General features: G+C 69.3%; 221 protein-coding genes and 2 tRNA genes (1 of these 223 running past the window's edge). 89 read left to right on the top strand and 134 right to left on the bottom strand.

The window, feature by feature from the left end; all coding sequences use genetic code 11:
• The 9 genes from uvrC to AC4PMY_RS18065 all read left to right on the top strand — a co-directional run.
• Nucleotides 1–529: the final stretch of an excinuclease ABC subunit UvrC gene (gene uvrC / locus AC4PMY_RS18105; protein ID WP_079002525.1), read on the top strand. 1397 nt of this gene lie to the left of the window's left edge; the window shows 529 of its 1926 coding nt (coding positions 1398–1926); its start codon lies off the left edge, out of view; it ends in the stop codon at nt 527–529.
• A 34-nt stretch (nt 530–563) separates the two neighbouring features.
• Entirely contained in the window at nt 564–1445 is an 882-nt protein-coding gene (gene rapZ, locus AC4PMY_RS18100; protein ID WP_064296920.1) for an RNase adapter RapZ, read from the top strand.
• A 124-nt stretch (nt 1446–1569) separates the two neighbouring features.
• The gene (whiA, locus tag AC4PMY_RS18095) at nt 1570–2547 is read left to right on the top strand and encodes a DNA-binding protein WhiA (protein WP_064296921.1); all 978 of its coding nucleotides are present in this window, start codon (nt 1570–1572) and stop codon (nt 2545–2547) included.
• A 155-nt stretch (nt 2548–2702) separates the two neighbouring features.
• Entirely contained in the window at nt 2703–3329 is a 627-nt protein-coding gene (locus AC4PMY_RS18090; RefSeq protein WP_064296922.1) for a superoxide dismutase, read from the top strand.
• 124 nt (nt 3330–3453) lie between these two features.
• On the top strand, nt 3454–4461 hold the full coding sequence (gene gap / locus AC4PMY_RS18085; RefSeq protein ID WP_064296923.1) for a type I glyceraldehyde-3-phosphate dehydrogenase: 1008 nt from the start codon (nt 3454–3456) through the stop codon (nt 4459–4461).
• Between the two features lie 136 nt (nt 4462–4597).
• Entirely contained in the window at nt 4598–5815 is a 1218-nt protein-coding gene (locus AC4PMY_RS18080) for a phosphoglycerate kinase (RefSeq protein ID WP_064296924.1), read from the top strand.
• Nucleotides 5803–6606: a triose-phosphate isomerase gene (gene tpiA / locus AC4PMY_RS18075; protein ID WP_491623329.1), complete on the top strand. Its 804-nt coding sequence runs from the start codon at nt 5803–5805 to the stop codon at nt 6604–6606. Before AC4PMY_RS18080 ends, tpiA begins: the two co-directional genes overlap by 13 nt.
• A 135-nt stretch (nt 6607–6741) precedes the next feature.
• Entirely contained in the window at nt 6742–6990 is a 249-nt protein-coding gene (gene secG / locus AC4PMY_RS18070) for a preprotein translocase subunit SecG (protein ID WP_056005661.1), read from the top strand.
• An 86-nt stretch (nt 6991–7076) separates the two neighbouring features.
• A complete protein-coding gene (locus tag AC4PMY_RS18065; protein ID WP_064296926.1) occupies nt 7077–7439 on the top strand; it encodes an RNA polymerase-binding protein RbpA in 363 nt (120 codons plus the stop codon).
• 83 nt (nt 7440–7522) lie between these two features.
• Here AC4PMY_RS18065 and pgl read toward each other — a convergent pair whose 3' ends face one another.
• The 6 genes from pgl to tkt are packed head-to-tail and all read right to left on the bottom strand — an operon-like array spanning nt 7523 to nt 15672.
• Nucleotides 7523–8311, bottom strand: a complete 789-nt coding sequence (gene pgl / locus AC4PMY_RS18060) for a 6-phosphogluconolactonase (protein ID WP_064296927.1) — start codon at nt 8309–8311, stop codon at nt 7523–7525.
• Entirely contained in the window at nt 8311–9273 is a 963-nt protein-coding gene (locus tag AC4PMY_RS18055) for a glucose-6-phosphate dehydrogenase assembly protein OpcA (RefSeq protein ID WP_064296928.1), read from the bottom strand. The genes pgl and AC4PMY_RS18055 overlap by 1 nt, the downstream gene beginning before the upstream one ends.
• Nucleotides 9270–10814, bottom strand: coding sequence for a glucose-6-phosphate dehydrogenase (gene zwf, locus AC4PMY_RS18050; protein ID WP_064296929.1), 1545 nt, complete (start codon nt 10812–10814; stop codon nt 9270–9272). The genes AC4PMY_RS18055 and zwf overlap by 4 nt, the downstream gene beginning before the upstream one ends.
• A gap of 23 nt (nt 10815–10837) precedes the next feature.
• On the bottom strand, nt 10838–12451 hold the full coding sequence (locus AC4PMY_RS18045; protein ID WP_064296930.1) for a phosphoglucose isomerase-related protein: 1614 nt from the start codon (nt 12449–12451) through the stop codon (nt 10838–10840).
• The gene (gene tal, locus AC4PMY_RS18040) at nt 12448–13557 is read right to left on the bottom strand and encodes a transaldolase (RefSeq protein WP_491623328.1); all 1110 of its coding nucleotides are present in this window, start codon (nt 13555–13557) and stop codon (nt 12448–12450) included. The genes AC4PMY_RS18045 and tal overlap by 4 nt, the downstream gene beginning before the upstream one ends.
• Before the next feature lie 24 nt (nt 13558–13581).
• Nucleotides 13582–15672, bottom strand: coding sequence for a transketolase (gene tkt / locus AC4PMY_RS18035; protein WP_064296932.1), 2091 nt, complete (start codon nt 15670–15672; stop codon nt 13582–13584).
• Nucleotides 15673–16049: 377 nt separating this feature from the next.
• Here tkt and AC4PMY_RS18030 point away from each other — a divergent pair, with 377 nt between their 5' ends.
• Both AC4PMY_RS18030 and AC4PMY_RS18025 read left to right on the top strand, forming a co-directional pair.
• Entirely contained in the window at nt 16050–16970 is a 921-nt protein-coding gene (locus AC4PMY_RS18030; protein WP_064296933.1) for a heme o synthase, read from the top strand.
• Between the two features lie 4 nt (nt 16971–16974).
• Nucleotides 16975–19524 carry a DEAD/DEAH box helicase gene (locus AC4PMY_RS18025; RefSeq protein ID WP_491623327.1) on the top strand — a complete coding sequence of 850 codons (2550 nt, stop codon included), beginning with the start codon at nt 16975–16977 and terminating at the stop codon, nt 19522–19524.
• 67 nt (nt 19525–19591) lie between these two features.
• Here AC4PMY_RS18025 and AC4PMY_RS18020 read toward each other — a convergent pair whose 3' ends face one another.
• Nucleotides 19592–20563: a COX15/CtaA family protein gene (locus AC4PMY_RS18020; RefSeq protein ID WP_491623377.1), complete on the bottom strand. Its 972-nt coding sequence runs from the start codon at nt 20561–20563 to the stop codon at nt 19592–19594.
• A gap of 307 nt (nt 20564–20870) precedes the next feature.
• Here AC4PMY_RS18020 and sufB point away from each other — a divergent pair, with 307 nt between their 5' ends.
• The 7 genes from sufB to abc-f all read left to right on the top strand — a co-directional run bounded on the left by sufB (nt 20871) and on the right by abc-f (nt 27949).
• Nucleotides 20871–22289, top strand: coding sequence for a Fe-S cluster assembly protein SufB (sufB, locus tag AC4PMY_RS18015; RefSeq protein ID WP_064296935.1), 1419 nt, complete (start codon nt 20871–20873; stop codon nt 22287–22289).
• Complete coding sequence (sufD, locus tag AC4PMY_RS18010; protein WP_064296936.1) at nt 22289–23497, top strand: Fe-S cluster assembly protein SufD; 1209 nt, start codon at nt 22289–22291, stop codon at nt 23495–23497. Before sufB ends, sufD begins: the two co-directional genes overlap by 1 nt.
• Nucleotides 23497–23820, top strand: coding sequence for a non-heme iron oxygenase ferredoxin subunit (locus AC4PMY_RS18005; protein ID WP_064296937.1), 324 nt, complete (start codon nt 23497–23499; stop codon nt 23818–23820). Before sufD ends, AC4PMY_RS18005 begins: the two co-directional genes overlap by 1 nt.
• A 4-nt stretch (nt 23821–23824) precedes the next feature.
• Nucleotides 23825–24601 (top strand): Fe-S cluster assembly ATPase SufC, encoded by a 777-nt coding sequence (gene sufC, locus AC4PMY_RS18000; RefSeq protein WP_064296938.1) that lies wholly within the window; start codon nt 23825–23827, stop codon nt 24599–24601.
• Between the two features lie 28 nt (nt 24602–24629).
• Nucleotides 24630–24959, top strand: a complete 330-nt coding sequence (locus AC4PMY_RS17995; RefSeq protein ID WP_056005622.1) for a metal-sulfur cluster assembly factor — start codon at nt 24630–24632, stop codon at nt 24957–24959.
• A gap of 93 nt (nt 24960–25052) precedes the next feature.
• Nucleotides 25053–26219 (top strand): MalY/PatB family protein, encoded by a 1167-nt coding sequence (locus AC4PMY_RS17990; RefSeq protein WP_064296940.1) that lies wholly within the window; start codon nt 25053–25055, stop codon nt 26217–26219.
• 131 nt (nt 26220–26350) lie between these two features.
• Nucleotides 26351–27949 (top strand): ribosomal protection-like ABC-F family protein, encoded by a 1599-nt coding sequence (gene abc-f, locus AC4PMY_RS17985; protein ID WP_056005615.1) that lies wholly within the window; start codon nt 26351–26353, stop codon nt 27947–27949.
• Between the two features lie 80 nt (nt 27950–28029).
• Here abc-f and AC4PMY_RS17980 read toward each other — a convergent pair whose 3' ends face one another.
• The 3 genes from AC4PMY_RS17980 to AC4PMY_RS17970 are packed head-to-tail and all read right to left on the bottom strand — an operon-like array spanning nt 28030 to nt 29404.
• Nucleotides 28030–28878 carry an SURF1 family cytochrome oxidase biogenesis protein gene (locus AC4PMY_RS17980; protein WP_071260209.1) on the bottom strand — a complete coding sequence of 283 codons (849 nt, stop codon included), beginning with the start codon at nt 28876–28878 and terminating at the stop codon, nt 28030–28032.
• The gene (locus AC4PMY_RS17975; RefSeq protein WP_491623326.1) at nt 28875–29099 is read right to left on the bottom strand and encodes a hypothetical protein; all 225 of its coding nucleotides are present in this window, start codon (nt 29097–29099) and stop codon (nt 28875–28877) included. Before AC4PMY_RS17975 ends, AC4PMY_RS17980 begins: the two co-directional genes overlap by 4 nt.
• Nucleotides 29096–29404, bottom strand: coding sequence for a DUF3099 domain-containing protein (locus tag AC4PMY_RS17970; RefSeq protein WP_064296943.1), 309 nt, complete (start codon nt 29402–29404; stop codon nt 29096–29098). The genes AC4PMY_RS17975 and AC4PMY_RS17970 overlap by 4 nt, the downstream gene beginning before the upstream one ends.
• Before the next feature lie 161 nt (nt 29405–29565).
• Here AC4PMY_RS17970 and fabG point away from each other — a divergent pair, with 161 nt between their 5' ends.
• Nucleotides 29566–30276 (top strand): 3-oxoacyl-ACP reductase FabG, encoded by a 711-nt coding sequence (gene fabG / locus AC4PMY_RS17965; RefSeq protein WP_064296944.1) that lies wholly within the window; start codon nt 29566–29568, stop codon nt 30274–30276.
• 59 nt (nt 30277–30335) lie between these two features.
• Here the strand turns inward: fabG and serB are convergent, their stop codons facing one another.
• Entirely contained in the window at nt 30336–31010 is a 675-nt protein-coding gene (gene serB / locus AC4PMY_RS17960; protein WP_071260211.1) for a phosphoserine phosphatase SerB, read from the bottom strand.
• Between the two features lie 17 nt (nt 31011–31027).
• The gene (locus AC4PMY_RS17955) at nt 31028–32272 is read right to left on the bottom strand and encodes a glucose-1-phosphate adenylyltransferase (protein WP_491623325.1); all 1245 of its coding nucleotides are present in this window, start codon (nt 32270–32272) and stop codon (nt 31028–31030) included.
• Between the two features lie 45 nt (nt 32273–32317).
• On the opposite strand from AC4PMY_RS17955, the gene glgA reads away from it, so the two are divergent.
• The 3 genes from glgA (at nt 32318) to AC4PMY_RS17940 (ending at nt 34781) form a co-directional block, all read left to right on the top strand.
• The gene (gene glgA, locus AC4PMY_RS17950) at nt 32318–33499 is read left to right on the top strand and encodes a glycogen synthase (RefSeq protein ID WP_071260213.1); all 1182 of its coding nucleotides are present in this window, start codon (nt 32318–32320) and stop codon (nt 33497–33499) included.
• A 63-nt stretch (nt 33500–33562) separates the two neighbouring features.
• Nucleotides 33563–34375: an ABC transporter ATP-binding protein gene (locus AC4PMY_RS17945; protein ID WP_491623324.1), complete on the top strand. Its 813-nt coding sequence runs from the start codon at nt 33563–33565 to the stop codon at nt 34373–34375.
• A 157-nt stretch (nt 34376–34532) separates the two neighbouring features.
• Complete coding sequence (locus tag AC4PMY_RS17940; RefSeq protein ID WP_056005588.1) at nt 34533–34781, top strand: type B 50S ribosomal protein L31; 249 nt, start codon at nt 34533–34535, stop codon at nt 34779–34781.
• Nucleotides 34782–34854: 73 nt separating this feature from the next.
• Here the strand turns inward: AC4PMY_RS17940 and AC4PMY_RS17935 are convergent, their stop codons facing one another.
• Nucleotides 34855–35628, bottom strand: coding sequence for a 3'-5' exonuclease (locus AC4PMY_RS17935; RefSeq protein ID WP_064296949.1), 774 nt, complete (start codon nt 35626–35628; stop codon nt 34855–34857).
• Nucleotides 35629–35732: 104 nt separating this feature from the next.
• Between AC4PMY_RS17935 and AC4PMY_RS17930 the strand changes: the two genes are divergently transcribed.
• On the top strand, nt 35733–36635 hold the full coding sequence (locus AC4PMY_RS17930) for an alpha/beta fold hydrolase (protein ID WP_079002535.1): 903 nt from the start codon (nt 35733–35735) through the stop codon (nt 36633–36635).
• A gap of 4 nt (nt 36636–36639) precedes the next feature.
• Here AC4PMY_RS17930 and AC4PMY_RS17925 read toward each other — a convergent pair whose 3' ends face one another.
• Nucleotides 36640–37542 carry a Sir2 family NAD-dependent protein deacetylase gene (locus AC4PMY_RS17925; protein WP_064296951.1) on the bottom strand — a complete coding sequence of 301 codons (903 nt, stop codon included), beginning with the start codon at nt 37540–37542 and terminating at the stop codon, nt 36640–36642.
• Nucleotides 37543–37680: 138 nt separating this feature from the next.
• Between AC4PMY_RS17925 and AC4PMY_RS17920 the strand changes: the two genes are divergently transcribed.
• Entirely contained in the window at nt 37681–38484 is an 804-nt protein-coding gene (locus tag AC4PMY_RS17920; protein ID WP_064296952.1) for a TrmH family RNA methyltransferase, read from the top strand.
• 85 nt (nt 38485–38569) lie between these two features.
• Entirely contained in the window at nt 38570–39814 is a 1245-nt protein-coding gene (locus AC4PMY_RS17915; RefSeq protein ID WP_491623323.1) for a D-alanyl-D-alanine carboxypeptidase family protein, read from the top strand.
• 39 nt (nt 39815–39853) lie between these two features.
• Here AC4PMY_RS17915 and AC4PMY_RS17910 read toward each other — a convergent pair whose 3' ends face one another.
• Nucleotides 39854–40663 carry an SGNH/GDSL hydrolase family protein gene (locus tag AC4PMY_RS17910; RefSeq protein WP_064296953.1) on the bottom strand — a complete coding sequence of 270 codons (810 nt, stop codon included), beginning with the start codon at nt 40661–40663 and terminating at the stop codon, nt 39854–39856.
• Between the two features lie 147 nt (nt 40664–40810).
• Between AC4PMY_RS17910 and AC4PMY_RS17905 the strand changes: the two genes are divergently transcribed.
• Complete coding sequence (locus tag AC4PMY_RS17905) at nt 40811–42628, top strand: DEAD/DEAH box helicase (protein ID WP_491623322.1); 1818 nt, start codon at nt 40811–40813, stop codon at nt 42626–42628.
• Nucleotides 42629–42945: 317 nt separating this feature from the next.
• Here AC4PMY_RS17905 and AC4PMY_RS17900 read toward each other — a convergent pair.
• Nucleotides 42946–43029: transfer RNA gene (locus AC4PMY_RS17900), tRNA-Leu, on the bottom strand.
• Between the two features lie 176 nt (nt 43030–43205).
• On the opposite strand from AC4PMY_RS17900, the gene AC4PMY_RS17895 reads away from it, so the two are divergent.
• From AC4PMY_RS17895 to mshC, 3 genes are all read left to right on the top strand, one after another.
• Complete coding sequence (locus tag AC4PMY_RS17895; protein WP_491623321.1) at nt 43206–44525, top strand: M20/M25/M40 family metallo-hydrolase; 1320 nt, start codon at nt 43206–43208, stop codon at nt 44523–44525.
• 114 nt (nt 44526–44639) lie between these two features.
• Nucleotides 44640–45464, top strand: coding sequence for an undecaprenyl-diphosphate phosphatase (locus tag AC4PMY_RS17890; protein WP_071260226.1), 825 nt, complete (start codon nt 44640–44642; stop codon nt 45462–45464).
• A complete protein-coding gene (gene mshC, locus AC4PMY_RS17885) occupies nt 45461–46699 on the top strand; it encodes a cysteine--1-D-myo-inosityl 2-amino-2-deoxy-alpha-D-glucopyranoside ligase (protein WP_491623320.1) in 1239 nt (412 codons plus the stop codon). Before AC4PMY_RS17890 ends, mshC begins: the two co-directional genes overlap by 4 nt.
• Nucleotides 46700–46745: 46 nt before the next feature.
• On the opposite strand, the gene AC4PMY_RS17880 is transcribed toward mshC, so the two are convergent.
• Nucleotides 46746–47672: a PAC2 family protein gene (locus AC4PMY_RS17880; protein ID WP_491623319.1), complete on the bottom strand. Its 927-nt coding sequence runs from the start codon at nt 47670–47672 to the stop codon at nt 46746–46748.
• An 81-nt stretch (nt 47673–47753) separates the two neighbouring features.
• Between AC4PMY_RS17880 and AC4PMY_RS17875 the strand changes: the two genes are divergently transcribed.
• The 9 genes from AC4PMY_RS17875 to lnt all read left to right on the top strand — a co-directional run bounded on the left by AC4PMY_RS17875 (nt 47754) and on the right by lnt (nt 57917).
• Nucleotides 47754–48458, top strand: a complete 705-nt coding sequence (locus tag AC4PMY_RS17875) for an HAD family hydrolase (protein ID WP_254773580.1) — start codon at nt 47754–47756, stop codon at nt 48456–48458.
• Nucleotides 48455–49519 carry a tRNA (adenine-N1)-methyltransferase gene (locus AC4PMY_RS17870; protein WP_491623318.1) on the top strand — a complete coding sequence of 355 codons (1065 nt, stop codon included), beginning with the start codon at nt 48455–48457 and terminating at the stop codon, nt 49517–49519. Before AC4PMY_RS17875 ends, AC4PMY_RS17870 begins: the two co-directional genes overlap by 4 nt.
• Before the next feature lie 71 nt (nt 49520–49590).
• A complete protein-coding gene (locus AC4PMY_RS17865) occupies nt 49591–50547 on the top strand; it encodes an FKBP-type peptidyl-prolyl cis-trans isomerase (protein ID WP_491623317.1) in 957 nt (318 codons plus the stop codon).
• Nucleotides 50548–50625: 78 nt separating this feature from the next.
• On the top strand, nt 50626–51666 hold the full coding sequence (locus tag AC4PMY_RS17860) for a helix-turn-helix transcriptional regulator (protein WP_071260237.1): 1041 nt from the start codon (nt 50626–50628) through the stop codon (nt 51664–51666).
• Nucleotides 51659–52669, top strand: coding sequence for a helix-turn-helix transcriptional regulator (locus AC4PMY_RS17855; RefSeq protein ID WP_314139395.1), 1011 nt, complete (start codon nt 51659–51661; stop codon nt 52667–52669). The genes AC4PMY_RS17860 and AC4PMY_RS17855 overlap by 8 nt, the downstream gene beginning before the upstream one ends.
• Before the next feature lie 81 nt (nt 52670–52750).
• The gene (gene tatA, locus AC4PMY_RS17850; RefSeq protein WP_064296963.1) at nt 52751–53020 is read left to right on the top strand and encodes a Sec-independent protein translocase subunit TatA; all 270 of its coding nucleotides are present in this window, start codon (nt 52751–52753) and stop codon (nt 53018–53020) included.
• A gap of 138 nt (nt 53021–53158) precedes the next feature.
• The gene (gene tatC / locus AC4PMY_RS17845) at nt 53159–53920 is read left to right on the top strand and encodes a twin-arginine translocase subunit TatC (protein WP_071260381.1); all 762 of its coding nucleotides are present in this window, start codon (nt 53159–53161) and stop codon (nt 53918–53920) included.
• Nucleotides 53917–56337 (top strand): DEAD/DEAH box helicase, encoded by a 2421-nt coding sequence (locus tag AC4PMY_RS17840; protein ID WP_491623316.1) that lies wholly within the window; start codon nt 53917–53919, stop codon nt 56335–56337. Before tatC ends, AC4PMY_RS17840 begins: the two co-directional genes overlap by 4 nt.
• Nucleotides 56334–57917 (top strand): apolipoprotein N-acyltransferase, encoded by a 1584-nt coding sequence (gene lnt / locus AC4PMY_RS17835; RefSeq protein WP_491623315.1) that lies wholly within the window; start codon nt 56334–56336, stop codon nt 57915–57917. Before AC4PMY_RS17840 ends, lnt begins: the two co-directional genes overlap by 4 nt.
• A gap of 60 nt (nt 57918–57977) precedes the next feature.
• On the opposite strand, the gene AC4PMY_RS17830 is transcribed toward lnt, so the two are convergent.
• The 4 genes from AC4PMY_RS17830 to AC4PMY_RS17815 all read right to left on the bottom strand — a co-directional run bounded on the left by AC4PMY_RS17830 (nt 57978) and on the right by AC4PMY_RS17815 (nt 60768).
• Nucleotides 57978–58340 carry an RNA polymerase-binding protein RbpA gene (locus tag AC4PMY_RS17830; protein ID WP_064296965.1) on the bottom strand — a complete coding sequence of 121 codons (363 nt, stop codon included), beginning with the start codon at nt 58338–58340 and terminating at the stop codon, nt 57978–57980.
• A 127-nt stretch (nt 58341–58467) separates the two neighbouring features.
• On the bottom strand, nt 58468–59247 hold the full coding sequence (locus tag AC4PMY_RS17825; protein WP_064296966.1) for a glycerophosphodiester phosphodiesterase family protein: 780 nt from the start codon (nt 59245–59247) through the stop codon (nt 58468–58470).
• A gap of 7 nt (nt 59248–59254) precedes the next feature.
• On the bottom strand, nt 59255–60274 hold the full coding sequence (locus tag AC4PMY_RS17820) for an SPFH domain-containing protein (protein ID WP_491623314.1): 1020 nt from the start codon (nt 60272–60274) through the stop codon (nt 59255–59257).
• 2 nt (nt 60275–60276) lie between these two features.
• Nucleotides 60277–60768: an NfeD family protein gene (locus tag AC4PMY_RS17815; RefSeq protein WP_064296968.1), complete on the bottom strand. Its 492-nt coding sequence runs from the start codon at nt 60766–60768 to the stop codon at nt 60277–60279.
• Between the two features lie 194 nt (nt 60769–60962).
• On the opposite strand from AC4PMY_RS17815, the gene AC4PMY_RS17810 reads away from it, so the two are divergent.
• Nucleotides 60963–61727, top strand: coding sequence for an SDR family oxidoreductase (locus tag AC4PMY_RS17810; protein WP_071260252.1), 765 nt, complete (start codon nt 60963–60965; stop codon nt 61725–61727).
• 69 nt (nt 61728–61796) lie between these two features.
• Here the strand turns inward: AC4PMY_RS17810 and AC4PMY_RS17805 are convergent, their stop codons facing one another.
• Nucleotides 61797–62390, bottom strand: a complete 594-nt coding sequence (locus tag AC4PMY_RS17805) for an HdeD family acid-resistance protein (RefSeq protein ID WP_175484355.1) — start codon at nt 62388–62390, stop codon at nt 61797–61799.
• Between the two features lie 167 nt (nt 62391–62557).
• On the opposite strand from AC4PMY_RS17805, the gene AC4PMY_RS17800 reads away from it, so the two are divergent.
• Complete coding sequence (locus AC4PMY_RS17800) at nt 62558–64930, top strand: ATP-binding cassette domain-containing protein (RefSeq protein WP_491623313.1); 2373 nt, start codon at nt 62558–62560, stop codon at nt 64928–64930.
• 524 nt (nt 64931–65454) lie between these two features.
• Nucleotides 65455–66033 (top strand): TetR/AcrR family transcriptional regulator, encoded by a 579-nt coding sequence (locus tag AC4PMY_RS17795; RefSeq protein WP_491623312.1) that lies wholly within the window; start codon nt 65455–65457, stop codon nt 66031–66033.
• Between the two features lie 21 nt (nt 66034–66054).
• On the opposite strand, the gene AC4PMY_RS17790 is transcribed toward AC4PMY_RS17795, so the two are convergent.
• From AC4PMY_RS17790 to trpD, 5 genes are all read right to left on the bottom strand, one after another.
• The gene (locus AC4PMY_RS17790; RefSeq protein WP_124769389.1) at nt 66055–66279 is read right to left on the bottom strand and encodes a hypothetical protein; all 225 of its coding nucleotides are present in this window, start codon (nt 66277–66279) and stop codon (nt 66055–66057) included.
• A gap of 84 nt (nt 66280–66363) precedes the next feature.
• On the bottom strand, nt 66364–67074 hold the full coding sequence (dhaM, locus tag AC4PMY_RS17785; protein WP_491623311.1) for a dihydroxyacetone kinase phosphoryl donor subunit DhaM: 711 nt from the start codon (nt 67072–67074) through the stop codon (nt 66364–66366).
• On the bottom strand, nt 67071–67715 hold the full coding sequence (gene dhaL, locus AC4PMY_RS17780; protein WP_491623310.1) for a dihydroxyacetone kinase subunit DhaL: 645 nt from the start codon (nt 67713–67715) through the stop codon (nt 67071–67073). The genes dhaM and dhaL overlap by 4 nt, the downstream gene beginning before the upstream one ends.
• 4 nt (nt 67716–67719) lie before the next feature.
• Nucleotides 67720–68721, bottom strand: coding sequence for a dihydroxyacetone kinase subunit DhaK (dhaK, locus tag AC4PMY_RS17775; protein WP_079003935.1), 1002 nt, complete (start codon nt 68719–68721; stop codon nt 67720–67722).
• Between the two features lie 116 nt (nt 68722–68837).
• Complete coding sequence (gene trpD / locus AC4PMY_RS17770) at nt 68838–69899, bottom strand: anthranilate phosphoribosyltransferase (protein WP_064296975.1); 1062 nt, start codon at nt 69897–69899, stop codon at nt 68838–68840.
• 183 nt (nt 69900–70082) lie between these two features.
• On the opposite strand from trpD, the gene ctaE reads away from it, so the two are divergent.
• The 4 genes from ctaE to qcrB are packed head-to-tail and all read left to right on the top strand — an operon-like array spanning nt 70083 to nt 74328.
• Nucleotides 70083–70712, top strand: a complete 630-nt coding sequence (gene ctaE, locus AC4PMY_RS17765) for an aa3-type cytochrome oxidase subunit III (RefSeq protein WP_285039634.1) — start codon at nt 70083–70085, stop codon at nt 70710–70712.
• A gap of 18 nt (nt 70713–70730) precedes the next feature.
• Nucleotides 70731–71576 carry a cytochrome bc1 complex diheme cytochrome c subunit gene (qcrC, locus tag AC4PMY_RS17760; RefSeq protein WP_064296976.1) on the top strand — a complete coding sequence of 282 codons (846 nt, stop codon included), beginning with the start codon at nt 70731–70733 and terminating at the stop codon, nt 71574–71576.
• A gap of 35 nt (nt 71577–71611) precedes the next feature.
• Nucleotides 71612–72697: a cytochrome bc1 complex Rieske iron-sulfur subunit gene (gene qcrA, locus AC4PMY_RS17755; RefSeq protein WP_064296977.1), complete on the top strand. Its 1086-nt coding sequence runs from the start codon at nt 71612–71614 to the stop codon at nt 72695–72697.
• On the top strand, nt 72694–74328 hold the full coding sequence (gene qcrB, locus AC4PMY_RS17750) for a cytochrome bc1 complex cytochrome b subunit (protein ID WP_064296978.1): 1635 nt from the start codon (nt 72694–72696) through the stop codon (nt 74326–74328). Before qcrA ends, qcrB begins: the two co-directional genes overlap by 4 nt.
• A 645-nt stretch (nt 74329–74973) precedes the next feature.
• On the opposite strand, the gene AC4PMY_RS17745 is transcribed toward qcrB, so the two are convergent.
• From AC4PMY_RS17745 to AC4PMY_RS17720, 6 genes are all read right to left on the bottom strand, one after another.
• Nucleotides 74974–75426: a GNAT family N-acetyltransferase gene (locus AC4PMY_RS17745; RefSeq protein ID WP_064296979.1), complete on the bottom strand. Its 453-nt coding sequence runs from the start codon at nt 75424–75426 to the stop codon at nt 74974–74976.
• Nucleotides 75426–75848: a cytochrome c oxidase subunit 4 gene (locus AC4PMY_RS17740; RefSeq protein ID WP_064296980.1), complete on the bottom strand. Its 423-nt coding sequence runs from the start codon at nt 75846–75848 to the stop codon at nt 75426–75428. The genes AC4PMY_RS17745 and AC4PMY_RS17740 overlap by 1 nt, the downstream gene beginning before the upstream one ends.
• Before the next feature lie 5 nt (nt 75849–75853).
• Nucleotides 75854–77581, bottom strand: coding sequence for an aa3-type cytochrome oxidase subunit I (gene ctaD / locus AC4PMY_RS17735; protein WP_064296981.1), 1728 nt, complete (start codon nt 77579–77581; stop codon nt 75854–75856).
• Nucleotides 77578–78480, bottom strand: a complete 903-nt coding sequence (gene ctaC, locus AC4PMY_RS17730) for an aa3-type cytochrome oxidase subunit II (protein WP_064296982.1) — start codon at nt 78478–78480, stop codon at nt 77578–77580. Before ctaC ends, ctaD begins: the two co-directional genes overlap by 4 nt.
• Nucleotides 78481–78642: 162 nt before the next feature.
• On the bottom strand, nt 78643–79008 hold the full coding sequence (gene erpA, locus AC4PMY_RS17725) for an iron-sulfur cluster insertion protein ErpA (protein ID WP_064296983.1): 366 nt from the start codon (nt 79006–79008) through the stop codon (nt 78643–78645).
• A 106-nt stretch (nt 79009–79114) separates the two neighbouring features.
• A complete protein-coding gene (locus AC4PMY_RS17720) occupies nt 79115–80560 on the bottom strand; it encodes a dipeptidase (RefSeq protein WP_064296984.1) in 1446 nt (481 codons plus the stop codon).
• 43 nt (nt 80561–80603) lie between these two features.
• On the opposite strand from AC4PMY_RS17720, the gene AC4PMY_RS17715 reads away from it, so the two are divergent.
• The gene (locus tag AC4PMY_RS17715) at nt 80604–81203 is read left to right on the top strand and encodes a DUF3043 domain-containing protein (protein ID WP_064296985.1); all 600 of its coding nucleotides are present in this window, start codon (nt 80604–80606) and stop codon (nt 81201–81203) included.
• Between the two features lie 69 nt (nt 81204–81272).
• Here the strand turns inward: AC4PMY_RS17715 and AC4PMY_RS17710 are convergent, their stop codons facing one another.
• The 24 genes from AC4PMY_RS17710 to AC4PMY_RS17595 all read right to left on the bottom strand — a co-directional run bounded on the left by AC4PMY_RS17710 (nt 81273) and on the right by AC4PMY_RS17595 (nt 108408).
• A complete protein-coding gene (locus AC4PMY_RS17710; protein ID WP_064296986.1) occupies nt 81273–82310 on the bottom strand; it encodes a quinone-dependent dihydroorotate dehydrogenase in 1038 nt (345 codons plus the stop codon).
• Nucleotides 82311–82313: 3 nt separating this feature from the next.
• Nucleotides 82314–82796: a transcriptional regulator NrdR gene (gene nrdR, locus AC4PMY_RS17705; RefSeq protein ID WP_064296987.1), complete on the bottom strand. Its 483-nt coding sequence runs from the start codon at nt 82794–82796 to the stop codon at nt 82314–82316.
• Nucleotides 82796–84166, bottom strand: coding sequence for a histidinol dehydrogenase (gene hisD, locus AC4PMY_RS17700; RefSeq protein ID WP_064297036.1), 1371 nt, complete (start codon nt 84164–84166; stop codon nt 82796–82798). The genes nrdR and hisD overlap by 1 nt, the downstream gene beginning before the upstream one ends.
• Before the next feature lie 61 nt (nt 84167–84227).
• Nucleotides 84228–87692, bottom strand: coding sequence for a DNA polymerase III subunit alpha (gene dnaE / locus AC4PMY_RS17695; protein WP_064297037.1), 3465 nt, complete (start codon nt 87690–87692; stop codon nt 84228–84230).
• A 191-nt stretch (nt 87693–87883) separates the two neighbouring features.
• Nucleotides 87884–88807, bottom strand: a complete 924-nt coding sequence (locus AC4PMY_RS17690; RefSeq protein ID WP_064296988.1) for an RluA family pseudouridine synthase — start codon at nt 88805–88807, stop codon at nt 87884–87886.
• Entirely contained in the window at nt 88804–89484 is a 681-nt protein-coding gene (gene lspA / locus AC4PMY_RS17685) for a signal peptidase II (protein WP_082916269.1), read from the bottom strand. The genes AC4PMY_RS17690 and lspA overlap by 4 nt, the downstream gene beginning before the upstream one ends.
• Nucleotides 89444–90085, bottom strand: coding sequence for a DivIVA domain-containing protein (locus tag AC4PMY_RS17680; protein ID WP_064296990.1), 642 nt, complete (start codon nt 90083–90085; stop codon nt 89444–89446). The genes lspA and AC4PMY_RS17680 overlap by 41 nt, the downstream gene beginning before the upstream one ends.
• A 174-nt stretch (nt 90086–90259) precedes the next feature.
• Entirely contained in the window at nt 90260–90556 is a 297-nt protein-coding gene (locus tag AC4PMY_RS17675; RefSeq protein WP_064296991.1) for a YggT family protein, read from the bottom strand.
• Between the two features lie 7 nt (nt 90557–90563).
• Entirely contained in the window at nt 90564–91079 is a 516-nt protein-coding gene (locus AC4PMY_RS17670) for a cell division protein SepF (RefSeq protein WP_064296992.1), read from the bottom strand.
• A 44-nt stretch (nt 91080–91123) separates the two neighbouring features.
• Nucleotides 91124–91837 (bottom strand): YggS family pyridoxal phosphate-dependent enzyme, encoded by a 714-nt coding sequence (locus AC4PMY_RS17665; protein ID WP_231884433.1) that lies wholly within the window; start codon nt 91835–91837, stop codon nt 91124–91126.
• The gene (ftsZ, locus tag AC4PMY_RS17660; RefSeq protein WP_064296993.1) at nt 91837–93093 is read right to left on the bottom strand and encodes a cell division protein FtsZ; all 1257 of its coding nucleotides are present in this window, start codon (nt 93091–93093) and stop codon (nt 91837–91839) included. The genes AC4PMY_RS17665 and ftsZ overlap by 1 nt, the downstream gene beginning before the upstream one ends.
• Nucleotides 93094–93252: 159 nt before the next feature.
• Complete coding sequence (locus AC4PMY_RS17655; protein WP_491623309.1) at nt 93253–94260, bottom strand: cell division protein FtsQ/DivIB; 1008 nt, start codon at nt 94258–94260, stop codon at nt 93253–93255.
• A 103-nt stretch (nt 94261–94363) separates the two neighbouring features.
• Nucleotides 94364–95776, bottom strand: a complete 1413-nt coding sequence (murC, locus tag AC4PMY_RS17650; protein WP_064296994.1) for a UDP-N-acetylmuramate--L-alanine ligase — start codon at nt 95774–95776, stop codon at nt 94364–94366.
• A gap of 27 nt (nt 95777–95803) precedes the next feature.
• On the bottom strand, nt 95804–96901 hold the full coding sequence (locus AC4PMY_RS17645; RefSeq protein ID WP_064296995.1) for a UDP-N-acetylglucosamine--N-acetylmuramyl-(pentapeptide) pyrophosphoryl-undecaprenol N-acetylglucosamine transferase: 1098 nt from the start codon (nt 96899–96901) through the stop codon (nt 95804–95806).
• A complete protein-coding gene (gene ftsW / locus AC4PMY_RS17640; RefSeq protein WP_064296996.1) occupies nt 96898–98202 on the bottom strand; it encodes a putative lipid II flippase FtsW in 1305 nt (434 codons plus the stop codon). Before ftsW ends, AC4PMY_RS17645 begins: the two co-directional genes overlap by 4 nt.
• Nucleotides 98180–99691 carry a UDP-N-acetylmuramoyl-L-alanine--D-glutamate ligase gene (murD, locus tag AC4PMY_RS17635; protein ID WP_491623308.1) on the bottom strand — a complete coding sequence of 504 codons (1512 nt, stop codon included), beginning with the start codon at nt 99689–99691 and terminating at the stop codon, nt 98180–98182. Before murD ends, ftsW begins: the two co-directional genes overlap by 23 nt.
• Nucleotides 99688–100785, bottom strand: coding sequence for a phospho-N-acetylmuramoyl-pentapeptide-transferase (gene mraY / locus AC4PMY_RS17630; protein WP_064296998.1), 1098 nt, complete (start codon nt 100783–100785; stop codon nt 99688–99690). Before mraY ends, murD begins: the two co-directional genes overlap by 4 nt.
• Entirely contained in the window at nt 100782–102188 is a 1407-nt protein-coding gene (locus tag AC4PMY_RS17625) for a UDP-N-acetylmuramoyl-tripeptide--D-alanyl-D-alanine ligase (protein WP_491623307.1), read from the bottom strand. The genes mraY and AC4PMY_RS17625 overlap by 4 nt, the downstream gene beginning before the upstream one ends.
• On the bottom strand, nt 102188–103732 hold the full coding sequence (locus tag AC4PMY_RS17620; RefSeq protein ID WP_231884435.1) for a Mur ligase family protein: 1545 nt from the start codon (nt 103730–103732) through the stop codon (nt 102188–102190). The genes AC4PMY_RS17625 and AC4PMY_RS17620 overlap by 1 nt, the downstream gene beginning before the upstream one ends.
• 26 nt (nt 103733–103758) lie before the next feature.
• A complete protein-coding gene (locus AC4PMY_RS17615; RefSeq protein ID WP_064297000.1) occupies nt 103759–105531 on the bottom strand; it encodes a peptidoglycan D,D-transpeptidase FtsI family protein in 1773 nt (590 codons plus the stop codon).
• A 73-nt stretch (nt 105532–105604) separates the two neighbouring features.
• Entirely contained in the window at nt 105605–106198 is a 594-nt protein-coding gene (gene ftsL, locus AC4PMY_RS17610; protein ID WP_064297001.1) for a cell division protein FtsL, read from the bottom strand.
• On the bottom strand, nt 106195–107148 hold the full coding sequence (gene rsmH / locus AC4PMY_RS17605) for a 16S rRNA (cytosine(1402)-N(4))-methyltransferase RsmH (RefSeq protein ID WP_064297002.1): 954 nt from the start codon (nt 107146–107148) through the stop codon (nt 106195–106197). Before rsmH ends, ftsL begins: the two co-directional genes overlap by 4 nt.
• A 139-nt stretch (nt 107149–107287) precedes the next feature.
• The gene (mraZ, locus tag AC4PMY_RS17600) at nt 107288–107719 is read right to left on the bottom strand and encodes a division/cell wall cluster transcriptional repressor MraZ (protein ID WP_064297003.1); all 432 of its coding nucleotides are present in this window, start codon (nt 107717–107719) and stop codon (nt 107288–107290) included.
• Between the two features lie 314 nt (nt 107720–108033).
• Nucleotides 108034–108408 carry an SCO2097 family morphological protein gene (locus AC4PMY_RS17595; protein ID WP_064297004.1) on the bottom strand — a complete coding sequence of 125 codons (375 nt, stop codon included), beginning with the start codon at nt 108406–108408 and terminating at the stop codon, nt 108034–108036.
• Between the two features lie 75 nt (nt 108409–108483).
• On the opposite strand from AC4PMY_RS17595, the gene AC4PMY_RS17590 reads away from it, so the two are divergent.
• A complete protein-coding gene (locus tag AC4PMY_RS17590) occupies nt 108484–109584 on the top strand; it encodes a polyprenyl synthetase family protein (protein ID WP_064297005.1) in 1101 nt (366 codons plus the stop codon).
• A gap of 25 nt (nt 109585–109609) precedes the next feature.
• Here AC4PMY_RS17590 and AC4PMY_RS17585 read toward each other — a convergent pair whose 3' ends face one another.
• On the bottom strand, nt 109610–109951 hold the full coding sequence (locus tag AC4PMY_RS17585) for an Rv2175c family DNA-binding protein (RefSeq protein WP_064297006.1): 342 nt from the start codon (nt 109949–109951) through the stop codon (nt 109610–109612).
• 130 nt (nt 109952–110081) lie between these two features.
• Here AC4PMY_RS17585 and pknB point away from each other — a divergent pair, with 130 nt between their 5' ends.
• Complete coding sequence (gene pknB, locus AC4PMY_RS17580; RefSeq protein ID WP_491623306.1) at nt 110082–112028, top strand: Stk1 family PASTA domain-containing Ser/Thr kinase; 1947 nt, start codon at nt 110082–110084, stop codon at nt 112026–112028.
• Nucleotides 112029–112115: 87 nt separating this feature from the next.
• Here the strand turns inward: pknB and AC4PMY_RS17575 are convergent, their stop codons facing one another.
• The 3 genes from AC4PMY_RS17575 to AC4PMY_RS17565 form a co-directional block, all read right to left on the bottom strand.
• Nucleotides 112116–113462 (bottom strand): class II 3-deoxy-7-phosphoheptulonate synthase, encoded by a 1347-nt coding sequence (locus tag AC4PMY_RS17575; RefSeq protein WP_064297008.1) that lies wholly within the window; start codon nt 113460–113462, stop codon nt 112116–112118.
• Between the two features lie 119 nt (nt 113463–113581).
• Complete coding sequence (locus AC4PMY_RS17570) at nt 113582–114265, bottom strand: lysophospholipid acyltransferase family protein (RefSeq protein WP_064297009.1); 684 nt, start codon at nt 114263–114265, stop codon at nt 113582–113584.
• Nucleotides 114266–114291: 26 nt separating this feature from the next.
• On the bottom strand, nt 114292–115245 hold the full coding sequence (locus tag AC4PMY_RS17565) for an ROK family glucokinase (protein WP_064297010.1): 954 nt from the start codon (nt 115243–115245) through the stop codon (nt 114292–114294).
• A gap of 187 nt (nt 115246–115432) precedes the next feature.
• On the opposite strand from AC4PMY_RS17565, the gene AC4PMY_RS17560 reads away from it, so the two are divergent.
• Nucleotides 115433–117262 carry an AMP-dependent synthetase/ligase gene (locus tag AC4PMY_RS17560; RefSeq protein ID WP_071260288.1) on the top strand — a complete coding sequence of 610 codons (1830 nt, stop codon included), beginning with the start codon at nt 115433–115435 and terminating at the stop codon, nt 117260–117262.
• Nucleotides 117263–117316: 54 nt separating this feature from the next.
• On the opposite strand, the gene AC4PMY_RS17555 is transcribed toward AC4PMY_RS17560, so the two are convergent.
• Complete coding sequence (locus AC4PMY_RS17555) at nt 117317–117808, bottom strand: peptide deformylase (protein WP_064297012.1); 492 nt, start codon at nt 117806–117808, stop codon at nt 117317–117319.
• Nucleotides 117809–117897: 89 nt separating this feature from the next.
• On the bottom strand, nt 117898–121305 hold the full coding sequence (locus AC4PMY_RS17550; protein WP_491623305.1) for a pyruvate carboxylase: 3408 nt from the start codon (nt 121303–121305) through the stop codon (nt 117898–117900).
• Nucleotides 121306–121378: 73 nt separating this feature from the next.
• Here AC4PMY_RS17550 and AC4PMY_RS17545 point away from each other — a divergent pair, with 73 nt between their 5' ends.
• Nucleotides 121379–122245: a ParA family protein gene (locus AC4PMY_RS17545; RefSeq protein ID WP_079002579.1), complete on the top strand. Its 867-nt coding sequence runs from the start codon at nt 121379–121381 to the stop codon at nt 122243–122245.
• 218 nt (nt 122246–122463) lie between these two features.
• Here AC4PMY_RS17545 and AC4PMY_RS17540 read toward each other — a convergent pair whose 3' ends face one another.
• From AC4PMY_RS17540 to AC4PMY_RS17525, 4 genes are all read right to left on the bottom strand, one after another.
• Nucleotides 122464–123012, bottom strand: a complete 549-nt coding sequence (locus AC4PMY_RS17540; RefSeq protein ID WP_064297014.1) for a MerR family transcriptional regulator — start codon at nt 123010–123012, stop codon at nt 122464–122466.
• Nucleotides 123013–123214: 202 nt separating this feature from the next.
• Complete coding sequence (gene ftsR / locus AC4PMY_RS17535) at nt 123215–123919, bottom strand: transcriptional regulator FtsR (protein WP_064297015.1); 705 nt, start codon at nt 123917–123919, stop codon at nt 123215–123217.
• Complete coding sequence (locus AC4PMY_RS17530; RefSeq protein WP_139205352.1) at nt 123919–124440, bottom strand: FHA domain-containing protein; 522 nt, start codon at nt 124438–124440, stop codon at nt 123919–123921. Before AC4PMY_RS17530 ends, ftsR begins: the two co-directional genes overlap by 1 nt.
• Nucleotides 124433–125131: a CDP-alcohol phosphatidyltransferase family protein gene (locus AC4PMY_RS17525; RefSeq protein ID WP_071260293.1), complete on the bottom strand. Its 699-nt coding sequence runs from the start codon at nt 125129–125131 to the stop codon at nt 124433–124435. The genes AC4PMY_RS17530 and AC4PMY_RS17525 overlap by 8 nt, the downstream gene beginning before the upstream one ends.
• 38 nt (nt 125132–125169) lie before the next feature.
• Between AC4PMY_RS17525 and AC4PMY_RS17520 the strand changes: the two genes are divergently transcribed.
• The 3 genes from AC4PMY_RS17520 (at nt 125170) to AC4PMY_RS17510 (ending at nt 126952) form a co-directional block, all read left to right on the top strand.
• Nucleotides 125170–125541 (top strand): RNA-binding S4 domain-containing protein, encoded by a 372-nt coding sequence (locus tag AC4PMY_RS17520; RefSeq protein WP_079002582.1) that lies wholly within the window; start codon nt 125170–125172, stop codon nt 125539–125541.
• A gap of 97 nt (nt 125542–125638) precedes the next feature.
• A complete protein-coding gene (locus AC4PMY_RS17515; protein ID WP_079002583.1) occupies nt 125639–126094 on the top strand; it encodes a VanZ family protein in 456 nt (151 codons plus the stop codon).
• A 111-nt stretch (nt 126095–126205) separates the two neighbouring features.
• Complete coding sequence (locus tag AC4PMY_RS17510) at nt 126206–126952, top strand: GTP pyrophosphokinase (protein ID WP_082916274.1); 747 nt, start codon at nt 126206–126208, stop codon at nt 126950–126952.
• On the opposite strand, the gene AC4PMY_RS17505 is transcribed toward AC4PMY_RS17510, so the two are convergent.
• Nucleotides 126949–127413 (bottom strand): GNAT family N-acetyltransferase, encoded by a 465-nt coding sequence (locus tag AC4PMY_RS17505; RefSeq protein WP_064297018.1) that lies wholly within the window; start codon nt 127411–127413, stop codon nt 126949–126951. The two genes, AC4PMY_RS17510 and AC4PMY_RS17505, sit on opposite strands and share 4 nt — an antisense overlap.
• A 150-nt stretch (nt 127414–127563) precedes the next feature.
• Here AC4PMY_RS17505 and AC4PMY_RS17500 point away from each other — a divergent pair, with 150 nt between their 5' ends.
• The 7 genes from AC4PMY_RS17500 (at nt 127564) to AC4PMY_RS17470 (ending at nt 134999) form a co-directional block, all read left to right on the top strand.
• Complete coding sequence (locus AC4PMY_RS17500) at nt 127564–128328, top strand: DUF1684 domain-containing protein (RefSeq protein ID WP_083397215.1); 765 nt, start codon at nt 127564–127566, stop codon at nt 128326–128328.
• Nucleotides 128329–128396: 68 nt separating this feature from the next.
• Nucleotides 128397–129890, top strand: coding sequence for an ABC transporter substrate-binding protein (locus tag AC4PMY_RS17495; protein WP_491623304.1), 1494 nt, complete (start codon nt 128397–128399; stop codon nt 129888–129890).
• 62 nt (nt 129891–129952) lie between these two features.
• On the top strand, nt 129953–130921 hold the full coding sequence (locus AC4PMY_RS17490; RefSeq protein ID WP_491623303.1) for an ABC transporter permease: 969 nt from the start codon (nt 129953–129955) through the stop codon (nt 130919–130921).
• The gene (locus tag AC4PMY_RS17485) at nt 130918–131784 is read left to right on the top strand and encodes an ABC transporter permease (protein WP_491623302.1); all 867 of its coding nucleotides are present in this window, start codon (nt 130918–130920) and stop codon (nt 131782–131784) included. Before AC4PMY_RS17490 ends, AC4PMY_RS17485 begins: the two co-directional genes overlap by 4 nt.
• Entirely contained in the window at nt 131781–132602 is an 822-nt protein-coding gene (locus AC4PMY_RS17480; protein ID WP_491623301.1) for an ATP-binding cassette domain-containing protein, read from the top strand. The genes AC4PMY_RS17485 and AC4PMY_RS17480 overlap by 4 nt, the downstream gene beginning before the upstream one ends.
• Complete coding sequence (locus AC4PMY_RS17475; protein ID WP_071260309.1) at nt 132599–133381, top strand: ABC transporter ATP-binding protein; 783 nt, start codon at nt 132599–132601, stop codon at nt 133379–133381. Before AC4PMY_RS17480 ends, AC4PMY_RS17475 begins: the two co-directional genes overlap by 4 nt.
• A 115-nt stretch (nt 133382–133496) precedes the next feature.
• The gene (locus tag AC4PMY_RS17470; protein WP_491623300.1) at nt 133497–134999 is read left to right on the top strand and encodes an MFS transporter; all 1503 of its coding nucleotides are present in this window, start codon (nt 133497–133499) and stop codon (nt 134997–134999) included.
• Nucleotides 135000–135006: 7 nt separating this feature from the next.
• On the opposite strand, the gene AC4PMY_RS17465 is transcribed toward AC4PMY_RS17470, so the two are convergent.
• The 3 genes from AC4PMY_RS17465 to ku form a co-directional block, all read right to left on the bottom strand.
• A complete protein-coding gene (locus AC4PMY_RS17465) occupies nt 135007–137190 on the bottom strand; it encodes a RecQ family ATP-dependent DNA helicase (RefSeq protein WP_491623299.1) in 2184 nt (727 codons plus the stop codon).
• 91 nt (nt 137191–137281) lie between these two features.
• Nucleotides 137282–137764, bottom strand: a complete 483-nt coding sequence (locus tag AC4PMY_RS17460; RefSeq protein ID WP_369808465.1) for a VOC family protein — start codon at nt 137762–137764, stop codon at nt 137282–137284.
• Between the two features lie 32 nt (nt 137765–137796).
• Nucleotides 137797–138792: a non-homologous end joining protein Ku gene (gene ku, locus AC4PMY_RS17455; RefSeq protein WP_285039615.1), complete on the bottom strand. Its 996-nt coding sequence runs from the start codon at nt 138790–138792 to the stop codon at nt 137797–137799.
• Between the two features lie 111 nt (nt 138793–138903).
• Between ku and AC4PMY_RS17450 the strand changes: the two genes are divergently transcribed.
• Nucleotides 138904–141348 (top strand): ATP-dependent DNA ligase, encoded by a 2445-nt coding sequence (locus AC4PMY_RS17450; RefSeq protein ID WP_491623298.1) that lies wholly within the window; start codon nt 138904–138906, stop codon nt 141346–141348.
• Between the two features lie 27 nt (nt 141349–141375).
• Here AC4PMY_RS17450 and AC4PMY_RS17445 read toward each other — a convergent pair whose 3' ends face one another.
• A complete protein-coding gene (locus AC4PMY_RS17445) occupies nt 141376–142110 on the bottom strand; it encodes a response regulator transcription factor (protein ID WP_079002593.1) in 735 nt (244 codons plus the stop codon).
• Between the two features lie 104 nt (nt 142111–142214).
• On the opposite strand from AC4PMY_RS17445, the gene AC4PMY_RS17440 reads away from it, so the two are divergent.
• Complete coding sequence (locus tag AC4PMY_RS17440; RefSeq protein ID WP_491623297.1) at nt 142215–143429, top strand: sensor histidine kinase; 1215 nt, start codon at nt 142215–142217, stop codon at nt 143427–143429.
• A 6-nt stretch (nt 143430–143435) separates the two neighbouring features.
• Here the strand turns inward: AC4PMY_RS17440 and AC4PMY_RS17435 are convergent, their stop codons facing one another.
• Nucleotides 143436–144485: an LLM class flavin-dependent oxidoreductase gene (locus AC4PMY_RS17435; RefSeq protein WP_064296133.1), complete on the bottom strand. Its 1050-nt coding sequence runs from the start codon at nt 144483–144485 to the stop codon at nt 143436–143438.
• Between the two features lie 197 nt (nt 144486–144682).
• Between AC4PMY_RS17435 and AC4PMY_RS17430 the strand changes: the two genes are divergently transcribed.
• Nucleotides 144683–145144, top strand: coding sequence for a DUF3817 domain-containing protein (locus AC4PMY_RS17430; protein WP_491623296.1), 462 nt, complete (start codon nt 144683–144685; stop codon nt 145142–145144).
• Between the two features lie 42 nt (nt 145145–145186).
• On the opposite strand, the gene AC4PMY_RS17425 is transcribed toward AC4PMY_RS17430, so the two are convergent.
• Nucleotides 145187–145960 carry an alpha/beta hydrolase gene (locus AC4PMY_RS17425; protein WP_491623295.1) on the bottom strand — a complete coding sequence of 258 codons (774 nt, stop codon included), beginning with the start codon at nt 145958–145960 and terminating at the stop codon, nt 145187–145189.
• A 160-nt stretch (nt 145961–146120) separates the two neighbouring features.
• Between AC4PMY_RS17425 and AC4PMY_RS17420 the strand changes: the two genes are divergently transcribed.
• The gene (locus AC4PMY_RS17420; protein ID WP_231884386.1) at nt 146121–147119 is read left to right on the top strand and encodes an NAD(+)/NADH kinase; all 999 of its coding nucleotides are present in this window, start codon (nt 146121–146123) and stop codon (nt 147117–147119) included.
• A gap of 38 nt (nt 147120–147157) precedes the next feature.
• Here AC4PMY_RS17420 and AC4PMY_RS17415 read toward each other — a convergent pair whose 3' ends face one another.
• Nucleotides 147158–147997: a siderophore-interacting protein gene (locus tag AC4PMY_RS17415; RefSeq protein WP_139205353.1), complete on the bottom strand. Its 840-nt coding sequence runs from the start codon at nt 147995–147997 to the stop codon at nt 147158–147160.
• A 67-nt stretch (nt 147998–148064) separates the two neighbouring features.
• Here AC4PMY_RS17415 and AC4PMY_RS17410 point away from each other — a divergent pair, with 67 nt between their 5' ends.
• The gene (locus AC4PMY_RS17410; protein WP_064296129.1) at nt 148065–148463 is read left to right on the top strand and encodes a hypothetical protein; all 399 of its coding nucleotides are present in this window, start codon (nt 148065–148067) and stop codon (nt 148461–148463) included.
• A 66-nt stretch (nt 148464–148529) separates the two neighbouring features.
• Here the strand turns inward: AC4PMY_RS17410 and AC4PMY_RS17405 are convergent, their stop codons facing one another.
• From AC4PMY_RS17405 to AC4PMY_RS17385, 5 genes are all read right to left on the bottom strand, one after another.
• Complete coding sequence (locus AC4PMY_RS17405) at nt 148530–149045, bottom strand: CarD family transcriptional regulator (RefSeq protein WP_064296128.1); 516 nt, start codon at nt 149043–149045, stop codon at nt 148530–148532.
• Nucleotides 149046–149110: 65 nt separating this feature from the next.
• Nucleotides 149111–149836 (bottom strand): TetR/AcrR family transcriptional regulator, encoded by a 726-nt coding sequence (locus tag AC4PMY_RS17400; RefSeq protein ID WP_064296127.1) that lies wholly within the window; start codon nt 149834–149836, stop codon nt 149111–149113.
• Between the two features lie 158 nt (nt 149837–149994).
• Nucleotides 149995–151338: an HNH endonuclease signature motif containing protein gene (locus AC4PMY_RS17395; protein WP_491623294.1), complete on the bottom strand. Its 1344-nt coding sequence runs from the start codon at nt 151336–151338 to the stop codon at nt 149995–149997.
• Nucleotides 151308–151790 carry a hypothetical protein gene (locus tag AC4PMY_RS17390; RefSeq protein WP_064296125.1) on the bottom strand — a complete coding sequence of 161 codons (483 nt, stop codon included), beginning with the start codon at nt 151788–151790 and terminating at the stop codon, nt 151308–151310. Before AC4PMY_RS17390 ends, AC4PMY_RS17395 begins: the two co-directional genes overlap by 31 nt.
• A gap of 56 nt (nt 151791–151846) precedes the next feature.
• Entirely contained in the window at nt 151847–152272 is a 426-nt protein-coding gene (locus tag AC4PMY_RS17385) for a VOC family protein (RefSeq protein WP_194644843.1), read from the bottom strand.
• Between the two features lie 136 nt (nt 152273–152408).
• Here AC4PMY_RS17385 and AC4PMY_RS17380 point away from each other — a divergent pair, with 136 nt between their 5' ends.
• Entirely contained in the window at nt 152409–153641 is a 1233-nt protein-coding gene (locus tag AC4PMY_RS17380; protein WP_082916161.1) for a glycosyltransferase, read from the top strand.
• Nucleotides 153638–154405: a PIG-L family deacetylase gene (locus AC4PMY_RS17375; RefSeq protein WP_064296123.1), complete on the top strand. Its 768-nt coding sequence runs from the start codon at nt 153638–153640 to the stop codon at nt 154403–154405. The genes AC4PMY_RS17380 and AC4PMY_RS17375 overlap by 4 nt, the downstream gene beginning before the upstream one ends.
• On the opposite strand, the gene AC4PMY_RS17370 is transcribed toward AC4PMY_RS17375, so the two are convergent.
• The gene (locus AC4PMY_RS17370; protein WP_491623293.1) at nt 154402–155625 is read right to left on the bottom strand and encodes an MFS transporter; all 1224 of its coding nucleotides are present in this window, start codon (nt 155623–155625) and stop codon (nt 154402–154404) included. The genes AC4PMY_RS17375 and AC4PMY_RS17370 overlap by 4 nt on opposite strands.
• Nucleotides 155626–155646: 21 nt before the next feature.
• Nucleotides 155647–156690 (bottom strand): NAD(P)-dependent alcohol dehydrogenase, encoded by a 1044-nt coding sequence (locus tag AC4PMY_RS17365; RefSeq protein WP_491623292.1) that lies wholly within the window; start codon nt 156688–156690, stop codon nt 155647–155649.
• A 261-nt stretch (nt 156691–156951) separates the two neighbouring features.
• Here AC4PMY_RS17365 and AC4PMY_RS17360 point away from each other — a divergent pair, with 261 nt between their 5' ends.
• The gene (locus AC4PMY_RS17360; protein ID WP_064295440.1) at nt 156952–157272 is read left to right on the top strand and encodes a hypothetical protein; all 321 of its coding nucleotides are present in this window, start codon (nt 156952–156954) and stop codon (nt 157270–157272) included.
• 63 nt (nt 157273–157335) lie between these two features.
• On the opposite strand, the gene ligD is transcribed toward AC4PMY_RS17360, so the two are convergent.
• From ligD to AC4PMY_RS17345, 3 genes are all read right to left on the bottom strand, one after another.
• Nucleotides 157336–158361: a non-homologous end-joining DNA ligase gene (gene ligD / locus AC4PMY_RS17355; protein WP_491623291.1), complete on the bottom strand. Its 1026-nt coding sequence runs from the start codon at nt 158359–158361 to the stop codon at nt 157336–157338.
• Between the two features lie 70 nt (nt 158362–158431).
• Nucleotides 158432–159913: an MFS transporter gene (locus AC4PMY_RS17350; RefSeq protein ID WP_064295442.1), complete on the bottom strand. Its 1482-nt coding sequence runs from the start codon at nt 159911–159913 to the stop codon at nt 158432–158434.
• Between the two features lie 173 nt (nt 159914–160086).
• The gene (locus tag AC4PMY_RS17345) at nt 160087–161019 is read right to left on the bottom strand and encodes an alpha/beta fold hydrolase (protein ID WP_064295495.1); all 933 of its coding nucleotides are present in this window, start codon (nt 161017–161019) and stop codon (nt 160087–160089) included.
• A 117-nt stretch (nt 161020–161136) separates the two neighbouring features.
• Here AC4PMY_RS17345 and AC4PMY_RS17340 point away from each other — a divergent pair, with 117 nt between their 5' ends.
• Together AC4PMY_RS17340 and AC4PMY_RS17335 are read left to right on the top strand one after the other, a co-directional pair.
• Nucleotides 161137–161973, top strand: coding sequence for a DUF1206 domain-containing protein (locus AC4PMY_RS17340; RefSeq protein WP_064295496.1), 837 nt, complete (start codon nt 161137–161139; stop codon nt 161971–161973).
• A 92-nt stretch (nt 161974–162065) separates the two neighbouring features.
• Nucleotides 162066–163904, top strand: a complete 1839-nt coding sequence (locus AC4PMY_RS17335; protein WP_064295443.1) for a DEAD/DEAH box helicase — start codon at nt 162066–162068, stop codon at nt 163902–163904.
• An 84-nt stretch (nt 163905–163988) separates the two neighbouring features.
• Here the strand turns inward: AC4PMY_RS17335 and AC4PMY_RS17330 are convergent, their stop codons facing one another.
• Genes AC4PMY_RS17330 through AC4PMY_RS17320 form a run of 3 tightly spaced genes read right to left on the bottom strand, consistent with a single transcriptional unit; the run spans nt 163989 to nt 166638 of the window.
• On the bottom strand, nt 163989–164552 hold the full coding sequence (locus AC4PMY_RS17330) for a hypothetical protein (RefSeq protein WP_064295444.1): 564 nt from the start codon (nt 164550–164552) through the stop codon (nt 163989–163991).
• 57 nt (nt 164553–164609) lie between these two features.
• Complete coding sequence (locus AC4PMY_RS17325; RefSeq protein ID WP_491623290.1) at nt 164610–165968, bottom strand: sensor histidine kinase; 1359 nt, start codon at nt 165966–165968, stop codon at nt 164610–164612.
• On the bottom strand, nt 165961–166638 hold the full coding sequence (locus AC4PMY_RS17320) for a response regulator transcription factor (RefSeq protein ID WP_491623289.1): 678 nt from the start codon (nt 166636–166638) through the stop codon (nt 165961–165963). Before AC4PMY_RS17320 ends, AC4PMY_RS17325 begins: the two co-directional genes overlap by 8 nt.
• Before the next feature lie 122 nt (nt 166639–166760).
• Here AC4PMY_RS17320 and AC4PMY_RS17315 point away from each other — a divergent pair, with 122 nt between their 5' ends.
• From AC4PMY_RS17315 to AC4PMY_RS17290, 6 genes are all read left to right on the top strand, one after another.
• Nucleotides 166761–167588: a helix-turn-helix domain-containing protein gene (locus AC4PMY_RS17315; protein WP_071260670.1), complete on the top strand. Its 828-nt coding sequence runs from the start codon at nt 166761–166763 to the stop codon at nt 167586–167588.
• A 239-nt stretch (nt 167589–167827) separates the two neighbouring features.
• Nucleotides 167828–168853 (top strand): iron-siderophore ABC transporter substrate-binding protein, encoded by a 1026-nt coding sequence (locus AC4PMY_RS17310; RefSeq protein ID WP_491623288.1) that lies wholly within the window; start codon nt 167828–167830, stop codon nt 168851–168853.
• Nucleotides 168853–169896 (top strand): FecCD family ABC transporter permease, encoded by a 1044-nt coding sequence (locus tag AC4PMY_RS17305; protein ID WP_491623376.1) that lies wholly within the window; start codon nt 168853–168855, stop codon nt 169894–169896. Before AC4PMY_RS17310 ends, AC4PMY_RS17305 begins: the two co-directional genes overlap by 1 nt.
• On the top strand, nt 169893–170945 hold the full coding sequence (locus AC4PMY_RS17300) for a FecCD family ABC transporter permease (protein WP_491623287.1): 1053 nt from the start codon (nt 169893–169895) through the stop codon (nt 170943–170945). Before AC4PMY_RS17305 ends, AC4PMY_RS17300 begins: the two co-directional genes overlap by 4 nt.
• Nucleotides 170946–170979: 34 nt before the next feature.
• Complete coding sequence (locus AC4PMY_RS17295) at nt 170980–171783, top strand: ABC transporter ATP-binding protein (RefSeq protein WP_491623286.1); 804 nt, start codon at nt 170980–170982, stop codon at nt 171781–171783.
• A 38-nt stretch (nt 171784–171821) separates the two neighbouring features.
• On the top strand, nt 171822–172007 hold the full coding sequence (locus AC4PMY_RS17290; RefSeq protein WP_064295450.1) for a hypothetical protein: 186 nt from the start codon (nt 171822–171824) through the stop codon (nt 172005–172007).
• 6 nt (nt 172008–172013) lie between these two features.
• Here the strand turns inward: AC4PMY_RS17290 and AC4PMY_RS17285 are convergent, their stop codons facing one another.
• Nucleotides 172014–172478 carry a carboxymuconolactone decarboxylase family protein gene (locus AC4PMY_RS17285; protein WP_064295451.1) on the bottom strand — a complete coding sequence of 155 codons (465 nt, stop codon included), beginning with the start codon at nt 172476–172478 and terminating at the stop codon, nt 172014–172016.
• 101 nt (nt 172479–172579) lie between these two features.
• Nucleotides 172580–172798 carry a hypothetical protein gene (locus tag AC4PMY_RS17280; RefSeq protein WP_064295452.1) on the bottom strand — a complete coding sequence of 73 codons (219 nt, stop codon included), beginning with the start codon at nt 172796–172798 and terminating at the stop codon, nt 172580–172582.
• Between the two features lie 25 nt (nt 172799–172823).
• On the opposite strand from AC4PMY_RS17280, the gene AC4PMY_RS17275 reads away from it, so the two are divergent.
• Nucleotides 172824–173369, top strand: a complete 546-nt coding sequence (locus AC4PMY_RS17275; protein ID WP_491623285.1) for a CGNR zinc finger domain-containing protein — start codon at nt 172824–172826, stop codon at nt 173367–173369.
• On the opposite strand, the gene AC4PMY_RS17270 is transcribed toward AC4PMY_RS17275, so the two are convergent.
• The 7 genes from AC4PMY_RS17270 to AC4PMY_RS17240 form a co-directional block, all read right to left on the bottom strand.
• Entirely contained in the window at nt 173358–174542 is a 1185-nt protein-coding gene (locus AC4PMY_RS17270; RefSeq protein WP_491623284.1) for a sensor histidine kinase, read from the bottom strand. The two genes, AC4PMY_RS17275 and AC4PMY_RS17270, sit on opposite strands and share 12 nt — an antisense overlap.
• Before the next feature lie 123 nt (nt 174543–174665).
• Complete coding sequence (locus AC4PMY_RS17265; RefSeq protein WP_491623283.1) at nt 174666–175847, bottom strand: M20 metallopeptidase family protein; 1182 nt, start codon at nt 175845–175847, stop codon at nt 174666–174668.
• Nucleotides 175844–177514: an amidohydrolase gene (locus AC4PMY_RS17260; RefSeq protein ID WP_491623282.1), complete on the bottom strand. Its 1671-nt coding sequence runs from the start codon at nt 177512–177514 to the stop codon at nt 175844–175846. Before AC4PMY_RS17260 ends, AC4PMY_RS17265 begins: the two co-directional genes overlap by 4 nt.
• On the bottom strand, nt 177514–178977 hold the full coding sequence (locus AC4PMY_RS17255; RefSeq protein ID WP_491623281.1) for an amidohydrolase: 1464 nt from the start codon (nt 178975–178977) through the stop codon (nt 177514–177516). The genes AC4PMY_RS17260 and AC4PMY_RS17255 overlap by 1 nt, the downstream gene beginning before the upstream one ends.
• A complete protein-coding gene (locus tag AC4PMY_RS17250; RefSeq protein WP_491623280.1) occupies nt 178974–179648 on the bottom strand; it encodes an FMN-binding negative transcriptional regulator in 675 nt (224 codons plus the stop codon). Before AC4PMY_RS17250 ends, AC4PMY_RS17255 begins: the two co-directional genes overlap by 4 nt.
• Complete coding sequence (locus AC4PMY_RS17245; protein WP_491623279.1) at nt 179645–180625, bottom strand: hydroxymethylglutaryl-CoA lyase; 981 nt, start codon at nt 180623–180625, stop codon at nt 179645–179647. Before AC4PMY_RS17245 ends, AC4PMY_RS17250 begins: the two co-directional genes overlap by 4 nt.
• Nucleotides 180622–181896 carry a hydroxymethylglutaryl-CoA reductase, degradative gene (locus AC4PMY_RS17240; RefSeq protein ID WP_071260684.1) on the bottom strand — a complete coding sequence of 425 codons (1275 nt, stop codon included), beginning with the start codon at nt 181894–181896 and terminating at the stop codon, nt 180622–180624. Before AC4PMY_RS17240 ends, AC4PMY_RS17245 begins: the two co-directional genes overlap by 4 nt.
• Nucleotides 181897–182098: 202 nt before the next feature.
• Between AC4PMY_RS17240 and AC4PMY_RS17235 the strand changes: the two genes are divergently transcribed.
• Complete coding sequence (locus AC4PMY_RS17235) at nt 182099–183904, top strand: GAF domain-containing protein (protein ID WP_071260734.1); 1806 nt, start codon at nt 182099–182101, stop codon at nt 183902–183904.
• Nucleotides 183905–183918: 14 nt separating this feature from the next.
• Here the strand turns inward: AC4PMY_RS17235 and AC4PMY_RS17230 are convergent, their stop codons facing one another.
• From AC4PMY_RS17230 to AC4PMY_RS17190, 9 genes are all read right to left on the bottom strand, one after another.
• Complete coding sequence (locus tag AC4PMY_RS17230; protein WP_491623278.1) at nt 183919–184344, bottom strand: cupin domain-containing protein; 426 nt, start codon at nt 184342–184344, stop codon at nt 183919–183921.
• A 37-nt stretch (nt 184345–184381) separates the two neighbouring features.
• Nucleotides 184382–185155, bottom strand: a complete 774-nt coding sequence (locus AC4PMY_RS17225) for an ABC transporter ATP-binding protein (protein ID WP_064295462.1) — start codon at nt 185153–185155, stop codon at nt 184382–184384.
• Nucleotides 185152–186021: an ABC transporter ATP-binding protein gene (locus AC4PMY_RS17220; protein WP_064295463.1), complete on the bottom strand. Its 870-nt coding sequence runs from the start codon at nt 186019–186021 to the stop codon at nt 185152–185154. Before AC4PMY_RS17220 ends, AC4PMY_RS17225 begins: the two co-directional genes overlap by 4 nt.
• Nucleotides 186022–186078: 57 nt before the next feature.
• Complete coding sequence (locus tag AC4PMY_RS17215; RefSeq protein ID WP_491623277.1) at nt 186079–187650, bottom strand: ABC transporter substrate-binding protein; 1572 nt, start codon at nt 187648–187650, stop codon at nt 186079–186081.
• Nucleotides 187651–187733: 83 nt separating this feature from the next.
• Complete coding sequence (locus tag AC4PMY_RS17210) at nt 187734–188627, bottom strand: ABC transporter permease (protein ID WP_491623276.1); 894 nt, start codon at nt 188625–188627, stop codon at nt 187734–187736.
• Nucleotides 188624–189574 (bottom strand): ABC transporter permease, encoded by a 951-nt coding sequence (locus AC4PMY_RS17205; RefSeq protein ID WP_491623275.1) that lies wholly within the window; start codon nt 189572–189574, stop codon nt 188624–188626. Before AC4PMY_RS17205 ends, AC4PMY_RS17210 begins: the two co-directional genes overlap by 4 nt.
• Before the next feature lie 4 nt (nt 189575–189578).
• Complete coding sequence (solA, locus tag AC4PMY_RS17200) at nt 189579–190739, bottom strand: N-methyl-L-tryptophan oxidase (protein ID WP_491623274.1); 1161 nt, start codon at nt 190737–190739, stop codon at nt 189579–189581.
• A 129-nt stretch (nt 190740–190868) separates the two neighbouring features.
• Nucleotides 190869–192572: an ABC1 kinase family protein gene (locus AC4PMY_RS17195; protein ID WP_491623375.1), complete on the bottom strand. Its 1704-nt coding sequence runs from the start codon at nt 192570–192572 to the stop codon at nt 190869–190871.
• 61 nt (nt 192573–192633) lie between these two features.
• Complete coding sequence (locus AC4PMY_RS17190) at nt 192634–193221, bottom strand: PadR family transcriptional regulator (RefSeq protein ID WP_369808452.1); 588 nt, start codon at nt 193219–193221, stop codon at nt 192634–192636.
• Nucleotides 193222–193324: 103 nt separating this feature from the next.
• Between AC4PMY_RS17190 and AC4PMY_RS17185 the strand changes: the two genes are divergently transcribed.
• Nucleotides 193325–194197, top strand: a complete 873-nt coding sequence (locus AC4PMY_RS17185) for an oxidoreductase (protein ID WP_491623273.1) — start codon at nt 193325–193327, stop codon at nt 194195–194197.
• Between the two features lie 21 nt (nt 194198–194218).
• Here AC4PMY_RS17185 and AC4PMY_RS17180 read toward each other — a convergent pair whose 3' ends face one another.
• The gene (locus AC4PMY_RS17180; protein WP_071260696.1) at nt 194219–194704 is read right to left on the bottom strand and encodes a glutathione peroxidase; all 486 of its coding nucleotides are present in this window, start codon (nt 194702–194704) and stop codon (nt 194219–194221) included.
• Between the two features lie 185 nt (nt 194705–194889).
• On the opposite strand from AC4PMY_RS17180, the gene AC4PMY_RS17175 reads away from it, so the two are divergent.
• From AC4PMY_RS17175 to AC4PMY_RS17165, 3 genes are read left to right on the top strand one after another with little or no spacing between them, the layout of a single operon-like run.
• Nucleotides 194890–195516, top strand: coding sequence for a dihydrofolate reductase family protein (locus AC4PMY_RS17175; RefSeq protein WP_064295470.1), 627 nt, complete (start codon nt 194890–194892; stop codon nt 195514–195516).
• On the top strand, nt 195513–196925 hold the full coding sequence (locus AC4PMY_RS17170) for a flavin monoamine oxidase family protein (RefSeq protein ID WP_491623272.1): 1413 nt from the start codon (nt 195513–195515) through the stop codon (nt 196923–196925). Before AC4PMY_RS17175 ends, AC4PMY_RS17170 begins: the two co-directional genes overlap by 4 nt.
• A 44-nt stretch (nt 196926–196969) precedes the next feature.
• Nucleotides 196970–197293 (top strand): YciI family protein, encoded by a 324-nt coding sequence (locus AC4PMY_RS17165; RefSeq protein ID WP_491623271.1) that lies wholly within the window; start codon nt 196970–196972, stop codon nt 197291–197293.
• 121 nt (nt 197294–197414) lie between these two features.
• On the opposite strand, the gene AC4PMY_RS17160 is transcribed toward AC4PMY_RS17165, so the two are convergent.
• Together AC4PMY_RS17160 and AC4PMY_RS17155 are read right to left on the bottom strand one after the other, a co-directional pair.
• Nucleotides 197415–197975, bottom strand: coding sequence for an NADPH-dependent FMN reductase (locus AC4PMY_RS17160; RefSeq protein WP_491623270.1), 561 nt, complete (start codon nt 197973–197975; stop codon nt 197415–197417).
• Between the two features lie 161 nt (nt 197976–198136).
• On the bottom strand, nt 198137–198994 hold the full coding sequence (locus AC4PMY_RS17155; RefSeq protein ID WP_491623269.1) for a helix-turn-helix transcriptional regulator: 858 nt from the start codon (nt 198992–198994) through the stop codon (nt 198137–198139).
• A gap of 174 nt (nt 198995–199168) precedes the next feature.
• Between AC4PMY_RS17155 and AC4PMY_RS17150 the strand changes: the two genes are divergently transcribed.
• On the top strand, nt 199169–200089 hold the full coding sequence (locus AC4PMY_RS17150) for an SDR family oxidoreductase (protein WP_491623268.1): 921 nt from the start codon (nt 199169–199171) through the stop codon (nt 200087–200089).
• Nucleotides 200090–200210: 121 nt separating this feature from the next.
• Here AC4PMY_RS17150 and AC4PMY_RS17145 read toward each other — a convergent pair whose 3' ends face one another.
• On the bottom strand, nt 200211–201200 hold the full coding sequence (locus AC4PMY_RS17145) for a helix-turn-helix transcriptional regulator (RefSeq protein WP_491623267.1): 990 nt from the start codon (nt 201198–201200) through the stop codon (nt 200211–200213).
• Between the two features lie 96 nt (nt 201201–201296).
• Between AC4PMY_RS17145 and AC4PMY_RS17140 the strand changes: the two genes are divergently transcribed.
• The gene (locus tag AC4PMY_RS17140) at nt 201297–201680 is read left to right on the top strand and encodes a VOC family protein (RefSeq protein WP_491623266.1); all 384 of its coding nucleotides are present in this window, start codon (nt 201297–201299) and stop codon (nt 201678–201680) included.
• Between the two features lie 132 nt (nt 201681–201812).
• On the top strand, nt 201813–202364 hold the full coding sequence (locus AC4PMY_RS17135) for a DEAD/DEAH box helicase family protein (RefSeq protein ID WP_491623265.1): 552 nt from the start codon (nt 201813–201815) through the stop codon (nt 202362–202364).
• A gap of 73 nt (nt 202365–202437) precedes the next feature.
• On the opposite strand, the gene AC4PMY_RS17130 is transcribed toward AC4PMY_RS17135, so the two are convergent.
• The gene (locus tag AC4PMY_RS17130) at nt 202438–203067 is read right to left on the bottom strand and encodes a TetR/AcrR family transcriptional regulator (RefSeq protein ID WP_491623264.1); all 630 of its coding nucleotides are present in this window, start codon (nt 203065–203067) and stop codon (nt 202438–202440) included.
• A gap of 86 nt (nt 203068–203153) precedes the next feature.
• Here AC4PMY_RS17130 and AC4PMY_RS17125 point away from each other — a divergent pair, with 86 nt between their 5' ends.
• A complete protein-coding gene (locus AC4PMY_RS17125) occupies nt 203154–204116 on the top strand; it encodes a zinc-dependent alcohol dehydrogenase family protein (RefSeq protein ID WP_071260707.1) in 963 nt (320 codons plus the stop codon).
• Nucleotides 204117–204150: 34 nt separating this feature from the next.
• Here AC4PMY_RS17125 and AC4PMY_RS17120 read toward each other — a convergent pair whose 3' ends face one another.
• Nucleotides 204151–204516 (bottom strand): DoxX family protein, encoded by a 366-nt coding sequence (locus tag AC4PMY_RS17120; RefSeq protein WP_071260709.1) that lies wholly within the window; start codon nt 204514–204516, stop codon nt 204151–204153.
• Between the two features lie 119 nt (nt 204517–204635).
• Between AC4PMY_RS17120 and AC4PMY_RS17115 the strand changes: the two genes are divergently transcribed.
• Nucleotides 204636–205010, top strand: coding sequence for a winged helix-turn-helix transcriptional regulator (locus AC4PMY_RS17115; protein WP_071260711.1), 375 nt, complete (start codon nt 204636–204638; stop codon nt 205008–205010).
• A 63-nt stretch (nt 205011–205073) separates the two neighbouring features.
• Here the strand turns inward: AC4PMY_RS17115 and AC4PMY_RS17110 are convergent.
• Nucleotides 205074–205150 (bottom strand) — tRNA-Pro (locus AC4PMY_RS17110).
• Between the two features lie 231 nt (nt 205151–205381).
• Here AC4PMY_RS17110 and AC4PMY_RS17105 point away from each other — a divergent pair.
• Nucleotides 205382–205582 (top strand): hypothetical protein, encoded by a 201-nt coding sequence (locus tag AC4PMY_RS17105; RefSeq protein ID WP_071260713.1) that lies wholly within the window; start codon nt 205382–205384, stop codon nt 205580–205582.
• 83 nt (nt 205583–205665) lie between these two features.
• On the opposite strand, the gene AC4PMY_RS17100 is transcribed toward AC4PMY_RS17105, so the two are convergent.
• From AC4PMY_RS17100 to AC4PMY_RS17085, 4 genes are all read right to left on the bottom strand, one after another.
• Nucleotides 205666–207360: a long-chain-fatty-acid--CoA ligase gene (locus AC4PMY_RS17100; RefSeq protein ID WP_491623374.1), complete on the bottom strand. Its 1695-nt coding sequence runs from the start codon at nt 207358–207360 to the stop codon at nt 205666–205668.
• Between the two features lie 279 nt (nt 207361–207639).
• On the bottom strand, nt 207640–209160 hold the full coding sequence (locus AC4PMY_RS17095) for a flotillin family protein (RefSeq protein ID WP_064295482.1): 1521 nt from the start codon (nt 209158–209160) through the stop codon (nt 207640–207642).
• Between the two features lie 46 nt (nt 209161–209206).
• Nucleotides 209207–209695: an NfeD family protein gene (locus AC4PMY_RS17090; protein ID WP_079002642.1), complete on the bottom strand. Its 489-nt coding sequence runs from the start codon at nt 209693–209695 to the stop codon at nt 209207–209209.
• Nucleotides 209696–209795: 100 nt separating this feature from the next.
• The gene (locus AC4PMY_RS17085) at nt 209796–210710 is read right to left on the bottom strand and encodes an NUDIX domain-containing protein (RefSeq protein ID WP_491623263.1); all 915 of its coding nucleotides are present in this window, start codon (nt 210708–210710) and stop codon (nt 209796–209798) included.
• Nucleotides 210711–210856: 146 nt separating this feature from the next.
• Here AC4PMY_RS17085 and AC4PMY_RS17080 point away from each other — a divergent pair, with 146 nt between their 5' ends.
• Nucleotides 210857–211504 (top strand): TetR/AcrR family transcriptional regulator, encoded by a 648-nt coding sequence (locus AC4PMY_RS17080; protein ID WP_071260718.1) that lies wholly within the window; start codon nt 210857–210859, stop codon nt 211502–211504.
• 93 nt (nt 211505–211597) lie between these two features.
• On the opposite strand, the gene der is transcribed toward AC4PMY_RS17080, so the two are convergent.
• From der to AC4PMY_RS16995, 17 genes are all read right to left on the bottom strand, one after another.
• Nucleotides 211598–213106, bottom strand: a complete 1509-nt coding sequence (der, locus tag AC4PMY_RS17075) for a ribosome biogenesis GTPase Der (RefSeq protein WP_064295486.1) — start codon at nt 213104–213106, stop codon at nt 211598–211600.
• Nucleotides 213093–213830 (bottom strand): (d)CMP kinase, encoded by a 738-nt coding sequence (gene cmk / locus AC4PMY_RS17070; RefSeq protein WP_064295487.1) that lies wholly within the window; start codon nt 213828–213830, stop codon nt 213093–213095. Before cmk ends, der begins: the two co-directional genes overlap by 14 nt.
• Nucleotides 213831–213838: 8 nt before the next feature.
• Nucleotides 213839–214939 carry a prephenate dehydrogenase gene (locus AC4PMY_RS17065; protein ID WP_064295488.1) on the bottom strand — a complete coding sequence of 367 codons (1101 nt, stop codon included), beginning with the start codon at nt 214937–214939 and terminating at the stop codon, nt 213839–213841.
• Nucleotides 214936–215757, bottom strand: coding sequence for a pseudouridine synthase (locus AC4PMY_RS17060; protein WP_064295489.1), 822 nt, complete (start codon nt 215755–215757; stop codon nt 214936–214938). Before AC4PMY_RS17060 ends, AC4PMY_RS17065 begins: the two co-directional genes overlap by 4 nt.
• On the bottom strand, nt 215723–216358 hold the full coding sequence (gene scpB, locus AC4PMY_RS17055) for an SMC-Scp complex subunit ScpB (protein WP_064295490.1): 636 nt from the start codon (nt 216356–216358) through the stop codon (nt 215723–215725). The genes AC4PMY_RS17060 and scpB overlap by 35 nt, the downstream gene beginning before the upstream one ends.
• Nucleotides 216351–217118 carry a segregation and condensation protein A gene (locus tag AC4PMY_RS17050; protein WP_064295504.1) on the bottom strand — a complete coding sequence of 256 codons (768 nt, stop codon included), beginning with the start codon at nt 217116–217118 and terminating at the stop codon, nt 216351–216353. Before AC4PMY_RS17050 ends, scpB begins: the two co-directional genes overlap by 8 nt.
• A 103-nt stretch (nt 217119–217221) precedes the next feature.
• A complete protein-coding gene (locus AC4PMY_RS17045; protein ID WP_064295505.1) occupies nt 217222–218097 on the bottom strand; it encodes a ParA family protein in 876 nt (291 codons plus the stop codon).
• An 85-nt stretch (nt 218098–218182) separates the two neighbouring features.
• Nucleotides 218183–219118: a site-specific tyrosine recombinase XerD gene (gene xerD / locus AC4PMY_RS17040; RefSeq protein WP_491623262.1), complete on the bottom strand. Its 936-nt coding sequence runs from the start codon at nt 219116–219118 to the stop codon at nt 218183–218185.
• Nucleotides 219119–219121: 3 nt separating this feature from the next.
• Nucleotides 219122–219760 (bottom strand): NUDIX domain-containing protein, encoded by a 639-nt coding sequence (locus tag AC4PMY_RS17035; RefSeq protein WP_064295492.1) that lies wholly within the window; start codon nt 219758–219760, stop codon nt 219122–219124.
• A complete protein-coding gene (gene pyrG / locus AC4PMY_RS17030) occupies nt 219753–221447 on the bottom strand; it encodes a CTP synthase (RefSeq protein ID WP_304440864.1) in 1695 nt (564 codons plus the stop codon). Before pyrG ends, AC4PMY_RS17035 begins: the two co-directional genes overlap by 8 nt.
• 86 nt (nt 221448–221533) lie before the next feature.
• Entirely contained in the window at nt 221534–223231 is a 1698-nt protein-coding gene (gene recN, locus AC4PMY_RS17025; protein ID WP_064295493.1) for a DNA repair protein RecN, read from the bottom strand.
• Nucleotides 223228–224238 carry an NAD kinase gene (locus AC4PMY_RS17020; protein ID WP_079002652.1) on the bottom strand — a complete coding sequence of 337 codons (1011 nt, stop codon included), beginning with the start codon at nt 224236–224238 and terminating at the stop codon, nt 223228–223230. Before AC4PMY_RS17020 ends, recN begins: the two co-directional genes overlap by 4 nt.
• A 4-nt stretch (nt 224239–224242) precedes the next feature.
• Nucleotides 224243–225094: a TlyA family RNA methyltransferase gene (locus AC4PMY_RS17015; protein WP_064295494.1), complete on the bottom strand. Its 852-nt coding sequence runs from the start codon at nt 225092–225094 to the stop codon at nt 224243–224245.
• A 3-nt stretch (nt 225095–225097) separates the two neighbouring features.
• Nucleotides 225098–225256 (bottom strand): hypothetical protein, encoded by a 159-nt coding sequence (locus AC4PMY_RS17010; RefSeq protein ID WP_491623261.1) that lies wholly within the window; start codon nt 225254–225256, stop codon nt 225098–225100.
• A gap of 91 nt (nt 225257–225347) precedes the next feature.
• Entirely contained in the window at nt 225348–226349 is a 1002-nt protein-coding gene (locus AC4PMY_RS17005) for an HAD-IIA family hydrolase (protein WP_240555473.1), read from the bottom strand.
• Nucleotides 226350–226353: 4 nt separating this feature from the next.
• Nucleotides 226354–227022, bottom strand: a complete 669-nt coding sequence (locus tag AC4PMY_RS17000) for a hypothetical protein (protein ID WP_231884348.1) — start codon at nt 227020–227022, stop codon at nt 226354–226356.
• Between the two features lie 164 nt (nt 227023–227186).
• Nucleotides 227187–227696, bottom strand: coding sequence for a hypothetical protein (locus tag AC4PMY_RS16995; RefSeq protein WP_491623260.1), 510 nt, complete (start codon nt 227694–227696; stop codon nt 227187–227189).
• Nucleotides 227697–227897 lie beyond the last annotated feature (201 nt).

The raw sequence follows: 227897 nt of genomic DNA, 5'->3' as shown, positions 1-227897 counted from the left end.
GTCGTCCGAGCCCGTCGAGACGGTCGACGAGACCACGGGGGAGCGCAAGCGCCGGAAGTTCACCTATCCGCCGCAGCTCCTCATCGTCGACGGCGGGCAACCGCAGGTCGCCGCCGCCGCGCGTGCGCTGGAGGAGTCCGGCCTGACCGGGATCACCCTGTGCGGACTGGCGAAGCGACTGGAGGAGATCTGGTTGCCCGAGGACCCGTATCCGGTGATCCTGCCGCGGGGGAGCGAAGCGCTGTTCCTCCTCCAGCGGGTCCGCGACGAGGCGCACCGGTTCGCCATCAGCTTCCAGCGCCAGAAGCGGAAGCGCGACATCTCGACCGTCCTCGGCGAGATCCCCGGGCTCGGTCCGGCGAAGGTCCGCGAGCTGCTCAAGCACTTCGGATCCGTCGCGCGCCTGAAGACCGCGACGCCGGCCGAGATCACCGAGGTCAAGGGCATCGGCGACAAACTGGCGGCCACGGTGCACGAGGCGTTGACCTCCGGCTCCGCACAGCCCTCGCAGGCCTCGCGGAATGGGTAGGCTGGGACTTCAGACCTTCGAGGAAAGCGTGTCGATGACCCCGGGCCAGCCGCAGCACCAGCAGGAAGTCCTCATCGTCACGGGGATGTCCGGCGCCGGACGCTCCACCGTCGCGAACGCGCTCGAGGATCTCGGCTGGTACGTCGTCGACAACCTGCCCCCGCAGATGCTCCGTCCCCTCGTCGACCTCGCCGAGCGCGCCGGATCACGTCTGCCGCGGATCGCCGCGGTGGTCGACGTCCGGGGCCGCGACTTCTTCAGCGAGTTGCAGGAGATCGTGCCGGCGCTCCGGGGCGGGACGCACCTCCGCATGATCTTCCTGGAGGCGACCGACGCGGCGCTCGTCCGCCGGTTCGAAGCCGTCCGCAGGCCGCACCCGCTGCAGGGCGAGGGCACGATCCTCGACGGCATCGTGGCGGAGCGTCACCGACTGAGCGAGATCCGTGAGTCGAGTGACGTCATCATCGACACGAGCGACCTCAACATCCACCAGCTCGCCACGACCACGCGTGAGCTCTTCGCCGGCGCGGAGACACCGGGTGTCCAGGTCACCGTGCTGAGCTTCGGGTTCAAGTACGGCCTGCCGCCTGATGCGGACCTCGTCGCCGACATGCGGTTCCTCCCGAACCCGTTCTGGGTTCCGGAGCTGCGTGCGTTGAGCGGTCAGGACCCCGAGGTCAGCGAGTACGTGCTCTCGCAGACCGGAGCCGCCGAGTTCCTCGAGAGCTATGCCCACGCCCTCGAGCCCGTCCTCGCGGGGTACCAGCGTGAGAACAAGCGTCACGTCACCATCGCCGTCGGCTGCACGGGGGGCAAGCACCGCTCGGTCGCGGTCGCCCTCGAGCTCGCCGACCGACTGCGGAACCAGTCCGGCGTCGCCGTGCACGTCCGGCACCGAGACCTCGGGCGCGAATGACGCCCACGGGCCCGACGCAGCCGCGGCGGAGCCCGAACGGTCCGAGGCACTACGCCTCCGGATCGCGAACATGCAGGATCGACGCCGCACTCCGACGGCGCGATCACGACAGATAGGAACCACCGTGGCCCTCACCGCCGACGTCAAGAACGAACTGGCGCTCGTCCGCGAGACCCGCAACTCGGTCCGAGCGGCCGAGCTCGCGTCCCTGCTCCGCTTCTCCGGCGGACTCCACACGATCTCCGGACGCGTGGCGATCGAAGCCGAACTCGACAGTCCGACCCTCGCCCAGCGGGTGCGTCGCGACATCGGCGAGCTCTACGGGATCCGCAGCGAGATCCTGGTGCAGAACCCCGGCAGCTCGGGCAAACCGAGCCTGTTCGTGGTGCGCGTCATCGAGGGAGGCGAGACCCTCGCCCGACAGACCGGACTCCTCGACGCACGACGGCGTGCGGTCCGCGGGCTGCCGAACCGGCTGACCACCGGGTCGCGCGACGAACTCGCCGCCGTCTGGCGGGGAGCGTTCCTCGCCACCGGGTCCCTCACCGACCCCGGCCGATCTGCGTCGCTCGACGTCGTGTGCCCCGGTAACGAGTCCGCGATGGCGCTCGTCGGTGCCGCCGGCCGCATCGGTGTCTCCGCGAAGGCGCGGGAGGTCCGCGGCATCCACCGGGTCGTCATCCGCGAGGGCGACGCGATCAGCGGCATGCTGTCGCTCATGGGTGCCACCGGCACCGTCACCTCCTGGGAGGAGATGCGGCAGCGCAAGGAGGTCCGGGCGACCGCGAACCGCCTCGTCAACTTCGACGACGCCAACCTTCGCCGCTCCGCCCAGGCGGCCGTGGCGGCCTGCGCGCGCGTCGAGCGCGCCCTCGAGATCCTGGGCGACGAGGTCCCCGACCACCTGCAGTACGCCGGTGCCCTGCGCCTCGACCACCGTGAGGCCAGCCTCGACGAACTGGGCCACTTCGCCGACCCTCCGATGACGAAGGACGCCATCGCCGGCCGCATCCGGCGCCTGCTCGCCATGGCGGACAAGCACGCGAGCGATCTCGGCATCCCGGGCACGGACGCCAACCTCCCGGCGGATTACGAGGACTGAACCAGCTCGTGAATCCTCGCCGACCCGCCATCGTCGCGGTTCGTCATGCTGGGAACAAGCCCCGACCCCCGACGGTTGCCGCTCACTAGACTGGGTGATGACGCTCAGAGCCGTGTGCAGACAGCGCACGGGACAACACGAGGAGATCACGAAGAATGGCTGTTTACTCACTGCCCGAATTGCCGTACGACTACAGTGCGCTCGAGCCGCACATCAGTGCGACCATCACCGAGCTCCACCACGACAAGCACCACGCCACCTACGTGGCCGGTGCGAACACGGCCCTCGAGAAGCTCGCTGAGGCCCGCGACGCCAACGACTTCACGAACGTCAACAAGCTCGAGAAGGACCTCGCGTTCAACCTCGGCGGTCACGTCAACCACACCATCTGGTGGAACAACCTCTCCCCGGACGGCGGCGACAAGCCGACCGGCGAGCTCGAGTCGGCCGTCGACGAGTACTTCGGCAGCTTCGACAAGTTCCAGGCGCACTTCACCGCCGCGGCGCTCGGCGTGCAGGGATCCGGATGGGCCGCGCTCACCTGGGACACCCTCGGTCAGCGCATCAACATCCAGCAGTTCTTCGACCAGCAGGGCAACTTCCCGGCCGGTACCGTCCCGCTGCTGCTGCTCGACGTCTGGGAGCACGCCTACTACCTCGACTACAAGAACGTCCGCGCCGACTACGTCAAGGCGTTCTGGAACATCGTCAACTGGGCCGACGTCCAGGCACGCTTCGAGGTCGCGCGCAAGCAGACCAACGGCCTGCTGGTACTGTCGTAGTTGACCGGTCCGTCCCGGTCCCACGGGCCGGGACGGACCACCTTCCTCCTCACTCGGGGAGGGCGCTCACTCCGAGCAGACCGTACAATCGCGCCGTCTGGCGCCTCAGTATCAGGAGTCATCTGTGTCCGTCAAGATCGGCATCAACGGCTTCGGCCGCATCGGCCGCAACTTCTTCCGCGCCGCCCTCGCCAAGGGCAGCGACCTCGAGATCGTCGCTGTCAACGACCTCACCGACAACAAGGCGCTCGCCCACCTCCTGAAGTACGACTCCATCACGGGTCGTCTGGACGCCACGGTCGAGCTCGACGGCGACAAGATCATCGTCAACGGCAAGCCCATCATCGTGCTCGCGGAGCGCGACCCCGCCGACCTCCCCTGGGGCGAGCTCGGCGTCGACATCGTCATCGAGTCGACCGGTCGCTTCACGAAGTCCGACGACGCCCGCAAGCACATCACCGCCGGCGCCAAGAAGGTCCTCGTGTCGGCTCCCGCCACGGGCAGCGACGTCGCCACGATCGTCCTCGGCGTCAACGAGGGCACCTACGACGCCGCGACGCACGACATCATCTCGAACGCGTCCTGCACGACGAACTGCCTCGCGCCGCTCGCCAAGGTCCTGCTCGACAACTTCGGCATCGAGCGTGGCCTCATGACCACGGTCCACGCCTACACCGCCGACCAGAACCTGCAGGACGGCCCGCACAGCGACCTCCGTCGTGCACGCGCCGCCGCCGTCAACATCATCCCGACCTCCACCGGTGCAGCCAAGGCACTCGGCCTGGTCATCCCGGAGCTCGTCGGCAAGCTCGACGGCTACGCCCTGCGCGTCCCGGTCCCGACCGGTTCGATCACCGACCTCACGGTCGAGCTGACCAACCCGGCCACGGTCGAGGAGATCAACGCCGCGTACAAGGCCGCCGCCGAGGGCCCCCTCAAGGGCATCCTGAAGTACACCGAGGACCCGATCGTCTCGAGCGACATCGTGACCGACCCGCACTCCTCGATCTTCGACGCCGGCCTCACCAAGGTCATCGGCTCGCAGGTCAAGGTCGCCTCGTGGTACGACAACGAGTGGGGCTACTCGAACCGCCTCGTCGACCTCACCGAGTACGTCGCGGACCGCCTCTAACCAACCGGCTGTCTGCCGCACTCCTCACCCGAGCAGCCAGACACCGTATGGTCCGAACGGGCGTCCTGAATCATCTTCAGGGCGCCCGTTCGGCTTCGTCGGTGGTCGTGGCTCAGCGCAGAGAAAGACCCTCCTCATGACCCTTCGCACCCTCGACTCGCTGGGCGACCTCAGCGGTCGCCGAGCCGTCGTCCGCCTCGACCTCAACGTCCCGCTGAAGGACGGCGTCATCACCGACGACGGCCGCATCCGCGCGGCACTCCCCACCCTCAACGCGCTCATCAACCAGGGTGCGCGTGTCGTCATCGTCTCGCACCTCGGCCGGCCCGACGGTACACCCGACGCGAAGTACAGCCTTGCGCCCGTCGCGCAGCGGTTGTCCGAACTCCTCGGCAAGCCCGTGACCTTCGCCGCCGACACCGTCGGCAGTGCCGCGACCGACGCCGTCGCCGCACAGACCGACGGCGACGTCGTGCTGCTCGAGAACCTGCGCTTCAACTCCGCCGAGACCAGCAAGGACGCCGGCGAACGCGAGGCGTTCGCCGCCAAGCTCGCCGCGTTCGGCGACGTCGTCGTCTCCGACGGCTTCGGTGTCGTCCACCGGAAGCAGGCGAGCGTGTACGAGCTCGCCAAGCTGCTCCCGAGCGCTGCCGGACTGCTCATCGCCGCTGAGCTCGAGGTCCTCGACCGTCTCACCGAGACCCCGGAGCGCCCCTACACGGTCGTCCTCGGCGGCTCGAAGGTGTCCGACAAACTGGGCGTCATCGGCCATCTGCTGCCGCGCGTCGACTCGCTGCTCATCGGCGGTGGCATGCTGTTCACCTTCCTCGCCGCCCAGGGGCACGCCGTCGGTTCGAGCCTGCTCGAAGCGGACCAGATCGAGACCGTCCGCGGGTACCTCGCGAAGGCCGACGAGCTCGGCGTGACGATCGTCCTGCCGACCGACGTCGTCGTCGCCTCGGCGTTCGGCGCCGACGCCGAGCACGTCGTGCGCCCGGCCGACGCCATCGAGGACACCCCGTTCGGTGCCGCAGGGCTCGGACTCGACATCGGACCGGACACGGCTGCAGCGTTCGCCGAGATCGTCGCCGCGTCCAAGACGGTGTTCTGGAACGGCCCGATGGGCGTGTTCGAACTCGCGCCCTTCGCCGCCGGTACGCGCGCGGTCGCTGAAGCACTCACCCGCACGGACGGCCTGAGCGTCGTCGGTGGCGGTGACTCGGCCGCAGCGGTTCGTGCGCTCGGCTTCGATGATGACCAGTTCGGTCACATCTCAACTGGTGGCGGCGCCAGCCTCGAGTTCCTCGAGGGCAAGCGTCTGCCTGGACTGGAGGTCCTCGGATGGCAGCAGTAACCTCCGGGCGCACGCGTGTGCCCCTGATCGCCGGCAACTGGAAGCTCAACCTGGACCACCTCCAGGCGATCGCGCTCGTCCAGAAGCTCGATTGGACGCTCAAGGACGGCAAGCACGACTACGCCGACGCCGAGGTGGCCATCTTCCCGCCGTTCACGGACCTCCGCTCGGTCCAGACGATCGTCGCCGCCGACAAGCTCAAGCTGGCCTACGGCGCGCAGGACCTGTCGCAGCACGACGCTGGCGCCTACACCGGTGAGATCTCCGGAGCGTTCCTCGCGAAGCTCGACTGCCGCTACGTGCTCGTCGGACACTCCGAGCGCCGCACCCTGCACAACGAGACCGACGAGGTCGTCCAGGCGAAGGCGGCCGCAGCCGTGCGACACGGCCTCGTCCCCGTCATCTGCATCGGTGAGACCGCCGAAGACCTCGAGGAACACGGCCCGTCGGCCGTCCCCGTGGCGCAGCTCAAGGCTGCCATCGACGGACTCGCATCGGACGCGGACATCGTCGTCGCCTACGAGCCGGTGTGGGCCATCGGTTCCGGTCAGGCGGCGACGCCCGACCAGGCGCAGCAGGTCGCAGCCGCTCTCCGCAGCACGCTCGCCGAGGTCCTCGGCGATGAGGCGGCGCAGCGCACGCGGATCCTCTACGGCGGTTCGGTGAAGGCCTCGAACATCGCCGGCTTCATGCGCGAACCCGACGTCGACGGTGCCCTCGTCGGCGGTGCGAGCCTGCTCGCCGACGAGTTCGCCGGGATCGCCCGCTTCTCGCAGCACGTCGGACTCTGACCGACCTGCTGCACCAGCAGTACCGACACGGCTCGGCCCGCGGCACCAGCCGCGGGCCGAGCCGTGTCCGCTGAACCGTCGAGGTATACTGGACGGCGGTTCAGCCCCTCTGAACGCGAATGCGAAAGGTCTCACGTGGAGATTCTCCAGGTCATCCTGCAGGTGCTGCTCGGCATCACCAGCCTCCTGCTCACCTTCCTGATCCTGCTGCACAAGGGCCGCGGCGGCGGTCTGTCCGACATGTTCGGCGGCGGCTCCTCCAGCAACCTCGGTTCGTCAGGGGTCGCCGAGCGCAACCTCAACCGCTTCACCGTCATCCTCGGCCTGACCTGGGGCGCCTGCATCGTCGTGATCGGGCTCCTGACGAAGTTCGCCGCCGCCTAGACCGGCCGCGAAGCCCCGATCCCGGGGACGCAACTCGACGCACCACACCCGAACCACTCTCGACAGTACGAGAAAGAGGAAACACCATGGCATCAGGCGGAAGCGCTATCAGGGGATCACGCGTCGGCGCCGGTCCCATGGGCGAGCAGGACCACGGCTACCACGCGGACCGCATCGCCATCTCCTACTGGGACGCCCTCGGCAACGAGACGGTCCGCCACTTCGCGGCGAACGTCCCCGACGAGGAGATCCCCGAGACGATCGACTGCCCGACGTCCGGTCTGCCGGCCGGTCGCGACAAGGCGAACCCGCCGGAGGTCGCGAAGCTCGAGCCGTACAAGACTCACCTCGCCTACGTGAAGGAACGGCGCACGGAGGAAGAAGCCGAGCAGCTGCTCGAAGAAGCACTCCAGCAGCTCCGTGCACGCCGCGGTACGGCAGCGAAGTAACCAGGACCACAAATGCGGAAAGGCCGTTCCCCTCGGGGAACGGCCTTTCTGCATGCTGGCACCGGCTCGGCGGCCGGCCTCTGCTAGTACTCCGGCAGGATCAACGAATCTGGGACCTCGGCGGCAGCATCCTGGTCGACGAAGAACACCGTCCGTTTGCGTCCCTTGGCCCCGGCGGCGGGGACCTCGTTGTAGCTGGCACCCGCGAGGGCGAGGCCGAGTGCCGACGCCTTGTCGGTGCCGGCGAGGACGAGCCAGACCCGCACGGAGGAGTTGATGGCCGGCCGCGTCAGGCTGAGTCGTTCCGACGGCGGCTTGGGGGAGTTCCGCACCGGGACCACCGAGGTGTCGGTGACCGAGACCTCGGCCCGCTCCGGGAAGAGCGACGCGACGTGACCGTCGGGACCGACACCCAGGAACGTGATGTCGAACCGGGGGTGGTCCTCGCCGGGTCGCGCGAACCGACGGAGCTCGTCCGCGTACCGCACCGCAGCGGCGTCGAGGTCGATGCCGTCCTCCGGCGCCGGGTATCCGTGCACGTGTTCGGCGACGAGGCCACGCTCCGGAAGCGCCAGCAGAGCTTCCAGCAAGGCCTCCCGTGCCTGCAACTCGTTCCGATCGGCGTCGTCCCGAGCGACCCAGCGCTCGTCTCCCCACCAGAGGTGCACCCGGGACCAGTCCACCCGGTCGCGGTCCTTCGACGCCGCCACGGCGGCGAGCGTCCCCGTGCCGACCGTCCCGCCGGTCAGGACGACGTGGACCGTCTCCTGCGACTCGAGCAGTTCACGGGTTCGGGACAGGAACCGCTTGGCGACCGAGGTCGTCAGCTGGTCGCGGTCCTGATAGACGAGGACGCGTCGCTCGGTCGGCATCAGCTGGTCCGAGCGCGGAGCGTGACCGGCTCGCCGAGGCCGGGGAGGCCCACGGTGATGACCTGTCCGTACAAGACGTCCGGGTCGAGCGTGCGGAGTTCCTCGGCGAGGCAGTCGCGCAGACTGCGACGGGGGAGCGAGAGGTCGTGCGTCGGCTGTCCGGGCTGGATCAGCGTCGCGATGTCGGGAACGGGTCGCTCGAGGACGACGTTGCCGGACGCCCGCGTGAGGCGGACACCGTGGATGCCGCTCGACCCGTGGGCCATGCTGAGCTCGTGGGTCACGTCGACCTGCAACTGCAACTGGAGCCAGGCGGCGAGCAGCTCGGTCGACGGGGAGTCCGATGCTCCGGACACCTCGATCGCCGTGACGGGCTCGTACGGCGGCTGGTCGAGCACCGCCGCGAGCTGGGCACGCCAGAGCGTGAGCCTGGTCCATGCGAAGTCCGTGTCTCCGGGGGCGTAGTTCGCCGCGCGACCGCGGAGCGCGGCGTGGGTGTCCGCCGCCGCGGACGCGTCGGTGATACGACGCTGGGCGATGCGGCCGATCGGTGACGTCGAGACGCGTTCGGGTGCCTCACCGGGCCACCAGGCGACGACGGGTGCGTCGGGCAGGAGCAGACCGGTCACGAGGCTCTCCTCGTTCTCGGCCACCGCACCGTAGGCGCGGAGGATGACCACCTCGCTCGCTCCGGCGTCGCCGCCGACGCGGATCTGGGCATCGAGCCGGTCGCCGATGGAGGACTGCTGGTCGTCGTGCTCCGTGGAGAGGACGATGACCCGCATGGGGTGCTCGCGGGAGGCCTCGTTGGCGGCCTCGATGGCTTCCTCCTCGGCTCCGAGCCGCGTCGAGATCACCAGGGTGAGCACGCGACCCAGGGCGACGGCGCCGCCGTCCTCGCGGATGGTCACGAGCGCCTTCGAGAGCTTGCTCGTGGTCGTGTCTGGCAGGTCTACGATCATGGTCGTCTCCAGGTGCGTCCGTCGCGGTTCATGAGGTCGTCGGCCGAGGAGGGGCCCCAGGTGCCGGGAGCGTACTGCTCGAGCGGCGTGTCCTGAGCGGCCCAGTACTCCTCGATCGGGTCGAGGATCTTCCAGGAGAGCTCGACCTCCTCGTGACGGGGGAAGAGGGGCGGGTCGCCCAGCAGGACGTCGAGGATGAGACGTTCGTACGCCTCGGGACTCGCCTCGGTGAAGGCGTGGCCGTAGCCGAAGTCCATGGTGACGTCGCGGACCTGGGTGCCGGCACCCGGGACCTTCGAACCGAAGCGGATGGTGACACCCTCGTCGGGCTGGACGCGGATGACCAAGGCGTTCTGGCCGAGCGCCGAGGTCTGGCTCTCCGCGAACAGGTACTGCGGAGCACGCTTGAAGACGACCGCGATCTCGGTGACGCGGCGTCCGAGGCGCTTCCCGGCACGCAGGTAGAACGGCACGCCGGCCCACCGACGCGTGTTGATGTCGAGCCGCATGGCCGCGTAGGTCTCGGTCGTCGACTCCGGGTTCATCCCGTCCTCGTCGAGGAAGCCCAGCACGTGCTCGCCACCCTGCCAACCACCGGCGTACTGCCCACGGGCCGTCGCGGCCCCGAGGTCGTCGGGGAGGCGGACGGCCGCGAGGACCTTCTCCTTCTCAGCGCGCAGGTCTGCCGCGTTGAAGGAGATCGGCTCCTCCATCGCCGTGAGGGCGAGGAGCTGCAGCAGGTGGTTCTGGATGACGTCGCGCGCCGCTCCGATGCCGTCGTAGTACCCGGCACGACCGCCGACGCCGATGTCCTCGGCCATGGTGATCTGCACGTGGTCGACGTAATTGGCGTTCCAGATGGGCTCGTACAGCTGGTTCGCGAACCGGAGCGCCAGGATGTTCTGGACGGTCTCCTTGCCGAGATAGTGGTCGATCCGGAAGATCGAGTCCGACGGGAAGACCGACTGCACGATGTCGTTCAGCTCGCGAGCCGTCTTGAGGTCGCTGCCGAACGGCTTCTCGATGACCACCCGGCGCCACTGACCGTCAGCGGGCTCCGCGAGTCCCGAGCGACGGAGCTGCTCGGTGACCTGCGGGAAGGCCTTCGGCGGGATCGAGAGGTAGAACGCGTGGTTGCCCATCGTCCCGCGATCCGCATCGAGCTCCTCGATGGTCTCCTTCAGCTTCTCGAACGCCGCGTCGTCACCGAATTCACCGGGGACGAACCGGATGCCCTGGGCGAGCTGGTTCCAGACGTCCTCGCGGAACTCGGTCCGGGCGTACTGCTTGACGGATTCGTGGACGACCTCCATGAAGTCCTGGTCCTCCCAGTCCCGTCGGGCGAACCCGACGAGTGAGAAGCCAGGGGGCAGGAGGCCCCGGTTCGCCAGGTCGTACACGGCCGGCATCAGCTTCTTGCGGGACAGGTCACCTGTCACGCCGAAGATGATGAGGCCGCTCGGACCGGCGATCCGATTGAGGCGTCGGTCGGTGTCCACCCGCAGCGGGTTGGACTCCGGGGTGATTTCCACCGGGGACATGAAGCTCCTTGTGCAGTGACGCGCTAGTCGTTGACGGCGTCGAAGAGGGTGACGATGTTCTGGTCCGGCGACGTGAGCGTCAGCGTGAGGACCGGACGACCGTGCTCGGCGAGGACGCGGGCGTCGCCGCCCGCCTGGGCCTCGATGAGCTGGCCGAAGGTGAACGGGCGCTCGGGGATCTCCAGGTCGACGGGGGCCGTCTCGGTGATCTGCAGGAACACGCCGTTCGCGGGGCCGCCCTTGTGGTACTGACCCGTCGAGTGCAGGAAGCGGGGACCCCACCCGAAGGTCGTGGGTCGTGCCGCCTTCGCCGCGACGAGGTCGCGGATGCTCTCGAGCTGCGGGGAGGCGAGACGGTCGACGTAGCCCTGGATCGCGACGTACCCGTCGGAGGGCAGCTGCGCGAGCAGTGCCTCGACGGCGCCGGACAGGGTGGTCACGCCGTCGAGGAGACCGGCAGAGCCGCGGACCTCGACACCGTCGGCGACGAAGGCGGGTGCCTCGGGCTCCGGACGGTTGTCGAGCAGCCCACGGGTGGCGACCTTCGCGGACTCGACGTCCGGCTGGTCGAACGGGTCGATGCCGATGAGGCGCCCGGCGACGACGGTCGCGTACTCCCACACCAGCATCATCGCGCCGAGGCTGCCGCTGACGAGGATCTCGCCCTCGTGGCGGTCGTGGCGCAGCAGGTGGAACTCGTGGGCATCGTCGACGATGCGGACGATCTGGAGGTCGGCCGGCTTCGACTCGAGCTCGGGAGCGAGCGGGTTGAGCACGACAGGCAGCAGACCGCGACCGGACTTGCCGGTCGATTCGGCGATGAGCTGTTCGGCCCAGTCCGGGAATCCGACGATGTGCGTCCCGTCGGTGATGAGACCGACCTTGTCGCGCAGCGGAACGGTGCCGCCGATCGCCGCGCCCAGGATGAGACCCGGGTTCGAAGCGTCGTCGATCGCGAGTTCACCGAGTACCGCGTCGGCCTCGTCGAGCAGCGCGCCGATGTCGACACCGGCCAGACCGGACGGCACGAGACCGAAGGCGGTGAGCGCACTGTAGCGACCGCCGACGTTGGGGTCGGCGTTGAAGACCCGGTAGCCGGCCTCGTTCGCCGCCGCCTCGAGCGGGGAGCCCGGGTCGGTGACGATGACGATGCGGCCGGCGGGGTCGATCCCCGCAGCCGTGAACGCGGCCTCGTAGGCACGGCGCTGACTGTCGGTCTCGACCGTGGAGCCGGACTTCGAGGAGACGACGAGCACGGAGGTCTCGAGGCGGTCCGCCAGGGCCGCGAGGACCTGACCGGGAGCGGTCGAGTCGAGGACGGTCAGGTTGCCGCCCAGCGTGTTCGTGATGACCTCGGGTGCGAGCGAGGAACCGCCCATGCCCGCGAGCACGATGTGGTCGATGCCCTCGTCGTTGAACTGCTCACGGAGCGCGAGGATCGGCTCGACCAGCGGGCGGGAGATGGAGACCGCCTGGACCCAGCCGAGGCGCTTGGACGCCTCGGCCTCGGCCGCAGGACCCCACAGCGTGGGGTCCTGGTCCGTGATGCGCGACGCGACGAGGTCGCTGACGAGGGTCGGGACCACCGATGCGACAGCGGCCTCCGCCGCGCCGCTCACGCGGATCTTGAAGCTCACTTGGAGGCCTCCAAAGCCGTCTTCACGGTCTCGAGCAGCTCGTCCCAGGACACGATGAACTTCTCGACGCCCTCACGCTCGAGCAGCGCCGTCACCTCGTCGTAGGACACGCCGAGTGCGGCGATGGCGTCGAGGACCTCGTTCGCAGCCGCGTAAGAGCCGGTGACGGTGTCGCCGGTGATGACGCCGTGGTCGAAGGTCGCCTCGAGAGTCTTCTCCGGCATGGTGTTGACCACGCCGTCGGCGACGAGCTCGGTCACGTAGAGCGTGTCGGGGAGGTCGGCGGACTTGACGCCCGTCGAGGCCCAGAGCGGACGCTGCTTGTTGGCGCCGGCCTCGAGGAGCGCGGTGGCACGCTCGCTCGCGAACTCCTGCTCGAAGACCTGGTAGGCGAGCTGGGCGTTCGCGACGCCGGCCTTGCTCTTCAGCGCGGTCGCCTCGGGGCTGCCGATCGCGTCGAGACGCTTGTCGATCTCGGTGTCGACCCGCGACACGAAGAACGAGGCGACCGAGTGGATCGTCGAGAGGTCGTGGCCCGCGGCCTTCGCCTGCTCGAGACCGGTGAGGAACGCGTTGATGACCTCGCGGTAGCGGGTGAGGCTGAAGATCAACGTGACGTTGACGCTGATGCCGGCGCCGATGACGGCGGTGATGGCCTCGAGGCCCTCGACCGTCGCGGGGATCTTGATCATCGCGTTGGGCTGGTTGACCTTGGCCCAGAGCTGCTTGGCCTGCTCGATCGTCGCGGCGGCGTCGTGCGCGAAGCCCGGCTCGACCTCGATCGACACGCGGCCGTCGTACCCGTTCGAGGCGTCGTAGACGCCACGGAAGATCTTCGATGCAGCAGCCACGTCGTCGGTGGTGATCTCGAAGACCGCCTCGGTGACGTCCTTGCCGTCGGCGGCGAGCTGGGCGACCTGCTCGGCGTAGACGTCGCCGTTGCTGAGCGCGGACGCGAAGATCGTCGGGTTCGTCGTGACACCGACGACGTTGCGGTCGGCGATGAGCTGCTCCAGCCCACCGGACTGGATGCGTCCGCGGGAGAGGTCGTCGAGCCAGATGCTGACGCCGGCGGCGGACAGCTGGGCGGTTGGGGTTTCAGTCATGTTCTTCTGTCTCCTTCGCCCGGGCTACTTGCCGAGCGTCTCGTGTGCTGCGGAGACGACTGCCTCCGTGGTGATGCCGAACTCGCGGAACAGCGTCTTGTAGTCGGCGGACGCACCGAAGTGCTCGATCGACACGGTCCGGCCGGCGTCGCCGACGATGCTCTTCCAGGTCAGCCCGAGACCCGCTTCGACGGAGACGCGTGCGGTGACGGCCTTCGGGAGGACGGACTCGCGGTACTCGGCGGACTGCTCCTCGAACCACTCCAGTGCGGGCACCGAGACGACGCGGGCGTTGACGCCCTCGCCGCGCAGGACCTCGCGGGCCTCGACGGCGAGCTGGAGCTCGGAGCCCGTCGCGATGAGGATGACGTCCGGCGTTCCACCCGGCGCCTCGGCGAGGATGTACGCACCCTTGGCGACGTTCGACGCTGCAGCGAAGGTCTCGCCGGTGGCGTCGCCCGTGCCGCGCTCGAACACCGGGATGTTCTGACGGGTCAGCGCGATGCCGGTCGGGCCGCCGCGACGCTTGAGGATCTCGAGCCAGGCATAGGCCACCTCGTTCGCGTCACCCGGTCGCACGACGGCGAGGTTCGGGATGGCACGGAGCGAGGCGAGCTGCTCGATCGGCTGGTGGGTGGGGCCGTCCTCACCGAGGGCGACGGAGTCGTGGGTCCATACGAAGATGGACGGCACGTTCATGAGCGCGGCGAGACGGACGGCCGGACGCATGTAGTCGCTGAAGATGAGGAAGGTGCCACCGAACGCGCGGGTCGGGCCGTGCAGGACGATGCCGTTGAGGATCGCGGCCATGGCGTGCTCGCGGATGCCGAAGTGCAGGACGCGACCGTAGGGGTTCCCGGTCCACTCGTGGGTGGAGTGCTCGCTCGGGATGAACGACGCACCGCCCTCGATCGTCGTGTTGTTCGACTCGGCGAGGTCGGCCGAACCGCCCCACAGCTCGGGGATGACCGGGCCGAGCGCGTTGAGCACCTTGCCGGATGCGGCGCGGGTCGAGACGTCCTTGCCGGCCTCGAACACGGGCAGCGCCGACTCGACACCCTCGGGGAGTTCGCCGGCCTCGAGACGCTCGAGCAGCGCAGCGCGCTCCGGGTTGGCCGCGGCCCAGGCGTCGAACGTCTGCTGCCACTCGGCACGTGCCTCGGCACCGCGGTCGATCGCCTTGCGGGTGTGCTCGATGACCTCGTCGGCGACGAAGAAGTTCTGCTCGGGGTCGAAGCCGAGCACCTCCTTGACGGCCGCGAGCTCCTCGGCGCCCAGCGCCGAACCGTGGATCTTGCCGGAGTTCTGCTTCTTGGGAGCCGGCCATCCGATGATGGTCTTCAGGATGATGAGCGACGGCTTGTCGGTCTCGGCCTTCGCCGCCTCGATCGCGTCGTTGAGCGCATGGACGTCCTCGACGTACTCGCCGGTCTTCTTCCAGTCGACGACCTGGACGTGCCAGTGGTAGGCCTCGTAGCGGGCCTTGACGTCCTCGGTGAAGGCGATGTTGGTGTCGTCCTCGATCGAGATCTGGTTGGAGTCGTAGATCGCGATGAGGTTGCCGAGCTGCTGGTGACCGGCGAGCGAGGAGGCCTCGCTCGTGACGCCTTCCTGCAGGTCGCCGTCGCCGGCGATGACGTAGACGAAGTGGTCGAACGGGCTCGTGCCGGCCTCGGCCTCGGGGTCGAACAGGCCACGCTCGAAGCGGGACGCGTACGCGAAGCCCACGGCGGAGGCGAGCCCCTGGCCGAGCGGACCGGTGGTGATCTCGACGCCGTCGGTGTGGCCGTACTCCGGGTGACCAGGCGTGAGCGAGCCCCAGGTGCGGAGCGCCTCGAGGTCGGAGAGTTCCAGACCGTAGCCGCCCAGGTAGAGCTGGACGTACTGGGTCAGCGAGCTGTGCCCGACCGACAGGACGAAGCGGTCGCGTCCGAGCCAGTCCTGGTCCTTCGGATCGCGTCGCATGACCTTCTGGAACAGCAGGTAGGCGGCGGGGGCGAGACTCATCGCCGTTCCCGGGTGGCCGTTGCCGACCTTCTCCACCGCGTCGGCGGCGAGGATGCGCGCCGTGTCGACTGCTTTGCTGTCAATGCTTTCCCACTGCAGATCTGCCACTGAATACTGACCCTTCTCATCGGAACAGGAGGCCGACGAGCGGTCGAGCCTTCTTCTGTGCGTTCGCGGCCCACGTCGTCTTCGGCGTCCGAGCACACGACACCGCTCTTCGAACTGGGTGAAGGGGGGCGCACGCGTGCACAGTGGCTGGCGAGCACTTCCCAGCATAGCGAACCCCTGCAGCGGAGGGTCGATGTTCGACGAGCGCGAACACGCGACGTCACCGATCGTTGCAGCGCTTGCACGTCGGGCGTCACCTGGTGAGGGACCGTGCGCCTGCGCACCGTGAGTAGGGAGCCGCCTGCGCGTGTCGTAGAATCGTCTGCGGACCGCGCACCGGGCGAGCAGTGCGTGGTGAACCGAACGTTAGAGGAGCAATGGACGTCGCTGTAGCAGAACGTGTGTCGAGCCCCAAGCTCGGTTTCCGACGCAAGGCTAAGGCGTACATCGCCCTGACCAAGCCGCGGGTCATGGAGCTGCTCCTCGTGACGACGATCCCCGTCATGATCCTCGCGAAGGGCGGTCTGCCCGACTGGTGGCTCGTCATCGCGACCGTCATCGGTGGGTCCTTGAGCGCCGGCTCCGCAGCGGCGTTCAACTGCTACATCGACCGCGACATCGACGCGGTCATGGACCGCACGAAGAAGCGCCCCCTGGTGACCGGCGAGCTCACGCCGCGCGAGGCGCTCGTGTTCGCGTGGACGCTCGGCGTCGTCTCGACGGTCTGGCTCCTCGCCACCACCAACTGGCTCGCGGCCGCACTGTCCGTCGGCGCGATCCTCTTCTACGTCTTCGTGTACACGCTGTGGCTGAAGCGACGCACCCAGCAGAACATCATCTGGGGTGGGATCGCGGGCTGCTTCCCCGTCGTCATCGGCTGGGCCGCCGTCACCGGTTCGCTCTCGTGGGCACCCATCATCCTCTTCGCGGTCGTGTTCCTCTGGACGCCGCCGCACTACTGGCCGCTGTCCATGAAGTACCGCAGCGACTACCAGGCCGTCGGCGTGCCGATGCTCGCCGTCGTCCGCGGTCGCGCGCAGGTCGGCCTCCAGGTCATCCTGTACGCGTGGGCGACGGTCGTCTGCTCGCTCCTGCTCATCCCGGTGGCCGACATGGGGCTGCTGTACAGCGCCGTCGCCCTCCTGTCCGGCGGCTGGTTCGTCTACGAGACCCACCGTCTCTACAACCTCGCGATCCGTCACGAGCACGTCTCGCCGATGCGCGTCTTCCACGGGTCGATCACCTACCTGACCCTCCTGTTCCTCGCCGTCGGCATCGACCCGCTGCTCCCGTTCTGACCCGGTGGCTGACGCAGCGGAACGCGGCCGGCTGATCGCTGCGACGGGGGAGAGCCCCGACATCGTCTTCGACCGGTTCGTCTCCTGGGCCGAGGCCGGCGGACTCAGCCTGTACCCGGCGCAGGAGGAGGCGCTCATCGGCATCGTCGACGGCGCCAACGTCATCCTCTCCACCCCGACGGGCACCGGCAAGAGCCTCGTCGCCGCCGGCGCACACTTCGCGGCGCTGAGCTCCGGTCGCCGCAGCTACTACACGGCCCCGATCAAGGCGCTCGTCAGCGAGAAGTTCTTCGCACTCGTCGAGATGTTCGGCGCTGAGAACGTCGGGATGGTCACCGGGGACTCCTCGGTGAACGCCGACGCGCCGATCGTCTGCTGCACCGCGGAGATCGTCGCCAACCTGGCGCTCCGGCACGGCGAGGACGCCGGCATCGACCAGGTCGTGATGGACGAGTTCCACTTCTACGCCGACCCCGACCGCGGGTGGGCGTGGCAGGTGCCCCTCCTCACCCTCCCGGACACGCAGTTCGTCCTCATGTCCGCGACCCTCGGCGACGTCGGTGACCTCGCGCGCGACCTCGAGCGCCGGACCGGCCGTGAGACCGCCATCGTGACCGGCGTCGAACGACCGGTGCCGCTCCATTTCTCCTACGCGACCACGCCGATCCACGAGACCGTGGAGGACCTCCTCCACACGGGACAGGCTCCGATCTACATCGTCCACTTCGCGCAGGCGGCGGCGCTCGAGCGGGCACAGGCCTTGACCAGTCTCAAGGTCGTCACCCGCGAGCAACGCGACGAGATCGCCGACGCCATCGGCGACTTCCGGTTCAGCACCGCGTTCGGCACGACGCTGTCCCGGCTCGTCCGCAGCGGGATCGGCGTGCACCACGCCGGTATGCTGCCGAAGTACCGACGCCTCGTGGAGCAGCTGGCCCAACGTGGTCTCCTCCGCGTCATCTGCGGGACGGACACCCTCGGCGTCGGGATCAACGTCCCGATCCGCACGGTCCTGTTCACGGCGCTCACGAAGTACGACGGCACGAAGATGCGCCAGGTGAACGCCCGGGAGTTCCACCAGATCGCCGGTCGTGCGGGTCGGGCCGGCTACGACACCGCGGGCACCGTCGTCGTCCAGGCCCCCGAGCACGAGACCGAGAACCTCAAGCTCATCGAGAAGGCCGGCGACGACCCGAAGAAGCGCCGCAAGATCATCCGGAAGAAGGCGCCGGAGGGGTTCGTGTCCTGGGGGGAGCCGAGCTTCCAGCGCCTCGTCGCGGCCGAGCCTGAAACGCTGACCAGCCACATGCAGCTCACCCACGCGATGATGCTCAGCGTCATCGCACGCGGCGGCGACAGCTTCGGCACCATCCGCTCCCTCGTCTTCGACAACCACGAGCCTCGGGCGAGACGCTTCGCCCTGGCCAGGCGGGCGCTCGAGATCTACCGCACCCTCCGCACGGCAGGGGTGATCACCCAGACGATCGACCCCGAGACGGGTGAGGTCGTCATCGGCCTCACGGTCGAACTGCAGCCGAACTTCGCGCTCAACGCTCCGCTGTCACCGTTCGCCCTCGCCGCGTTCGAGCTGTTGGACCCCGCGGAGCCCGGCTTCGCCCTCGACGTCATCTCGGTGGTCGAATCGACGCTCGACGATCCGCGCCAGATCGTCATGGCCCAGCAGCACCTCGCCAGAGGCGAGGCCGTGCAGGCGATGAAGGCCGAGGGGATCGAGTACGACCAGCGCATGGAGCTCCTCGAGGCGGTCACCCATCCGAGACCGCTGGCCGAACTCCTCGAGGCGGCGTTCACGAGCTACACCGCCGCGCAGCCGTGGGCACTCGACCTCGAGCTCCGCCCGAAGGCGGTCGTGCGCGACTTCATCGAGCGTGCACTGAACTTCAGCGAGTTCGTCTCGTTCTACAGTCTCTCGAGATCCGAGGGACTCGTTCTGCGGTACCTCTCCGACGCCTTCCGGGCGATCCGGCAGAGCGTGCCGGACGAGTTCAAGGACGAGGAGCTCCAGGACCTCATCGAGTGGCTCGGCGAACTCGTCCGACAGGTCGACTCGAGTCTGCTCGACGAGTGGGAGGAACTGTCCCACCCGGACCCCGAACGCCATGCGGAGACGAGTCGATCGCTCCCGCCCACGCCACGGAGCGTCCTCGCCAACCGCCGGGCGTTCACCGTCCTCGTCCGGAACGAACTCTTCCGCCGGGTCCAGCTCGCGTCGCTGGAGCACTACGACGCGCTCGGCGAGCTCGACGCGACGGCCGGATTCGACGCCGACGCCTGGGCCGACGCCATGGATCCGTACTTCGAGGAGCACGGTGAACTCCCGACCGGTGCTGCAGCACGGAGCCCGGCGCTGCTGGTCGTCGACGACGAGGACGAGCGCCCCGTGGGCGACACGGGCGGTGTCTGGCGGGTGCGTCAGGTGTTCGCCGATCCGGCCGGCGACCACGACTGGGGGATCAGCGCCGTCATCGACCTCGACGCCTCCGACGAGTCCGGGACCGCGGTCGTCCGCGTGATCGCGGTCGGGATGCTCTGAGTCGTCAACAGGCGCAGTGAGCCGTCAGCAGGCCCGCTGACCCGTCAGCAGGAGCGAAGCTGAGCCATCAGCGGGAGACGCTGAGGGATGCCGACTCCTCGACGCGTGACGCGGTCCGGACCGGGATCCGCTGCTGCAGCACGACCCAGGTCATCGCGGCGACGAGCAACCCGGCGAGCACCATGTGCAGCCCCACGAGCACCTCGGGGAGTCCGAGGCGGGCCTGGGTGAGCCCCACGATGATCTGCACCACTTCGACCGCCAGCAGGGTCGAGACCGCGGTGCGCACCCCGCGCGACCCGCGGCGGGCGCCGAGCGCGATCACGCCGACGAGCAGCACGATGGTGCCGGCGAGCGTCGCGTAGGCGGGCCAGCTGTGGAGGTGCTGGAGGAACTCGGGGTCGAACCCGTTGCGCGGCGCCGGCACTTCCTTCGAGTTGTCGCCGGCGTGCGGGCCCGAGCCCGTCGTCAGGATGCCGAACACGACGGTGACGGCGACGAAGAGGCTCGTCAGGTGGACGACGCCGAGGTACCAGCCGGGCATGACCTTCACCGCGCCACGGGGACCGCGGTACACCCGATGGACGAGCATCGTCGCGAGGGCGACCAGGACGATGGAGATGACGAAGTGCAGCCCGACCACGTACGGGTTCAGCCCGGTGAGGACCGTGATGCCGCCGAGGACCGCCTGCGCGGGGATCGACAGTCCCTGGAGCAGGGTCAGCCGGAAGAGGTCGGGGCGCTGCCGACGCATACGGATCACCGCGAGGAACGCTGCGATCACGATGGCCGCGAGGACGAAGGTGAGGAGGCGGTTGCCGAACTCGATGAACCCGTGGATGCCCATCTCCGGCGTGTTGACGAAGGAGTCGTCCGTGCAGCGCGGCCACGTCGGGCATCCGAGCCCGGAGGCCGTCAGGCGGACGGCGCCCCCGGTCCCGATGAGGACGAGCTGGAAGGCGAAGGAGAGCCAGGCGACGACACGCACGCGCTTGTCGATCGTCGTCGGCAACCACTGCCAGAACCGGGTGGCACGCACCCGGTCGGGAAGGGACGGTGCCGGCGTCGGTCGACCGGCGGTCTTGGAGTAGTGTGACACGGGTCGATCCTTCGGTTCGCGGTGGCCACGGCTGCGGTATCCACCGTCCTCACCCACAACCCACAGGAAGCTGTAGGATTATGAGGTTCACGGTGCGCGCGAGAAGCGCCATGGTTCATGAACATTGTAGGTTCGCGAAGAAGCCGCCCGCACATCCCCTCCCCAATCCGCTCCGATCAGGCGCGTGCCATGGGAGGGAATGACGACCTCCAGCCGGTGGTTGTCTCCAGGGAGGAAAGAGGGACACATGTCAGACATCCTGATCGATCGCCCGGAGCTCGCCGGACTCGGCCAATACGAGTTCGGATGGCACGACGGCGACGTCGCCGGCGCTTCAGCGCGCCGCGGCATCTCCACCGAGGTCGTTGCCGACATCTCCGCGCTGAAGAGCGAACCGGAGTGGATGCTGCAGCGCCGCCTCAAGGCCCTGCAGCTGTTCGAGCGCAAGCCCATGCCGACGTGGGGCGCCGACCTCTCCGAGATCGACTTCGAGAACATCAAGTACTTCGTCCGGTCCACCGAGAAGCAGGCTCAGACCTGGGAGGACCTGCCGGACGACATCAAGAACACCTACGAGAAGCTCGGCATCCCCGAGGCGGAGCGCCAGCGCCTCGTCTCCGGCGTCGCCGCGCAGTACGAGTCCGAGGTGGTCTACCACCAGATCAACGAGGAACTCGAGGCGCAGGGTGTCATCTTCATGGACACCGACACCGCGTTGCGCGAGCACCCCGAGTTCTTCGAGGAGTACTTCGGCACGGTCATCCCGTCCGGCGACAACAAGTTCGCCGCGCTGAACACCGCCGTATGGTCGGGTGGCTCCTTCGTCTACGTGCCGCCCGGCGTGCACGTCGAGATCCCGCTGCAGGCCTACTTCCGGATCAACACCGAGAACATGGGTCAGTTCGAGCGCACGCTGATCATCGCCGACGAGGGCAGCTACGTGCACTACATCGAGGGCTGCACCGCGCCGATCTACAAGTCGGACTCGCTGCACTCCGCGGTCGTCGAGATCATCGTCAAGAAGAACGCCCGCGTCCGCTACACGACGATCCAGAACTGGTCGAACAACGTCTACAACCTGGTCACGAAGCGCGCCACGGCCGCCGAGGGAGCGACCATGGAGTGGATCGACGGCAACATCGGATCCAAGGTCACGATGAAGTACCCGTCCATCTACCTCATGGGCGAGCACGCCAAGGGCGAGACCCTGTCCGTCGCCTTCGCCGGTCCCGGTCAGCATCAGGACGCCGGCGCGAAGATGATCCACATGGCTCCGTACACGCAGTCGTCCATCGTCTCCAAGTCGATCGCCCGAGGCGGCGGACGCGCGGGCTACCGCGGCGAGGTCCGGGTGGACGCCAACGCCCATCACTCGGCCAACACCGTGCGCTGCGACGCGCTCCTGGTCGACACCATCTCCCGCAGTGACACGTACCCGGCGATCGACATCCGCGTGGACGACGTCCAGCTCGGACACGAGGCGACGGTGTCCAAGGTCAGCGAGGAGCAGCTCTTCTACCTCATGAGCCGCGGCATGCCGGAGGACGAGGCCATGGCGATGATCGTCCGCGGCTTCATCGAGCCGATCGCCCGCGAACTGCCCATGGAGTACGCACTCGAACTCAACAAGCTCATCGAGATGGGCATGGAAGGATCCGTCGGTTAATGACGACTGCAGCACCGACTCAGACCGAAGGACAGCACGGCATCACGGCACACAGCGACGGCGCAGGACGCGTCATCCCGGTGCAGACCCGATCGGAGCGCTTCAGCTCCTATGATGTCGCCGACTTCCCAGCGGTGACGGGACGCGAGGCGGTCTGGAAGCTCAGCCCGGTCGCGCAGTTCACCGACCTCACCGCGGGGGAGCTCGACGGCTCGCCCACCCCGATCACGCACGACGACGTCGACGGATTCAGCGTCGAGTGGATCAGTCGCGACGACGCCCGCGTCGGCTCCGCCGGCGTGCCGGAGGAGCGCGCCTCCGCGAACGCCTGGTCGAGCTTCGACCAGGCACTGGCGATCTCGGTCACGGGCGAGGAGTCCAAGACCCTGCGCCTCGAGCGGAGCGGGCTCGGCGACGGCGCCCGCGCTGCGCACACCGTCATCACCGCCGCGCCGTTCAGCCGCGGCCTCATCATCATCGAGAACGCGGGCGACGCCCGCCTCACCGAGAACGTCGAGATCGTCGTCGGCGAGCAGGCCGACGTGACCGTCGTGACCGTGCAGTGGTGGGACGACGACGCCGTGCACCTCGCCAGCCACTTCGCGTCCATCGGTCGCGACGCCCACCTCAAGCACGTCGTGGTGTCGCTCGGCGGCAAGGTCGTCCGGGTGAACCCGACCCTGCACCTCGCCGGTCAGGGCTCGGACCTCGACTCGCTCGGCGTGTACTTCTCCGACGCGGGTCAGCACCTCGAGCAGCAGGTCTACATGCACCACGACGCACCGAACACCCGCGGGCGCGTGACCTACAAGGGCGCACTGCAGGGCGAGGGTGCGCGGTCCGTGTGGATTGGCGACGTCCTCATCAGCAACCGTGCCGTCGGCACCGACAGCTATGAGCAGAACCGCAACCTGGTCCTCTCCGACGGCACCCGTGCCGACTCCGTGCCGAACCTCGAGATCGAGACCGGCGACATCGCCGGTGCCGGTCACGCGAGCGCGACCGGACGCTTCGACGACGAGCAGCTCTTCTACCTGCAGGCTCGAGGCATCCCTGAGGACGAGGCACGACGACTCGTCGTCCGCGGCTTCCTCGTGGAGATCATCCAGCAGATCGGTGACACCGAGCTGCAGGAGCGCCTCTCGGCAGCCATCGAGGCCGAACTGCTCGGCGCCGACGGACAGGGCACCGGCGGAGCGCAGCACTGATGGCGACCAAGGTGTGCTCGTTCGATGAGCTCGCCGTCAACCAGGCCAAGCGGGTCGTGGTGGACGGCGTGCCGATCGCCCTCGTGCGCGACGCGTCGGACGAACTGTTCGCGATCGGCGACGTCTGCACCCACGGCGACATCTCGCTGTCCGAAGGCTTCGTCGAGGACGGCAACCTCGAATGCTGGGCACACGGCTCACAGTTCTCGCTCACGACGGGCAAGCCGCTCACCCTTCCGGCCTACGAGCCGGTCCCCGTCTACACCGTCGAGCTCATCGACGGCGACATCTACATCGACCCGACCGCAACGAAAGAGATCTAGCACCATGTCAGTCCTCGAAATCCGCGACCTGCACGTCAGCGTCGAAACCGAGCAGGGCACCAAGCCGATCCTGCGTGGCGTCGACCTCACCATCCGGACGGGCGAGACGCACGCGATCATGGGTCCGAACGGTTCGGGCAAGTCCACGCTCGCGTACACGATCGCCGGCCACCCGAAGTACACCGTCGACAGCGGATCCATCACGCTGGACGGCGAGGACGTCCTCGCGATGAGCGTCGACGAGCGCGCCCGTGCCGGACTCTTCCTCGCGATGCAGTACCCCGTCGAGATCCCCGGAGTCACGGTCACGAACTTCCTCCGCACGGCGAAGACCGCCGTCGACGGCGAGGCGCCCGCGATCCGCGGCTGGATCAAGGACGTCCGCGAGTCGATGAAGAACCTGCGCATGGAGCCTGCCTTCGCGGAACGCAACGTCAACGAGGGCTTCTCCGGTGGCGAGAAGAAGCGTCACGAGATCCTCCAGCTCGAGCTGCTGAAGCCGCAGTTCGCAGTCCTCGACGAGACCGACTCAGGCCTCGACGTCGACGCCCTCAAGATCGTGTCCGAGGGCGTCAACCGCGCGAAGGAGAACACCGGTCTCGGCGTCCTGCTCATCACGCACTACACGCGTATCCTCCGCTACATCAAGCCGGACTTCGTGCACGTCTTCGTCGCCGGCAAGATCGCTGAGCAGGGCGGTCCCGAGCTCGCCGACCGCCTCGAGAACGAAGGCTACGACCGTTTCCTCGTGGACGCCGTCGTCGCCCCGGAAGGTGCCTGAAGCCGCGCCAGCGGTCTAAGATAACGACATGGTAACAACGCTCAGTCCGCAACGATTCGACGAGGTCGAAGAGGCGCTCAAGGACGTCATGGACCCCGAGCTCGGGGTGAACGTGGTCGACCTCGGTCTCATCTACGACCTGGGTTGGGATGACGAGAACGACGCGCTCATCATCCACATGACCCTGACCTCCGCCGGATGTCCGCTCACGGACGTCCTCGAGGAGCAGACGGGTCAAGCGCTCGACGGCATCGTCGACGCCTTCCGCATCAACTGGGTGTGGATGCCGCCGTGGGGCCCGGAGCGCATCACGGACGACGGGCGCGACATGATGCGTGCCCTCGGCTTCTCGATCTGATCGATCCTCCACGACGACGGACGGCTGCAGTGCAGCCGTCCGTCGTCCTGTTCCCGGCAGCGTCGCCCGGCTGATCCCGGATAGGGTCGACGCATGACCGAGATCGTGTCCGCCGACCCCCTCGACGTCCTGCGCAGCCGGACGAGCGAGAAGTGGTCCGAGTACTCCGACGACGTCCTGCCCATGTTCGTGGCCGAGATGGACGTCCCGCTGGCACCCGTGGTCCGCGAGGTCCTGCACGCGGCCATCGACCGCGGCGACGCCGGGTACGTCGCGAGCCGCACACGGCTCCCACAGACGTTCGCCGACTTCGCAGCGCGACGCTGGGGTTGGGAGGTGGATCCCGGCTCCGTGTTCACCACCGCCGACGTCAGCATGGGCATCGTCGAGATCCTGCGTCGCGTCATCTCACCCGGCGAGGGCGTGGTGATCACCTCGCCGGTCTACCCGCCGTTCTTCGACCTCGTCACCGAGGCCGGGGGAGTCGTGGTGGACGTCCCCTTGCTCGGGTCCAGCCGCGCCGACGATCCCGCCGGAGGCTGGCGGCTCGACCTGGACGGTGTCGAAGCCGCGTTCCGCGACGGCGCGAAGGCCTTCCTGCTCTGCAACCCGCACAACCCGATCGGTCGGCCGCACACGATCGACGAACTGCGCTCGGTCGCCGCACTGGCAGCGCGCTACGGGGTCACGGTCGTGAGTGATGAGATCCACGCTCCGCTCACCCAACCGGGCGAGCGGTTCGTCCCCTATCTCAGCGTGTCCGACGAGGCCGCCGAACACGGGTACGCCGTGCTGTCGGCGAGCAAGGCCTGGAACCTCGCCGGCCTGAAGTGCGCGGTGATGGTCACCGCCGCACCCGGACCGCGGAGCGTGGTCGCGGGGATGCCGGTCGAGGTGTTCTGGCGGACGGGCCAGTTCGGTGTGCTGGCTTCGGTCGCCGCCTTCGAGGCGGGAGAGCCCTGGTTGGACGGGCTCCTCGCGTTGATCGACGGCAACCGGCGGCTGCTCGGTGAGCTGCTGGGTGCCGAGCTGCCCGAGGTCGGCTACCGACCGCCCGCCGCCGGGTACCTCGCTTGGCTGGACTGCACCGGGCTCGGTTGGACGGAGCCCCCGGCGCGGCGCATCCTGCGCGAAGCACGCGTGGCCCTGCAGGAGGGAGCCCCGTTCGGGCCCGGAGGCGTCGGCCACGCACGGCTCAACCTGGCCTGCTCGCCCGAGCTCCTCACCGAGGCGGTCGGACGGATCTCCGCCCTGCGTTGACGGACGTCCGGCCGCGCCGGGACCCTGCCGGAACGGCCGCGGTGCTGAGCATCGGATTCACGATTTATACTGGGAGGCTGACCCCCACCCTCCGCGTTGTCGAAACGCACCCGAAGAAATGGACTATGCCTGTGCTGAGTGTGCACGACCTCGAGATCCGCGTGGGGGCACGCGTGCTCATGGAGCACGTGAACTTCCGCGTGTCCGCCGGCGACAAGATCGGCCTCGTCGGCCGTAACGGTGCCGGGAAGACGACCCTGACCAAGACGCTGGCGGGGGAGACCCTCCCGACGAACGGCAAGATCGATCGCGGTGGCGAGATCGGGTACCTGCCGCAGGACCCACGCTCCGGCAACCCGGAGGACCTCGCCCGCACCCGCATCCTCGATGCGCGTGGTCTCGGCCAGCTCGCACTCGGCATGCACGAGTCGAGCATGGCCATGGCGAGCGACGACCCGAAAGTGGCGGAAGCCGCCATGAAGAAGTACGGCAACCTCACCGACCGGTTCAACGCGCTCGGCGGGTACGCCGCGGAGGCCGAGGCGGCCTCGATCGCGTCGAACCTGAACCTGCCCGATCGCATCCTCGATCAGCAGCTGAAGACGCTGTCGGGCGGACAGCGCCGCCGCATCGAACTCGCGCGCATCCTCTTCTCCGACGCCGAGACGCTCATCCTCGACGAGCCGACCAACCACCTCGACGCCGACTCCGTCGTCTGGCTGCGTGAGTTCCTCAAGCAGTACAAGGGCGGGTTCATCGTGATCTCGCACGACATCGAGCTCGTCGGCGAGACCGTCAACCGGGTCTTCTACCTCGATGCGAACCGCACCGTCATCGACATCTACAACATGAACTGGAAGAACTACCAGCGTCAGCGCGAGGCCGACGAGGAGCGCCGGAAGAAGGAGCGCACCAACGTCGAGAAGAAGGCGACGGCGCTCCAGCTCCAGGCGGCCAAGTTCGGTGCGAAGGCCAGCAAGGCGGCCGCAGCCCACCAGATGGTGGCTCGCGCCGAACGGATGCTCTCCGGGCTCGAGGAGGTCCGCGCGCAAGACCGCGTGGCCAAGCTGCGGTTCCCGACCCCGGCGCCCTGTGGCCGGACGCCGCTCATGGCGAGCAACCTGTCGAAGAGCTACGGCTCGCTCGAGATCTTCACGGCCGTCGACCTCGCGATCGACCGTGGCTCGAAGGTCGTCATCCTCGGATTCAACGGTGCGGGCAAGACGACCCTCCTGCGGATCCTCGCCGGAGTGGACCAGCCCGACACCGGCCAGCTCGAGCCCGGGCACGGCCTGCGGATCGGCTACTACGCGCAGGAGCACGAGACGATCGACGTGAAGCGCAGCGTGCTCGAGAACATGGTCTCCTCGTCGCCGAACATCACCGAGATGGAAGCGCGCAAGGTCCTCGGCTCGTTCCTGTTCACCGGCGACGACTCCAACAAGCTCGCGGGCGTGCTGTCAGGCGGCGAGAAGACGAGACTCGCTCTCGCGATGATCGTCGTCTCGGGCGCGAACATGCTCCTCCTGGACGAACCGACCAACAACCTCGACCCGGCCAGCCGTCTGGAGATCCTCGACGCGCTCGCCCACTACGAGGGTGCCGTCGTGCTCGTGAGTCACGATGAGGGCGCCGTCGAGGCGCTCAACCCCGAGCGGGTGCTCATCCTGCCCGACGGCGTCGAGGACCACTGGAACAAGGACTACCAGGACCTCGTCAGCCTGGCCTAGCGCCAGCGGGCCAGCGCGCTGGGTCCGTGAGCATCACCGGCCGGGTACGCCCCGTCCGTCGACGGCTCGTCGCACTCGCGTCAGCGACTCGCTTCGAGGATCTCATCCTCGATGTCGGCGTCGGACCGTGCCTTCGCGGCGAGCCGTTCGGCGCGTGCAGCCGCACGCCGCTGCTCCTTCGGGTCGTCGGAATTCAGGATGCGGTACTCCTGACGGATGGCATAGGCGAGGAAGATGAAGCCCATCAGCGCGAAGACCACCCATTGCAGCGCGTACGAGAGATGCATCCCCTCGTTCGGCTCGGGCTTGATTGGACCGAGCGGCGCCGCTTCGGCCGGCGCCGGGCTCTCCGAGAGGAGCATGCCGTACGCACCGGAGTAGAGCGTCTCGCCGCGGAGCTCGGCGATCTGCGGGAGGTTGATCGTGGCCACCTGTCCGTCGGCGGCCCCGCGGCCCGGGAGCGTCGGTTCGCCGGGTCGGATGCGGACGACGACCGAGACCTCTCCGCTCGGAGGCGCCGGGACCGACTCGGGTGCTTCGAGTGAATCGTTCGCGGCGACCCAGCCACGGTCGACGATGAACACGTCTCCGTCGGCGAGTCGGAGCGGCGTGAGGACGTTGAAGCCGGCCTGGTTGTTCCTGGGACGGTTCCGCACCAGCAGCTGCTCGTCAGGCAGGTAGGTGCCACTCATCGACACCGGGTGCCATTCGTCGGCCACGCTGAACGAGTCGAGCGACGGCAGCGCTTCGTCGAGCGGGATCGGGGTCGCGTCCCAGTTGGTCTCGATGCGCTGGACCTCCTCCTCCTTCTCGCTCGCCCGAGCGAGCTGCCAGTTGGAGAGCAGGACGCACACGATCGCGAACACGATCGCAACGCCGAGGTAGCCGAGCCAACGGCGGCTGAAGGCGAACCGCCAACCCGCGCTCATGAGCCGACCGCCGATGTCAACGGACGCCGCTCGAGGGGGAAGGAGCGGGCTTCGAGGAAGGCCTCCAGGAAGTCGACGTGTTCGTCGCAGGCGATCCAGACCTTCACGCGGTCCTCCGCGTGGATCTTCGGATTGCGCCACTCGATCCGCCAGCTCGCCGCCGCGCGGCAGCCGGCCCGTGAGCAGATCACGCCGTCGGGCTCGGCACCGAACCCGATCATGCCTGGTCGGTGGGACGAGGCGGAACCGAGTCGTCGACGATGATCGGCCGCTGGGACACGACGACACCGGTGGGGCGCTCGATGGCCCCCTGCGACGGCAGCGATCCGGCGTTCGCGATGATGACGGCGACGTACGGCAGGAAGATGGCACCGGCCGCGACCGCGAACATCCAACCGCCCTGGACGAACGGGAGCGCAGCGAGGCAAAGCAACCGGACACCCATGGTGATCGAGTACTTGATGAACCGCTGCCGGCGCTCCTGTTCGGGAGCCGGTGGGAGGGAGGTGATGCTCTGCTGCTTCATGCCACGACCAGCCTACGCGCTCGGCGGGTGGGCGAAGCCCCCAAATCACCGGGAGAACCGGAGGACCCCCATATGCTGGTACGGGTCCGCGGCCGGAACGCCGTGCGCCCCGACGGCCGCCGCACGAGTCGGCCGGTATCGCCGCAGGAGAGGAATCGACCATGACCGCACCACGCACCGTACTCGTCACCGGAGGCAACCGGGGGATCGGCTTCGCCATCGCCGAGGAGTTCGTCGCGCAGGGTCACCGCGTCGCCGTCACCGCTCGATCCGGCGAGGGCCCAGCGGGCACGTTGACGGTCCGCGCGGACGTCACCGATGCAGCCTCCGTCGACGCGGCGTTCAGCGAGATCGAGTCGGAGCTCGGGCCGGTCGAGGTGCTCGTCGCGAATGCGGGCATCACGAAGGACACCCTGCTCATGAGGATGAGCGAGGACGACTTCGACCAGGTGGTCGACACGAACCTCGGCGGCTCCTTCCGCGTCGTCAAGCGCGCGTCCAAGGGCATGCTCAAGGCACGCTTCGGACGCATCGTGCTCATCTCCAGCGTCGTGGGCCTCTACGGGTCGGCCGGTCAGGTCAACTACGCGGCCTCGAAGAGCGGCCTCATCGGCATGGCGCGATCCATCACGCGCGAGCTCGGCGCGCGCGGGATCACGGCGAACGTGATCGCCCCGGGGTTCATCGAGACCGACATGACCGCCGAACTGCCCGCCGAGACCCAGGCCGAGTACAAGAAGAGCATCCCGGCAGCGCGTTTCGCGAGTGCGAACGAGGTCGCGAAGGTCGTCACGTGGATCGCCGGTGACGACGCGGGCTACATCTCCGGCGCCGTGATCCCGGTCGACGGCGGCCTCGGCATGGGTCACTGACCCGGGCAGCACCGCACCGAGCAGAACCCGACCTCGGGCGCTGACCCCCGACGCGCGGATCAGAGCCCGAGGAGCGGGAGGACGCCGGCGAGGTCGACCCGCCCGGCGACGACGTCGGCATGGCGGCGGACGATCGGCTTCGCGTTGAACGCGACCGAGAGCCCGGCGACGGCCATCATCTCGAGGTCGTTGGCTCCGTCGCCGATCGCGATCGTCCGTGCCAACGGCACGCCGTCCGCGTCGGCCCACTCCTGCAGTGCGGCCGCCTTCGCCGCCGCGTCGATGATGGGACCGCTGAGGCCTCCCGTCAACCGACCGTCGGCCGTCTCGAGGCGGTTCGCCCGCACATGGTCGAGGCCGAGTGCCTCGGCGAGCGGGTCGAGCAGTTCATGGAACCCGCCGGACACGACACCGATCCGTGACCCGTGCGCATGCAGCCGGCCGATCAGCGTCTCCAGGCCGGTCGTCGTCCGGATCCGTTCGGCGATCACCGGGATCCGGTCGACGGGCAGGCCCGCGAGCGTCGCGACCCGGGCCCGGAGGCTGTCGGCGAAGTCGAGGTCACCGCGCATGGCACGCTCGGTGATGGCGGCGACCTCGGGGAGGCTGCCGACCTCCTCGGCGAGGAGCTCGATCACCTCGTTCTCGATGAGCGTCGAGTCGGCGTCGAGGACCGCGAGGAACCGGACGCCTCGTCCGGCCTGTGGGGGGAGTGCTGCTTCTGGATCCGCCACTGCCGAACGCTCGGTACTCATGGAACGACGCGTACTCCCTTGCCAACCACGGTGAGACCGGATTCGGTGACGGTGAAGCCGCGAGCGCGGTCACGGTCGTGGTCGACACCGACGCTCGCGCCGGAGGTGACCACCACATCCTTGTCCAGGATAGCCCGCTTGACGACGGCGTCCGGTTCGATGTGGACCTTGTCGAACACGACCGAGTCGGAGACGTGGGCGCCGGATTCCACGAGCGCCCATGGCCCGAGGACACTGCGCTCGATGTGGGCACCGGACAGCAGCGAACCGAGGGAGACGATCGAGTCGATGGTCTGGCCGAGGTTGCCCTTCGCGTCCCGCACGAACTTCGCCGGCGGCGAGTTCAGCTGAGAACTGAAGATCGGCCAGTCCCGGTTGTACAGGTTGAAGATCGGGAGGGTCGAGATGAGGTCCTGGTGGGCTTCGTAGAACGACTCGATCGTCCCCACGTCGCGCCAGTAGTAGCGATCGCGATCCGTCGATCCGGGTACATCGTTCCGCTGGAGGTCGTAGACGCCCGCCTTGCCGCGATCGACGAAGTACGGGACGATGTCGCCACCCATGTCGTGGTTCGAGCTCGTCACCTCGCCGTCGTCGATGACCGCCTGCATGAGGGCGTCGGCGTCGAAGACGTAGTTGCCCATCGAGGCGAGCACTTCACCGGGGGAGTCGGGCAGGCCCGGCGCGTCGAGCGGCTTCTCGAGGAAGCGGGCGATGGTCGTCGGGTCGTCCGCGTCGACGTCGATGACGCCGAACTGGTCGGCGAGGGAGATGGGCTGACGGATCGCGGCGACCGTCGCCTTCTTGCCCGAGGCGATGTGCGCCTCGATCATCTGCGCGAAGTCCATGCGGTAGACGTGGTCGGCGCCGACGACCACGACGATGTCGGGCTTCTCGTCGCGGATCAGGTTGAGGCTCTGCAGGATCGCGTCGGCGGATCCGCTGAACCAGCGCTTCCCGAGACGCTGCTGCGCCGGCACGGACGCGACATAGGAGTCGAGCAGGCCGGACAACCGCCAGGTCTGCGAGACGTGGCGGTCGAGGCTGTGGGACTTGTACTGGGTGAGGACGACGATCTGGGTGAGTCCGGAGTTGATGAGGTTCGACAGCGCGAAATCGATCAGACGGTACTGCCCGCCGAACGGTACGGCCGGTTTCGCGCGGTCTGCGGTCAGCGGCATCAACCGCTTCCCTTCCCCACCAGCGAGGACGATTCCGAAGATCTTCTTTGAGGCGGCCATGGCTTCACAATAGATGCCGGACGAGACCTGTACTAGCGTCTAGACATGCGAGTTGATCTTGTGACAAAGGAGTACCCGCCGGAGATCTACGGCGGCGCAGGCGTCCACGTGTCGGAGCTGGTGAAATCCCTCCGTAGCGACATCGACGTGACCGTGCGCTGCTTCGGCGCTCCACGCGACGAGGCCGACACCGTCGCCTACGGTGTCCCGGCCGAGCTCCAGGGGGCGAACGGCGCCCTCACGACACTCGGGACGGACCTCCTGATCGCCCAGGACGTCGCCGGAGCCGACCTCGTGCACTCGCACACCTGGTACGCGAACGGTGCCGGTCACCTCGCGTCGCTGCTGCACGGCATCCCGCACGTCGTGACCGCGCACAGTCTGGAGCCGCTCCGCCCGTGGAAGGCCGAGCAGCTCGGCGGCGGGTACCGCGTGTCCAGTTGGATCGAGCAGTCCGCCTACGAAGGCGCCGCGGCCGTCGTGGCGGTCAGCGACGGCATGCGCCGCGACATCCTGCGGTCGTACCCGAGCCTCGACCCGGCCAAGGTGCAGGTCATCTACAACGGCATCGACCTGACCGACTGGCAGCCACGCGTGGACGACGAGCTGCTGCGGTCGCTCGGCATCGACCCGTCCCGTCCCTCCGTCGTCTTCGTCGGTCGGATCACCCGTCAGAAGGGGCTGCCGTACCTGCTCCGCGCGGCCCGCCTGCTGCCGCCCGACGTGCAGCTCATCCTGTGCGCCGGCGCTCCCGACACCCCCGAGATCCTCACCGAGGTCAAGGGGCTCGTCGAGGAGCTGCAGCGCGAGCGCACCGGGGTCGTGTGGATCGAACGGCTGCTCCCGCGTCACGAGCTGTGCACCGTCCTCACCGCCGCCACGACCTTCGTGTGCCCGTCGATCTACGAGCCGCTCGGCATCGTCAACCTCGAGGCGATGGCCTGCGGTGCCGCCGTGGTCGGGACGGGGACCGGCGGCATCCCTGAGGTCGTGCAGGACGGTGTGACCGGGAGGATCGTCCCCCTCGCGCAGGCGTCCGACGGCACCGGCACCCCACTCGACCCGGAGCGTTTCGTCGCCGACCTCGCCGCCACCCTCACCGAGGTCGTCCAGGATCCCGCCCAGGCGAGGGCCTACGGGGCCGCTGGTCGCCGACGCGCGGAGTCCGACTTCAGCTGGTCGCGCATCGCCACCCAGACGGCGGAGCTGTACCGCAGCCTGGTCTGAACCACCAGCGGACACCTCGGAGGACGGCGACGCGCGACGAGTCTTGGCGGATAGGCTAGGACCATGCCGAGCGTGTTGCTGTTCTCCGATGTGTCCGTCGTCCGCAATCTCAACCCCATCCTCGATGGCGTCGACTGGACGGTGACGGGCGACCAGCGATGGATCGTCCTCGGCCCGAACGGCGCAGGCAAGACGACGCTCCTGCAGCTCGCGGCGACGCTCATCCACCCCTCGAAGGGCACGGTCTCCGTGCTCGACGAGACGCTCGGCCGGGTCGACGTCTTCGAGCTCCGACCGCGCATCGGCTTCGCGTCCTCCGCCCTCGCGAAGCGGGTGCCGCCGGAGGAGACCGTCCTGGACGTCGTGCTCACGGCGGCCTACTCGGTCACCGGCCGCTGGGTCGAGCAGTACGAGGACATCGATGTGAAGCGGGCGTCGCGGGTCCTCGCCGAATGGAAGCTCGACCACCTCGCCGACCGCCGTTTCGGCACGCTCAGCGACGGTGAGCAGAAGCGCGTGCAGATCGCGCGGGCCATCATGACCGACCCCGAACTCCTCCTGCTCGACGAGCCGGCCGCGAGCCTCGACCTCGGCACGCGCGAGGAGCTCGTCGAGCTGCTCGGCGGCTACGCGAGCGCTGACGACTCACCGGCGATCATCATGGTGACCCACCACGTCGAGGAGATCCCCGTCGGATTCACCCACGTCCTGCTCGTTCGCGACGGTGGCGTCGTCGCCGCCGGACCGATCGCCGAGACCCTCACGGCCGAGCACCTCAGTGAGACCTTCGACCTCCCGATCGAGCTGACCGAGGAGGACGGACGCTTCCACGCCCGCTCCGCCCGCGCCGGACGCTCGGCCGTCACACCTTCCTGACGGCCGCGCCTCGGCGGGTCGACCTCGGCAGGCGAGCAGACGCGCGCTGAGTCTGGTAAAGTCGACCTTTGGCTCGCGGAGCCAAGAGCTTTCTGCCTCGTGCCTGGAGTTCCGAGCGCGGGTACTACCCACACCATCCACTCAACAAGGACTGCTGATGAAATCTGACATCCACCCCACGTACGAAGCCGTCGTCTTCCGCGACCTCGCCTCCGGCGCGACGTTCCTCACGCGCTCGACGGTCTCGTCGGGCAAGACGATCGACCTCGACGGCGTCACCTACCCGGTGATCGACGTGGAGATCTCGTCCGAGTCGCACCCGTTCTACACGGGCAAGCAGCGCATCATGGACTCCGCCGGTCGCGTCGAGAAGTTCAACCAGCGCTTCAAGGGCTTCGGCAAGTAGTCCTTCCGCTGTCATACACGAACGCCCCGATCCTCGGATCGGGGCGTTCGTCGTCGTGGGGAGTCCGTGCGACTCAGATACCGATGGGCAGCTGGTCTGCTGGGACGATGACCGGCGTCTCGGGTCGAGCGGCAGGGCGTCCGGTGCGGATGGGCCAAGCGCCGTCGGCGACGAACTCGGGGTCGCGCACGCGGCGCATGTAGGACTGGAAGCTCTCCGCCTGCTCGACCGACCAGGTCCGCTGAGCCTCGTGCAGCTCGTCCACGCTCGTCGGCAACGCGTCGGCGTAGCGTCGGCCGATGGCCTGAGCGACGCGTCCGGCGGCGACGGCGTCCACGCCCGCGTCGTGCGCACCCTCCAGTGGAACGCCGTGCAGGGCGGCGACGACCTCGAGCGTCCGCTTGCCGCGGCGGAACGTGTCGAGCCGTCGGTCGAGGATCAGCGGGTCGACGACGGGGGACGGGGCGGTGATCGAGGTCACCCCGTGTCGCTCCGCCTCGAAGTGCAGGAGGGAGAAGTCGTAGGGCGCGTTGTAGGCGACCACCGGGGTCCGTGCGGCGAACAGTTCGGTGAGGACGGACACGATCTCTCCGACGACGGCCGGTGCCGGACGCCCCTCCGCCCGGGCACGCTCCGTCGTGACGCCGTGGATCTCGGCGGCGCGAGCGGGGATCTCGACCCCGGGGTCGGCCATCCACGACCACGAGCGTTCGACCGAACCGTCCGCGGCGATGACACCGACGAAGGCGGTCACGATGCGACTCGTCTCCACCTCGATGCCGGTCGTCTCGAGATCGAAGACCGCCAGGCGGTCCGTCCAGTGGGGGTTCGCGTCGACCGTGTTCACGCCTTCACCCTATGACGCACCTCCGACAGGGGCCTGTGCCACGCCGGGACGGCACGCTCCGCGTCGTCGGGTGAACGCGGAGCCGGACTGCCTAGACTGAGTGGATGCCCGTCGAATCACCGTACGCCGACCAGCTCGACCGCATCCCCGTCCGGGAGCGCTCGCTCATCGTGGACGGAGCCGAGACCCGGTTCTGGGACTACGGCGACCGAGAGGCGTCGACGACGATCGTCATGGTGCACGGGTTCCGCGGCGACCACCACGGCCTCGAACCGGTCGTCGCGCAGCTCTCCGGATTCCGTATCATCGCTCCGGACCTCCCCGGCTTCGGCAGCTCCGCACCCTTCCCCGACGCCACCCACTCCGTCGAGGGGTACGCAGCCTGGCTGGGACGGTTCATCGAGGAGCTGCACCTGACCGGCCGGGTCGTCCTGCTCGGGCACTCGTTCGGCTCGATCGTGTCGAGCGCCGCCGTAGCCGGGGGACTCCGACCGGACGACCTCGTCCTCGTGAACCCGATCGCCGCCCCGGCGCTCCAGGGCCCTCGAGGTGTCCTGACGAGGCTCGCGGTCTTCTACTACTGGTCGTCCGCGAAGCTCCCGAAACGCCTGGGCTTCGCCTTCCTCCGCAACAAGGGTGTCGTCCGCATCATGAGCGTCGCGATGGCGAAGACGAAGGACCCGACGCTCCGTCGGTGGATCCACGCCCAGCACGACCAGTACTTCAGCGCCTTCGCCGACCGGGAGGTCGTCCTCGAGTCGTTCACCGCCTCGGTCAGCCACGACGTCAGCGAGTACGCCGACCGCATCCCCAGCCGCACGCTGCTCATCGCCGCCGAGCGCGACGACATCACGCCCGTGGCCGCGCAGTACGCGCTCGCGAAGCGGTTCGCCGACGCGCAGCTGCACGTCATCCCGGGCGTCGGACACCTCATCCACTACGAGGAGCCGCACGACGCGGCGCAACGCCTCACCGCGTTCCTCGCGGACGACCACACCGACGCCTGAGGCGTCAGGCGTCGGTCGCCTCCTGCGAGACGACGCTCGTGAACGCGGACGGGACCAGGCGAGCGGCGATCCCGGTGAGCGTCTCACTGGCACCCGCGTCGAGCTTCACATCCGCACGGCCGTCCGCCTTCGTGACGCCACGGTTGATGACGACGATCGGCAACCGCTTCCGGCGGGCGAGTTCGAGGAGCCGGATCCCCGAGTTGACCACGAGCGACGACCCGGCGATCACGAGTGCGTCGGCGCCGCGCACGAGTGCCGCCGCCTCGGCGTACTTCTCCGTGGGGATGAACTCGCCGAAGAAGACCACGTCCGGCTTCAACATGCCACCGCAGACCGTGCACACGGGGACGACGATCTCGTCCACGCGCCCGACCTCGGCATCACCGTCCGGATTGATCGTCACGTCCGTCTCGGTGTCGAGCCAGGGGTTCAGCGACGTCATGCGCTCCGCGATGCTCGACCTGGCGTAGCTCTGCCCGCAGGAGAGACAGCTGACGCGGTCCATCGACCCGTGCAGGTCGACGACGCGGCGGGAGCCGGCCCTGACGTGGAGGCCGTCGACGTTCTGCGTGATGACGCCGTCGGCGATGCCGGCCTCCTCGAGGAGCGCGATCGCCCGGTGGCCGGCGTTCGGTCGAGCGCCGTCGAACCGCTTCCACCCGAGGTGGCTGCCGGCCCAGTAGCGTTTGCGCGCGGCGTCGTCGTTGGACAGGAACTGGTCGACCGTCATGGGGGTCCGCACCGGAGCGCCCTGGCCCCGATAGTCGGGGATGCCGGAGTCCGTGCTGACGCCGGCCCCGGTGAGGAAGGCGACGCGTCGGTCCGCGAGCAGCTCGATCGCCCGTTCGAGCCCGGCCTCGGCCGTCTCGTCAGCGGGATCCCCTGCTGCGATCAGCGTGCTCATGCCTGCTCCGTCCATCCGTCCGCGATGATCGGAGTACTCCGGGCCATCGCTTCCCCTGAGTCTAAACGGCCTCGTTTTCGATCGTGTTCCCACTCTGGCAAGGTGGAGGTCGAACATCGCGTCGAGAGGACGTCTCCCATGCAGGTCATCCGGATCACCGATCTCGACGACGGACGACTCGACGACTACGCGCGGCTGACGGACGTCGCCCTCCGCCGGGTGTCCGAACCCGCGGGTGGCCTGTACATCGCCGAGTCCACGAAGGTCATGGAACGTGCGCTGCGCGCCGGGCACCGACCGCGATCGGTCCTGCTGCAGGAGAAGTGGCTCGACGACGTCTCGCCACTCCTCGAGGATCACGACGTCCCGGTCTTCGTCGGCGAGCCCGCACTCCTGGAGCAGCTGACGGGCTTCCACCTGCACCGGGGAGCGCTCGCGGCGATGCACCGCCCACCGCTCGCCGACCCCGCCGAACTCCTCGCCGACGCCCGCCGGGTGGTCATCCTCGAAGACATCGTCGACCACACCAACGTCGGCGCCATCTTCCGCTCCGTCGCCGGCCTCGGTGCCGACGCGGTCCTGATCACCCCGCGCTGCGCCGACCCGCTGTACCGCCGGAGCGTCCGCGTCAGCATGGGCACGGTCCTGCAGGTGCCGTGGACCCGCCTGCCGGAATGGGATGTCGCATCCGACGTCCTGCGGGATGCCGGCTTCGAGACGGCCGCCCTCGCTCTGGCCGACGACGCCGTGGACCTCGACACCTATGCTCGGACCGCCCCGGAACGGCTCGCCATCGTGCTCGGCGCTGAAGGTGACGGCCTGAGCGCCTCGGCCCTCGCCGCCGCCGACACGATCGTGACCATCCCGATGCTCCACGGCGTCGACTCGCTGAACGTCGCGTCGGCCAGTGCCGTCGCCCTCTGGGAGCTCCGGGTCCGCTGACCACGGTCCAACGCTGCTCGAAGACCACCGGCACGGCGGCAGGTCGCGACAGGGGACGCGCAGGAGCGCCGGGTAGCATGACCGGGTGCCACTCACGAGACGACAGATCTATCGCCGCCGCCGTCTCGCCGTCTTCGGCGTCCTCGCCCTCCTGATCGGGCTGTTCGGGTACAGCGCAGGCGCGCTGCTCCGACCGGTCCCGGCCGCGGCTGCGACGCTCGAAGCCGGCGACGCCCTCACGACCTCGCTCGTCCAGCAGACCACACCGGTCGCCTGGCCCGGATTCGGGCGGGGCGCCCTCGGTGCCGTCGGGTTCGACGGCGTCCTGAGTTCGAGTGGCGAACAGACGCCGTTCCCCATCGCGAGCATCACCAAGACGATCACCTCCCTCGTCGTGCTGGAGGCCAAGCCGCTCGCCGCGGGCGACCAGGGGCCGCCCATCACGCTGACCGACGCCGACGTCGGGTTCTACTACGACACCATCGCGGAGAACGGTTCAGCGGCACCCGTCGTCGCCGGGTCGGTGTTCACCCAGCGGCAGATGCTCGAAGCGCTCCTCCTCCCGTCGGCGAACAACTACAGCATCTCGCTCGCCGTCTGGGCCTTCGGTTCGGTCGACGCGTACCTCGACGCGGCGCGCGCCTGGCTCGATGCACACGGGCTGACGGGCACGACCGTCACGAACACGAGCGGCCTGGGCGAGACGAACGTCAGCACCCCGAGCGACCTCGTGACCATCGGCAAGCTCGTGCTCGCCGACCCGGTGCTCTCGTCGATCGTCAAGGAGCCCACGGCGGTACTGCCCGCCATCGGCGAGGTCGAGAACACGAACGCCCTCCTCGGCCAGTACGGGGTGACCGGCATGAAGACGGGGACCGACGACGCCTCGGGCGCCTGCCTGCTGTTCTCCGCCGACCTCCAGGTGGCGGGGCGGACGGTGACCGTCGTCGGCGTCATCCTCGGTGCCGACGACCACACCGTGCTCAACGAGGCCGTGGTCTCCCTGTTGCAGAGCGTGCCGGCCGGATTCCACCAGGTCCAGCTCGCCACCGCCGGGCAATCGGTCGGCTCCTACTCGACCGCGTGGGACGAGGCGGCGAAGGTCGTCGTGGCGTCCGACGCCTCCGTGCTGGTCTGGCAGGACACCCCGATCACCGTCGAGAGCCGCGCCAGAGCCATCGAGGCGGGTGCCGCCGGTTCGACGGTCGGGAAGCTCAGCTACACCGTGGGTGCCGGCGCGGAGGGCGGTGCGGCGACGATCGACGTCCCACTGGCTCTCGACGCGGACATCGCCCCGGTCACGCCCTGGTGGCGCCTGACCAACCCGTGACCGCAGCGAACGCCGGAGTCCGGGTGATCGACCGGACGGTCAGACATCGAGTTCCTGGTCCTGGGCTGCAACCGTCAGGAAGGGTCCGGCGATCGGTCGCTTGGCGGTGATGTGGTCGCCGGACGACTGGTGCCGCACCCGGCGGAGCACCCAGGGCACGAGGTACTCCCGCGCCCAGGCGAGGTCCTCGGTCCGGGCCTGACGCCAACGCCGCACGGGCAGCGGCTCCGGCTGCAGCGGCTTGAGGTCGTTCTCCACGTTCAGCGCGTGGAGGACGAGACGGGCGACCTCGTGATGGCCGAGCGCGTTCAGATGCAGCCGGTCCGGGGCCCACATCCGCGGATCCTGGATCGCCTGGAGCGACCACTGATCGGCGATGATGCAGTCGTGTCGGGCAGCGATGGCCCGCAGGTTCTCGTTGTAGATCGCGACCTTGCCGCGGATGCTTCGGAACACGGGGGAGAAGCCGACGTCCACGCCGGTGAACAGCACGACCGTCGCTCCGTCGCTCCGAAGCCGGATGATGGCCTGCTCGAGTCGTCTGGCGATGTCATCGGGGTCGGTGCCGGGCCGGATCACGTCGTTGCCGCCCGCGGAGATCGTGATCAGGTCCGGGTGCAGCTCCAGGGCCGGCTCCACCTGGTCGTCGAGGATCTGCTGTGCGAGCTTGCCGCGCACCGCGAGGTTGGCGTAGGCGAAGTCCGAGTTCTGCGCGGCCAGCACCTCGGCGACCCGATCGGCCCACCCGCGGTGCCCGCCCGGCGCACCCGGCTCGGGATCGCCGATCCCCTCGGTGAACGAGTCGCCGATGGCGACGTACCGCGACCAGGGATGGTGCTGTTCGGTCATGGTGGTTCCTCCTGCTGTGCATCCGGAACCTCCAGCGTACGCCCGCCCCTCGGCTGGCGGATCAGTCGCGAGTCGGACATCCGGACGTCTGTCGAGGCCGCACACGATGGTCGGCGGTGTCGGTTCGGCCGGGTACAGTGGTCTCCAGTGAACGCGGAAATCTCTTCGACCCAGCACCTGGGCGGGTCCGCAGCCGAACACCTCTCACCGGCCTTCCCGGAACGCGCAGCGTGGGGCACGGCGAGCAAGCTTCGAGCCTGGCAGGCCGAGGCGCTCGAGCAGTACTTCACCACCGAACCCCGTGACTTCCTCGCGGCGGCGACACCGGGCGCAGGCAAGACGACGTTCGCGCTGCGGCTCGCCTCCGAACTCCTCCATCGCGGCACGATCGACCGCATCACGGTCGTCGCACCGACCGACCACCTGAAGCGTCAGTGGGCCGAGGCCGCGAGCCGGGTCGGCATCCGCCTCGACCCGAACTTCGCGAACCGCGACCAGGTCTTCGGCCGCCACTACCACGGCGTCGCCGTCACCTATGCCCAGGTGGCGGCGAACCCGCCCGTCCATCAGCGCACGACCGATTCGGGTCGCACCCTCGTCATCCTCGACGAGGTCCACCACGGCGGCGACGCCTTGAGCTGGGGCGACGGCATCCACGAGGCGTTCTCGCGGGCGACCCGCCGGCTGTCCCTGACCGGGACCCCGTTCCGGTCAGACACGGCGCCGATCCCGTTCGTGGTCTACCAGCCTGATCGCCAGGGCATCCGGACCTCCGTCACCGACTACAACTACGGATACGGTCGCGCGCTCCAGGACGGGGTCGTCCGTCCGGTGCTCTTCATGGTCTACGCCGGCCACATGCGCTGGCGGACCAAGGCCGGCGACGAGATGGAGGCCCGCCTCGGCGAGGGCAACACGAAGGACATCACCTCCGCTGCCTGGCGGACCGCACTCGACCCGCAGGGCGACTGGATCCCAGCGGTCCTGAAGTCCGCCGACCTCCGGCTGTCCGAGGTCCGTCAGGCGGTCCCGGACGCCGGCGGACTCGTGATCGCCACCGACCAGACGACCGCGCGCGCCTACGCGGCCATCTTGCACGAGCTGACGGGGGAGCAGCCCACCGTCGTCCTCTCCGACGAGAAGGAGGCCAGCGACCGGATCGCCGACTTCTCGGGGAACACCAAGCGCTGGATGGTCGCGGTCCGCATGGTGTCGGAAGGCGTGGACGTCCCACGACTCGCCGTCGGCGTCTACGCGACGTCGTCCGCCACGCCACTGTTCTTCGCGCAGGCGATCGGGCGATTCGTCCGGGCCAGACGACGCGGCGAGATCGCGAGCATCTTCCTCCCGAACGTGCCGAACCTGATGGCCCTCGCGGAGAAACTCGAGCTCGAACGCGATCACGCACTCGACCGCCCGAGCGACCCGGACGCGGAGGGCGACCTCTTCAATCCGGAGGACGCGATGATGGCGGCCGCGGAGCGCGAGGACAAGGCTTCCGATTCACTCCTCGAGGAGTTCACCTGGCAGGCCGTCTCCTCGGACGCGCACTTCGACCGGGTCGTGTTCGACGGCGACGAGTTCGGCGAGCTCGCCCAGCCCGGCACCGAGGAGGAGTTCGACTTCATCGGGTTCCCCGGGCTCCTCGAACCTGAACAGGTGCACGAGTTGCTCGTGCAACGCCAGAGCCGGCAGGCCAAGCGCGGGGCGTTCGTCGACAAGAACGCAGCCTCGCCGAGTCCGCAGGCGGACATCCCCGCTCCGCTCTACCGCACGCTCAAGGAACAGCGCCAGGTGCTCAACACCCTGGTCGGTCTCTACGCGAAGCACACGAAGGAGCCGCACGGACTCGTGCACGCCGAACTGCGACGCGTCTGCGGCGGACCCGCGGTGGCACAGGCGAGCGTGACCCAGCTACAGGCCCGCATCGATCTGCTCCGTCGGCGCCTCGGCCACGGGCACTGAGGACGGCACCGCTCCTCACGCGCGTCCTCCTGCCCTTCGACAGGCTCAGGGACCGGCGTGTTCCGGGCGGGACTCTCCCGGTCACTGAGCTTGTCGAAGTGCCCACCAGGGACCACCAGCTCGGTCGACCCTTCGACAGGCTCAGGGTCCGGCGGAGGAGGCCCGGTACCGGCGGAGCAGGGTCCAGGACCGGCGAAGGTGTGCGGGATCTCGCTCGAAGCGACGATGATCTCGGGTGTCGGCGTGTCGTGGAGTGCGGCGGGAAAACAAGAACGGCCGGAGCTTTCGCTCCGGCCGTTCGCCGTCTCAACACGGTGTGCGCGAAGGGGGACTTGAACCCCCACGCCCGTAAGGGCACTAGCACCTCAAGCTAGCGCGTCTGCCATTTCCGCCACCCGCGCGTGTTGTGATCGTGTCCGGCTTTCGCTGGGCACGAGAAGAAACTCTAGCACGGATTTCGACAGCCGTTCACCACCTCGTACCGCCGGAGGATCTGCTCGACGCCCTCCGGCCGTGCGGCGGCCGCGCAGAACGGGGGAGAGGTGCAGCGGTCAGGGCCGACGGGTACCGTGGAGCCATGACCTCCGGCTCAGACGCATCCGACCTCACACTCGACGAGACCACGCGGATCGCGCAGGACCTCATCCGCATGGACACGACGAACTACGGCGAGGGCCGCTCCAACGGCGAGACGGAGGCCGCCGAATACGTCGAGGCGTACCTCCGCGACCTCGGTCTGGAGCCGGAGCTGATCGACGCCGCTCCGGGCCGGACCAGCGTGGTCGCACGGGTCGCCGGCGCGAACCCCGAGAAGCCGGCGCTCGTCGTGCACGGGCACCTCGACGTGGTGCCCGCCGATCCTGCGAACTGGTCGGTGGACCCCTTCGGCGGCGAGATCAAGGACGGCCTGCTGTGGGGACGCGGGGCCGTCGACATGAAGAACATGGACGCGATGATCCTCGCGTCACTCCGCGAGATCCTCGGCAGCGGCCGTCGGCCGGAACGCGACCTCGTGATCGCGATGTTCTCGGACGAGGAGAACGGCGGCGTGTTCGGCTCCCACCACCTCGTGACCGAACGACCGGAGCTCTTCGCCGGCGCGACCGAGGCGATCAGCGAGGTCGGCGGGTACTCGATCACCTTCGGCGGACGCCGCTCCTACCTCCTCCAGACCTCGGAGAAGGCCCTCGTCTGGATCAAACTGGTCGCGACCGGACGGGCGGCCCACGGATCCCGCTACGTGCAGGACAACGCCGTCACCCGCCTCGCGGAAGCGGTGGCGGCCATCGGACGCACCGAGTGGCCCGTCCGACTCACCGACACCACCGAGCAGCTGCTCCGTGAGATCGCCTCCATCCTGGGCACCACGCCCGAACGGCTCGGCCCGGACGAGCTCGCCCTCGCGACGGGTACGGCCTCCGGCTTCATCCAGGCCTCGCTCCGCACGACGAGCAACCCGACCCTGCTGCAGGCCGGATACAAGCACAACGTGATCCCCGATCGCGCCGAGGCGCTCGTCGACATCCGCACCCTGCCCGGCGAGGAGGACGCCGTGCTCGCGCGCGTCGCGGAGATCGTCGGTGAGGACATCGAGATTGTCGTCATGCACCGCGACATCGGCCTCGAGACACCGTTCTCGGGTCCGCTCGTCGACGCGGTCGTCGAGACCCTCGGGCGCCATGACCCCGGCGCCCCGGTGCTCCCGTACATGCTCTCCGGCGGTACCGACAACAAGGCGCTCTCGCTCCTCGGCATCACCGGGTACGGCTTCGCTCCGCTGCGCCTGCCGGAACACCTGGACTTCCCCGCGATGTTCCACGGAGTCGACGAGCGCGTGCCGCTCGACGCGCTAGGGTTTGGCAAGCAGGTCCTCACGGACCTCCTCCTCGACTACTGACTTCCCACGGTCCGTCTCCGCGCCCTCCGAGCCGCGAGACGCTCCAGGAGCCGCCCCGCCGACGACTGCCGGATCCGGCCGAACACCAGCCATCCGGCTGCAGAAAGGTGCCCTGTGGACCTCATCAACGCCATCATCCTCGGACTCGTCCAGGGACTCACCGAGTTCCTCCCGATCTCGTCGAGCGCACACCTGCGCATCCTCGGCGAGTTCCTCCCCGGAGCGAAGGACCCTGGCGCGGCGTTCACGGCGATCACCCAGATCGGTACCGAGGCCGCCGTCGTGGTGTTCTTCTGGCGCGACATCGTCCGCATCATCTCGTCCTGGTGCAAAGCCCTCGTCGGCAAGATCCCGAGGGATGACGCCGACGCCCGCATGGGGTGGCTGATCATCATCGGCAGCCTCCCCATCGTCGTGCTCGGCCTGTTGTTCCAGGACGAGATCGAGACGACCTTCCGGTCGCTGTGGATCGTCGCGATCATGCTCATCGTGTTCGGCATCCTGCTCGGTGTCGCCGACGCGGTCGGTGCGAAGAAGCGACGCCTGAAGAGCCTGACCTACCGCGACGGCGCGATCTTCGGAGGCGCCCAGGCCCTCGCTCTCATCCCCGGCGTCTCCCGCTCCGGCGGCACGATCACCGCCGGACTGTTCATGGGCTACGAGCGCCGTGCTGCGGCGCGGTACGCCTTCCTGCTCGCGATCCCCGCGGTGTTCGGCAGCGGCTTCTACCAGGTCTTCAAGAGCATCGGCGAGCCGAGCCCGTACGGACCGGTCGAGACGCTCGTCGCCACCGTCATCGCGTTCGTCGTCGGCCTCGCGGTCATCGCCTTCTTCATGAGTTACATCTCGAAGCGCAGCTTCCTGCCCTTCGTCGTCTACCGCATCGTGCTCGGCGTCGTCCTGCTGGTGCTGCTCGGCACGGGCGTGATCAACGCGTGAGGGCCTGGTCCGCCCCGGTCGTCCCGAAGCTGCCCGGCTCCGGCGCGGCCCCGTGTCTCTGGGACACCCCGAGCGCCGGGCTCATCGAAGCCTCCGCCGAACGCACGGCGCGGTTGTACGTCTGCGGCATCACGCCATACGACGCGACCCACCTCGGCCACGCGTCGAGCTACCTCGCCTACGACACCCTGCAGCGCGTCTGGCTGGACGCCGGCTACGAGGTGCACTACGCCCAGAACGTCACCGATGTGGACGACCCGCTGCTCGAGCGGGCCACCGCGACCGGCGTCGACTGGGTCGAACTCGCAGCGAGCCAGGTCGAACTCTTCCGGAGCGACATGGAACGCCTCAGCATCCTCCCACCCGAAGACTACGTCGCGGTCACCGAGGTCATCGGGCCGATCGCCGACGCCGTCGCGCTGCTCGTCGAACGCGGCGTCGCCTACTCGGTCGACACCCCGGACAGTGCCGCCGGAGACGACGTCTACTTCGACGTGCGCGCCGCGGCCGACGACGTCTGGCACCTCGGCGCGGAGAGTGGGCTCGACGAGGCCACGATGGCCGCGTTCTTCGCCGAGCGCGGGGGAGACCCCGACCGCGCCGGGAAACGCGACGCCTTCGATCCACTGCTCTGGCGGGCGGCGCGCGACGGCGAGCCGAGCTGGGAGTCGCCCGTCGGCCGAGGGCGTCCCGGTTGGCACATCGAGTGCTCGGTCATCGCCCTCCAGCATCTCGGATCGGACTTCACGGTCCAGGGCGGCGGCTCCGACCTCGTCTTCCCACACCACGATCTGAGTGCCGGGCACGCCGCAGCACTGTCCGGCCGCCCGCTCGCCAAGGTGTTCAGCCACGCCGGCATGGTCGCCTACGAGGGCACGAAGATGTCCAAGTCCCTCGGCAACCTCGTCCTCGTGTCACGCCTGGCCGCCGACGGAGCAGACCCCTCGGCCATCCGACTCGCGATCCTCGCGAACCACTACCGCAGCGACTGGGAGTGGCACGACGAGCACCTCGTCCTGGCCGATCGCCGGCTCAGGACCTGGCGTTCGGCCTTCGCGACGGATGCCGCGAGTGGAGCGTCCGCCGTCGAGCTGCTGCAGGCGATGCGTGTCCGACTGGCGGACGACCTCGACACCCCGGGTGCCATCGCGCTCGTCGACGCCGCAGCGACGACCGGCGTCGACGACGCCGACCTCGCGCGGTCGGCTGTCGACGCGCTCCTCGGCGTGCGCTGAGCAGGACGGCGACTCACCGGAGTCACCCCACCGCGATGGGACCGGGCTACTCGCGGTCCTTCCGCCAGGGCTCGTCGCCCTTACCCTCGTCCCGACGGAGGTACCGCTCGAACTCCTTGGCGATGGCCTCGCCGCTCGCCTCGGGCGACTCGACGGTGTCGCGCGCCTGCTCCAGCTGCTGGATGTAGGCGGCCATGTCCTCGTCTTCGGCGGCGAGCGTGTCGATCCCGCTCTGCCACTCACCGGACTCCTCGACGAGGGCTCCGCGGGGGATGACGACGTCGATGAGTTCCTCGAGCTTGTCGATCAGCGCCAACACGGCTTTCGGGGAGGGCGCGCTGTGCACGTAGTGGGGGACCGAGGCCCAGACCGACAGACTCTGGACGCCCTGCCGCTCGGCGGCGTCGGCCAGCACGCTGAGGATGCCGACCGGTCCTTCGTAGGTGCTGCGTTCGAGCTGCAGCGCCTGCCGCAGCTCAGCGTTCTCGCTCGAGGCGAAGACCGAGATCGGTCGCGTGTGCGGGACGTCGGCGAGCATCGCACCGAGCATCACCATGCCGGTGATGCGCTGCTCGGAGATCACGGCGAGGATCTCGTCGACGAACGCCTTCCATCCGCGCGACGGCTCGGCACCGAGCAGCACGTAGACGTTGTCACCGCCGCCCTCGCTGACGCGGAGCGCGGCGTCCTCCGCCAAGGGGGTCGCGGGCTTCGCCGCCTCGGGGTCGGGCCCCGAGATCGTGGTACCGGGCCAGGTCAGGGACCGTTTGCCGTCCTCGTCGACGCCGACCGTCGGCCGGTTGAACTGGTAGTCGTAGTAGGGCTCCGGGTCGATCTCGAGCAGCGGGCGGAGGGCGAGCGAGTCGCGAAGCACGCGCACCGCGCCGCTCGCCGCCTCGCCGGCGTCGTTCCAACCCTCGAACGCCACGACGAGCAGGCGACCGCCCAGCGGCTCCTTGGTGTCTTCCGTCACGTCTCACTCCTCGGTGCACGGGGACCTTCCGCGACCATCCATCCAGGATAGGCGCTTCAGCACCCGGTAGCATGGCACCCCGTGACCACTCTCCTCCCTGCCGCAGTCCTCTGGGACATGGACGGCACCGTCGTCGACACCGAGCCCTACTGGATGGAGGCCGAGACCGAGCTGGTCGCGGCCCACGGCGGCACCTGGACCCATGAGGACGGCCTCCTGCTCGTCGGGAACGGCCTCTGGGACTCTGCCGCCGTCCTCCAGGGCCGCGGCGTCGCGCTGGACGCGGACACGATCGTCACCCATCTCACGGACCACGTCCGGCGCCTCATCCAGGAACGCGGCGTCCCGTTCCGTCCCGGTGCCCAGGAGCTGCTCCACGAGCTCCGGGAGGCCGGCGTGCCGACCGCGCTGGTCACCATGTCGATCCGGTCCATGGCCGAGGACATCGCAGGCGGCATCCCGTTCGACGCGTTCGACCTCATCGTCGCCGGCGACGAGGTCGAGCAGCCCAAGCCCCATCCTGACCCCTACCTCAGGGCCGCAGCGGCACTCGGCGTCGACCCGCGCGAGTGCATCGCGATCGAGGACTCCGCCACCGGTCTCGCGTCCGCGCTCGCGGCGGGGACCATCGCCGTGTCCGTCCCGCACATCGTGCCGATCCCTGAGGGCCCGCACCACACCACCTGGGACACCCTCGCCGGGCGCTCCGTCGCCGACCTCGCCGAGCTTCGCTCGGCCGCGAGCGGCACCACCCACCACCCCGAGACAGAGGCAGCACAGCGATGAGCGCGAACCACCAGCCGGCGAACAGCGGCCCCTTCCGCGAGGGCGACCGCGTGCAGCTGACCGGACCGAAGGGGCGGAAGAACACCATCACGCTGGAGGCCGGCAAGGTCTTCCACACGCACCGCGGGATGATCGAGCACACCTCGATCATCGGCCTGCCGGACGGCAGCGTCGTCGCCAACACCGAGGGCATCGAGCACCTCGCGCTCCGGCCGCTGCTGGTCGACTTCGTGATGTCGATGCCTCGCGGTGCCGCCATCATCTACCCGAAGGACGCGGCCGAGATCATCGGACAGGCGGACATCTTCCCCGGCGCGACGGTCGTCGAGGCCGGTGTCGGTTCCGGCGCGCTCTCCCTCTGGCTCCTCCGGGCCATCGGGCCGTCTGGCAGACTGGCCTCCTTCGAGCGTCGGGACGAGTTCGCCGACGTCGCGCGAGGCAACGTCGCGACCTTCTTCGGTTACGACCCGCAGAACTGGTCGGTCACGGTCGGCGACCTCCAGGAGACCCTGCCCGAGACGATGCCCGCCGAGTCCGTCGACCGCGTGGTGCTCGACATGCTCGCACCGTGGGAGTGCCTCGACGCCGCGTGGGAGGCGCTGAAGCCCGGCGGAGTGATCCTCTGCTACGTCGCCACGGTCACCCAGCTGTCGCGCGTCGCCGAGGCGATCCGAGGGACGGGCGGCTTCACGAACCCGCAGTCGAACGAGACGATGATGCGCGGGTGGCACGTCGAGGGGCTCGCCGTCCGACCGGACCACCGGATGATCGGGCACACGGGCTTCCTCATCACCGCACGGAAGCTCGCGCCCGGCACGGTCCTGCCCGAGCTCAAGCGACGCGCCTCGAAGAGCGACTTCAGTGCCGAGGACGTCGAGCTGTGGACGCCGGGCGCCCTCGGGGAACGCTCCGCGAGCGCGAAGATCCTGCGGAAGCGCGCGAGGAGCGCCGGGGCGAGTGCCGAGCTGTCCCGTGCGCGGGGCCTCGACGGCGACAGCGCTGGGGCCGACGGGTCGATCGAACCGTCCGCCGATGAGTCACCTCTCGGCGACGATCGTTGACCCGGGTTCACGTCGACTAAACTGTGCGACGGCGACCTGCCGTCCCACCCGTACCACCGAAACGAGGATCCGTGCGCACTGCACCAGCTCTCATCGCCGCAGCAGGCCTCCTGCTCGTCTCCCTCACCGGGTGCACCGCGCCGGGCTCGGCCTCCTGCGACACCGCGGCGTCCGCCGGCGACGCGACGAAGCTCATCAGCGTGTCGGGTGACTTCGGATCCACCCCGAAGGTGGAGCTCCCGACGCCGCTGTACACGAAGACGACGGAGCGCCAGGTCGTCATCCAGGGCGACGGTCGGCAGGTCTCGGCCGAAGGCACCGTCAACCTCAACCTGATGCTCCTCAACGGACGCACTGGCGACGTCCTGCAGCAGACGGACTTCAACGGGCCCGCGAGCACCCTCATCGCCCTGTCCGGAAGCCTCCCCGGCTTCGCGAAGGCGTTCGCCTGCACGACGGTCGGATCCCGTGTCGTCGCGGCGATCTCACCCGAGGACGCCTTCGGCCCGAGCGGTGGCAGCGAGGCGAACGGCATCAAGAAGGACGACGCGATCATCCTCGTCGCCGACATCCAGGGTGCGGCGCTGCCCAAGGCCGACGGCGCCGAGCGCCCGATCCCGTCGGGGTTCCCGTCCGTCGTGACCGCTCCGAGCGGCCAGCCCGGTATCACCATCCCGGCGGCCCCCGCCCCGACCGAGACGAAGCACACCCTGTCCCGCGTCGGCGACGGTGCCACGGTCAAGGCCGGCGACCAGGTCATCGTCAACTACACCGGTGTGCTGTGGGATCAGAAGAGCGTCTTCGACAGCAGCTGGGAGAAGGGTCAGCCCCTCGTCTTCCAGGCCGACGGCGGTCAGATGATCAAGGCCTTCAACGACGCGGTCGTCGGCCAGCAGGTCGGCTCGCAGATCATCCTCGTGGTGGCGCCGAAGGACGGCTACGGCGAGCAGGGGTCGGGCAGCGTCCCGGCCGGCGCGACGCTCGTGTTCGTCATCGACGTGCTCGGCACCCAGCGCGCGGCACAGTAACCGACACGCCTCGGAGACGGCCCGTCCAACGCCCGCGTCGCGGGTGGGGGACGGGCCGTCCGTCGGTAGACTGGACCGGTGTCCTCAGCCAGCGAGTCCCCGAAGCCGGTCCCGGTGGAGGAGCGACTCTTCAGCCTCGTGCTCGCGCTCCTCGCCACGCAGACCGGCCTGACGAAGAACGAGATCCTGTCGACCGTCCAGGGGTACCGCCAGCAGTATTCGAGTGGCGGCGGCAACGCCAGCCTCGAGCGACAGTTCGAGCGCGACAAGGACAACATCCGCGAACTCGGCGTCCCGCTCGAGACGATCGAACAGCCGGGTGAACCCGGCAACAACCAGTCGATGCGCTATCGGATCCCGAAGGGCGCCTACGAGCTTCCCACCGACGTCCGGTTCACCCCGGCGGAGCTGTCACTGCTGTCGCTCGCCGCCACGGTGTGGCGTGAGGGGTCGCTCTCCGGCCAGTCGCAGCGCGCGATGACGAAGTTGCGGTCGCTCGGCATCGAGCCCGACGAACCGATCATCGGATACGCGCCGAGACTCCGCACCCGGGAGGCCTCGTTCGAACCGCTCGACGCGGCGCTCGAACGTCGGTCCGTGGTCGCCTTCCCCTACCTGAAGCCCGGCGAGGCGCGGCCACGCGTCCGCACCGTCGCACCGTTGGCGCTCGTCCAGCACGAGGGTCGTTGGCACCTCTACGCCACCGACCGGACGGTGGACGAGCCCCGGACGTTCCTCCTGTCGCGGATCGTCGGTCCGGTCAAGCCGACGGGGGAGTCGTTCCCCGCCGAGGACCGCGACCACGCCGCCGACGCGATCGACGGCCTGCGCCGCGTGTCCTCGTCGCAGCGTGCCCTCGTCCGTGTCCGGCCCGGGACCGACGCCGCGGCCCGCCTCGGCAACCGCTACGGCGTCAGCGACACGGAGCGCACGGAACTCACCATCCCGTACCTCGACCACCACATCCTCGCCGACGAGCTCGCCGGCTTCGGCCCGGAGGTCGTCGTCCTCGACCCTCCGGCACTCGTCGAGGCCGTGGCGTCCAGACTCGAGCTGGTCGTCGCCCGCCACCGCGCGACCGACGACGCACCCCACCCCGAGGAGACCGCCCGTGGCTAAGCGACCGGCGGCGCCCCGCGCCCAGGACAAGCTGATCTTCCTCCTCTCGCTCGTGCCGTACCTCATCGACCGTGAGCGGGTCACGGTCGACGAGGCCGCGCGGCATTTCGGCCTGTCCCCGCGCCAGATCCGCGAAGCGGTCGAGCTCTTGACGGTGTCCGGCGTGCCGGGCGACACCCGGCAGTACCTCGCCGGCGACCTCTTCGACATCGACTGGGGCAGCTTCGAGGAGGACGACGAGATCGTCCTCACCCACCGGGTCGCGCTCGACGACAGTCCTCGCTTCTCAGCCCGCGAGGCCTCGGCCCTCATCGCCGGTCTGCAGTCGCTTCAGCGCCTCCCCGAGTTCGTCGACAGCGACGTCATCGGGGGCGTGATGGCGAAACTCGCCCGCGGGGCGTCGTCGGCTCCTGGCCAGCTCGCGGTCACCGAGTCCTACTCCGCGCACGCGGTGGGCATCATCCGGTCGGCCCTGGCCGCCGGCCACAGCGTCGCGTTCGACTACGTCGACGCGAGCGGGGCGACCGAGGCGAGACTGGTGGACCCACTGCGTCTCGAATCCCAGGACCAGGACTGGTACCTCTACGGGTGGTGCCACCTGCGCGAGGCGACGCGTCGCTTCCGCCTCGATCGGATGACCGAGCTGCGCGAGACCGATGCCGAGGTCGTGTTCCGAGAAGCGGACGTCGTCGTCCCGACCGCGTTGTTCGAGCCGAGCGACTCCGACCGCAACGTCACCGTGCTCGTCCGACGCTCGGTCCTCCCGCTCATCGACGACTACGTGGTCGCCGTCGACAGCGCGCCAGGCGGCTCCGCAGCCCGCGAGGACGCCGATGTCGAGGTGACCGCGACCCTGCGCCTGGCGCACCATCACGGCCTCAAACGACTGGTCGCCGCGCACCCCGGGCTCATCACGGTGCTCGGGCCGGCGGATGCCCGCGACGCGGTCGCCGATTGGGCGGCCGCCGGTCTCGCGCAGTACCGCACGACATCCGGGAGCTGACTCCCGAGACTCCCGGCGGTCGAACGGGAGATGCAGGGTAGAGTGAGTGGACCTCGACCTCGAAGATCAGGAACGAAGACTATGTTCGGCAATGCATTCACCGGGTGGCACCTCGTCATCATCCTCCTCATCGTCCTGCTGCTGTTCGGAGCACCGAAGCTCCCGGGTCTCGCCCGCAGCGTCGGTCAGTCGATGCGGATCTTCAAGAGCGAGGTCAAGAGCATGCGCGACGACGAGCCCGCCTCGCCCGACGCGACGGGCACGGTTCCGCCCGCGAGTGCGGCACCCGCCGACCAGACCCCGGCCGCGACGGCCCCGCAGAAGCCGACCGACCCGCCGGTCAAGCCGTAACCCTGAGGACCACCCGAGCCCGATGACGCCAGCACCTGGCCCCCGACGAGTGCGCCTCGAACACGCTGCTCAGGAACGGACGATGTCGCCGTGGCCCTGACCGAGAAGCGTCCCAAGAAACAGAACCGCGAAGGGCGGATGTCGCTCGGCGAGCACCTCGTCGAGTTGCGGAAGCGTCTGTTCTACTCCGCCATCGGCATCATCGTCGGCATGGTCGCGGGCTTCATCGCCTCCGAGTGGATCATCGAGGCGATGAGTGCCCCCATCCTCGTCATCGCCGACGATCGCGGGCAGGCGTTCCTGAACTTCACCAACGTCACGAGCGCGTTCGACCTGCGGATGAAGATCGCCCTCACCGCCGGCGTCGTCCTGTCCAGCCCGGTATGGCTCTACCAGATCTGGGCCTTCCTCGTGCCCGGCCTGACGCGCAAGGAGCTGAAATACGCGATCGGGTTCTTCGCGACCGCGGTGCCGTTGTTCCTGGCGGGCTGCTACGCGGGCTGGTTCGTGTTGCCGCACATCGTCGAGCTCATGCTCGGCTTCACCCCGACGGCGGCGGCCAACTTCCTCGACGCCACCACCTATTACGACTTCGTCCTGAAGCTGGTGCTCGCGGTCGGTGTCGCCTTCGTGCTGCCCGTGTTCCTCGTCCTGTTGAACTTCGTCGGTGTGCTCTCCGCAGCGGCGATCATCAAGGCGTGGCGGGTCGCGATCCTCGTCATCGTGCTCTTCACGGCCATCGCCACGCCCGCCGCCGACATCGTGTCGATGTTCGTCCTCGCGATCCCGATGGTCCTGTTGTACTTCGCGGCGTACGGCGTCGCCGTCCTCCACGACCGCAGTGCGGCCAAGCGGCAGCGACGCATCGACGCCGAACTCGGTAGCGCGGGGCTCGCATGAGCGACACCGCTTCGCCTGCCGAGCGGTATCGGGCAGCGGCGGTCCGGAACGCGACACCGAGGCTCCAGGAGTTCCGCGCGAGGCAGCGTTTCGACCTCGACGCGTTCCAACTCGAGGCGTGCGAGCGGATCGAGAACGGCAGCAGCGTCCTCGTCGCCGCACCGACGGGGGCCGGTAAGACCATCGTCGCCGAGTTCGCGATCGCCCTCGCCATGCACGGCGACCGCGGCAAGGTCTTCTACACCACGCCGATGAAGGCGCTCAGCAACCAGAAGTTCCAGGAACTCACCGCCGAGTACGGGTCCGAGCACGTCGGCCTGCTCACGGGCGACACGAACGTGAACGGCAACGCCCGCATCGTCGTCATGACGACCGAGGTCCTCCGCAACATGCTGTACGCGGACTCCGACGCGCTGACCGATCTCGCCTTCGTCATCATGGACGAGGTGCACTACCTGGCGGACCGGTTCCGCGGAGCGGTGTGGGAGGAGGTCATCATCCACCTCCCGCAGGCCGTCCGGATGGTGTCGCTGAGCGCGACCGTGTCGAACGCCGAGGAGTTCGGCGACTGGCTGCAGGCCGTCCGCGGTGACACCGCCGTGATCGTGTCCGAGGATCGCCCGGTGCCGCTCACCCAGCACGTGCTGATGCGGAACAAGCTCATCGACCTGTTCGCCGCGCCGAGCCTCGCCGACACCCACCAGGTCAACCCGGAGCTCGTCCGTATGGCGCAGTTCGGTGGCCGTGCACCGAACAGTCGTCAGTACAAGGACATCAGCCGCTACAACCAGCGCCGAGCCCCGCATCGGGCCGAGAAGCTCGACCGCGGGCATTTCGTCCAGATGCTCGACGACCATCTCCTGCTCCCGGCGATCTTCTTCGTCTTCAGCCGCGTCGGGTGCGACCAGGCGGTGAAGCAGGTCCTCCGTTCCGGCATCAGGCTGACCGAGGCGCACGAACGCGACGAGATCCGTCAGATCGTCGACGAGCACTGTCGGACCCTGCTCGACGAGGACCTCGCCGTCCTCGGCTACTGGGAGTGGCTCGACGGTCTGGAGCGGGGCGTCGCCGCCCACCACGCCGGTCTCCTGCCGGCGTTCAAGGAAGTCGTCGAGGAGCTCTTCCGGCGGAAGCTCGTGAAGGTCGTCTTCGCGACCGAGACCCTCGCGCTCGGCATCAACATGCCGGCCAGGACGGTCGTCCTCGAGAAGCTCGAGAAGTTCAACGGTGAGGCACGCGTCCCGATCACCCCGGGGGAGTACACCCAGATCACCGGGCGCGCCGGACGCCGTGGCATCGACGTCGAGGGCCACGCCGTGATCCAGTGGACCGAGGGGCTGCACCCGCAGTCCGTCGCCTCGCTCGCCTCGCGGCGCACCTACCCGCTCAACTCCAGCTTCCGCCCGACCTACAACATGGCGGTCAACCTGATCGACCAGTTCGGCCGTCAACGCACCCGGCAGATCCTCGAGTCGTCCTTCGCACAGTTCCAGGCGGACCGGGCCGTCGTCGGGATCGCCCGGAAGGTGCGCGAGCAGGAGTCCTCGCTCGTCGGCTACGAGAAGTCCATGTCGTGCCACCTCGGGAACTTCGTCGAGTACGCGGGAATCCGGCGCGAGCTCACGGACCTCGAACGCAAGGGCGAGCCGAACGGCTCGCGCGCGTCGAAGGACCGGCGCCAACGCAAGCTCGCCGAACTCCGCAAGCGCATGCGGGCTCACGCCTGCCACGTCTGCCCGCACCGCGAGGACCACGCTCGCTGGGCGGAACGATGGTTCAAGCTCAAGAAGCAGACCGACCAGCTGCGACAGCAGATCCAGACGCGGACGGGCGCGGTCGCGCGCGTGTTCGACCGGGTCGTCGACGTGCTGCTCGAGTACGAGTACCTGGCACGCGACGAGCACGGCGCGGTCGTCGTCGCGGCTCCCGGACGCACCTTGAAGCGCATCTACGGAGAACGGGACCTCCTCGTGGCGGAATGCCTGCGGACCGGTGCGTGGAACGACCTCGACGCCGCATCCCTCGCCGCTATGGCCGCCGCGATCGTGTACGAACCACGGCGCGAGGAGCAGAACACCCCGGAACGCTTCCTGCCCCGCGGCCCGTTCCGGTCCGCACTCGAACGGACGCAGGACCTCTGGAGTCGGCTCGACGACAGCGAACGGGAGCACCGCCTCCCGGGGAGCAACCCGATCTCGACCGGCCTCTCACTCGCCATGCACCAGTGGGCCAAGGGCGCGAACCTCGACACGGTGCTCATCGAGGCGGAACTCGCCGCCGGGGACTTCGTGCGGTGGTGCAAGCAGACCATCGACCTGCTCGATCAGCTCCGCGTCGTCGACGGACCGGTGGGCCGTCATTCGCGCGAGGCGCTCGACTCGATCCGACGCGGCATCGTCGCGTACAGCTCGCTGTGAGGTCCCCGCACCGTCGGAGCCGCCGGCTCCGACCGATCGACGCGCTGGTCGATCGTCGTCCACCGCTCCCGCTCTGGCTCGCGGCCGTCGTGGCCATCGCCGCCGGGCCGGTCCTCGACGCCGGCTTCCCGGACCGCGGGGTCTGGCCCCTGACGTTCGTCGGCATCGCCCTCGTCCTCCTCACCCTCCTGGGACGCAGCGTCGGCGGTGCGCTCCTCATTGGCTTCCTGGCGGGAGAGTCGTTCTACCTGATCCACATCGAGTGGGCGACCGCCTACCTGGGTCCCGTCCCCTGGGCGGCACTGTCGACACTCGAGGCCATCTTCTTCGCGCTCGGAGCCGTGCTCATCACCCTGGCGTACCGCTGGGTACCGCGCGCCTTCCCAGGGGTCGGGGGACGGGTCTGGTTGACCGCCGCGGCGGTCGCCGCCCTGTGGACCGCGCGCGAGACGCTCGTGAGCACCTGGCCCTACGGCGGATTCCCGTGGGCGAGGATGGCGCTCAGCCAGTCCGAGAGTCCGTTCGCCCCGCTCGTCGCCTGGGTCGGGTTCTCGGGGCTGTCGTTCCTCATGGTGCTGCTCGTGGCACTCGCCCTGCAGCTCGCCGCGACCGCGGAGCTCCCGACGGTCAGCCGGGTCGGGACTGCGGTCCTCGCGGTCCTCGCGGTGCTCGTGGTGCCGGCATGGCCGACGGCGACGACCGGGAGCATGCGGGTGGCTGCCATCCAGGGCAACGGCCCCGCCGGCTACTTCGACGCCGCAGCACCCGGCACCGTCATGCAGACCCAGATCGACGAGACGCTGCAGGTGCTCGATGCGGACGTCGACGTCGTGGTCTGGCCCGAGGGCAGCGCAGACCTCGACCCGCAGCGGGTTCCCCAATCGGCTGCAGCCCTCGACGCGTTGAGCCGCCGCATGGACGCACCGTTCGTCGTCGGTGCGATCTCTCAGCGCGGCGATCGCTACTACAACTCGTCGCTCCTCTGGGACGCCTCGGACGGCGTCCGCGACGTCTACGACAAGAAGCACCCGGTCCCGTTCGGCGAATACGTCCCGGACCGGAAGTTCTGGGAGCCGTTCGCACCCGACCTCATCGGCCTCATCCAGCGCGAGTACACCCCGGGTACGAAGGACAACGTCTTCGACATCGACGGGGTGCTCGCAGGGATCAGCATCTGCTTCGACATCGCCGACGACCGGCTCACCCGAGACGCGGTGGCGGGTGGCGCGCGCATCGTGTTCGCCCAGACCAACAACGCGGACTTCGGGCAGACGGACGAGAATCAACAGCAGCTGGCCATCGCTCGACTCCGGGCGATCGAGTCGGCACGATCGGTCGTGAACATCTCGACCGTGGGGACCAGTCAGATCATCGGCCCAGACGGATCGACGATCGACAGCATCCCGGCCTTCCGCCCCGGATCGATGGTCTCCGAGGTGCCGCTCGCGGACACGGTCACGCCGTCGATGGCCTTCGGTCACCAGCTCGAGATGTTCATCGGTGGCATGGGACTCGCCTCGCTGGTCCTCGCCGGGTTCGCCGCCAGGCCTCGGCGCATCTCGAACCGTCCCCGGACATGACGATCGGCTGATCCGATATCGGATCAGCCGATCGAGGGGAGGCCTGTCAGGGGCTCGGTGTCACGCGCTCTTCTGCTGGCCGCGCCGGGCCCGGAGATATGAGAGGCGCTCTTCGAGCAGCTCCTCGAGCTCATCGCGCGAGCGGCGCTCGAGCAGCATGTCCCAGTGGCTGCGGGGCGTCTTCACGTCACCGCGGTCGACGACGACGGGCTTCGAGTCGACGAGGAGGACGGCCTCCGCACCGCAGTGCCGGCACTCCCACAGTTCGGGGACTTCCGCGTCGGCGGCGAAGGTCATCGTGGTCTCGCGCTCGCAACTCTGACACCGGTAGATGTGGTTGCTCCGCGCCGAGAATATGACGCCCTCTTCCGTTTGTAGACTCTGGGCGCCCAGGCGCATTCCGCGCAAACTGCGATCTGCCATTGTGTGGTCTCCTCTCGCTCGGCATCCACAGTTATAAACCCACAAGCTGGGTAAACTGTTCCGTTCACCCATCTAGCTATCAGCTCATGCCCAGCTGGAGCCACGCCGGATGCGGAGAGCTGAGCCGTCAGCGTGAGCGGACCACGTCGAGCGCGAGATCACAGCGGTCGGTGACGAGGCCGTCGACGCCGAGATCCAGTAGGCGTCGCATGTCGGCGGGGTCGTTGACCGTCCACACGTGCACCTCGACGCCGAGGGCGTGCATCTGTGCAAGGAGGCGCTTCGTCACGACGGGCACGCCGCGGAACCGTTCGGGCACCTGGAGCGCCTGGACACCGGCGAGCGACCGGCGGAGCGCTCCGCGGAGCCCGAGGGCGGCTGCGGGGAGGACGCGGAGCAGGATCCGGGCCGACGCGGATGATGCCACGGAGTCGGCACCGGCCTCCAGCCCCACGGCCCGCACGATCGCGGAACGTCTGCCTTCATCGAAGGAGGTGACGAGCACCCGATCGGCGGCGTCGGCACCGATGATGGCGGCAGCCGCCGGTGCAGCCGCGGCCGCGGCCTTGATGTCGAGGTTGAAGCGTGCTCCGGGGAACTCGGCCAGCGCCTCCGACAACGTCGGGATGCGATCGCCGCCGAGGTCGATTCGCTGGAGATCCGCGAGTTCGAGGTCGGCGATCGGTCTCGGATCGCCCGTGATGCGGCGCAGGGACGGGTCGTGGAAGAGGACGGCGTGTCCGTCGCGCGTGCAGTGCGCATCGGTCTCGACGTACTCGGCGCCGGCGGCCAGGGCACGACGGAAGGACGACAGCGTGTTCTCGGGAACCCCCGGCCCGGCCAGCCCTCGATGGGCGAGGACCCGAGGGCGGGCCGGACGGAAGTAGGGGAGGACCGCTGTCGTCACCGCGTGCTCAGCCCTCGGGCTGGACGGGGGTCGTCGGTGCCGGAGGCGTCTGGGGTGACGCGGTCGGCGCTGCGGCGAAGGAGGGCGCCTGCGCAGCTGCGGCCGCCGCCCGTGCCGTGGCCGCAGGGTCGCGGGTGTTGCCCGGCCCGAAGGCGGAGCCGATGCCCTTGAGCGCCTCGGTCAGTTCGCTCGGGATGACCCAGAGCTTGTTCGCCTGGCCTTCCGCGAGCTTCGGGAGCATCTGCAGGTACTGGTAGCCCAGGAGCTTCTCGTCGGGGTCGCCGTCGTGGATGGCCTTGAACACCGTCTGGATGGCGGACGCCTCACCCTGTGCACGGAGCACAGCCGCCTGGGCATCACCCTCGGCGCGGAGGATCTCCGCCTGTCGCGCACCCTCCGCCGTCAGGATGGCCGACTGCTTGGTTCCCTCGGCGGTGAGGATGAGGGCTCGACGGTCGCGCTCTGCCCGCATCTGCTTCTCCATGGAGTCCTGGATGGAGAGCGGCGGGTCGATCGCCTTGAGCTCGACGCGTCCGACGCGGATGCCCCACTTGCCGGTCGCCTCGTCGAGCACGATGCGGAGCTTGCTGTTGATCTCGTCGCGGCTCGTCAGCGCCTCCTCGAGGTTCAGCCCACCGACGACGTTTCGGAGCGTCGTCGTGGTCAGCTGCTCGACGGCACCCAGGTAGTTCGCGATCTCGTACGTCGCGGCTCGGGCGTCGGTCACCTGGAAGTAGACGACCGTGTCGATCGAGACGACGAGGTTGTCTTCGGTGATCACCGGCTGCGGCGGGAAGGAGACGACGGTCTCGCGCAGATCGATGAGCGGCCGCAACCGGTCGATGAAGGGGATGAGCAGGTTCAGCCCCGGCAAGAGGGTCTTGTGGTACTTGCCGAGCCGCTCGACCACACCGGCGCTCGCCTGCGGGATGATGCGGATGGATCGGAACAGCACCACCAGTACGAAGACGACGACGATGGCCGCGATCACCCAACCGATGATCGCTCCTGATGAGATGTCGTTCACGACTACTCCTTCTGCTCGCCCAGCGGTGCCGGGTGGGTCGGGACGGGGACGACGACGGCGGTGGCGCCGTCGACGACGGACAGGACGATGCGCGTGCCGGGCTCGAGAGACGACGCGGGGGAGTCGTGCGGGGTCCTGGCGGTCCAGACCTCGCCGTTGCCGAGCTTCACCTGGCCACCGTGCGGGGTGACCGTCGAGAGCACGAGCCCCGGCATGCCGAGGAGCGCATCGACGTTGCTCTTCGCCGGGTCAGCACCGCGTTGCAGCGCTCGGAGCAGCGGCGGCCTGACGGCCAACAGGAGCAGGAGGGCGGCAGCGGCTGCGATGAGCAGCTGGAGCCACCACGGAGCGCCGAGGAGGCCGGAGAGCAGCCCGACGGTGCCGCCGAGCGCGAGCATGAGGAAGGTGAACTCGAGCGACAGGATCTCGATGATGACGAACACGAGGATCAGGACCAACCAGGCGATCCAGGCGTACTCGGTGATGACGTCCATGGTGCGGATTCCTCCCGGATCGGCTCTCGCGTCTGCCGCCTCGCAGTCCGGGGGAGCGCGAGACGGTGCGCCGGTCGGGTTCAACGCTATCAGCTGGGCGGACCATCGAACCGGATCCGTCTGCCGGTTGTTGGTAAGGTCGTTGGCTGGAACCAGCCGCCGATGAGCGGCCCCAGATCTGAAGGAGCCCTCACGTGACGAACCCCCTGGCCGCCGGATCCCTCTCCGGGAAGAACGTCCTCGTGACGGGCTCGTCCCGCGGCATCGGTGCCGACACCATCCGGTACTTCGCCGGTGCCGGCGCCAACGTCGTGATCAACTACCGGAACAAGGAGGCGCGCGCCGTCAAGCTCGCCGACGAGGTGCGAGCCCTCGGTGTGCAGGCCCTGGTGGTCGGGGCCGACCTCACCGACCCCGCCTCGGTCGCCGCGATGTTCGCGACGACGAAGGCCGAATTCGGCGACCTCGACGTCCTGGTGCTGAACGCCTCCGGAGGGATGGAGAGCGGCATGGCCGAGGACTACGCGATGCAGCTCAACCGGGACGCACAGGTGAGCGTCGTCGAACACGCGCTCCCGCTGCTCCGCCCCGGCTCGCGGATCGTGTTCGTCACGAGCCACCAGGCGCACTTCATCCGGACCACGCCGACGATGCCCGAGTACGTGCCGGTCGCGACCTCCAAGCGCGCGGGCGAGGACGCGCTCCGCGCCAAGCAGGACCAGTTCGACGCCGCCGGCGTCGAGTTCGTGGTCGTCTCGGGCGACATGATCGAGGGGACCATCACCGCGACCCTCCTCGAACGCGCCAACCCCGGTGCGATCAGCTCCCGCAAGGAGTCGGCCGGTCGCCTCTACAACGTGGGCGAGTTCGCGGCCGAGGTCGCCTCGGCCGCCGTGGACCCGATCCCCGAGGACCACACCCGCTACGTGGGGGACACGAGCGACTTCGTCGCCGAGTAGGCGACGATCCCGACACGACGAACGCCCGGTCCCTCGAGGGCCGGGCGTTCGTCGTCCTGCCACCCGGGGTCAGCCGGCGAGACCGGCCCGCTTCACCTGCTTGCCGAAGGTGATCGCCTGGATGATCTCGACGACGCCGGCCGCGATGAGGAAGAACGCGGTGACGAGCAGGAGGGTCACGGCGGCGAGCAGCGGGTTCGCGAGGACGAACACGCCGGCGACGACGCTGATGACGCCGTAGAGGACGGTGATCCACCGCGACACGTCCGGTGCCGAGTCGAACAGCGAGGCCACGCCCTCGACGATCCAGGAGACGCCGATCACGAAGACGAGTGCGCCGATGCCGAGCAGCGGATCGATGAAGATGTAGACACCGGCCGCCAGCAACAGCACTCCGAACACGATCGTGAGGACCCGCCAGAGTCCGCCGTGCTCCCGGGCGACGACGCCACGAGTGATGCGGGCGATCCCGGCGATCAGGAAGTAGACGGCGAAGATCCACGCGACGGCGACCAGTGAGGCCTTCGGCGCGACCAGCAGGAAGACACCCAAGAGGATCGTGAGGATCCCGCCGACGGCGAAGGCCCATCGGACACCGGAGATCTGGCTCGCGGTCAGCTTGGCGGAGTTCAGCGTGTAGGTGGTGGTGGATGGGTCGGACATGGTCGGCTCCTGACGGTGGACAGTGCGGCGCTCCCGAGCGGACCGGGTGCGTTCCACCAGTGTGACGCATTCACACAGGTGTTTCACAGCATGACCTTCCATGTCGAGCGGATCCACTGTCGATCGAGGCGAGACGCCGGCCGATGACGACGGATACGCTGATCGCCATGACCGAGACGCCGATGCACACCAGGGCCGCCGACAGCCACGACGTCATCAGGGTCAGGGGTGCCCGCGAGCACAATCTGCGCGACGTCGACGTCGACCTCCCCAAGCGCCGCCTCACCGTGTTCACGGGCGTGTCCGGCTCGGGGAAGAGCTCCCTCGTCTTCGGGACGATCGCCGCCGAGTCACAGCGGATGATCAACGAGACCTATAGCGCGTTCGTCCAGGGCTTCATGCCGTCGCAGGCGCGGCCCGATGTCGACGTGCTCGAGGGACTCACCACGGCGATCATCGTCGACCAGGAGCGGATGGGCGCGAACTCGCGTTCGACGGTGGGCACGGCGACCGACGCGAACACCATGCTGCGCATCCTCTTCGGTCGGATCGGAGACCCGTCCATCGGCTCTCCGCAGGCCTTCTCCTTCAACGTCGCCTCGATCAGCGGAGCCGGAGCGGTGACCATCGAGCGCGGGGGCCAGAGCACGAAGGAACGGCGGAGCTTCTCGATCACCGGCGGCATGTGCCCGCGGTGTGAGGGGATGGGGACGGTGAACGACATCGACCGCTCCCAGCTCTACGACGCCACGAAGTCGCTCAACCAGGGCGCGCTCACGATCCCCGGGTACACAGCAGACGGCTGGGGCGTACGGATCTTCACGGGATCCGGATTCCTCGACGCGGACAAGCCCATCCAGGACTACACGGAGCGGGAGCTCCACGACTTCCTCCACAAGGAGCCGGTGAAGGTCAAGGTCGGCGACATCAACATGACCTACGAGGGCCTGATCCCGAAGGTGCAGAAGTCGTTCCTCTCGAAGGACCGTGAGGCGATGCAGCCGCACATCCGCGCATTCGTTGACCGTGCCGTCACCTTCACCACGTGTCCGGCGTGCGACGGGACCCGACTGAGCGAGGCCGCACGGAGTTCGCGCATCGCCGGTCGGAACATCGCCGAACTGTGCGCGATGCAGATCAGCGACCTCGCGGCGTGGACCCGGGCGCTCGACGAACCGTCGGTGCGCCCACTCCTGACGGTCCTCCAGGAGACGCTCGACTCCTTCGTCGCCATCGGGCTGGGGTACCTGTCACTCGACCGCACGACGGGCACCCTCTCCGGTGGGGAGGCGCAGCGCACGAAGATGATCCGCCACCTGGGGTCGTCGCTCACCGACGTGACCTACGTGTTCGACGAGCCGACCGTCGGACTGCACCCGCATGACATCCAGCGGATGAACGAACTGCTCCTGCGGCTCCGCGACAAGGGGAACACCGTCCTCGTCGTGGAACACAAGCCGGAGACGATCACGATCGCCGACCACGTCGTCGACCTCGGTCCCGGAGCCGGGACCGGCGGGGGACAGGTGACGTTCCAGGGGACGGTGGACGGCCTCCGAGCGAGCGACACGCTCACCGGACGCCACTTCGACGACCGCGCCACGCTCAAGCCAGTGTTGCGTCGACCGACCGGTGTCATCGAGATCCGTGGCGCCGACCGGCACAACCTGCAGGGCGTCGACGTCGACGTGCCGCTCGGCGTCCTCGTGGTCGTCACGGGTGTCGCCGGCTCGGGCAAGAGTTCGCTCATCCACGGCTCGGTCGCCGGGCGTCCCGGTGTGGTGACGGTCGATCAGAGCCCGATCCGCGGCTCGCGTCGCAGTAACCCGGCGACGTACACGGGTCTGCTCGAGCCCATCCGCAAGGCGTTCGCGAAGGCCAATGGGGTCAAGCCGGCGCTGTTCAGCTCGAACTCGGCGGGAGCCTGCCCGAACTGCAACGGCGCAGGTGTCGTCTTCACCGATCTCGGCGTCATGGCGAGCGTCTCGACCGTCTGCGAGGTGTGCGAGGGCCGCCGGTTCGATGCTTCCGTTCTGGAATATCAGTTGGGGGAACGGGACATCAGCGAGGTGCTCGCGATGTCGGTGACGGAGGCCGAGGCCTTCTTCGCCGACGGGCCGGCCCGGACGCCCGCCGCGCACCTCATCCTGGCGAGACTCGTGGACGTCGGGCTCGGTTACGTCAGCCTCGGACAGCCGTTGACGACCCTGTCAGGAGGCGAACGACAGCGACTCAAACTGGCGACGCAGATGGCCGACTCGGGCGAGGTCTACATCCTGGACGAGCCGACGACGGGCCTGCACCTCGCTGACGTGGAGAACCTGCTCGGACTCCTGGACCGACTGGTGGACTCCGGCAAGTCGGTCATCGTCATCGAGCATCATCAGGCGGTCATGGCGCATGCGGACTGGATCGTCGACCTCGGACCCGGCGCAGGTCACGACGGCGGACGTCTGGTGTTTACCGGGACGCCCGCAGCGCTCGTCGCCGATCGCTCGACGCTGACCGGAGAACATCTCGCTCGGTACATCGGCTCCTGACGCGCCCCGGTCATCGTCGCGATCCTCAGGTCGGTGATGCATGCCGACGTGACCCGATCCGGCCCCGCTCGCGGCGGGCTGGAAAGAGCCGATAATGCACATTATGTCAACTCAACTTCATCCGGCATGCCAAGCCGCCCGTTCCGGAGGTCCTGCCCCAGGGTCGTCACCGCGTGGATCCGATCGTGCAGGTGCGACTCGGCGAAGATGCTGTCGACGTGCATATCCACCGCGGGGGCGATAGTTGGAAGCGCCGGACATCACGCGATCCGACAGCCCGACGACGATGCACCCGTACACCTCGAGCTCACGCGGGCAGGGGGTCCGGCAGGTGGACTGTCCCGCCTGCTCCCCCATGATCGCCCGGCCGTCCACAGGACGGCGGAGTGCTCGATGAGAACCACCGGCGCTCCACACTCCGAGCTGCGCGCAACAATCGATCGGAACAGAAATCACCTCTGATCTGGCCCGAATTCATAGAGCGCGTGCGCTAGAGTAGGCGCTCTAGGAATATGGGAGCAGTCATGCCGAGGATCGTCGACCCACAGCGGTTCACCGCGCGCCAGACCGCGATCCTCGCTGCGGCCTACCGCTGTTTCGCCGCCGAAGGGTATGAGACCACCTCGACGGCGGACATCTGCCGGGCGGCGGACATCTCCTCCGGGACCCTGTTCCACTACTTCCCCACCAAGCTCCACATCCTGGTCACGCTGCTGCGGGTGAGCGCCGCCTGGACCGAGGAGCAACTGCACCTCGCCACGCGCGCCGGGCTTGGGCGACCCGCCTTGGCCACCTACCTCGGCGCACTCGACCGCCAGCGGGCTGCCGACCAGACGGCCGGTTTCGCACGCGCGGTCCAGGGCATGGCGCACGTCCACGACGTGGCGGCCGTCCTCGACGTCGAGCGGGACATGGTCGACCGCTTCCTGCTCGACCACATCACCGAGGCGGTTCGCACCACCGCAGCCCGCTCCGACGCCACGCCGGAGCAACTCGTCCGATGGGTGCGCTGGCTCATCGACGGCAGTGCTCTCCACGAGACGTCGGCGTCGCGCGAGACCGCTGTCAGTGTCGCCGTCCGGTCGTTGCTCCTCCTCGGATGACGGCGCCGGCCGCCGGGGTCGTCAGGCCGACGGAGCAGGTCGATCGGGGTCCTGGTCCCAGAGCGGCATCCCGAACTCGTTGACCGGGATGGCGGACTGCGCCGGGTCCGGAAGCCGCTCCCCCGTCGGGCAGGTCATGAAGTGATCGTGCCCGGAGGAACGGTCGAAGGTGTGCTCGGCGAGCGGATGGCCACAGACCGTGCACTGGCGGTCTTCGGTGTCCGACGTCTTCGTCTGCTCGTTCATGCGGGTCATGCTACGCCGACCGTCGACGTCGACCACCCCGTTGCGCCCGGAGCGCCGACCTGCTTCCGCTCCGAGCGCGACCGGTCAGACCTCTCCGAAGCCGGATTCGATGAGCGATGCGAGTGCCTCGATGGCATCCTGCGCGTCCGGACCGTCCGCCTGCAGGTCCACGACCGCCCCCTTGACGAGGCCCAGTGACATGATCCCGAGCAGGCTCTTGGCGTCCTTCCCGTTCACGACCACCTTGGCCGCGAACGTGCTCGCCAGCTTCACGAACTCGGCAGCGGGTCGAGCGTGGAGCCCGTCCTTGTTCCGCAGGGTCACCGAGGCTGCGGCGTGGGACGCCGTCGGATCGTCGGAGCCGCCCGCCCGAGTCGCCTCGTCGGCACCGTGCCGGGCAGGGCCACCGCCGGCTGCCGACCGCGCGGCGGCGACGACCTCGTCGAGCGACGCGCCGGTCTGCGCGGCCACGGCCGCGGCGACCCCACCCTCGACGAGCGGGGCGTCGACGATGCGCACCCGGCCTCGGCCGTCGTCGTCGAGGAAGTCGAGTGCCGTCTCAGCGGTGAGGATCGCCGACCCCAGATCGCACAGCACCACCACCCCGGCCCCGGAGTCCACGGCCGCGATCCCGGCGGAGACCAGCTCGAAGCTCGTGCCGATCCCTCCCTCATCGGTACCACCGGCTGCGGCGAGGGCCGCGTCGGGCGCCATCTGCCGGGCCAGGGCGATGAGCCCCTCCGCGATCAGCGCGCTGTGCGACACGAAGACGAGGCCGACGGCTCCCCCGCTCATGCAGCGCCCTCCTCAGCGGCCGCCGCCGCAGCTTGCAGGAGATAGGAGGTGGACTGCGCCCCAGGGTCGCGATGCCCGACGGCCCGTTCACCGAGGTAGCTGGCGCGACCCTTGCGGGCGACGAGCGGCTCGGTCGCCGCGGCGCCACCCCACGCGGCGTCTGCAGCGGCTGCCAGCACCCGTGCCGGCGACTCCCCCGCTGCCGCCGCAGCGGATGCAGCGTCGACGGCGGGCGTCCACGCGTCGACCATGGTCTTGTCGCCGACCTCGGCCTTGCCACGGAGCACGATCCCGTCGCGCGCCGCCGCCAGCAGGGCGACGACGGCATCGGCGTCGAGATCCTCCTGACCGGCCACGGCGATCGACGCCTTGAGCAGCGCGGTGCCGTACAGCGGGCCGCTCGCTCCTCCGACGGTCGAGATGAGCGTCGTCGCGGCGAGCTTGAGGATGTCGGCGGGTGTCGCATCGTCAGGCTGCTCGTCGAGCTTCGGCAGGATCGCGGAGAACCCGCGGTCGAGGTTCTCGCCGTGGTCGCCGTCCCCGATGTCACGGTCGAGCGTGATCAGCTCCACGCGATGCTCCGCGACGACCGCCGCACTCCCCCGCATCCAGGCGATCGCCCAGGCTCCGTCCAATCCCATCCGTCTACCGTCCCCACCGGAGCGCCGCGGTCTGCACCGGAGCGTCCCACAATTCGATCAGTTCATCGTCGAGTTTCAGGAGGGTGATCGACACACCCTGCATCTCGAGGCTGGTCGTGTAGTTCCCCACGAGCGACCGTGCCACCTCGATCCCGCGCTCCGCGAGCGCCTCGGCCACACGGCGGAAGACGATGAGCAACTCGACCTGCGGCGTCCCGCCCATCCCGTTCACCAAGACGAGGGCACGCTCGTCGGGTGCGTACGGAAGGTCCTCGAGGATGGCGGCGAGCAGCCGGTCGACGATCCGGTCGGCGGGCTCCAGGGGGATGCGTTCACGGCCGGGCTCACCGTGGATACCGATCCCGATCTCGATCTCGTCGTCGGCCAGGGTGAAACTCGGCTCGCCCGCGTGCGGGACGACGCACGGGGTGAGTGCAACGCCCATCGTGCGGGTGCGCTCGTTGACCTTGGTCGCGAGGTCGGCGACCTCGTCGAGGCCTCCCCCGGCCTCGGCACGAGCCCCGGCGAGCTTCTCCACGAGGACGGTGCCGGCGACACCCCGACGTCCCGCCGTGTAGAGCGAATCCTTCACCGCGACGTCGTCGTCGACGATGACCGAGCGCACCTCGATGCCCTCGGCCAGCGCGAGATCGGCCGCGGTCTCGAAGTTGAGCACGTCACCCGTGTAGTTCTTGACGATGTGCAGGACGCCGGCACCACCGTCCACCGCCTTCGTGGCGGCGAGGATGGGGTCCGGAGTGGGCGAGGTGAACACCGGGCCGGGCACGGCGGCGTCGAGCATCCCGAATCCGACAAACCCGCCGTGGAGGGGCTCGTGCCCGCTGCCGCCGCCGCTCACGATCCCCACCTTCCCGGCGACCGGGGCATCGGCTCGGGCGATGAACACCGGGTCGAGCGACACGGTGACGAGGTCGGGGTGCGCGGCGCCGAATCCGGCCACCGCCTCGACGACGACGTCTTTGGGATCATTGATGAGCTTCTTCATTGAATCCTCCTGCAAGATCGGTTCGGGTCCGCCGACCGGGTATGCCGGCATCGGGTCTCAACCTACGCGCTGCGGCCCACCGCCGGTAGGGCCGGAGAACCCGGCCACGGCGCGGATCAGCGCGAGCCGAGCGTACGGGTGGCGTCCACCCAGGCGTCGAGTGTCGTGGTCGCCGCACCCGAGTCGATGACGGCCGCGGCGGACACGAGCCCTGCGGCGAACCGCTCGAGGATCGGCCGCTGCGCCTGCATCGGATCCTCCGACAGCTCGAACGCCACGATCCCCGCCGCGGCGTTCAGCAGGACGATGTCGCGGACGGGACCCTCCTCGCCGGCGAGCGTGGCGCGCACGACACCGGCGTTGTGCTGGGCGTCACCGCCGATGAGATCGTCGATCGACGCACGGCGGATGCCGAGTTCCCGGGGATCCAGGTCGTGCTCGGTGACGGCTCCGCGGGTGATCTCCCAGAGGTGGCTGTGTCCAGTCGTCGTCAGCTCGTCGAGTCCGTCGTCGCCCCGGAAGACGAGGGCGGTCGCCCCACGCGTCTGGAACACGCCCACGAACAGCGGGATGCGGTCGGCGTGCGCGACGCCGACCGCCGACGCCTCCGGGCGGGCCGGGTTGACGAGCGGACCGAGGAAGTTGAAGACCGTCGGCACGCCGAGCTCCGCACGGACCGCCCCTGCGTGGCCGAAACCGGGGTGGAACGCCGCCGCGTACGCGAAGGTGATGCCCGTCGACGCCAGCACCTCCCCCACCAGGTCCGTCGGCAGGGCGAGGTCGACGCCGAGCGCCGAGAGCACGTCGCTCGATCCCGAGGCGGAGCTCGCCGCGCGGTTGCCGTGCTTGATCACGGGGATGCCCGTCGCGGCCGCGACGATGGACGCGGTCGTCGAGATGTTGACCGTGCCGAAGCGGTCGCCGCCGGTGCCGACGATGTCGAGGGCCCGGGACGGGGCGACGAGGGGCTTCGCGTGGTCGAGGATCGCATCGCGGAACCCGACGATCTCGTCGACCGTCTCCCCCTTGCGGCGCAACGCGATCAGGAAGCCGGCCAGTTGAGCGTCCGTCACCTGGCCGGTCATGATCCGTTCCATCGCCCACGTCGACTCCGACACACTGAGATCGGTTCCGGCGAGCAGGTCGCCGATGAGCGTCGGCCAGGTCGTGAGAGGCATGTCGACGATCTTACAAGCGCGACTCGCCGACGCCTCGAGCGGCCAGTGGAGGCGAAGATCACATGAATCCCGCAGCAGAACCGAAGATCCCGGTCAGGAAATAAGGCTACCCTTACTGATCCGACCGTGCTCGCCGCCGCCGAAATGCGAAAAACCGCTCCGGCTTTCGGCCATAATGGAGGGGTGACGAGCACCTCAATCAACCTTGCGCCGAGCGCGCCCCGGATCAACCGACCGAACACGGTCGCGGTTGGAACGATCGTCTGGCTGGGCAGCGAGGTCATGTTCTTCGCCGGCCTCTTCGCGATCTACTTCACGCTGCGATCGATGGCTCCCGAACTGTGGGCGGCCGAGGCCGGTCGCCTGAACGTCCCGTACTCGACGATCAACACGATCATCCTCGTGTCCTCGTCGTTCACGTGCCAGTTCGGCGTCTTCGCAGCGGAGCGCATGCAGCCCCGCATGACCGGCTGGAGCCCGCGCAAGTGGGGCATGGTCGAGTGGTTCTTCCTCACCTACGCCCTGGGTGCCGTGTTCGTCGCCGGCCAGATCCTCGAGTACGCGACGCTCGTCAGCGAGGGCATCTCCCTCAGCTCGAACGCGTACGGCTCGGCGTTCTACCTCACGACCGGCTTCCACGGCCTGCACGTGACCGGCGGCCTCATCGCCTTCCTCCTCGTGATCGGCCGTGCCTACGCCGTCAAACGATTCGGCCACAAGGAGGCGACGAGTGCCATCGTCGTCTCGTACTACTGGCACTTCGTCGACGTCGTGTGGATCGGCCTCTACTTCGTCATCTACATCCTGCGCTGACCCGGAATGACTGCCTCCATGAAGACTGACCCCACCCAGACGACGACCACCAAGGCGTCCAAGAAGGCCGCCCGTGCCACGCGCAAGAGTGGCCGCCGCAGCCCGTTCGCCTCGGCGGCGCTGCTCGCGATCGGCCTCCTCGTCACCGGAGGCGCCTACGCAGCCGTCAGCGTCAGCACGGCCAGCGCCGAGCCCGTCGCCGCCGCCAAGTCGCAGGCCTCCGTCGACGAGGGCGAGAAGCTCTTCTCCGCGAACTGCGCCACCTGCCACGGCCTCGACATGCAGGGCACGACCGCCGGACCGAGCCTCCTCGGCGTCGGTGCCGCCGCCGTCGACTTCCAGGTCGGCACCGGCCGGATGCCGCTGCAGAACCAGGGCCCGCAGGCCCCGGAGAAGCCCGTGCAGTTCACCGAGGAGCAGATCTCCTCCCTCGCGGCCTACGTCGCCTCGGTCGCACCCGGCCCGGAGATCCCCGAGGAGCAGTACCTCGACGGCGAGGGCGACGCCTCCAACGGCGCCCAGCTGTTCCGCATCAACTGCGCGATGTGCCACAACGTCGCAGCCGCCGGTGGCGCCCTGACCGAGGGCAAGTACGCTCCCTCGCTCGTCGGCGTCAGCGCCGCCCACATCTACGAGGCCATGATCACCGGCCCGCAGAACATGCCCGTCTTCAACGACATGAACCTCTCCCCCGAGGACAAGCGCGACATCATCACCGCGCTCAAGTTCATGGAGAAGAACCCGTCACCGGGCGGCAACGACCTCGGCTCGCTCGGCCCCGTCTCCGAGGGCCTGTTCCTCTGGATCTTCGGCCTCGGCTCGATCGTGGCCCTCACCGTCTGGATCACCGCGAAGTCGAACTGACCGACGCGGATCGACAACACGTAAGAAGGAGCACCATGGCTCACGACAACTCGAGCGGCTCGGGTCACCCAGCCGCCGACTCGTCTGCCGATCCGTCCGCCCACGGGCAGGAGCTGCAGGTCGCGACCGGTACCGGGGTCATCTCCCGCGATGCCGTCGTCGACCCCGGCCTGCCTCCCCACCGGAAGCGCGTCACGGACCTCGACCCCAAGAAGGACAAGCGGGCCGAGCGCGCCGTCTACACCCTCTTCTACCTGTCGATCGCCGGCAGCGTCTGGGCGGTCGCCGCCTACATGGCGTTCCCGATCGAGCCCGAGGACATCGCCTCGGTCCGTCTGAACAACCTGTTCATCGGTCTCGGCATGGCGTTGGCCCTGCTCGCGATCGGTATCGGTGCCGTGCACTGGGGCAAGGCCCTCATGCACGACGAGGAAGGCATCGACTACCGTCACAAGGTCGGCGGCAACCAGGTCAGCCGCGATCGCGCGGTGGAGATCATGCACCAGGCGAACGTCGAGTCCGGCATCGGTCGACGCGCGCTCATCCGCAACAGCCTCATCGGTTCCCTCATCGTCTTCCCGCTCCCGGGCATCGCGCTGTTCCGTGGCCTCGCGCCGTACGACGAAGACCCCGTCGAGCTCATGCAGCACACGATGTGGAAGGAAGGCACGCGCCTCGCCCGTGACCCTTCCGGAACGCCCATCAAGGCGTCCGACGTGACGCTCGGCAGCGCGTTCCACGTGATCCCCGAGAACCTCCACGAGGCCGACCACGTCCTCAACGAGAAGGCGAAGGCGATCGTGCTGCTCATGCGGCTGAAGCCCGAAGACCTCGTCGAGGAGGAGTCCAAGAAGGACTGGTCCTACGACGGCATCGTCGCCTACTCCAAGGTGTGCACGCACGTCGGTTGCCCTGTCGCGCTCTACGAGCAGCAGACGCACCACCTCCTCTGCCCCTGCCACCAGTCGCAGTTCGACGTCACGAACCACTGCGCGGTCATCTTCGGACCGGCCGCCCGGCCGCTTCCGCAGCTGCCGATCACCGTCGACGACGAGGGTTACCTCGTCGCGCGGAGCGACTTCCACGAACCTGTCGGCCCGAGCTTCTGGGAGCGTCATTGAGCACCTCGACCGCAACACGCGCCCCTGAGCAGGCCAAGGCCGCTCCGGCGAAGAGCTCCGGTGGATTCACCGGCGCTGCAGCGAACTACCTCGAAGAGCGGACGTCCATCTCGGTCGCCGTCAAGGAGTTCGGCCGCAAGATCTTCCCCGACCACTGGTCGTTCCTCCTCGGCGAGGTCGCGCTCTACAGCTTCGTCATCATCCTGCTGTCGGGCTCCTTCCTCACCTTCTTCTTCCAGGCATCGATGGCGGAGGTCCACTACGACGGGTCCTTCGTCCCGCTGAAGAACATCGAGATGTCCGTCGCCATGGCGTCGACGCTCGACATCTCCTTCGACATCCGCGGCGGCCTCCTGATGCGTCAGGTGCACCACTGGGCTGCCCTGCTGTTCGTGGCATCCATCGGCCTGCACATGCTGCGCATCTTCTTCACCGGTGCGTTCCGCAAGCCGCGTGAGCTGAACTGGGTGATCGGTTTCGTCCTGTTCATCCTCGCCATGGCCGAGGGCTTCACCGGATACTCGCTGCCCGACGACCTGCTCTCCGGTAACGGTCTGCGGATCATCGACGGCATGGTGAAGGGTCTGCCCATCATCGGTACGTGGACGACCTTCCTGCTGTTCGGTGGAGAGTTCCCGGGCACCGACATCGTCGGCCGCCTCTACACGCTCCACATCCTGCTCCTGCCGGCGCTGGTGCTGCTCTTCATCGCCCTGCACCTGGTGTTCGTCGTCGTGCACAAGCACACGCAGTTCCCGGGCGCCGGTCGCACCGAGCAGAACGTGGTCGGATTCCCCGTCCTCCCCGTCTACGCGGCGAAGGCCGGTGGCTTCTTCTTCATCGTCTTCGGTGTCGTGATGCTCATCGCCTCGCTGTTCACGATCAACCCGATCTGGAACTACGGGCCATACGACCCCTCCCCGGTCTCGGCAGGTACGCAGCCTGACTGGTACATCGGGTTCGCCGACGGCGCGCTCCGGCTGGTTCCGCCACACCTCGAGTTCGTCCTCTGGGATCACACGTTCTCGTTCAACATCATCCTTCCCGTCCTCGTCCTGGGTCTGTTCATCGTCACGGTGTTCATCTACCCGTTCGTCGAGGCGTGGATCACGGGTGACAAGCGCGAGCACCACATCCTCGACCGTCCGCGCAACGCGCCGACCCGCACCGCGATCGGTGCTGCCGGTGTCACCTTCTACGCCGCCCTCTGGGCTGCTGCGAGCTCGGACATCATCGCCACCCACTTCAAGGTGACGATGGAGGGCGTGATCCACACGCTGCAGGCGATCCTCATCCTCGGACCGTTCATCGCCTACTTCATCGCGAAGCGCACCTGCCTGGCGCTGCAGAAGAAGGATCGCGAGATCCTCCTCCACGGCTACGAGACCGGGCGCATCGTCCGCCTCCCCGGTGGCGAGTTCATCGAGGTCCACGAGCCCGTCGACGAGTACGAGCGCTGGCGCCTCGCGAGCTACGACGACCACAAGCCGTTGATGATCCGTCCGAACGCCAAGGGCAAGATCACCGGTGTCCAGAAGGCTCGCGCCGCGATGTCCCGCTGGTTCTTCGAGGATCGGATCGCTCCCGTCACGAACACGGAGATCGAACGTTCCCACGGCGACCACCACTAGGCGGATCCCACTGGAAAGCCCCGCAGTCCTCACGGACTGCGGGGCTTTCGTCGTTCTGCGGCGGGGATTCGTGGAACCGTGCTGCGACACGACGCGGCGACAATGGAGGTCCGTGCGATCCCGCTCCCCCGCTCTCCGGGCGCGGAAGGCCGCTGCGGCGGTATGAGCACGTCGACAAGCTTCGGAGACCTGTGATCGCTCACCGCGGTACACCGCCCTTCCTGCGCGACCGCAGACGATGTGAGCCTGTCGACCGGCTTCGGATCCGACGTTCCCGTCACAGGCTGATCGGGACCGTACAGAGGAGCCACCGGACGACGCCTGCCCGTCGACGGGCTCAGGGACCGGGGAACGGCCTACGCCAGGTCTGTTCGCACGCACGCTGAGTCCGCTGAGGGCGGCGTGTGCCTCTCGACAGCCTCAGGGACCGACGGGCGCTCCCCCGGTCTACAAGGCGTGAGGGGGGGTGTCACCTGAATACGGCTGCCACCGTGAACTCTCGACGAACCGAAGGGTGACGCTCACGACCTTCAGGGGCGGTCCCCACACCTTGCCAGCTACTTGTTCTCCACGTCTAGGCGCGCACCAGAACACGAAAAAGCCCCCGAGCGGTGGCTCGGGGGCTCTTCGATGACAGCTTGGGGATCAGCCCAGCGGGAGGATCTTCTTGTAGAACTCCGCAGTCACGTTGTAGCCGAGACGACGGTAGAAGTCGCCGGCTCGAGAGGTGGACATCGTCAGCTGGCGCGCACCGCGCTCGACGGCATAGTGCTCGTTCGCCTCGACGAGGGCCGATCCGATGCCGGCACCGCGGGCGGTCTCGTCGACGACGAGCTCCTGCAGGTGGGCGGTCAGGCCGGCCGCATGCAGCAGCCGCGACACCGTCATCAGGGTGTATCCGACAACGCGGTTCGCCTCGTCGACCGCGACGTACAGCACGTTGGTCTCGTCTTCACGAGGGCGCATGACGTTGTTGTACGCGGCCATGAAGTCGTCCGCCGCAGGAGGGATGGACCCGGTGATCAGCTGGCCGGCCAGCGCGAAGACGGCTGAACGGTCGTCGGGCTGACCGCGACGGATGCTGAACGAGGCGACCATCAGCGTGCGAAGTATCCGCGGTAGTACTCGTAGTTCCAACCGACGACCGCGATGACGACCAGCGGGATGCCGATGATCGCGATCCAGAACCCGACCGCCAGACCGAGTACGAGCAGACCACACGCACCGGCGAGGATGATGGGCCACCAGCTCCACGGGCTGAAGTGCCCGATCTCCGGGTCGCCGTCGTCGATGTTCGCCGTCAGCGTGTCCTCGGGGAGCTCGGCACCCTGGCTCTTGTGCACCCGGCTGAGGTAGAAGCCGAGGAAGGCGCTCAGGATCGCGGCGAGAGCCAGGGTGACCGTGCCGACCCATTCGACCCGGCCGTGCAGCGGGTCGACGAGCGACCACACCGTGTAGACCGCACAGAGGAGGGCGCAGAACACCGTCAGGATCGTGAAGAGGATGATATTGGCGCGCATGGCGGCTACTTCACCTTTCCGGCGTCGATGTCGAGCGTGGGTGCGTCAGGTGCGTCCTTCGCGGGACCGACGCCGACCGGGATACCGACCTCGGGGTGGTGGAGGTCGAAGGCCGGGCGCTCCGAGCGGATGCGCGGTATGGAGACGAAGTTGTGACGCGGCGGAGGCGAGCTGGTCGCCCACTCGAGCGATCCACCGTACCCCCACGGGTCGTCCTCGGTGACTCGAGGAGCCTTCCGGATCGTGATGTACACGTTCAGGAAGAAGGGCAGCAGCGAGATGGCGAGGATGAACGAGCCCACGGTCGACAGCTGGTTCATCCAGGTGAAGCCGTCCTCAGGCGAGTACGTCGCGTAGCGGCGCGGGAACCCGATGACGCCCAACCAGTGCTGGATGAGGAACGTCGTGTGGAAGCCGATGAAGAGCAGCCAGAAGTGCCAGTAGCCGAGCTTCTCGTTGAGCATCTTACCCGTCCACTTCGGCCACCAGAAGTAGAAGCCGGCGAACATGGCGAACACGACCGTGCCGAACACGACGTAGTGGAAGTGCGCCACGACGAAGTAGGAGTCGGAGACGTGGAAGTCGAGCGGCGGCGAAGCGAGGATGACACCGGTGAGTCCACCGAAGACGAAGGTGATCAGGAAGCCGATCGACCAGAGCATCGGGGTCTCGAAGGTCACCGAACCGCGCCACATCGTGCCCAGCCAGTTGAAGATCTTCACGCCGGTCGGAACCGCGATGAGCATCGTCATGAGGGCGAAGAACGGCAGGAGCACCGATCCGGTGACGTACATGTGGTGTGCCCACACCGTCACGGAGAGGGCCGCGATCGCGATCGTCGCGTAGATCAGGGTCTTGTAGCCGAAGATCGGCTTGCGGCTGAACACCGGGAAGATCTCGGACACGATGCCGAAGAACGGCAGCGCGATGATGTAGACCTCGGGGTGCCCGAAGAACCAGAACAGGTGCTGCCACAGGATGACGCCGCCGTTGGCCGCGTCGTAGATGTGGGCGTCGAACACGCGGTCCGCGGCAAGGCCGAAGAGGGCCGCCGCGAGCACCGGGAACGCCATCAGGACGAGGATGGACGTCACGAGGACGTTCCACGTGAAGATCGGCATGCGGAACATCGTCATGCCGGGGGCGCGCATCGTGATGATCGTGGTGATGAAGTTGACGCCACCGAGGATGGTGCCGAAGCCGCTGAGCGCCAGTCCGAGGACCCAGAGATTGCCTCCGAGCCCTGGCGAGAACGTCGTACTCGACAGTGGCGCATAGGCGAACCAGCCGAAGGCGGCGGCACCCTGCGGGGTGAGGAAGCCACCGACGGCGATGAGGCTACCGAAGGCGTAGAGCCAGAACGCGAAGGCGTTCAGTCGCGGGAAGGCGACGTCCGGTGCGCCGATCTGCAGCGGCATGAGCGCGTTCGCGAACCCTGCGAAGAGCGGCGTCGCGAACATGAGGAGCATGATCGTGCCGTGCATCGTGAAGAGCTGGTTGTACTGCTCCTTGGTCTCCACGATCGTGCCGCCGGGCTCGAAGAGCTGGGCGCGGATGATGAGCGCCATCACGCCGCCGAGGCAGAAGAAGATGAACGAGGCGATCAGGTACATGTACCCGATGGTCTTGTGGTCGGTGGAGGTGATCCACTTGACCAGGATGTTGCCCTTGCGCTCGACCGACGTGCGTCCGACGACGCTCGCCTGGCCTGCGGGAAGCGTGGTGGAGGTCATTCCCCGTCTCCGTGCTCTTCGAGACCTGCCGGCGCCTTGGTGCCGGGGAGGTTGCTGTTGCGGTCGTATGCCGTGCCGTAGTCGCCGATGTTGCCCGACTCGGCCAGGTCTTCGAGGTGCTTGTCGTACTCGGCCTGCGAGACGACCTTCACGTTGAAGAGCATGAGCGAGTGGTACTCGCCGCAGAGCTCGGCGCACTTGCCGGCGTACGTGCCCTCGCGCTCAGGGGTGAAGGACATGTAGTTCGTCTTGCCCGGGATCATGTCCTTCTTGTAGAGGAAGTCGATGACCCAGAAGGAGTGGATGACGTCGCGCGACTGCAGCGCGATCTTCACCGTCTTGCCGACGGGCAGGTAGAGCGTGGGGAGTGCGTCCTGGTCGATGACGCCACCGGGCTTCTCATCGGCCTGCACGCCTGCGGTCCAGACGTCCTGGCCGTCGACGGCCTCGTCGTACACGAAGTCCCACGCCCACTGCTTGGCGAAGACCTCGATGGCCACGTCGGGATCCTCGTACTGGGTCTCGATCGCGTTCTGGTCGCGCGCCGTGAAGGCGAAGAAGCCGAGCACCAGGATGAGCGGGACGATCGTGTAGAAGATCTCGATCGGCATGTTGTACCGCAGCTGGACCGGGAGACCGGTCTGCCCCTTGCGGCGTCGGTACACGATGACGGCCCAGATGATGAGCCCCCACGTGATGACGCCGACTGCGAGCAGCACCAGCCATGCCGTCACCCACAGGCCCGCGATGCGGTCCGTATGGTTCGTGACGGGAGATTCGCCCTCGACGAATCCCGGCAGGTAACCATGCAGTTCCGCCTGCGTACAACCCGCCAGGACTATGGCGAGTGTGGCTGCGACCGGAATGGCAGCCCATCTGAGACGACGAGTCGAGCGCACCTCTGAAACCTTTCGAATACACACCTGTGGATCGCCCCCCAGTCTAGTGGGGATGGGCGGTGAACGCCGGACCATTCGCGTCCGCGGTGCGGGATCGTGACCGGAATGACGAAGGGGAAACCACCCGGGACCGGGCAATTTCCCCTTCAGGAAGAATCTGGCTCAGTGGAAGCTGTCGCCGCAGGCGCAGCTGCCCTCGGCGTTGGGGTTGTCGATGGTGAACCCCTGCTTCTGGATGGTGTCCTCGAAGTCGATCTTGGCGCCGTCGAGGTAGGGGACGCTCATCTTGTCGACGATGACCTCGACGCCGTCGAAGTCGACCGTGGCGTCGCCGTCGAGCATGCGCTCGTCGAAGTACAGCTGGTAGATGAGGCCCGAGCATCCACCCGGCTGCACGGCCACGCGGAGACGGAGGTCGTCGCGACCCTCCTGCTCGAGGAGGCTCTTGACCTTCTGCGCCGCCGTGTCGGACAGGCCGACGCCGTGAGCCGCGTCGATCTTGGTCTCGGTCAGGATGGTGTCGCTCATGATGCTCCTCGCGAGGTCTGGCGGCGCCGGGTCGACGCCTGTGTGAGATTCTACCGCCTGCCGCGACGGACGCACCCCTGGAAGTGCGGCGGCGCGTCCGTCGCGTCTACGCGTCCGAGGACGGACGGGGTGCGGCCGCCAGGCGAGCGAGGAGCACCGCCTCTGTGAGGATCGCCTTCTGGAAGACGCCGAGGTGCAGCGACTCGTTCGGGCTGTGGGCGCGCGAGTGCGGGTCCTCGACACCGGTGACGAGGATCTGGGCGTCCGGGAAGACCCGGACGAGGTCGGCGATGAACGGGATCGATCCGCCGACACCCGTCTCCACGGGCTCGACCTCCCAGGCGTCGGCCATGGCGCGCTTCGCCTCGGCGACGGCCCAACCGCTCGTGTCCACGAGGAACGGGCTCCCCTGGTCGACCTCGTCGATCGTCAGCTGCGCGCCGAACGGGCTGTTGGCGAGGAGGTGGGCCTCGAGTGCACGGTAGGCCTCGGCCGGATCCTGCCCGGGGGCGATCCGCGCACTGATGCGAACCGACACCTCCGGGATGAGCGTGTTCGAGGCGTTGGCCACCGACGGTGCGTCGATGCCCGTGACGGTGATCGCGGGCTGCGACCAGATCCGGCTGAGGATCGAGCCGCGTCCGATCGGCGTGACCCCCTCGGACAGACCTGACTCGGCGCGGAGCTGCGCCTCGTCGAACTCCGGGGTGACGGCGTCGTGCGAGGTGAGTCCGGCGACCGCCACCGAACCGTCCGCGTCCCACAGTGTCGCGAGCAGGGTGACCGCGGCCAGCATCGCGTCCGGCACCGCTCCCCCGAGCATCCCGGAGTGGGAGGCGTGGTCGAGGGTCTTCACGCGCAGCCGGAACGTGACGTTGCCGCGCAGACCGATCGTCAGCGCCGGCGTCCGCTCGTCCCAGTTGTCGCTGTCGGCGACGACGATCACGTCCGCAGCGAGGGTGTCGCGGTGCTCCTCCAGGAAGGAACCGAAGGACCGCGAGCCGAACTCCTCCTCGCCCTCGATGAACAGCACGATACCGAGGTCGAGGTCGGAACCGAGGACCTCGGTGACGGCTCGGATCGCGGCGATGTGGGACATGACGCCGGCCTTGTCGTCAGCCGCGCCCCGTCCGTAGATGCGGCCGTCACGGACGGTCGGCTCGAACGGCGGCGAGTCCCACTTGTCGTCGCTTCCGGGGGGCTGGACGTCGTGGTGCGCGTAGAGCAGCACGGTCGGTCGGCCGTTCCGTGGTTCGCGGCGGGCCAGCACGGCGGGCTGCCCGAGCTCCGCTCCGCCGTCAATGGCGGACCGCCGCACCGAGACCTCGTCGAAGACACCGAGACCGCGTGCGAGCTCCGCGACCGCCTCGGCACTCCGCGTCACCTCGGCCGCGTCGAACGCCGACCACGACACCGAGGGGATACGGACGAGCGCCGACAGATCGGCTATCGACGACGGCAACGCACCGGCGACGGATTCGCGCAGCCGATCGAGGACTTCCTGGTCGTTGCGTGGGTCTTGGGTCGATTCCGTCGTGGTACCTGTCGTCATGCGAGTAATCTTAAGGGAATCCCCGAATCAAGGACGTTCCATCGTGGCCAAACAGCAGAGCACCCCGGCATCAGAGCCGATCGTCGAGACCGCAGCGCAGACGGCTGAGCGCCTCGCCCGCGGCGCCAAGGAGGCGAAGGGTCGACCGACCCCGTCCCGGGCGGAACGCGAGGCGCAGAACAAGCGTCCACTCGTCCCCTCCGACCGCAAGGAGGCCTCGAAGGCGGCGAAGGCGCAGCAGGCCGAGGCACGGCGGCGGGCGCAGGCCGGCATGGCCGCCGGCGACGACAAGTTCCTCCCGGCACGCGAGCGCGGCCCGCAGAAGAAGTTCGTCCGCGACTACGTCGACGCCCGGTTCAACATCGGTGAGTTCATGATCCCGGTGATGTTCCTCGTGATCATCCTGACGTTCATGCCGGTGCCCGAGATCCAGGTCTACGGCATGCTCACCCTCTGGGTGTTCTTCATCATCGCGATCGCCGACTGCTTCTTCCTCGGCTTCCGCGTCCGGAAGGCGCTGCGGGCGAAGTTCGGGCAGGACGAGCGAGGCGTGCGCTGGTACGCCGCCATGCGCGCGCTGCAGCTGCGCCCGCTCCGTCTGCCGAAGCCGCAGGTCAAGCGCGGTCAGTTCCCCAACAAGTAGTCCCGCGAAACCGAACGCCCGCCGGTCCAAGACCGGCGGGCGTTCGTCGTCGATGGCGGGTGGTGCCGCTCAGCGGGCGTTCCGAGCCAGTCGGTCGAGCCCGCGGTTGATGTGCCTCGCCCAGAGCGGCCCGCGGTAGAGGAACGCCGTGTAGCCCTGCACCAGGGTTGCTCCCGCGTCCAAGCGCTCCTGGACGTCTTCGGCGGTGTCGACGCCTCCGACCGAGATGACGCACAACTCCGGGGGCACGATGGCCCGGATGCGCCGCAGGACGACGAGCGAGCGGGCGGCCAGCGGTGCTCCGGACAGTCCACCGGCCCCGGCCGCCTCGACGATGGCGGGATCGGTGGTCAGTCCGTCGCGCGAGATGGTCGTGTTCGTCGCGATGACGCCGTCCAGGCCGAGTTCCACGACCAGCTCTGCGATGCGGTCGACCTCCGCATCGCTGAGGTCGGGTGCGATCTTGACGAGCAACGGCGTCGAACCGGCGGCGGCACGGACGGCCTCGAGCAGCGGCGCGAGCTGGTCGAGCTCCTGGAGGCCTCGGAGTCCCGGGGTGTTCGGCGAGCTGACGTTGACCACGAGGTAGTCGGCCACGGGCGCGAGGAGCGTCGCGCTCCGGACGTAGTCGGCCGTGGCGTCGGCGACGTCCACGACACGGCTCTTGCCGATGTTCACGCCGAGGACGGGTCGGCGGCTCACCCGTGCGGTCCGTTCGAGCCGACGCCTGGCCTGGTCGGCTCCGCCGTTGTTGAAGCCCATGCGGTTGACGACCGCCCGATCGGCGATGAGTCGGAACAGTCGGGGCTTGGGATTGCCCGGCTGCGGGATCGCCGTGATCGTGCCCACCTCGACATGGCCGAACCCGAGGAGTCCGAGACCGAGGACGCCCTTGCCGTCCTTGTCGAAACCGGCGGCGACACCGAACGGGGTCTCGAACCGCAGCCCCAGCGTCTCCACCGACTGGTCGAGTCGCGGCAGCGTCCAGCGCCTGATGGCGGGGCCGAGGCCGGTCGCGGGAAGCGCGCGGATGACGTCGAAGGCCAGGTGGTGTGCGCGTTCGGGATCGAGCTTGGACAGCACCTGGGCGAAGAGGAAGCGGTACACGGCTCAGAGCTCCTCGGACGGCACGGGGGCGGCACCGGAAGCGTGCTCGACGCGGAGCAGCGCGATCGCGGACTCGAAGTCGTCGAGCGATTCGAAGGCCTGGTAGACACTGGCGAAGCGGAGGTACGCGACCTCGTCCAGCTCCCGCAACGGCGCGAGGATCGCCAGACCGATGTCGTTCGCGTCGATCTGCGACGCGCCGGTGGCGCGGATGGACTCCTCCACCCGCTGAGCCAGGACGGCGAGGTCCGAGTCCGTCACCGGGCGACCCTGGCAAGCCTTGCGGACACCGCTCACGACCTTCTCCCGGCTGAAGGGCTCAACCACGCCGGAACGCTTGATCACACCCAGACTCGAGGTCTCCATGGTGCTGAAGCGCCTCCCGCACTCAGGGCACTGCCGACGTCGGCGGATGGCGAGTCCGTCGTCGCTGGTGCGGGAGTCGATCACCCGGGAGTCAGGGTGGCGGCAGAACGGGCAGTACATCAGCGGGCTCCCTCGGGGGCGGTGGGGGCGGTGGTGTCGTCGGCCGCACGGATCTCGGCATCGACGAGCCCGAAGCGGGCCGTCACCGCCTCGCCGTGCGCCGGCAGGTCCTCCGAGCCCGAGAGGGCCACGATGTGGGCCGAGACCTCGCGGAGCGCCGGTTCGTCGTACCGGACGACCTGCTGCGGCCGGAGGAAGGTGAACGCTCCGAGGCCCGAGGAGAACCGCGCCTGGCCGCCCGTCGGGAGGACGTGGTTCGACCCGGCCAGGTAGTCTCCGAGGCTCACCGGGGTGTGATCGCCGAGGAAGATCGCGCCGGCGTTCGTGATGGAGCCGAGGAGCGACTCCGGGTCGCGCGTCTGCACCTCGAGGTGCTCCGGCCCGTACGCGTTGCTGAACGCCACGGCCGCCTCCAGGTCGTCGACGAGCACGATCGCCGACTGCGGTCCGCCCAGGGCCTCGACGACGCGCGATCCGTGACGCGTGCCTGCGGCGTACCGCTGCAGCCACTCCTCCACCGCGGTCGCGAGCGTCGCGCTGTCGGTGACGAGCAGCGATGCCGCCGCCTCGTCGTGTTCCGCCTGGCTCACGAGGTCGGCCGCGACGAGCCGGGCATCGGCGCCGGCGTCCGCGATGACCAGGATCTCGGTGGTCCCAGCCTCGGCATCGATCCCCACCTGCCCCTTCACGAGGCGCTTGGCGGCCGCCACGAAGATGTTGCCCGGGCCGGTCACGACGTCGACAGGATCGAGGGCGAGGTCGGGTACTCCGTAGGCGAACGCACCGATCGCTCCGGCACCACCCATGGCGTAGACCTCGGTCACCCCGAGCAGCCCGGCGGCGCCGAGGATCGTCGGGTGGACGCGCCCGCCGAACTCGCGCTGCGGGGGCGAAGCGAGCGCCACGGAACCGACGCCGGCCTCCTGGGCCGGCACGACGTTCATGACCACACTCGAGGGGTAGACGGCCTTCCCGCCCGGGACGTAGAGGCCGACGCGACCGACCGGGGCCCAGCGCTGCACGACGGTCGCGCCGTCGCCGAGTTCGGTCGTACGCTCCGGCGGGACCTGCGCTCTCGTGGCGGTCCGGACCCGGTCGATGGCCTCCACGAGCGCGGCGCGCACGGCCGGCTCGAGTGCCGTGACGGCGGCGTCGATCTCGGCCTGTGGGACGCGGATCCGCTCAGGGCGTCCCCCGTCGAACCGGTCCGCCTGCGCCGAGAGGGCCTCGGAACCGTCCGCTCGGACGTCGTCGATCAGCGTCTGAGCGGCATGCGCTGCCGCGGTGATGTCGACGACGGGACGGGGCAGCATGTCCAGGAGCTCGGTGCGGCTCGGCCGCACTCCCCTGAGGTCAATGGTGGTGATCATGGCCGTCACAGCCTATCGTCCGCAGCGGTCCGTCCCGGCTGCCGCCAGCGCCCCAGCGGGGTCAGCCGAGACAGTTCGGGCCGAGCAGGGACTTCAGCTCGCCGAAGAGTCCGGACGAGAGACTGACGCGATGGGGCAGCTCGAACACCCGCGCGATCTCGCCTCGGATGAGCTTCAACCGGACCTCGGTCGACCCGGCGTGCCGCGTCAGGACGTCGCTGAGCGTGGTCACCGTCTCGGTCGTCGCCCGGGCGTCCGCCATCGACAGCTGGAGCATGCGGTCGGCACCGGCCTCTGGCAGTTCGGGCGAGAAGATGCTGTACGCGTGGAGGTTCATCCCGTCGTCTCGGACACTGACCCGTCCGCGGACCACCACGATCGAGTCGCCGACGAGTTCGGAGGCGAACTCCTGATACGCCTTGCCCATGAACATGGCGGTCATCTCGCCGCCGAAGTCCTCGACCTGGATCATGCCGTACTGGTTGCCGGAGGCCTTGGCGATCCGATGCTGGACACTCGTGACGAGCCCCGAGATCACGACGGTCTCGCCGTCCATGCCCTCGGAGGTCATGAGGTCGGTGATGGTCGTCGTGGCGTGCTTCGCCAACTCGATCTCGAGTCCGGCCAGCGGGTGGTCCGAGACGTACAGCCCCAGCATCTCCCGCTCGAAGTTGAGCTTGTCGCGCTTGCTCCAGTCGGGACGCGCGGGGACGCTCGCGAGCGGCACCTCGCCGACCTCGGCGAACAGGCTGTCGAAGTCGAAGCCGATGCTCCCGGACGCCTCGGCACGCTTGTCCTTCACGACCGAGTCGACGGCGTCCTCGTGGATCTCGTAGAGCGCACGTCTGCTGTCGCCCATGGAGTCGAACGCGCCGGCCTTGATGAGCGACTCGATGGTCCGCTTGTTCGCCACCGGCAGCGGCACCTTGCGGAGGAAGTCGTGGAAGGAGGTGAACCGGCCCTCGCGCTCGCGTGCCTGCCGGATCAGCTCCACGACGTTCGAACCGACGTTGCGGACGGCACCCAGACCGAACCGGATGTCCTCCCCGACTGCGGCGAAGAACCCGATGGACTCGTTGACGTCGGGCGGCAGGACCTGGATCCCCATGCGGCGGCACTCGTTGAGGTAGAGCGCCATCTTGTCCTTGGAATCGCCGACACTCGTCAGCAGACCGGCCATGTACTCGGCCGGGTAGTGCGCCTTGAGGTACGCCGTCCAGTAGGAGATGACCCCGTAGGCGGCGGAGTGCGCTTTGTTGAAGGCGTAGTCCGAGAACGGGAGGAGGATCTCCCACAGCTTGTTGACGGCCTCCATCGAGAAGCCGTTCGCGACCATGCCGCCGGAGAAGCCCTCGAACTGCTTGTCCAGTTCGGACTTCTTCTTCTTGCCCATCGCACGACGGAGGATGTCGGCCTGTCCGAGGGAGAAGCCGGCGACCTTCTGCGCGATCGCCATCACCTGCTCCTGATAGATGATGAGGCCGTAGCTCGTCGACAGGATCTCGGAGAGCGGTTCCTCGAGCTGCGGATGGATCGGGGTGATCTCCTGCAGGCCGTTCTTCCGCAGCGCGTAGTTCGTGTGCGAGTTCGCGCCCATCGGCCCGGGCCGGTACAGGGCGATCAGCGCCGAGATGTCCTCGAAGTTGTCGGGCTTCATGAGGCGCAGCAGCGCGCGCATCGGTCCGCCGTCGAGTTGGAACACCCCGAGGGTGTCGCCTCGGGACAGGAGTTCGTAGGCGCCGCGGTCGTCGAGCTCGAGATCCTCGAGGACGAGGTCGAGATCGCGGTTGCTCTTGATGTTGTCGAGGGCGTCGTTGATGATCGTCAGGTTGCGCAACCCGAGGAAGTCCATCTTGATCAATCCGAGGGACTCGCACGCCGGGTAGTCGAACTGCGTGACGATCTGGCCGTCCTGCTCGCGCTTCATGATCGGGATGATGTCGATGAGCGGGTCGCTCGACATGATCACGCCGGCCGCGTGCACGCCCCACTGACGCTTCAGGTTCTCGATGCCGAGCGCGGTCTCGAAGACGGTCCGGGCCTCCGGGTCGGTGTCGAGGATGCCACGGAGGTCGACCGCCTCCTTGTACCGCGGGTGCTTGGTGTCGAGGATGCCCTCGAGCGGGATGTCCTTGCCCATGACCGCCGGCGGCATCGCCTTCGTCAGCTTGTCGCCCATGCCGAACGGGAAGCCGAGGACGCGCGACGAGTCCTTGAGCGCCTGCTTGGCCTTGATGGTGCCGTACGTGACGATCTGCGCGACGCGCTCGTCGCCGTACTTCTCGGTGACGTACTTGATGACCTCGCCGCGTCGGCGGTCGTCGAAGTCGACGTCGAAGTCGGGCATCGACACGCGGTCGGGGTTGAGGAACCGCTCGAAGATGAGCCCGTGGCGGAGTGGGTCGAGGTCGGTGATCTGCATCGCGTACGCCGCCATGGACCCCGCACCGGAACCACGACCGGGCCCGACGCGGATGCCGTTGCGCTTCGACCACTGGATGAAGTCGGCGACGACGAGGAAGTACCCGGGGAAACCCATCTGCACGATGACACGCGTCTCGTAGTTCGCCCGTTCCCGGACGTCGGCGGGGATCCCGTTCGGGTACCGCAGGTTCAGCCCGGTCTCGACCTCCTTGATGAACCAGCTCTCCTCGTTCTCGCCCTCCGGCACGGGGAACCGCGGCATGTAGTTGGCCGAGGTGTCGAAGGCGACGTCGCACCGCTCGGCGATCGCGAGGGTGTTGTCGCACGCCTCGGGGTACTCGCGGAACAGCCGGCGCATCTCATCCGCGGACTTCAGGTAGAACTCGTCGGCGTCGAACTTGAAGCGGTTCGGGTCGTTGAGCGTGGAACCGGACTGCACGCAGAGGAGGGCGGCGTGCGCTTTGGCGTCCGCGGCGTGCGTGTAGTGGAGGTCGTTCGTCGCGAGGAGCGGGAGACCGAGGTCTTTCGACAGCCTGATGAGATCGGCCATGATCCGGCGCTCGATCCCGAGCCCGTGGTCCATGATCTCGCAGAAGTAGTTCTCCGCGCCGAAGATGTCGCGGAAGTCCGCAGCGGCCTTGACCGCTTCGTCGTACTGGCCGAGACGGAGTCTCGTCTGCACCTCGCCGCTCGGGCAGCCGGTCGTCGCGATGAGACCGGCGCTGTACTGGCTCAGGATCTCCCGGTCCATGCGCGGCTTGAAGTAGTACCCCTCGATCGACGCCTTCGACGAGAGCCGGAAGAGGTTGTGCATCCCCTCGGTCGTCTCCGAGAGCAAGGTCATGTGCGTGTAGGCGCCGGCGCCGGAGACGTCGTCTCCCCCGCCGTCGCCCCACTTGATCCGCGTCCGGTCACCGCGCGCGGTCCCCGGGGTGATGTACGCCTCGGTCCCGATGATCGGCTTGATCCCGGCATCGGTCGCCGTGCGCCAGAAGTCGAAGGCGCCGAACATGTTGCCGTGGTCGGTCACGGCGACGGCGGGCATGCCCTGCTCGACCGCGGCCTGGATGAGCGGCTTCACGCGGGCTGCTCCGTCGAGCATCGAATACTCGCTGTGGACGTGCAGATGGACGAACGAATCGGTGGACGTGGGCACGGACGGCGCCTCCGGGGATCGTGCTGTGGGGTTCGGCGCGGACGCCGAGGTGGTCTGTGATCCAGCCTAACCGTCACCGCTGACGGTCGACTCCTGCGACGTCGTCACGCATGGCGACGGGAGGGCTGGGCGTCGGCTCAGTCGAGTTCGAGCACGGACAGGGCGTGCTGGAGGTCCGCCGGATAGGCAGCCTCGAACCGCACGAACTCCCCCGTGGCCGGGTGGGCGAACCCCAGCTTCGTGGCGTGGAGCCACTGGCGGGTGAGCCCCAGCCGCGCTGAGAGCGCAGCGTCGGCTCCGTACATCGTGTCGCCGACGCAGGGGTGCCGCTGGGCCGCCATGTGCACGCGGATCTGGTGGGTGCGGCCGGTCTCCAGGTGCACCTCGAGCAGCGAGGCGTACGGGAACGCCTCGAGCGTCTCGTAGTGGGTGATCGACGGCTTGCCGTCGGCGGTCACGGCGAACCGCCAGTCGTGACGCGGATGGCGGCCGATCGGTCCGTCGATGGTGCCCGCGAGTGGATCGGGGTGCCCCTGCACCACAGCGCGGTAGATCTTCTCGACCTCGCGGTCGTGGAAGGCCCGCTTGAGCCAGGTGTAGGCCCGCTCGGTCTTCGCGACGACCATGAGGCCGCTCGTCCCGGCGTCCAGCCGATGGACGATGCCCGCGCGCTCGGCGGCTCCGGAGGTCGAGATGCGGAAGCCCGCAGCCGCAAGGGCACCGAGCACCGTCGGTCCCTCCCAACCGACCGAGGGATGCGCCGCGACGCCCGCAGGCTTGTCGACGACGACGATCTCGTCGTCGTCGTGGACGATGCCGAGGTCGGGGACCGCGATCGGGACGATCACGGCCTCCCGTCGAGGCGTCCATTCGATCTCGAGCCAGGCGCCTCCGAGCAGGCGATCGGACTTGTCGACCGACTTCCCGTTCATGGCCACTCCGCCGGCCACGGCCACCTCGGCCGCATAGCTGCGCGAGAAGCCCAGGAGCTTGGCGAGTCCGGCGTCGACGCGCTCGCCGTCGAGTCCGTCGGGGACGTACAGACTGCGGGACTCGTTCACCGGCGACCTGCGTCCGGGCTCGCGTCGCCGGGCTCCGCGGGATCGAGGGGGTCCGTGTCTGCTGCAGCCTCACGGTCCTCCGCCTCCTGGGCTGCCCGCTCGCTCGCGCGCGTCGTGCGCGTGCCGTCGAGGTTGACGCCGAAGAGCGTCAGAAGGATGAACAGCGCCATGCTGACCACGATGCAGATGTCGGCGACGTTGTAGATCGCGGGGAGCATCCAGGGCGTCGAGATGAAGTCGACGACGTGGCCGAGGCCGAAGGACGGCTCGCGGAAGAGGCGGTCGGTCAGGTTGCCGAGCACGCCGCCGAGGAGCAGACCGAAGACGATCGCCCAGGCGCGCGAACGGATGCGGCGCGCGAACCAGACGATGACGACGACGACCACCGCGGCGAGGATCGAGAAGATCCAGGTGTAACCCGCCCCCAGCGAGAAGGCGGCACCCGAATTCTTGACGAAGTACAGGACCAGCGCCTGCCCGAAGACGGGGACGGACTCACCGACCGTCAGGTTGGTGGTGACGAGGAACTTCGTGAACTGATCGGCCGAATAGGCCACGACGGCAACCAGCGCCAGGACTGCGAGAGTCCTGGCGCTGGCCTTCGACGGTGATGCGGGAGACAACCGGGTGTCTGCGCTAGACCGCTGCGCTGTCGGCGGTGACGCCGGACTTCGCATCAGGAGCGGAGCTCGACGACGAGGCGTCGAGGTCCTTCAGCTGACCCTCGATGTAGCTGCGGAGCTGCGAGCGGTACTCACGCTCGAAGTTGCGCAGCTCGTCGATCTTGTGCTCCAGCACGGAGCGCTCCTGCTCGAGGATCTGCATCTGTGCGCGCTGCTTGGCCTCGGCCTCGGCGACGACACGTGCTGCGGTCGCGTGACCTTCGGCGATGAGTGCGTCGCGACGCTGAGCGCCCTCTGCGACGTGCTCGTCGTGCAGGCGGCGCGCCAGCTGCAGGAGGTTGTTGGAGCTCTCGGCCGTGTTGTCGGTCGACTCGGCGGCAGGAGCCGCCGCGGGTGCGACGACCGGAGCCGGTGCGGGAGCGGGCTCAGCCTTCGCGAGCGCGGCGGGAGCGGAGGAGCCGCCCTTCTGCAGCTCGGCGACCTTGGCCTCGGCCGCGGTCAGCTTCTGCTGGACCTCGTCCTTCTCCTGGATGAGGCGACGCAGTTCGACGACGACCTCGTCGAGGAAGTCGTCCACCTCGTCCTGGTCGTAGCCTTCGCGGAACTTGGTCTGCTGAAACCGCTTCTGGACCACGTCTTCGGGAGTGAGCGCCATAGCGAACCACCTTCACTGTCGAATCGAAAATCTGTGTACAACGCCCCCACGCTAGCAAAGTCTGACCCAGTGGGTGAGACATGTTGTCAGCGTCGGAGCTTCCCGTCAGGTGACGGGCGTTCTATCGTAGCCGCACAATCGTCGTGAACCCTGCGCGGGCATCGACGTCGGCGGCTACAGGAGCTGGACGAGCGTCATCGCGATGATGCAACACAGCATCGTCAGCGTCCAACCGAAGTCGAGCGCGACGGGACCGACCGCGACGCGCGGCAGGACGCGGCGGAAGAACCGGATCGGCGGGTCGGTTACCGTGAAACTCAGCTCGGCGAGGACCAGGCCGACGCCCGACGGTCGCCACTGCGGGCGGAGCACCCGAGCCAGGTCGAGGATGAACCGCGCCCAGAGGACGAAGAAGTACAGGAGCAGCGCGAGATAGAGGATCGTGCCGATCACGGAGATGAGAGAAGCCACCCCTCGATTATGACTGAGCGAAGAAGGTCGCCTCGGTCGCTTCCGGTGCACCCTGCCCGTTGTCGCCGGAAACGGCGACGTGTTCGGGCGAGAGCAGGAAGACCTTGCTCGTCACTCGCTCGATCTTCCCGTAGAGGCCCTGTGAGAGGCCACTGGCGAAGTCGATGAGGCGTCGGGCGTCGCCGTCGCTCATCTGGGAGAGGTTGATGATGACCGGCACACCGTCGCGGAAGCTCTCGGCGATGATCTGAGCGTCGCGGTACTGCTTGGGGTGCACCGTGAGGATCTCGTTGAGGTCGGAGCTCGGGGCGACCGGCTGACGGACCGGGACCGGCTTGCGCAGCGGGGTCACGGGAGCGGCCTTCTCGACGCGCTCGACCCGCTCTGCGCGCTCAGGACGTTCCGCCCGGCGAGGCTCGGCCTGCTGCGTGGGCTCGGCCTGGGCAGCGTGCTGCTGCTCGTACTCGAGATCATCGTCGGCGAGCCCGAGGTACACCATGGTCTTCTTCAGTGGGTTCGACATCGTTTCCTCCGTGATCTGCGGTCCTTGCACCTTCGAGATTAACGTCACACCGGACGATTCCCGGTGATTGCCGTGCCGATGCGTAGGTGTGTCGCGCCCGCTTCGATCGCCTCGACGTAGTCGTGGCTCATCCCGATCGACAGACCGTCGGCCTGCGGAGCGAGGGATCGCACCCGCGCGGACGCCGCGACGACGCGCGCGAACGCATCGGCCGGTGGCTCGTCGAGCGGGGCGACGGCCATCACACCTCGCAGGAGGACGCCTTGGGCTTCGAGCGTCTCCGTGGCGAGCGCTTCCAGCGCCGCATCGCCGACCACACCGCCGCGACCCGGGTCGTCGGTCAGGTTCACCTGGAGGAACACCTCGAGGAGGCGGTCCGGTGATGACAGCGCGCGCAGGAGTTCGGGGCGGTCCACCGAGTGCACGGCGTCGACGTATCGGCGCACCTGCTTGGCCTTGTTCGTCTGCAACTGGCCGATGAAGTGCCACCGCAACCCGAGTCCGGCGGCCGCCTCGGCCTTGTCTCGGGCCTCCGGGTGTCGGTTCTCCCCCACGTCGGTGATCCCCGCGGCCGCGAGCTGCTGCACGAGTGCGACCGGATGGAACTTCGTCACGACGATGAGCGTCGGCTCGTGGGAGCGGCCGGCCGCCCGGGCGGCGTCTGCGACGCGGCCGCGGATCGCCGCGAGGCGATCGACCAGAGCCGGATCGGGCTCCGAAGAGCCCGATCCGGCCGGGGTGATCGAGTCGCCGCCCACTACTTCAGGAAGTCGGGGATGTCCAGCTCGCCCTCGTCGTCGAACGAGGGGTCGACGACGGCGGTCTCGACGACCGCTTCAGGCTGGCGGTGCGTCGCGCCGGAGAAGGGCGAGGACGCGTTCTGCCTGGAGCCCCAGTCACCGCCGGAGGCGACCGGCGCCGCAGCAGGTGCCGAGCGGTGCTCGGACGACTCGGAGGCCGCGCTGGCCGAGGTGCTGATCGGAGCACTGGGTGCCTCGTCCGAGGTGCTCATGACGCCGCCCGAGATGACCGCGTCGGCAGGCGAGGCCGCCGTCCTGGTGAGGGGCTCGCCACCGTCGAATCCGGCGGCGATGACCGTGACGCGCACCTCGTCGCCGAGGGTGTCGTCGACGACCGCACCGAAGATGATGTTCGCCTCGGGGTGCACGGCCTCCTGGACGAGCTTGGCGGCGTCGTTGATCTCGAAGATACCGAGGTTCGAGCCACCCTGGATGGACAGCAGGACACCGTGGGCACCCTCGATGCTCGCTTCGAGCAGCGGGGAGGCGACGGCGAGTTCAGCCGCCTTGATGGCACGGTCCGCGCCGCGCGAGGAGCCGATACCCATGAGGGCGGAGCCGGCTCCCTGCATGACCGACTTGACGTCGGCGAAGTCGAGGTTGATGAGGCCGGGGGTGGTGATGAGGTCGGTGATGCCCTGGACACCGGCGAGGAGTACCTGGTCGGCGGTCGCGAACGCCTCGAGCATGCTGATGCCGCGGTCGCTGATCTCCAGCAGGCGGTCGTTCGGCACGACGATGAGCGTGTCGACCTCCTCCTTCAGGCGGGCGACGCCGAGCTCGGCCTGGGCCTGACGGCGACGACCCTCGAAGCCGAAGGGCTTCGTGACGACACCGATGGTCAGCGCACCGATCGACTTCGCGATCCGCGCCACGACGGGTGCGCCACCGGTTCCGGTGCCGCCACCCTCGCCGGCGGTGACGAACACCATGTCGGCTCCGGCGATCGCCTCTTCGATCTCCTCGGCGTGATCCTCCGCCGCGCGGCGTCCGACCTCGGGGTCGGCACCGGCGCCGAGGCCGCGGGTGATCTCGCGGCCGACGTCGAGCTTGACGTCGGCATCGCTCATCAGCAGCGCTTGCGCGTCCGTGTTGATGGCGATGAATTCCACGCCTCGGAGGCCGAGCTCGATCATGCGGTTGACCGCGTTGACACCGCCGCCGCCGATACCGACGACCTTGATGACGGCGAGGTAGTTCTGGTTTGTAGTCACTTCAGGCCTCCGTGAGAACTCTCAACCTCTAGTTAAGGTTTAAAGTTATGCTGCGTATGCATTTTCTGTCCTGAGCACGACGTTAGGGCCCAGCCCCGACCGTGTCGGGACGCTTCCGGGCGTGTCGGCACATCGACGGGAATATCCCGGTGCGCTTCCTCAGCGGACGATGGCGGCGGACGGCGACGACACGTCGTACTGGTTCACCTGGGACGGGTCGGTGGCCGCCATCGTGGTCGCGAGGATCCGCGCTTTGAGGACCGAGTCCTCCGCACTCCCCCACACGACTTCGGCGGGCGAGTCCACGAGCGTGAGGGTGACGTCGTCCGCGGTCGACGCCGAAACGGACGCCACTCGGGCGCGCAGATCCGTCGGCAACGCCCGGATCACTGCGGCCGCGGCGACGAAGCCTTTGGAGGTCGGGCCACCGGTGACCATGAGCGTGGGATACCCGGCGATCGGTTGGTCGCTGCGCTCGATGGTGACCCCGGCGGCGTCGACGAGGGTGTACACCGACCCTGATTGCAGGACGCCCACCGGCTCGCGTTCGACGATCCGCACGACGAGCGTGCTCGGGGGCTGGGATTCGAGGGAGTAGCTCGCGATGAGCGGGTACCCGACGAGTACCGCCTTGACGGCGCCAGCGTCGACCAGGGCGAGCGGGCGACCCAGCTGGTCGCTGAGCGCCTCGGTGATCTCGGCCTGGTTCACCCGGCTCGCACCGACGACCTCGATGGACCGGACGGCCAGCAGGGGCGAATAGGCGCCCGCGAGCGAGACGACGATCAGCACGCCGAGGATCGCGGCGGCGATCACCCAGGGACGGTGGCGGCCTCGCTTGCGGGCCGTGAACCGACGGATCTCCTGGCGTTCATGACGACGTCGCAGCTTGGCGGCCTCACGCGGGGTGAGGAACGCCTCGTCCTCCGGTTCGTCCGGGCGCTCCATGGTCGCCGTAGACGAGGCGGAGGACGTCGCCGCCGGCTTCGCTCCGACCGTCGAGGACGGCGCCGCCGTCGATGTGCCTGACGCCGACTTCGACTTCGCCTTCGCCGTGGAGCCCGACGGCTTGGACGGTGCGCCGGCGTCCGACCGCTTCGGCCGGAGCCGCGCGGCGTCCAGCTCGATGACGTCCGTCTCCTGCTCGCCGCCGGGCTCAGCGGGCACACCGCCACGGTCGACCGGGGCCGACACCGCCGGCCGTGTCTGACGCTCGGGGCGCGGACTGGCCGCGGGGTCGAAGCCGTCCGGGCGCTTCACCGGACGCCCATCAGACGGACTCGCGACCGGCGATGGCCTCGAGGAGCTGCGGAACGATCCGGTAGACGTCGCCGCATCCGAGCGTGATGACGAAGTCGCCTGGTCGCACGACCGTCGCCGTGTAGTCCGCGGCGCGCTGCCAGTCGTCGATGTACGCGACGCGGTCCGCGTCGGAGAACCGGGTCGACACGGTCGCACCGGTCACGCCGGGCTCGGGGTCCTCGCGCGCACCGTAGACCTCGAGCACGACCGTGTGGTCGGCGTACCGTTCGAGGGCGTCGGCGAACTCCTGGGCGAACAGTCGGGTCCGGCTGTACAGGTGCGGTTGGTGGACGGCGATGATGCGTCCGTCGCCGACCACGGTGCGCGCTGCGGCGAGGGCTGCGGCGACCTCGGTGGGGTGGTGCGCGTAGTCGTCGTAGACGCTCACACCGTCGACGACACCGTGCAGTTCGAATCGGCGCTGCGTCCCGCCGAAGGCGGTGATGCCTCGGAGCGCGTCCGCCGGGTCGAATCCGACACCGACGAGGACCGCGAAGGCGCCGGCCGCGTTGACGGCGTTGTGGCGCCCGGGCACGCGGAGGGTAGCCGCGTAGCTGGTGCCCTCGTAGCTGAGTTGGAAGGAGACCGGACCGGTGGAGCCGACGTCGTGCAGTCGGACGTCCGCGTCGGCGGCCTCTCCGAACGTCAGCACACGCTTGCCGTCCGCGGCCTCGCGGAGCGCCGGGGTGATCCGGACCGCACCGGCGTCGTCCGAGGAGATGACGACGAGTTCGCGTGCCTGCTGGGCGAAGGTCACGAACGCCTGCTCGAACGCTTCGAGCGAGCCGTAGTGGTCCAAGTGGTCCGGGTCGATGTTCGTGATGAGCGCGACCGCCGTGTCGTAGAGCAGGAACGAACCGTCCGACTCGTCCGCCTCGACGACGAACAGCTCTCCGGCGCCTCTGGCCGAGCTCAGCCCAAGGGACTCGATCACGCCACCGTTGACGAAGCTGGGGTCGGCACCGAGCTCCAGGAGCGCCGTGATGATCATGCCGGTCGACGTCGTCTTCCCGTGGGCCCCCGCGACGGAGATGAGTCGCGTCCCGGAGGTCAGCCATGCGAGCGCCTGTGATCGATGCAGGATCGTGAGACCCCGTTCCTTCGCGAGCAGGTACTCGGGATTGTCAGCCCAGAGCGCTCCGGTCACGACGAGGGTGTCAGCGTCGCCGACGTTCCGTGCATCGTGCCCGATGGCGACCGGGATGCCGAGCTCGCGCAGTGCGTCGATGTTCTTCGACTCGCGCACGTCCGAGCCGGTCACACGCGATCCGGCGCTCACGAACAACCGGGCGATGCCGCTCATCCCGCTGCCGCCGATGCCGACGAAGTGCACGACGCCGAGGTCGGCGGGGATCTCGACGGTGGGGTCTGGCTTGATCACGGTGTCACGCTTTCTGGGAAGACTGGATCACCGGCCGCGCACGCGCTGCACCGATGGTTGGAGCGCCTCATCGATGAGGGCGATGACGCGAGCCGTGCCGTCGGAGACGCCGACGCTCTTGGATTGGGCGGCCAGGTCGTCCACCCGGTGCCGATCGCTCAGCAACGGGACGAGGTGCTCACGCACCCAGACCGGCACGAACTGCGCGTCATCTACCATAACCGCTCCCCCGGCCCGCACGACGTCGGCGGCGTTGAAGCGCTGCTCACCGTTGCCGACCGGATAGGGGACGTAGACGGCCGGGAGCCCGACCGCGCACAGCTCGCTGACCGTGGCGCTGCCGGCACGCGACACCGCGAAGTCGGCGGCGGCGATGGCGAGTTCCATCCGGGAGCAGTACTCGAGGAGGTGGTAGTGGTCGACACCGGGATCCGAGATCTCGCTCTTCGCACCCGTGATGTGGAGCACCTGCCAACCTGCCGCGACGACGTCTTCGGCGCTCTGGCTCATCGTCGCGTTGATCCGTCTCGCACCGAGCGAACCGCCGGTGACGAGCAGCAGTGGTCGGTCCGGCACGAGGCCGAACTCCGCGAGGGCCGCCGGCCGGAGCGCCTCGCGGTCCAGCTCCTCGATCTCGCGACGCAGCGGCATGCCGACGAAGCGTGCGTTGCGGATGGGCGTGTGGTGGAAGGCGACACCGACGTAAGGCGTGTACCTCGCGCCGAGCCGGTTCGCGAGGCCCGGACGGGCGTTCGCCTCGTGGATGACCAGCGGAACACCGGCGCGCCTGGCCGCCGTGTACGCCGGTGCGGCCGCGTAGCCGCCGAAACCGATCACGACGTCCACCCGGTGCTCCCGGATCATCGCGACCACGGCTGCGACCGTCCGGCGGAGGCGACCGGGGAAGCGGAGCGCATCGATGTTCGGCCGGCGGGGGAAGGGCAGTTTGGGGATCGTGAGCAGTTCGTAGCCGCGTTCCGGGACGAGTCGCGCCTCGAGGCCCTCCGCCGTACCGACCACGAGGATGGTCGCCTCAGGGTCTCTGGCGCGGAGGCCGTCGGCCACCGCCAACAGCGGATTGACATGGCCGGCGGTGCCGCCGCCGGCCAGGAGGAAGGTCGTCATCGGGTGACTCCGGAGGATTGGGGACGTCGAGCGGGTGACCGACGGGACTGCTGGGACGCGGGGCGCCCCCGCTCCCGGGCGAACGACAGGACGATCCCGATCGCGACGAGGGTGGTGAGCAGCGCCGTGCCGCCCGAGGACAGGAGCGGTAACGGCACGCCGAGCACGGGGAGGACTCCGAGGACGACGCCGATGTTCACGAGTGCCTGGCCGATGATCCAGGCCATGATGGCGCCGGTGGTGATCCGGACGAAGGAGTCGTCGCTGGTACGGATCACCCGGATGAACATGACGGCGAGGAAGACGAACAGTCCGAGGACGAGGACGGCGCCGATGAGGCCCAGCTCCTCGCCGATCGCCGCGAAGATGAAGTCGTTCGAGATCGCCGGCAGCCATCCGTACTTCGCGCGCGAGTTGCCGAGACCGACGCCCCAGAGGCCGCCGTTCGCCAGGGCCCACGTGCCGTGGGTCGACTGCCAGTCGGCGTTCTCGTAGTCGCCCTTGCCGTCGCCGAAGAACGCCATGATGCGCTGCATGCGGTTGGCGCTCGTGACGGCCATGATGAGGAACAGCACGGCCCCGGCGACCACCGGGATCGCGATGTAGCGCAGTCGCACTCCGGCGAAGTACAGCGCCGAGAACACGATGAGGGCCATGATCACGACGGTACCGAGGTCGCCACCGAGCAGGACGAGGCCGATGGAGAGACCGGCGAAGGGGATGACCGGGATCAGGGCGTGCTTCCATTCAAGGAGACGCGGCTGCTTGATCGTCAGCACGAGCCCAAGCCACACGACCAGCGCGAGCTTGACCGCTTCCGAGGGCTGCGCGGTGAAGCCGCCGATCTCGATCCAGTTGCGGTTGCCGCCGATCTCGTAGCCGAGCGGTGTGAAGACGAGCAGTTGCAGGCCCATGGCGACGAGGAGGAACACCCACGCCCACTTCTTCCAGAACCGTGCCGGGAAGCGGCTCACGATCAGCATGAGCGGGACACCGATCATCGCGAAGGTCGCCTGGCGCCAGAACAGCCCGAAATACCCGTCGCCGGCCTCGTAGGACTCGACGGAGGACGAGGACAGCACCATGACGAGCCCGAGCCCGACGAGGAAAAGGGTGACACCCAGGAGGAGGAAATAGTTCTTCGACTCCGGACGCAGCACCTTGCCCAGCGAGATCCGTGCACTCGACATGCCCTTCGGCGACGTCGGCGCGTCGGGTGTCCCACTGCCTGAGGCGGTCGTCGTCATCCGGGACGACGAGGACCGCGCGCGGCGCGGGTCAGCGCGAGGCGGATCGATCATCCGCCTCACCTCCCAGCTCTGCTTCGACGGCGGCCTGGAACAGGCGACCACGGTGTCCGTAGTCCGTGAACTGGTCCATCGAGGCGGCTGCAGGAGCGAGGAGCACGGTGTCCCCTGCCTGCGCGACCTCGGCGGCCCGGCGAACGGCCTCCGGCATGACGTGTTCAGTCTCCGCTGCGTCGACCTCGATGACGGTCAGCGTCGGCGCGTGTCGCGCGAATGCCGCGAGGACCTCCGAGCGGTCGGCGCCGATCACGACGGCCGCGCGCAGGTGGTCGGCGTGCCGCTCCACCAGACGATCGATCGAGACGCCCTTCAACAGGCCTCCGACGATCCACACCACCGAGCGGTAGGCGGCGAGCGAGGCGTCGGCGGCGTGCGGGTTGGTGGCCTTCGAGTCGTCGATCCAGTCCACCTCGAGCCTTCGCGCGATGAGCTGGATCCGGTGCGCGTCCAGGCCGAACGACAGCAGGGCGTCGCGCACCGCCTCGACCGTGATGCCGGCGGCCCGGGCGAGTGCCGCGGCCGCCAGGATGTTGGCGACGATGTGCGGAGCGGCGAGTCCGCGCTGGGCGAGCGCTTCGACCGTCGTGATCTCGAGGGCGCTCGTCCGACGGTCGTCGAGGAACGCGCGGTCCACCAGGATGCCGTCCACGACGCCGAAGTCGCTCGGTCCGGGGACGTCGAGGCCGAACCCGACGGCGCGGGCGCCGTCGACGACCTCGGCCTCCTCGACCATCGACATGGTCGCCGCGTCAGCGCGGTTGTAGACGCACGCGACCTTCGTGTTCTCGTACACCACGGCCTTCGCCGCCCGGTACGCCTCGGCTGAGCCGTGCCAGTCGAGGTGGTCGTCGGCGAGGTTCAGGCAGACGCTGGCGAGCGGTGAGACGATGCTCCGACCGCCCTGCAGGCCGAGGGTGTGCAACTGGTAACTGGAGAGCTCGACGACGAAGAAGTCGAAGCCCTGCGGATCACGGACGGCGTCCAGGACCGGGACGCCGATGTTGCCGCAGGGCGCCGCGCGGAAGCCCGCCTCGACGAGCATCGACGCCGTCAGCTGAACGGTGGTGGTCTTGCCGTTCGTGCCGGTGACGCAGATCCACTCGGCCGGGGTGCCGACCTTGTCGCGGACCCGCCAGGCGAGCTCGATGTCACCCCAGACGGCGACCCCGGCCGCCTGCGCCCACGTGACGACGGCGTGGTCGGGGTGGAATCCGGGTGAGACGACGACGAGCTCCGGAGCGAACTCGACGAGCTCTGACGGCACGGTCGACAGGTCCCGCTGGATGAGCCGCGCACCGATGACGCCGACGAGTTCGGCGCGTTCGTCCGCGGCCTCGCCTGCCAGGACCAGTACCTCCGAGCCGAGCTCGGCGAGGGTGTCAGCGACGGAGAACCCGCTCATCCCGAGTCCCAGGACGGCGACCCGCAGACCACGCCAGTCGGCGTGCCAGCTGCGGAGCCCGTCGAGGCGCTCAGCGCTCATCGGCTCAGCCACTCGAGGTAGAAGGAACCCACACCCGCGGCGACGAGCAGACCGCCGATGATCCAGAAGCGGACGACGACGGTGACCTCGGCCCAACCCTTGAGCTCGAAGTGGTGGTGGATGGGGCTCATGAGGAAGATGCGCTTGCCGTGGGTCGCCTTGAAGTAGACCCGCTGAACGATCACGGAACCGGCCTCGATGACGAAGAGACCACCGACGAGCACCAGGAGGAGCTCGGTCTTGCTGAGGATGGCCAGAGCCGCGAGCGCTCCACCGAGCGCCAACGACCCGCTGTCACCCATGAAGATCTGCGCCGGCGAGGTGTTCCACCAGAGGAACCCGATGAGTGCTCCCACGATCGCCGCTGCGACCACGGCGAGGTCGAGTGGATCCCTGACGTCGTAACACTTGTAGGCGACGTCGGAGGCGAGCGAAGAGCTGAAGCACGACTGGTTGAACTGCCAGAAGCCGATGATGATGTACGAGCCGATCGCGAGGATCGAGGCGCCGGTGGCGAGCCCGTCGAGCCCGTCGGTGACGTTCACGCCGTTCGACGTCGCGGCCACGATCACCGAGGTCCAGAGGATGTACAGCAGGATGCCGATCACCGGGATGCCGATCGCCATGAAGTTGATCGGGATGTCGCGGATGATCGAGATGTTCGTCGACGCCGGGGTGAACCCCTCGGTGTTCGGGAAGTTGATCGCGAGGACGGCGAAGACCGTCGCGACGATGAGTTGCCCGGCGACCTTCGCCCACCCGCCGAGGCCGAGGCTCTGCTTCTTCCGGACCTTCAGGAAGTCGTCGATGAATCCGACGATGCCGAGGCCGACCATCATGAGCAGGACCAGGAGCGCCGAGACCCCGACCTGCTCCTGGAAGATCAGATAGCTCGCGAAGAAACCGACGAGGGTGCCGACGATGATGATGACGCCGCCCATCGTCGCGGTCCCGCGCTTCGTGTGGTGGCTCTGTGGTCCGTCGTCACGGATGAACTGGCCCCAGGCCAGCTTGCGGAACGCTCTGATGAACAACGGGGTCAAGAAGAGGGAGAACGCCAGCGAGATCGCTCCCGCGGCCAACAGGACTCTCATGCGTACAACTCCCCCAGTCGATCGCCCAGCAACCGGAGTCCGGCCGCGTTGGACGATTTGACGAGCACGGTGTCGCCCGGGGCGATCTCCGCGCTCAAGTACGCGAACGCCTCGTCCGCGGTCGCGAAGTACACCGACTCCCCGTCCCACGACCCCTCGTTGATCGCGGTGATGTGCATGCGGCGGGCCTCGGGGCCGACCACGACGAGGCGGCCGATGCCGAGCCGGACGACCTGGAGCCCGATCCGGTCGTGTTCCTCGCCCGCCCAGTCGCCCAGTTCGCTCATGGCACCGAGCACCGCGATGGTCCGGCCGCGTTCAGCACCGATCTGGGCGAGGGTCCGGATGGCGGCCGACATCGAGTCGGGGCTGGCGTTGTAGGCGTCGTTGATGATGGACACGTCGTGGCGTCCACCGAGGGGCTCCATCCGCCAGCGCTCCGCCCGACTCACGCTCTCGAGGGCGTCGACGATGAGGTCGATCTCCACACCGAGTTCGTGGGCGGCTGCGGCCGCGGCGAGGGCGTTCATGACGTGGTGCTCACCGAGCACCTTGAACCGGACGGGCGCTGAGGAACCGTCGGGCAGGTGCAGCGTGAACGCGGTTCCGGACGCCGTCGCGACGATGTCGGTCGCGCGAACGGCGGCGCGATCGTCGAGGCCGAACCAGAGCACGCGTGCCTGGGTGGCATAGGCCATACCGGCCACCCGTGGATCGTCGAGGTTGAGGACGGCGACGTCCTCCGGGAGCAGCTCGGACACCATCTCGGTCTTCGCCGTGACGGTCGCTTCGATCCCGCCGAACTCCCCCGCGTGCGCGAGTCCGACCTTCAGGACCACGCCGATGTCGGGCTTCGCCATGCGGATGAGTCTGGCGATCTCGCCGATGCCGCTGGCACCCATCTCCGCGACGAGGAACCGCGTCTCGTTCGTCACGCGCAGCATGGTGATCGGCGCTCCGACCTCGTTGTTGAAGGAGGCCTTGGGGCTGACCGTCTCCCCGACGCGCTCGAGGACCGCGGCGAGGAGGTTCTTGGTCGTGGTCTTGCCGTTGGAGCCGGTGATACCGACGATCCGGAGTCGTCCGAGCGCGCGCACCCTCGTGATGACCTCGGTGGCGAGGGCACCGAGCGCGGTCACGGAGTTCTCGACGACGATCTGCGGCACGGCGACGGCCAGCTCCCGTTCGACGATGAGCAGGGCGGCGCCGTTGGCGACCGCCGCATCGGCGAACAGGTGTCCGTCGGTCTCCTCGCCGGGCTTCGCGACGAAGATGTCGCCGGGCGTGACGAGTCGGGAGTCGGTGTCGGCGACGCCGGACACGACGAGGCCGGGGTCAGCCGGACCGGGGATCAGTCGGCCGTCAGTCGCCGCGGCGATCTCGGTGAGGGTCAGGTCGATCATCAGAGCCACCCTGCCTCACGCAGCGCGTCGCGCGAGTCGTCGCGCGCCGAGTACGGGAGCTTCACGCCGGCCACCTCGTGGTAGTCCTCGTGCCCGGGTCCGGCGTAGAGGATGGTGTCGCCCTGACCGGCCAGCGCCAGCGCCGTGCGGAACGCGGTCGCCGGGTCGGCGACCTCGTGCAGCTCGCCGTCCGGTGCGGCTTCGCGGGCGGCCTCGAGGAGCACGCGTCGGATCGACGCCGGGTCCTCGCTCCGGGGATGGAAGTCGGTGACCACCACGACGTCGGCACCCCGGGCCGCGATCGCGCCCATGTCGCGACGCTTCGTCGTGTCGCGGTCTCCGTCGGCGCCGAACACCATGATGACGCGGCCCGGCGTGACGGCGCGGATGGCCGCGAGGGTGTTGAGGAACGCGTCGGGGCTGTGCCCGTAGTCGATGTACACGACCGGGCCGCGGTCGCCGCTGATCCGCTCGGCACGCCCGGGGATGTAGGCGTCGATCCCACCGTCCCGTTCGAGGGCCTGGGCGATCATGTCGAACTCCACACCGGACTCGACGAGCATCACGATCGCGAGCGCGGCGTTCGCCGCCATGAACCAGCCGAGCAGCGGCACGCTCGTCACGAGCACCTGGTCGCCGGGGCCGTCGAGGCGGAACGACGTGGAACCGGCGGTCTCCTCGAGGATCGTCATGCGCCAGTCGGCGTCGACCTCCGGGCGGGTCGTCAGGGTCGTCACCGGGATCCGGCTCTGCTCGACAAGTCGGCCGCCCCACTCGGAATCGATCGTGACGACACCACGTCGTGCGCGATCGGGTTCGAACAGCTCCCGCTTGGCCGCGAAGTACTCGTCGAAGTCGCCGTAGTCGTCGAAGTGGTCGTGACTGAGATTGGTGAAGCCGACGACGTCGAAGACGATGCCGTCGACGCGGTGCCTGGTCAGCGCCTGGGCGGAGACCTCGATGGCGACCGCGCGCACTTCGGACTCGCGCATGCGTGCGAGTAGCGCGTGCAGCTCACTGGCCTCCGGCGTGGTGAGGGAGCTCGTCACCGCGAGGTCGCCGATGCGCCGCTCCGCAGTGGAGCTCAGCCCGGCGACGATCCCGAGTTGCGCGAGCATGCCGCTCAGGAGGTAGACCACGCTCGTCTTGCCGTTGGTGCCGGTCACGCCGAACAGCGTCGGCGGCTCCTCGGCGGTGCGGTAGACCCAGGCTGCGAGGTGCCCGAGCGCGGCACGCGGCTCGGGCACGACGATGATCGGCAAGCCGGCCGCTGCGGCCAGGTCTCGTCCGGTGTCGTCGGTGAGCACGGCGACCGCGCCGCGTTCCTTCGCCTGCTCCGCATACGCGGCACCGTGGGCGCGGACACCCGGCATGCCGATGTAGAGGTCACCGGGCTCGACGGCACCGGAGCTCAGACTGACGCCGCTGATCTCCACGCCGTCGGCCGAGCCGTGCAGGTCGAGGTCGAATTCGGTCACCAGCTGCGAGAGCGCCCGCCGTTGCGGATGTTCCGGCCTGAGGCTGATCGGGCCCTGATTGTTCACGCTGAGCCCATCCTTCATGAGGTCGTTCAAAATCTGAGCGGCAGGTTCGGTGCCGGCTCCGTGGACGGCTGCACTCCCCTGCTCTTCAGCACCTGGGTGGTCACATCCCGGAAGATGGGAGCGACTGCAGCCGATGAATTCATCTTAACCGGGTCGGCCAGGTTCACCGAAACGACGAACTGCGGCGCTTCCGCAGGGGCGAAACCGGCCATCGAGACGAGGTAGCTCGAGCTGTAGCCGCCGTCGCCGTCGGGCTGCTGTGCGGTACCGGTCTTCATGGCCACCCGGTAGCCGGGGACGTCGACGTTCTTGGCGACCCAGCTCTCCTGGTCGACCATCTCGAGCATGTCGCTGACCTGCTTCGCCGCGTCGGCGGAGACGACCTGGGTTCCGGTCGCGTCGGGGACGTCGGTCATGGTGCCGTCGGCGTTCCGGCACCCCTCGACCAGCTGGACGGGCATGCGGACACCGCCGTTCGCGATCGTCTGGTACAGGCTGGCGCCCTGGATCGCGGTCGTCGAGAAGCCCTGACCGAACATGGTCGCGTAGTCCGTCTGGTTGTCCCAGTCCGCAGGGTCCGCCATGAGGCCACCGGACTCGCTCGGGAAGCCGACCTCGGTCTTCTGGAGCTGACCGAACTTCTGGAAGTACGCGTAGCGGGTGTCGGCGCTCATCTTCTCGCCGAACTGCGAGATCCCCGTGTTGGACGATTCGACCATGACACCCGACAGAGTGAGGTTCAGATCCGCGTGGAACTCGCTGTCGTTGATGTCGGCACCGTTCGAGGGCTTGTACCGGAACGGAGCGACCACCTGGGAGTTCGGATTCGCGACACCCTGATCGATGAGCGCCGCGGCGGTGAGCGACTTGTACGTCGATCCCGGTTCGAACGGCGCGGCGAAGGCCCGTGAGCCTCGGTCCTCGGACGGCGTCGCGCTGACGTTGCCGGGGTCGACGGCCGGGTACTCGGCGACGGCGAGGAGCTTGCCGGTCTTGACCTCCATCACCGTGACGACGCCCCAGCTCGCACCGACCGCTTCGGCCTGCGCGGCGAGCGACTGCTGCGAGAACCACTGGATGTCCTTGTCGAGCGTGAGCACGACGTCGCCGCCGTCCTTCGCCGGCTTCGTCACCGTGGTGCCGGGGAGTGGGAGACCGCCGCTGCCCTTCTCGTACGTCGTGCGACCGTCCTTGCCGGCGAGGCAGGAGTTCTCCATGAGTTCGACGCCCGCCTGGGCCTCGCCCTCCTCGCCCACGAAGCCGACGATGTTGCCGGCGACCGCACCGTTCGGGTACACCCGGTAGGGCTCCTCCTTGAAGGTCGTCCACGGGATCTCCAGCGCCTTGAGCGCTCGGAGCTGGTCGAGCGTGAGCTTCTTCGCGATGAGGGCGTAAAGCGAGTCCTTGTCCGCGGCGAGGGCATCCGTGATGAGCGCGAGGACCTCCGGACCGGGCTTGCCGATGATCGCGCCGATCTCGTTCGTCGCCTGCTCGAGGGTGATCGTCTGCTCGGCGCCGTCGACGTCGCGTTCGAACGGACCGGCGTCCTTCGGAGATGCCGCCATGCTGTACCGCATGACCGCTTCGGCGAGCACCGAACCGTCGGAGGCGAGGATGTTGCCGCGGGTGGCGAGGATCGTGTCACCCGTCTCGGTCTTCTCGAGGGATTCGGCGCTCAAGGCACTCGCGCGGACCACTTGGATGTCCACCAGACGCAGGACGAAGAGCGTCATCACGATGGAGACCGCGACGATGGTGAACGCGAGGCGTCGGCGCGTGGTCTTCGTGTGTCTCACCATGATGCCCGCACCGCGTCCTCTCCCGACGTCGCACCTCCGAGCAGGGCGTCGTCCTTCACCGTGAGCCGTCCGGTCATCGTGTGGTCGGCGACGGCAGCCCGTCCTGCAACGGTACGGGCGGGGTGACCGCTTCCTGGCTCGACGCGCCGTCTGCGGCGGCGGCGTTCTGCCCGCCGACGAGCGGGAGCGTCGCGGCCTGTGCGTTCGGCACGAGGGCGGCGTTGAAGATCGGACTCGTGCTCGCCGACGCCGGCGTGGGCGTCCCCAGCACGGCACCGTCGGAGAGTCGGAGGTAGGTCGGGAGCGAGTTGCCCACCATGCCGAGTGCCTGCGCGTTCACGGCGAGGTACTGGGGCGAGGCCAGGCGGTCGAGGTCCTCGGCCAGCGCGGCCGAGGTGCGGCCGAGTTCGACCTGCTTCCCCTCGAGCTGCTGGATCTGGTATGCGCCCTGGCTCAACCCGACGCTGAGGAGCAACTGACCGACGACGATGGCGACGACCGCACCGACGACGATGACCGCGTACATCGGCCGTGGTCGGAGCTTCGAGCGCGCCCCGGTCGTGACCGCACGGATGTGCTGCCGTTCGGGGGCCGTCCGGGTCGGCTGCGGCCGAGCGCGTCCGAGCCGTTCTGGTGCGAGATCGAGTGCTGCGGTCGCTCCGCTCATGCTGGCCTCCTCAGCCGTTCGGCCGCGCGGAGTCGCACGGGTTTCGCTCTGGGGTTCTCGTCGATCTCGGGCTCGGTGGCGAGTTCGGCGCCCTTGACGAGGAGCTTCAGCTCCGCGCTGTGCTCGGGGAGCTCGACGGGCAGCCCCGCCGGCGTGGTCGACTTCGCCCGCGCCTGGAGCTCGCGCTTGACGATCCGGTCCTCGAGCGACTGGTACGACAGGAACACGATCCGGCCTCCGACCCGAAGCAGGTCGAGAGCGCGGGGCACGGCGGCCTCGAGGACCGACAGCTCCGCGTTGACCTCGATGCGCAGCGCCTGGAAGACCCGCTTGGCCGGGTGTCCGGTGCGACGTGCGGCCGCCGGAGTGGCCCGATCGATGAGTTCGACGAGCTGACCGGAACTCGTCAGGGGTCGCTGCTGGCGTTCCTCGACGATGCGGCGTGCGTAGCGCTGCGCCAACTTCTCGTCGCCGTACTCCCAGAAGATCTTCCGAAGCGCGACCTCGTCGTAGGTGGCGAGGATCGTCTCCGCCGTCAGCTCGCTCGACGCGTCCATCCGCATGTCGAGGGGCGCGTCCTGCGAGTACGAGAAGCCGCGTTCGGTCCGATCGAGCTGCAGCGAGGAGACACCGAGGTCGAACAGGATCCCGTCCACCTGCGGGAACCCGAGCTCCTCGGCCGCCTCGTCGATGTCGTCGTAGACGGCTTTGACGAACCGAGCGCGCGACCCGAAGCGCGCGAGCCGCTCCTGAGCGATGTCGAGCGCGTCGAGGTCGCGGTCGAGCCCGATGAGGGTCAACTGCGGGAACCGCTCGAGCATGGCCTCGGCGTGTCCCGCCATGCCGAGTGTGGCGTCGATGAGGACCGCGCCCTCGTGTGACACGGCGGGGGCGAGCAACTCGATGCATCGCTCGAGGAGGACCGGTGTGTGGATGTCGTTGATGGCCATATGCGTAATCCGGACGGTCCCTGACCCCTGATCCCCATCCGTTCCGACCTGGCACCGGGGAAGTGTGTCAGGGCGGGCTCCGACCTGGCACCGGGGAAGTGTGTCAGGGCGGGACGGCTGGGAGTCAGAGGGCAGGGCACTAGAAGAGTCCGGGGATCACCTCCTCGGCGGTCTCGGAGAAGACGCTCTCCTGTTCGGCGAGGTAGGACTCCCATGCCTCGGCGTCCCAGATCTCCGCGCGGCTGCCGGCGCCGATGACCACGAGGTCGCGGCTGAGCCCGGCGTACTGGCGGAGGTTGGACGGAATGGTCACGCGGTGCTGCTTGTCGGGCGTCTCGGCGCTCGCTCCGGAGAGGAACACGCGCAGGTAGTCGCGGGCCTGCTTGCTGGTGACCGGAGCCTGGCGGATCTTCTCGTGGAGCGCCTCGAACTCCCGCGTGCTGAAGACGTAGATGCAGTGCTCCTGGCCTCGAGTCATGACGACCCCGCCGGAGAGCTCATCGCGGAACTTCGCCGGCAGGATGATGCGGCCTTTTTCGTCGAGTTTGGGGGCGTGACTACCGAGGAACATACGCCCCCGCCCCCAATCGTTCTGGCCAACATCTTGGTTGGGCTCCACTTTACTCCACTTTGCACCACCAATGCAGCACATTCCCCCACATTGGTCCATTTGCCCATGAAAAAACCCCGCAAAGTCAGGACTCTGCGGGGTGGAGGGAAATGGAGGGGTTTTGTCATACCCGGGACGATCAGGGAGGGCCCGAAACGACGAAACGGGGCCGATCCGAAGATCGGCCCCGTTCAGGGTCGTGGTGCGGCGGCGCCGCGAGGGAGCGAAGTGGAGTCAGGTGGCCGACCGAGGAGCGACCGGTTGACCGGGCCTCGCTAGCGTTCGTCGCCTGACTGACGCTTGTCCCAGCGATCGTTGAAGCGGTCCATCAGACGCGACGACTTCTGGCCGGCCGGAGCCGCCTGACGAGGACGCGGCTGTTCGAGCGGAGCCCGGGTCGGTTTCGTCGCCACGAGCACGCCCGTGAGCATGATCGCGAACCCGAGCAGACCGACGATGGGCTGCTGGATCACGACTCCGAGCACGAGGCCGATCGCCCCGACCACCGCGATGAGGGAGCCGAGCGCGATTCCGCGGTAACTCGGTTTGCCCGCGCCAGCGCTGACCTTGGAGACGAAATCGGCATCGCTGCGGTAGAGGTGGCGTTCCATCTCATCGAGGAGCCGTTGCTCCTGCTCTGAAAGTGGCATCTGATTCCCCTCAAGGTCACACGACGCGACGTTGTTGATCGAGTCTAGCCACCGAAGCATGACTAGGCTAGGTGCGTGATCGAAAGCAATGAACTCGCCACCCTGGTGGGCCGCGGGCTCTCCGACTTTCTCTCCTCGCGAAGCTCCATTGTCGCGCAGATCGGCCCGGAGCTCTCCCCGTTCCTCGACTTCTCCCGGGAATTTCTCAGCGGTGGGAAGCGGTTCCGAGCACAGTTCTGCTTCCGGGGCTGGCAGGCCGTCTCGACCGGGAGACACGCCAGCGGTCAGGGCGGCCTCGAGACCGTCATCGCGACCTGTGGAGCACTCGAGCTGTTCCATGCCGCAGCGCTCGTCCACGACGACATCATCGACAACTCCGACACCCGCCGTGGCGCACCGTCGGCTCACGTCTCCTTCGCGGAGTTGCACCGCCGCAGCAGATGGGACGGCGACCCGACCACCTTCGGTACCGGAGCCGCCACGCTCCTCGGCGACCTGCTCCTCGGCTGGAGTGACGAACTCCTCGACGACGGACTCGACCAGCTGGACGACCGCACCGCCGCTCGCGCAGCGCGGGCCGAGTTCAACCGGATGCGGACCGAGGTCACGGCCGGCCAGTACCTCGACATCCTCGAGGAGCGCGCCTGGCGCGACGCCGCCGACGACGAACAGCGCCGCCGGGCCGAGCGCGTCCTCATCTTCAAATCGGCCAAGTACAGCATCGAGTCCCCGCTCGCGCTCGGGGCGCTCCTCGGCGGCGGGAACGAACAGCAGCTCGCGTCGCTCCGCGGGTACGGCCTCCCCCTCGGCATCGCGTTCCAGCTGCGCGACGACCTCCTCGGCGTCTACGGCGATCCCGCTGTGACCGGCAAGCCGAGTGGCGACGACCTCCGCGAGGGCAAGCGGACCATCCTCATCGCGCTCACGAGGGAGGCCCTCCAGCCGGGCGCGCGCGCCATCCTCGACGAGCTGCTCGGGGACCCCGAACTCGACGACGACCAGATCGGCCTGCTCCAGGCGACCATCCGCGACAGCGGGGCCGTCGACCAGGTGGAGAAGCTCATCCAGGACCACGTCGCAAGGGCACTCTCCGCACTGGGCGAGGCTCCGATCAACGACGACGCCCGGGCCCACCTGCGCGGCCTCGCGGTCGCGGTCGCACGCCGCGAGACCTGAGCCGTCCGGCTCGGACAGCTCAGGATCAGGCGAGCGCCTGAGCCACCCGGCGGACCTCGGAACGACGTCCCTCGCGGAGGGCTTGGATCGGGGAGGTCCCGATCGCGTCGTCGTCCTCGAGCATCCAGACCATCGCGGCCTCGTCGTCGAAGCCGTTGTCGGACAGCAGCGTGAGCGTGCCGCGCAGGTTGTGCACCGGCCCGCCGTCCGCGATGAACGACGACGGCACCTGCAGCACGCCGTCGCGCCGGACGGCGAGGAGGTCGCGCTCCTCGAGGTACTGGCGGATGCGTCGGATCGGCAGCCCGAGTTCGGTCGCCAGATCGGGAAGGGTGAACCACACGAGTTCGGAATTCTGCTCAGTCACGCACAGCAGTCTGCCACGACCGCGCTCCGCTCGGCGCCGTCGGATCGCGTTCGGGTAACGATCCGGGCGCCTCGCCGCCCTCCCGGGGTGTTGACAGCTCTTCGCGCCCGACGTTCCATACACTCGACTGGTGAGTAGCAACCAGCAGACCGATCCGATGATCGGCCGTCTCCTCGACGGGAGATATCAGGTGCGCTCACGCATCGCCCGGGGCGGCATGGCGACGGTGTACCTCGCCACCGATCTCCGGCTGGAACGGCGCGTCGCGATCAAGGTCATGCACGGCCATCTCTCGGACGACACGACGTTCAAGAACCGCTTCATCCAGGAGGCGCGCTCCGCCGCCCGGCTCGCGAACCCTCACGTCGTCAGCGTGTTCGACCAGGGCCAGGACTCCGACATGGCCTACCTCGTCATGGAGCACCTGCCGGGGATCACCCTCCGCGACCTCATCCGCGACAACGGCACGCTCACCCCTCGGCAGGCCGCCGACATCCTCGACGCCGTGCTGTCCGGTCTCGCCGCCGCGCACCGCGCCGGCATCGTCCACCGCGACGTCAAGCCGGAGAACGTCCTGCTCGCCGACGACGGGCGCATCAAGATCGGCGACTTCGGCCTCGCGAGAGCCGCGAGCGCGAACACGGCCACCGGCCAGGCACTCCTCGGGACGATCGCCTACCTCTCCCCCGAACTCGTCACCCGTGGACAGGCCGACGCGCGGAGCGACATCTACGCACTCGGGATCATGCTCTACGAGATGCTCACCGGCGAGCAGCCCTACAAGGGCGAGCAGCCGATGCAGATCGCCTACCAGCACGCCAACGAGTCGGTCCCCGCACCGAGCGCCAAGAACCCCGCCGTCCCGAAGGAACTCGACGACCTCGTGTTCTGGGCCACGGAGCGCGAACCGGACGATCGTCCGTCCAACGCCGGCGAGATGCTCGACCGCCTGCGGTCCATCGAGTCCAGTCTCGGGTTCACCTCGGTCGCCACCGGGGCGCAGCCCACGATCGTCATGCCGGCCTCCTACTCGAGCGAGCACGCCGACGACGTCACCCAGGTCATCGGCCGCAACACCAAACCGCAGCAGGTCCCGGTGCGCGCCGACGCGACGGACGGTCCGGGCAAGCTCGCCACGAAGGCGCGCAAGCGCAGCCGCGTGGGCGTCGCGCTGTTCACGATCGTCCTCATGCTCGCCGCGCTCGCCGGTGGGACCGGATGGTACTTCGGCCAGGGCCCCGGCTCGCTCGTCGAGGTCCCGAACGTCGCCGACGGGAGTTTCGACCAGGCGTCAGCCAAACTCGTGGAGCTGGGCTTCGTGCCCGTCGAAGGCGCGACGTTCAGCCTCACCGTCCCGGCCGGCACGGTCGCCGGCAGTGATCCGCCGTCCGGCTCGAAGATCGACAAGGGCAGCTCCGTCACGGTCCTCGTCTCCCAGGGACCGCAGCCGGTGGACATCCCGGTCCTCGCCGGGCTCGCACAGTCCGACGCCGAACAGCAGTTGGACGCGCTCGGCGTCGCCGTCGGCACCGTGAACCAGCAGTTCGACCCGAGCATCGCGAAGGACATCGTGCTCGCGGCGACCGACGCGACCTCGGGAGCCGACTACAGCCAGGGTGGGCCGTCCTTCCAAGGCTCCACGGTGACGCTGCTCGTGTCGGCCGGACAGGTGCCCTCGGTCTCGGGGATGACGCCGGATCAGGCGCGCGACGCCCTCGAATCCGTCGGGCTCGGCGTGGGGACCTCCGACGAGGCGTTCGACGACACGATCCCCGCTGGGCAGGTCATCGGCATCCAGGCCAAGACCGATGCGGACGGGAACGAGACGGCCTTCATCCCGGGCGACGACGTGACCTTGATCGTGTCCAAGGGCGTCGAGTTGGTCGCCGTCCCCGACACCACCGGCCAGACGATCAATCAGGCCATCACGACACTCCAGGACGCCGGGTTCACCGTCGGTGACATCGCCGTGGCAGAGGCCTTCCGCGACATCTTCAAGGTGAAGAAGACCGATCCCCCGGCGGGCAAGTCCGTCAAGAAGGGCTCGACCGTCAACATCACCGACTTCGGTCTGTAGCCACGGCGACACCTGCTCGACCCACACGGCTGTCACACGTCGAAGCGCCCATGCCGGATCCGGCACGGGCGCTTCGTCGTGTGAGACCTACTTCGCGGCGGCGAGTTCCTCCGCCACGAGGAAGGCGAGCTCCAGCGACTGCATGTGGTTGAGGCGAGGATCGCACAGCGACTCGTACCGCGTCGCCAAGGTGGCCTCGTCGATCTGCTCCGAGCCGCCCAGGCACTCGGTGACGTCGTCGCCGGTGAGCTCGACGTGGATGCCGCCGGGGTGCGTCCCTGCGGAGCGGTGGGCTTCGAAGAACCCCTTGACCTCGTCCACGACGTCGTCGAAGCGACGCGTCTTGTAGCCGGTGGGCGTCGTGAGTCCGTTGCCGTGCATCGGATCGGTGACCCAGAGCGGCGTCGCGTCGGCACCCTTGATCGCCTCGAGCAGCGGAGGCAGGGCGTCCCTGATCTTGCCCGCACCCATCCGCGTGATGAACGTCAGGCGCCCGGGCTCACGCTCGGGGTCGAGCTTGTCGATGAGACGCAGCATGTCGTCGGCCGAGGTGGTCGGGCCGAGCTTCACGCCGATCGGGTTGCGGACTCGCGACAGGAAGTCGACGTGCGCGCCGTCGAGCTCGCGGGTCCGCTCCCCGATCCACACGAAGTGGGCGGAGGTGTTGTACGGCGTGCCGGTCCGCGAGTCGATCCGCGTCATCGGTCGCTCGTAGTCCATGAGCAACGCCTCGTGGCTCGAGTAGAACTCGACACCCCGCAGCTGGTCGAAGTCGGCTCCGGCCGCCTCCATGAACTTGATCGCACGATCGATGTCGCGCGCCAGTCCCTCGTAGCGGTGGTTCACCGGGTTGGCGGCGAACCCCTTGTTCCAGCTGTGGACCTCGCGGAGGTCGGCGAACCCGCCCTGGGTGAACGCCCGGATGAGGTTCAGCGTCGATGCGGAGGTGTGGTACCCCTTGACGAGCCGAGCGGGGTCGGCCGTGCGCGACTCCGGGGTGAAGTCGTAGCCGTTGACGATGTCGCCGCGGTAGGCGGGCAGGGTGACGTCGCCCCGCGTCTCGGAGTCGTTGGAGCGCGGCTTGGCGAACTGCCCGGCCATCCGGCCCATCTTGACGACCGGCATCGACGCACCGTACGTGAGCACGACGGCCATCTGCAGAACCGTCTTCACGCGGTTACGGATCTGCTCGGCCGTCGCACCGGCGAAGGTCTCGGCGCAATCGCCGCCCTGGAGCAGGAACGCGTTGCCGCTCGCCGCCCGGGCCAACCGGTCGCGCAGGATGTCGACCTCGCCGGCGAAGACCAGCGGAGGGAGGGTCGCAAGTTCGGCGGAGGCACGCGCCACCGCGGCCTGGTCCGGCCATGACGGCTGCTGCTTGATCGGCAGCTCACGCCAATAGTCCAGTCCGGCGATCACCGAGGGTTCGGCCATGACGACTGGTTCTGTAGCGTGGGACACGGATTTCCTGTTTCTCTTCGACCGGACGCGCTCCGGAGCCCGCCCGGAAGGGGGAACGGACCGCGATCGCGGCCCGGTTTTTCAGCTTAGCGTCACGCCGACGCGGCGCGCTCCTTGACGCTCGTGGCGTAGACGTCGCGATAGTCCTGGCCCGAGAGCTTGCGGAGCTCGACCATCAACTCGTCCGTGACGCTGCGGAGGATGAAGCGGTCCCCCTCCATGCCCTCGAACCGCGAGAAGTCGAGCGGCTTGCCGATGACGATCCCGATCCGACGGATCCGGGGCAGCTTCGTGCCGATGGGCATGACCTTCTCGGTGTCGATCATCGCGACGGGGACGATGGGGACCCCGGCCTCGAGCACCATCCGCGCGACGCCGGTGCGGCCGCGGTACATCGTCCCGTCGGGGCTACGGGTGCCCTCCGGATAGATCCCCAGCAGGTGACCGCCACCGAGGACCGCGAGTCCGGTGTTGAGCGAGGCCTCGGAGGCCTTACCTCCCGACCGGTCGATCGGGAGCTGCCCCGTGCCGAGCATGAAGGTCTTCGTGGCCCAGCCGCCGAAACCCTTGCCGCGGAAGTACTCGCTCTTGGCCAGGAAGGAGATCCGCCGATCGACGCACAGCGGGAGGATCACCGAGTCGATGAAGGACAGGTGGTTGCTGGCGATGATCGCGCCGCCGTGCTCCGGGATGTTCTCGGCGCCGATCACCCACGGCCGGAAGATCGACTTGAGGATCGGGCCGGCGACCAGGTACTTCATGAACCAGTAGAACATCGTGCTCCTCCGTCTTGCCGTCGTCGTCAGCCGAGGACGAGGGCGCTCCTGGCGAGATCGCCGGCGCCGATGACCCCGGCGTCGTTCACGAGCTGCGCGATGCTGAAGGACGGCTCCGGGTGGAACCCGCGCGCCGGGAGGTGTGTCAGGAACGCCTCACGAACGGGGTCCAGGAGGAGGTCGCCGGCCTGGGCGACGCCGCCGCCGATCACGAAGATGTTGGGGTCGAGGATGGCCGACATGCTCGCAAGAGCCTGCCCCAGCAGATCGGCGAGCTCATTGAGGCACCGGAGCGCGCCGGGATCGCCGGACTCGAGCAGGGCGGAGACGTGGTGTCCGTTCAGCAGCCCGCCGGCCGCGGCACGGGCTCGGGCGAGGGCGGCACCGTCGCCACCGGCGTCCGCTGCCTCGTTCGCGAGCCGGAGCAACGCGTTCCCCGAGCAGTACTGCTCGACGCAGCCACGCGCGCCGCAGCCGCAGGGCAGACCGTCCGGGATGAGGCGCATGTGTCCCAGTTCCGCACCGCTGCCGAAGCCACCGGTCAGCAGCCGGTCGTCGAGGACGATCGCCCCGCCGACTCCCGTGCCGATCGTCACCATGACCATGCTGCGTTCCTCGCGCCCCGCACCGAACCGGAACTCGGCCCAACCCGCGGCGTTCGCGTCGTTCTCGATCGTCACGACCTTGTCGGGCAGCCGCGCGGCCAGCCGGGCCTGCAGGGGCTCGTTCCGCCAGGCGATGTTCGGCGAGTAGTAGACGGTCGAGCGCGTGGCGTCGAAGAACCCCGGCGCTGCGACGCCCACGCTCGAGATGCTGCCGTCGTCCAAGGACCGGACCATGGCGACGACGTCGTCGATGATGGCGTCGGGATCGGAGGCCTGCGTCGGCGTGCGCCCGGCCGCGAGGATCCGGCCGTCGTCGTCGACGACCCCGCCCGCGATCTTCGTCCCGCCGATGTCGATGCCGATCGCGTTTGCCATAACGGTGCCGTCTCCCTGTCCTGATGTCGCCGATACCGGCAGCGGCGTGTGACCGACCGTCAGTCGAGTCGGTCGCCCGCGCGCCGCAGTCGAGTCTACTGAGCGTCTGCGCGCCACAGAAACCGCGCAAACACCCGTGCTCTAGGATGGAGCAACATCTTGCCGACCTGGTACCGAAGGAGTTGCCGTGGAACAGTTCGACGTCCCTGCAGTCGTCGCAGCAGACCCATCCGCCAATGCGACCGATCTGCTCGTGAAGCGCCTGGCTGCTGCGCCCGACGCCGCGCTGTTCGCCGTTCCCCGCGGGTCGGAGTGGGTGGACGTGACCACCGCCGAATTCCACGCGCAGGTCGTCGCCCTGGCGAAGGGCCTCGTCGCCGCGGGGATCGAACCCGGCGACAAGATCGGGCTCATGTGCAAGACCCGGTACGAGTGGACCCTCATCGACTTCGCCGTCTGGTTCGCCGGAGCACTCCTCGTCCCGATCTACGAGACCAGCTCGCCGAGCCAGGTGCAGTGGATCCTCAGCGACTCGGGAGCGACCAGCGTGCTGGTCGAGACACCCGACCAGTTCGCCCGCTTCGACGAGGTGCACGGTGACCTCCCCGACGTCGCGCGGGTCTGGCAGATCGACCTCGGTGACCTCGACAAGATCGCGGCCGCCGGCGTCGACGTCCCCGACGAGGAGATCGAACGCCGTCGCAACCTCGCCGTGGGTTCCGACATGGCGACCCTCATCTACACCTCCGGCTCGACCGGTCGGCCGAAGGGGTGCGTCCTCACCCACTCGAACTTCGTCGAGCTGTCGCGGAACTCGGCAGTCGCACTCAAGGACGTCGTGTCCGCTCCCGGTGCCTCCACCCTCCTCTTCATCACGACGGCGCACATCTTCGCGCGCTTCATCGCCGTGCTGTGCGTGCACTCCGGCGTGAAGACGGGCCATCAGCCCGACACGAAGCAGCTGCTCCCCTCGCTCGGCACGTTCAAGCCGACGTTCCTCCTCGCGGTCCCCCGGGTCTTCGAGAAGGTCTACAACTCCTCCGAGCAGAAGGCGGAGGCCGGCGGCAAGGGCAAGATCTTCCGTGCAGCCGCCGAGACCGGGATCGCCTACTCGAAGGCCCTCGAGAGCGGTTCCGTGCCGTTCGGCCTGAAGGTGAAGTTCCGGGTCCTCGACCGCCTCGTGCTGTCGAAGATCCGCACGGCCATGGGCGGCCGGGTGCGGTACGCGGTCTCCGGCAGCGCTCCACTCGGTCCGCGACTCGGTCACTTCTTCCACGCGCTCGGCATCGTGATCCTCGAGGGCTACGGCCTCACCGAGACCACCGCGCCCGCGACGGTCAACCTCGCCCAGAAGTCGAAGATCGGGACGGTCGGACCGGCGCTCCCCGGCGTCTCCCTCCGCATTGCCGACGACGGCGAGGTCGAGGTGCGCGGGATCAACGTCTTCAAGGAGTACTGGCAGAACCCCGAGGCGACGGCGGAGGCCTTCGACGACGGCTGGTTCCGCACCGGCGACATCGGCTCCTTCGACGCCGACGGCTTCCTCACGATCACCGGGCGGAAGAAGGAGATCATCGTCACCGCCGGCGGGAAGAACGTCGCCCCGGCGGCGCTCGAGGACCCGATCCGCGCGACCCCGGTCGTCGGCCAGGTCGTCGTCGTCGGCGATCAGAAGCCGTTCATCAGCGCCCTCATCACGCTCGACACCGAGATGCTGCCGTCATGGCTCGCCAACAACGGCCAGGACGCCTCGATGAGCGCCGCCGAGGCTGCTCGGAACCCCGCGGTGCTCGCCGCCGTCCAGCGCGCCATCGACGAGGCCAACACCAAGGTGTCCCGCGCGGAGTCGATCCGCAAGTTCGTCATCCTCGACGACGAGCTCACGGAGGCGAGCGGGCACCTCACGCCGAAGCTCAGCATCAAGCGGAACGTGATCCTCAAGGACTTCGCGGAGACGATCGAGGGCATGTACCTCGGAGCGGGTTCGCCCGAGACCCAGGGGATGTCCCTGAAGTAGCGCCTCGACGGGCTCGGCGGTCGGTCGACGACCGCCGGGCCCGTCGACCGGCGTCTAGAACCAGTCGCTCTCGCGGACCTGCTTCATCGCCTCGCGGCGGTGCTCCTTCGACAGCCGGTCGAGGTAGAGCATGCCGTCGAGGTGGTCGGTCTCGTGCTGCAACGCCTGGGCGAGGAGTCCTTCACCCTCGACGACGAGCTCCTGCCCGTCGAGGTCGATGCCGACGGCACGGGCGTAGGGATGGCGCGGCGTCGGGAACCAGAGTCCGGGCACCGACAGGCAGCCCTCGCCGATCTCCTCGAGTTCGCCGCGCACCTCGACGAGCTTCGGGTTGATGAGGTACCCGATGACGCCGTCGACGTTGTAGCTGAACACGCGGAGTCCGACGCCGATCTGCGTCGCGGCGACGCCGGCACGGCCGGGGAGCTCCACGCTGTCCACGAGATCGCGGACGAGGCTGCGGATGTCGTCGTCGATCGTGACGACCTCGGCCGTCGGAGCCTTCAGGACCGGGTCGCCGAAGTGTCTGATGGGTCGTGTCGTCACGGGTTGGATCCTTCCGGGCGGGACAGGTGTGGTGGACGCGGAGACCGGCCGCGTCGCCTCGAGGAGGGACGCGGCCGGTCTCGGGAGGGTCAGGCGCTCGGCTTCACGACGACGAGCAGGTCGCCCGCCTCGACCTGCTGGGTCGCCGGGATGGCGAGGCGCTCGACGACGCCGGCGACGGCGGTCGTGATCGCCGCCTCCATCTTCATGGCCTCGATCGAGGCGACCGGCTGGCCGGCCTCGACGCGGTCGCCGACGGCGACCTTCACGGTCACGACACCGGAGAACGGGGCGGCCACCTGGCCGGGGACGGAGGTGTCGGCCTTCTCGGCCGCGCGGGAGTCGACCTCGATGCTGCGGTCGCGGACGAACACCGGCCGCAGCTGACCGTTGAGGGTCGCCATGACGGTGCGCATGCCCTTCTCGTCGGCCGCACCGATCGCTTCGAGCCCGACGAACAGCCGGACGCCCTTGTCGATCTCGACGACGTGCTCCATGCCCGGCTCGAGGCCGTACAGGTAGTCGGCGGTGTCGACGACGGAGAGGTCGCCGTACAGGTCGCGCTGCTGCTCGAACTGCTTGGTCGGCGCCGGGAACAACAGGCGGTTGAGGGTCGAGCGGCGCTCGGTGGACTCGCCGTCGAGCGAGGCCTGGTCCTCAGCGGAGATCGGCGTGATCCCGATGTCGACCGAACGACCGGCGAGGACCTTCGAGCGGAACGGCTCCGGCCATCCGCCCGGGAGCTCCCCGAGTTCGCCCGCCATGAACCCCACGACGGAGTCAGGGACGTCGTACTTGTCGGGGTTGGCCTCGAAGTCGGCCGGGTCCGCCTTGACGGCGGCGAGGTGGAGGGCGAGGTCGCCGACGACCTTGCTCGACGGGGTCACCTTGGGCACCCGACCGAGGATCTTGTTGGAGGCCGCGTACATGTCCTCGATGAGCTCGAAGTGGTCTGCGAGTCCGAGCGCGATCGCCTGCTGGCGGAGGTTCGACAGCTGACCGCCCGGGATCTCGTGCGTGTACACGCGACCGGTCGGGCCTGCGAGTCCCGACTCGAACGGGCGGTACATCGCGCGGACGGCCTCCCAGTAGGGCTCGAGGTCGGCGATCCCCTGCAAGGAGATGCCGGTGTCGCGCTCCGTGTGGGCCAGCGCGGCGACCAGCGAGGACGCGGACGGCTGACTCGTCGTGCCGGCCATCGGCGCGCTCGCGACGTCGACCGCGTCGGCGCCCGCGTTGCTCGCCGCGAGGAGGGTCGCCAGCTGTCCACCGGGGGTGTCGTGCGTGTGCACGTGGACCGGCAGGTCGAACCGCTCGCGGAACGCCGCGACGAGCTTGGCCGCCGCGGATGGACGGAGGAGCCCCGCCATGTCCTTGATGGCGAGCACGTGGGCACCGGACTCGACGATCTTCTCGGCGAGACGGAGGTAGTAGTCGAGGGTGTACAGGTCCTCGGCCGGGTTCAGCAGGTCCCCGGTGTAGCAGACCGCGACCTCTGCGACGGTCGTCCCCGTCTCCAGGACCGCATCGATGGCCGGGCGCATCTGCGACACGTCGTTGAGGGCGTCGAAGATCCGGAAGATGTCGATACCGGTGTCGGCGGCCTCCCGCACGAAGGCGTTCGTCACCTCCGTGGGATAGGGCGTGTAGCCGACGGTGTTCCGGCCGCGCAGCAGCATCTGTATCGCGATGTTCGGCATCGCCTGACGCAGCGAGGCCAGTCGCTCCCACGGCTCCTCACCGAGGAAGCGGAGGGCCACGTCGTACGTCGCGCCACCCCAGGCCTCGACGGAGAGCAGTTCGGGGGTGAGCCGCGACACGAACGGTGCGACCGCGAGCAGGTCCTTCGTCCGGACGCGCGTGGCCAGGAGCGACTGGTGGGCGTCGCGGAAGGTGGTCTCGGTCACGGCGAGGGCGGTCTGGGCGCGGAGGGCGTCAGCGAAGCCCTTCGGTCCGAGCTCGAGCAGCCGCTGACGCGAGCCGGCCGGGGCGTCGGTCATGATGTCGATCGCGGGCAGCTTGTCGACCGGGTCCGGTCCGGACGGACGCGACCCGTTGGGCTGGTTGACCGTGACGTCGGCGAGCCAGTTGACGATCTTCGTCCCGCGGTCCTTCGAGACGTGCCCGCGAAGGAGCTGCGGACGCTCGTCGATGAAGGAGGTGCTGAGGTCGCCGGCCACGAACGAGGCGTCTTCGAGGACCGCCTGCAGGAACGGGATGTTCGTGGAGACGCCGCGGATGCGGAACTCGGCGAGGGCGCGTTTGGCGCGGGTGACGGCCGCCTCGAAGGTGCGCCCGCGGCAGGTGAGCTTCGCGAGCATCGAGTCGAAGTGGGGGCTGATCTGGGCGCCGGAGGCGACCGTACCGCCGTCGAGTCGGATGCCGCCGCCGCCCGGAGAACGGTAGGTCGTGATCTTCCCGGTGTCGGGACGGAAGCCCGCCGTGGGGTCCTCGGTGGTGATGCGGCACTGGAGCGCGAAGCCGCGGAGGTGCAGGGACTCCTGCGTGAGGCCGAGGTCGCCGAGCGACTCGCCGGCGGCGATGCGCATCTGCGACTGGACGAGGTCGACGTCGGTGACCTCCTCGGTCACGGTGTGCTCGACCTGGATGCGCGGGTTCATCTCGATGAACACGTGCTGGCCGGCCCGCTCCCCTGCGGTGTCGAGGAGGAACTCGACCGTCCCGGCATTGACGTAGCCGATCGACTTGGCGAACGCGATGGCGTCGCGGTACATCGCCTGACGGGTGTCCTCGTCGAGGTTCGGGGCCGGCGCGATCTCGACGACCTTCTGGTGTCGGCGCTGCACCGAGCAGTCGCGCTCGAAGAGGTGGATGGTCTCGCCGTCGGCGCTCGCCAGGATCTGGACCTCGATATGCCGGGGGCGGACGACGGCCTGCTCGAGGAACATCGTCGGGTCGCCGAAGGCGCTGTCCGCCTCGCGCATGGCGGCCTCGAGGGCTCCGCGGAGGTCCTCGGCGTTGTCGACGCGGCGCATGCCACGTCCACCACCACCGGCGACCGCCTTCGCGAAGATCGGGAACCCGATGTCGGCGGCACCGGCGAGCAACTCTTCGATGTCGCGGCTGGCCGGCGTCGACTTCAGGACCGGGACCCCGGCCGCGATGGCGTGCTCCTTGGCGGTCACCTTGTTACCGGCCATCTCCAGGACGGAGGACGGCGGACCGATGAAGGTGATGCCGGCTGCCCGGGCGGCCTCGGCCAGTTCCGGATTCTCGGAGAGGAAGCCGTACCCGGGGTAGATCGCGTCGGCGCCCGACTCCTTCGCGACGCGGATGATCTCCGAGACGTCGAGGTAGGCGCGCACCGGATGACCCTCCGTGCCGATCTGGTAAGCCTCATCGGCCTTCAGCCGATGCATCGAGTTGCGGTCCTCATAGGGGAACACCGCAACCGTCTTCGCCCCCAGCTCGTACGCGGCACGGAACGCCCGGATGGCGATCTCTCCGCGATTGGCGACAAGAATCTTCCTGAACATGGAACCCTTCCCACAACAGCCAACTCAGCAAACGTTGAGATTCCCTAGCCTAGTCACGGTAACGTTGAGCCTTGTGCATGTACTCAGCGTTAGCTCCCTGAAGGGGGGCGTCGGCAAGACCACCGTCACCCTTGGCCTGGCTTCCGCCGCGTTCTCGAAGGACATCCGCACGCTGGTCGTGGATCTCGACCCCCAATCCGACGTCTCGACCGGCATGGCCGTCGACGTCGCAGGGCACCTCACGGTGACGGATGTGCTGACCTCGCCGAAGAAGAAGATCGTCGAGCAGGCGATCGTGGCGAGCGGCTGGACGAAGATCCACCCGGGCAAGATGGACGTCATGATCGGCAGCCCGTCTGCGATCAACTTCGACGGCCCGCACCCCAGCATCCGCGACATCTGGCGCCTGGAAGAGGCGCTCGCGCACGTCGAGGAGGAGTACGACCTCGTCCTGATCGACAGCGCCCCCTCGCTCAACGCGCTCACCCGCACCGCCTGGGCGGCGAGCGACCGCGTCGCCGTCGTCACGGAGCCGGGCCTGTTCTCGGTCTCCGCAGCCGACCGCGCCCTCCGCGCCGTCGAGGAGATCCGTCGCGGGCTGAGCCCCCGGCTGCAGCCGCTCGGCATCATCGTCAACCGGGTGCGTCCGCAGTCGATGGAGCACCAGTTCCGCATCAAGGAACTGCGCGACATGTTCGGTCCCCTCATCCTCAACCCGCAGCTGCTGGAGCGCACGTCCCTCCAGCAGGCGCAGGGTGCCGCCAAGCCCGTCCACGTGTGGCCGGGTGACACGGCGCAGGAGATGGCGAAGAACTTCGACTCACTCCTCGACCGCGTGTTGCGCACGGGCCGCGTCGGCGAGTACGCCGACGGCGCGCCCCCGGAGCCGGCTGCCGTCACCAGCCCCGCCGCCGTCGAAGCGCCCTCCACCGACAGCTGAGGTCGCGGCGAGACGATTCGGTCGGCTCACGGACCAGGCAGGCGCTCGCTCTGCCCTTCGACAGGCTCAGGGGCCGGCGGAAGCGCTGAGGGGCAGGCGGAAGCCCTGAGGCTCCGGTGGGAGCGCTCAGGGAACGTTCGGCGCGCGTCGGTGAGCGCTTCGACCAGCTCAGGGAGCGGCCTTTCGCCAGGCCCAGCGACCGGCGGCTCGGGCTCGGGTCAGGCGCTACGAGCGGAGCGACGTGCTGCGAGCTCGTCCATGGGGTCGGCCGACTGTGCGTCGAACTCGATGAGCGTGGACTCCACCTCGCGCAGCACCTTGCCGACGGCGATGCCGAAGACGCCCTGTCCGCGGCTGACGAGGTCGATGACCTCGTCGTTCGAGGTGCAGAGGTAGACACTCGCGCCGTCGCTCATGAGCGTGGTCTGAGCGAGGTCGACGATGCCCGCTTCGCGGAGCTGGTCGACCGCCGTGCGGATCTGCTGCAGGGAGATGCCCGTGTCGAGCAGTCGCTTGACGAGCTTGAGGACGAGGATGTCGCGGAAGCCGTAGAGGCGCTGCGTTCCGGATCCGGATGCGCCGCGGACGGTGGGCTCGACCAGACCCGTCCGGGCCCAGTAGTCGAGCTGGCGGTAGCTGATGCCGGCTGCGCGGGCGGCGACCGCTCCGCGGTAGCCCTGGCCCTCTTCGAGTTCTGGAAGCCCGTCGGTGAACAGCAGCCCGAGGTCACCGTACCGTGACGCCCCGTCGCGACTGAGTTCACTCATGTCTGCTTCTCCTCGATGTTCGCTGCACGGTCGGTTCGGTCTCGACGGGGGCGTCGAGACGGCTTGACCACTCCCACCACGCTACCGATCCGCCCCGGTCAACGCTGCGACATCCGTTCGAAACGGACGGCGTGTCGTGACGAGTGATCGAACTGTGACCTGGCCGTGATGGATGAGGGCAGTCTACGCCCTGGGAGGTCGATCAGGAGGATTGGTGTCGCTCGAGTGCCGAGCGGACGAGGTTCGACCGCACGCCCTCGAGCTGTGCGGCGATCTCCAGCGCCCGGTCGGCGGTGCGTGCCCGGCCGGCGGCGTCGTTCCGCTTGGCGACGGCGCTCAACGCGCTCTCGATGAGCCCGACCTCGCGCTCGATCGAGGCGCGGAACCCGCGGAGGTGCCGGGGTTCGATGCCGGAGCGCTGCAACTCCACCAGGATCCGCAGGAGGGACGCGACGTCCTCGCCGTAGTTCTCGGCGGGCAGGATCAGCGACGCGCTCACGGCGTCGTTGAAGAGCATCGGGGTGGCGCCGGCTTCGCGGATCAATTCGTTCCGCGAGAACCTGCGAACGCCGGGATGGATCGACGGCGCGCCGACGGCCTGCCCGCTGCCCGGGAACAGGGGCGACCGCCCCGCGTCGACCTCGACGAGGTAGGTGCGGATGACCTTGAGGGGGAAGTAGTGGTCGCGCTGCATCGACAGGATCAGCCGCAGACGTTCGAGGTCCTCACTCGAGAACTTCCGGTAACCCGACTTCGTCCGTGCCGGGGACACCAGCCCCTGCTCCTCGAGGAACCGGAGCTTCGAATTGCTCAGTTCGGGGAACTCCGGAGTGAGGCGTGCGAGCACCTGCCCGATGCTCAGCAGCGGAGCGCCATCGCTTCGCGCGTTCGCGCTGGCTGCCGCCACTAGCTTCCCAGCTGGGAGGCGAGGTCGATCCGCGACGCGTAGAAGGTGAGGCGGAACTTGCCGATCTGCACCTCGGCGGCGTCACGCAGGATCGCCTTGTCGATGCGGACACCGTCGAAGTACGTGCCGTTCAGCGAGTTGAGGTCGCGGATCTCGAACGCGGTCCCGTGACGGTGGAACTCGGTGTGCCGACGCGACACCGTGACGTCGTCGAGGAAGATGTCTGCCTCGGGGTGACGTCCGACGGTCGTGACGTCGGCGTCGAGGAGGAACCGCGCACCGGCGTTCGGACCACGACGGACGATCAGCAGGGCGGAACCGGACGGCAGGGCCGCGATCGCCTCGTGCTCCTCAGCGGTGACGTCGGAGTCGATCGCCGCGAGGGCCGCTCCGAGGTCTTCACCGAAGGTGAGTGTCGTGTCGACTTCCCGATCGCCCGAGCCGCTCGTCGGGCCGCCGTCGTCGACAGCTCCCGGCGTGTACGCCCCGGTCGCGGGATACTTCTCATCGTGCTCAGCCACCGTCGACCTCCTCTCCGTCAAGCGTATCCGATGTGGCGTCGGTGTCGAGCCGCCCGGTCGAGGGTGACCCGCCGGATCCGGCCCGTTCCCGCTGCTTCGAACGGGCATCCCCCGAGATGCGCACGGTCTGCAGCAGATAGAGGATGCCGGCCCACCAGTAGAGCGTCGCTCCGGCGATCACCGACACCCAACCGAGCGGCGCCGCGATCATCGCGACGGCGGGGAACGCCTGGCCGAGCATGAGGACCGGGAGCCCGATGAAGAGCAGCGCCGTACCCCACTTCCCCACGCGGATGACCGGCAGCACGCCGGTGCCGGACCGGTGGAGCGCGACGGCGAGCCCGACGAGCAGCAGGTCGCGGGCGAACACGACGACGAGCAACCACCACGGGATGAGTCCGCGGGCCGCGAGACCGATCAACGCCGCGAGGATGTAGAGGCGATCGGCGGCCGGATCGAGTTGACGGCCGAGCTTCGTCATCTGGTCGAACCGTCGCGCGATCCATCCGTCGAGCAGGTCGGTGACGCCGGAGAACGCGAGCGTCGCGAGGGCCAACAGGTCCTGCCCCTGCACGAGGAGGATCAGGAAGACCGGGACGAGGAGGATCCGGAAGACACTGAGCGCGTTCGGGAGGGTGACGACGCGGTCCTCACCGGTCCGTCGAGCCCCGCGCCCCGCCCCGTCAGTCACGGGTCGAGTCTACCGATGACCTGCTCTACCATCGGAGGATGGACAGCCCGTCGAGCGTGCGCGTCGACGCATGGATCTGGGCGGTCCGGCTGACGAAGACCCGCTCGGCCGGCGCGACCGCCTGCCGAGCCGGCCACGTCCGGGTCAACGGCGATCGGGCGAAACCGGCACAGGCCGTCAGGATCGGCGACGAGGTCCGGCTCCGCGTGGCGGGCTTCGACCGGATCGTGGAGGTCCGGCGCCTCATCGCGAAACGGGTCGGCGCGGACGTCGCGGCGGAGTGTCTCATCGACCGCTCTCCCCCGCTGCCGACGCCGGCGGAACGGCAGGTCGTGGCCGTCCGCGACCGGGGCGCCGGTCGACCGACGAAGCGTGAACGACGCGACATCGAGCGGTTGCGAGGGCGCTGACGCGCTGCTGACGATCCGACCGGCCTCATCGGCGACGCATCGACCCCGTCCAGGGAACACTCAAGCGCCGCCAAGGTGACTGGGGCATGCTGGGCCGATGTTCCGCCGCCATCCCGTGCTCAGCACCCTCACCGTGGTGTACCTCGCGCTCGTGGCGACCATCACCCTCGGCCCTCGGCCCTTCGACGGCAGGACCGAATCCCTCGTGTACCGACTCGTCGACGTCCTCGCTCGGTGGGAGTCGACGGCTTGGATCACCTACGAACGCCTCGAGTTCGGGGCGAACATCGCCATGTTCGTCCCGATCGGCGTCTTCTTCCTGCTCCTGCTCGGACGGCGGCGCTGGTGGCTCGCCATCCTCGTCGCAGCGGCGCTGACGGTCGGCATCGAGGCCGCGCAGCTCGCGATCCCCGGACGCGTGAGCGATCCCCGCGACCTCCTCGCGAACACGTCCGGTGCCGTCGCCGGGGTCGTCCTCGGCCTGATGCTGACCGCCGGGCGCGCCCGCCGGCTCCAGGCCTCGTCACGCCGCCGCGCGGCCCTGCAGCACTGAAGCGCCCGGCACGGTCCTGATTCACAGGAGGCTGAGAGGCGTTCCAAGGCCGCTTCAGTAGAGTGCGAGCGGGCCGTCGGCCCGTCGGAGACAGAGCTGGAGTGCACGCCCATGACCGGACCAACGTCGTCGGACAACCTCGAGGAGCTGAAGCGCCTCAAGGACGAGTTCACGCGGTTCATGATGCTGTACAAGTTCGGCATCGACGAGATCACCACGAAGCTCAACATCCTCAAGGAGGAGTTCACGCAGATCCACGACTACAACCCGATCGAGCACATCAGCTCGCGGTTGAAGTCGCCGGAGAGCATCATCGGCAAGATCGAACGCAAGCAGTACGGGCAGGACATCGACGACATCCGCGAACACATCACGGACATCGCGGGCATCCGCGTCACCTGCAGCTTCATCTCCGACACGTACAAGGTGTTCGAACTCCTGACGAGCCAGCAGGACATCACCGTGGTGAAGGTCAAGGACTACATCGCGAACCCGAAGCCGAACGGGTACCAGAGCCTCCACGTGATCGTCGAGGTTCCGGTGTTCATGTCCGACGGCGTCGTACAGGTGCCCGTCGAGATCCAGTTCCGGACGATCGCCATGGACTTCTGGGCGAGCCTCGAACACAAGATCTACTACAAGTACGACAAGGCCGTGCCGGACAGTCTGCTCGCCGAGCTCAAGCACGCCGCCGAGGCCGCCTCCAGGCTCGACGCGAAGATGGAGCACCTCCACGGAGAGGTCCTCGCGCTCGACCGCGCGACGACCTCGCGGACCACCGCCGACGGGCACCCGAAGCCTCCATCACTCGCCGACCGGGTCATGACCGAGCTGATCGACGGGCTGGACCCGCGTTAGAGCGCCTTGCGCATCTGCACGGCCATCGTCTCGTAGCCGAGCGACTCGTACAGGCCGCGCGCGATCCGGTTGAACCCGAACACGTTCAGCCCCAGCGTCTTCGCGCCCTGCTCCTTGGCCGCCGTCTCGGCGAGCTGCATGGCCTGCCGACCGAGCCCACGGCCACGGAACGACTCGTCGATCTCCACGTCCCAGACCCACCACTCGTCCGGGTGGCTCGTGCTCCGCGGTCCGATCCAGAGCACGCCGACCGCGGCGTCGTCGAGGACCACCTCGAAGACGAGGTGTCCGACCTGGAGCCGGCCGGCCGGGAACGTCTCGGCGAGGGACTGCGCCGCCTTCGCCGTCGCCTCCGCCTCGGTCTCCCCCGCTTCGATGCGTTCGAGGCGGTACTGCGCGTTCGCGGCGAGCATCCACCCCCGCAGTCGATCGGCGGGCATGCGGACGAGCGTGGCGTTCATGAGGACATCCTCCCAGAACGGCGCGACCCCGTCGCTCGCCGTCCTGCGCAGGGTCGTCGCCGGGCTCGGGAATAGTTCCCGCCCGAAACGAGCTGGACTCCGAAGGACACATGATTGGGACCCGCCCGCCGTCATCCGGAGAATCGAGACATGCCGATCCACACCGCCCCGCAGCCGAACGCGATCGCCGAGCACGACGCCTGGCGCGACGACCGCCGAGCCGCCGTGACCTCGCCGCTCGGCAACCTCGCCCTCGTCGAGACACGGTGGCTCGCGGAGGAGACGCCGGCCACCGTCGACGAGGCCGCAGCCGCCATCGACGCCGAGCAGCCGAGCGGCGTCACGGTGACGACGCTCCGCCGCACCCACCTCGACACGGGCCAGGACGAGGTCGGTGTCCGCCGCTGGGACGCGAACGCACCCGCCATCCGCGCGTTCGAGGGCATCGACGTCTTCCCGTACGACCCCGCCTGGGTCCAGACGGCGCGGTTCACGCCGGTCGACGGCTCGCGGACCGTGCCGTTCGAGCACATCCGCGACAACGGCGGATCACGGGAGCTCGTCGTCCCCGGCGACATCGTGTTCACGCGAGACGGGGTCGAGTACACGATGAGCGCCTTCGACGACGGCGGCAGGCTGCTCCTCGTGTTCGGCGACGCGACGAACGGTCGCGACGACGAATCGGGCACCTACGGCGCCGGCCGGTTCCTGTTCGTGCAGCGGACCGACGACGGCGGCTTCGGCACGGCGGGCGAGGTCGTCCTCGACTTCAACCGCGCGTTCGTGCCGCCCTGCGGCTTCTCCGTGCAGTACAACTGTCCGATGCCGCCGCCGCAGAACCGGTTCGCCGGAGCGGTCCTCGCCGGGGAACGGATCGTCCGGTTCCGCGAGGGCTTCGACCTCTACGCCGTCTGACCCGTCCACACCGCCACACCCCACAGCCCGCACCCAGCACCAGCACCCCCCACACCACAGGAGTATCCGTGAAGAGAACCATCGGGCTCGTCGCCCTGTCCGTCGCCGCCGCCGTCGCCCTCGCCGGCTGCGCCGGTGGTGGTGGCAGCTCGGCGACGGGCGACGACGCGACCATCGCCGTCGGCTCGCTCTACGAGCCGCAGAACCTCAGCAACACCGGCGGCGGCGGCCAGGGCGTCACGGAGGCCTTCACCGGCAACGTGTACGAGGGCCTCTACCGCCTCACGGACGACGGCGAGGTCGAGCCCGTGCTCGCCGCCGACAGCACCGTGAGCGACGACGGCCTGACGTACACCTTCACCCTCAAGGACGGCGTCACCTTCCACTCCGGCGACCCACTCGCCTCGGCAGATGTGAAGTCGAGCATCGAGGCCGTGACCGCCGAGGACTCGCAGTCGGCGCGGAAGAGCAGCTTCGCGGTGATCTCGGACATCGCGACCCCCGACGACAAGACCGTCGTCATCACCCTCTCCGAGCGCTCCATCTCCTTCATCTACAACCTGAGCTACGTCTGGATCGTCAACGACGCGGCGAAGGACCTCAAGACGACCGAGGACGGCACAGGTCCGTACACGCTCGGCGACTGGAAGCGCGGCAGCACTCTGAGCCTCGAGCGCTGGGACGACTACTGGGGTGAGCCCGCCAAGAACGCGGAGGTGGTCTTCACCTACTTCACCGACGCGACCGCACTCAGCAATGCGCTCGTCACGAAGCAGATCGACATCATCACGAGCGTGCAGAGCCCCGACCAGCTGAGCCAGTTCACCGACAACGCGGACTACGTCGTCTCCGACGGCGACTCCACGACGAAGGAGCTGCTCGCCTTCAACGACCGGGTCGCCCCGTTCGACCAGGCGCTCGTCCGGAAGGCCGTGTACTCCGCGATCGACACCAAGAAGCTGCTCTCGTCCATCTGGGGTGACTACGGCACACTCATCGGGTCGATGGTCCCGCCGACGGACCCCTGGTACGAAGACCTCACGCAGGTGAACCCCTACGACCCCGAGCTCGCCAAGCAGCAGCTCGCCGAAGCGGGCTTCGCCGACGGCTTCACGTTCACGCTCGACACCCCGAGCTACGACCCGCACCCGGCCGTCGCCGAGTTCCTCCAGAGTGAACTCGCGAAGGTCGGCATCACGGTCGAGATCAACACGATCAGTGCGGACGAGTGGTACTCGAAGGTGTTCAAGGAACGCGACTTCCAGGCGACGCTCCAGGAGCACGTGAACGACCGTGACGTCGTCTGGTACGGCAACCCGGACTTCTACTGGGGCTACGACAACCCCGAGGTGACCCAGTGGGTGTCGGAGGCAGAACAGGCGACGACCACCGAGGAGCAGACCGCGAAGCTGAAGCTCGTCAACGAGCAGATCGCCGAGGACGCGGCGAGCGTGTGGCTGTACCTCTACCCGCAGATCGTCGTCGCCGCGAGTGATGTCTCGGGATACGGCGTCAACGGCCTGAACTCGCAGTTCTTCGTGGCGGACATCGTCCGCAAGTAGTCGTCGCCCGGGCCGACCGGCACCGCCCGGTCGGCCCTGGCCTCGCTACGCTGAGGTCCACCATGCTCGCTTACCTGCTGCGCCGATCCGCGTTCCTCGTGGTGTCGTTCCTCGTCGCCATGACCGTGCTGTTCGTGCTGCTCCGCCTGCTGCCGGGCGACCCGTCGAACGCCCTCCTCTCGGTGAACGCCACGCAGGAGCAGATCGACGCTGCACGCGAGCAGGTGGGAGCCGACCGGCCGCTCGGCGAGCAGTTCGCGGCCTGGTTCGGCGGCGTCCTGACCCTCGACCTCGGTTCCTCGTTCGTGAGTTCGCTCCCGGTCGGGCCCGAGATCGCGTCGCGCCTCCAGGTCACCGTGCCGCTGACGCTCCTCGCGTTCCTCCTCGCCGTGGTGCTCGCCCTCGTGGCCGGTGTCGTATCCGCGCTGCGAGCCGACCGCTGGTACGGCATCGCGTTGTCCGGCCTCTCGCAGCTCGGGATAGCCGTGCCGGTGTTCTGGATCGGCATCCTGCTCGTCAGCGTGTTCGCGGTGACGCTCCGGCTGTTCCCGTCCGGCGGCTTCCCGCGCGACGACTGGGCCGACCCCGCCGCGGCGCTCACGAGCCTCGCCCTTCCTGTCATCACCATCGCCATCGTCATGAGTGCGTCGATCACCCGGTACGTCCGTTCCGCCACGCTCGACGTGGTCGGCAGCGACTACCTTCGGTCCTCGCGGGCGCAGGGAGCCGGCTTCGGCGAGGCCCTGCTCCGACACGGCGCCCGGAACGCCGCGGTGCCCGTCGTCGCGATCCTCGGCATCGAGCTCGCCACCACCTTCCTCGGCGCCGTCGTGGTCGAGAGCGTGTTCAGCCTGCCGGGCCTCGGGTCGATGCTCCTGACGGCGATCCAGCAGCACGACTACCCGAACATCCAGGGCATCCTCCTCGTCTCGACCCTCGTCGTCCTCCTGACGGGCTTCGTCGCCGACGTCGCGCAGCGGCTCATCGATCCGCGTCTGCGCACCTCGATCTCGGGGAACGGGCTCCGATGAGCGCCGTCGACGCCCAGACCGCGCTCACCGACCGCCGCCCGGTGCGGCGACGCGCCAGGTCCGCGACGCTGACCGTCGGACTGGTCCTCGTCGGCGTCATCGCCGTCCTGGCGGCCGTCTCGCTCGTGTGGTTGCCCTTCGCCCCCACGGACACCTCCGGCGGTCGTCTCGAAGGTCCGACCGGCACCCACTGGCTCGGTACCGACAAGCTCGGTCGCGACCTGATGACCCAGCTCATGATCGGCGCGCGCATCGCGCTCGTGACCGGCGCCGGGGCCGTCGCGGTCGGGGCGGTCATCGGGATCGCCGTGGGACTCGCCGCGGCCTTCGCATCGGCCTGGCTGGACGACACGATCTCCGCCGCGCTCGACGTCGTGATCGCCTTCCCGGTGCTCCTGCTCGCCATGCTCATCGTGGCCGCGCAGGGCGCGTCACTCGGCACCGCGATCATCGCGATCGGACTCGCCATGTCGGCCATCGTGGCCCGCCTGACCCGGATCCTCACGAAGCGGGTCCTCAGCGAGCAGTACGTCGTCGCGGCCAGGACCGCCGGGACGAGCTGGGCCGGTGTCATCGGCCAGCACGTGCTCCCGAACATCTGGCCCACCCTGAGCGTCAACCTCGCACTGCAGTTCGGCATCGCCGTCCTCGCCGAAGCGAGCCTGTCGTACCTCGGCCTCGGTGCGCCACCGCCGAACGCCTCCTGGGGACGCCTGCTGCAGGAGGCCCAGGCCACCGTCACGACGGCACCGATCGGCGCGATCGCTCCGGGCGTCGCCGTGGTGATGCTCGTGGTGGGCGTGAACTTCATCGCGGACGGCCTGCGGGACCTCGGCGATCCGACGAGGAGGCGCGGCGCATGAGCGATCTCCTCGACATCTCCGGCCTGACCATCACCCGAGGCATCCGGCGCGGAGCTCCCGACGGCACGGACCGGCCGCTCCTCGACAGGCTGGACCTGACCATCGCCGCCGGGGGTCGCCTCGGCCTCATCGGCGGTTCCGGATCCGGGAAGTCCTTGACCTCCCTCGCGGTGATCGGGCTGCTCGGCGAGCAGCTGAGCGCGAGCGGCAGCGTCGAACTGGCCGGCACCCAGGTGATCGGCGCCCCGGACCGCGCGCTGCGGCCGCTCCGCGGCCGGGTGGCGGGACTCGTATTCCAGGAGCCGCTGACCGCACTCGACCCGCTCATGCGGGTCGGCGCCCAACTCGCCGAGCCCCTGCGTCGCCATCTGGGGCTCCGGGGCGAACGGCTCGAGGAGGCCGTCGAAGCGGCCCTCGTCGAGGTGTCCCTCACCGACACCGCCCGCATCGCCGCCTCCTACCCCCATGAGCTGTCCGGCGGGCAGCGGCAGCGGGTCGCGATCGCCATCGCGCTCGCCGGTCGCCCGCAGCTCCTGATCGCGGACGAGCCGACGACGGCCCTCGACGTGACCGTCCAGGCGGAGGTGCTCGCGCTCATCGACCGGCTCGTCCGGGAACGCGGCATGGCGCTCCTGTTCATCAGTCACGACCTCGCCGTCGTGTCGGCCATGGTCGACGAGGTCGTCGTGCTGAGCGATGGTCGGGCCGTGGAACGCGGCGCGGTGGCGCAGGTGCTGACGGCGCCGCAGCACGAGGACACCCGTCGTCTGGTCGCCAGCGCCCGCGCGCTCGACGACGCGCTGGAGGACCCGCGATGACCGATGCACCGATCACGGCGACGCCGATCCTCGAGCTTGACGCGGTCGGCTTCCGGTACCGCGGTGGTCAGGAGGCCCTGGACGACGTCTCGCTGGCCGTCGGCGCAGGCGAGGCCGTCGGGATCGTCGGGCAGTCCGGCGCCGGCAAGAGCACCCTCCTCCGACTGCTGCTCGGCCTCGACCGGCCGACCTCGGGCTCGGTCCGGTTCGACGGTGGCGCGCTGGACCCCCGCGACCGGACGCGGGTCCGTCGATTCCGCACATCGGTGCAGGCCGTCTTCCAGGATCCGTACTCCTCGCTCGACCCGCGGCAACGTATCGGGCGCATCGTGGCCGAACCGTTGCGCTCCCTCCGGCTGGCGACCACCGAGCAGGCGGCCGTCCGCGCGTCCGCGGCGCTCGAGGCGGTGGGACTGCCCGCCGACGCGGCGTCGCGGTTCCCGCACGAGTTCTCGGGCGGCCAGCGGCAGCGGATCGCCATCGCCCGCGCGATCGTCCCGAACCCCCGGCTCCTCCTCGCCGACGAGCCCGTCAGCGCCCTCGACATGAGCACCCGGATCCAGATCATCGAGCTCCTCGCCGAGCTGCGGGCTTCGAACGGCCTGGCCCTCGTCATGGTCTCGCACGACCTCGGCACGGTGGCAGCGCTGTGTGAACGCACGGTGGTCCTCCGACACGGGCAGGTCGTCGAGGCCGGCGCCACCGCTCAGATCCTCCATGATCCCGCCGAGGCCTACACGAAGCAGCTCATCGCGGCGATCCCCCGCCTCCCGCGCTGAACCGACGACGAGGCCGGACGACATCGGCCCGGCCGAGCCGGGAATACCGCACCGACGGACGGTGTTCGACTCCGAGTGGCCTCGGCCGCATCGACTCTCCACAGGAACAGGACCCGTGACGCAGGATTCAGCGCAGCCCGACGACCACGACGAGGACCAGCCTGAGGCCGAGCGTCCCTGGCTCAGCGACGAGGAGCGGGCGGCGCTCCGCAAGCCGCTTCCGGAGCGCGCGGTCGTCACGAGCCTCGCGTTCACCGGTCTCGTCGCGGCGTTCATGATGACGCTCGTCACCCCGCTCGTGCCGTCGCTCCCCACGATCCTCGGCGTGCACGCCTCCGACAGCATGTGGGTCGTGACGGCGACGCTCCTGTCTGCCGCGGTCGCGACCCCGATCGCCGGTCGGCTCGGCGACCTCCACGGCAAACGACGGATGGTGCTCGTCCTGCTCGGGATCATGATGGCCGGTTCGGTGCTCGCCGCCTTCTCATCCACGATCGTCCCGCTCATCGTCGCCCGGGCCCTCCAGGGGATGGCGATGGGCGTGATCCCGCTCGGCATCAGCATCCTGCGCGACGTGCTCCACGCGAAGCGGCTCGGCCCCGCGGTCGCTCTCGTGAGTGCCACGCTCGGTATCGGTGGTGCCGTCGGTCTGCCGATCTCCGCGGTGATCTCGCAGTACCTCGACTGGCACGTGCTGTTCTGGGTCGCCGGCGCCCTCGGGCTCATCGGCTTCGTCCTCGTCGCACGCTTCGTCCCGGTGAGCACCCTTCGGAGTGAAGGTGGTTTCGACTGGATCGGCGCGATCGGTCTCGCCGCCGGCCTCGTCCCCATCCTCCTCGCCGTCTCGAAGGGCAACGAGTGGGGTTGGACGAGCGTCGGGACGCTCGGCTGCTTGATCGGCGGCGTCGTCGTGCTCCTGCTCTGGGGGTGGTTCGAGGTACGCTCCGCCAGCCCGCTCGTCGACCTGCGCATCGCCGCCAGGCGGACGGTGCTCTTCACGAACCTCGCGTCCATCACGGTCGGCTTCGCCTTCTTCGGCAGCACGGTCGTCCTCCCGGGCATCCTCGAGGCGCCGGTCGGCACCGGGGTCGGTCTCGGGCAGAACATGCTCATCGCGAGCCTCTGCCTCATGCCGAGCGGTCTCATCATGTGGGCGATGTCGCCGGTCGCCGCGCGGTTGACCGCAGCCAAGGGCGCCCGGTTGAGCCTGCTGATCGGCATCGCGATCATCGCGGTCGGCTACGCGATCGCGATCGGACTCATGACCGAGGTCTGGCACACCGTGCTCACGGCCACCGCGGTCGGCTTCGGGGTGGGGTTCGCCTACGCCGCCATGCCGACGCTCATCATGGGTGCCGTCCCGCCCAGCGAGACGGCGGCGTCCAACGGACTCAACTCCGTCATGCGGACGCTCGGTTCCACGATCGCGAGTGCGGTGATCGGCGCCATCCTGGCCTCCCAGGTCGTGACCGACGGAGCTGTCACGACACCCAGTGCGGACGCCTTCCGCCTGAGCTTCGCGATCTGCGCTGCAGCAGCCGTCGTCGGACTCGTCTGCACGATCCTGCTGCCGCGGCACCTGGCCAAGGACGCCCGCTCCAGTCTCCACGAGGGCTGACGGGCGATCAGCCCACGATCCCGAGCGCGAACGGGAGGACCGGGCCGGCCCCTGCGCGGCGGAGCGCGCGACCGGCGACGGTGAGCGTCCACCGACTGTCGGCGCGGTCGTCGACGAGCAGGACCGGCGCACCCTCGAGCGCTGCGAGCTGCGCCCGGAGTTCGGATCCGACGGTGAAGGCGTCCCAGACCCCGGCCAGCCGGTAGGCGCTGTTGCCGCCGGGACCACCGCGCGGGCCGTCGCCGACGAGGTCGAGCTCCCCGAGGTAGGGCAGTCGCCCGAGCGACGCGATGCCCCTCGCCACGGAGTCGACGAGCTGCGGACGCGACCGTGACGGCACACTGACCACGGCGGCCGGTCGTTGCGTCCACGGCCAATCCGCCAGGACGCGGACGCTCGCGTCGATGACCGCACGGGAGGCGGGAGCATCGGGCGCGCCCACGGCGAAGAGCTCGCGGAGGACACCGCCCCAGCCGAGGTCGGTGAGCCGAGCGAGGGCGCGCCCGGCCTCGAGGCGGTCCTCGAGCGCGATGCGTCCCTTCACCGCTGCGCCGTCCGCGGTGACGCCGAGGCGGTCGGCTCCCGTCGGCCATTGCGCCCGCGGTTCGAGCTCGACGCCCACCCGCCCGAGCGCCTCCGACGCCGAAGCGGCCGCCGCACTGTCGAGTTCGGTGGGGAACCACGGCCCGGCGCACCGGTCGCATCGGCCACAGGGCACCGCGCTCGCGTCGTCGAGCTCACGTTGCAGCACGAGCATCCGGCACTCGTCGCCCCGCTCGTAGGCCAGCATCGCCTGCTGCTCCGCCACCCTGGCCTCGGCGATCCGCCGGTACCGCTCACGGTCGTAGACCCACGGCTGCCCGGTCGACACCCACCCCCCGGCCACCCGCTGGACCGCGCCGTCCACGTCGAGCACCTTGAGGAGGAGTTCGAGGGGTGTGCGACGCAGGTTCACGAGTGCCTCGAGCGCGGGCGTGGACCGCGGCTGGCTGTCGAGTGCGTCGAGGACCGCGGTGGCCCGCGCTTCGTCCGGCATCGACGCGGTCGCGAAGTACTGCCAGATCTCCTCGTCCTCCGCTCCGGGCAGGAGCAGGACGTCTGCGTGCTCGGTGGCACGGCCCGCACGGCCGACCTGCTGGTAGTACGCGACCGGCGAGGACGGAGCGCCGAGATGCACGACGAACCCGAGGTCCGGTTTGTCGAACCCCATGCCGAGCGCGCTCGTCGCGACCAGCGCCTTCAGGCGGTTCTCCTTGAGGAGCCGTTCGGACTCCTCGCGTTCGTCGGGATCGGTCCGGCCGGTGTACGCCCGGACCTCGTGACCGGCCTCGCGCAGCAGCCGCGCGGTGTCCTCCGCGGCGGACACCGTGAGCGTGTAGATGATGCCGGACCCGGTGAGCCCGCCGAGGTGGCTGAGCAGCCAGGTGAGGCGGTCCCGTGACTCCGGCAGCCGGAGCACGCCGAGCCGGAGGGACGCCCTCGCGAGTGAGCCACGGATGGTGAGCACCTCGGCTCCGCGGGAGCCTGCGGCACCGGGTGCGGTGAGCTGCTCGGCGATGTCGCGGACGACGCGTGCGTTGGCCGTCGCGGTGGTCGCCAAGACCGGGACCTCGGTAGGAAGACGCCCGATCAGTTCGGCGAGCCGCCGGTAGTCGGGTCGGAAGTCGTGACCCCAGTCGGAGATGCAGTGCGCCTCGTCCACCACCAGCATGCCCGTACGGGCCACGAGGGTCGGGAGCTGCTCATCGCGGAAGCGCGGATTGTTGAGCCGCTCGGGTGAAACGAGCAGGACGTCGACCTCGTCTGCCTCCAGCCGCGCCCGGACGTCGTCCCATTCGTGCGCGTTCGCCGAGTTGATCGCCACCGCGCGCACGCCGGCGCGTTCGGCGGCCGCCACCTGGTCGCGCATGAGCGCGAGCAACGGCGAGACCAACAGGGTCGGCCCGGCGCCCCGTCGGCGCAGGAGGGCGGTCGCGATGAAGTAGACGGCGGACTTGCCCCAACCGGTGCGCTGGACGACGAGCGCACGACGATGTTCGTCGACGAGCGCGAGGATCGCCTCGAGCTGACCGTCGTGGAACGTGGCCCCCGGAACGCCCGTGAGTGCGTCGAGCGCCGACGTCGCCTCGGCGACCGATCCGGTGGGGGCTGGTTCGGGGTGGGCGGGGGTGGGCGCGCTGGGGTGGGACATGCGGCAAGTCTGTCAGGAGCTGCTGACGGTGGACTGCGTCGGTGTCTCGGAGGGGCGGTGTCCCGGCGGTCGGTCGCTTGTGGAGGAGCCGCTATCGATCGTCCGCGGCGGCGACGAGTTCGGCGATGACGAGCTTGGTCTGCCCCATCATGCATCGCATGGCTCGTGCCGCGCGTTCACGGTCGGGGTCGTTCTGCAGTTCGGTGAGGATGCCGGGCACGATCTGCCAGGACAGTCCCCAGCGGTCCTTGAGCCAGCCGCATTGGCTCGGGGCGCCGCCGTCGGCGATGAGGGCGTCCCAGAGTCGGTCGATCTCGTCCTGGGTGTCGGCTCTGACGGAGAAGGAGAACGCCTCGGTGAAGGAGAAGATGGGCCCGGCGTTCATCGCGCTGACGGGGAGGCCTTCGAGCTCGAACTCGACGACCATCGCCTGGCCGGCCGGCATGGGTCCGCCTTCCGGGTAGCGGCTCACCGAGGTGATCCGGGAGTCGGGGAACAGTGACACGTAGAAGGTCGCCGCCTCCTCGGCCTGTGAGTCGTACCAGAGGAACGGGGTGATGCGGTGCTCCATCATGTCGTGCTCCCTCTCGGCCCGGGCGTCGTCGCTCAGGCGCTCTTCTTGCGTTTCGTCGCGGTCGACGGCTTCGACGGCGCGGTCCTGGCGGTAGCGCTCTTCGCGCCACTCGTCTTGGCGGTACCCGTCTTCGCTGTACCGGTCTTCGCGGTACCGGTCTTCGCCGAGCGGCTCGTCGCTGCGGGCTTGGCGGTGCCGGATCGCTTCGCCCCGCTCGCCGTCTTCGCGCCGGTCGTGCCGCGTTGCCGTTCGATGCTGCGTTGCAGCACCTCCATGAGGTCGATCGGCTCGGCGCCCGTGTCGTCGTCGGGTTCGGGCTGCTCGCCGAAGGTGGCGGCGGTGTCGAGTGCGTCGCCCTGCTCGAGTTTCGCCTCGATGAGCTTCCGGAGCTGTGCCTGGTATTCGTCGACGAACGCGTCCGGGCGGAAGCGGGACGAGAAGGACTCGACGAGCGCCTCCGACATCTCGAGTTCCTTCGCGGAGATGCGGACGCGTTCCTCGAGGGCCGGGAACCGCACCTCGCGGACCTCGTCCTCCCAGAGCAGCGTCTGCAGGAGGATGACGTCCTCGCGCACCCGGAGGGCGCCGAGACGCGTCTTCTGACGGAGGGCGAACCGCACGATGGCCGTGCGGTCGGTCTCCTCGAGCGTCCGCCGGAGCAGGACGTAGGCCTTCGACGAGGAGGAGTCGGGTTCGAGGAAGTAACTGCGGTCGAACATGATGGGGTCGAGGTCGTCGCTCGGCACGAACTCGACGACCTCGATCTCGCGGCTGCGTTCCTCGGGGAGCGATGCCAGGTCGTCGGCGGTGAGGACCACCGTCTGCTCGCCGTCCTGGTAGGCCTTGTCGATGTGGTCGTAGCTGACGACCTTGCCGCAGACCTCGCACTTGCGCTGGTACCGGATGCGCCCGCCGTCGGCGTCGTGGACCTGGTGCAGCGACAGGTCGTGGTCCTCCGTGGCGCTGTACACCTTCACCGGGACGTTCACCAGACCGAAGGTGACCGCACCTTTCCAGATCGCGCGCATGACCGCTCCCGTCCGCCGGCGGATCCGCCCGCGCTGTCGTGGTGACCAGTAGACACCCGGAACAGCGTCAAGGGCTAGCCCTTGACGCCCGTGGGCGGCAGGCTGATCGCCATGGCGAGGACGAGCGGTGGCGGCGCGCAGACGCAGTGGGTCGACGTCGACGGACGCCGGATCCAACTCACCCATCTCGACAAGGTGCTGTACCCCGAGACCGGCACGACGAAGGCCGAGGTCCTCGCCTACTACGCCGCGGTCGCCGAACACCTCCTCCCGCACCTCGCCGATCGGCCGGTGACCCGGAAACGCTGGGTGCACGGCGTCGGGACGGCTGCGGCGCCGGAGTCCGGGTTCTTCCAGAAGGATCTGGGCACCGCGGCTCCCGACTGGGTCCAGCGGCTCCCCATCGAGCACAGCGATCACACGAACGAGTACCCGATCGTCGACGATCTCGCGACGCTCACGTGGCTGGCGCAGTTGGGTGCGCTGGAGCTGCACGTGCCGCAGTGGCGGTTCGACCGATCCGGCGAGCGCCGTCCGCCCGACCGTCTCGTCCTCGACCTCGATCCGGGTGAGGGGGTGTCCCTCGCAGAGTGCGCGGGTGTCGCGGGCCTGGCGCGGGCGGTGTTGGTGGACATGGGGCTGGATCCGGTCCCGCTCACGAGTGGGAGCAAGGGGATCCACCTGTATGCGGCGTTGGACGGCCGGCAGAGTTCCGAGGAGGTGTCGCTCGTGGCGCATGAGCTCGCGCGGGCGCTGGCCGCGGACGAGCCGGGCCTCGTGGTGAGCGAGATGTCGAAGCAGCGACGCACGGGGAAGGTCTTCGTCGATTGGAGTCAGAACAACGGGTCGAAGACGACGATCGCGCCGTTCTCGTTGCGTGGTCGGTCGCGGCCGACGGTGGCGGCTCCCCGCCGGTGGGAGGAGCTCGACGATCCGGGGCTGGTGCAGCTGGAGTTCCCTGCGGTGCTCGAGCGTCTGGCGGACGGTGAGGACCCGTTGCGGGTGCTCGGCGACCCGCGTCCGTCGATCACGATCCGCCCGTCGGAGCACGAGGACCGGCTCGCGGAGTACCGGCGGAAGCGGGACGCGGAGCGGACGCCCGAGCCCGTCCCGGACGGACCGCCGTCGCCTGCTGCTGCCGGGACACCGCCCTCGTTCGTGATCCAGCGACACGAGGCGCGGAAACTGCACCATGACTTCCGGCTCGAGCACGACGGTGTGCTGGTGTCGTGGGCCCTGCCGAAGGGGGTCCCGACGGATCCGAGCGGCAACCACCTGGCGGTGCGCACGGAGGACCACCCCATCGAGTACGGCAGTTTCGAGGGGACGATCCCGGCTGGGGAGTACGGGGCCGGTGAGGTGACCATCTGGGACGCGGGCACCTACGAGCTGGAGAAATGGCGCGACGACGAGGTCATCGGGACCCTGCACGGTCGGGCGGGAGGCGCGCTCGGCGGGCCGATGCGGTTCGCGCTCATCCGGACCGCGGGTGGGACGGGACGGGAGGCGCCATCGTGGCTCATCCACCGGATGCGCGCCCCGGGTGAACCGCCGGCTCCACCGGTCGTACGGCCTCGTGGGATCCCCACCCCCATGCTCGCGAGTGTCGCGGCACCCGGCGAGCTGGTCGACGACGGATCCTGGGCGTTCGAGATGAAGTGGGACGGCATCCGTGCGATCGCGAGCGTCGACGGCTCGACGGGGCGGGTGCGGTTGTCGAGCCGGAACGGCAAGGACCTCACGATGGCGTACCCGGAGGTGGTCGAGGAGCTCGCGGCGTCGCTCGCCGGCCGTGCGGTCGTCCTCGACGGTGAGATCGTGGCGTCAGGGCCTGACGGCCGTCCCGACTTCTCGCTCCTGCAGCGTCGGATGCAGCTCACCGCGGAGCGGGACGTCGAACGGGAGCGCCGTCGGACACCGGTCCGTCTGTTGCTGTTCGACCTGCTCGCGCTGGACGATACGGATCGGACGGAACTGCCGTACCGGGAGCGTCGGGAGCTGCTCGAGCGGACGATCGCGTCCGGGACCGTCGTCCAGGTGCCGCCGACGATCGACGGCTCGCTCGACGATGCGCTCGAGGTGAGTCGGGGGTTGCGGTTGGAGGGGGTGATGGCGAAGGAGCTCGACGGCCGCTACCGACCGGGTCGGCGCAGCAGCACCTGGGTCAAGTTCAAGCACGAACGCATGGAGGAGGTGGTGGTCGCGGGCTGGCGTCCCGGTCGGGGCGGGCGCTCGGGTGGGATCGGGTCGCTCCTGCTCGGGGTGCCGGGCGCGGATGGGCTGCTGCACTACGCGGGGCGGGTCGGGAGCGGCTTCAGCGATCGGGAGTTGGCGGCGACCGCGCTGCGCTTCGAACGGTTGGGTCGGGCGTCGACGGCTCTCGTGGGTGTCCCGCCGGCCGACGCGGCCGACGCCAACTGGGTGGAACCGGTCCTCATCGGGGAGGTCCGCTTCAGCGAGTGGACACCGGATGGACGGTTCAGGCATCCGGTCTGGCGCGGATGGCGCCCTGATCGGACGGTGGACGACCTCGAAGCGCCGGACCGCGGACGCTGAGCCCTGGCACCGACCGCGGACGTCGGGTCAGGACAAGCGGCCGGATTCGGAGAGGAGGGCGAGAACGGCCGACACCCGTGGGTTGCTCGAGGTGTCATGCTCGATCCCGAGTGCGGCGTAGATCGCCGTGAGGTGGTTCTGAACGGACTTCTCCGCGATCCCGAGCCTGGTCGCGATCCCCGTGTTCGAGCGACCGGTCGCGAGCAGCTGCAGCACGGCGTACTGCCGGTCGGTGAGCGACTCGAGACTCGACCCCGCCCTGGGCCTGGTCCGGTCGATGAGTTCGGGATCGAGCATCGTCTCGCCGCGTGCGGAGACACGGATGGCCTCGAGGAGGATCTCGCGCGTGAGTGACGAGGTCTTCGACAGGTAGCTCCACCCTTCGCGGACGTCGGCCGGCATCTCGAGCAGCATGTCCATGAGGTCGTAGGCGGACAGCAGGACGACACCGAGGCCGGGTTGCGCCCGGCGGAGGGAGACGCCGAGGCTCACCCCGTTGCCGTCGGGCAGCTCGATGTCCATGGTCAGCACGTCCACCGTCCCCGGGAGGAACAGCCTGCGGGCCTCGGCGACCGTACCCGCACGCCCGACGAACGTCACGCCTGGCGCCCCGTCGAGCAGCTCGGCGAGCATGCCGCCGAGCAGCGGCTGGTCCTCGATCACCCCGACACGCAGCGGCCTGGTGGTCGCGGCGTCCGTCGTCGCATCGTCGACCGTGGACAGCGCGGCGGGCGAGGGGTCGGAGTGCGACTGGTGGTGCATGTTCCGAGTATCCCGGATCGAGATGGGAACGACCGAGGGGGAAGCTCCCGAGCGACCGCACGTCGATGTCGGCGGTGGCGCGCACGGCAGGTCAGAATGGAGCCATGACCCAGGAGGCCCGGACCGCTCGCGCTGAGCGCTGGAGCGACAGCCGGGCGTTCATCACGGCCAGTGGTGCCATGGCAGCGGTCTTCGGACTCGCGGTGTCCTTCCAGAGCGTCTACATCTACACCTGGGTCGCCCCGGGTGGGACGCGTGGCATGCTCGCCGAACGGGTCACCGCCAACCTCGTCTCGTTGAGCGCGGCGATCCTCGTACTCGCACTCCTGCTGTGGTCGAGGTGGGGGCCGTCGCTCCACGAGTGGTGGCGCCCGAAGGTGCTCGGGGGTGTCCTCCTCGTGGCGGTGCTGACGGGGCTGCTGCGGAGCGGCCTCCAGCTCCTGCTGGGCGTGTACCGCGACCCGAGCTTGCAGACGGTCCTCGTCGAGGCCGGGACGACGACGCTCGCCCTGGCGGTCTGCGCGACGTTCGGGTTCAGCCTCAGTGCCGCCCGGCGACGCGCCCGCGAGCAGGAGCGCGCGCACGCCGATCAGCGACACCGGGCCGACCTCGCCCTCCAATCCCTGCAGGGTGAGGAGCTGCGGGTGAAGCGGGAGGTCGCGGAAGGGCTGCACGGCACGTTGCAGCAGCACCTCGTCCTGATCAGCGCCCAGCTCGCGTCCGTCACGACAGCACTCGAACAGGGCGGCCCGGACGTCGGGTCGGATGCGGCCAGGACCCTTCGGTCCCTCGGCGAGGAACTCCGGACCGTGCGCGAGCGCGACGTGCGCGAGCTCAGCCGGCTCCTGTCACCGCCGCTGCTCGAGGTCGGGATCGCACCGAGCATCCGCGCGATCCTGCAACGGCTCCCCCCGTCGATCACCACCAGTCTCGACGTCTCGCCGGACTTCCGGCTCCTCGACGACCCGATCGACAACGTCTTCACGACGGCGGAGCGCGCGGTCGTCGTCCGCACGCTCGAGGAGGGCGTCACGAACGCGCTGACCCACGGGGCGGCCGATCGACTCGTCGTGGACCTCCGGGTCTCGTCGCCAGCCACCGAGCGGCGAGGGACGATTGCGGGCGCCGTCGAGCTGCGCGTCGTCGACAACGGCTCCGGTCTCCGCGAGGGCACCGAACCGTCCGGCGGCCTGCTGCAACTGGATCGACGGGCCGGCGCCTTCGGCGGGTCCCTCAGGGTCCGCCCTGCTGCCGACGACGAGAGCGGCGGCACCGTCCTGACGCTGACGATGCCCTACCGCCCGCCGGCGATCCGCTGAACCGGATCAGGCGGTCGAGGCCTCGGTCAGCAGTTCGCGGACGCGCGGGACGACCGCGGAGCCGTACAGACCGATGCTGTCCATGAGGTGCTCGTGCGACAGCGAACCGTTGCTGATCTTCAGATCCACGCGGGACAGCCCCAAGCCGTCGACCGCGGTCGCGACCTTCCGTGCGACCGTCTCCGGCGAACCGACGAACAGGGCACCCTCCGGGCCGGCCTCCTGCTCGAAGTGCCCACGGGTCATCGGGCTCCAGCCCCGCTCGCGGCCGATCCGGTCCATCATCGCCCGGTAGTGCGGCCACAGCTGCTCCTGCGCGAGCTCATCGGTCTCGGCGATGTGCGCCGGAGAGTGCATGCCCACGGGTTGGGTCGGCAGCTGGAACTGCGCGAGTGCGCGGTGGTAGAGGTCGACGAAGGGGGCGAACCGCAGCGGCCCACCGCCGATCACGGCCAGCATCATCGGCAGGCCGTATCGAGCGGTCCGCACGACCGACTCGGGGCTTCCACCCACACCGACCCACGTCTTCAGCTTCCCGTGTTCCACCCGCGGGTAGACCGACTGCTCCCGGAGCGGCGCGCGCGTCTTGCCCGACCAGGTGACCGGTCCCTGCTCGAGGAGGGCGACGAACAGCTCGAGCTTCTCCTCGAAGAGCTCCTCGTACTGCGACAGCTCGTACCCGAAGAGCGGGAACGACTCGGTGAAGGATCCGCGGCCCAGGATGGCTTCGGCCCGCCCTCCCGAGATGCCGTCGAGCGTCGCGAACCGCTGGTAGACGCGCACCGGGTCGTCGGAACTCAGCACCGTGACGGCGGATCCGAGACGGATGCGCTCGGTGCGGGCCGCGATCGCCGCCAACACGACCTCGGGTGACGAGACCGCGAAGTCCTCACGGTGGTGCTCCCCCACCCCGATGAAGTCGAGGCCGACCGCCTCGGCGTGGACCCCCTGCTCCACGACGTTGCGCAGGACCTGCGCCTGGGACAGTGGTGCGCCGTCGGCGTCGACCGTGACGTCACCGAAGGTGTCGATGCCGAACTCAAGGGGTGTGGTCATGGGGTTCTCCAACGTCATGTGGCTCGCCGCGAGCTGTCACGGCGATTGTATGTGTTTGCATACATCTCGGTGAACCGCGTCGCTCCGACGCGTATTCCCGATCCACCCAGGGTGGCAGAACCGGGCGCCCGCTGGGAGCACCCTCTCAGCAGTGCCTGGCAAGCTGGAAGACCTGCACCCCGAGCCTTGGAGCCCCTGTGTCGCCGCGCCGCCTCTTCCGCCTGATCGCGATCGCCGAGGCGATCACCTGGACCCTGCTCATCATCGGGATGATCCTCAAGTACGTCACGAAGACGACCGACCTCGGCGTGAGCATCGGTGGCGCGCTGCACGGCTTCGTGTTCCTCGTCTACGGCGCGACGGTCCTGCTCATCGGCATCAACCAGCGCTGGCCCATCGGCACGATCCTCGTGGGCCTCGTGAGCGCCGTCGTCCCGTACGCGACCATCCCCTTCGACCTCTGGGCGGACCGCACCGGCCGACTCGACGGGGCGTGGCGCCGTGAGGCTGGTGCCGACCCGCGCGACCAGCGCGTGCTCGACCGCCTGACCCGCTGGCTCGTCCGACACCCGGTCCTGCTCGTGGTCGTCGGCGGCCTCGTGGTCGTCGCCGTCTTCACGGCTCTGCTCGTCGTCGGGCCTCCGGTCCCGAAGGGCTGATCGTCAGGGTCCCTGCGGACCGCCGGGGCCCGCCCCGCCCGCTCAGCCGAGCAGCTCGACCAGATTCCGCGTGATCTCGGAGCGGGCCTCATCACTGGAGATCGTCGCCGAACCGTCACCGGGCTGTACCCCGTAGTCACCGAAGCTCGCGTGGTTCGCCCCGCCGATCTCGACCATCGTCGCGTCGGCGGGCAGCCGGACGCGCGCGTCGGCGACCTTCTCCGGGGTACTCAGTCCGTCGTCGCTCCCCGCGAGGCTCAGCACCTCGAGAGCCGAGCCGGAGAGGTCGTTCGCGCAGTAACTCCCGAACAGGACGAGACCCGTCACCGCGGGATCCTCTGCGAGCTGGCAGGCGCGCACCCCGCCGAGCGAGTGGCCGCCGACGAACCAGGTGTCGACGTCCGGGGCGGCGGCGGTGAACGTCTCCAGCGGCCGTTGGTCGAAGAACGCCAGGTTGAGCGTCGGCTTCGTGATGACCACGGTCACGCCGGCCTCCTCGACGACGCCGGACAGCTTGTACAGGTAGGCGTAGGGGTCGACCTTCGCCCCGGGGATGAAGACGAGACCGGTACCGGAGGCCGGACGCTCGGCGTCCGCGGTCGGGGCGAGGACCACGGCGTCGCCGACGTCGGTGACGGACACCGCAGGGTCCTCCCACACCGCGAGTGCGGCGGGACGGGTGCCCTGCATGACGATCTGGGTCCAGACGACGAACCCGAGGACGACGACGAGCACCGCGCAGAGGATTCCGATGAGGATCGACGTCAGCCGCCCCGCCCGCCGCGGTCGGCCAGGGTGCTCGGTCACATCGCTCATGTCGTTCCTCCACGCTCGGCGCCCCGCGAGGATCACGGCGGACCGGCTCCCTCCAGTATCCCAAACGCGGCCCAGGGCGCGTCGGTCGCGAGGCACGCCACTGCCCGCCGGGAGCCCGCGTCCCGGTCGTGCTGTCAGGCGATCGGCCTATGCTCGACGGGTGACCACCACTCGCACGAAGCACCCCACCGGGCCGTCGATGACGATCGGCCTCATCACGCACCCGACGAAGAACATCGACGACTCCGTCCGCATCCTCCGCTCATGGCAGCTCGAACACGGCGCGCGCCTCGTCGGACTCCGCGCGGAGGCCAACCGGCTCGGCGACGACGTCGAACTGCTCGACGAGGACGCCTTCGCGTCGTCGGTCGACGTCGCCGTGGCGATGGGCGGCGACGGCACGATGCTCGGCGCGATGCGGCTGCTCGCCGGCCGATCCGCACCGGTGCTCGGCGTCAACTACGGCAACGTCGGCTTCCTCGTCGAGGTCGAGCCGGCCGCGCTCGCTGAGGCACTCCAACGGGTCAGCGACAACGAGTTCTCCCTCGAACCGCACCACGGCCTCGAGGTGACGATCACCACCGGCGAGCAGGTCGCCCATCTCCTCGCCTTCAACGACGTCTCCATCGCCCGGCGCCCGGGAACCGGCGTGGTCATGGCCGACCTCGCCGTGGACGGCACCGCCTACGGGTACTTCAAAGCCGATGCGATCGTGATCGCCACCCCGACCGGATCGACGGCCTACAACTACGCGGCCGGCGGGCCGGTGCTCTCCCCCGCCGTCGCCGCCACCGTCGTCACGCCGGTCGCGCCCATGTCGGGCATCGACCGCTCGTTCATCCTCGGGCCGGCGGAGCGCCTGCAGTTCTCGATCGGCACGGCGACGAAGCAGGCCGCCGTCGAGATCGACGGCCAGGTCCTGTCCGATGTCGCAAGTGGCGCGGTCGTGACCGTCCGGCTCGTGCGCGACGCAGCCAACGTCGTGCGACTCGACCCGAGCCGGCACTCGCGCAAGGGCCGGATGAAACTCAGCCTGCTCGACCTCCCGTTGCGTCGCGATCAGCTGCTCGACCTCGTTCCACCGGACATCCGGGCACGCGTCGAGCGTCCGTCGCGGGTCCGCCGGACGCGCAGCAAGCCGGCCGACCCCTCACATTGAGTCAGGCGCCCGCCCGCAGCGCGGCGCCGGGGCGGGCGTCACGAGGCCGGCAGGACGACCCCGATCGGTTCGCGCTTCTCCGCCTGGAAGCGGTCTTCGGTGCGTCCGTAGGCCCAGTACCCGGACAGTGAGAGTTGGGAGCGGTCGAGCCCGCGCTGGGTGAGGAACACCTCACGAAGTGCTTTCATCGACTCCCGCTCGCCGTGGGCGAAGACCTGCACGCGTCCGTCGGGCCACGGGTGTCCGGCGATGGCGGTCGCGAGGAGCGCGGCCGTCGATTCGTCGCGGGCCGCACGGCCGACCCAGATGAGCTGCACCCCGGCCGGGTGGTCGAGCTCGACGAGGTCGTCCCGCCCACCGATCTCGAGGAACGCGAGCCCCTTCGCGTCCGCCGGGAGCGCCTCGAGGGCGGCGGCGATCGCGGGGATCGCCGACTCGTCGCCCGCGAAGAGGTGCCAGTCGGCGGTCGGGTCGGGCCGGTAGGCACCGCCGGGGCCGGCGAGCACGACGCGGTCTCCCGGCTGAGCGGCAGCGGCCCACGGGCCGGCGATGCCCTCGTCGCCGTGCACCACGAAGTCGATGTCGATGGTGCCCGCCGCCTGGTCCACGCGTCGCACCGTGTAGGTGCGGGTGACCGGGAGGTCGGCGGGTGCCAGCGTCTCACGGAGCGCCGCGAGGTCATACGGTGGCTCGAGGCCGAGTTCGGGCTTGGCGAAGGAGATCTTCACGTAGCTGTCGGTGGCGTCCTTGGGCTGGAAGTCGGCGAAGCCTGGACCGCCGAGGGTGAGGCGCACGAGGTGCGGTGTGACCCAGGAACTGCGGACCACCTCGAGGATGATCTGTGGACGTGGGGCTCGAGGTCGCGGTGTCGTCGTCATGATTGTCTCCATTCTGCCGCCCATCGGACGGTCTCGGCATCCCCGATCCCGCTGTCATACTTGAGGGATGGCTACGACCGCAGGCTGGTACCCGCACCCCGACGACCCGACGAAGGAACTCCACTTCGACGGCGAGACCTGGGGCGACTCGAGGGTGCTGCGGTTCCAGCGGGACAAGCCGTCGCAGGCCGACGCCGCGGGCTGGTACCCGCACCCGACCGACGAGGAACGCCAGGTCCACTTCGACGGACGAGCATGGACGGACACGCGGGTGTTGCAGCTCAGCGGCGGCGCGTCCGCTGACGGCGGGCAGGCTCCGGTCTACGTGTCGCCCGCCGAACTGCCGGCCCCGGAACGCGAGAGCCGTGCCTGGACGATCACCAAGGCCGCCCTGTCCTTCGGGCCGATCGTCGCCATCGCGGTCGTCGGCGTGCTGGCGATCGTCAGCGGCAACACCGGGAGCTGAGGCACCCTCCACGACGACGAAGAGCGCCCCGCCGAACCGGCGGGGCGCTCTTCATCTGCATGGGTCCTACTTGGCTGCGACGGCCTCGGGGGTCGCGATCGACGAGGCGAGCACCTCGTCGAGGCCCGCGGACGCCTCTTCGTCGGTCATCGACTGCGCGAGCGCGAGTTCGGAGACGAGCACCTGGCGCGCCTTCTGGAGCATGCGCTTCTCGCCGGCCGACACGCCGCTGTCCTGGTCGCGACGCCACAGGTCGCGGACGACCTCGCCGACGCGGTGGACGTTGCCACTGGCCATCTTCTCCTGGTTGGCCTTGTACCGACGCGACCAGTTGCCGGGCTCCTCGACGAACGGCTCACGGAGCACGCCGTAGACGGCCTGGACGCCGTCGTGGTCGATGACGTCGCGCACACCGACGAGGTCGGCGTTCGCGATCGGCAGCTTGATGGTGAGCTCGGACGTGTGCACGCGAAGCGTCATGACGTCCTGCTCGACACCCTTGATCGTCACCTTCGACAACTCGGTGATGGTGACCGCTCCGTGGTGCGGGTAGACCAGGGTCTCTCCAACGATGAACTGCATGGTTCCTCTTCTCTTCTCAGGTCGTCACCGGTACTCGCGCACCGGCGTCGTCGTGTTCCGGCGGTTCAGCGGCCGGATGGTTCGGGGGTCGGTGGTGGCGGTGACGCGCCGACGGATCGTTCGTCGAGCAGCCAGGCGGGCAGCAGGGCGACCAGGGCTTCGACCAGTTCGTCGTCCGAGACGTCGATGCGTCCGCGGCGCCAGCCGTCGACGAGGGAGAGCGTGCCACCGGCGACATAGGCGGAGACCAGGCCCGCCGGGATACCGACCGGGACCTCGGTGCGCTCGAGCAGCGAGCCGATGAGGTGGTCGGCGTGCTCGCCGACGAGGTCGTCGAATGCGCTGCGGGCGACGGGGAGCTCGAGCACGCTCGAGTACAGCGGTGCGTCTTCGAGGAGCTGGGCGACGAGGCGTCGGTAGGCTTCGCGGGCGCGCTCGGCGCTACCCAGCGACTCCCCCGCGGGCCGCACCGAGACACCAGACGCGGCAAGGCCGGCGAACTGCACCCGCAGGTAGGCCGCGGTGAGGTCGTCGAGGCTGGCGAAGTGCGCATAGAACGAGCTGCGGCTGATCCCGGCGACCCGGACGATGTCGCCGACGGACACGCGTTCCGGCCGACCCGCCAGAATGGTGGCGACGGCGTCGAAGATCGTCTGCCTGGTGCGCTCGGCACGTGGGTCGCCCGTCGCTCGGAGGACGGGAGTGAAGCGCTCGACGCGCGACGGCGGAGCGGGACGTTCTGTGGTGGACTGCTCGGCACCGAGGGCGGGAACTCCTGATGTGCGAGGCATTCCCACCAGTGTACCATGACTTCTCGGACAGCTGTCCGAGACAGCACCTGTCGGCTTCGAGTGGGTCCCTCCTCCAGGTCCATCCGGGCACACCTCTCTCCCCCGAGCCGAGGCAGCGCGACCCGAGTGCCCTTCGACAGACTCAGGACCGGCGCAGGTCAGAAGGGTGCGGGATCCGGTTCCGTCCGATGGTGTTTCCCGTCGGGTGTCGTCCACTCAAGGACCCCACCCGGTCCGTGGTCGAGGTTCCACCCCGGAAGGTGCTTCATCCGGTGGTGATGTCGACACAGGCAGGCGAGGTTTCCGACATCCGTTGCGCCGCCGTCCTCCCACGCGACCGAATGATCGAGATCGCACGCTCTGGCCCGCCTGCCGCAGCCTGGTGCGCGACAGGTGCCGTCCCGGAGGCGCACCGCCCGTTGGAGATCGGCCGGAACGCGATACTGGTTCCGGCCGACGGAGAGGACCGCACCGGTTTCCGCCTGGACGAGGATCCGGGTGAAGCTGGGCGCGTTCACCGCGATCCGTGCCGCGGTCTCGGGGTCGATCGGGCCGTAGCCGTCGAGGGTAGCCGGGGCCTCGGAGACGCCGGCCATGCTGAGCGCTCGGACGGTGATCTGCACGGTCGGCTTGATGTGTTCCTGCACCTCGATCGGGTGCGGCAGCACCGGGCTCGACATGACATCCTCCGGCGTCACACCGGTCAGGGCGAGCGCCGCCAGGGCGTCGGCCTGCAGTTGTGCGCACGTGCGAGTGTCGCCCACGGCGCGTGACTCCGCTGCCGCCGCTTCGATCCGCTCGGAGACGCCCTGCGCGATCGGTGCCGTCGTGAAGAGGTGCACCCACGCCATCCCGTCGGCCGCGGGCTCGAACTCCACCCGGCGGTCGGCCTCGGAGCGGACGGCTCGGGCGGTGATGGATTCGGGGTGGAGGCGTTCGCGGAGGACTCGGGCGCGCTTCCGGAGGTACGCATTGGTGGATTGTCCGGCGACCGGCAGGACCTCGGCGAGGAACACCGCCTGCCCCTCGACCGGCACGTCACTGAGTTGGTCGAGGATCGTCTGCGCGTGCCGCGCCGAGATGCGCCCCGCCTTAAGTGACGCCAGCACCGCCGGTGCGTCGTTCACGAGGCGCTCGGCGTCGTTCGTCGCACGCTGGATCGTCCGCTCCGGTATTCGGGTCGCCATCGCGAGGGCCGCACACGTCGACCGACGAGACAGTGCCTGGCGCTCGGCCGGCGGGAAGACCGCCGGGACCGTGGCGTCCGCGAAGGCATCGGCACAGGCGGCGGAGCGGGCGAGGAGGCGCGCCTTGCGTGCGTCCAGGACAGCCTGCTGGCGGTGGAGGTCCGCCCACTCGTCCGAGAACTCCGCGAGGCGCGCGGCGCAGTCGTCGCTCGCGCGGATCGCGCTGTGCTCGACGGCCGGGCGGGGTTGCTCGGAGTCGCTGAGGCGCTCAGGGTCGGAGGAGACTACCGGAGGATCTCGACGAGCAGCACCCAAGCACCGACCACGGAGCCGATGAACACAAGGATGAAGCCGGCAGCCAGCCAGCCGAGACCGACCGACGAACCGAGGAGGAGCAATACACCGCCGATCACGAACGGGATCATCTGCAACACCGGGACCGCAGCCTTGAGGGCGCGCGGTCCATGCTCGGCATCCTGGTGGCGGAGGATCCGGACCGCGGCGTCGATCGCGAACCACAGAGCGAGGGCGGTCAGGAGCAGGACCTCGACACCGTACAAGGCGTCGGCCTGACCCGGGATGAGTCCTGCGGCAGCGACGACGACGATCAACACCAGGGAGCTGATCGTCGCCGCCGCCCGCGCCGGCATGGACGGGATCTCGATGATCTTGGCGATGTTCACGGACATCGCGACGATGATGAGTCCGGCGAGCGCCGCCGCAGCGCCCGCCGTCGCGACGAAGAAATCGTTCCACGCTTCAGTCATCGCTGCTCCTCGGGAAGCCGATGTCGTCCCACGACACCACTGCCGTCACGCTCACGTCACCCCTCTGCAGGGGCGGCGATGTTCACCAGCCAGGTGATCCCGAAGCGGTCCTGCACCATGCCGAAGGAGTCGCCCCAGGGCGCCACGCTCAGCGGCTGCTGGACGGTGCCGCCATCAGAGAGCCGCTCGAAGTACTCGCGCAATTGGGTCTCGTCGGTGTCCGACCCACTCAGCGACATCGAGAAGTTGCTGCCCTCTCGGTAGTCCATGTGCTTCGGCGTGTCCGACCCCATGAACACGACCCCGGCGTCGCCAGTCAGCTGGGAGTGCATCACCAGATCGACCTCGTCCGGCTCGACCGCGGCACCGAAGTCGCCGAACGTCGACACCGTCAGTTCGCCGCCGAAGACCCCCTGGTAGAACTCCATCGCCTCACGGGCTGTCCCGCGGAAGCCGAGGTACGGGTTGAGCGTCGTCATGATCGTCCCTTTCGCCTGGACGGGCGCATCGTCGCGCTCGTCTCGCGATCATTCTCACGCTCCGGCGTCGGATGTGCGAGCACGTTCTGGTGTCTCCGTCACGAGGGGCTGGGACGCCCACGGCTACTAGGCTCGTCTGGTGCCCTCGCAACCCCAGCCCCTCCGCATCGCGATGATCTCGCTCCACACCAGTCCCGGTGACGAGCCGGGTTCCGGTGACGCCGGCGGGATGAACGTCGTGGTCCGTCATCAGGCCGTCGCGATGGGCGCAGCGGGCCATGAGGTCGACGTCATCACCCGGCGGTCATCTGCCGACCAGCCGTCCGCCGCATCCCTCGCCCCCGGCGTGACCCTGCGCTTCCTCGACGCCGGTCCCGCCGAACCGGTCGCGAAGGGTCGGCACGAAGAGTTCGTCGACGACTTCCGCTCGGAACTCGCCCGACTGCCGCGATACGACGTCCTGCACGCCCACCACTGGTTCTCCGGCATGGCCGCACTCCCCCTCGCGCGGGAACTGGGGATCCCGCATGTGCAGAGCTTCCACAGCATCGCCGCCGAGTCCACCACCCCGCTCTCGCACGGCGAGCGCGCCGAGTCCCCCGGGCGCCTGGCCGGCGAGGCACGGCTCGCCGCGGAGTCGGACGCGGTCGTCGCGATCAGCGCGGCCGAGGCCGACACCGCGATCGCGCGGCTCGGAGCCCGCCCCGACCGGGTGTCGATCGTGCCACCCGGTGTCGACGGGACGCTGTTCCACCCGCTCGACGGTCCTCGTTCCGGTCGCCCGACCGCGGTGGTCGCCGGTCGCCTCCACCCGCTGAAGGGCTTCGACCTCGCCATCGAGACCATCGCCGCGGTCGCGCCCGAGCTCCGCCCCGAACTCGTCATCGCCGGGGACGTCTCCGTCGACTACGACCGCTACGCCGAGGAACTCGCCGCCCTCGCCCGCGACCTCGGTGTCGCCGACGACGTCCGCTTCGTCGGGCCGCAGTCGCGCATCGGACTCGCCACGCTGTTCCGCGAGAGCACGCTCGTGCTCGTCCCCTCGCACTCGGAGACGTACGGTCTCGTCGCGCTCGAAGCCGCGGCGAGCGGCGTGCCGACCGTCGTGGCCGCCTCAGGCGGATTGCGGGAGGCCGTCGTCGACGGAGAGACGGGCATCGTCATCGACTCCCGCGACCCGCACATCTGGGGTGCTGCGGTCTCGTCCATCCTGGGCGACCCGAAGCGGCTCGCGCAGCTCGGTTCGGCAGCGCGACGTCGGGCGGAGCGGTTCGACTGGCAGCGCTCGGGAGACGCCCTCGTCGACGTCTACCGGACCCTGGTCGAGAACGCTCCCGCCGTCGCCACCGCCCCGGCGACCTCGACCTCGTGAACCACGGACTCCTCCCGCTCATCGACAGCGGGCGCACCGTCCTGTTCGCGCACGCGCATCCCGACGACGAGACCCTCGCTTCGGGCGCGCTCATCGCCGAACTCGTGGACCACGGTGCTCGCGTCGTCCTCGTGACGGCCACGCGAGGCGAGCGCGGCGAGGTCGTCGACGGCCCGCTCCGGTCCCTCGCCGGAACCGCTGCTCTCGCGTCCCACCGCGAGTCGGAGCTCGCCGCCGCCTGCCGCACGCTCGGCGTGGCCGAGCAGTTCTGGCTGGGGACGGGTCCGGCGGCCCGACCGGGGACGTCGACGCGATACGTGGACTCGGGCATGCGGTGGGTGCGCGAGGGACTCGCCGGCCCCGCTGACGACGTCTCCCCCGGTGCGTTCTCGCTCGCTCCGCTCGACGACGTCGCGGACGACCTCGTCGCGGTCATCGGACACGTCTCGCCGGACCTGGTCGTCAGCTACGACCACGGTGGCGGGTACGGGCACCCGGACCACCTCCGGATGCACGAGGCCGCGATCGTCGCCGCGCGGAGGAGCGGGGTGCCCTTCGCGGAACTCGTGCACCACCGCACCGACCTGGAACCGCTGGGCGACGACGCCGTGTGGTTCCCACTCGGGCACCGCCTCCCGATCGTCGCCGCGGCACTCGCGGAACACGCCAGCCAATTGACGGTCGACGGCGAGCAGCTCGTCCACTCCGGCGGTCAGCGTGAGGACATCACCACCTCGGTGGGCCTGCGACTCCAGTCCCGCTAGGCGGTCGTCGGCTGGTTCCGGTGCTCCCGCGGCATGCGGGACGCGAGCACGGGGACGAGCAGCATGAGCACGACCGCGGAGCCGAACGCCGCGGGGAACGAGAAGGCGTCGAGCAGTGCGCCGGCGACCAGCGGGCCGACGATGGCGCCGAGGTCGGACGTCGCCTGGAAGACCGCGACGGCCCGACCACCCCGACCACCCGCGGCGTCTCCGACGGCCGCCGCCGGAGCGGTCCCGAGGAAGGCCGCCGCGACACCGTAGACGCAGAGGGCGACGACCAGCAGCCAGAGCTCGCCGACGAACGGCATGGCGAGGAGCGCCGCCGCCGCGACCGGGAACGCGACGAGCATCGCGGGTCGTCGTCCGACGGTGTCGACGAAGCGGCCGGCGGGACCGAGCGCGAGCGTCTGCGCGACAGCGGCGATCGCGAAGGCGATCCCGGTCCAGGCTGCCTCCTCATGGAGCGCCTCCACGACGAGGACCGGAACGAGTGCGCCCCGGACGCCCATCGACGCCCAGCCGTTCGCGAAGTTCGCGAGGAGCGCCGCCTGGTACCGGCGATCGGCGAGGACCGTGCGGAAGGGCTCGGCCTGCGTGGCGGTCTCGACCGGCGCGGCGATCCGACTGCCGCGCAGCATCACGAGTCCGAGGACGCCGGCGACCGTGAGGGTCCCGGCGTAGAAGAAGAACGGTGCCGTGAGCGAGATGGTCGCGAGCAGGCCACCGACGGCCGGTCCGGCCATGCCGCCGACGAGGAACCCGCCCTGGTAGAACCCGACCGCCCGCCCGCGACGGTGCGGTGGGGTGGTGCGCAGCAGCAGCGTCATCGCGGCGACGGAGAACATCGCCGACCCGATCCCTCCGACCCCGCGGAGCAGGAGCAGCTGCGGATAGTCCGCCGCGAGCCCGACGAGCGCGCTCGACACCGCGACGATCCCGATGCCGGACGCCAGCACCACCCGCTCGCCGATCCGATCGACGAGCGCACCCACGAACGGGTTCGCGATGAGCCGCATGAGCGCGAAGACCGAGACGACCGCGCCGACCTCGAGGTAGCCGACGCCGAAGCTGCGCACGTACACGGGCAGGACCGGGATCACGACACCGAACCCGAGCATCACGAAGAACGCGACACCGCCGAGGACGAGGACCTCGCGGCCGAGGGGTTCACGAGGAACGGCTCCCGCTCCGCCTGGACGACGGAACGGGAGCCGGATCATGCTCTCAGGGTATCGGTGCGATCAGCCGATCGTCGCCGTGTCGATGACGAAGCGGTAGCGGACGTCGCTGCGGACCACGCGGTCGTAGGCGCCCTCGACCTCGTCGGCACCGATGAGCTCGATCTGCGAACCGATGCCGTGCTCAGCGCAGAAGTCGAGCATCTCCTGCGTCTCGCGGATGCCGCCGATGTTCGAGCCGGCGAGCGAGCGGCGGCCACCGACGAGCGAGAACACCCGGAACTGCTGCGTGTTCTCGGGCAGTCCGACGAAGACCATCGAGCCGTTGAGCTTGAGGGTCGACAGGTAGGCGTCGATGTCGAGGTCGGCGGAGACCGTGTTGATGATGAGGTCGAAGCGTCCGCGGAGCGACTTCAGGGTGCCCTCTTCGCCGGTCGCGTAGTAGTGGTCGGCCCCGAAGCGCTTGCCGTCCTCCTCCTTCGAGGTCGTCTGGCTGAGCACGGTCACCTCTGCGCCGAGGGCGTGGGCGATCTTGACGCCCATGTGGCCGAGACCACCCATCCCGACGATGGCGACCTGCTTGCCGGGACCGGCGCCCCAGTGCTTCAACGGCGAGTAGGTGGTGATGCCGGCGCACAGCAGGGGTGCCGCGACGTCGAGCTCGATGCCCTCGGGGATGCTCAGCACGTAGTTCTCGTCGGCGACGATCTGCTTGCTGTAGCCGCCGTAGGTGGGCTCGCCGTCGTACTCGCGGCCGTTGTAGGTGGCGACGTTGCCCTTCAGGCAGAACTGCTCCTCGCCGGCGAGGCAGTTCTCGCACTCGCGGCAGGAGTCGACGAAACAGCCGATGCCGACGCGGTCGCCGACCTGGTGCTTGGTGACCGCGTCGCCGACCTCGGTGACGATGCCGGCGATCTCGTGACCGGGGACCATCGGGAAGATGGCCTTGCCCCATTCCTCGCGGGCCTGGTGGATGTCGCTGTGGCAGATGCCGGCGTAGTGGACGTCGATGACGACGTCGTTGGCGCGCGGCGTACGGCGCTCGATGGCGCCGACCTCGAACGGCGCGTCGGCGGTGGGCTTGATGATGGCGGCGACGGTGGTCATAGGACTCCTCGGGCTGGGGTGTTGGGGGGTGCCGTGGGGCGGGATGCACGCGCCGGACAGCACGTTCGACGCTAGCAGCCCACTCCACCGGACGGCCCCCCAAGGGACGATCGCCCGAGCTGTGCTACGAGCAGCGCGGAGGTGTGAATCCCTGCAGAGTTGCTTGGCAGTTCCCGCAGAGGATCGGCCTCGGGGTGGCATCTCGCCGAGAACCCGAGCATGGTGGGGAACTCGTATTCGCGAACGGAACGGAGAACACACATGCTCACCCTGACCGAGAACGCCGGCCGAGTCGTCAAGACCCTCGCCGAGAACGCACCACTCACCCCGGGACTGGTCGTCCCGGACGACGCGTCGTCGCTCACGCACGGCGCCGGACTGCGCATCAGCAGCAGCTCCGACGACAACAACTTCGAAGTCACCATGACGGCGACGCCGCACGAGGCCGACCAGGTCATCGAAAGCGCCGGAGCAACCGTCTTCCTCGAGGAGTCCGCAGCCGTCGCCCTGAGCGACGCGGTCCTCGACGCGCAGATCGACGAGCAGGGCGGCGTCCGCTTCGCCCTCGGTAAGGCCGAATAGCGCCTGAGTCCAGAGAACGCCCGGTGATCCACGATCACCGGGCGTTCGTGCGTCCGGGTGGGCTCAGTCCTCGGCGTGTCTGGCGCGACTCGGCTGCACCCGTGGCGGCTCGCCCGGCATCTTCGGGAAGTCGGGAGGGAACGGGAGCTCGCCCAGCCCCTGCTCGAGGTCCCGCTCCCACCACTGCAGGAGGACGTCGATGCGCCCAGCGGTGTCGTGCATGCCGGCCCACGGGTCGCCGGTCGTCCGGAGTCGCTCCGGGACGGTCCGCACTGTGAACGAGCCCGGGTCGATCTCGGGGAGTTCGTCCCAGGTCACCGGACACGAGACGGTCGCCGAGGCCAGCGAACGCGGGCTGTAGGCGCCGGCCATCGTCCGATCGCGGTTCGCCTGGTTGTAGTCGACGAAGATGCGTTCACCGCGCTCCTCCTTCCACCACGAGGTCGTGACCCGGTCGGGATCCCGTCGCTCCAGTTCCCGAGCCGCGGCGATCACGGCGTGCCGGACGTCGAGGAACTCGTGCTCCGGCTCGATGGGCGCGAACACGTGGACACCTCGGTTGCCGGAGGTCTTCACGAACCCCGTCAGACCGACCTCCGTCAACAGCTCCTGCAGCGAGCCCGCAACGCGCACGGCGTCGGCGAAGTCGGTTCCCGGCTGCGGGTCGAGGTCGATCCGCAGTTCGTCCGGGTGGTCGGTGTCCGACGCCCGTGACGGCCACGGGTGGAACACGACCGTGTTCATCTGCGCAGCCCAGACGACCGCAGCCGCCTCGTCGAGGACGAGTTGCGGATGCCGCCGGCCACTCGGATACACGACGTCGACCGCCCGGACGTACTCCGGCGCCCCCTTCGGCGGGTTCTTCGAGAAGAACCACTCGCCGTCCACGCCGCCTGGGAACCGCTGCAGGGACACCGGACGGTCGCCGTTGGCGGCGAGGAAGGCCGGCGCGACCTCGATGAGGTATTCCGCGAGCTCCCGCTTCGTGACACCGGACGCCTCCCAGAGCACGCGGTCGGGACTGGAGAGACGCACCTCGCGGTCGCCGTGCGGTCCGGGGACGGTGAGGACGATCGCGGTGCTGGCCATGTCGGACACGGTACGCCGACGGCACCCTGCTGTCAGGAGGCTTGTGCTCGACGAAGCGGCGCCGTCCCGCTCAGCCCAGGTGGACGGCCTGCTGGTCACCCGAGGGCAGGAGGTCCTCCTTGCGACCGCGGATGCAGACGACCGCGATGACGCTCGCGATCACGAGGCCGACCGCAGCCGCGATGAACGCCGCCGAGTAGCCCTGGGTGAACGCCACGAGCTGCGAGGCCTGATCCGTGACCGTCGCCTGGTCGGTGACACTCGCGTAGACCGTGGTGAAGACCGACAGGCCGATCGACCCACCGATCTGCATGGAGGCGTTCGCCGTGGCGGAGGCCGCACCGGCGTCGTGCGGGGCGACTCCCGTCAGCGCGAGGTTCTGCATCGGGACGAAGATCATCGCCATGCCGATCCCGAGCACGAGCAGCGCCGGCAGCACCTGGACGAAGTAGTCGCCGTCGGCCGTGATGCGGCTGAGGTATACGAGGGCGGCCGCCGCGACGAGCGGACCGATGATGAGCAGCGGGCGCGGGCCGATGGCCGGCAGGAGCTTCGTGGCGATCGGGGCGACGATCATGATCGCGACGGTCATCGGGAGGGTCGCGATGCCCGCCTCGAGCGGCGGGAAGCCGAGCACGATCTGCAGGTGGAACGTCAGGTAGAGCAGGGCACCGATCATGACGCTGCCGACGATCATCTGCATGAGGAAGGCACCGCCGCGGACCCGGTCGGCCACGATGCGCAGCGGGAGCAGAGGCTGCGCGACACGCATCTCGATGAAGACGAAGAGGGAGAGGAGTCCCGCACCGAGCGCGAGGAAGCCGATGGTGTCGGCGCTCCCCCAGCCGCCCTCGGCCAGCGTGAAGCCGTAGACGAGGGAACCGAGGCCCAGGATGACCGTGATCGCACCGAGCCAGTCGTAGCGGTTGTCGCCCTCGGCCTTGCTCTCGGTCACGAGGATGAGGCCGGCGATGAGTCCGACGATCACGAAGGGCACGTTGACGAGCAGGCACCAGCGCCAGTCGACGAACTCGGTCAGCACGCCGCCGAGGATCAGGCCCACGGCCGCCCCGGCACCGGCGACGGTACCGAAGACGGCGAAGGCCGTGTTGCGGTCGCGGCCGTGGGCGAAGGTGACGGTGAGGAGCGCGAGTGCGGCGGGCGCCATGAGCGCGGCGAACACGCCCTGCAGGCCGCGCGCGATGATGAGTTCGGTCCCGCTCTGGGCGAACCCGCCGAAGGCCGATGCGGCGCCGAAGCCGACCATGCCGACCAGGTAGGTGCGCTTCCGGCCCCAGTAGTCGGCGATGCGGCCACCGAGCAGCAACAGCGCGCCGAACGCGAGGGCGTAGGCCGTGACGACCCACTGACGCTGCGTGTCGGACAGCTCGAGCTCCTGCTGGGCTGCCGGAAGGGCGATGTTCACGATCGTGCCGTCGAGGACGACGATGAGCTGCGTCATCGCGAGGACGACGAGGACCCACCAGCGGCGGGCCGGGGAACCGGACGGTGCTGTGGTGGGATGCGATGCGGTGGCTGCGGATGCAGACAAGGAGGACCTCCGTGCGAGGGGTGTGGGTGCTGGGGGTTTCCAGCCCCAGATCGATGCTCGACACACGGCGCGGGTGCAGCACGGTGCGGACGATCAACCACCCCAACCACGAAGTCGGGCAGAGGACCAGGATAGCGGATGCCGACGTCGCTGCACCCGTGAGGCCACGCGGATCACTCCGAGGTGAAGAGATCGAGCACGGCCTCCGGGTGTTCCACCGCCGCGAAGTGCCCGGTCGCCGGCAGGGTGCGCAGTCGCAGGTCCGGGACGAGAGCGGTGAGGACGGCTGCATCGTCGGGCCCGACGAAGACGTCGCGGTCGCCCGTCATGCAGCGGACGGGACACCGCACGCCGCGCCAGACGTGCAGGTCGTAGGCGGCGGCCGCTCGGGCCGCCAGGAGGAACGACGCCGGCCGGACGTCGGCTGCGAGCGCGTCGACGACCGAGCGGTCGAGGTCCCGACGTCGTCCGAACAGGGGCGACATGAGCGGTGCGAGCAGACCGATCCGGTTCAGCGCGCGGACGAGCCCTGGCCCGCGTCCGCCGAGCGCCTGCAGCATCCGCATCGCGAGGAGCATGCCCGCGAACCACGGGAGCCGGGCGCCGCCACCGAGCGGCTGCCGGATCGCCTCGACGACCCCGATCCCCGTCGGTGAGACGAGGTCGACCCGGATCGTCGCCTCGGGTTCGCGGACGGCGAGGTCGAGCGCGACGAACCCGCCGAGCGAATGCCCGACGAGACGCCAGGACAGGTAGCCGAGCGAGCGGGCGACGGTCGCGACGGCGGTGGAGAGGTCTCCGACCGTCACCGGATCGGCGGCGGGAAGTGCCGATGCACCCCACCCCGGGAGATCCACGGCGATGACGTCGTCGACGACCGCGCCCCGCTCGTCGTCGGCGCGGAGGAGGGGTGACCAGGTGGTCCAGGAACCGGCGGCGCCGTGCAGCAGGATCGTTGCCGGTCCACCCGCTTCGCGCCCCGCACGGACGGTGACCGGTCCGAGATCGGTGTCCACGGTGACGCGTCCCAGGCCGAGCGCGGTCGCATCGGCGGTGATCACGGAGGGGTCGTCCGGCGGGGCGGGACGCGAGGGGTTCACGGGCATGCGTGTCATTCGGAAACGAGGTGCCGCTCGGATCGGTGCTCGATCGACGACGCCGGTCCACCGGCACGGCGCGCAACCCCCCCTGGTGGTCGGGAACCCGGCCGCTACCGTGGTCTGATGCCTGAGAACGCACGCGCCGCCGCAGACCAAGCCGCTGGAACCGCACACAACAGCACGACCCTCCGCACGCTCGCCCGCACCGGTCACGCCGTCAACGGGTTGCTCCACGTCCTCATCGGCGGGATCGCGATCTCCATCGCCCTGTCCGGCGCGAGCGGTGGATCCGGCGGCGGCGGTGACGCGGACCAGTCGGGTGCGCTCAAGACGCTTGCAGGCACGCCCGGCGGGATCGTCATCATCTGGGTCGTCGCCGTCGGCCTGTTCGCCCTCGGTCTCTGGACGGCGATCTCCGCCTTCCTCGTGCGCGAATCCGACACCCGCAAGCGGTGGAGCAAGCGGATCTCGACCGCCGGACGCGCGATCGCCTACCTCGCCGTCGGATCGACCGCGCTGACCTTCGCCCTCGGCGGCAGCCAGGACTCCTCGCAGTCCAGCCAGGGCCTCACAGCGACACTCCTGTCCTCCCCCGGCGGGGTGTTCGTCGTCATCGTCGTCGGCCTCGTGGTCATCGGCATCGGCGGCTTCTTCGTCTTCAAGGGCGTCACGCGGAAGTTCCTCGAGGACGTGCACCCGCCCACCGGCACGACGAAGCGTGCCGTCGTCGTCCTCGGCGTCATCGGATGGGTCGCCAAGGGGATCGCACTGGTCACCGTCGGCATCCTGTTCCTCGTCGCGGCCGCCACCCAGGACCCCGAGAAGGCCTCCGGCATGGACGGTGCCATCTCGGCATTGGCCGCGCTCCCGTTCGGCGTCGTCATCCTGCTCGTGGTCGGCGTCGGGCTGATCGCCTATGGACTCTTCTGCGGTGCCCGGGCGCGCTGGGGCAGCCTGTAGGACGGTGAGGCGGGCGCCCCGGGCGACGGCGCGGACCGGTCGGCTCCAGACCATGTCCTGCAAACGCTTGCGTTGCGACTACCGTTAGGAGTATGACGTCTTCTGATTCCACGACGCAGCCCGAGGCGGAACCCGCCGGCGCTACGCAGACCTTCTCCGACCTCGGCCTCGACGACGCGGTGCTCAAGGTACTCAAGGACGTCGGCTACGAGACCCCGTCCGCCATCCAGGCGGCCACCATCCCGCTGCTGCTCGAGGGACGCGACGTCGTCGGCCTCGCACAGACGGGCACCGGCAAGACCGCGGCGTTCGCCCTGCCGATCCTGTCCCGCCTCGACATCACGCAGAAGACGCCGCAGGCGCTCGTCCTCGCACCGACCCGTGAACTCGCCCTCCAGGTCTGCGAGGCGTTCGAGAAGTACGCCACCCACCTGCGCGGCGTCCACGTCCTGCCCGTCTACGGCGGCCAGGGCTACGGCGTCCAGCTGTCGGCCCTCCGTCGCGGCGTCCACATCGTCGTCGGCACGCCGGGTCGCATCATGGACCACCTGGAGAAGGGCACCCTCGACCTCACGGAGCTCAAGTACCTCGTGCTCGACGAGGCCGACGAGATGCTGAAGATGGGCTTCGCCGAGGATGTCGAGACGATCCTGGCCGACACCCCGAAGGACAAGCAGGTCGCGCTGTTCTCCGCGACGATGCCGTCGTCCATCCGTCGCATCTCCGCGAAGTACCTGAACAACCCGGAAGAGATCACGGTCAAGACGAAGACCACGACCTCGGCCAGCATCACGCAGCGCTACCTGACGGTCTCCTACCCGCAGAAGGTGGACGCGCTGACCCGCATCCTCGAGACCGAGAACTTCAGCGCGATGATCATCTTCACGCGCACGAAGAACGAGACCGAGACGCTCGCCGAGAAGCTCCGCGCACGCGGTTACTCGGCTGCCGCCATCAACGGCGACGTCGCCCAGGTGCAGCGCGAGCGGACCGTCAACCAGCTGAAGGCAGGCAAGCTCGACATCCTCGTCGCGACCGACGTCGCCGCGCGCGGTCTCGACGTCGAGCGCATCAGCCACGTCGTCAACTACGACATCCCCGTCGACACCGAGTCCTACGTGCACCGCATCGGTCGCACCGGCCGCGCCGGACGCACGGGCGACGCGATCAGCTTCGTCACACCGCGCGAGCGCCACCTGCTGAAGGCCATCGAGCGGGCCACCCGTCAGCCGCTCACGCAGATGCAGCTGCCGAGCGTCGACGACGTCAACGCGACCCGCCTCACCCGCTTCGACGACGCGATCACCGAAGCGCTCGGCCAGACCGAGCGCATCGAGCGTTTCCGCGAGATCATCGGCCACTACGTCTCGCACCACGATGTCCCCGAGGCCGATGTCGCCGCGGCGCTGGCCGTCGTGTCCCAGGGCGAGACGCCGCTGCTCCTCTCCGCGGAGGACGAGCGCCGCCGTCGTGAGGAGTTCGACAACACCAACCGCGGCAACGACCGCGCCGGTCGCGACCGTCGCGACTCCGGTGACCGCGGCTCGCGCTTCGACCGCGGCGACCGGAGCGACCGCGGCGATCAGGGCGACCGCCCCGAGCGTCGCAGCCGCCCGTCCAGCGGACCGATGGCCCCGTACCGCATCGCCGTGGGTCGTCGCCAGAAGGTCGACCCGCGTCAGATCGTGGGCGCGCTCGCGAACGAGGGTGGTCTGAAGCGCGAGGACTTCGGTGCGATCCAGATCAAGCCGGACTTCTCGATCGTCGAACTCCCGGCGAGCCTCGGCAACGACGTCTTCGACCGTCTCGAGAACACCCGCATCAGCGGCAAGCTCATCGAGCTCCGTCCCGACCGCGGCGGCCCGGCCCGCCGACGCGACGACGAGGGCGGCACGGGCGGCGGCTCGTACGACCGCAAGCCGCGTTCCTAGCACGCCACACAGACGACGAGAGCCGGACGGAATCCTGGGATTCCGTCCGGCTCTCGTCGTTCCGCACCCGGCGGGGTGCGTCCGTCAGTCGCGCGGGTCGAGCACGCTCGTGACCACGGCGTAGTCCGCGTCGAGCGTGATCTCGAGCTCGTCGCCGTTCTCGAGGAGGACGTCGACCTCGAACGCCTCGCCGGGGTCGTCACTGCGGTCGACGTCGGTCACGGTACCGCCCTTCGCCTCGGCGAGCGCCGCCTTCGAGGCCGCGTCGAACTCGGTGTCGGTCAGCGGCACGTCGTCGGCGTCACGGGCGTCGCGGTCGTCGGTCGCCGCCGTGGTGTCACCGTCGTCGACGGCGGTGCCACCGTCGCGGTCGGTGTTCGACGCCGCCGTGACGCGGTCGTCGTCGGCGTCGCCGAACTCGTCCACGGCGTAGGCGGCACCGGCTCCACCGAGGGCGAGGGCCCCGACGACGATCGCGGTGATCCACACGGGCTTCCGGCGCCAGAAGGCCGACTTCCCGGAGGTCGCCGGGGTCGCGGGGATGGCGGTGTGATCGGTCGTCTCGACACGGTCGATGGGCTCGATGCGCTCGGTGGCTGCGGTGTCCTGCGTACGATCGGTGGGCTGGGAGGCGGTGTTCTCGTTCATGTGCCCCAGACTGTCCGAGGAGCGCTGAAGCGGACCTGAAGCGAGCTGAAGCCGCGTTCAGGAAGCGGACGACGCCGGGAGCGTGACGATGAACGCCGCACCGCCGAGCGCGCTGTCGACGAGTTCGATCGACCCACCGTGCAGCCGCACGACGTCGGCCACGATCGCCAGGCCCAGGCCCGAACCGCCAGCGTCACGCGAACGGCTCTCGTCGAGGCGGACGAACCGTTCGAACACGTGTGCGCGGGACTCGACCGGCACGCCGGGGCCGTCGTCCTCCACGGAGATCCTGACGAACCGACCATCGGTGGCGGATCCCAGTCGGACCACGGAGCGCGCGTGCCGGACGGCGTTGTCGACGAGGTTCCGCACCACCCGGGCGAGCAGGACGTCGTCGCCGTCGCCCCTCGCCGCCGCGACGGCCGCGGACTCGACACGCAGTCCGCCTGCAGACCGAAGGCGAGCGGCCTCCGCCAATAGGAGGTCGTCGACGTCGACCGTGCGCCGCCCGGTGCCCACCGCCCCTTCGTCGAGCTTCGCGAGGAGCAGGAGTGACTCGACGAGCCCCTGCATCCTGGCACCCTCCTCGAGGACCATCGAGGACAGCTCGGCCGGATCGACCCGGTCCGGGTGGAGCGCCGCAACCTCGGCGTACTGCCTGATCACCGCAAGCGGTGAGCGGAGCTCGTGGGAGGCGTCCGACACGAACCGCCGCTGCGCCGTCTGGGCGTCCTCGAGCCGCTCGAGCATGCCGTTCATCGTCCCGGCGAGGCGACCGATCTCGTCGCCCGTGTCGGGGACCTCGATCCGTCGGTGCAGCTCGCCCGCCCCGAGCTCCGAGACCTCACGGCGGATGCGTTCCACCGGCGCCAGCGCACGCCCGACGAGTAGCCAGGTCAGGCCGCCGACGAGGCCGACGAGCACGGGCACCGCGATGAGGAGAAGCATCGACACGAGTCCGACGGCGTCGTCGGTCTCCTCGAGGGAACGGCCCGCGAGGACGACGAGGTCGCGGCCGTCGACGTCGACGTCCTCACTGGCGAACACCACCGGCTCGTCGTCGACGACCGAGACGAACACGTCACCGTCCGGGATCGGCGTCGGGAGCTCGATCTCGTCGTCCGTCCGGTCCACGACACGTCCGTCCTCGACGAGGACCAGGAGTCGACCGTCGTCCTCGGGCAGCGTCGTCGCGTCGGCCGCGACGAGCTGTGCCGAGACGCTCTCCGCCTCGGCCGAGGCGCTCTGTTCGACGCCGGAACGCAGCGCCGCGGAGAACAGGCCGACGAACGCCGCGGAGCCGACCCCGAGGAAGAGTCCGACCGCGAGCACCGATCCGAGCGCCGCGCGGGCTCGGACGGAGCGCCACAGCCGCCGTCGGGGCGCGACCGCTCCGTGCTGCCCGCCGTCAGCCACGACCGCCCGCCAACCGGTATCCGAACCCGCGCACGGTCTCGATCGAAGCACGCTCGAAGGGGCGGTCCACCTTGTTGCGGAGATGTCCGACGTAGACCTCGACGATGTTGGGGTCGCCCTCGAAATCGTCGTCCCAGACGTTCTGCAGGACCTCGCGCTTCGACACCACCTCGCCCCCGCGTCGCATGAGGAACTCGAGGACCGCGAACTCGCGCGAGGTCAGGTCGATCGGGACGTCGCCCCGGTGGACCTGCTTCGACGCCGGGTCGAGCCGCAGTTCGCCGATCTCGAGCACCGTCGGCCGCTCCCGCGATCCACGCCGGACGAGTGAGCGGATCCGTGCGACGAGCACCGCGAAGGAGAACGGTTTGCTCAGGAAGTCGTCGGCACCGGTGTCGAGGGCCTCGACCTGGTCCCAGTCGCCGTCCTTCGCCGTGAGCATGAGGATCGGGGTCCAGTCGCCCGCGTCGCGGAGCTGCTGACAGACGCGGTAGCCGCTGAGGCCCGGCATCATGATGTCGAGGATGATGGCGTCGTAGCGATGCTCGCCGGCCATCCACAGGCCGTCGACACCGTTCACAGCGAGGTCGACCGCGAAGCCCTCCGCCTCGAGCCCTCTCCGAACACCGTCGGCGAGTCGCACCTCATCGTCCACGACGAGTATCCGCATCCGGTGCAACCTCCAGGCTCCGTGCCGGTCGGCGGTCGAGCGGCGCGTCCCAGTCTGGCGCGGACGAGCTGAAGCAGTGCTGAAGCGGGACGGTCCGGCGCGGACCCCCGTACGCTGGAGCGGTGCCAGTCCCCGCCGCCGCCGACCCGTGGGAGCAGTCCCTCGACGCGACGGACACGGCTCCGGCGCGCCGCCGACTCCCCCTCTACGAGGCCGGCGCGATCCCCGTGCCCTTCGTCATCCGCGGCAACACCGAGCGGATCGCGCGGGACACGCACTGGGACGAGCACTCCCACCCCACGCACGAGCTCCTGTGGAACGATCGCGGCGCATCCACCGCGAGCGTCGACGAGCGTGTCTGGACCGTCACCCCGCACCACGGTCTCTGGATCCCGGCCGGTGTCCGCCACACCGGATGGACCCCGGCGGGCACCTGGCAGCGGGCCGCGATGTTCAGCGTCGATCGGGTCCCGACGATCTCCGAGCAGCCGACGGCGGTGGAGGTGACGCCTCTGCTGCGTCTCCTGCTCGATCGGCTCAGCGACGCCGAGCTCGAGGACCGCGCGCGTGCCACCACCGAGGCCGCCATCGTCGACGTGCTGGAGCCGGCCGAGCACGAGCTGCTCCTCCGAGTCCCCCGGTCGGCGCTCCTGGCACCCATCGCCGAGCGCATACGCATCGACCCGTCCGACACGACCTCGCTCGTCGACTGGGCCACCCGATTGGGCGTGAGCACCCGGACGGTGACGCGCGCCTTCGAATCAGAGACCGGGTTGGGGTTCACCCGCTGGGTCGCCGCCGCCCGTGCCCAGCACGCGATCACCCGGCTCACGGCGGGTGACAGCATCGACGAGGTCTCGACCGCCGTCGGGTACCGCTCGTCGACGGCGTTCGGGACCGCGTTCCGCCGCGTCACCGGCATGAGCCCCGGGCGATTCCGGAACCGCTAGGACGGATCGGTGGATCCGCGATCGGTTGTCCGATTCGCGAAGGAACGCGTCGGATCCGCTCGATTGCGCCAGGATCGGTTGCCAGCTAACTTTGGTTAGGCAACCCTTCATCTCCTTCTCCTCGTGCATGATGCCGGCCGCTCACGGTCGCCATACCCGACCCCTCGACGACGTCCTCGGGCGCCGTCGTTCGTCGTGCCCGCACGCAGGTGTCAGCCAGCAGCACCCGAAAGGACCCCATGCAGCGCGCACCACGTCTCATCGCCCTCTCCGCGGCGGCGTTCCTCACCATCGGCCTCGCGGCCTGCTCGTCGTCGTCGGCCGACGAAGGCACCGGCAGCGGCGACGGCTTCACGCCGATCACGATCGAGCACGCCCTCGGCACCACGACGATCGACGCCAAGCCGGAGCGCGTCGCCACCGTGAACTGGGCGAACCACGAGGTGCCACTGGCCCTCGGCGTCGTGCCCGTCGGGATGGCCGCTGCGAACTTCGGTGACGACGACGGCGACGGGATGCTCCCCTGGGTCGAGGAGAAGCTCGAAGCGCTCGACGCCGAGACCCCGGTGCTCTTCGACGAGACCGACGGGATCGACTTCGAAGCCGTCGCCGACACGAAGCCCGACGTCATCCTCGCCGCATACTCGGGGCTCACCCAGGAGGACTACGACACCCTCACCGAGATCGCCCCCGTCGTGGCCTACCCGGAGACCGCCTGGGGCACGTCCTGGCGCGACACCATCCTGTTCAACAGCGAGGCCATGGGCATGGCTGACGAGGGCGAAGCACTCGTGACGCAGCTCGAAGACGAGATCAGCGACGCGGCGGCGGCGTATCCGCAGCTCGAGGGCAAGACCGCGATGTTCCTCACCCACGTCGACACCAGTGACCTCAGCGAGGTCAGCTATTACACGACCCACGACACCCGCACCGCGTTCTTCGAGGACCTCGGCCTCGCGTTCCCCGAGAGCATCGCGACGGCCTCCGCCGAGACCGAGTCGTTCTCCCTCACGCAGAGCGCCGAACAGGCCGACGCGTTCGGCGACGTCGACATCATCGTGACCTACGGCGGCGACGAGCTCATCGCGGCACTCGAGGCCGACCCGTTGCTGTCGCAGATGCCCGCGGTCGCGAACCGCGCCATCGTCGCCCTCCCCGGCACCAGCCCGCTCGGAACCGCCGCCAACCCGACGCCGCTCTCGATCTCCTGGATCCTGGACGACTACCTGAAGCTGCTCGCGCAGGCGGCTGACCAGGCGGCGTGATCACCGGCACCGCCACCCCACCCGCCTCGGGTGTCGCCGTCGTGCGACGCCCGAGGCGGGTTCGTGGGCTCTGGCTCCTCGTCGCAGCCCTCGTCCTCCTCGCCGCGATGGTCGGTTCCGTGACGATCGGCTCGCGCGACGTCGACTGGTCGGCGGTCCTCGGTGCCTTCGCAGGTGGCGTGGACGGCTTCGACCAGGCGGCGGTGGCCAAGCGGATCCCACGCACGCTCCTGGCGGTCGTGGCCGGTGCGGCGCTCGGCGTCTCCGGCGCCGTCATGCAGGGCGTGACCCGCAACCCCCTCGCCGACCCGGGCATCCTCGGGATCAACCTCGGCGCCTCCCTCGCCGTCGTGACCGGTCTCGCGTACTTCGGGCTCGCAGCGGCGAACACCACCGTCTGGGTCGCGATCATCGGTGCCGGAGCCACGGCGGTCTTCGTGTACACGGTCGGCTCGCTCGGCCGCGGTGGCGCGACCCCGCTCAAGCTCGCCCTCGCCGGGGCCGCGACGTCGGCCGCCCTCGCCTCCGTCATCACCGCCGTCGTGCTTCCCCGCGGCGACATCGCGAGCAGTGTGCGGTCCTGGCAGATCGGGGGCGTTGGCGGCGCCACCCTCGTCCAGCTCGAGCAGGTCCTACCGTTCCTCGTCGTCGGGTTCCTCGTCTGCCTGCTGTCGGCCCGCGGCCTCAACTCCCTCGCACTCGGCGACGACCTCGCCGCCGGCCTCGGCGAACGGGTCGCCATCGCACGCGGTGCGGCGGCCCTCGGTTCGGTGGTGCTCTGCGGGGCGGCGACCGCGGTCACCGGTCCCATCGGCTTCGTCGGGCTCGTCGTACCGCACGCCTGTCGGCTCATCGTCGGCGTCGACCACCGGTGGCTCCTCCCCTTCTCCGCCGTCGTCGGGGCGATCCTCCTCACCGTCGCCGACGTCCTCGGCCGCATCGTGGCCCGCCCCGCGGAGATCGACGTGGGCATCATCACCGCGCTGATCGGCGCACCGATCTTCATCGCGATCGTCCGACGCCAGAAGGTGAGCGCCCTGTGACCGGCGTCGACGAGCAGACGCCCTCGACCATCGACCGCGTCGTCGGTGGACGCCGGGTGCGCCGTCGTCGCCGGGTCGCCGTCATGACCGCCCTCGCCGCGCTCATCGTCGCGGTCTTCCTGATCTCGCTGATGGTGGGCAACACCTTCTATCCGCCGAGCGACGTCGTGCGCGTCATCCTCGGTCACGACGTGCCGGGCGCCTCCTTCGCCGTCGGACGGTTGCGGCTCCCCCGGGCGGTCCTCGCGGTCGTCGCCGGCGCCTCGTTCGGCCTGGCCGGCGTCACCTTCCAGACGATGCTCCGGAACCCCCTCGCGAGCCCGGACATCATCGGCATCAGCGCCGGGTCGAGCGCAGCCGCCGCCTTCGCGATCGTCACCCTCTCGCTCGGCGCGACCGAGGTGTCGGTCTTCGCCATCGTCGTCGGCCTCGCGGTGGCGGTCCTCGTCTACGTCCTGGCCTACCGCGGCGGCGTCGCCGGAACCCGACTCATCCTGATCGGCATCGGTGTCGCCGCCATGCTCGACAGCGTCACGACGTACATCCTGTCGCGGGCGGCCCAGTGGGACCTGCAGGAGGCCACCCGGTGGCTGACCGGCAGTCTCAACGGGACGAGCTGGTCGCAGCTCGGTCCGGTCGTCGTGGCACTGCTCGTGCTCGGCCCCGTCCTCCTTGCCCAGTCGAGGAACCTCGCCGCGACCCGACTCGGCGACGACACCGCCGCCGCACTCGGCGTCCGCGTCGGCCGGACCCGGTTGATCATCATCGTCGCGGCCGTCGGGCTGATCGCGTTCGCGACCGCGGCGTCGGGTCCCATCGCGTTCGTCGCGTTCCTCTCCGGCCCCATCGCCTCGCGGATCGTCGGCCGCGGCGGGTCGATGCTCGTGCCCGCCGCGCTCGTGGGCGCCCTCCTCGTCCTCGTGGCCGATCTCACCGGGCAGTACCTCCTCGGCGCACGCTACCCCGTCGGCGTCGTGACCGGGGTGCTCGGGGCGCCGTTCCTCATCTGGCTCATCATCCGCACCAATCGCGCCGGTGGCTCGCTGTGACCGGCACGCCGCCCGACCATCCCGGAGGCACCCTGTGACCACGGAACACCAGCTCCTCGTCGAGCGACTCGCACTCGGCTACGGCGACCGGACCGTCATCGACGGACTCGACCTCCTCGTTCCGCCCGGTCGGGTGACGGCGATCGTCGGCGCGAACGCCTGCGGCAAGTCGACGCTGCTGCGATCGATGTCCCGCCTGCTGACGCCTCGGAGCGGCCGCGTCGTCCTCGACGGCAAGGACGTGCACCGACTGCCGGCGAAGCAGCTGGCACGCACGCTCGGCCTGCTCCCGCAGTCGCCCATCGCGCCGGAGGGGATCACGGTCGCCGACCTCGTCGGCCGGGGCAGGCACCCGCACCAGGGCTTCCTCTCGCGCTGGAGCACCGAGGACGACGTCGCTGTCGCCGCAGCCCTCGACGCCACCGAGACGAGCGAGCTCGCGGACCGGCACGTCGACGAGCTGTCCGGCGGACAGCGTCAGCGCGTGTGGATCGCGATGGCGCTCGCGCAGCAGACCGACCTGCTCCTCCTCGACGAACCGACCACCTTCCTCGATGTGAGCCACCAGGTGGAGGTGCTCGACCTCCTCACCGACCTCAACCGTTCGCGCGGGACGACCATCGTCATGGTGCTCCACGACCTGAACCTCGCCGCACGATACGCCGACCACCTCATCGCCCTCGCCGGCGGCCGCGTCCATGCGGCGGGGACGCCCCACCAGGTGCTGACGGAGTCGACGGTGCGCGCGGTGTTCGGACTGCAGAACCAGGTCATCACCGATCCGACCTCGGGCAGGCCGCTCATGCTGCCGATCGGCCGTCACCACGTGACGGTGTGAACGGCGGCGTCACCGCCGACCGCGTCTAGGCTGGGCGCATGGGTGATGAGGACCGCCGGAAGCGAGCCGCCGAGCAGGAGGCCCGGGCACTGCGTGCGCTCGAGTCGATCAGGAACGGTGGCGATCTCGGCCAGGAGACGCTCGACCTCTCGAACGAGTACTCCGACGGGCTGGGCACCCGCGTCGCAGCGTGGTTCCGCGGCGCGAGACGCCGGAAGGACTGACCGCCGTCAGTCCGCCTGCTCCGGGCGCACCGGGTAGTGGCTCGTGATCGAGACGCGGTTGAAGGCGTTGATGACGATCGCCAGCCATCGGACGGCGGCGATCTGACCGTTCGTGAGCGTCGACAGGTCGTCGTCCGGCAGTCGCCGGCGATGTTGCACGTCCGCGATGAGGGTGACGTCCTCGGTGATCGCGAGGGCTGCCTGCTCCACCGGGCTGAAGTACTCGCTGTCGCGCCAGGCGGACAGGATGGCGAGGCGTTCCGTGGTCTCGCCGAGCGCGATCGCATCGGCGACGTGGATGCGCAGGCAGTACGCGCAACCGTTGATCTGCGAGGCCCGGATCCGGATCAGCTCGATGAGCCGCTTGTCGATGCCGGTGGCGAGGGCCGCTCGACCCGCGGCGCGTCCGGTCTCGACGAGCGCCTGATAGACCTCGGGTGATTCCTTGTCGAGCCAGACGTCGGCGCTCATGGGGTTCCTCTCGTCACTGGGCGGGCGCGGTCCCGCATGCATGCGTCCAACGCTAACGCGCGCGGCGGGAGGACGTCACCGTGGTCCGTCTCGGTGCTGCATCACCGCGGCGGGATGTCCTGGCGCGTGACCGCGACCGCTGGTTCGTCGGCGTGGGGTCGCAGTTCCACCCGACGACTGCCGCAGGCGGTACACCGGAGGTAGCGCAGCGACCCCTCCGAGGTGATATGCGCCGACTCCGTCGCCCAGGTGTGGCGGCAGGCGTCGAGGGCGTTCGGCGACGGTTCGGAGGACTGCGGGGGTGCGTCGAGGAGGGTCATGACTCCACCATGATGTAATGGCGTTATGCATCTCAACCCTTACGGTTCGTACGCTGTCCTCCTGGCCGCGTCGCTGGCGAACGACTGGCCCGACGACCGGCACGGCATCGTCGCCCGCACCCGCGAGCACGGGATGACCATGCCCTTCACCGAGGTGACCGACGACCACGCCCGAGTCCGCCGGGTCGTCGACGAGTGGCTGACCGTCGTCGACGCGGCAGACGATCAGGCCAGGGCGACCGCACTCAACCGTCAGATGGCTTCCGCGGCCGCGTTCCCGCGGCTGACGGACCACGACGGCGAGGGGTGGCACCTGCACTACCGCGACGAGCATCAGGCGCTCCCCGAAGTCCTGGCCGCGGTGATCAGCGTCGGGACCGCCCTCCACCTGACGACGAGGGGGATGCAGCGGCTCGGTCGGTGTGCCGCGGGGACCGAACCCGGCGACACGTGCCGGCGGGTCGTCGTCGACGTCACCCGCAACGGCCGTCAGCGCTACTGCTCGGTGCGGTGCGCCAACCGGTCGGGCGTCCGCAGGCACCGCGCACGCGCGGGCGGCTCAGCCCGCTGACCGGGCGTCGGGCAACAGGAACCAGACGCTCGCTCCCCCGAGACCCGACTCGTCGATCTCGATCCGGCCACCGTGCGCCTCGACGATGCGTCGGCAGGTCGAGAGGCCGATGCCGAGGCCGGCGACCTCGCTCCCCGCCGCGCGTTCCATGAGGTCGAAGACGCGCTCACGCTGCTCCGGAGCGACGCCGGGACCGTTGTCCTCGACCGCGACCAGCACCCCGGCGGAGACCCGCTCGGCCTGGACGAGCACGTGCGGGACGACTCCGGCGGCCGCACTGAACTTCACGGCGTTCGCGATCAGGTTCTGCAGCAGGGCTCGCAGCAGCGTCTCGTCGCCGTGCACCTGGAGGCGCGTGTCGACCTCGACGGTCGCGCCGGTCGAGGTGATGGTCGCGTCGAGGTCCTCGACCACGGAGGACACGAGCGGCTCGAGGTCGATCGGGACGCGTCGCGGACGGGCGCCACCGATCCGTGCGAAGTCGAGCAGGTCGGTGATCATCGCCGCCATCCGGTCGGCGGCGGACTCGGCTCGCGCGAGCGCCTTCGCCGCGTGTGGCGCGTTCACCATCTCCGGACTGTCGGTCGCGAGCTCGAGGAACCCGGAGACCGCCATGAGCGGGTTGCGCAGGTCGTGGCTCACCTGCCCGGCGAACTGGGCGAGCTGTTCGTTGGACTGGCCGAGCTCGTGCGTCAGGCGAAGCAGCTCGAGGACGTCGACGACCTGCCTCGCGAGGAGGTCCAGGGCTTTGCCCTGTTCCGCGGACAGCTCTCGGACACGGTCGTCGAAGATGCACAGGGTGCCGATCGGGACGCCGTCGGGGGTGATGAGCGGGCTCGACGCGTAGAAGCGGACGTTGGCGAGCTCACCGGTGACGAAGGGGTTCGCCGCGAAGCGTGGGTCCTCCCGAGCGTCCGAGACGATCGACCGCACCCGCTGTTGGAACACGACCGCGCACATCGAGTCCTCGCGCGAGCAGCTCGCCGGTTCCAACCCGACCGCGGCGATCTGGTGCTGGAACCGGTCGTCGATGATGTTGATCACGGCGGTCGGCACGTCGCACATGGCCGCGGCGAGGTGGACGAGACTCTCGAGGTCCGTCTCGGGCGGACGACCGACGACCTGGTACTCGGCGATCGCGGCACGCCTCGTGATGTCCTCTGCGGTGATCACGCGCGGCCTTTCGTCGTCGGAATCCGGAACGTGTCCATGCTACCCATCCAGGGCACGTGCGCTGCTCCAGTTGTCGGGTTCGTCCGGGACGTCCCTCGTTGCACTCGGACGGTCGACCGTCGCTCACGCGAGCTGGAGACGCCTCCAGGCGAGTTCGGCGAGCACCGCGGCCTGCAGGTCCAGAACGCCGTCATCGAACACCGCGCGCTCGGAGTGCAGCGCGACGGATCCCTCGTCGGGGGCGGCGCCGACGAAGACGAGCGTGCCGGGGACCTCGTCGAGGATGTAGGCGAAGTCCTCCGACGCCATCGACGGCACCTCCTGGCGGATGACCCGGTCTGGCCCCACGAGCGCGTCGAGCGTGCTGAGGACGAACCGCGTCTCCTCCGGGTCGTTGACGGTGACGGGGTAGGACGCGATGAACGTCGACTCGAGGGTGCAGCCGTGCGCCTCGGCGATCGCGGTCAGCAGCTCAGGCAGCTGCTCACGCACCGTCTCGAGCGTCGCCTTCGACAGCGTGCGGATGTTCGCCTCAAGGCTGACGGCCGAGGCGAGCACGTTGCTGGCCTCGGAGTCGCTGCTCAGCCGGGTGATGGAGATGACGGCCTGGTCGGTGGCCGGAAGCCGACGGGCCGCGAAGGTCTGCACCGCGAGGATGAGGTGCGCGGCGACCGGCACCGGGTCGACGGCGAGGTGCGGAAAGGCCGCGTGACCGCCCGTCCCACGGATGGTGAGCTGCAAGGCGTTGGCACTCGCCATCATGGCGCCCTCCCGCGTGACGAGCTGCCCGCGTGGGGTGCTGCAGTCCACGTGCAGTGCGTACGCCGCGACGGGTCGTTCTCCGGCGATGTCGAGCAGACCTTCCTCGAGCATGAGCCGCGCGCCGGCCTGGCCCTCCTCCCCCGGCTGGAACATGAACACGACCGTGCCGGCGAGGTCGGCGCGACGGGCGGCGAGCAGGCGGACGGCGCCGAGGAGGCCCGCCATGTGGAGATCGTGGCCGCAGGCGTGCATGGCTCCGGACGTCGACGCGAACGGCAGCCCGGTCGCCTCGGTGACCGGCAGACCGTCCATGTCAGCGCGGAGCAGCACGGTGGGGCCGGGAGCACCACCCCGGAGGACGGCGACGACCGAGGAGAGGCCGGTGCCCGTCGTGACCTCCAGGCCGAGCCCGGCGAGTTCGCGCAGGATGATCCCCTGGGTCGCGGGCAGGTCGAGGCCGACCTCGACGGCCTGATGCAGTTCGCGCCGGACCGCCACGAGCTCGTCGCGTATCGCCGTCGCGTCCTCCTGGAAGACGGTCACGAGCGCACCGTTTCGAGGTGCGGCGAGCGCCGGTACACCTGCTCGCCGCGGATCCACGTCTCGGCGACCCTGACGGTGGCGATCTCGTCCGCGGGGACGGAGAAGACGTCGCGGTCGAGGACGGCGAAGCTGCCGTCGTACCCCGTGGCGATCCGACCGACACTGTCGAGCGGCGAGAGCAGGCCGGCTCGTCCCGTGTACAGCAGGAGCGCCTGGGCGACGCTGACGGCTTCCTCGGGGACGAAGTCGGCGCCGTTGTAGGCCTGTCGTCGGACGGCGGCCTCGACGGACAGCATGACGTCGTCGGCGCCGCTCCAGGCCGTGGCGGGGCGGTCGGAGGAGAGCGCGAGTGGCCCGATGGTGCGGAACAACCGCGCGATCGGGTAGGCGTCGGGGACCTGTTCGGCGCGGAGTGCGAGTTCGTAGCCGTCGTATTCGGCGAAGAAGAACACGGTGTGGGTGGCGATCCCGAAGGTCATGCGCGCCGCGCGGAGCCGTTCGGCGTACTCCTCGCTGATGATGGTCGCGTGCTCGATGCGGACGGACGGGATGCCCTCGAGCCAGGGCTCCTGGTCTGCGAAGAGGCTCGCGACGCGGTCGAGCGCTTGGTCACCCATGGCGTGCACCGCGAGCTGGACGCCGTTGCGGCGAGCCCAGGCGCCGGCTGCGAGCACGTCGTCGTCCTCGACGAGCCGGAGTCCGTGGTCGCAGGATTCGGGATACGGTTCGGCGACCCAGGCGGTGCGGTTCGAGTAGGCCCCGTCGAGGACGACCTTCACCCCGCCGATGCGGATCCGCCCCTCGCGATCGTCAGGGGTCAGCTCGTCGAGTGGCGCGGAGGGGTCCCAGCCCGGGTAGAGGGCGACGCGGGTGCGGAGCCCCTTGGCGGCAGCGGCGCGGAAGGCGTCGAGGGGGTCGTGCAGCCGGTTGGACAGCAGGTCGCACACGGCGACGATCCCTCGTGAGGCCAGTTCCTCGCCGATCGCGACGAGCGAGGCGACCTGCTCGTCGCGTTCCGGCACGGGGATGAACCTGGCGACCGCATCGACCGCGGCGATCTCGGTGAGGACGCCGTTCGGTTCGCCGTCCGGTCCGCGTTCGAAACGTGCTCCGGCCGGGTCGGGCGTGATGGCCGTGATGCCCGCGAGGCGGAGCGCCGCGGTGTTGCAGACGGCGGAATGGGCGTCGCAGCGCCAGACGAGGACGGGGCGTTCTGTGGACACCGTGTCGAGATCGGCCGCGGTCGGCATCCGCCCCTCGGGGAACTTCGTGTCGTCGAACCCTCGGCCGAGCACCCACGCGCTCGGCGCGGTCAGGGTCGCCTGGTGCTCGCGCAGCCGCTCCACGAGTCCGTCGATCGAGACCACCGACGGCGGGAAGCACTCGGCGGCCACAGCAGTGGCGGCCATGAGCGCCGGGTGGGTGTGGCTGTCGATGAGGCCGGGGAGCACGGTGCGTCCGCCGAGGTCGACCGCGGGTTCCCCCGCGACGGCAGACGCTTCGCCCACCCAGTCGAAGCGGCCGTCGACGATGCGGAACGCGGAGGCGACGTCCGTCTCGTCGGTGCCGGTGAACACCCGGGCGTTCGTGAAGAGCTGCGAGGTGGCCGGCGTCGCGGTGGGTTGCGGTGTCACGGTGGGGGTCTCCGTCCCGGTCTCGGCTGCCATCAGATCGCGCGCCAGGTGAATCGACCGCCGAGCAGGGTCGCGGCGACCGGCATCGACCGCAGCCGCTCGGCGTCGGCGTCGAACGGGTCGAGGTCCGTGATGACGAGGTCGGCGGGCTGTCCGACCGCGATCGACGTCCGGACGCTCGCGGCCAGGGCCACGTCCAGCGGGAGCCGTTGCTCTGGGTGCCAGGCGTCGCGGCCGTCTCGACTCCGGCTCGTCGCGGAGGCGATCGCCTGCCACGGGTCGAGTGGCGAGACCGGAGCATCCGAGCCGAGTCGGAGGCCGACGCCTGCGCGGTGCAGGGATCCGAACGCGAAGGCGCGACCCGTGCGGCCGCTCCAGTGGCGGTCGGCGACGTCGCGGTCGTCCATCGCGTGCTCGGGTTGCACGCTCGCGATGAGCCCGAGGCTCGCGAACCGGGCGAAGTCCTGCTCGCGCACGAGCTGGGCGTGCTCGATGACGCCACGCATCCCGAGCGCTTCGAAGGTGTCGAGGACCTCGGTGTTGGCTCGGTCGCCGATCGCGTGGACGGCCGCCTCGATCCCGGCGCTCCTCGCTCGTTCCAGCAGTCGGCGAAGCTCGTCGACGGAGACGCTCTCGACCCCGCAGGCGTGCGGGCTCGAGGGGTCGACGCCCGGATACGGGTCCCAGCACCAGGCGGTCCTCGTGTTGAGGGAACCGTCGACGACGACCTTGAGTCGTCCCATGGTGAGGAGTCCGGCCGGGTCGATCGCGTCGCCGGTGCGGAGTCCCGCCGCGATGACGGACTCCAGCCGGTCGGGCCACGCGGCGGCCTCGATCCGCAGGCTCGTCGCGCCGTCCGCGATGCGCTCGGACCACTCGCCGAGGTTGTCGGTGTTCTCGAACTCGACGACCCCGACGACGCCGCGGCGGGCTGCCGCGTCGGCGGCGTCCCGGTAGGCGTGCGCGGCGAGCCCGGAGTGCTGGTCGATCCGCTGCAGCGCCTCGATCCACGGTGCTTCGGCGACGACACCGCTCGCGTCGAGGTCCAAGCCGAGGCGTCGCGCGGCGCGCGTGTTCATCCAGGCGCAGTGCAGGTCGCCGCTGACGAGGACGACGGGTACGTCCGATTCGGTGGCCTCCAGCGCGGCGAGGGTCGCCGGCTGCGTCCACAGGCCGTCGCGGAAGCCATACCCCATGAGGAACCCATCGGTGAGGGGTGCATGGGTGTCGACCGCGCGACGGACGGCCGCGAGGACGTCGGCCGCGCTGGCGGTGGCGGTCAGGTCGATCCGGCGCCGCTGGATCACCCACTGGGTCATGTGGACGTGGGCGTCCCAGAGCCCCGGTCCGACGGTGCGTCCGGCGACGTCCACGACCTCGCCGGACGCCTGGACCGTCCCGGCCGGTCCGATCTCGGCGATCCGACCGTCGCGGACGAGGATGTCGACGGGCTCGCCGCCGGAGGGCCGTGCATTCCGGAGCGTGAGCTCGGTCACGGTGTCCGTGTCCCGTCGTCGGTGGTCGGCGCCGTCGTCCCCGTGTCGAGCCCATGGAGGGCGGCCATGCGGGCGGCCAGGCTCGGGTTCCGGTACGGACCCGGCTCCCCGAGCGCCGTGACGACCCGTTCGACGACCGCAGCCGGTTTGTCCTGGCTCATCTTCTCCTTGGCCTCGAACCGGGTCACGCGCAGGCGGAACCCGACCGTCCCGTGGACGATGCGCGCCGCGTACTCGCTGTTCGCGATCGTCCCGTTCATCAAGTACGGCTCGGGCAGCACACGCTCGAAGTGGGCGACGAGGCGGTCGAGTACCTGCAGGTTCTCCTCGTCCGGGAGCAGTTCGGGCACCCCGTACAGGTGAGCGACCGCGAAGTTCCAGGTGGGGACGGCCGGCGAGGTGTCGTACCAGCTCGGGGACACGTACCCCTGGGGCCCGTAGACGATCACCATGACCTCATGCTGGCCGAGCTCGTGCAGTCGCTCATCCGGCCGCCCGACGTGGCTGAGGAGCACGATCCCGTCCTCGTCCTCCTCGAGCAGGACCGGATAGTGCGACGAGACGAGCCCACGACCGGGGACGTGACTGACGACCGTCGCCCAGGGGTGCTCGCGCACGAGTGCGCGGACGGCTTCGACGTCGCCCTGGACGTACTCGGGGGTGTGCCTCATCTGCCGCCTCCTGCGGTGCTCGGGGTGTCGACCGCGGACGCTGCGGCCGCCAGGGCCGTCGCCACGTTCGAGGGGGCTGCGACGCCCCGGACGCGCGCCAACCAGGCGGTCGTCGCGGCGAGGGCCCCGAGGTCGAGCCCGGTGTCGATCCCGAGCCCGTGGAGCATCCACACGAGGTCCTCGGTTGCGAGGTTACCGGTGGCGCCCTTCGCGTACGGGCAGCGACCCAGGCCACCCACGGAGGAGTCGAACTCGGCGACGCCCAGGGAGAGCGCCGCGTACACGTTGGCGAGTCCCTGCCCGTAGGTGTCGTGCAGATGCAGCGCGACCGCCTCGACCGGTATCCCGGCGGCGAGCACGTCCCGGACGACGCGGGTCGTGAGCCCGGGCGTCCCCACGCCGATCGTGTCGCTGACGGCGACCGTCGAACACCCGGCGCGGTAGATCCGCACGGCGGCCTCGACGACCGTCGCCGGATCGACAGCACCCTCCCAGGGGTCCCCGAACGCCATCGACACGTAGCCGCGCACCGGGACGCCCTCCGCGGTCGCGGCGGCGACGACCTCCTCGGCCCGTTCGACGGCCCCCTCGCGCGAGGTGTTGAGATTGGCCCTGGCGAACGACTCCGACGCGCTCACGACCACGGACACCTCCCGGACACCCGCGTCGATCGCCCGATGCAGACCGCGCAGGTTCGGCACGAGGCCGACCGCCCGAGCACCCGTCGGCACCTCGAGTCCCGCGACGAGCCGTTCCGCATCCGCGAACTGCGGGATCCAGGTGGCCGGTACGAAACTCGTCACCTCGAGGTCCCGCGACCCCGCCTCGTACAGGCGCCGACAGAGCTCCGCCTTCACCGCCGTCGGCAGGATGTCCGTCTCGGCCTGCAGCCCGTCCCGCGGTGCCACCTCGTAGACGCGCACCCGGGTCGGGAGACCGTCCACCGGTTCCATCCGGGGCTGCGGAAGGCCGCTCATGCCGACGTCGCCCGGAGCTCGTCGAGCACCTCACGCGCGTACTCGACCCGGATCCGACGGTCGGCGACGATCCTCGCCGCGACCGCCCCGATCTCGTCCACGGTCGCGCCGGCGCTCGCCGCGATCGTCCGGGCGTGCAGGGTCATGTGTCCGCGCTGGATGCCTTCGGCGGCGAGCGCCCGACACGCGGCCAGGTTCTGGGCGAGGCCCACGGAGGCGATGACGGCCGCGAGTTCCCGGGCCGTCTCGACGCCGAGGAGAGTCACGCCCGCCTGCGCCGTCGGATGTGCCTTCGTCGCTCCACCGACGAGTCCGACGGCCAGTGGGACCTCGATCGTGCCGACGAGGTTCCCGTCGGCGTCCTGCTCGAACTGTGACAGCGCCGAATAGCGACCGGACCGCGCCGCGTGAGAGTGGCAACCTGCTTCGACCGCCCGGGTGTCGTTGCCCGTGGCGAGGACGACGGCCGTGATGCCGTTCATGATGCCCTTGTTGTGTGTGGCCGCCCGGTACGGATCGGCCTCGGCGAACGCGCTCGCGGCGACGATGTCGGCGACGACCTGCGCACCACCGAGGAGGTCGGCGTCGAACACCGCCCTGGCACGGGTGATGCGCTGATCGGCCTTGTTCGTGAGGATCCGCAGGAGGGTCCGCGATCCGGCGATCTCGGCGATGCGGGGCGCGATCGCCTCCGCCATCGTGTTCACGGCGTTCGCGCCCATGGCGTCGCGGACGTCGACGTGGAGGTGGACGATGACCTGCGTCCCGACGCGCGTCGGCAGGATCCGGACGTCGATGTCTCGGGCGCCACCGCCGAAGGAGACGAGGATCGGGTCGAGCTCGTTCGCGAGGGCGAGCAGTTCGTCCCGGGCCTCGAGGACACGGAGCCGCGCGGCGTGCGGGTCGACCGCGTCGAGGACCTGGATCTGCGCGATCATTACGTCGCCCGACGACGACGTCCGGAAGCCGCCGTGCACGCGCGCGATGCGGGCGGCGTTGGAAGCCGCGGCGACGACGCTCGGCTCCTCGGTCGCCATGGGGACGAGTCGGTCCTGGCCGTCGATGGTGAAGTTCGTCGCGACGCCCACCGGGATGGCGATGACGCCGACGACGTTCTCCACCAGGTGGTCCGCCTGGGCGATCGACAGGCCGGCGTCGGGTCGCAGTGCGGCGAGCGCCTCCGCCTCGATCCCGGCCCCATCGGCGACGAGCTCGAGCCGCTCGTCCGGCGTGTGGTCGCGCAGCCCCTGGATTCGGCTGTTTCTCGGCATGGGTCGCCCTTCGGTACAGGCAGACACCGGATCCTCGGTGCTGCGGTCAAGACGACCCTAGGAGCGGCGATCGTCGACGACGATGGGTGGATGACTCAGCGGATCGACGATCGTGTGGGCGGATCCCACACCCCGCTGGACCGGCCGTCGCTTTAGACTCCTGAGGGACCAGTCAGGAGACCCGATGCGAGAGCCTGCCGACATGCGAACGGCCACCGACCTCGTCGACGCCGACCCCGTCCACGACACCGAGCGGGAGCTGATCCGGCTGCGACGCCGCGAGCACGAGCTCTCCGCCCTGTTCTCCAGCGCCCGTGAACTGGCCGAGCTCCGCGACAGCGACGCCGTGCTTGCCAGGCTCGTCCAGCGCGCCCACCAGATGATGGGCGTCGATCTGGCCTACCTGTCCGAGTTCGACCCGGTCACGCACGAGTTACGGGTCCGCGAGACGAGTGGCTCCGTCAGTCCGTCGTTCCAGACGCTCCGGGTGCCTCCCGGGCGAGGGCTCGCGAGTGTCGTCGTCGAATCACGCACGGCCCAGTGGGTCGCGGACTACTCCGACTACTCGACCGACCGACACGAGCGCGGCATCGACGACGCGGTCGCAGCGGAGGGGCTCGTCTCCCTGCTCGGCGTGCCGATGCTCACGAGCGACGACGTCCTCGGCGTCCTCTTCGTCGGCAACCGCGACCGGAAGGACTTCTCCCCCGACGAGGTCGCGCTCCTGGCGGCGCTCGCGGACCACGCCTCGGTCATCCTCCAGACGACGCAGACCCTCCGCGACCTGCAGGACTCCGAGGACGCCAGCCGACGGAACCTCGCGGACCTCACCGCCCACCTCGTCGAACGCGACCGGGCGAACACCGTCCACCAGGAACTCGTCCAGGCGGTCCTCGCCGGGGGCGGATTCGCACCCGTCGCGGAGACGCTCGCCACCGCACTCGGCCGTGCGGTCGCCGTGACCGACGCGCAGGACCGGGTGATCGCGGCGGCCGGGCTCCCGCTCTCCCCCGGCATGCTCGACCTCGACGACGCCACCCGCGCAGCCATCACCGACAGCCGTCGCTCGGGCCACTGCGTCCTGGTCGCGAGCGGTGGTGTCGGAGCGGTCGCCGCCCTGTCCGCCGGCAGCCGGCACTTCGGCGTGCTCATCCTCGGTGACGGCGACTTCGAGCTCGGCGCCGTCGACCTCCGCACCGTCGAACGCGCGGCCCAGGTCGCGGCCCTCCTCGAGCTGCAGCAGGAGGCGGCCTCGGGCGCCGACCACCGCGTCCGCAGCGAACTCATCGCCGACCTCCTCGACGATGTGCCCGAACGCCGATCCGACGTCGAACGACGCGCCAGGCGCCTCGGCATCGACCTGCACGAACTCGACTCCCTGCTCCTCCTCGCCGTCCCGGGAGACCAGCAGACCACCGCCGCCCGGGCGCTCAGCCGCCGACTCGACGACCACGCGCTCGTCGGCGAGTACCGCGGGTACGTCGTCGCCGCACACGCCTCCGACCGCCGGCCGCTCGACGCCGACGCCGTCCGCCGACACGTCGCCGGCAGCATCCAGCAGCCCGTCGTCGCCGTCGTCCCCCGCACCGCTCCCGACGCCCTCACCTCCGCGTTCACCAGCGCGATGCGTACCGCCAGACTCATCGCCGCGCTGGAACTCTCGGACCTCACCGCATCGACCGACGACTTCCTGCCCTACTCCGCGATCTTCGACACCGATGCGCGGGCGCTCGCCGACTTCCTGCGCGACACCATCGGACTCGTCCGGCGCTACGACGCCGAGCGGAACGCCGACCTGCTCGGGACGCTGCGCGCGTTCGTGCGGAACAACGCGAGCCCCACCCGCACGGCGCGCGCCCTGAACTTCCACACGAACACGATCCTCCAGCGGCTCGACCGGCTCGACCAGGTGCTCGGAGCGTCCTGGCGCGAGGACGAGCGCATGTTCAGGCTCGGCATCGCCGTCCGCCTCGACGAGCTCCGTGAGCAGTTGCAGGCCGGACGGTAGGCGAGGTCGCCGGATCAGCGGTCCGTGTCCGCGGCGAAGGCCTCCACGCCCGACTGCGGGAACGGGTTGCCCGTCGGCCGGCCGAAGACGAGGATCATCTCGGCCACGGCGTCGGACTCGTTGCGGACACCGTGGACGAGCCCGGCCGGCGCATAGAACGCGTCGCCGGATCGCAACAGCCTCCGGTGCTCACCCGAGGTCACGACGAGTTCGCCCGCGGTGACGACGTACAGTTCGTCGGAGCTGTTCGGCGAACAACTCGCGTCGTCACCCTCCAGGTGGAGGTGCTCTCCCACTGCTGCTCCGGGTTCGAGGCGATACCGCATGACCGATGACGGCAGGGCCGTGGTCTGCTGGAAGTACCACTCCAGATCGATCCGGCCCGGGCCCTCGTACAGGGCCACCTCGTGAGCGTTGTCGCCGAGTCGTTGCACGCGCATCCGGTTCCTCCTGGTGGTCGTCGATCGGTGGGTGGGATCAGGTCCGGTAGAGGACGGGCATCGACTCGAGGAGTTCGCGCGTGTAGGCGTCCTGAGGTCGGGTCATGACCTGCTCCCCCGTCCCCTCCTCCACGACGCGGCCGTTGCGCATCACCGCCACCCGATGCGCGACGTGATGGACGACCGCCAGGTTGTGGGTGATGAAGAGGTAGGTCACGCCCGTCTCCTCCTGGAGGCGGACGAGCAGGTTGAGCACCTGCGCCTGCACGGAGACGTCGAGGGCCGAGGTCGGCTCGTCCAGGACGACGAACTCCGGCTTCGCCGCCATGGCCCTGGCGATCGCGATGCGCTGCCGTTGCCCACCGGAGAACTCGTGAGGGAAGCGCCCCGCGGCGTCCCCCGGCAGCCCCACCTGGTGGAGCGACTCGACGACCCGAGCTCGACGAGCTGCCGCCCCCAGCCCTGCGGCGACGAGCGGTTCGGCGATCGAACGTGCCACCGTGAAGCGCGGGTCGAGGGAGTCGTTGGGGTCCTGGAACACCATCTGCACCCGCCGCCGGTGCGTCCGCAGCGCCGACCCACGGAGCCGCGAGACGTCGCCACCGTCGAACTCGATGCAGCCCGAGCTCGGTCGCCGCATCAGGAGGATCGCCCGGGCGAGGGTGCTCTTCCCGGAGCCGGATTCTCCGACGAGTCCGAGCGTCTCGCCCCGACGCACTTCGAGCGACACGTCGTCGAGCGCGAGCGTCGCGTGCTCACCGTGTCCGAACCGTTGCGTGACGCCGTCGACGCGGAGCAGAGTGTCGCTCATCGGACCTCCTCCAGGACCGCCGGCGCCTCGGCGAAGTCGTTGTCGACGGGGATGACCGCCAACGGCGACCGCACCGGCACCGACGGTCGCGGAATGCTCTCGAGGAGCGCCCGGGTGTACGGATGCTGCGGGTCCGCGAGGACCCGCTCGGCGCGGCCGGTCTCGACGATGCGCCCGCGGTACATCACGGCGACCCGCTCGCAGAGCTGCCCGATGACGCCGAGGTCGTGGCTGATGAACAGGACGCCCATCCCCGTCTCGTCGCGCAGAGTCCGCAACAGCTCCAGGATCTGTGCCTGCACCGTCACGTCGAGCGCGGTCGTCGGCTCGTCCGCGACGAGCAGGGTCGGTCCGGCGGCCACCGCGATGGCGATCACGACTCGCTGGCGTTGACCGCCGGACAGCTGGTGGGGGTAGTAGCCGAGCCGTCGTTCCGCGTCGGGCATCCGAACGAGGTGCAGGATCTCCAACGCCCGCGCCCGAGCCTGCCGTTTGTCGGCGATCCCGTGGATGCGGAGGACCTCGGCGATCTGCGCCCCGATCCGCATGCACGGGTTGAGGGCGGACATCGGCTCCTGGAACACCATCGAGGCGCGCGCTCCGCGGAGCCCCGACCAGTCACGTTCCGTGGCGCCCTGCATGTCGGTCCCCGCGACGTCGAGGCGGGACGCCGTGACCGTCGCCGAGTCCGGCAGCAGCCCCATCATCGCGAGGGCGATGCTCGACTTCCCGCTCCCGGACTCGCCGATCACCCCGACGATCTCCCCCGGACCGACGCGCAGGGACACGTCCTGCACCGATGGCGCAGCACCACCGTAGGCGATGCTCAGCCTCTCCACGTGGAGGGCGTCGACGTCTCGATCCATGGTCAGACCAGCTTTCGCTCGAGTGGTGCGGGAGGGACGGTGGGGTGGACGACAGGACTACTGGCTCAGCCAGGCCTCGTCGAGCCGGTACCTGGAGTAGTACGCGTCGCTCTGGTAGTCGTGCAGCTTGGCGCTGTCCCAGACCTCGAAGTAGACCGGGACCGCGACCGGCACGATCTCGAGCACCTGCTCGGCCGCTTCCTCTGCCAGCTGGTCGACGAGTTCGGCGTACTCGGCCGGGTCCGAGGCGCTCTTCGCCTGCTGGAAGAGCTCTCGAGCCGCATCCGCCTCGGGGTTCCCCTCCCAGTGGTTGTAGACCCCGCCGTCGACGAGCACGGGGTCGTAGTAGAACAGCGACGCAGCACGAGGGCTGCCCGGGATGGCGACGAGGTCGGTCCAGCTCTCACCGGTCGTGAAGACCGGGGCGATCTCCGACAGCGGCTTCGCGTCGAGCTTCAGGGTGATGCCCGCTTCGGCCAGCTGCTGCTGCATCATCTCGTAGACGGGGTGGTGCGACTGCGCGACGTCGCCCATGTAGCTGAGCGTGATGGTCGGGTTCGGCTGGCTGGCGTCCGCGAGGAGTTCCTTCGCCCGGCTGACGTCGCGCTCGTAGTACGGCAGCCCCTTCGGGTTGAGCGCGCCGGGGTCACCGGCCGGTGGCACGAACGACAGCGCGGCGTAGCCGAGCATCGCCGTGTCGACGAGGGCCTGGCGGTCGAGGGACAGCGCGACGGCGCGACGGACGTCGATGTCGGCGAGCGGCCCGGTCTCCGGGTTGATGTAGATCGCGAGGTTCTGACGGTAGGACGCCTCCCCGAGGGTGAATCCGGCCTGGACCGCCTGATCGGCGAGGCTCCCGTCCGTGAAGTACGCGGCCTGGATGCTGCCCTGCTGCAGCGCGGCGAGGCGTGCGGACTCGTCGGGGATGAAGTCGAAGACGATCTCGTCGAGGTACGGTTTCGTGTCCTGCCAGGCGTTCTCGTTCTTCGCCATCGTGACGCTGACACCGTCGCTCCAGTCGGTCACCTGGAACGCGCCGGTCCCGAAAGTGGTCCGCTGCCGCTCGTCCGGGGTCGCCGCGCCATAGCCCTCCTCGCTCACGATGAAGAACGTCTGGCGTGCGGAGACCGCGTCCACGAAGGTGCCGTCCGGTGCGCTGAACCGGAACGTGACCTCGGTCTCACCGGTCTTCTCGATGCTCGAGACGTTCGCCAGGTAGGTGCTCGCCGACGTGGTGGCCTCTTTCATGAGGGTGAAGGAGTAGACGACGTCGTCGGCGCTGAACGCGCTGCCGTCGGCGAAGGTGACATCGTCGCGCAGCTCGAAGACCCAGGTGAGTTCGTCCGGTTGCGACCACTCGGTGGCGAGCGCCGGGATGACCTCGCCGTCGTCGTCCTTCGCGAGCAGCGTGTCGTACGCGACGGCGTTGATGACCTCGGCGGCGATCGCGCTGGCGGCCATCGGGTCGAGTCCGCCGGCCGACGGCTCGGCCGGGACGCCCCAGTGCAGGGTGCCGCCGGCGACCGGGTCGCCGCCCGCGTCGGCCGTGGATCCGCCGGGCGCACAGCCGCTGAGCGCGAGGGACACCGCCACGATGGCGACCGTCCCCGCGAGGATGCGTGTCTTCATTGCTGCCTCTTCTCTGGAGCGTCGTCCGTGGACGCCGCGTCGATGGTGGTGCGGGATGACGTGCCGTGGTGCGCCACTGCCGTTCACCGACGCCCGCGTGGGCGGCCGAGCGAGAACGCGGGCTCCCGCCTCGGGGCGAAGTGGTCCTGGAGCCCGTCGGCGAGGAGGTTCCAGGCCGCCGAGAGCAGGATGATCACGAGGGAGGGCAGGACGATGAGGAGGGGCTGCACCTGCATGAAGCGCGTGAACTCGCTGATCATGCGGCCGGCCGATGGTTCGGGCGCCTGGACACCCTGACCGAGGTAGCTGAGCGCGGCTTCGATGAGGACCACCTGCGAGGCGACGGACGCGAACTGCACGAAGAGCGGCGTCAGGACGTTGGGGAGCAGGTGCTCGACGATCACCCGATGTCCCCGCACGCCACTGAGCGTCGCTGCGAGGACGAAGTCCCGTTCGCGCAGCGCGATGACCGGGGCTCGCATGACCCTGGCGAATCCCGGCGCGAACACGAGGCCGAGCGCGATGATGAGCGGCCACGGCCCGGTGCCGATGACGACCCCGACGACGAGCGCGACGAGGATCGCGGGCAGGGCGAGCGCCGCGTCGACGATCCGCATGATGATCGCATCGACCCAGCCGCCGAGGTACCCGGCCACGAGCCCCAAGGCCGTACCGATGACCGCGCCGAGTAGGGCGGCGGCGCCCGAGATGAGCAGACTCGTCCGTGCGGCGAGCGCCAGGCGGGTGAGGTTGTCGCGACCGAGGTTGTCGGTGCCGAGCAGGTGGTCGAGGCTCGGCGCGGCGAGGGCCGGTCCGGACGCGGCGAACGGGTCGTAGGGCGGCGCGAGGGTCATCCACCCGGCGAGCAGGAGGATGCCGACGAGGATGCCGGATCCACTCCAGAAGGCGGGGCCGAACCCGTTGCGACGGCGGCGGCCGTCGATCTTCGCGAGCGCGATGGCGCGGGTGACCGTCATGACGTGTGGACCCTCACTCGTGGGTCGATCAGCGGGTAGATCAGATCGACGATGAAGTTGATGAGCACGTAGACCGTGCCGATGAGCAGCACCGTCGCCTGGATGATCGGGTAGTCGGACGAGCGGATGCCGGTGAGGAGGAGCGAGCCCATCCCGGGGAGCGCGAACACGGTCTCTATGACGACCGTCCCGCCGACGAGCGCGGCGAGTTCGATCCCGATCACGGTCGTGACCGGGATGAGGGCGTTGCGCAGCGCGTGCCGGCCGACCAGTCGGGACGGTGACGCCCCCTTGGCCCGCGCCGTGCGGACGAAGTCCTGTCCGAGCGTGTCGAGCAGGGTGCCGCGGGTGTACCTGGCGACGATCGCCGCGAGGACGAGACCGATGAGGAGCGCCGGCAGGACCAGCACGCCCACGAGTCGCAGCGGATCCCCGCTCGCCCCCGCCGTACCCACGAGCGGCAGGCGCAGGGTGAGTGAGTTCACGAGGATGAGGACGGTGCCGAGCACGAACGGCGGCGTCGCGAGGAGCACGAAGGACAGCCCTCGGACCGCGTTGTCGGGGGCCCGACGCCACCGGGTCGCTGCGAGGACACCGGCCGGGATGCCGAGGACGGTCCCGAACAGGGTCGCCATGACGGCGAGGGTGAGGCTGAGCGGGAGGCGCTGGGCGATGAGGTTGGACACCTCGTTCGGGACGGTGATGGCTCGTCCGAAGTCACCCTGCAGGACACCGAGCAGCCACGCGAGGTACTGCGTCAGCCAGGGTCGATCGAGGCCGAGCTGCGTGCGGAGGGCGTCGAGCGCGGCCGGGTCGGGGTTCGAGGGGTCCGCGAACGCCGACAGGGGGTCGCCCGGGATCACCCGGACCATCGAGAAGACGAGGACGGACAGGACGAACAGGACGAAGAGCGACGACAGGACCCGGGAGACGATGTATCGCGCCATGGGATCAGCTCACGGAGGTCGGCATCGGTGAGACGCGGTCGGCGCTGCGGGCGTGGGACGGGGCGAAGCTCGAGATGTCGTCGCTCGTCCGCCCGTCGAGTGCGAGCTCCGCGAGGATGCGTCCGAACGCGGGCGTGAACTTGAAGCCGTGACCGGCGGCGAGGGCGACGATGACGTCCGGGTGCTCCTCGAGCGGGCCGAGGACGAAGTTCCGGTCCGGGGTGAGCGCGTACTGGCACGTCACCGTGCGGAGCTCGCGGCCCGACGCCGGCACGAGGTCCGCCATGAAGTCGGCCAGCTGCCCGGTGAGCCCCGGCGACGGGACGAAGGTGCGCTCCGCCGGCGACATGCGGTTCTCCGAGACGTCGCGTGCGGCCTTCACGGTCGGTTCCCCGAAGGTCGGGAAGCCGTAGTAGCACTCCTCGTCCTCCCAGATCCACACCGGGAACCGCTCGCAATCGAGCTGCTCGGCATCGGACGGGCGGAAGTAGGTGATCTGCTCCTGCATCACGTCGAGCGGGATCGCCGCGTCGAGCGGCTCGAGCAGCTCGTTCGCCCAGGCGTCGGCGGCGAGGACGACCTTGCCGGCACGCACCGGCCCGCTGGAGGTCTGCACGACGACGCCGGCTCCGTCAGGGGTGAGTGCGTCGACCCGGGTGCGGTCGCGGATGTCCGCCCCGAGCGCCCGAGCACGGAGCTGGAGCGTCGCGACGGTACGGGCCGCGTGGGCGATGCCGGTGTCGGCGGTGTAGACCGTCTCCACGTTCTCGGGGATCCGGAACTGCGGCCAGCGCGCCTGCACCTCGACCGGCGTCAGCAGCTCGTGCGGCACCCCGCACTCATCCAGGGCCGCGGTGAAGTCGGTGGCCGAGTAGGGGCCGTCGACCGGCAGGAAGATGACGCCACCCGTGATGGTGAGCAACCGTTCGCCCGACTCCTGCTCGAGGTCAGCCCAGTCGCGGTACGCCGACTGCGCGAGTCGCACGTACTGCGGAGCCCCGTACGACGTCCGGACGATCCGCGAGGTGTCGTGCGAGGCGCCGCGGACGTGCCCGAGTTCGAACTGCTCGAAGGCGACGACCTTTGCGCCCCGACGGGCGAGGTGGTAGGCGGCGGCACTGCCGAGAGCTCCCATGCCGACAACCGCGACGTCGAACGATTCCATCCGGTGGTGCTCCTTCGTGCTTGCCCGATCGATTCAGGCAAGTGTGCTGGAGCTCCGGAGACCGGCCTATGGACCGATGACCCAGGTTTTCGCGTCAGGAATGTGCCGTGGCGACGACCGCACGCCGGGTCAGCGGCCGCGTCGCCCCGAGAACAGTGCGTGGAGGAGCGGTACGACGGAGACCACCATGAAGACGGTGCCGAGCACGGCGTCGTCGGCTCGGAGGACGGCTCCAGCGACGAGGAGCGCGGCGAACAGCACGGCGGAGACGACCCGGCCCGTCGTGCGGTCGAGCCGCGCGATCCGCTGTTCCAGTCTCGGGTTGGTGGTCGCGACCGCGCCGGCTTCCACCCGCGTGATGACCGCGTCGAGACGCTTCGGCAGGCGGACGGCGACCGTGGCGATGTCGAGTGCCTCGCGACCGAGGTCCTGGACGACGTTGCCGCGTTCGTCACGGAGCAGCTGCGCGGCGTAGGGCTCGACGGAGTCCCAGAGGTTGAACTCGGGATCGAGGGCACTGCAGACACCGGAGGTGAGCGAGATCGCACGGATGATGAGCAGGAAGTTCTCGGGCAGCTGGAACGGCAGCGTGCGGATGACCTCGCTGAACTGGTTGCCGAAGTCTCGGAACTCCTTCGGGTCGACGTCGCGCAGTTCTGCGAACCCCATGCCGCCGAAGCGTCCGAACAGTGCGGTCATGGCCCGCTCGAGCTCGGTCGTGTCGGCCGAGGGCAGGAGGACGCCGAGGTCGCGGATCGCGTCGACCAGGCCCTTGCCGTCGCGCGATGCGGCGGCGATGAGGAGCTTCCGGAGGCCGCGCCTCGTGGTCGGTGGAACCTCGCCCATCATCCCGAAGTCGATGAACGTCAGCTTCCAGGGTCGCTCCCCCGGGGCAGCGTCGACGGGCGTCACGAAGATGTTGCCGGGATGCGGGTCGGCGTGGAAGAAGCCGTTGGTGAAGAGCTGGTCGAACATGACGGCTGCGAACACGGGTGCCACGTCGACCGGGTCGATGCCGGCGGCGCGCAGGGCGTCCGCGTCGGTGATCTTGATGGCGGTGACGTCTTCGAGCGTCAGGACGCGCTGGGTCGTTCGCTCCCACACCACCGCGGGGACGGAGACGCGGTCGTCCCCGGCGAAATCGACGGCGAACCGCTCGGAACTCGCGGCCTCATGGAGGTAGTCGATCTCTTCGAGGCTCGTCGCGGCGAACTCCTCGACGAGTGCGGGCATGTCGACGCGGTCGGAGACGAGCCGGACACGGCGCAGCCAGCCGCCCACCTTGCGGAGGGCGGCGAGGTCGACTGCGACGATCTCGTCGATGCCCGGCCGCTGGACCTTGAGCACGACGGCGTCGAGCCCGGTGTCGGCAGCGAGCGCCGGCGCGAGCATGGCGCGGTGCGCTTGTCCGAGCGAGGCTGCTGCCACGGGACGTTCATCGATGCCGGCGAAGACCTGCGAGAGCGGCACGCGGAGTTCCGACTCGGCGAGCGCGCGGATGCGAGGGAAGGCGACGGGCGGGACCTCGTCCTGCAGGCCTTCGAGCTCCTTCGTGATCTCCGGCGGGAGCACGTCGAGGCGCGACGACATGAACTGGCCCACCTTGATCATGAGGCCGCCGAGGTCGACGGCGAGCACGTGGAAGCGTCGTGCGAACTTCTGCATGCGGCGAGTGCGGGTCCGCTCCGTCAGTTTGATGAGTCCGAACCGCGGCAGGACGATCTCGAACCACCAGGCGGCGGCCAGGTGCCAACTCGCGAAGCGGAGGATGCGACGGTACCGGGCACGCCCGTGAGCGGGCGGACCGGCTGGAACGCCGGCCCGCCCGCTCAAGGGGAGCTCGCCGAAACGGGACGCCGTGTCGCTGGGCGTCCCGCCGGTCGACGACACTCGGTCAGTCCTGGGCGAGGATCGCGTAGAGGCGCTTGCGAGCGTCGTCGAGGATGGCGACGGCCTGCTGGACCTGCTCGGGCGTTCCGGTGCGGCCGACCTGGGCTGCGGCCTGGGCCAGCTCGACACCGGCCTTCGGCAGGGCGGTGAAGCCGGGGTGGTCGGACGAGTCGGCGTTCTGCCACGGAGCGGACGCCCCAGACTCGGCGACCTCGTCGCGACCGGCTTCGGTCAGCGCGTAGGTCTTGCGACCGCCCGACTCCTCGGCCGTGATGATGCCCTCGTCGGAGAGGAGCTGCAGCGTCGGGTAGACCGAGCCTGCGCTGGGCTTCCAGGAGCCGCCGCTGCGCTCTTCGATCTCGCGGATGATCTGGTAGCCGTGCATCGGCTGCTCGGCCAGGAGGGCCAGCACGGCGGAGCGGACGTCGCCGCGGCCGACACGGGAGCCGGCGCTCTTCTCGAACTTCGAACGCAGCTGTTCCATCATCTGCCACATGCCGTCGGTCCCGAAGCCGGCTCCGCTGCCGAAGCCTCCGCCGTTACCGAACCCTGCGCCACCGAATCCTGCGCCACCGCTTGGGAATCCACCCATGATTGCTCTCCTCCGTCGTACGTGAACGATGCTCAACGATATATCGGTGAAGCTGTGAACGATATGTGTAATCGGAAGATCGTGATGGCGTAACGTCGCCCTCATGAGCCCCTGGACCGCAGCAGACATCCCCGACCAGCACGGCCGCGTCGCGATCGTGACCGGTGCGAACAGCGGGATCGGCGCGGTGACGGCCCGTGAACTCGCCGCCAGCGGCGCCGCCGTCATCCTCGCCTGCCGCGACACGGAGAAGGGCGCGCGGGCAGCGGCGACGATGACCGGCGACGTCGAGGTGCGGCAACTGGATCTCGCCGACCTGGCGTCCGTCCGTCGATTCGCCGACGGGGTCGAGCGGGTCGACGTACTGATCAACAACGCGGGCGTCATGGCGGTCCCCGAACGTCGCACGACCGACGGCTTCGAGATGCAGATCGGCACGAACTTCCTCGGGCCCTTCGCACTCACCGGCCTCCTGATCGACCGCATCACCACGCGGGTCGTGACGCTGTCGAGTGCCGCGCACCGGGCCGGCAAGATCGATCTGACCGATCTCAACTGGCGCAGCCGGACGTATCGGCGCTGGTCGGCCTACGGCCAGTCGAAGCTCGCCGATCTGATGTTCTCGGCCGAGTTGCAGCGACGCCTCACGGCGGAGGGGTCCTCGGTGCTGTCCGTGGCCGCGCACCCCGGCTTCGCGTCGACCGAGCTCCAGTCGCACACCGAGTCCGCGCAGGGTCCGCTCCTCGCATGGGGGACCCGGCTCCTCGGTCAGAGCGCGGACATGGGTGCACTTCCGACGCTGTATGCGGCGACCTCGCCCGACGTCGAGCCCGGCGGCTACTACGGTCCGAGCGGCTTCGGGGAGATGCGTGGTGGTCCGAAGCCGGTCGGCCGGACCTCGGCGGCCCGCGACGAGCACGTCGCCGCCGAGCTCTGGAAGACGGCCGAGGCGCTCACCGGAGTCACCTACCGGTGAGCGCTCCCGGCCGTCTCGGCGTCACGCGGGAAGGCTCTCCTCGATCGCGGCGATGACCTCGGGGGCGTCCGGCTCGGTCGTCGGACGGAAGCGGTGAACGGTCCCGTCGGGCGCGATGAGGAACTTCTCGAAGTTCCACTTGACGTTGCCCGCCTTGCCGTTCGCGTCGGCGGTCTTCACGAGCTCCTGGTAGAGCGGGTGCCGGTTGCGGCCGTTGACCTTCACCTTGTCCATCATCGGGAAGGTGACGCCCCAGGTGGCCGAGCAGTACTCGGCGATCTTCTCGTTGTCGCCGAGCTCCTGCAGGAACTGGTTGCTCGGGAACCCGATCACCGTGAAGCCGCGGTCGGCGTACTGCTTCTGGAGTGCCTCGAGCTTCTCGTACTGCGGTGCGAGGCCGCAGCGGCTCGCGACGTTGACCACGAGTTTGGCCTTCCCGTCCCACTCCGCGAGGGTCGTGTCCCGGCCGTCGAGGGTGGTGACGGGGATGGTGTCCAGATCGGTCATGGTGTGATGCCTCTCATCTGTCGAACGACGTCCTGCTCGAGCACCGTTGTGCGCAAGCGGATCCACTCCGAACGCTACTCGCCCGGGGCGCGACCGGCGCCCTTTCGGCAGGGCGTTCCCAGCCGACAGGCGTTGACACCGCCTGCCCGCCGGTGGATCGTGAGTGCAGCAGATCGGAGCAGGACATGGGACGCATCCACATCGACCTCTTCATGACCCTCGACGGCGTCGCGCAGGCACCCGGCGGGCCCGAGGAGGACCCCAGCGACGGGTTCGCGTTCGGTGGCTGGCAGGCGCCGCTCATCGACGAGGTCGACGGGGAGCAGATCGACGCCGGCATGGTGGGTATGGACGCCCTCCTGCTCGGGCGCCGGACCTACGACATCTTCGCCGGGTACTGGCCGCACCAGGAGGGTGGCCAGGACGACGGCATCGCGAGGCTCTTCAACCGACTGCCGAAGTACGTCGCATCACGCGAGCCGCAGGAGCTGGGGTGGGCGAACTCGACGCAGCTCGGACCGGACCTCCCCCAGGCCGTTCGAGCTCTTCGCGAGCGTCACTCACAGATCCACGTCATCGGCAGCCTCGACCTCGTGCAGACCCTGCTGGCCGACGCGCTCTTCGATCAGCTGAACCTCTGGGTGTACCCGATCACGCTCGGCACCGGGAAGCGCGTCTTCGCGACCGGCACGGTCCCGTCCACACTGCGCCTGCTCGGCCCCGCGACCACTTCCCCCGCCGGGACCGTCCACCTTCGCTACGAACGGATCGACGGCACACCGGCCACCGGCGACATGGGCGACCCGCGATGAGCGCGTCGGACGAGGCATCGGCGCAGCGGCCCGAAGCAGACACCCGCTTCGACACGGTCGTCGTCGGTGCCGGCGTCGCGGGGCTCGTCGCCGCACGGTTGCTCGCGGCCGCCGGACGCGCGGTGGTCGTCGTCGAGGCCCGCGACCGGGTCGGCGGGCGGGTGTCGACCGAGCGTCGCGACGGGCGGGTGACCGATCTCGGCGCGTCATGGGTGCACGGTGTCGATGACAGCGCGGTCGCCGCGGCGGCCGAGGCGTTCGGGATGCGGACGGTCGAGTTCACCGTCGGTGGTTACCAGCCGGACAGCCGACCGATCGCGTACTACGGTCCCGACGGCAGGCGCCTGTCGGACGCCGAGGCTCGCGGTTTCGCCGAGGACGTCCATGCCCTCGATGCGACGCTGCTCGGTGTCGTCGCCGAGTCGGCCCCGGACGCGTCGTACCGTGACGTGACCGAGGCGGCACTCGCCCTGCAGGCGTGGGAGACCGAGCGGGCGCAGCGGGTCCGTGAGTACCTGGAGCATCGTTCGGAGGAGCAGTACGGCGCGTGGATCGAGGACCTCGCGGCGCACGGGCTCGACGACGACGCGATCGACGGTGACGAGGTCGTGTTCCCCGACGGCTACGACGTGCTCCCGCGACGGCTGGCCGAGGGGCTCGACGTGCGCCTGGAGCACGTGGTGACGAATGTGCGGTGGTCCACGGACGGCGTCGAGGTCTCCGCACAGGGACCGACAGGCGAGGTGGTGCTGCGCGCGGGCTCGGTGGTGGTGACGGTGCCCGTCGGGGTCCTGCAGTCGGAGGAGTTCGCGATCGATCCCCCGCTGCCGGAGCCGGTCGCCGGCGCCCTCTCACGATTGCGGATGAACGCGTTCGAGAAGGTGTTCCTGCGTTTCGAGCGACGGTTCTGGGACGACGGCGTCTATGCGATCCGCCAGCAGGGGCCGGAGGGTCGCCGGTGGCACTCCTGGTACGACCTGACGACGGCGCACGGCGCCCCGACCCTGCTGACGTTCGCCGCCGGCCCGACGGCCGTGGAGATCCGGGACTGGGACGAGTCGCGCGTCGTCGAGTCGATCCTCGACCAACTGCGGCGTCTGTACGGCGACCGTGTCGAGGAGCCGACGGAGGTGCACGTCACCCGGTGGCAGGACGACCCGTTCTCCCGCGGGTCCTACGCCTACATGACCGTCGGCTCGACGACCGCGGACCACGACGCCCTCGCGACCCCGGTCGGCGACGTCCTCCACCTCGCGGGTGAGGCGACGTGGACCGACGACCCGGCGACCGTCACAGCGGCCCTGCACTCCGGCCACCGGGCCGCCGAGCGCGTCCTCGGTCGGTCGATTCCCATCGAGACCCTCTGGCGCGACGAGAGCGCAGTACCGGTCGTCGACCCGGTCCGATGACGACCACGAGTGCGCTCTCGCGAGCGTCGAAGGAGAGGAAACGTATGCGATTCATGATGTTCGTCCTCACGGACCCCGTGCCCGACGAGCCAGCCGATGACGCGGACGTCGACCACTGGGTCCAGGAGCTGGACACGACGGGGCGTCGTCTTCTCGGCGACGTGCTTGACCCGAGCGAGGCGTGCGGCGTCCGTGTACGCGCCGGTGAGCGACTCGTCACCAACGGCCCGATCCCGGGAGCGACCGACACGCTCTGGGGCTTCGACATCCTCGAATGCGCCGACCTCGATGAGGCGATCGACGTCGCCGCCCGCCACCCGATGGCCCGTAACGGCCGCCTCGAGCTGCGCCCGTTCCCGGGCCCGTAGGAAGCCGACGGGCTGAGCGGACACCCAGGCGCCGACCGCCGGTCTCAGGAGCCCGCCGGCGTTGACCCATTGACCTCGGGCCGACGAGGGAGGCGGAATCGCCGAGCGTTCGATCCTTCGATCAGGCGCGCAGCGGCTTCAGCGCGCCTGCCCACGCCTCGAGCTGGTCGAACAGCACCCCGGCGGCTTCGGTGTGCTGGGGCCCGGGCGTGAAGGTGCTGAAGTCCTCGAAGTCGGTGAAGAGCGAGAAACTCAGCTGCTGCCGTACATCCGCGATCTGCAGTTCCGCGCTGATGCCGCGAAGGTGTTCGATCGCGCGGGCACCGCCGAGGCTCCCCCACGCCACGAACGCGGCGGCCTTGTTGTTCCACTCGGCGTACAGGTAGTCGATGGCGTTCTTCAGGACGGCGGACGTGGAGTGGTTGTATTCGGGCGTGACGAAGATGAACCCGTCGTAGGGCGCGATCGTCGCCGCCCAGGCCTTCGTGTGCTCGTTCTCGTATGCCCCGAACGACGGCGGCGTCGGCTCGTCGAGGAGAGGCAGCGGGTGGTCGAGCAGGTCGATGAGCTCGTAGCTCGCGCTCCGACCGGCGGCTTGCTCGACGACCCAGTCGGCGACTGCCTTGCCGTTTCGGCCGGGGCGGGTGCTGCCGAGGATGATGGCGATTCGGAGGTCTGACATGGGGTGCTCTCCTTCGATGTGCGTGCCCGTCCCGCGAAGCACGGGACGTGGTGGTGCTTGGCTCGCACTGTAGCCGGGAGGCTGGGCAGGCGTCCCCATCCGGGGTGGGGCTTGCCGAAGGGCTCCGGGCGTGCTGGGATCGGCGAACTCCGGCGTCGTGCTCAGGAGACGGCCGGCCCGCTTGGCAGGGTCTGCGCGCCGATGACGGCGAGGAGTCGGAGTTTCTCGGCGCTCTCACTCCCGGGCTCGGCCGTGTAGACGAGCAGCCGGTGTGACTGCTCGGGGTCCAGCAGCGTCTGGCAGTGCAGTTCCAGCTCGCCGACCTCGGGGTGGAGGAACCGCTTGACCTCCGTCGGCCGGAGACCGACCTCCTGCGCGGCCCACAACTCGCGGAAGTCCTCGCTCCGTTCCAGCAGTGCGTTCGCGAGTCGTTCCGCACGCGATCCGGGACCGCGCATCGTGACGACCTCGCGGAGCCCGGCGGCGTACACGCGCGAGAGCAGCAGGCGATCGGCGGGCGCGTAGGCCGCGCTCGCGGTCGGGTCGGTGAACCACCGGTAGCCCAGGCTCCGGTCGTCCCCGGTGAACCGGGAGGCGTCGCCGTTGAGTGCGACGGCCATCGGGGTCTGGCGAAGCGTCTCGCCGAGTTCGTTGATGATCTCGGCGGGGGTGTCCTGCAGGCGGTCGAGGATCCGCAACAGACCTGGGCCGACGTGGTCGCCGTGCGCTCCACGCGCGGGAGGCGTGCGCCCGGCCAACCGGAAGACGTGGTCCCGTTCGTCGAGGGAGAGGCGCAGGCCCTGCGCGATCGCCGCGATCATCTGCTCGGACGGCTGAGGCCCGACGCCTCGCTCGAGCCGCGCGTAGTAGTCGGTCGACATGTTGCAGAGCGCCGCGACCTCCTCCCGGCGGAGGCCGTCCGTCCGTCGCCGCGGACCGCGCGGAAGCCCGACGTCCTCCGGCTGCAGCTGGTGCCGACGGTGGCTGAGGAAGGTCGCCAGGCCGTGCCGATCGATCATGTCGCGTCTCCTCGTCGTGCAGCGGTCCGTGGACCTCCTTTCTATCGTGCGAGAGCGGTGCCAGCCACGGATCGCCGATCAGTGGATGAGCCGGTCCTGGACCGGCCGAAACCGACCGTCGAGAGTGGTTCCCACACGCCGGACCACGGCGACACCCACGACGAAGGAACGACCATGCCAAGAACACCCGCGTTCACCATCCCCTACCTGACCGGGTCGTTCGCCGTCGTCACCGGCGCGAGCGACGGCCTCGGACGGGTCATCGCGACCGAGCTCGCCCGGGCGGGTGCCGAGGTCGTCCTGCCCGTGCGCTCGACCACGAAGGGCGCGCACGTCGCCGACGGCATCCGTGCAGCGGTTCCCGGCGCGACGGTGTCGGTCCGCAGTCTGGACCTCGCCTCCCTGGATTCCGTCACAGCGCTCGTCGAGCAGCTCACCGCCGAGGACCGCGCGATCGACCTGCTCATCAACAACGCCGGCGTGATGACGCCGCCCGAGCGACAGGAGACGCGGGACGGCTTCGAGCTGCAGTTCGGTGTCAACCACCTCGGCCACTTCGCGCTGACCCTCGGTCTGCTACCGCTGCTCAAGGCCGGTGGAGCGCGCGTCACGCACCAGACGAGCATCGCCGCCCGGAGCGGATCGATCAACTGGGACGACCTCGACTGGAAGAGCACCTACGACGGGATGCGGGCCTATCAGCAGTCCAAGATCGCCGTGGCATTGTTCGCCCGCGAACTCGATGCTCGGAGCCGAGCCGGCGGCTGGGGTGTCTCCAGCAATCTGTCGCACCCCGGCGTCTCCCCCACCAACCTGTTGGCCGCCCAGCCGGGCATGGGCCGACAGCGCGACACCGGAGCCCGTCGTGTGGTCCGCCTGCTCTCACGCCTCGGCGTCGCAGGCCCGGTGTCGAGCGCCGCTCAGCCCGCGCTCATGGCCGCGACGGCACCGACCGCGCGAGGCGACGAGTTCTACGGCCCGGTCCGCACGATGGGTGGCCGACCCGCGCTCCTCCCGGCACTCTGGCCGCCGATGCGGAACCTGGACGACGCCCGTCGCCTCTGGGACGAATCCGAGCGGCTCATCGGACGGTGACGCGGCGGCTGGGCGCTGGTCGGACGGCCGGCGCTCCGAGCACGCCCGCTGGAACCCGTAACAGTCACCGCCACCCCGGGCGACCAGCGGCGTGCTTCGACGTGATTCGCATGGTCGCGCCCTACGGGAGCGGAGGCGTCCCATCCGCGCCGCGTGCGATGCGGAGCATCCGCGTCGCTGTCGCGTGGAGGAGTTCGCGGAGATCCTCGGGTTCGTCGACGATCACCGCATGATCCCCCAGCCCGGCGATCACCGCTGGAAGCCAGTCGAGGCGTTTGGCTCGGATCGAGACCCGATGCCAGGTGGGTGCGTCATCGATCGACTCCACGACGGCCACGCTCTCCGGGAAGTGGGCCCGGATCTGCGGGACGCTCGCCTGGATGCGCAACCGGACGTGCCATCGGTAGTCCGCCCCCGCGAAGCGATCGACGAGTGGAGGGCGCTCCGCTCGAGCACCCGGGCCCGAGACGACGCCGGGCAGCGTCCGCGCCGATCGGATGCGGTCGACCCGGAAGGTGCGCTCCTCCGCTCGCTCGACGTCGAACGCGTCCAGGTACCAACGACTGGCATGGACGAGCAGGTCGAACGGATGCACCGTGCGACGCGAAGGCGTGTCCTCCGCGTCGCAGTAGCGCAGTTCCACGGGGCGTCTCGCTCGGATCGCGTCCGACACGGTGAGCAGGACGCCCGCGTCGGGCACGTCGTGGCGCGACGGCCTCAGCGCTGCGGACTGCATGACCGCCTCGAGGCGATCCACGGACGCGGCCGGGAGGGATCGTCGGATCTTCGCGAGGGCGATCTGCGCTGCGACGTCCGGGGAGTCCGAGGACGATTGGGCTTCGCTCAAGCCGAGGAAGACGGCGACCGCTTCCTCGTCAGTGAGGATGATCGGCGGCACGCGTCGGCCGACGGCGAGGCGGTACCCGCCGTAGCGACCGCGCACCGACTCGATCGGGACATCCATGTCCACGAGACGCTGCACGGAGCGGCGCACGGTCCGTTCGTCCACGCCCAACCGCTCGGCGAGCTCTGGCACGCTGCGGATCTCCGCGGACTGCAGCAGCTCGAGCAACTGCAGCGCTCGAGCAGTCGGCGAGCCGGTATGTCCCATCTCATGAGAATACCGGGCGAAAACGGTCCGATATTGGCTCTATCGTCGTCACCGCCCCGCACCTGTGGGGGAAGACCACCAGCCAAGGAGACACGCATGCACCTCGCAGCCACCCGGATCATCACCGACGACGTCGACACCCTGGTCGCGTTCTACGAACGGGTCACCGGTGCGACCGCGGCACGATTGCACCCGTTGTTCGCCGAGGTGCGCACCGACACCGGCACGCTCGCCATCGCCAGTTCGGCGACCATCCCGCTGTTGGGCGAGGACGCCGCCGCACCGCGAGCCAACCGATCCGTCATCCTCGATCTACTCGTCGAGGACGTCGACGCGGTCTACACGAGGCTGCAGGGCGTCGTGGAGACGTTCGTGAACGAACCCACGGACATGCCGTGGGGCAACCGGTCGCTGCTGTTCCGCGACCCCGACGGCAACCTCGTCAACGTCTTCACCCCGATCACCGCTGACGCAGGGTGAACGCGTCGACTCGTGACGTACGTCCACGGCCTACGCCGGGATGACACGCTCGCCGGCTGTGGGAGGCGTCCGAGCATCTCATCAGCTGACGCGCCAGAGCCGGCGAGCGGAACACGGTCTATCCTCGGTCCCGTGAAGATCGTCGTGTCGGGCACCCACGCCAGCGGGAAGAGCACGCTCATCGCGGACTTCGCGCTCCGCCACCCGGAGTTCACGGTCCTCGGGGAGCTGTTCGACCTCGTGGAGGACGCCGGAGACGTCCCGAGCAGCGCCATGTTCGCCGCCCAGCTACGCCTCTCGGCGGACCGACTGCTGGACGAGTCGGATGACGGAGACGTCATCGCGGAACGCGGGCCACTCGACTTCCTCGCATACCTCCTCGCGTCAGCGGAACTGGCCGGCACCGACCTCGACACCGGGTTCCTCGAGCGGGCGACCTCCCGCACCGCCTCGGCGCTCCAGACGGTGGATGTGCTGGTGGTCCTGCCGTTGACGCCGAACGACGGGATCCACGTCGGCGCGGACGAAGACCTGGAGCTGCGGACGGCCATGAACGCCGTCCTGCTCGATCTCGTCGACGAGCCCGATCTCATCGCCGACCACGTCACGGTCGCCGAGATCACCGGCGACTCGTCAGACCGATTGGCCGCCCTGGAGGCTCTGGTCGCGTCGCAGCAGCGCTGACCTGCCACCGGACACGCCCACGACTCGGTGCCGGGTAGTGGTCATCCGGGTCACCGCGGGCACGGGCACACGCCTACGCCGGGATGACGCTCGACATGAGTCGCGGCGCTGGCGGGAGCGCTTCGTGCCGGTCTGACGCACGCAGGCCGTCGATCACGAGTGCGGCGTAGCGTCGTGCAGCTCGGACGCGCTCCGTCTCCGTCGTCGTCGAGAGTCCGCGAGCCGCGAGCAGGACCACGAGGAAGTCGTCGAGGACGAAGTCCGCGCGCAGCGCGCCGGCGTCGATGGCGCGACGAGCGACGGTGGTGACCGCGCGCACGGCCTGTTCGCGCTGGGTCCGGAAGTCGACGGCATCCGGGTAGGCGGCGAGGAACGCGTCCGTGAACCCCTGGTTGCGGGCGTTGAGGACCAGGACCTCCTCGATGATGCCGCGGAAGGCACGCCAGGGGTCTGCGTCCGCGAGGGCGTCGACCACGATCGAGCGGCAGGCGCCGAGCTCGTCCACGAAGGCGGCCCTGACGAGATCGGCTTTGGTCGGGAACCGTCGGTAGAGGGTGGCCGGCCCGACACCGGCTCGGCGGGCGATCTCCCGCATCGTCACGTGGAGGCCGTCCGTCCCGAACAGATCGCGGGCTGCGGCGAGGACGCGGTCACGGTTCTCCTGCGCGTCGGAACGCAGGTTCTGAGGCAGTGTCGCGGACATGTGTCTCACATTACTCAAGTGGACGGGTGCGTCCGTTACGTTTCGGGAGGCGGGTCAGATCCCCCGCCGTGAAACGGAGTGCACCCATGCGCGCAGTGATCATCCGCACCTTCGGCGACCCGAGTGGAATGGAGGTGACGGACCTGCCCGTCCCCACGCCCGGGGCCGGTGAGGTCCTCGTTCGAACGGAGGCCGCCGGCGTCGGCGGGGTCGACGTCGTGATCCGCCGGGGAGGGATCGCCCAAGCCGCTCGCGACTCGGGGATGATCCCGGGGAGTGAAGCCGCTGGCGTCATCACCGCGACCGGGCCGGACGTCGATCCCGCGTGGGTCGGTCGACGGGTCTGGGCGTTCACGGGGACCTCGGGTGCGTACGCCGAGTACGTGACCGCGCGCGCCGACGAGATCGTCGAGCTGCCGTCCGACCTGACGTCCGTCCAGGCGGTCACGCTGGGCAGCGCGTTCCCGGTCGCGCACTTCGCGCTCGAACGCGCTCGCCTGACCGAGGGCGAATCCGTCCTCGTGCGCGGCGCCGCCGGGAGTATCGGCCTGGCCGGCGTCGAGCTGGCCGCTCGTGCCGGCGCCGGGGTCATCGCCGTCACCACGTCGTCCCCGGAACGCGGGGAGCGACTGCGGGCGTTCGGTGCAACCCACGTGCTCGACCGCTCCGGCGCGGGCGATGAGGACGCCCCGGTGGAGTTCGACGTCATCCTCGACATCGTCGGCGGCCCCGACCTCCCCCGGTTCATCGAGCGGCTCTCGCCGAACGGCCGCCTGATCGCCGTGGGCGTGGTGGGCGGGTTCCCGCCTGCCGACTTCGGCACGGCGCTGCTGGCCGGCTTCCGCCGATCGATCACCTTCGGAACGCTGAGCCTCGACACCGTGCCGCGCGAGGAACTCGCCCGGGTGCGAGCCGAGGTGTTCGACGACGCCGTCCGAGGCGCGCTCTCGCCGGTGATCCACGACACCCTGCCGCTGAGCGATGCAGCCGAGGCGCACCGTCTCATGGACGCCGGGGACGTGTTCGGGCGCGTCGTGCTCGTGCCCTGAGTCGGCTGACGAGGCAGGCACCGATCCGCCACCGCTACAGCCAGATCGTCGCCAGCCAGATCTCGACGGCGGCGAGCACGAGCAGGGCGGCGTTCAGCCCGAGGACCCGGAACTCGCCGCGACGCACGTGAACGGTGATGCCACCGATCTGCACGAGGACGAGGCCGACCGCGGCCGCGACGGTCAACCAGGTGAGGACGCCCACGAGCGGTGGCAGGATGAGGCCGACCACGCCCAGGATCTCGAGGGCGCCGATCACGCGGACGGTCCACAGCGGCATGGTGTCGACCCAGGCCATCATGGGGCGCAACTGATTCGCCGAGCGCACGAGCTTCATGCCGCCCGAGTACAGGTACAGGACCGCGAGCAGTCCTGCGACGATCCAGTAGGCGATGACCATGTGCAACCTCCGAGTGCGTGTGTGCGTTGATGGTTACGATAGGTAACCAACGCAAGTGTGGACCGGATCGGACCGGCGTACAAAAGGCACACGCGTGTGACCGAGCCGCGAGGGGTGCCGTGTTCCGCTACCAGAGGCTGTGTTCCGTCCGGGGCGACCAGGGCAAGGCCATCCGCTCACTGCTCGACCGCATCGCCGACAAGTGGGCGCTCCTCCTCATCGCGACGCTCCATGACGGCCCGTTCCGGTTCACCGAGCTCGAGCAGCGCATCCCGGGCATCTCCCGACGCATGCTCACCCTCACCCTCAGGAACCTGGAACGTGACGGCCTCGTCACCCGCACCACCTTCGCCGAAGTGCCGCCACGGGTCGAGTACGAGCTGACCGACCTCGCCGAATCGCTCATCCCGCACGCGGTGGCGCTCGCCGAGTGGGCCGGTGAGCACGTCCCGACGATCGAGGCGAGCCGCAGGGCGTTCGACGAGCGGTCCTGAGCGCCGGGCGTGGTGCGGACCAACGGAAAAAGTCCCGGAAACCAGACGGTTTCCGGGACTTCCTGGTCGGGCTGACAGGATTTGAACCTGCGACCCCTTGACCCCCAGTCAAGTGCGCTACCAAGCTGCGCCACAGCCCGATGCCATCCCCGCGGGCGGAGAAGACAACTCGAACAGTCTAGCGGATTCCGAGAGCGCTCCGTGACACGACTCCGGGGACGGCAGATCGGCCCAGACAAGCCTCGGACAGGCCGCACTCGTCGGGTGGGAGGTCTCCCCTGCCCGCCCCCGGACGGGGCACGCTACCGTGACTCGTCCGCAATCGCGTGACAGGACGAACGGACCGATCCGGCCACCCGATGGAGGACCCCATGCGCTACAGCCACTACTGGAAAGAGGTCCGCGTCGCGGCCCTCACCGCCTTGCCCGTCGCGATCGGCTCCGGCATCGTCCAGGTCAGCCGCAACACGCCGATCGACGACGCCGTCATCGGCGGCGCCATCACCTTCGTCGCGCTGTCACTGCTCATCCCGGTCGTGCGCCACTGGCTGCACCCCGAGTCCCGCGGCTGACCACTGCGGCACGCCGAAGCATCTGCGGCACGCCTTGCATGACGTGCCGCGAGGACGGGCACGTGCCCGACGGGACCGCAGCGCTACTCGGCCTTGCGGTCCGCGACGAGCTGGTCGCGCACCTTGCGTCGCAGCACCTTGCCGATGAGCGACGTCGGCAGCTCGTCGAGCTGCACGACCCGCTTCGGCACCTTGTACGCGGTGAGGCGGGTCCGGCAGTAGTCGCGCAGCGAGCCGGCGTCGAACACCGTCCCGGCACGCATGACGACCGCGGCCGTCACGTCCTCGCCACCGGAGTCGCGCGGCAGGCCGACCACGGCGGCCGATTCGACGTCCGGGTGCGACAGGAGCGTCTCCTCCACCTCGGACGGGCTCACGTTGAACCCACCGGTGATGATGAGCTCCTTCACCCGGTCGATGACGGTCACGAAGCCGTCCGCCGACACCGTCACGATGTCACCGGTCCGCAACCAGCCGCCCTCGAGCAACGCCTCACGCGACTCGTCCGGACGGCCCCAGTAGCCCTGGAAGACCTGAGGGCCGCGGAGCAGCAGCTCGCCCGACTCCCCCGCCGCACGATCCACCGCCGGGTTCTCGGGGTCGACGACGCGGATCTCCGTGCTCGGGAACGGCACTCCCACAGTGCCCGGCCGACGCGACGGACCAATCGGGTTGCCGAGTGCCACCGGCGACGACTCCGTCATCCCGTAGCCCTCGACGAGCAGACCGCCGGTCGCCTCCTCCCACCGCGTCACCGTCGACACCGGCAGGCTCATCGCACCGGAGATCGCAAAGCGCACACTCGTCAGGTCGACGCCCTTGCGGCTCGACGCACGCGACAACGCGTCGTAGATGGGCGGCACCGCCGGCAGGAACGTCGGCGGCGACTTCTTCGCCGCCGTGAGCACCAGCTCCAGGTCGAACTTCGGGAACAGCACGAGCCGCGCCCCGATGCTCATCGCGAACGTCAGGCACAGCGTCATGCCATAGGCGTGGAAGAGCGGCAGTACGCCGTAGAAGACCTCGCCACCCTCGCTCAGGCCCGGCACCCAGGCGCGTCCCTGCGCCGCGTTGGCCCGCAGGTTGCGGTGCGTGAGGATGGCACCCTTCGGCGCCCCCGTCGTCCCGCTCGTGTACTGCAGGAGCGCGGTGTCGTCGAGCGTCGGACGCACGACCCGCTTCGACAGCTTCCGTCCGCCGATCAGCCGCTCCCACGGAAGCACGTGCTTCGCCGACGGTGTCGCGGTCATCGCCGCACGCGACTCGCGCGCACGCTTCACCGGCAGCCGGAGCGCCAGCCGCTTGGACAACGGCAGGGCCTGGGTGATGTCGACCGAGACGATCCGCCCGCGCATCACGTCGGCCGGGAGGTCGGCGACGAGGTCGTAGACCTTGTCCCAAACGATCGCGACGTGCGCACCGTGGTCCTCGAACTGGTGCCGCAGCTCCCGAGCCGTGTAGAGCGGGTTGTGCTCGATGACCGTCGCGCCGAGCCGGAGCGCCGCGTAGAACGCGACGACGTGCTGCGGACAGTTCGGCAGCACGAGGGCCACGCGGTCGCCCGGCTTCACACCGAGCTTGCGAAGCCCTTCGGCCGCTCGCGCGACCTGTTCGCCGAGCTCGCTGTAGCTGGTCTCCGCGCCGAAGAACTCGAGGGCGATGCGATCACCGAAACGCTTGACCGAGGTGTCGAGCAGGTCGACGAGCGTCTCGGTGACCTCGTCGATGTCGGCTGGCACGCCACTGGCGTAGGACGACAACCACGGCCGTTCGGCCAGACGCTGACGCTGTGCCTCTCCGGCCTCGGTCGGCTCCGACGACTGCTCGCCCTCGCGCTGCTCGGCTGTGTTTCCTCGATGGTCCACGACGATCCTCCAGATGACACCGCGCGCACCGCACGCATGCCTCCACCCTAGGCGGGCGCGTATGCCCGACCGGGGATGCGACCGGACTGCTTGACAAGCTCCAAACCGACACCGGTGAATCGCCCGAGGAACGGTGGAACAACGCCAGGAGCCGGCCGCCCGAAGGCGACCGGCTCCCGAGGATCGAACGACTCAGACGGCGTCGGGCGACGCGGGCGTCTTCGGCTGACGCTTCGCGGCCGCAGCGGCGTTGTCGGACATCGCCTGCTGGAGGTTCTCCCCCAGTGCGCCACCGGCGACCCCGCCCAGGAGGGCGGACAGGTCGAGCCCGGTGATGTCCTTGACGACCTTCGGCACCTCGCTGACGACCTGACCGACCGTCTTCGTGACGGCCGACGCACCCTCGGTCGAGATGACCGTGAGGTTCGAGATGTTGCCGAGCGGCTCGGACACGGCGCGCGTGATCTCAGGCAGACGAGCGATGATCTCGGATGCGAGTCCAGCCTCACCGTACTTCTTCAGCGCCTCCGCCTTCGCGTCGATCGCCTCAGCCTCGGCCAGACCCTCCGCGGCCACGGCCGACGCCTTCGCGTCACCCTGGGCGCGGATACCCTCGGCCAGCGCGATCTGCTTGTCGCGCTCAGCGGTACCGGCGAGGCGCACGGACTCTGCAGCGGCCTGGGCGTCCTGCACGGCCGCGACCTTGTTGGCCTCGGCGATGGTCTTGCGCTTGAACGCGTCGGCCTCCGTCGCGGCATTGGCTGCGTCTCGGGCAGCCTGCGCGCGCTGGACCGTCGCGTAGGCGTCGGCCTCGGCCGGCTTGCGCACCTCGATGTCGAGGCGTTCCTGCTCCACCTTCGCCTTCTCGGCGAGCGCCTCACGCTCCTGCTCCGCGACCAGACGGTCCTGCTGCGCCGTGGCCAGTTGACCGGAGGCCTCGGCCTCGGCGTTCGCGCGGTCGGTCTCCGCCTTGATCGTCGCCTGCTTGAGGCTCAGCGCCTTCTGACGCTCCGCGACCTGCTCCGCCGCTTCGATCCGCGCGAACTCGGACGCACGAGCGGTCTCTGCCTCCTTGATCTCGGCGTTCTGCCGGGCGAGCGCGTTCTCCGCGCGCCCGAGGTCGGCGAGGTAGTTGGTGCCCGGCGTCGAGATGTCGGAGATGTTCAGCAGGTCGACCTGGAGGCCCTGCTCGGCGAGATCCGTCTTGGTCGCCTCGACCACCGCTTCGGACAGGGCGTTGCGGTTGGAGATGATCTCTTTGATCGGCATGTTGCCGATGATGGAACGCAGCGACCCTTCGAGGGACTGCTGGATGATCTGCGTCAGCGACCCCTGCTGGGAGAGGAAGCGCTGCGCGGCACGGCGCACACCCTCCGGCGTGCCGGAGACCTTGAAGTTCACGCTCGCCTGGATGGCGACCTTGATGAAGTTGGTGTCGACACCCTCCACGACGATGCCGATCTGACGCTGCTCGAGCGAGATCGGGAAGCCCTGCTGCAGGATCGGCCAGATGAACACCCGCCCACCGATGACGACGCGCTGACCGCCATCGGGCTCACCCGTCTTGGCGCCGGCCCCCCGACCGACGATGACGAGCGCCTGGTTCGGCGGCACGCGCTTGATGCGTCCGGCGACGAACGCGACGATCGCGAGCGCCACCACGACGAGTGCGATCACGGCGATCACCGTGATGTTGGTGGTGATGAAGTCCATAGGGCAGGTGCCTTCCCCTCGAGGGCGTGCTGGTGGATGGATGGAATCAGGGCTGCGTGTCGGCAGCGGCTCCGCTCGACACGGGTTCGACCTTCACGCGGGAACCCTGGAGCTCGACCACGCGGATCCGACTGCCGGTCTCGATCCGCGTGTCGGAGAACGCGAGGCGCGTCTCGATCTCGTGCGGGCCGTCGAGGCTCACCTCGCCGAAGGACGCCGAGATGGTCGACCGGGCGACGCCGTAGAGACCGAGCGGTGAACTCGGCGTGCCGTCCTCCGAACGCTTGAAACTCCGGATCATCAGCTGGACGCCGACGAGCACGAGGACACCGATGACGGCCGAGATGACGTAGGCGGACCAGACGGGCAACCCGTTCGCCAGCACGATCGCGCCGACGGCGCCGAAGACGGTGAACGCGCTCCCCAACGCGGTGGCCGAGACCGCCCCGTCCAGGAAGTCGAAGATCTCACCGAAGACCAGGGAGATGAGGACGATCACGAGACCGACGGCGCCGACGATGATGAACAGGGTCATGCCACCAACCCTACTGAACGCCCAGGCGACGTGCAGGAAAGCGGTCTCCCGTGATGACGGCGACGGGTTGCGGGCCCCTGTGGAGCGACTGCAGCGGCCCTCAGCCCACTGCGTCGAGCAGCTCCGTCAGCCAGCCGGCACCGCGCGTCGTCGCGCCCAGACGCTCGACGCGTTCGCGCAACCCGCGGTCCGAGGTGACCACCACGACCGCCCCGTCGAGTTCACGGACGACGTCCACGATCGCGTCGTCGCCACTCCCCGCAGCGTCGACGATCGAGACGCCGGCCCGCAGTTCGTGCCCGGGCTCTCGTACGCTGTCATCGGTGTGGACGCCGCGGGCCTGTCCTTCCACGACGGCGACGTAGGCCGGCCACCAGCGGTTGAAGTCGAGGTCGAGCGTCTGGGCGTCGAGACCCTCGTGCGCGAGGCGGCCGAGGCGCGCGACGAACCGCTGTGCGGCACCCGCACGGTCCTTCCACCACCCGTCGGGTCGCGAGCCGACGACGTTCGCGACGTCGACGACGACCGTGACGCGGCGCTCGAGCTGCGACCGCAGGCCGGGCCACGAATCGGCGAAGCCAGGGTGCAGAGGCAATGTCTCGACCTCGGCGAGCGGCACCCAGGCGAGAGCGATGCTCTCCGGGTCGGACACCACGGGTTCGAACGGCTCGACCGCCTCGACGATCACCGTCGTGTACGACCAGAACCCGAGATCGAGCACGGAGTCGAACCGCAGCTCGATCGACTCGGCGGGGACACCCGCCTCCTCGTGCGACTCGCGGACCGCACCGTCGACAGCGCTTTCGAACTGGTGACGCGCGCCTCCCGGGATGCCCCAGGTGCCGCCGAAGTGGCTCCAACCGGCCCGGTGCTGCAACAGCACGCCGCGCGCCCGATCGTGCACGAGGAGTCCTGCTGCACCGAACCTCCCCCAGAACTTGCGGCCGTCCCCGGATTCGACCCAGGCATCCCCGGCGTCCCGGAGGGGGCCGCCGGGAGGATGCGCATCAGTCATTGGACCAGCCTGGCACGAAACACTGGGCGGCACCCCCTTGCCCACCGTCATCTCCACACCACGTGCAGAATATGTTATATATTGAACTCCAGTATTGCATCGGCAGCGCTCGCGCCCGCCGCACCGAACCCACGCGAAGGACCCTCATGGATGCACGTCAACGCCGGACGCGGGCACGGCTCGCGCGCACGATCCTGCAACTCGCCGCCGAACGCCCCACCTCCGAGATCTCCGTCTCGGAGATCGCCGCACGCGCCGGCATCAACCGATCGACCTTCTACCAGCACGCGGCGGCGCCGTGCGAACTGCTCGAATCGGTCCTCGCCGAGGAGCTCACGGAACTGAGCATGACCCACCTGGCGACCGTCTCCGCGGACGACGCCCCGGCGGCGATCACCAGCGCCACAGTCGCGGCGCTCCGCCACATCGACGAGCGCGCCGACATCTACCGCGTCGGTCTCGGCGACGACCTCATCGGTGCGAGTCTGCAGCCGATGCTCAACCGCGTCTTCACCTCGACGGTGCTCGAGATCTTCGAGCGCGGGGCGATCACCCTCCCCCACGCCGAATGTCTGAGCGAGGAGCAGCGCGAGCTGTTCACGCGATCGGCAGCGCACTTCGTCGCCGCGGGCTCCGTCGCGGCGTTCCGCGTCTGGCTCGACACCCCTGCACCACGCGACATCGCGTCGTTCCTCGAGGTCATCGGCGAGCTGCTCCCGAGCTGGTGGCCGTTCCAGGCCCAACACGAGCCCGCCTCGGCGCCAGCGGACGAGCCCGCCCTCGCTCGCCCCTGACCACGCCTCGACCAGGACGACGAAGGCCCGGGACCACTTCATGGAGTGGTCCCGGGCCTTCGTCGCCACCGTCAGGCAGACGGACGCCGCGGTTCAGCGCTGGCGCTTCTCGCGGACGCGCATGTTGACGTTGATCGGCGTGCCCTCGAAGCCCCAGATCTCGCGCAGGCGACGGACCACGTAGCGACGGTAACCGGGATCGAGGAAGCCGGTCGTGAAGAGCACGAAGGTCGGCGGACGGCTCGCGGCCTGCGTGCCGAACAGGATGCGGGGCTGCTTGCCACCGCGCAACGGGTGCGGGTGCGCCGCCGTGAGCTCGGCGAGGAAGGCGTTGAACTTGCCGGTGGGGATACGCATGTCCCACGACTCGAGGGCGACCTCGAGGGCTGGGACGAGACGCTCCAAGTGGCGGCCCGTGCGCGCGGAGATGTTGACGCGCGGCGCCCAGGACACGTGCGAGAGGTCCTGTTCGATCTCGCGCTCCAGGTACTTCCGGCGTTCGTCGTCGAGCTGGTCCCACTTGTTGAAGGCGAGCACGAGGGCGCGACCGCTCTCGAGGACGAGGTCGATGATGCGCACGTCCTGCTCGCTGATCACCTCGGTGACGTCGATGAGGACGACGGCCACCTCGGCCTTCTCGAGCGCCGTGCTCGTGCGGAGCGACGCGTAGAAGTCGGCACCCTGCGACAGGTGCACCCGGCGACGGATGCCTGCGGTGTCGACGAAGCGCCAGATCTTGCCGCCGAGCTCGATCTGCTCGTCGACCGGGTCGCGGGTGGTCCCGGCGAGGTCGTTGACGACGACGCGCTCCTCGCCTGCGGTCTTGTTGAGCAGGCTGGACTTGCCGACGTTCGGGCGTCCGAGGATCGCGACACGGCGGGGGCCGCCGAACTCGTCCTTCGCGACGGCCGAGACCTGCGGGAGGACCTTGAGGATCTTGTCGAGGAGGTCGGCGACACCACGACCGTGGATCGCGGAGACCGGGTGGGGCTCGCCGAGGCCGAGGTTCCAGAGCGCTGCGGCCTCCGGCTCCTGACGGGCGTCGTCGACCTTGTTGGCGACGAGGAAGACGGGGCGTCCGGTCCTGCGGAGCAGCTTGACGACCTGCTCGTCGGTCGCCGTGGCACCGACCATGGCGTCGACCACGAAGATCACGACGTCGGAGAGGTCGATGGCGATCTCGGCCTGGGCCGCGACAGATGCGTCGATGCCCTTGGCATCGGGCTCCCACCCACCGGTGTCGACGACCGTGAAGCGACGGTCGTTCCACTCGGCCTTGTAGTTCACGCGGTCGCGGGTGACACCGGGGGTGTCCTCCACGACGGCCTCACGACGGCCGAGGATGCGGTTCACCAGCGCGGACTTGCCCACGTTCGGTCGTCCGACGATCGCCACGACGGGCAGCGCCGGCAGGAAGCGGATCTCGTCCGGGTCCTCCGTCGCGCCGTCGAGGATGTCGAGGTCGTCGCCCTCGAGGTCGTAGTCGGCCAGGCCGGAGCGGAGGGACGCGGCCCGCTGGGTCGCGAGCTCCTCGTCCATGTCCTGGAGGCGGTCCGCGAGGTCGTCGGGGCCTCCGTCGAACTGCTCGTCATCGTGAGCCATGGGAGTTCCTTGCTGTGAGGGATTCGGTGACGCGGACGACCGCGTCGACCGTCTCGTCGAAGTCGATGTGCGTGGAGTCGACCGTGGTCACTCCGTCCGCCGCGTTCATGAAGTCGACGACCCTGGAGTCCGCCCGATCACGCCGCTGCAGTTGTTCCGCGACGTCGCCGGCAGGGTGGCTCTCGAATTCCGCTGAACGCCTGGCCATTCTAGCCGCTTCGGATGCCGTGAGCAGGATCCGAGCCTGAGCATCCGGTGCGACCACCGTGGTGATGTCGCGTCCCTCGACGACGATGCCCGGGCGGTCGACGTCGGCGATGAGCGATCGGAAGGTCTCGTTGATCCATGCACGCACCTCCGGGACACGGGCGACGGCGGACACGACGGCCGTCACGCGAGGGCCGCGGATCTCGTCCGTGACGTCGCGATCACCGAGCGTGAACGCGGTCACGTCCGGGTCGAGTGAGACGGTGAAGGCGCCACCGAACGCGTCGAGCGAGCCGATCACCGCCGCCGAGTCCTCCGGGTCGACGTCTGCATCGAGCGTGTGGAGCGCGAGCGCGCGGTACCAGGCGCCCGTGTCGAGGTAGCGGTAGCCGAGCCGACGGGCGACGGCCTTGCTCACGCTGGACTTGCCGCTGCCGGCCGGTCCGTCGATCGCGACCACGACGGGTGCGTCCGGCGTCGTCGACGCGTCGGTGCTGGTGGGGTGCTGTTCGGTCATGTCTCTTCCTATACTTCCGCGATGCGCCAGCCGCGCGACTCGAGGTCGTCGACGGTGCGCTGCTTCACCTCGGGGAGGACCTGGACCTCCGCGAGACCGATGTTCGCGCCGGGCGAGTGCTCCAGACGCAGGTCCTCGATGTTGACGCCGATCTCGCCGAGCTCGGTGAACAGGGCGCCCAGCTGGCCGGGGCGGTCGTCGAGCAGGACGACGATGCTCGCGAACCGGCGGTTCTGGCCGTGCTTGCCGGGGAGCCGTGCGACGCCGGTGTTGCCGGCGGCGATCGTGTCCGCGATCGTGCGGCGAGCGCCCGGCACCTCCGGGTCCCGGAGTGCCGAGATGACGGACGCGAGGTCGGCGGACAGCTGCTCGAGCACCGGGAGGACCTCGGCGTGGTTGGCGCTGAGGATCTGGACCCAGAGCTCCGGCGCGCTCGAGGCGATGCGGACGGTGTCGCGCAGCCCCTGTCCGGCGAGCTGGATGGCGCCCTCCTCGGCGTCCTGCAGCTGGGCGGCCAGGAGGCTCGCGACGAGTTGCGGCGTGTGCGAGACGAGCGCGACGAAGCGGTCGTGTTCGTCCGGCGTCATCTCCATCGGGATGGTGCCGAGGTCGAGCGCGAGGCCCTCCACCTGCGACAGCGCCCAGGCGGGTGTCTCGGCGTCGCGGCAGATCACCCACGGGCGACCGAGGAAGAGGTCGGCTCGCGCCGAGATCGCTCCCCCGCGCTCACGGCCGGCGAGCGGGTGCGAACCGATGTACCGGGTGAGGTCGACACCGCGCTCGAGCAGTGCGCGGTACGGTTCGAGCTTGACGCTCGCGACGTCGGTCACGACGGCGCTTGGAAACGCGGCGAGTTCGGCCTCGATGACGCGAGCGGTGACGTCCGGCGGGACGCAGATGACGACGACGGACGGGTCGTCGGAGGGTTCCGCCGCACGACCCGCGCCGTAGTCGACGGCGAGGCGCAACTGACTGGGCGATGCGTCGTCGAGGATGATGTCGACGCCCTTGGCGCGCAGCGCGAGTCCGATGCTCGCGCCGAGGAGGCCGGCTCCGACGATGCGGACCGAGCCCTGCACGCGGGCGGGAGCTGCGCTCAGGTCGCTCATTCCGTCGGCTCCGGCGCCTCCGCTGCCGTGCCGTCGGCCGCGCGGGCTTCAGGACCGTGTGCGCGGGCGATGGTCAGGATGGCGCCGAGTTCGTCCTTGCTGAGCTCGCGCAACTGGCCGGATCCGAGCGTCCCGAGGTGCAGCGGACCGAACTGACGGCGCACGAGGTCGACGACCGGGTGGCCGACGGCGTCGAGCATGCGACGGACGATGCGGTTCCGCCCGGAGTGCAGCGTGAGCTCCACGAGACTGGAGCCGTCCTCGGTGCCGAGCAGGCGGGCCTTGTCTGCGGAGATCGGTCCGTCCTCGAGCTCGATGCCCGCGGTCAGCTTCGCGAGGACCTGCGGGGTCACCTTGCCGGTGACCTTCGCGATGTACGTCTTCTGCACACCGAAGGAGGGGTGGGCGAGCACGTGCGCGAGGTCGCCGTCGTTGGTGAGGATGAGCAGACCGCTCGTCTCGGCGTCGAGGCGGCCGACGTTGAACAGTCGTTCCTCGTACTGCTCGGTGAAGCGGCGCAGGTCGGGGCGACCGCGGTCGTCCTTCAGCGAGCTGTAGATGCCCACCGGCTTGTTGAGCATGAGGTAGCGCTTCGAGGCGTCGAGCTGGATGGCGCTGCCGTCGACGGACACGAGGTCGTGCTCCGGGTCGATCCTCGAGCCGAGCTCGGTCACGACGACGCCGTTCACCTCCACGCGGCCGTCCTCGATGAGCTGCTCCGACACGCGCCTCGAGGCGACGCCGGCGTTCGCCAGCACCTTCTGCAAGCGGATGCCCTCTGATTCAGTGCTGGTCACTGTCGAATCCTTCCCGGCCATCGTCGAGCAACGGCGAGATCCGCGGCAGCTCCTCGATGGCGTTGATACCAAGTTGGGTGAGCAGGAGATCGGTGGTGCCGTAGTTGATGGCACCCGTCTCACTGTCGGTGAACATCTCCGTGATGAGTCCGCGCCCGAGGAGGGTGCGGACGACGGAGTCGACGTTGACGGCGCGGATCGAGGCGATCGCGCCGCGGCTGATCGGCTGCTTGTAGGCGATCACGGCCAGGGTCTCGAGCGCCGCCTGCGACAGCTTCGTCGGGTTCTGCGTCACGACGTAGTCGGTGACGAGCGCGTCGTAATCGGCCCGGACGTAGATCCGCCAGCCGCCGCCGACCTCGCGGAGTTCGAATCCGCGTCGGACGCCACCGCGTTCGCCGTCGTAGTCGGCGACGAGGTCGGCGATGGCCCGTCGGACGGCTCCGACCGGCACGTGCACGGCAGCGGCGAGGTTCACGAGGCTCTGCGGTTCGTCGGCGACCATGAGGATCGCCTCGAGCGCCCGTGGGACGTCCGGTGCGGGCACCGGCGCGGGCTCGGGCGGCAGGCTCTGGGCGGCGTCCGTCGGCCGCTCGATCGACTCGGGTGTCGCGTCAGGCATCGTAATCGGCTCCCAGGTTGGCGAGGCTGTCGTCGTTCCAGGTCTCGGCGGTCCAGCGGAGCGTGAGCTCGCCGAGCGGTTCGATCTGCTCGAAGGACAGCGCAGCGTGCCGGTACAGTTCGAGCACGGCGATGAAGCGCGCGATGACCACGCCCTTCAGCTCCGCACCGGCCACGAGCTCGCGGAAGGTGTGGGACCCGCCGCGGCGCAGGATGGCGACGACGTGCGCCGCCTGCTCCCGGATGCTCACGAGCGGAGCGTGCAGGTGGTCGAGACCGACGGTCGGCACCTCGCGTGGCGTGAACGCGAGCGTCGCGAGTGCGCCGAAGTCCTGCGCGGTCAGCGTCCAGACGAGTTCCGGGGTCTGCTGGCGGTACTGCTCCTCCAGCCTGACCGCCCGGAAGTGGCGCGCCGCCTCCAGGTCGAGGCGCTCCGCGAACCACGCGGACGCCTGCTTGAACGCGCGGTACTGCAACAGGCGGGCGAACAGCAGGTCCCGCGCCTCCAACAGGGCGACGTCCTCCGCGTCGACGAGTTCGCCCTGCGGCAGCAGCCCCGCGATCTTGAGGTCGAGCAGGGTGGCCGCCACGACGAGGAACTCGCTCGCCTGGTCGAGTTCGTCATCGGCCTCGAGCGTCCGCAGGTAGGCGATGAACTCATCGGTCACGCGGCTGAGCGAGACCTCCGTGATGTCGAGTTCGTGCTTGCCGATGAGGGTCAGCAGGAGGTCGAAGGGTCCTTCGAAACCCTCGAACGACACCCGGAACGACGGTGCCGGCGCGGGGTCGACGGTCGTCGCCTCATCGGAGCGCGAGCCGGTGTCGCCGGCCGGAGGGAGGACGGCAACGGGCGTCCGCGCGGGATCAGGCGATCGCGCCACGGGAGATGAGCTCTCTCGCGAGCTGACGGTAGGCCTTCGCGGCGGCGTGCTCCGGTGCGAACTCGGTGATCGGGGTTCCGGCGACGCTCGCGTCGGGGAACTTCACGGTCCGTCCGATGACCGTCTCGAGGACCTTCTCGCCGAACGCGTCGACGACGCGCTCGAGGACCTCGCGCGAGTGCAGCGTCCGGGAGTCGTACATGGTGGCGAGGATCCCGTCGAGCTCGATCGCCGGGTTGAGGCGGTCGCGCACCTTGTCGATGGTCTCGATGAGCAGCGCGACACCGCGGAGCGCGAAGAACTCGCACTCGAGCGGGATGAGCACCCCGTGGCTGGCGGTGAGGGCGTTGACCGTGAGGAGGCCGAGCGAGGGCTGGCAGTCGATCAGGATGACGTCGTAGTCGTCGGACACCTTGCGGAGCACCCGGGCCAGGATCGTCTCTCGCGCGACCTCGTTGACGAGGTGGACCTCGGCGGCCGAGAGGTCGATGTTGGCCGGAAGTACGTCGAGACCCTCGATGGCGGTGTGCTGGATGACCTCGGCCGGGTCCTTCACGGTGCCGAGCAGCAGGTCGTACACGGTGTTGGAGTCGTGGGTGGAGATGCCGAGACCGGCGGACAGCGCGCCCTGCGGATCGAAGTCGACGACGAGCACCCGGCGGCCGTATTCGGCCAGCGCGGCGGACAGACTGATGGTGGTCGTCGTTTTGCCGACCCCGCCCTTCTGGTTGCAGAGCGAGATGATGCGTGCCGGTCCGTGCTGCGCCAGCGCGGGCGGCACCGCGAACTCACGACGCGGGCGGCCGGTCGGGCCGTTCGGGTTCAGTTCGGCGGCGGTCTTGCGCGCAGAATCCTGCACTGCGCTCGTGTGCTTCGTACCGGCCACCGGTGTTGCCTCGCTCCCGCTTGCTGTCGTTCGAGTGACGAGTCTACCGGGCCACGGGTCAGGCCTGCGGTGCCGCTCCGCCCGCGGTCCATCTCGCCCGGGGATGGGACTGCGTGTACACATCACGGAGGTTGTCGACCGTCACCAGCGTGTACAGCTGCGTCGTCGCCACCGAGGAGTGACCGAGGAGTTCCTGCACGACCCGGACGTCGGCGCCGCCCTGCAGCAGGTGCGTCGCGAAGGAGTGTCGGAGGGTGTGCGGCGACACGTGCGACTCGAGTCCGGCGCGCTCGGCGGCACGCTGGAGGACGAGCCATGCGCTCTGCCGGGACAGTCGCGCACCGCGCTGCCCCAGGAACAGCGCCGGCGTGGACCGACCGAGGCCGGAGAAGACCGGCCGGACGCGCACGAGGTAGCGGTCGACGGCGTCGCGGGCGAAGCTGCCGAGCGGCACGATCCGCTGCTTGCCGCCCTTGCCGAGGAGTCGGACGATGTCGGTGTCGATGACGTCGTCGACGTTCAGGCCGACGGCTTCCGAGACCCGGGCTCCGGTCGCGTAGAGCAGTTCGAGGAGCGCCTTGTCGCGGACGGCGAGCAGGTCGTCGCCGTCGGTCGTCTCGAGCAGTGCGCGGACCTGGTCGATCGTGATCGCCTTCGGGAGCCGCCCCGGGAGCTTCGGCGGCCGCACCTCACGTGCGACGTCGACCTCGACGAGCTGTTCGTCGAGCAGGAACCGGTGCAGACCACGGATCGACGACAGCACCCTGGCGAGCGAGGACGCACGCACCGGCTGCCCCTCGGGTGTCCGGAGCGACGCCGGGTACTCCGACACGTGCGCAGCGGTGACGGCCGGAGCCTCGACGACGCCGTGCGCCCCGAGCCAGGCGAGGTAGCCCTCGAGATCACGCCGATAGGCGGCTTGCGTATTGGCCGACAGCCCGCGCTCGATCGCGATGTGCCGCAGGTAGTCGGCGACCGCGCGATCGAGCGCCACGCCTCAGGCTCCGCCCGGCCCGATCGTGGAGTCGCCGCTGTCGCGCAGCGTCGACCACCCGCGATCCCGAGCCGCGGCGGCTGTGAGGACGCCGAGCATCAGGATCGAGTTGTGGAGCCGGCCGTCGAGTACCGCGGCCACGGCGTCGTCGAGCGGCACCCACTCCACGAGGATGTCCGCCTCCTCCTCAGCACGGGCGAAGGCCTCGGCGGTCGCGGTGAGGTCACGCGCGAGATAGATGCGGATCGACTCGTTGCTGCCACCGGGCGTCGTGTAGAACTCCGTCAGCAGCTGAAGCGAACCGGCGACCAGATCGGCCTCCTCCTCCAGCTCGCGACCCGCGGCCACGGCCGGGTCCTCCCCCGCGATGTCGAGCAGGCCGGCAGGCAGCTCCCAGTCGCGCTCCCCGATCGGGTGGCGGTACTGCTGGATGAGCAGGACGCGCTCGTCGGCGTCGAGCGCCAACACCGCCACCGCCCCGGTGTGGTCGACGAACTCGCGCACGACCTCCCCGTCACCGTAGCGGAACGTCTCCCGACGGATGTCCCACACCTTGCCCGCGAACGCGCGCTCGGAGGACACCACCTCGACGGGGTGCGCCTCGTCGCGCAACGACGCGGCGTCACCGAACGACTCAACCATTGGCGACGTCGAACAGCCGGCTCGCCTGCTGGCGCTCGAGCGAAGCACCGACGAGACCGGCGAACAGCGGGTGCGCGTGGTTCGGGCGCGACCGCAGCTCGGGGTGCGCCTGCGTGGCGACGTAGAACGGGTGCACCTCGCGCGGCAGCTCGACGTACTCGACGAGCGTGCCGTCGGGCGACAGGCCGGAGAACTGGAGGCCGGCGTCCGCGATCTGCTGGCGGTAGCCGTTGTTCACCTCGTAGCGGTGACGGTGACGCTCGGACACCTCGTCCGCACCGTACAGCTCGGCGACGATCGAGCCCTCGTCGAGCTTCGCCGCGTACAGACCGAGGCGCATCGTGCCGCCGAGGTCGCCGCCGGCGATGATCTCGACCTGCTCGGCCATCGTCGCGATGACGGGGAACTGCGTGTCGGGGTCGAACTCGGAGGAGCTGGCGCCCTCGAGCCCGACGACGTTCCGGGCGTATTCGATGACCATGCACTGCAGGCCGAGGCAGAGGCCGAGTACCGGGATGCCGTTCTCGCGGGCGAACTTCAGGGCGCCGAGCTTGCCCTCGATGCCGCGGATGCCGAAGCCGCCGGGGACGCAGATGCCATCGACGTCGGCGAGCGCCTTGATCGCTCCGTCGACGGTCTCGCAGTCGTCGGACGGGATCCAACGGATGCTGACCTTCGTGTCGTGGGCGAAGCCGCCGGCCTTGAGCGCCTCGGTCACCGACAGGTAGGCGTCGGGCAGGTCGATGTACTTGCCGACGAGGCCGATGGTGACGGCGTGCTTCGGGTGGTGAACGGCCTCGAGGAGGTCGGCCCAGCCGCTCCAGTCGACCTCGTTGGTGACGAGACCCAGGCGGTCGGCGATGTAGGCGTCGAGGCCCTGGTCGTTCAGCATGGTGGGGATGTCGTAGATGCTCGGGACGTCGACCGCGTTCACGACCGCGTCCTCGTCGACGTCGCACATGAGCGCGATCTTGCGCTTGTTGCTCTCGGTCACCGGGCGGTCGCTGCGGAGCACGAGTGCGTCGGGCTGGATGCCGATGGACCGGAGGGCCGCGACGGAGTGCTGCGTCGGCTTCGTCTTCTGCTCACCGGAGGCGCCCATGTACGGCACGAGCGAGACGTGGACGAAGAACACGTTGTTCCGGCCGAGCTCGTGGCGGATCTGGCGAGCCGACTCGATGAACGGCTGCGACTCGATGTCGCCGACCGTGCCACCGATCTCGGTGATGATCACGTCGGGCTGGGGGGTCTCGGACGCCTGGAGGCGCATGCGGCGCTTGATCTCGTCCGTGATGTGCGGGATCACCTGCACGGTGTCGCCGAGGTACTCGCCGCGACGCTCCTTGGCGATCACGGTCGAGTAGATCTGACCCGTCGTCACGTTCGCGGCCTGGCTCAGCTCGATGTCGAGGAACCGCTCGTAGTGGCCGATGTCGAGGTCGGTCTCGGCGCCGTCGTCGGTCACGAAGACCTCGCCGTGCTGGAACGGGTTCATCGTGCCCGGGTCGACGTTGAGGTAGGGGTCGAGCTTCTGCATGACCACCCGGAGCCCGCGCGCCGTCAGCAGGTTGCCGAGGCTGGCTGCGGTGAGCCCCTTGCCCAACGAAGAAACGACACCACCAGTCACGAAGATGTGCTTGGTCGTGCCGTTGGAGCCCGAGACGATGCCGTCGATCGGAGAGTTCAGGTTGCCCGCTTCAGAAGTATTCACCACGGGCTTTTATCCTACCATCCAGTTCGGGTCCATGTGTCGCTTCCTTCGCGGTCGCGTCGTCAGGAAGCTGCGAGGGCGAGCAGTTCGCGGGCGTGGGCGAGGCCGCTGTCGGACTCCGCGAGCCCGGAGAGCAGCCGCGCCATCTCCGCCTCCCGCTCGGCGCCGACGAGCTGGCGCACGCTCGACGCCGTCACCGAACCGTCTCCGCCCTTGACCACGCTCAGGTGGTTGTTCGCGAAGGCCGCGACCTGCGCGAGGTGGGTGACGACGATCACCTGCGAGCGTTCGGCGAGGGCCGCGAGGCGACGCCCGATCTCGATCGCCGCGGCTCCGCCGACGCCGGCGTCGACCTCGTCGAACACGAAGGTCGGTACGGGGTCCGCGCCGGCGATGACGACCTCGAGGGCGAGCATCACCCGGGACAGCTCTCCGCCCGAGGCGCCCTTGCCGAGCGGTCGGGGCTCGGCACCGGCGTGCGGCCGGAGGAGGAAGGCGATCACGTCCTTGCCGTGCAGCGTGAGGTCGTCGCGATCGGACACCTCGACGACGAGCTCCGCCTCGGCCATGGCGAGCGAGCGCAGTTCCGCGCTCGCAGCTGCGCCGAGTCGAGCAGCGGCTTCGACCCGGACGGCACTCAACGTCGCGGCAGCGGCATCGACCTCCCCGGAGAGCCGTTCGACGTCGCCCTCGAGCTGGGTGATGCGGTCGGAGTCGCCGTCGAGCTCCATCAGGCGGGTGCTGCCCGTCTCGAGCAGGTGCAGGACGTCCTCAGGCGTCGGCCCGTACTTCCTGGCGAGTGTCGAGAGCGTGGCACGGCGCTCCTGGACGACCTCGAGTTCGCGAGCGCCGTCCTCGTCGAGTCCGGCGAGGTAGCTCGAGAGCTCGGCGGCGATCTCCGCGGCCAGGTAGCTCGCGTTGGCGACACTCGCGGCGATCGCGCCGAGGGCGGGATCGTGCACCGAGGCCCGGTCGAGCTGCCGCCGCGCGCCTTCGAGGAGTCCGACGACGTCGCTCTCCTCGCCCGCCTCGGCCGAGACGAGTTCTCGGGCGCCGGCAGCCGAGAGACGGAGCTCTTCGAGGTTCGTCAGTCGATCGGCGCGCTCGGCGAGCTCGGCGTCCTCGCCGGGCTGCGGGTCGGCCTGCTCGATCTCGGCGAGCGCGACGCGCAGCTGCTCGGCCTCGAGGAGTCGCGTGTCGCGCTCGTTCGTCAGGGTCTCGAGTTCCGTCCGCAGCTCGAGGAGCTCCGTGTAGCGCCGCTGGTAGTCACCGAGGGCCCGCTGGAGCGGTTCACCGGCGAAGCGGTCCAGGGCGTCCCGCTGGGCCGGCGCGGCCCGCAGCCGGATCTGGTCGGACTGCCCGTGCACGACGACGAGCTGCTCGCCGAGTTCGGAGAGGATACCGATGGGCGCCGTCCGGCCGCCGACAATCGCGCGGCCGCGGCCCTCGGCGGTCACGATCCGACCGAGCAGCAGCTCTGCCGCATCACCCGCGGGGTCGAGGTCTCCCCCGGCCTCGCGGACGCGCTCGGCGACCGCGCCGTCGCCCGGCACCAACCAGCGTCCCTGGACACTCGTCTGCTTCTGGCCCGCTCGCACGACGCCGCTGTCCGACCGCTGTCCGAGGAGCAGCCCGAGGGCGGTGACCACCATCGTCTTACCGGCACCGGTCTCACCCGTCACGGCGGTGAAGCCGGGACCGAGCGGGAGCGTCCCGGACGCGATGACGCCGAGGTCGCGGATCTCGATCTCCTCGATCATGCGGTGCCCTCCTGATCGCTGTGGTGTCGGGTGGCCGTGGAGGCCGGGACGTGGATCGTGCCGGTCATCGGCTCCTCGCGTCCGACGGGGCCGCGCCAACCGGTGACCGGCAGCCGGAACTTGTTGACGAGACGATCGGTGAAGGTGCTCTCGTGGAGGCGCGCGAGGCGGACCGGCACCGAGGAGCGTCTGACGACCACCCGTGCGCCCGGCTGGAGGTCCTTGGCCCGGCGGCCGTCGCACCAGAGCACGCCGAGGCCGTCGGTGCGTTCCAGGACCTCGACGGCGAGGGACGACTCCGGGCCGACCACGAGCGGCTTCGCGAACAGGGCGTGCGCGCTGAGCGGGACGAGGGTGATGGCCTCCACCGACGGCCACACGACCGGGCCGCCCGCCGAGAAGTTGTAGGCGGTTGAGCCGGTCGGCGTCGAGATGACCACCCCGTCGCACCCGAAGGAGGAGAGCGGACGCTGATCGACCTCGATCACGACCTCGAGCATGCGTTCCCGGCTCGCCTTCTCGACCGTGGCCTCGTTGAGCGCCCAGGTCTCGTAGACGACCTCCGCGCCGACTTTGACCCGGACGGAGAGCGTCATGCGCTCCTCCACGAAGTAGTCGCGACGTACGACGCGTTCGACCGTCTCGGCGAGGTCGTCGCGTTCACTCTCGGCGAGGAAGCCGATGTGACCGAGGTTCACCCCGAGCAGCGGCGCCGCCGATCCTCGGGTGACCTCGGCCGCTCGCAGGATCGTGCCGTCGCCGCCGAGGACGATCGCCAGTTCGATGTCGCCGAGGGAGACCTCCTCGTCGAGGATGGAGACGACGTCGAGCTCCGGGTCGACGGCGATGAGGTCGGCCCGCTCCAGCGCGCTGAGGACCGGGCGGACGCCCGCCTCCAGGAGCAGCCTGGACACGAGCACGGCGGCATCGCGGGAGTCGTCGCGACCGGTGTGCGCGACGACCAGGATGTTCCTCGCCGCTACCGCAGGATCGGTGGAATGTGCCATCGGGTTACGCTCCAGCCATCGAGGTGATCTGCTGCATCCATTCTGTCGGATTGGTTCCGTGCTCGGCCGATATCCACACCACATACTCGCGGTTGCCGTGGGTGCCGACGATCGGCGACGGGATGAGCCCGGCCGTCCCCAGCCCGAGGTCCCAGGCCGCCCACAGGACGCCTGCGACGGCGTCGGCACGGAGCGCGGGATCGGTGACGACGCCCTCACGGACGCCACCACGACCGACCTCGAACTGCGGTTTGACGAGCAGGACGAGTTCCGCGGGTGACGCGACGACCGACACGAGTGCCGGGAGCACCTGGGTGAGCGAGATGAACGAGAGGTCGCCGACCACGAGCGACGGACGCTCGTCGAGGCCGGTGAGGTCGCTGAGCTGCTCCGGCGTCAGGAAGCGGACGTTGCACCCCTCCACGACCCGCACCCGCTCGTCGTCTCGGAGCTGCGGCACGAGCTGGTCGTGCCCGACGTCGAGGGCGACCACCCGACGCGCTCCGCGCTCGAGCAGGACCTGGGTGAATCCGCCGGTGGAGGCGCCGGCGTCGAGGACGAGTGCGTCGTCGACGACGACCGGGAAGGTGTCCAGGGCGGCGAGCAACTTGTGGGCGGCTCGACTGACGTAGTGGTCGGCGCCGGCGACGGCGACCCGCGCATCCGGGTGGACCCGGTGGGAGGCCTTCACGATCGTGCGGTCGTCGACGCTCACGAGCCCGTCGGCGATGAGCTGGGCCGCATGGGTTCTGGAGCGGGCGAGTCCTCGCGCGGCGAGGGCGGCGTCGAGGCGGGCGGGCTGCGCGGCGCCGTCCGGCGAATCGGCTGCAGCCGGTGCTTCGGGTGTGTTCTCCATGCGTTACGCCGACGTCGTCGGCGAGTCGCTCCCATCGAGCGTCGCCCGGAGTTCGTCGACGAGCTCGCCGTACGCGGCGGCCCGCTCCTCGAGCGGCTGCTCGTCGATGAGGCGGACGCGGGACACGAGGCCGTCGGTCGGGTGCTCCGGTTCGTTCGTCACAGGGCAACCCTACCGGCCGCCACCGTCGCCGCCCGCGGGAACCGCTGTGGGCGAACACCGGTCGCGACCCGCGCCTCCCGAGGGGTGGGCATCACTCCGCGTACAGGTGCTCCGGGACGTTGAGCCCGTAGATGGCACGGCCGGACGCCCAGATCGCGGCGCACGCGGCACGCAACAGGTCGATCCGGGAGGGGCCGTCGGACTCCACCACGACGTCGTTCCCGCGGATCCGCACGGTGGCCGCACCGACCGTCGCCGCCTTGCCGTCGCGCGACATGGTGGTGGCCGGATACGGCTCGTGCAGCTGCCGCAGGTCCTCGAGGATGAAGGTCGGCCGGGAGTGCTGGTCGGCCGCGAGGACGTGCTTGGCTCGATCGATGCCGGTCAGGACGAGGGCCGACGCGATCCCGGCGCGGTTCGCGCCGAGGATGTCGGTGTCCAGTCGGTCTCCGATGAAGAGCGGCTTGGATGCGCCGAATCGCACCTTCGCCTCATCGAAGATCGGCACTTCAGGCTTCCCGGCGACGGTCGCCAGACGGCCGACCGCCGTGTGGACGGCCGACACCAGCGTGCCGTTGCCCGGAGCGATCCCACGAGCCTGCGGGATGGTCCAGTCCGTGTTCGTCGCGACCCACGGCAGCTCGGAACCGTCGGCGGTCGGCGTTTGCAGCGCGAACGCCGCTTCCGCCAGCTGCGACCAGCCGACTTCGGGAGCGAACCCCTGGATCACCGCAGCCGGCGAGTCCTCAGCCGAGCGGGTGACGACGAAGCCACCCTTCTCGACCTCGTCGACGAGCCCGGCGCCACCGACCACCAGGATCGTCGACCCGGCGGGCACGAGGCCGGCCAGCAGCCGGACCGCGGCCTGTGGGCTCGTGACGACCTCTGCCGGCGCGACGCTGAGGCCGAGATCGGTCAGGTGCTGCGCGACGGAGGCGTCCGTCCGTGAGGCGTTGTTCGTGATGTATCCGACGCGAACGTGTTCCGCCGCCAGGTTCAGCGACTCCACTGCGTGCGGGATCGGGTTCGGACCGGCGTAGACCACGCCGTCCAGATCGGCGAGGACCACGTCGACGCCGTCGAGCGGGGTCACGGGCTTAGGCCTTCTCGTCAGCAGCGGGCTCACCGGACGGCTCCTCCCCGGGCTGATCGTCGGATTCAGGGGCCACTGCCACGGGCGACTCGGGTTCGTCGTCGAACTCGAGGAACTCCTCCACGACCACCATCGTCTCGCCCTCGTCGTCTGCAGCGGACTGCTCGAGCGCTTCGGAAGCGATCATCGCACGGTCGTGCCAGACAGCCGCCTCCTCCTCGCGACCGAGGACCTCGAGGGTCTCGGCGTAGGCATTGAACAACGCCGGGCTGTAGGAGAACGCACGCTTCGGGTCGAGCTGCGGGATCTGCAGCTCGAGCAGCGCGTCCTCGGTCTGCCCGAGGTCGAGCCGGGCACCCGACATCGCGATCGCGAGGGCGACGCGGACCGGCACATCGAGGGTCGAGCGATCGACGGACCGTCCGAGTTCCAAGGCACGCTCCGGTCGGCCGACGCCGCGTTCACTGTCCACCATGAGTGGCAACTGGTCGTCCTTACCGGAGATACGGCGGTAGGTCCGCAGTTCGCGAAGCGCGAGGGCGTAGTCGCCGGTCTCGTACGCGGTGATGGCGAGGGTCTCGCGGACCATCGCGATCCGGCCGGCCCGACGGGCAGCGGACATCGCGTGGAGGTGGGCCAACGCAGGATCGCTGTCGATCAGTCGCGCCGCCATCGCCAGGTGCTGGGCGACGCCGTCGGCGTTCTCCTTGCTCAGGGTCTTCAGCTCGTTTCGCGCACCCTTGTCGAGGTCCTGCGGCGTGACGTCGTCAGGGATCTCCGGGTCGTCGTGACGCGGCCGGATCGACTTGAGCTCGAACGCGATGCGCTCTTCTTCCGTCAGCTCGCGCTCGCGTCGGAAGGCGTCTCGGTCGCCGCGGGCTGGAGCACCATCGCGCGTCCACAGCTCGCGTCCACCACGGTCGGTCCGGTTTCCACGGTCCGGACGATCGCCGGACGACGGACGGTCGCCGCTCCGCGCAGGACGGTCAGACCGCTGCGGACGATCCCCCGACGATGGACGGTCCCGCTGCCAGGCAGGACGGTCCGACCGTTGCGGACGGTCGCCGGACGCTGGTCGATCCTTCTGCCAGGCCGGACGATCCGAACGCTGCGGACGGTCTCCTGATGACGGACGGTCACCGCTGCGCGCGGGACGATCCGAACGCTGCGGACGATCCCCCGCCGCCGGGCGATCTTTCTGCCAAGCCGGACGGTCCGAACGCTGCGGACGGTCCCCTGATGACGGGCGGTCACCACTCCGTGCTGGACGGTCGGATCGCTGGGGACGATCGGTGCCACGAGCGCGATCATCGCGCCGTGCAGCACCACCGTTCCCACGGTTGTCACCGGAGGATCTCGGAGGACGTCGCTCACCCTTGTCGGGCTGGTCTGCTGACTGGTCACTCACGATGATCTCCACGGTGCTCGGACGCCGTCACCCGGCGTCAACCTACTGTTGAATTCTTGTCCCACGGTACCCGTGAAACGACGACTTAACGCAAAATGGCCACCCAAGAACCTTGGGTGGCCATTTCAACGAAGAAGTCC

The organism is Plantibacter sp. MDV22-iso1, assembly GCF_058408345.1.
This window is presented reverse-complemented; position numbering and strand designations above follow the sequence as displayed.

What these genes read in the sequence shown, in the direction of transcription:
- AC4PMY_RS17175 (WP_064295470.1), top strand. Translation starts at nt 194,890, where the DNA reads ATGGGACGCATCCACATCGACCTCTTCATGACCCTCGACGGCGTCGCG.
- AC4PMY_RS17410 (WP_064296129.1), top strand. Translation starts at nt 148,065, where the DNA reads ATGGCTACGACCGCAGGCTGGTACCCGCACCCCGACGACCCGACGAAG.
- AC4PMY_RS17245 (WP_491623279.1), bottom strand. Translation starts at nt 180,625, where the DNA reads ATGAGCGGCCTTCCGCAGCCCCGGATGGAACCGGTGGACGGTCTCCCG.
- AC4PMY_RS17975 (WP_491623326.1), bottom strand. Translation starts at nt 29,099, where the DNA reads ATGATCGGGTTCGGTGCCGAGCCCGACGGCGTGATCTGCTCACGGGCC.
- AC4PMY_RS17000 (WP_231884348.1), bottom strand. Translation starts at nt 227,022, where the DNA reads ATGGCGGCGCGACTGATCGACAGCGATCCTGCGTTGGCCCACCTCCAC.
- AC4PMY_RS17435 (WP_064296133.1), bottom strand. Translation starts at nt 144,485, where the DNA reads ATGACCACACCCCTTGAGTTCGGCATCGACACCTTCGGTGACGTCACG.
- AC4PMY_RS17125 (WP_071260707.1), top strand. Translation starts at nt 203,154, where the DNA reads ATGCGCGCAGTGATCATCCGCACCTTCGGCGACCCGAGTGGAATGGAG.
- AC4PMY_RS17250 (WP_491623280.1), bottom strand. Translation starts at nt 179,648, where the DNA reads ATGAGGCACACCCCCGAGTACGTCCAGGGCGACGTCGAAGCCGTCCGC.
- AC4PMY_RS17575 (WP_064297008.1), bottom strand. Translation starts at nt 113,462, where the DNA reads ATGGCCGAACCCTCGGTGATCGCCGGACTGGACTATTGGCGTGAGCTG.
- AC4PMY_RS17360 (WP_064295440.1), top strand. Translation starts at nt 156,952, where the DNA reads ATGCTCACCCTGACCGAGAACGCCGGCCGAGTCGTCAAGACCCTCGCC.
- qcrA (WP_064296977.1), top strand. Translation starts at nt 71,612, where the DNA reads ATGGCTCACGACAACTCGAGCGGCTCGGGTCACCCAGCCGCCGACTCG.
- AC4PMY_RS17190 (WP_369808452.1), bottom strand. Translation starts at nt 193,221, where the DNA reads ATGGGTGGATTCCCAAGCGGTGGCGCAGGATTCGGTGGCGCAGGGTTC.
- AC4PMY_RS17235 (WP_071260734.1), top strand. Translation starts at nt 182,099, where the DNA reads ATGCGAACGGCCACCGACCTCGTCGACGCCGACCCCGTCCACGACACC.
- ctaD (WP_064296981.1), bottom strand. Translation starts at nt 77,581, where the DNA reads ATGACCTCCACCACGCTTCCCGCAGGCCAGGCGAGCGTCGTCGGACGC.
- AC4PMY_RS17795 (WP_491623312.1), top strand. Translation starts at nt 65,455, where the DNA reads ATGCCGAGGATCGTCGACCCACAGCGGTTCACCGCGCGCCAGACCGCG.
- ligD (WP_491623291.1), bottom strand. Translation starts at nt 158,361, where the DNA reads ATGGCCAGCACCGCGATCGTCCTCACCGTCCCCGGACCGCACGGCGAC.
- AC4PMY_RS17615 (WP_064297000.1), bottom strand. Translation starts at nt 105,531, where the DNA reads ATGGTGAGACACACGAAGACCACGCGCCGACGCCTCGCGTTCACCATC.
- murD (WP_491623308.1), bottom strand. Translation starts at nt 99,691, where the DNA reads ATGAGCGCTGAGCGCCTCGACGGGCTCCGCAGCTGGCACGCCGACTGG.
- AC4PMY_RS17275 (WP_491623285.1), top strand. Translation starts at nt 172,824, where the DNA reads ATGCATCTCAACCCTTACGGTTCGTACGCTGTCCTCCTGGCCGCGTCG.
- AC4PMY_RS17035 (WP_064295492.1), bottom strand. Translation starts at nt 219,760, where the DNA reads ATGGTTGAGTCGTTCGGTGACGCCGCGTCGTTGCGCGACGAGGCGCAC.
- AC4PMY_RS17955 (WP_491623325.1), bottom strand. Translation starts at nt 32,272, where the DNA reads ATGGCCGCCTCAAAGAAGATCTTCGGAATCGTCCTCGCTGGTGGGGAA.
- erpA (WP_064296983.1), bottom strand. Translation starts at nt 79,008, where the DNA reads ATGAGCGACACCATCCTGACCGAGACCAAGATCGACGCGGCTCACGGC.
- tatC (WP_071260381.1), top strand. Translation starts at nt 53,159, where the DNA reads ATGTCGCTCGGCGAGCACCTCGTCGAGTTGCGGAAGCGTCTGTTCTAC.
- AC4PMY_RS17995 (WP_056005622.1), top strand. Translation starts at nt 24,630, where the DNA reads ATGGTAACAACGCTCAGTCCGCAACGATTCGACGAGGTCGAAGAGGCG.
- AC4PMY_RS17095 (WP_064295482.1), bottom strand. Translation starts at nt 209,160, where the DNA reads ATGGACTTCATCACCACCAACATCACGGTGATCGCCGTGATCGCACTC.
- AC4PMY_RS17870 (WP_491623318.1), top strand. Translation starts at nt 48,455, where the DNA reads ATGAGCGCGAACCACCAGCCGGCGAACAGCGGCCCCTTCCGCGAGGGC.
- AC4PMY_RS17520 (WP_079002582.1), top strand. Translation starts at nt 125,170, where the DNA reads ATGGACAGCCCGTCGAGCGTGCGCGTCGACGCATGGATCTGGGCGGTC.
- AC4PMY_RS18030 (WP_064296933.1), top strand. Translation starts at nt 16,050, where the DNA reads ATGGACGTCGCTGTAGCAGAACGTGTGTCGAGCCCCAAGCTCGGTTTC.
- dnaE (WP_064297037.1), bottom strand. Translation starts at nt 87,692, where the DNA reads ATGCTCGACGGAGCAGCCCGCGTGAAGCCGCTCATCCAGGCCGCGGTC.
- AC4PMY_RS17205 (WP_491623275.1), bottom strand. Translation starts at nt 189,574, where the DNA reads ATGGCGCGATACATCGTCTCCCGGGTCCTGTCGTCGCTCTTCGTCCTG.
- AC4PMY_RS17550 (WP_491623305.1), bottom strand. Translation starts at nt 121,305, where the DNA reads ATGTTCAGGAAGATTCTTGTCGCCAATCGCGGAGAGATCGCCATCCGG.
- AC4PMY_RS17140 (WP_491623266.1), top strand. Translation starts at nt 201,297, where the DNA reads ATGCACCTCGCAGCCACCCGGATCATCACCGACGACGTCGACACCCTG.
- AC4PMY_RS17505 (WP_064297018.1), bottom strand. Translation starts at nt 127,413, where the DNA reads ATGAACGCCACGCTCGTCCGCATGCCCGCCGATCGACTGCGGGGGTGG.
- AC4PMY_RS17310 (WP_491623288.1), top strand. Translation starts at nt 167,828, where the DNA reads ATGCAGCGCGCACCACGTCTCATCGCCCTCTCCGCGGCGGCGTTCCTC.
- AC4PMY_RS17940 (WP_056005588.1), top strand. Translation starts at nt 34,533, where the DNA reads ATGAAATCTGACATCCACCCCACGTACGAAGCCGTCGTCTTCCGCGAC.
- AC4PMY_RS17490 (WP_491623303.1), top strand. Translation starts at nt 129,953, where the DNA reads ATGCTCGCTTACCTGCTGCGCCGATCCGCGTTCCTCGTGGTGTCGTTC.
- AC4PMY_RS17570 (WP_064297009.1), bottom strand. Translation starts at nt 114,265, where the DNA reads ATGTTCTACTGGTTCATGAAGTACCTGGTCGCCGGCCCGATCCTCAAG.
- qcrC (WP_064296976.1), top strand. Translation starts at nt 70,731, where the DNA reads ATGAAGACTGACCCCACCCAGACGACGACCACCAAGGCGTCCAAGAAG.
- tatA (WP_064296963.1), top strand. Translation starts at nt 52,751, where the DNA reads ATGTTCGGCAATGCATTCACCGGGTGGCACCTCGTCATCATCCTCCTC.
- recN (WP_064295493.1), bottom strand. Translation starts at nt 223,231, where the DNA reads ATGATCGAGGAGATCGAGATCCGCGACCTCGGCGTCATCGCGTCCGGG.
- pgl (WP_064296927.1), bottom strand. Translation starts at nt 8,311, where the DNA reads ATGCCGACCGAGCGACGCGTCCTCGTCTATCAGGACCGCGACCAGCTG.
- AC4PMY_RS17220 (WP_064295463.1), bottom strand. Translation starts at nt 186,021, where the DNA reads ATGGATCGAGACGTCGACGCCCTCCACGTGGAGAGGCTGAGCATCGCC.
- AC4PMY_RS17120 (WP_071260709.1), bottom strand. Translation starts at nt 204,516, where the DNA reads ATGGTCATCGCCTACTGGATCGTCGCAGGACTGCTCGCGGTCCTGTAC.
- ku (WP_285039615.1), bottom strand. Translation starts at nt 138,792, where the DNA reads ATGCGCGCGATCTGGAAAGGTGCGGTCACCTTCGGTCTGGTGAACGTC.
- AC4PMY_RS17945 (WP_491623324.1), top strand. Translation starts at nt 33,563, where the DNA reads ATGCCGAGCGTGTTGCTGTTCTCCGATGTGTCCGTCGTCCGCAATCTC.
- AC4PMY_RS17130 (WP_491623264.1), bottom strand. Translation starts at nt 203,067, where the DNA reads ATGTCCGCGACACTGCCTCAGAACCTGCGTTCCGACGCGCAGGAGAAC.
- AC4PMY_RS17060 (WP_064295489.1), bottom strand. Translation starts at nt 215,757, where the DNA reads ATGGCCGGGAAGGATTCGACAGTGACCAGCACTGAATCAGAGGGCATC.
- trpD (WP_064296975.1), bottom strand. Translation starts at nt 69,899, where the DNA reads ATGCCTCTCACGACCTGGCCGACGCTCATCGGCGACCTGCTCGCCGGA.
- AC4PMY_RS17460 (WP_369808465.1), bottom strand. Translation starts at nt 137,764, where the DNA reads ATGATGGAGCACCGCATCACCCCGTTCCTCTGGTACGACTCACAGGCC.
- tal (WP_491623328.1), bottom strand. Translation starts at nt 13,557, where the DNA reads ATGACTGAAACCCCAACCGCCCAGCTGTCCGCCGCCGGCGTCAGCATC.
- AC4PMY_RS17335 (WP_064295443.1), top strand. Translation starts at nt 162,066, where the DNA reads ATGACGTCTTCTGATTCCACGACGCAGCCCGAGGCGGAACCCGCCGGC.
- glgA (WP_071260213.1), top strand. Translation starts at nt 32,318, where the DNA reads ATGCGAGTTGATCTTGTGACAAAGGAGTACCCGCCGGAGATCTACGGC.
- AC4PMY_RS17805 (WP_175484355.1), bottom strand. Translation starts at nt 62,390, where the DNA reads ATGTCCGACCCATCCACCACCACCTACACGCTGAACTCCGCCAAGCTG.
- AC4PMY_RS17180 (WP_071260696.1), bottom strand. Translation starts at nt 194,704, where the DNA reads ATGACCGATCTGGACACCATCCCCGTCACCACCCTCGACGGCCGGGAC.
- AC4PMY_RS17210 (WP_491623276.1), bottom strand. Translation starts at nt 188,627, where the DNA reads ATGACGGTCACCCGCGCCATCGCGCTCGCGAAGATCGACGGCCGCCGC.
- AC4PMY_RS17440 (WP_491623297.1), top strand. Translation starts at nt 142,215, where the DNA reads ATGACCCAGGAGGCCCGGACCGCTCGCGCTGAGCGCTGGAGCGACAGC.
- AC4PMY_RS18055 (WP_064296928.1), bottom strand. Translation starts at nt 9,273, where the DNA reads ATGATCGTAGACCTGCCAGACACGACCACGAGCAAGCTCTCGAAGGCG.
- AC4PMY_RS17475 (WP_071260309.1), top strand. Translation starts at nt 132,599, where the DNA reads ATGACCGATGCACCGATCACGGCGACGCCGATCCTCGAGCTTGACGCG.
- AC4PMY_RS17085 (WP_491623263.1), bottom strand. Translation starts at nt 210,710, where the DNA reads ATGACTGATGCGCATCCTCCCGGCGGCCCCCTCCGGGACGCCGGGGAT.
- ftsL (WP_064297001.1), bottom strand. Translation starts at nt 106,198, where the DNA reads ATGAGCGGAGCGACCGCAGCACTCGATCTCGCACCAGAACGGCTCGGA.
- AC4PMY_RS17645 (WP_064296995.1), bottom strand. Translation starts at nt 96,901, where the DNA reads ATGACGACCTTCCTCCTGGCCGGCGGCGGCACCGCCGGCCATGTCAAT.
- mraZ (WP_064297003.1), bottom strand. Translation starts at nt 107,719, where the DNA reads ATGTTCCTCGGTAGTCACGCCCCCAAACTCGACGAAAAAGGCCGCATC.
- AC4PMY_RS17980 (WP_071260209.1), bottom strand. Translation starts at nt 28,878, where the DNA reads ATGAGCGCGGGTTGGCGGTTCGCCTTCAGCCGCCGTTGGCTCGGCTAC.
- AC4PMY_RS17720 (WP_064296984.1), bottom strand. Translation starts at nt 80,560, where the DNA reads ATGACGACAGGTACCACGACGGAATCGACCCAAGACCCACGCAACGAC.
- mraY (WP_064296998.1), bottom strand. Translation starts at nt 100,785, where the DNA reads ATGAGAGTCCTGTTGGCCGCGGGAGCGATCTCGCTGGCGTTCTCCCTC.
- AC4PMY_RS17990 (WP_064296940.1), top strand. Translation starts at nt 25,053, where the DNA reads ATGACCGAGATCGTGTCCGCCGACCCCCTCGACGTCCTGCGCAGCCGG.
- AC4PMY_RS17415 (WP_139205353.1), bottom strand. Translation starts at nt 147,997, where the DNA reads ATGACGACGACACCGCGACCTCGAGCCCCACGTCCACAGATCATCCTC.
- AC4PMY_RS17815 (WP_064296968.1), bottom strand. Translation starts at nt 60,768, where the DNA reads ATGGACGTCATCACCGAGTACGCCTGGATCGCCTGGTTGGTCCTGATC.
- AC4PMY_RS17840 (WP_491623316.1), top strand. Translation starts at nt 53,917, where the DNA reads ATGAGCGACACCGCTTCGCCTGCCGAGCGGTATCGGGCAGCGGCGGTC.
- AC4PMY_RS17930 (WP_079002535.1), top strand. Translation starts at nt 35,733, where the DNA reads ATGCCCGTCGAATCACCGTACGCCGACCAGCTCGACCGCATCCCCGTC.
- AC4PMY_RS18065 (WP_064296926.1), top strand. Translation starts at nt 7,077, where the DNA reads ATGGCATCAGGCGGAAGCGCTATCAGGGGATCACGCGTCGGCGCCGGT.
- AC4PMY_RS17540 (WP_064297014.1), bottom strand. Translation starts at nt 123,012, where the DNA reads ATGAGTGAACTCAGTCGCGACGGGGCGTCACGGTACGGTGACCTCGGG.
- ftsW (WP_064296996.1), bottom strand. Translation starts at nt 98,202, where the DNA reads ATGATCGATCCGCCTCGCGCTGACCCGCGCCGCGCGCGGTCCTCGTCG.
- AC4PMY_RS17215 (WP_491623277.1), bottom strand. Translation starts at nt 187,650, where the DNA reads ATGAAGACACGCATCCTCGCGGGGACGGTCGCCATCGTGGCGGTGTCC.
- AC4PMY_RS17320 (WP_491623289.1), bottom strand. Translation starts at nt 166,638, where the DNA reads ATGCGGATACTCGTCGTGGACGATGAGGTGCGACTCGCCGACGGTGTT.
- AC4PMY_RS17105 (WP_071260713.1), top strand. Translation starts at nt 205,382, where the DNA reads ATGCGCTACAGCCACTACTGGAAAGAGGTCCGCGTCGCGGCCCTCACC.
- rapZ (WP_064296920.1), top strand. Translation starts at nt 564, where the DNA reads ATGACCCCGGGCCAGCCGCAGCACCAGCAGGAAGTCCTCATCGTCACG.
- AC4PMY_RS17400 (WP_064296127.1), bottom strand. Translation starts at nt 149,836, where the DNA reads ATGCCTCGCACATCAGGAGTTCCCGCCCTCGGTGCCGAGCAGTCCACC.
- AC4PMY_RS17680 (WP_064296990.1), bottom strand. Translation starts at nt 90,085, where the DNA reads ATGGCGCTCACTCCCGAAGACGTGGTCCAGAAGCGGTTTCAGCAGACC.
- AC4PMY_RS17670 (WP_064296992.1), bottom strand. Translation starts at nt 91,079, where the DNA reads ATGTCGAACCCACTGAAGAAGACCATGGTGTACCTCGGGCTCGCCGAC.
- AC4PMY_RS17740 (WP_064296980.1), bottom strand. Translation starts at nt 75,848, where the DNA reads ATGCGCGCCAATATCATCCTCTTCACGATCCTGACGGTGTTCTGCGCC.
- AC4PMY_RS17365 (WP_491623292.1), bottom strand. Translation starts at nt 156,690, where the DNA reads ATGACCACCGTCGCCGCCATCATCAAGCCCACCGCCGACGCGCCGTTC.
- AC4PMY_RS17515 (WP_079002583.1), top strand. Translation starts at nt 125,639, where the DNA reads ATGTTCCGCCGCCATCCCGTGCTCAGCACCCTCACCGTGGTGTACCTC.
- AC4PMY_RS17080 (WP_071260718.1), top strand. Translation starts at nt 210,857, where the DNA reads ATGGATGCACGTCAACGCCGGACGCGGGCACGGCTCGCGCGCACGATC.
- AC4PMY_RS17625 (WP_491623307.1), bottom strand. Translation starts at nt 102,188, where the DNA reads ATGATCGACCTGACCCTCACCGAGATCGCCGCGGCGACTGACGGCCGA.
- tpiA (WP_491623329.1), top strand. Translation starts at nt 5,803, where the DNA reads ATGGCAGCAGTAACCTCCGGGCGCACGCGTGTGCCCCTGATCGCCGGC.
- AC4PMY_RS17465 (WP_491623299.1), bottom strand. Translation starts at nt 137,190, where the DNA reads ATGTCCCACCCCAGCGCGCCCACCCCCGCCCACCCCGAACCAGCCCCC.
- AC4PMY_RS17370 (WP_491623293.1), bottom strand. Translation starts at nt 155,625, where the DNA reads ATGATCCGGCTCCCGTTCCGTCGTCCAGGCGGAGCGGGAGCCGTTCCT.
- AC4PMY_RS17160 (WP_491623270.1), bottom strand. Translation starts at nt 197,975, where the DNA reads ATGTCAGACCTCCGAATCGCCATCATCCTCGGCAGCACCCGCCCCGGC.
- AC4PMY_RS17925 (WP_064296951.1), bottom strand. Translation starts at nt 37,542, where the DNA reads ATGAGCACGCTGATCGCAGCAGGGGATCCCGCTGACGAGACGGCCGAG.
- AC4PMY_RS17145 (WP_491623267.1), bottom strand. Translation starts at nt 201,200, where the DNA reads ATGGGACATACCGGCTCGCCGACTGCTCGAGCGCTGCAGTTGCTCGAG.
- AC4PMY_RS17895 (WP_491623321.1), top strand. Translation starts at nt 43,206, where the DNA reads ATGACCTCCGGCTCAGACGCATCCGACCTCACACTCGACGAGACCACG.
- AC4PMY_RS17225 (WP_064295462.1), bottom strand. Translation starts at nt 185,155, where the DNA reads ATGAGCGACACTCTGCTCCGCGTCGACGGCGTCACGCAACGGTTCGGA.
- AC4PMY_RS17290 (WP_064295450.1), top strand. Translation starts at nt 171,822, where the DNA reads ATGGGTGATGAGGACCGCCGGAAGCGAGCCGCCGAGCAGGAGGCCCGG.
- AC4PMY_RS17150 (WP_491623268.1), top strand. Translation starts at nt 199,169, where the DNA reads ATGCCAAGAACACCCGCGTTCACCATCCCCTACCTGACCGGGTCGTTC.
- cmk (WP_064295487.1), bottom strand. Translation starts at nt 213,830, where the DNA reads ATGACCGAACAGCACCCCACCAGCACCGACGCGTCGACGACGCCGGAC.
- scpB (WP_064295490.1), bottom strand. Translation starts at nt 216,358, where the DNA reads ATGCCTGACGCGACACCCGAGTCGATCGAGCGGCCGACGGACGCCGCC.
- AC4PMY_RS17230 (WP_491623278.1), bottom strand. Translation starts at nt 184,344, where the DNA reads ATGCGCGTGCAACGACTCGGCGACAACGCTCACGAGGTGGCCCTGTAC.
- AC4PMY_RS17565 (WP_064297010.1), bottom strand. Translation starts at nt 115,245, where the DNA reads ATGGCAAACGCGATCGGCATCGACATCGGCGGGACGAAGATCGCGGGC.
- AC4PMY_RS18080 (WP_064296924.1), top strand. Translation starts at nt 4,598, where the DNA reads ATGACCCTTCGCACCCTCGACTCGCTGGGCGACCTCAGCGGTCGCCGA.
- AC4PMY_RS17165 (WP_491623271.1), top strand. Translation starts at nt 196,970, where the DNA reads ATGCGATTCATGATGTTCGTCCTCACGGACCCCGTGCCCGACGAGCCA.
- AC4PMY_RS17285 (WP_064295451.1), bottom strand. Translation starts at nt 172,478, where the DNA reads ATGAGCGCCGACGTCTGGCTCGACAAGGAATCACCCGAGGTCTATCAG.
- AC4PMY_RS17920 (WP_064296952.1), top strand. Translation starts at nt 37,681, where the DNA reads ATGCAGGTCATCCGGATCACCGATCTCGACGACGGACGACTCGACGAC.
- zwf (WP_064296929.1), bottom strand. Translation starts at nt 10,814, where the DNA reads ATGTCCCCGGTGGAAATCACCCCGGAGTCCAACCCGCTGCGGGTGGAC.
- AC4PMY_RS17595 (WP_064297004.1), bottom strand. Translation starts at nt 108,408, where the DNA reads ATGCCACTTTCAGAGCAGGAGCAACGGCTCCTCGATGAGATGGAACGC.
- dhaK (WP_079003935.1), bottom strand. Translation starts at nt 68,721, where the DNA reads ATGAAGAAGCTCATCAATGATCCCAAAGACGTCGTCGTCGAGGCGGTG.
- AC4PMY_RS17445 (WP_079002593.1), bottom strand. Translation starts at nt 142,110, where the DNA reads ATGCACCACCAGTCGCACTCCGACCCCTCGCCCGCCGCGCTGTCCACG.
- AC4PMY_RS17015 (WP_064295494.1), bottom strand. Translation starts at nt 225,094, where the DNA reads ATGGAGAACACACCCGAAGCACCGGCTGCAGCCGATTCGCCGGACGGC.
- AC4PMY_RS17425 (WP_491623295.1), bottom strand. Translation starts at nt 145,960, where the DNA reads ATGAGCGATGTGACCGAGCACCCTGGCCGACCGCGGCGGGCGGGGCGG.
- der (WP_064295486.1), bottom strand. Translation starts at nt 213,106, where the DNA reads ATGGCTCACGATGACGAGCAGTTCGACGGAGGCCCCGACGACCTCGCG.
- AC4PMY_RS17185 (WP_491623273.1), top strand. Translation starts at nt 193,325, where the DNA reads ATGAGCCCCTGGACCGCAGCAGACATCCCCGACCAGCACGGCCGCGTC.
- AC4PMY_RS17970 (WP_064296943.1), bottom strand. Translation starts at nt 29,404, where the DNA reads ATGAAGCAGCAGAGCATCACCTCCCTCCCACCGGCTCCCGAACAGGAG.
- AC4PMY_RS17405 (WP_064296128.1), bottom strand. Translation starts at nt 149,045, where the DNA reads ATGCAGTTCATCGTTGGAGAGACCCTGGTCTACCCGCACCACGGAGCG.
- AC4PMY_RS17830 (WP_064296965.1), bottom strand. Translation starts at nt 58,340, where the DNA reads ATGGCAGATCGCAGTTTGCGCGGAATGCGCCTGGGCGCCCAGAGTCTA.
- AC4PMY_RS17345 (WP_064295495.1), bottom strand. Translation starts at nt 161,019, where the DNA reads ATGCCCGTGAACCCCTCGCGTCCCGCCCCGCCGGACGACCCCTCCGTG.
- AC4PMY_RS17260 (WP_491623282.1), bottom strand. Translation starts at nt 177,514, where the DNA reads ATGGCAGCCGAGACCGGGACGGAGACCCCCACCGTGACACCGCAACCC.
- AC4PMY_RS17745 (WP_064296979.1), bottom strand. Translation starts at nt 75,426, where the DNA reads ATGGTCGCCTCGTTCAGCATCCGTCGCGGTCAGCCCGACGACCGTTCA.
- solA (WP_491623274.1), bottom strand. Translation starts at nt 190,739, where the DNA reads ATGGAATCGTTCGACGTCGCGGTTGTCGGCATGGGAGCTCTCGGCAGT.
- AC4PMY_RS17280 (WP_064295452.1), bottom strand. Translation starts at nt 172,798, where the DNA reads ATGACCCTCCTCGACGCACCCCCGCAGTCCTCCGAACCGTCGCCGAAC.
- AC4PMY_RS17340 (WP_064295496.1), top strand. Translation starts at nt 161,137, where the DNA reads ATGCCTGAGAACGCACGCGCCGCCGCAGACCAAGCCGCTGGAACCGCA.
- dhaL (WP_491623310.1), bottom strand. Translation starts at nt 67,715, where the DNA reads ATGGGATTGGACGGAGCCTGGGCGATCGCCTGGATGCGGGGGAGTGCG.
- AC4PMY_RS17500 (WP_083397215.1), top strand. Translation starts at nt 127,564, where the DNA reads ATGCCGATCCACACCGCCCCGCAGCCGAACGCGATCGCCGAGCACGAC.
- sufD (WP_064296936.1), top strand. Translation starts at nt 22,289, where the DNA reads ATGACGACTGCAGCACCGACTCAGACCGAAGGACAGCACGGCATCACG.
- sufC (WP_064296938.1), top strand. Translation starts at nt 23,825, where the DNA reads ATGTCAGTCCTCGAAATCCGCGACCTGCACGTCAGCGTCGAAACCGAG.
- lspA (WP_082916269.1), bottom strand. Translation starts at nt 89,484, where the DNA reads ATGCGAAGTCCGGCGTCACCGCCGACAGCGCAGCGGTCTAGCGCAGAC.
- AC4PMY_RS17910 (WP_064296953.1), bottom strand. Translation starts at nt 40,663, where the DNA reads ATGACCGAACAGCACCATCCCTGGTCGCGGTACGTCGCCATCGGCGAC.
- AC4PMY_RS17480 (WP_491623301.1), top strand. Translation starts at nt 131,781, where the DNA reads ATGAGCGATCTCCTCGACATCTCCGGCCTGACCATCACCCGAGGCATC.
- AC4PMY_RS17450 (WP_491623298.1), top strand. Translation starts at nt 138,904, where the DNA reads ATGGCGAGGACGAGCGGTGGCGGCGCGCAGACGCAGTGGGTCGACGTC.
- AC4PMY_RS17790 (WP_124769389.1), bottom strand. Translation starts at nt 66,279, where the DNA reads ATGAACGAGCAGACGAAGACGTCGGACACCGAAGACCGCCAGTGCACG.
- hisD (WP_064297036.1), bottom strand. Translation starts at nt 84,166, where the DNA reads ATGATCACCACCATTGACCTCAGGGGAGTGCGGCCGAGCCGCACCGAG.
- AC4PMY_RS17330 (WP_064295444.1), bottom strand. Translation starts at nt 164,552, where the DNA reads ATGAACGAGAACACCGCCTCCCAGCCCACCGATCGTACGCAGGACACC.
- AC4PMY_RS17065 (WP_064295488.1), bottom strand. Translation starts at nt 214,939, where the DNA reads ATGAGCGACCTGAGCGCAGCTCCCGCCCGCGTGCAGGGCTCGGTCCGC.
- AC4PMY_RS17510 (WP_082916274.1), top strand. Translation starts at nt 126,206, where the DNA reads ATGACCGGACCAACGTCGTCGGACAACCTCGAGGAGCTGAAGCGCCTC.
- AC4PMY_RS18005 (WP_064296937.1), top strand. Translation starts at nt 23,497, where the DNA reads ATGGCGACCAAGGTGTGCTCGTTCGATGAGCTCGCCGTCAACCAGGCC.
- AC4PMY_RS17800 (WP_491623313.1), top strand. Translation starts at nt 62,558, where the DNA reads ATGACCGAGACGCCGATGCACACCAGGGCCGCCGACAGCCACGACGTC.
- rsmH (WP_064297002.1), bottom strand. Translation starts at nt 107,148, where the DNA reads ATGGCCATCAACGACATCCACACACCGGTCCTCCTCGAGCGATGCATC.
- AC4PMY_RS17485 (WP_491623302.1), top strand. Translation starts at nt 130,918, where the DNA reads ATGAGCGCCGTCGACGCCCAGACCGCGCTCACCGACCGCCGCCCGGTG.
- dhaM (WP_491623311.1), bottom strand. Translation starts at nt 67,074, where the DNA reads ATGAGCGGGGGAGCCGTCGGCCTCGTCTTCGTGTCGCACAGCGCGCTG.
- AC4PMY_RS17090 (WP_079002642.1), bottom strand. Translation starts at nt 209,695, where the DNA reads ATGACCCTGTTCATCATCGTCGGCGCCGTCGGTCTCGTGATCGTCCTC.
- AC4PMY_RS18090 (WP_064296922.1), top strand. Translation starts at nt 2,703, where the DNA reads ATGGCTGTTTACTCACTGCCCGAATTGCCGTACGACTACAGTGCGCTC.
- sufB (WP_064296935.1), top strand. Translation starts at nt 20,871, where the DNA reads ATGTCAGACATCCTGATCGATCGCCCGGAGCTCGCCGGACTCGGCCAA.
- AC4PMY_RS17390 (WP_064296125.1), bottom strand. Translation starts at nt 151,790, where the DNA reads ATGACTGAAGCGTGGAACGATTTCTTCGTCGCGACGGCGGGCGCTGCG.
- AC4PMY_RS17240 (WP_071260684.1), bottom strand. Translation starts at nt 181,896, where the DNA reads ATGCCGAGAAACAGCCGAATCCAGGGGCTGCGCGACCACACGCCGGAC.
- AC4PMY_RS17170 (WP_491623272.1), top strand. Translation starts at nt 195,513, where the DNA reads ATGAGCGCGTCGGACGAGGCATCGGCGCAGCGGCCCGAAGCAGACACC.
- nrdR (WP_064296987.1), bottom strand. Translation starts at nt 82,796, where the DNA reads ATGTACTGCCCGTTCTGCCGCCACCCTGACTCCCGGGTGATCGACTCC.
- fabG (WP_064296944.1), top strand. Translation starts at nt 29,566, where the DNA reads ATGACCGCACCACGCACCGTACTCGTCACCGGAGGCAACCGGGGGATC.
- AC4PMY_RS17020 (WP_079002652.1), bottom strand. Translation starts at nt 224,238, where the DNA reads ATGGCACATTCCACCGATCCTGCGGTAGCGGCGAGGAACATCCTGGTC.
- AC4PMY_RS17155 (WP_491623269.1), bottom strand. Translation starts at nt 198,994, where the DNA reads ATGATCGATCGGCACGGCCTGGCGACCTTCCTCAGCCACCGTCGGCAC.